Origin of the sequence: uncultured Roseobacter sp., assembly GCF_947496515.1 — a bacterium.
Lineage (GTDB): Bacteria > Pseudomonadota > Alphaproteobacteria > Rhodobacterales > Rhodobacteraceae > Roseobacter.
This window is the reverse complement of sequence record NZ_CANMDB010000001.1, coordinates 507,265-731,717: the sequence shown is the minus strand read 5'-3', so window position 1 is coordinate 731,717 and position 224,453 is coordinate 507,265. Positions and strand designations below refer to the sequence as shown.

Sequence of the window (224,453 nt, the reverse complement as noted above, 5' to 3'; positions counted from 1 at the left end):
GCGCCCCGTCCCGTCGTGGCATGTTGCCCGCGGGAATGCCTGTGCTGCGCCGCGGACGGGCAGTTGCCCACCGATGTCAGCCTGGAGCATCTCTTTGATCGGGAGGGGCTGCGCTGATGGGCCTGTTGCAAACACCCCCGAACGCCGCGCGTGCCGCGGCGGAGATCGACAAGCTGCCCGCCTATGACGCGCGTGATCTGATCCCGGAGGGAACGCAGGCGCGCCTGGTGCTCGACGGTACGGTCTACACCCTGCGCATTACCCGCGCGGGCAAGCTGATCCTGACAAAATGAGCAGCGGATGTCACAGGCACGGAGGCGTCTCGGTCGGATGTCTGTCTGCGCTGGACCCCTGGGAAGCCCTTCTGGTGCGCGAATTGCGCCTCTGGTGTGAGGGTCCCGAAGGGCAGGCGACAGTCTGGAACGGCTTTGCCCTCCACTTGCCGCAGGGCACGGCTGCGAAGGAAATGCGCGTGTTCGAGGATCTGATCCGGACACTCTCGACCTTTGCCCGGCGGCCGTTGGTGCGGCACGGGCTGCAGTGCGATTGCCTGGGCGCTGATGAGGCGGTTTTCCTGCAGATCGTGCGGGCGGCGGCGGAGGGCGAACTCGGGGATGCGGCCATGGTCTCAGCCCTCGTGGTGCTGCCGGCCCATGCGGAACGGGTTGCCCTGATGGCGGGGCAGGTCGGTCTGGCCACGCAAAAGATCCACGCGGGACAGTGCGCCCACGCGCGCACCACCCGTCCGGATAATGTCGTGCTTTTGCACTGACGGAACAGAGTTTACCAAGAGGGAAAGCCACCAATGAAACTGACGATGACGACCGCACTGGGCACAGTGCTGCTGGCAGCCGCACCCGCATTCGCGGATAAGGCGGCGGTATTGGGCACATATGCCGATATTGCGCTGGCCAAATATACCGACAGCCTGACCAGCGCGCAGACGCTGCTGGCCGCTGTGCAGACACTGACCGAGACGCCGTCCGCCGAGGCGCTGGAGGCGGCCAAACACGCCTGGCTTGCCGCGCGCGTGCCGTACCAGCAGACCGAGGTCTACCGCTTTGGCAATGCCATTGTGGACGACTGGGAAGGCAAGGTGAACGCCTGGCCGCTGGATGAGGGGCTGATCGACTACGTGGATGCGACCTATGGCGGGGCCACGGACGAGAATGAATACGCCGTGCTCAATGTGATTGCCAACCCGTCCTTTACGCTCTCCGGCGAGACGGTCGATGCAGCCGAGATCACGCCCGCGCTGCTCGAAGGGGCGCTGCACGAGGCGGATGGTGTGGAATCGAACGTGGCCACAGGCTATCACGCTGTTGAATTTCTTCTTTGGGGTCAGGATCTTAACGGTCACGGCCCTGGTGCCGGCAACCGCCCGTGGACGGATTATGCCACGGGTGAGGCCTGCACGGGCGGACACTGCGACCGCCGCGCCGACTATCTGACAGCCGCGACGGAGCTGCTGGTTTCCGATCTGGAATGGATGGTGGCGCAATGGCAGGATGGCGGGGAGGCCCGCACCCAACTGACCGCAGACGAAAACGCCGGGATCAGCACGATCCTGACCGGAATGGGCTCGCTCAGCTACGGTGAACAAGCTGGGGAGCGGATGCGCCTTGGCCTGATGCTCAACGATCCCGAGGAAGAGCACGATTGCTTCTCGGACAATACGCACAACAGTCATTTCTATGACGCCATGGGCATCCGCAACGTCTATCTGGGCAGCTATACGTCGATTGACGGCACCGTGGTCTCCGGCCCGTCGCTGTCGGCGCTGGTGGCCGAGGCGGATGCGGGTGTGGATGCGGAGCTGCGCGCCAAGCTCGACACCACCATGCTGGAGATGTCCGAGATGAAGACCGCCGCAGAGGCCGGTTTCGCCTATGACATGATGCTGGAACGCGGCAATGACGCGGGCGAGGCGCTGATCATGGGGGCCGTGGATGCGCTGGTGGATCAGACCCGGTCCATTGAGCGGGCTGTGGCGGCACTTGGCGTCGAGCAGATCGAGTTCGAAGGCTCCGACAGCCTCGATAATCCGGACGCTGTCTTTCAGTAAAGGATCCGCAGGGGGGTGACAGAGGTTCCCCGCGGTGTCACCCCCTTGCGAGAGCTGCCGACAGGCGGCCCCTTGCGCGCCCGATCGTCCCCTCCGAAGGGCGCTCGGGCGCGTCTTGTAATTCACCGTTTCCGGTCCCAGCTATTTTGTGTCTCAGCAAGGACAGACGATGCCCAAAACGCCCAGCCCCTGTATCGACGTGTGCAAGTTCAAGCGCGAAGGCCATTGCATCGGCTGCTCGATGACCAAGGCGCAAAAGTCGCTTTTCAAAGGGTTGAAGAAGGATGCGCATCGCGCGGGCTTCGTGCGGATGCTGACCGCACAGCAGGCGCAGCTGGGCAAGTACCGTCATTGGCAGGCGGCCTATCGCAAGAAGCTGGCCAAGCGGAAGATGCACCTGAGCGATGTGCTGTGATCGGGCTGGCTGTCGATTGTCGTTCTGGCGGGCTTGAGAACACTCGGGCCGGTCGCACCGTGTCGGCTCGGTTCCGAGGCTTACTGCGAACGGGGACCCTTTCGATGCGTGCCCATCTTGCCACCAAGGTGCCCTTTCTTGGAAAGCTGCACGATGCCGGGCGGGTCGCCCAAGCTCGCGCGGGGTGGATGGTGGCCGGGCGACAAAGATCTTGGCACTCGGGCAATACGGAGATCTGACGGATGCAGTCACGACGGGGATTTCTGAGCGGTGTTCTGGCGCTGGCCAGCTGCGTCCCGCCTGCGTGGGCCGATGCTGGCGGCCCGCGCTATCTCAGCAGTGCCCGGCTGCCAAACGGTGCCCATGCGCTGATCGGGTTGCGCGCGGATGGCGGTCTTGCGTTCTCGCAGCCCCTGCCAGCCCGGGGTCACGCGGCTGCGGCCCATCCGAACCGCGCCGAGGCGGTGGCCTTTGCCCGCAGGCCGGGTACCTACGGGCTGGTCATCGACTGCATGACCGGGCGCGTGTCACATCGGTTGGAGACACCCCCGGCGCGGCATTTCTACGGGCACGGTGCATTCTCTGCGGATGGTGCGACGCTCTTTACCACGGAGAACGACATTGCCACTGGTGCGGGGCGCATCGGCGTCTGGGACGCGGATGCCGGGTACAGGCGGATCGGAGAGCTGCCCTCGGGCGGGGTCGGCCCGCATGAGATCATCCGCATCGCTCAGACCGGGGAACTGGCTGTGGCCAACGGTGGCATCCGCACCCATCCCGACACGGGCCGGGAAAAGCTGAACCTTGACGAGATGCGCCCTAACCTGACGCTGATGGCGCCGGAGGGGCGCATCGCGGATGTGGCCGAGCTGCCCGCCACGCTGCACCAGAACTCCCTGCGGCATATCGCGGATCTGCCCGGTGGCCGTGTGGCCTGTGCGTTTCAGTGGCAGGGCGATCCGTTCGCAGCGCCGTCGATTGTCGGGGTCTATACGCCCGGTGGTGGGTTGGCGTTGCTGCCGATGGCAGAGGGTTTTCTGCGCGGTCTCGATGGCTACGCCGGCAGCATTGCAGCCCTCGGTGCGCAGCGGCTCGTCGCGAGTTTCCCGCGGGGGAATGCTCTGCAGGTCTTTGATCTGGAAAGCGGTGCTGCGCGCACCCTGCGCCAGACCGATGTCTGTGGTGTGGCCGGAGCCATGGCAACGGACGGTCTGGGCGGTGTGCAGCGGATCGGGCAGGGCGGTTTCACCCGCCTCGCACAGCACGCCATGGCCTTTGACAACCACCTGGTGCAGGTCGGCTAAACGTCAGGTCTGTGCCCGGGCACCGCCGGTCGCGCGCGCCAGCACAAAGAGACCGACCGCCCCGCCAATGCCGATGACATCCGAGAGCAGCCCGCCTTCGATCATGAAGAGCGCGACGATCACCAGCCCTGCCCGGATGGGGAGTGCGGCGCGGGCTCCGGCCCACCAGCCCTGAACCCCGGAGGACAGCAGGAAGACGCCAAAGATGGCCGTGGCGCCTGCGCGCAACACCTCGAACCAGCTGCCGTCCATCAGAAGTGCGCTGTTGTAAAAGAACATGAACGGCACGATGAAGGCGGCGATGCCGACCTTGAAGGAGGCAACCGAGGTGGCCATGGGATTGGCCCCCGAGATGCCCGCCGCGGCGTAGCTGGCGAGCGCCACCGGCGGTGTGATGGCCGAGACGACGGCGAAATAGAAGACGAAGAAATGCGCCGTCAGCGCCGGGATGCCCAGTTGCACCAGGCCGGGAGCGACCACGCTGGCCGCCACCGCATAGGCCGCCGTGGTGGGCATGCCCATGCCCAGCAAGATCGAGATGCACATGGCAAAGAAGAGCGCCAGAAGCTGGTTGGCATCGGCGATGTTCAGCAGAACGGAGGAGAAACGCGCACCTACGCCGGTGAGCGAGATGACCCCCACGATGATCCCCGCGCAGGCGCAAACCGCGATGATCTGGATCGACATGATCCCGGCCAGCTCGAAGGCTTTGGCGATGGATTTCGGCCCCATGCGGTAAGGCGTCAGCCAACTGACGACGGCGGCCGCAGCCGTGGCGAGCGTGCCCGCGCGGATCACCGAATACCCCATGAAAAGCGCTGCGATCAGGATCACGATCGGCAGGAACAAAAACACCCGGCGCACCATGTCTCGGAACTTGGGCAGTTCGTCCTCGCGCATGCCGCGCATGCCCAGTTTGGCCGCCTCGAAATCCACCATGAAATAGACGGACACGAAGTAGAGCACTGCCGGGATGATCGCGGCGATGGCGATGTCCGTGTAGGCGATGCCGGTAATCTCGGCCATGATGAAGGCACCCGCCCCCATGATCGGCGGCATGATCTGACCCCCGGTGGAGGCGGCGGCCTCGACCGCACCCGCAGTGGTAGGCTTGTAGCCCACCTTTTTCATCAGCGGGATGGTCAGCGATCCGGTCGCGACGACGTTACCGGCGGAGGTACCGTTGATCATGCCCATCAGACCGCTGGCAAAGATCGACACTTTGGCTGGGCCACCGCGTGCGCGCCCGGCGGCGGCAAAGGCGAAGTTGACGAAGTATTCACCCACCTTGGAGGCCTGCAGGAAGGCCGCAAAGATGATGAACAGGATGATATAGGTGGAGGAGACGGCGGTTGTCGGCCCGAGGATGCCCGCGTCGGTGTAGACTTGGCTGAAGAACCGTTCCCAGGCGATATCGGGCGCATTGAGGAACCCTGGCAGTAGGTCCCCCACGAAGACGTAGACAAGGAAGATCCCCGCGATCACGATCAGGGCAAGGCCTGCGACACGCCGCGTCATCTCCATGATCAGCAGTGTGCCCGCGACGGCGGCGAGGCTCATACCGATGGGCGCAAAGGGCGTGCCGGTGGCATTGCGCATCAGCGTGCCAAAGATGGTGATCAGATAGATCGCGACACCGACGGCGCAGATGCACAAGAGCAGGTCGGCAGGCAAGATTTGTCCGCGCGTGCGCGTTCTCATCCAGCCGATGACAATGCCGAGGGCGGAGGCCCCGATGAGCGGCACACCGTAGTGCCAGATCTCCGCGGCGCGGATGGCGGGATCGATCCCGTTCCACATCACACCGCCCGCGATGTCCGTGGCAAAGCCGAGCGCCGTGTAACAGGCGTAGAGCGCGGGCAGCATCAGCAGCCATGACAGCAGATCGAGCGGATGGCGACCGGGTTTGTCCTGCTCCGGAAAGGCGCGCGCGGAATAGAGCAGAAAGCCCAGAATCAGCGCGCCCGCGATGTGGACAATGCGGAAATTCCAGGTCTCCATCGGAAAGACCGGCAGAAAGGGGATGTCGATGCCCGTCCAGCCGCGGATCGACCAGCCGTTGAGCACGGCCATGTGAAAGATCGCATAGACGCCCGCAATGACTGCAACCACGAAGTAGGTGTTGCCGGTGAAGAGGCGGCGGTTGCTTTCGACCGGTTCTTCATCGACGCCATCGGCGCTGATGGGGCCGTCCACCTGATCCTGATCCTGTGCCACATTGCTCATCACCGCTCTCCCTCGGGCCGGTCCCGCCGCACCGGGCGGCAGCAATCAAGAAAGGCCGCACCTCATCGGTGCGGCCCTCGTCAGTTGGTTCAGTTCCCGTGGATCTGATCTGCGGGGATGTCGGCGCCCGCGTTCTCGATGAACCACTTCGCTGCTCCCGGGTGCCAGTCGATCACGCCACCGTTCTTGTCCCAGTTCTCGGGCAGGGTGGAGCGTGCGGCCTTGTGGATGTTCATCATCCGCTCGTTGTCGGACATGATGATGTCCACCACCGCATTGACGAAGCTGTCAGGCAGATCGCAGTTGGCGATGGCAAAGTTCCACATGGACACCGAGCGCGCGTCATCCTCCAGCGTGCTGTAAGTGGAGGCGGCGATGTCAAAGGCTGCCACGGGGAAAGCTTCCATGATCGTGGCCTGCTCTTCCTCGGTGAACTCGATGATGTTCACATCCGTTTGCACTTCAAGCTGGCTGACCGCCGGCACAGGCACACCGGCGGCAAAGGCGATCACGTCCAGCAGACCGTCCTGCAACTGCCCGCCCAGATCGCTCCAAGAGCCGTTGCGGCGTTCGAAATCAACGCCCAGCGTCTCCATCATCCGAGGGAAGTACGTATCCGAGGTGGAGCCGGCCGGACCAAAGCCGATGCGCGCGCCATCTGGGATTTCCGACACAGCCGTGATCCCCGAGGAGGACAGGGCCGTCACGGAAAAGGGCGTCTGGTACATGGGGAACATCGCACAGGCGTTGGTCATCTGCAGACCGGGCGCGATGGGGCTTTCACCGGCGATGGCTTCGGCTGCGGGGCCCATGGTGGTCATGCCGAACTGCGCGTCACCGGTGTGCACCAGTGCCATGTTCTGGCCGGGGCCGCCGGTGACTTCACCGCCACCTGTCAGGCCCAGTTCCTCGGCCACGAGGTTCGCCCAGCCCGAGCCATAGGCGAAATAGGTGCCACCCTGCGAGGCGGTGGCGACGGTAAAGCTTTGCGGCCAGCCGGTCCGGTCCTGGTGGCCGTCGGCAAAGGCTGCCGTGGCGGTCAGGGCCGTTGCGGCGATAAGTGCTGCCGTTTTCATGAGGTATCCTCCACTATTATGCGTGACCCTTGGTGGGGCCTATTGGTCTGGCCCGCATAGGTGCGGACACTAGTGCATGAATAGGTCCAAAGCGGGTAGCTCACAACGGTATTCGGTCCGTCTTCGGGGCCCGGGCCATCAATTTGGAGTGTTAGCGCAGACATTTGCCGCAGCTCACGGGTGAGAGGATGGGATCTGCCGGTGCCACGCTGCCCCCAGTTGCAAGGCGCCGAGATCATTCCCTTGTCGGGCCGCAATCTGCAATCCCATCGGGCGGGGTCCCGGGATGGGAACGGCAAGACAGGGCAGGCCGATGAGGCTCACCGGGATAACCACCTCCATCCAGCGGTGATAGCTGTCCATCCGAACGCCCGCGATCTCGTGCGGCCAGTGCATATCGGCGGGGAAAGGCCAGCATTGCGCGGTGGGCAGCACGAAGGCGTCGAAACGGTCAAAGAACCGGGCGGTGGCGCGGAACCAGTCCGACCGCAGGGCGCTCGCGCGCTGGATTTCCTGGCCGGAGAGCGCGAGGCCGCGTTCAATCTCCCAGATGGCCTCGGGCTTGAGCCGGTCGCGCGTTGCGGAATCCTCGTAGAGCGGGCGCAGCGAGGCGGCGACCGACCATGCGCGCAGCGTGGTCCATGCCTCCCAGAGCGCCGCGGCAGGGAAGGGAGGATCGGCAGGCTCCACGGTGCAGCCCGAAGCCTCCAGATGGGCGAGGGCGCCAGCGGCGCTGTCGAGCACGCCCGCCTCCATCGGATAGGCGCCACCCCAGTCACCCAGCCAGGCGATGCGCCGCCCGGTGACATCGGCCCCAAGCTTACGCGCGAAACCGGCTGACGCCCTCCCGAAGGGCAGGCGCGGGTCTGGCCCGGCCTGCACGTCCAGCAGAAGCGCGATGTCCTGCGGACAGCGTGCCATCGGCCCCAGTGTCGACAGCGGATGGGCAAAGAGATCCCCGGCCGCATTCCCCGGCACCAGGCCCCAGGTCGGCCTGTGCCCGTAGACACCGTTCCAGCCTGCGGGGTTGCGCAACGAGCCCATCATGTCCGAGCCATCCGCCAGACAGACCATGCGGTGGGCGAGGGCCACCGCTGCCCCGCCGGAGGACCCGCCTGCGGTCATCCCCGGCGCCAGTGCGTTTTCGGTGATGCCAAACAAGGGGTTGAACGTGTTGCTGCCGAGCCCGAATTCGGGCGTGTTGGTCTTGCCGATCACGATGGCGCCCGCGTCCTGCATCCGCTGCACCATGATGTCGCTGGTCGTGGCGATCTGATCTGCCAGGGCCGGGCTGCCCATGGTCGTGGGCAAACCGGCGACGTTCGCGAGGTCCTTCACGGCGAGGGGCACGCCGTGCAGGGGGCCTTTGACCGCGCCTGCGTCCGCCGCGGCGGCCTCGACCATCAGGGCGTCGTCGCCCCGCAGCGAGACGATGGCGTTGGCGGCGGGATTGACCTGGGCGATACGCTCAAGCGTGGCGCGCATCACCTCTGTGGCCGAGAGCGCCCGCGTGGTGAGTGCGGCGGTCAGGCGGTGCGCGTCCCAGTCGAGAAAGCTCTCCATAGGGTCCCCGCCGTGCGTCAGGCCGGCGCCTTCTGGCCCGGGGCGGCGGCCAGCAGGGCGCGGGTGTAGGCGTGCTGCGGATCGGCAAAGACGGCAGCTGTCGGGCCCGTCTCCACCACTTCGCCCTTGTTCATCACCATGATGCGATCGCAGATCTGCGCCGCGACCCGCAGATCGTGGGTGATGAAGAGCATCGCCAGATCAAAGCGTTTGCGCACATCATCGAGCAGGTCGAGCACCTGCGCCTGCACCGACACATCGAGGGCCGAGACGGCCTCATCCGCCACGAGGATCTCCGGCTCCATCGCGAGCGCGCGGGCGATGCAGATGCGCTGGCGCTGCCCACCGGAGAACTGATGCGGGAAGCGATCGAGCGCCTCTGCCGAAAGCCCCACGATCCGCATCAGATCCGCCGCGCGGTCGCGTGCTTCGGTCATGGAGAGGCCGAAGTTCACCGGCCCTTCCACGATGCTCTGCCCCACGGTGCGGCGCGGGTTGAGCGAGCGGTAAGGGTCCTGAAAGACGATCTGGATGTCCTTGCGGTGCGGGCGCAGCTGGCCCTCGGACAGGCTGGCGATGTTCTCGCCGTCGATCAGCACGGCCCCCGAGGTGGGGTCGATGAGCCGCATGACACAGCGCGCGACTGTGGATTTGCCCGAGCCGCTCTCGCCGACGATGCCCAGCGTCTCGCCCCGCCGCACGGTCAGATCCACGTCGCGGGCCGCCTGCACCACGCGGCCTGTCCCAAGCAGACCGGCGGTGCCGTAGGTCTTGACGAGATCATCCGTTTCCAGCGCGATGTTGCCTTGGGCAGGCTGGCGTTCGGGGGGCGTCATGGAGGGCACGGCAGCGATGAGCTTGGCCGTATATGGATCCCTGGGTGCGCCCAGCACCTCGGCCACGGTGCCCTGTTCCACGATTTTACCGTGTTTCATCACGGCCACCCGGTCGGCGATTTCAGCGACCACGCCGAAGTCATGGGTGATGAACATCACCGCCATGCCCTTGCGCTGCTGGATGTCCTTGATCAGCTCCAGGATCTGGGCCTGTGTTGTCACATCGAGCGCGGTTGTCGGCTCATCCGCAATCAGCAGCTGCGGCTCCAGCACCAGCGCCATGGCGATCATGATCCGCTGACGCTGCCCACCCGACAGCTGATGCGGGTAGGAGCGGTACATCTTTTCCGGATCGGGCAGGGCCACATCGTTCATGCTGACGAGCACGCGCTGCTTGCGCTCGGTGGCGGACATCTCCGCGTGGATCTCCAGCATCTCGGCGATCTGGTCACCCACGCGCAGCACGGGGTTGAGCGCTGTCATCGGTTCCTGAAAGATCATCGCCATCCGCTCGCCGCGCAGTTTGCGCAGGCGCGCGTCGGTTACCTCCAGCAGATCCTCACCTTCCAGCCGGATGGCCCCTGCAACAGGGGTCAGCGCGCGCCGATCCGCCAGCCCCATCACCGAAAAGGCGGTGACGGATTTGCCCGATCCGCTCTCTCCCACGATGCAGAGGATCTCGCCCGCGCCGACGCTCAGCGTTACATCCTCCACCGCAAAGGGACGATCGGCCCCCTTGGGCAGCGCCACGGTCAGCCCGTCTACCTCCAGCACGGCCATCAGCGCATGTTCCTTGCGATGCGCGGATCCAGCGTGTCGCGCAGCCCGTCGCCCACCACGTTCACGGCCAGCACCGTAACCGCAAGGCAGATGCCGGGGAAAAAGATGATCCAGGGGGTCAGCTGAAAGAACGTGCGCCCCTCGGACATGATGTTGCCCCAAGATGGGATCTCGGGCGGGATGCCTGCGCCCAGAAACCCGAGGATTGATTCCGTGATCATCGCCGAGCCGCAGATATAGGTCGCCTGCACGATGAGCGGCGCGATGGTGTTGGGCAGCACGTGACGCATCAGGATCGTTGGTATGCGAGTGCCCGCGGCGATGGCGGCCTCCACATAAGGTTCCTCGCGCACGGTCAGCACGACGGAGCGGACGAGGCGGACGACGCGGGGGATTTCCGGAATCACGATGGCGATGATCACCGTCGTCAGCGTGGCGCCGGAAAGTGAGATGAGCGCGATCGCCAGCAGGATTGCGGGGATCGACATCAGACCGTCCATCAGCCGCATGATCAGGGCGTCCATCAACCGGATGTAGCCCGCGATCAGCCCCAGAAAGAGGCCGAGCGCCACGGCGATCACGGCAACAAAAAGCCCCACGATCAGCGAGACCTGCGCACCGTTGATAACGCGTGAGTAGACATCGCGGCCCAGCATATCCGTGCCGAAAAGCCCGTTGCTGCCCGGCGGTTTCAGCCGGTTGATGGGGTTCAGCGCTGTGGGATCGCTCACGAACCACGGCCCGATCAGGGCAAAGAGCGCGATCACCACCAGCACGGCTCCTCCCCAGAAGACGCCACGGTTGCGCAGGGCGATCTGTGCGAGGCTCAGCTCCTTTGCGGCGGCGGGCGGCTCAATGTCGGTTGCGTGATCTGCCATCAGTAACGGATCCTCGGGTCGAGCACCGTGTAGCTGAGATCAATCATCAGGTTGATGAAGATGTAGACGAAGCTGAAAAAGAGGATGAGCCCCTGGATGATCGGATAGTCGCGTGCGAGCACCGCATCCAGCACCAGCCGCCCCAGCCCGGGGATGTTGAAAACGCTTTCGGTCACTACCACGCCGCCGATCAGCAGGGCGATGCCGATGCCGATGACCGTGACCACGGGCACCGCGGCGTTGCGCAGCGCGTGGCGCATCAGGATGGTCATTTCGGATTGACCCTTGGCGCGGGCGGTGCGGATGTAGTCCTCCTCCAGCACTTCGATGACCGATGCGCGGGTCATCCGCGCAATCAGCGCGATGAAGATCACCGACAGCGTCACCGAGGGCAGGGTGATATGATAGAGAAACGGCCCCAACCCTTCGGTGAAAGGGGATTTATACCCCTGGACCGGCAGGATCTTGAGCGTCATGGAGAACGTGTAGATCAGGATGTAGCCCAGCACGAAGACGGGTACCGAGAACCCGCTGACCGAGAACAGCATCACGAACCGGTCGAGGAGCGAGCCTGCGCGAAACGCCGCGATGGTGCCGAGCGGCACGGCGACCACGACGGCGAAACTGATGGTGGTCAGCGCCAGCAACATGGTGGGCTCGATCCGCTGGCCGATCAGCTCTGTCACCGGTTTACCGGAAAAGATCGACGTGCCCAGATCGCCTTGCACCAGCTGGCCGACCCAGCGGACAAACTGCACCACGATGGGATCAGAGAGACCCAGCTGCTGGCGGATGCGCTCCACATCCTCGGCCGTGGCATAGTCGCCCGCGATCACGGAGGCTGGATCACCCGGCGCCAGGCGCAGCATGAGAAAGACAAAAAGTGCGACCAGCACCATCACCGGGATGGTGGAGAGAACACGCATCGTGATGTAGCGCGTCATGACGGTCCTTTTGGCAAGGGGAGGGGAGTGGCGCGGGTCCGTGCCCGCGCCAGCCTATCGCATCAGATCACTCGACCGAGATGTTCCAGAAGAACTGGACCGGCGATTTGATCAGACCGCTGACGTTGTTGCGGTAGGCCACGGGGGTGAAGAACTGCCCCAATTGACCCGACGCCCCGATCGACCACAGACGGTCCTGCACCTTGGCCGCCACTTCGGCCTTCTCCTCCGGTGTCTCTGCCACGGCAAAGGCTGCACGCGCTTCTTCCAGCTCCGCATCCTCGGCCCAGCCGAACCAGCCCGCATCCGGGTTGCCGGAGAAGGCAATCGCCATTGGGTCGATCACATCGGCGCCGATCCACCAGGTGTGGAACATGTTCCAGCCGCCATCGGCCACCGGATCTCGCAACGCGCGGCGGGACGTGAGCGTGGACCAGTCCATCGCCTGCACTTCGACCTCAAAGCCCGCATTGCGCAGCTTTTCCGCCGTCACCAGGCTGAAGGCCGACAGCACGGGGATGTCCGTAGGCTGCATGATCACAACGGGGGTGCCGTCATAGCCAGCGGCATCAAGATCCGCCTTGGCCGCGTCGATGTCACCCGTGGCCATCACCTCCGAACCTGTATCGTTGTCCAGCGGCGTGCCACAGGGAAAGACCGAATAGCAGGTCTTCCAGAACTTCGGATCGCCGATGGCCGCGGCCATGTAGTCTTCCTGCTTCATGGCCTTGAGGGCCGCGCGACGCACATCTGCATTGTCGAAGGGTGGCAGCAGGTGGTTGAAGCGCGCAAAACCGATATTGCCCAGCGGGTCGTTGACCTCAACAGTGACATCCGGGTTCGCCTCCAGGAGCGGCGCGAGATCGTTGGCAGGCTGCTCGAAGAAATCCACTTCACCCGCCATCAGCGCATTCATAGCGGTGGTCTGATCGGGGAAATAGGTCCACACGACCTTGTCAACCTTGGCGACTTTGCCACCGGAGGCGGCGGAGACAGGCTCCTCGCGAGGCACGTAATCCTCGAACTTGGTGTAGACGACGGTGCTGCCGGGGACCCATTCATCCTCCTGGAAGACAAACGGACCGGAACCGGTGAAATCGGTGATCTGCTCAAAGGGATCGGTTGCCGCGACCCGCGCGGGCATGATGAACGGCACGTTGGAAGAGATCTTGCCGATGCTTTCAAGCACCAGACCGTATTCATTGGCCAGCGTCAGCACGACGGTCTGGTCATCCGTCGCCTCCAGGCTCGCGATATTGGCAAAGAGCTGCTGGCCCATGCCGTCCCGCGCGCCCCAGCGTTCCAGTGAGGCGACCACATCCGTCCCCGTCACCGGCGCACCGTCGTGGAATGTGAGCCCGTCGCGCAGCACAAAGGTCCATGTCAGCCCGTCCTCGGAGGTCTCCCAGCTGTCGACCATCTGCGGCTGCGGTTTGAAATCTTCGTCCATCGCGAACAGCGTGTCGTAGATCATATAGCCGTGGTTGCGCGTGATGTAGGCGGTGGTCCAGATCGGATCGAGGTTCTTGAGATCCGCATGCGGGATGACCCGCAGCACAGTCTCGGCCTGTGCCATCCCGGGCAGCGCTCCTATCCCGAACGGCACGGCCAGCGCAGCGGCCAACAGTGTGCGACGCTTGAATATTCCAAGCATAATCATCGTCTCCCTAGTGTTGCGTTTTTGCTTTTTTGGTTTACCCAAGGGCAGTCAGCCACGCGGATGTGCCGCTTGTCAATCGCCGGGTCCCGGTTTCCTGCGCCTTGTCCGCCGCCGCCACCAAATGAGGCATCCGCCAAAAGGACCCGTCATGATCATCGTTTTCAGCGCCGCCAAGATCCTCACCATGGACCCCAATATGCCGAATGCGACCCATGTCGCCGTGCGCGACGGTCGCGTGCTGGCGGTGGGCGATGCGGACTGCGCGGCAGGCTGGGGCGAGGTTGAGCATGACGACCGTTTCGCGGGGCGGGTGATCCTGCCCGGCTTGATCGAGGCGCATGCCCACGTGATGGCAGGCGGCATCTGGGACTATACCTACTGCGGGCATTACGTGCGCACGGACCCGCAGGGCAAGGTCTGGGAGGGTGTTGCCGATTATGATGCGATCATCGCCCGGTTGCGGGCCGTGGCGGTCGAAACGCCCAAGGGCGAGCCTGTCATCGGCTGGGGACTTGATCCCAATTTCCTCGAAGGGCGGCGGTTCGACAAGGCGCATCTGGATGCCGTCTCCACCGATCACCCGGTCGTGGTCTCGCATTCGAACTTCCACCTCATGACGGCGAATTCGGCGGCGCTGGCCAAAGCCGGTTTCGACGCAGGCACGAACATCGAAGGGGTCATGAAAGGCGCGGACGGCGCCCCCAACGGCGAATTGCAGGAGTTCGCTGCCATGCAGCCGATGATGGAGGCGGTGGGTTATAACTTCCTCAACATGGGCACGGAGCCGAGCCTGCGTGCCTACGGTCAGGTGGCGCGGCTCTGCGGCGTGACAACCGTGGCCGAACTGCTGTCGGACCTGGCCGAGGAAGAGGTCGCGATGATCGAACGAGTGGTGCATGACCCGGCCTTTCCCGCGCGCTACGTGCCGGTCATGAACGCCATGGTGGGCGACCCGGAAGAGGAGGCCGCACGGGCGCTGGCCCTGCGCGCGCGCTCCACCGACAAGCTGTCGCTTGGGCGGGCTAAGCTTTTCACCGATGGCGCCATTCAGGGATACACGGCCAAGCTGAAACCGCCGGCGTATTTCACCGGCGAGGATCACGGTATCTGGAACATGGATCTGGATCACTACCGTCGTGCCGTCGAGGCGCTGCACCGGGCGGGCGTGAAGACACATATCCATACCAATGGGGATGCGGCCTCCGAGTTCGCCATCGAGGTCTATGAAGAGGTCCTGCTCAAATACCCCAACCCTGATCTGCGCCATACGCTGGAGCATGTTCAGCTGGCCACCAGCGATCAGTTCAAGCGGATGAAGGCGCTTGGGCTCACCTGTAATATCTTCGGCAATCACATCCATTACTTCGGCGATATCCACTGGACGAAAACCCTCGGCCCCGACCGGGCGTCGCGCATGAATGCCTGCCGCGATGCGGTGGAGATCTTTGGCAATGAATTCGCCATCCACTCCGACGCGCCGATCACGCCAATGGCGCCGCTGGTCACCGCCTGGGCCGTCGTCAACCGGGTGACGGAGACGGGTCGTGTGCTGGGTACCAGCCAGCAGATCACGGTGGCGCAGGCCCTGCACTGCATTACGCTGGGGGCTGCGCATGTGTTGAAGCTGGACCACGAAATTGGCTCGATCCAGACCGGCAAACACGCTGATTTCTGTGTGCTGGCCGAGGATCCGCTGGCCGTCGATCCCATGGCGGTGCGCGATATCGAGGTGGTGGCCACCGTGCTGGGCGGGCGGGTCACCGCATGACCCGCGTGGCCGTTGCGGGGTTCCAGCATGAGACCAATACCTTTGCGCCCTTTGCCACAACGCTGGAGCTGTTTGAGCGCGGGGGCTCCTGGCCCGCGCTGACCCGGGGTGCTACGCTCCATGACACCATGCGCGGGCTCAACATCCCGCTCGCGGGCTTCATGGACGCTTGCAGCCATGAGATGATCCCGATCCTGTGGTGCGGTGCCGAGCCCGGTGGTTACGTGGAGGAGGAGGCCTTTGAGGCCATCACGAGCGAGATCATCGCGGCGCTCAGGGACAGCTCGCCAGACGCCGTCTATCTCGATCTGCACGGTGCCATGGTCACCCGCGCCCACGATGATGCGGAGGCCGAGATCTTAGCCCGGGTGCGCGCTGTCATCGGCCCTGATGTGCCGCTGGTCGCCAGTTTCGATCTGCACGCCAATCTGTCACCGGCCGTGGCCGAGGTTGCGGATGCGGTCACGCTCTACCGCACCTATCCTCACACCGATCTGGCGGAGACTGGCGCGCGCGCCGCTGCCCTGCTCGATGCGCTGCTGGAGGGACCGCTTGCCAAAGCCTATGCGCAGGTCGATCTGATCGTGCCCATCACCGCGCAGTCCACCGAATTCGCGCCCGCGCGGGGTCTTTATGCGGAACTGGGCGGGCTCGACGTGCTCTCCGCTGACATCGGCATGGGCTTTCCGCCCGCCGATATCCCCCACTGTGGCCCCAGCATCTTTGCCTATGATCCTGACCCGGCCAAGGCACGGGCCGCCGTGGATCAGCTGGCGGGGACCCTGCGCGCCGCCGAGCCACAGTTCGACGCGCGGTTGGAAAAGGCGGATGCCTGCGTAGCTCGCGCCCTGACGCTCGATGCGCCGGTGGTCATCGCCGATCCGCAGGACAACCCCGGTGCGGGTGGCACCGGCGACACCACCGGCGTGTTGCGCGCGCTGATCGCGGCAGAGTTGCCGGACGCCGTGCTATCCATGCTCTACGACCCGGAAACTGCCGCCGCCGCTCATGCGGCGGGGCAGGGGGCGGAGCTTGACGTTGCGCTCGGTGGTGCCTTCACCCTGTACTCCGAGCCTTTGTACGCGCGGGTGCGGGTCGAGCGTCTCTCGGACGGCATCTTCGATTTCACCGGGCCGATGTTCGGTGGCGCACGGGCGCATCTGGGACCGGTGGCGCGGCTGAAACTTCTCGGTACCGGCGTCACTGTGGTGGTCGGCAGCCGTCGTGCTCAGAACGCCGATCAGGAGATGTTTCGCGTGGTGGGGATCGAGCCGTGCGATCACCAGATCGTCTGCGTTAAATCCGGCGTGCATTTCATGGCCGACTATCTGAGGATCACCGATCGTATTCTGTTTGCGGAGGCGCCCGGGGCCAACCCCTGCCATCTGGAAACGCTGCCTTACACGCGCCTACGCCCTGGCGTGCAGCTGGGGCGGGGCGGGCCTCTTTCGGGCTGAAGCGGGCCGGATTGGCACGAACCTTGGGGAGCCCTGCAGCAAGCCGTCCCGCCCGGCGGGCACTGTCGGGCAGCCTCCGACCCTCCCCATGGGAGGCGGCTGCCCCCGGTACAGTATGCAATCCGCAGAGACGCCCTTTTCAGCACCTCAGAATGGCGGGCTCTTCCAGGCAATGCGTGTAGATCTCCCCCGCCCGGGTCAGCCAGATCTCCTCCCGCCGGGCGCAGATATGCTCCAGCGCGCGACGCAGGTGCCGCAGCCGGTAGGGCTGGCCCACGAGATAAGGGTGCAGCGCAATCCCCATGACCAAGGGCTGACCCGCGGACTGCGCCAGCATCTCGTCGAAGGTATCGGTGAGGATCGCGGCGAAATCGGCGGCCCCGTCCTTGCGCGCCACGATGGAGGGGATGTCGTTGGCCTCCTGAGGGTAGGGGATGGACAACAGCGGCCCGTGATCCGTGCGCATCCAGACGGGCTGGTCATCCATGCACCAGTTCAGCGTATAGCCGTAGCCCGCTGCCTTGAGCAGATCAGGTGTCGCGCGGCTCTCCGCGATCCAGGGCGACAGCCAGCCCTGCGGTGCGCGCCCTTCGGCCTTGGTCAGCACCTGCGTTGCTTCCGCAATCAGCGCGGCTTCTGCCTCCGGGTCGAGCGTGCTCTGACGCTCCGCGTTGGTCCGCCCGTGGCCCACGACCTCGTCGCCGCGCGTACGAAAGGCGGCCATCAGCTCGGGCGCGTAGGCATAGATCGCTGAGTTGGCGAGCACGCTCACCGGCAGGTCGAGGGCATCGAACAGCTCCAGAATGCGCCAGGCGGCCACCCGGTTGCCGTAATCGCGCCAGGCGTAGTTCAACACGTCGGGCTGCGGCCCACCGGGGGCGAGCTCCGCCCCCAGCCCTTCGCCAAAGGCGAAATGTTCGAGGTTCAGCCCGATATAGACCGCCAGTCGCTTGCCACCGGGCCAGCTGTAGTCCGCCCGCCGGGTGATGGCGCTGTAGCCATAGCGCCCGTGCCCCGGCAGATCCATCATAGCGGCGCCTCGGCCAGTCCGGCGCGGTCGAGCAGGATCTCCGCACTGTCGTTCCAGACCTCGGTGCGGATGATCAACCCATCGCGAACTACGAAGGTGTCAATATAGCGGTTGCCGTCGAACCCGGTGCCATCGCGCCACGCACCAAAGAGCGTGCCGGTGTTGTAGACGTAGACATCGCCTGTTTCAGGATCGCGGCAGGCATCGGTGCGCTGGATCCTCTTTTTCACCCAGGCGTAGCGCCGGGCGTTGAACGCGGTCGTTTCTTCCGGTGCATCAAAGCGGCGCCCGCCGGTAAAGGTGATCTCAAGGCCGTCGGAGACGCAGGCCCTCGCACCCTCCAGATCAGGGGCCATGACCCGGTCAAGGTAGTGTTCGACGAGGGCTTTGGCGGCGGCAACGGTATCTGTGTTCATGGCCTCTTTGTTGCCCGGTCCCCGCGGCAGTGCAAGCGCGTTGCGCAAGGGGCAAGGGCGCGGGGGGCACGATTGCCTTTCCGCGGGGCGTTGGCCTCTTTCCGTGCAGCGCGAGGGTCCGGTGCCGGGAGACGTCGCGTGTTGGACCGGTGCCTCTTGCTCTCTGCGCAAACGCTCTGCATCCTGCGGGCATGCCGTCCAAAAAACCGGAGGAACGGATGACGACGACCTCGCTGCCTGTTGCAGAGACGTGGTACAAGACGGAGCAGCTCTCGTCGCGGCTGTGGTTGATCACCGAGCCCCATGTGCATCCGATCTTTTCGGCCAATATGCATCTGGTGCTGGGCCGGGATGCGGATCTGCTGATTGACAGTGGCATGGGGGTGGCGCCGCTACGGCCGGTGGTGGACGGGTTGAGGCCCGATGCCGCAAGACCTCTGATCTGTCTGTCGACCCACACCCATGTGGATCATATCGGGGCGGTGCATGAGTTCGATGAGCGGCTGGTGCACCCGGTCGAGGCGGCCGAGCATGAAAACCCGGAACCCTATTTCCTCAGCACGGATAGCATCTCGCGGGCCTTTCGGGATCTGTTCCTCAAGGCAGGTTACCCCGCGCTTTGGCCCGTGCTGATCAATGCGCTGCCCCATGAGGGCTATGACATCGAGGGCTACAGGCTGCGGGGCGCGGTGCCGACGGGGTTGGTCGAGGAGGGCGACCGTATCGATCTGGGGGATTGGCAGGCGGAGGTGTTGCATCTGCCGGGCCATTCGCCAGGTCAGGTCGGGCTGTGGCATGCAGAGAGCGGTACGCTTTTTGGTGCTGATGCGATTTATGATGGCCCGCTGATCTATGAAGGTGCGGGGATGGATGTCGTTGCCTACGCCGAGAGCCTGCGCCGGGTGCAGGCGTTGCCGGTAGAGGTGGTGCACGGCGGCCATGACCCCAGTTTTGGAAAAGGGTGGCTCGACGAGATCGTGGCGCGATATTTGCAGCTATGGAAGAATGAGACCGCGCCTGCGTAGCGTTTGAGACGACCGCTGGTTTGTGGGTGGAGAGATGCGCCTCCGGCGGGAGTTTATCTGGCAAGATGAGAGAGCTTTGGTGCGCTTGGGGTTGGGATAGGTATCGCTGGTGCTCGCAGTGAGTTTTGGGGCGGCTGGTCTTGGCGATTTTTGTCGGTGGTTGTGACGGTTGTCGGCTCACTGTGGCATCGTTTCACCGGTGATATGCAAGGGGCTGTCCGCTCCATCACCATCGAACCCGGGCGCGTGCCAGGTGAGACCCTCCCCGCGCTGCAGCACGAGCTGGCCCTCGCAGAAAGGGTTGGTGGAGAGCACCGCACGACCGTGCGGACCGTCCCATTCCCCGAGGCAATAGATACTGTCGAAATGCCGTCTGATGTCCGGGGTCTGTGCCGTGCCTGCCTTGAGGGCGGCGATCAGATCCGTGCTGCGGCGGGGCAAGGGCGCGGTGCCGAGGCCGATGGCAAAGGTGACATCGTTCTCGATCAGCACGCCCTGCTGTGTGCCTGTGCGGATCCGGTGCGCGCGCAGACCGCTCGTTTCCTGGCGCAGCCATTGCTCGCGGAAATCGGCAAGCACCCCGTCCTCGATCAGTGTCTTGCCGTCACGGCTGAGCTGCCCGATGTCCGGCGTGTCCGTTTGGCCGTGCCAGTTGATCTCGCGGTGCCAGGTGCAGCGGTCTTTTTCGAGTGTTGTGTGCCCGGCGAAACCTTCTGCCAGCATAAGCTCCGCGAGGATTGAGTGTGGCAGATCGGCAAGGCACCGCGCGGTGCCCAGCTGTGGTCGGTCCAGCGGCACGCGCAGATCCACAAAGAGCGCGCCCGCCTGCAGCCAGTGGACGCGTGTGGTGTGATCCTCAAACCCGGGCGCTTTGATCCAGCCGCGCCGCCAGTGACCTTGCAGCTCTGCCTGGGTGATCACGCGGCGGCCTCGGCTCCCCCCCGGATCGCGGCGATCATGTCTTGGGTGCTCATGACGGCGCCTTCCTGCAGGTACTCCATGGCGTTCAGCGCAGCCTCATGGGCGGCAACCGACGTGCCGCCGACGCTGTCCGCCACCACCCGGCAGTGGTAGTCGTGCTGGTGCCCGTCAACAAAGGTGTAATGCACGCAGACATCCGTCATGCCGCCGATGAGGATGAGTGTTTCGGCTTTCAGCCCTTTCAGCAGGATCTCCAGATCCGTGCCGAAGAACGCCGAATAGCGCCGCTTGTGCACGAAATAATCCTCGGGCCGCTGGCCTGTGATCTCCTTGGGCATGGCAGTGCCCGGGTGATCTTCGCGGCAGTGGATGCCTTCGGAACCGTCGAGTTCGCGCCCGTAGTCGATGTTGTCGCGGCGGTGGATCTCCTGAATGTAGACGGTTGGCATATCGACAGCGCGGGCGGCTTCGATCACCGTGAGTGCGCGGCGCATGCGGTCGGAATAGTCATCCATATGCGGGATGCCGCCCTCCTGGCTCAGAGCGTTGTCTTCCATGAAAGCGGAGGCCTGAATGTCGATGACCAAAAGCACCGTGGTGCCGACGAATGTGGGTTGGCGTGGCATGAGAATATCCCTCTATGATTTGGTTTGATCCGCGCCCATCAGGCGGGGGAGATCGCCGAGGCGGGCCACCAGTGAAAAGACGGCGACCGAGACTGCGATGAAGGTGATCGCCCCGACCGCCATGGTCGGCGTAAATCCGTTGCGCAGCGAATTGAAGATCTGCAGCGTGACGGTTGCGTAGGCAGAGCTGGAAACAAAGAACATCACGATGAATTCGTTGAAGCTGAGCACGAAGGCGAAGAAGAACCCCGAGGCGGTATAGGGCAGCATCTGTGGTGCGATGATGGTCCGGAAGGCCGTGGCTTCGGTGGCGCCCATCGTGGCTGCAGCGTCCAGATGTGCGCGGTCGATGGACTGTAACCCGATGGAAATGGTCACCAGCGGCAGAGCCAGAAACAGCACCGCATGGCTGATGATGCCCGTCCACAGAGAGCCCAGACCGCCCGAGAACCCCCAGAAGAACCCCAGCCCCACGCCAAAGACGATGGGCGGCAGCGCAAAGGGCATGGCGCCCAGCCCCGCGAGGATTTGCGCGCCGCGCCCCTGCTCGCGCCAGAGACCGTAGGCCAATGGCCAGGCGATCAGCACCGCGAGTGCGGCACTGCCCGCAGCGATCAGGACCGAATTCAGCATGGCGTCCCGCCAGACGGGTTGGGTCAGGAAGAACTCCGCAAACCGGCTCAGCGTCGGGTCCTGCGGCGGAAAGAGCATGGAGCGACCGCCGTTGAGCGCTGCGGCGCTGACCACCACGATGGGCAGGAGCACGACGACAGCCGCCAGCCCCATGAAGAGATGCGCCAACCCCTTCATGCGGGTGTCCCTGTGCGCGCCACCAGCGTCCGACCGAGCCACAGGCAAAGCGCGCCGGTGATCAGCAGGATCACCGCCTGAGCGGCGCCGAAGGGGGCGTTGAGGGTCGAGCCGCGCACGGCCTCGTAGACGGAGATCGCCAGCGTCTGTTGCGACGGATCGGCAAAGACGGTGACTGACACATAGGTGCCCAGCAGGAACACGAAGAGCAGGAAAACCGTCCCCACCAGCGGCAGCCGTACCGTGGGCAGCACCACCGTGCGCATCACGGTCCAGGGGCCCGCGCCCATTGTCCGCGCGGCCTCCACCGTGGATTGATCGAGCCGCGACAGCGCGGGGTAGAGCAAGATCACCGCGTAGGGCCACACCAGATACGACATGGTCAGCACGGTGGCTACCATTGAGGTCTTGAATTTGACATCACGCGGGTTGGCCAGCCCCCACTCACGCAGCTGCGCAAACCAGCCCACGTCCTTGAGCCAGGCGGTCACGCCCGTCTCGCGCAGCACCATGGGCAGGCCGGAGCGGTTGGACAGCAGGATGTCCCAACCCATGACGATGAACACCTCAGACAGCGACATTGTGGCCAGCAGAAACACCAGCCAGCGACTTTGGGCGCGGCGCGACAGCCGCGTCAGCAGATAGGCAAAGGGAAAGGCGGTCAGCACCGCGATCAGGGCCGCGATCACAGCGTAGTAAATCGAATACCACAGCCGGTTGAGATAGAGCGTCGTGCGGCTCTCGGGCCAGTCGGCACCCACGAAGAACCGCAGATAATTCTCGCCGGTGAATGCCCATTCCCAGGCTGCCCCTTCGATCTTCTGACCGAAGGAAATGGCCAGGACCAAGCCAAAGGGCACCACACAAAAGGTCACGATGAGCGCCCAGAGGATCAGCATGCGGGGGGACGGCAGCCTGCGGGTTGGTGCCTCTGCCGGCAGGGCCGATGTGTCCTCGATTGCGCTCATGCGGCCTGCGGGACATGGGTTGCGGCGGGGAAGACGTGGAGTGCCTCGGGCGGCAGATTTACCTCGACCCGGGTGCCCAGATCGAGACGTCTTGCCCCTGTGCCAATGGCTTCCTCGGCAATGATGGTGCCCAGCGGCGTGGCCAGATGAATGTCGCGTGTGGCGCCCACATCGCGCAGGAACACGACCTCCGCGGGGATGCGGTTCCCGTCGGGCAGGCTTTCACCCAGCTGCACCCGTTCTGGCCGAATGGCCACGCGGACGGGCGCCCCCGGCGTGAAATTCAAGGGCTGGGCCCGAAGGCTGAGCCCCGCGACGTCGATAGAGCCCTCACGCGCCACCCCGTCAAAGAAATTCGCCCGCCCGATGAAATCAGCGACAAAGGCGTTCTGCGGTTGGTGATAGATCTCTTGCGGGGTGCCGATCTGCTCCACCAGCCCGTCTGACATCACAACGATCCGGTCGGCCATGGTCATGGCCTCGCGCTGATCATGGGTGACCACAACGGTGGTGATGCCCAGCCGTTGCTGCAGCATCCGCAGCTCTACCTGCATGGTCTCGCGCAGATTGGCGTCAAGCGCGGACATCGGCTCATCCAGCAGGAAGACCTCGGGCTCCTGCGCCAGCGCGCGGGCAATGGCCACCCGCTGCCGCTGACCGCCGGAGAGCGCGCCGATGCGCCTGTCGCCGAAACCCTCCAGCTGTACCAGCGCCAGCAACTCTTCGGCCCGTGCGTGCGCCTTGGCGCGCGGCACACCGTCTATGCTGAGCGCATAGCAGACGTTGTCGCGCACCGTCAGATGGGGAAAGAGGGCGAAGTTCTGAAACACCATGCCGAACTTGCGCTTGTGCGCGGGTCTGTCTGTCAGGTTATCCGCCCCCAGCAGGATCCGCCCCGCCGATGGTGTCTCAAGCCCGGCGATCATGCGCAAAAGCGTAGTCTTGCCGCAGCCCGACGGACCGAGGAGCGCCGTCAACTGGCCCTCGGCCAGCCGCAGATCCACACTGTCGACGGCGCGGACCCGGCCATAGTCCTTGCGGATGCCCGATAGAACCAGATCGCGCATCCCGCTCAACTGGTGCCCAGCATCGTGTCCCAGGTCTCCTTGATAAAGGTCTCGTTATCCAGATAGGCCTCATAAGCGGGCTGGATCGACGGTGTGCCCGAAACAGCGGCGAACTCCTCCTCCGTCAGATCGGTCTTGGATCTGTCCACCAACGGCGCGGTGCCAATCTGGCGCGACATCAGCGCCTGCGTTGCGGGATCGGAGGAGAAGTTAATGAATTCCTGCGCCTCTGCCGCCTTGTCCGAGATCGCCGACAAACACCACGAGCCATAGTCTTGCGGGTTCCCCTCCTTGGGGAAATGCGACAGGATCGGGAACCCTTCGGCAGCCATTAGCTGCGACACGTCATGATAATACATGCCGCCGATCACGTCGCCGTTCTTGATGGATTGCTCCATCTGGCTCTCCGCCGACCACCAAAGGGCCGTGTTGGGCTTCAGCTCGCGCGCCTTTTCGACCAGCGCCACGATGCCATCATTGGTGGCAAAGGTCTCCTGCCCGTCAAAGAAGGTCGCGGCCACGATGTCGAGGAAATGCGAGTTGTAGAGCTTGGAGATCCCCAGGCTCGCTTCATACTGCTCGCTGTTCCAGAAATCCGCCCAGCTTTCGGGTGGTGTATCGACGTAGTCGGTATTCACGACCATGGAGGTAAACCAGGACATAGCACCCACGCCGATCAGCCCGCTGCTGTCCTCAAAGCGGAAATAGCCGTCCAGGTTCTCGGTGGCCTTCATTTGGCTGGCATCCAGAGGCGCCAAGAGCCCCCCGATCCGTGACGCCTTGATCAGCGAATCCCGGGAATAGAGCGAGATGTCCGCAGGCACATTGCCCGCCCGCGTGGCCTGCTGCATGGTCACGAGCCAGTCGGTGGAGTTGGGCTGCGTGACGCTTTCGACGGTGATGCCCGTTGCCTCGGTGAAGGCAGGATAGACGAAGGATTTGAAGCTGTCCTCGAAATACCCCCCGTAGGAACCCACCTTGAGGCTGCGGCTCTGCGCAATCAGCGGCGTTCCGAGCACGCTGCCCGCAAGCGCCATGCCACCTACGCTGGCGGTCGACTTCAACAAGGAACGACGATTGATCTTGGTCATGAAACTCCCCTCTCATCTGTGTTATTGACAGCTCCGCGCAGACCCCAGACCCGCACGCGCGCTTTTATCCATTGGGCGGAGCGCGTCCTCGACCTGTCAAATAATCCACCGGCAACGCGTGCAGGTTTTCAGAAAAGGTTAATTTTTCATCACGGAATGACGGCACGCGGATAGTTTTTGGGCAGTCACGCCGGTGACGCGCCCACGCTGCTGCGGTGCTTGCCAGTGCTGCAGCCCTGCGTCTCATCATGGGGCACCACACCCGAACGCTTGAGAGGATCACCATGGATACCGACCTGACCGCCATTACCATCGAGGAAGCCAATCTGCCGGTGATCGACCTTGGCGGTCTGCGCACAGGCGTTGCCGAAGACAAGGCCGAGGTCGCGCGTGCCCTCGGTGAGGCGGCGCGCACCTCCGGATTTTTCTATATCACCAATCACGGCGTGCCTCAGGCGATCATCGACGGCGTGGCCGCGGCCAGCCGCGCCTTTCACGAACAGCCCCGTAGCTACAAGATGAAATACTGGTCGGGCTTCACTACGCACCACCGCGGCTACGTCCCTTTTGAAGAGAACGGCAGCAGCTTCCCCCGGCAGATCAATTTCAACGAGGCGTGGGATATGTCCTTTGAGGCGCCTGCCGATCACCCGGATTATCTGGCCGGTTGGCGCATGACCGGCCCGAACATCTGGCCGGATCTGCCAGGGTGGCGCGAGGATGTCTCCGCTTACTACGACGCCATCTTTACCCTTGGGCTAGAGCTGCTGGATGCGCTGGCGCTGGAGCTTGGGGTCGATCCCGAAGCGCTGACCCGGCACATCACCAACCCGACGTCGCAACTGCGCCTGCTGCGCTATCTGGAAAACGACATGGACGCGACCAAGGATCTGGTGGGCATCGCGGCCCACTCGGATTTCGAGTGTTTCACCATCCTGCTGCAGGGCGGTCCGGGCTTGCAGGTCATGAACGCGGAAGACGTCTGGATCGAGGCGCCGCCCATTCCGGGCTGTTTCATTGTCAATATCGGCGACATCTTCGAGACATGGTCCGGGGGGCAGTTCAAATCGACCCAGCACCGGGTCAACAACATCGGGCGCGAGCGATATTCCTTTCCGCTTTTCTTCGGCCTTGACTACCACGCCGTGGTCGAGCCGCTGGAAAAGTTCCGCACACCCGAGACCATCGCCAAATACCCGCCGTTGAAGGCGGGCGAGCACCTGATGCGCATGTCCGTGAATGCCTTTCGCTACATGGCCGACGCGCGGGAGAAGGGGGCGTTGACGCTCGACTATGATGTTCCCGAGGAAAACCCCTTCAAACGGGAGGCGAAACCGGCTGCAGAATGATCCCGCATCCCGATTTCGCCGGGTCTGATTTCCCCGAAACCGCGCAGCTGGGCGCGTTCCGCCTGTCGATGCTGACCGCCGGCGACGTCGAAGAGGACTTTGCCGAGGTGACCCGTTCTGCCGCTGTGCTAAAGGGGCTCTTTGATCCGCAGTGGCCCGACGGCCTGACACTGGCTGACAATGAAACCGATCTGCATTGGCATCACCGCGAGTTCACGGCGCGGCGCTCCTTTGCCTGGATCCTGCGGGACGCGGGCGGCACCTATCTGGGCTGCGCGTACTTCAACCCTGTCATAGGCGCACGCGGCAGCGGTGTCGGCGTCTACTGGATCGTGGACCGGCCCGACCGGCTGGAACTGCTATCGCGGTTCGGCCCGCTCTATGAAGATTGGTTGCGCGGCAAGATCCCGACGGGCTATCGACTCAGCCTCGAGAGTAACGCCGATCTTTGAGACCCGTGGCGCGGATCGTGCGGATGACACGAGGTCAGACAGTTCCGATAAGATCGGCGGAGACGGGGGCTGCGGAATGTGTCACTGACGATGTACTGCGAGGCCTTATTTTTACCGTCAAGCATCACCACGACAACCACAGCGGTCTCGATGGCAGCTCGATGACGACGAAAGCGCCAGTGACACTCAGCGCGATACCAACATTGCTGGCAAGCTGGGCGAGGATTTACGGATGACCAGAGCGGCTGCAAGCCGGATCGACGCACGGTTGACGGCCGGTGGCCCCTTTGAACGACTTATGACGAGCACGTGGGATCGACACCCAGCGTCAAAGCGGTGATCATGGGCACCGATGGCGCAGGTGATCTGCCGGGGACGCTGGACGACCGTGCGACCTGCGGAGCGGAGGGCATCACGGTATCGGGCGGCGACAAAAGGGCCGGTACCTGCGTCTTTGCCAGCGGCGATAATGCCAGCACCCTGAAGGGCTCAGCGCTCATGACACGACCACCCGTTTTTCGGCGCGGTTCCGCATCGTCTTCAGTACACCGCAGGCCGCGCTCGGCATCACTTCAAGAAAGGCGTGATTGAGCGCACGGTACAGCGGGCTGGACGAAAGCAATGAATGCTCAGCCGATCAGGAACCGGATTCGAGGTTGGCGCTAGATCGCGTTGTCCAAGGCCTGACCCGCGCTTTCAATATCCCGACCCAAGCCTTTGGTGGTCTCGCAGGCGGCGAGCGCAAGTACAGCTGCAAGGGCAAGGGTCAGCTTCATCATCGTTGGCATCCTTCCGGAGTAGGTTCAGGTGCCACATCTATCCAAACAACGATGCGTCGGTCCACGAAAAAAAGGGGCAGCGCCAAGCTACCCCTTTCCACCATCGGGCCAGTGGTGTTTTATTCGACCGCGTTTTCCAGCGCTTGGCCTGCGTCCTGCACGTCGCGGCCTACGCCTTTGGTGGTCTCACAGGCGGCCAGTGCGGTCAGTACAGTGGTCAGGGCAATAATTCTCAACATGGTCTTTCCTTCCATTTATGTCGGAGGCGAACGCGCATGACGGGATGTTTGTTCCCTGCAATTCAACCCGCGCGGTAAAAAAAGTATCTGCCCTGCGCGATGCTCTCCGGTCCGGGGATCTGCGTAAAGCCGGTCATCGCCTGCTGTGTGACAACCAGCCCGCCTGGCACCATCACGGGTGCGATCAGGGCAGACAGCCGGAGCGCCTCAGCGGCGTCATCTTCCGGAACGCCGATCCCGAAGTCGTAATGCGTCAGCACCATGCGCGCACTGCGGCGGGCAAGGTCGGTCAACATCGCGTCGGCCTCACCCTCCAGAAAGTCCCGCTCGGGCGGGATGCAGTCGGGGTGTGCCCTCAACTGCCTGTCGATGACCCAGATCCTGCGATCGGGCATGCGTTCGCGCAAATGATCATAGGTCCGCCCGTTGCCAAGACCCATCTCCAGCACATCGCCGGTGAGCCCGGCTGTCGCCTTGGCCGCCCAGTTCAGCCCGTCAATCTGAGCGGTGAGCCTGCGGCGCATGGATTCAAGACGGCTCATGGTGTCTCCTTCAGGAACGTGGTCAGGTCGACGGGGATGGCCCCACCCGCGCGCATCTCTGCCAGAAACGCGTGGGAAAAGGACCAGATCGCCTCGCTGTGGATCAGATGATGCGTCAGATAGCCCAGCGGCTCGGTGCTGTCTTCGGTGCCGTGCCTGCGCGCGCGCAATCTGGCGACGGTCTGCGCAATGATCCACTCCGGCGGCGCAAGATCACGGCTCCCGCGCCAGTCAATGGGATCGATGTGGGTATTGATCTGCGTCAAGCCCGGCGCCGCCTCAGGTGCACGCCGCGCGGTAAAGGTCGAGACGGCGCGGTGACCGGCAGCCGCGAGCGCGGGATAATACGCTGGGTCTAGCCGGTTCCAGGGGGCCACGAAAGCTGGCAGAAGTCGCGGACCGAAAAGGCTGCGCAATCTCTCCAGCCCGGCGCGCAACTCCTCCGCAGCGCTCGCGCGCGCTGCCCCGAATTCGGCTTTCTTTTCGCCTGCTGCGGCGTGGTTGACGTGTCGCCAGCCGTGCACCATCGGCACCAGCATCGGCGTGTCGGCGATGGCCTGGGCAAGATCAGGCTCCGCCAGTGCCGGGATCACCGCCAGATGCACCGTCATGCCAAGGCTCTCGGCCATCCCGCTCAGCCGCTCCAGTGCGGGCGTCCGCGTCACCGCATCGTCATCACGCCACCAAAGCGGAACAGGCATATGTGCCGCGCGCGCTGCAGAAAGCTCTGCTCGTAACGGCACCCAGTTAATCTGCACGACGTGCCTCCAACAGCTCTTGCAGAATCTCTACGGTGCGCGCAGCGCCCTCCATCCCGTCTGCGCGTGGTGCGCGCGGGGGAGCGGCCTGAACCTTGGCGACGGCGTCGCGCAAACGTTCGCCCGTCAATTCCGCCGTCCGCAGCACCTCAACCCCCGGCAGCTTTGACAGGGCCGCCGCACGCAGGCTCTGTTCTGTCTCTCCCCCCGCGTCGAAGGGGATCAATACGGCCGGTGTGCCGGTCTGCAACAGATCCAAGGCAGTGTTGTATCCTGCCATCGACACGGAGGCCGCCGAGCCTTGCAGCATCTGGCGAAAGTCGGGCCGGGCGGGCTCCACCTTCAGATTGGACGGGGCAGCATCGGCCAGTGTCGCCACGCGCGCGTCGGCGCCACCGCCCACCAGCACCCGCCAGCGCCAGGCCGGTGTTGCCACCGCAGCGGACAGCGCTGCCTCAAAAAGCGCGCCGCCCACGTCGCCGCCGCCCGCGCTCACCAGGATCTCTCCGCTACCGATCCCATCCGGGTGCGGGCCCGGGGGTAGCGGCGCGACAAATCCGGTATAGTGCAGCTTGGCTGCCAGCGCGCCAGTCACCGGCCAGCTTGCCTCCAGCGGCGTGACGTCAGGGTCCGCATGGACCAGCACCGCATCGTAGAGGCGGGTGATAATGTCTTGCGTGGTCTCGGCGCGGGCAGGCTTGGACGGTGGTGCCAGTATGTCCCGGATCGAGGCGCAGATCAGCGGGGCAGGCGTCTGCGACCGGGCCGCCTCGATGGCTGACAGAAACTCCGCCCTAAGCACCCGCCGACCGAAGGGAAAGAGCTCGGTGATCAGCACGTCGACAGGACTGGCGACCAGCGCAGCTCGAATGGCGGTTGCACGCGCGTCAAGCAAGGCGGCGGATGCCTCGCCACCGTCCGCATCCAGCAACCGCGTGAACGCCACACCGTCGGAGCGCAGGGGCGGCAACTGCACGAACTGCACGCCCGACGTGGCCAATTGCGGCGCAGGCATACCGCCTGACAGCACCACAGCCTTGTGCCCCGCGGCATCCACTGCCCGCCCCAGCGTCAGGGCGCGGGCCAGATGCCCGCTGCCAAGCAGGTGGGTGACCAGGATCGCAACCCTCATGGCGTGCGGGCCTCCAGCCGAACGGGATCGGGATCTGCCGTCCAGCCGGTCTGCGTGCGTGTCAGCACGTAGAGCCTCTCACGCTTGATCCTGAAGGGGGCGGTGCCGCGAAAATCCCAGCCCATGGCGTGGGCGAGCAGCACCCGCATGACCCCGATGTGACAGACCGCCACGGCATCGCGGTCCAGCGCTGCCGCCCAAGGCAGAAGCCGCGCGCGCAGATCGCGGGGGCTTTCGCCGCCGGGCGGGCGGTAGTCCCACCCCCAGTCCTCAATGTCGCGAAACCCGCTGTCGGGATCGCTGCGTAAATGGGAGCCTTGCTGACCTTCCCATTGGCCCCAGTCCATCTCTGTCAGTGCCGGATCAATTTGCGGGGAACGACCGGCCACAAGCGCCGCGGTCGCGCGGGCGCGGGAGAGCGGGCTGGACCATAACGCGGCGTCTTTCCACGGGCTGGGCAGCGTACGGGTGGCGAGTGTGGCCGTCGTCTCCTCATCCAGCGGTACATCCGACCGACCCTGAATGCGGCCCGCGCGGTTCCAGGCCGTGTGGCCATGACGCAGCAGCGCGAGCCGGATCATGCCGCCACCTGCCTTAGCGTGCGGCACAGCGTGTCGCTGGCCGTGCCAAGCAGATGGCGTTTGGCCACATAGGCACGGGCCTCGTCACCCATACGCTGGCGCGTGGTTTCGTTTTGCAGCAGCATGTCAATCTGGACGGCGAGCGCGGCGGTGCCTGCCTCGACTGGAGGTCGGGCCGCCGGGGCCAGCACGTCCCGCACGCCCGGCCTGTCTTGTGCCACCACCGGCACACCGGCGGCCTGCGCTTCGAGATAGCTCATCCCGAAGGCCTCGTTGACGCCCGGCCAGACCAGCAGGCTGGCACTGGCATAGGCCTGCGCCAATTCATCGGCGGTCAAGGCACCGCGCAGTCTCACCCTGTCACCAAAGGGTGCCATCAGCGCGGCCACATCGGCGCGTGCCGGACCATCGCCCGCGATCTCCAGCCGCCAGTCGGGGGTCGTCAGCTGCGCCAGCGTCTCCGCGATCAGGCGGTAGGAGGCCAGCTTGTCCGCATGCCGCAGCATCCCCACGCTGAGCATGGACCCTGTGCGTGTACCGAGCGGTGGCAGATCCTCACGTTGCAAAAACGGCGCCAGGATCTCGATCCGCTGACCGGTGGGCGCATAGGCGCGCAGGGCCTCTGCATCGCGCAGGGTCAGCGCAAAGATCGTCGCTGCGGCATCGCTGGCGGCCTCTGCTGATTGCGCAAAGCCAGCCCAGGGCCCCTGCAACCGTTTTTGCGCGCGCGTTGCCTCCACCTGCACGTACGGGATGCCCAGTTTTGCGGCGACGCATGGCCCCACAAGATCCGGTGCCTTGTAATAGCTGTGATACGTCAGCCAGAGCGCCCAACCCCCAACAGCGGAGAGCCGCGCGACCTCATCTGCTGCTGCTGCCCGCAAACGGGCCTGCTCTGCGGTATCGCCGCGCGGCTCGCGCGTTTGCAGGTCGGAGACGACCTCCGCCGCCATATCGCCGTACGACAGGGCGCGCAGCAGCGACCGCGCCATTGTCCTGTCTCCTGACGGCACGGGATGATCGGGCGGCTTCATCGGCGCGTAAAAGGCGATCTTCATCGCATCGCCATCATCGCGCGCAACCGGCCCGCCAGATGGTCGATCCCGGGCTCCATTCGAAACTCCGCGATCAACCGGGTGTAGGCGGCCTCGGCGAGCCGGGCCGCGTGCGCGGGATCCGCTGCCAGGGCTTCGATCGCCGTGGCCAAGGCCTGCGGTGTGTCCTCGCTCAGCACACCATGGACTCCGTTTTCGATGAATTCCGGGATGGCGGACACCGGTGTCGACAGGATCGCCAGTCGCTGGCTTGCCGCCTCCATCAGCACGTTGGGCAGCCCGTCACGGTCCCCATCGGCGGCCACGCGGCTTGGCAGCACAAAGAGATCTGCGGCCCGGATTGCGGCGATCACCTCGGGCTGATCGCAGGCCCCGCGCCAAGTGATCCTCGCCGCAAGGCCCAAGCTCTCCGCCCGTGCCCGCAGCGGCTCACCCAGGGCGCCACCGCCGATATGGGTCCATTGCCAGCGGGTACCGTCTGGCAGGAGTGCCAAAGCCTCGATCAGCCGGTCAAAGCCCTTCTTTTCGACCAAACGCCCGACCGACAGCAGCGATATGGGCGCGTCAGCCTCACGCAACATGCGCGGTGGCGGCGGCGGAAAGCGGTCCAGATCCAGCCCGTGGTAGACAAGATCGACACGGTCAGGCCGATCCGCCAAAGACCGCAGATGCGCGGCACCAAACCCGGTACAAGTGGCACCGAAGGCCGCGCCGTGGTGCGCGGGGTCGAGCTTTTCGCGCAGCTCCCACTCCGGCGAAGTCCAGATGTCCTTTGCATGAGCCGAAAAGGACCAGCGCTGCCCCCGCAGGATCGCCGCGTAGCGTGCCACCGATGCGGGTGTGTGCAGGAAATGCGCGTAAAGCCCCGCCGTCTGCGTTGGCATCTCGGCGGCGAGCACACAGGCCTGACCAAAGCGGCGCGCCCGGTTGGGGGTGCGGTCCCGGGCGTAGTCCGCGCAAAAGGCCCGCCAGGCGGCGCGAAAGCCGGGCAGGCGGCGCACTTTGGCCCCCGCGCGCAGGACACGGGCGGGCTCGTCCTTGAGGTATTCGGGCAGATAGCGCACCGGCGCGCGCAACCGGCTATGCAGCGGGTGGATCTTGGTATCGGTCGGGTGGCGCAGCGACCACAGTTCCAGATCGAGGCCTGCCTCTTCGAGGGCGACCAGTTCCTGTGCGATGAAGGTCTCCGACAGCCGCGGCCACCCTTTGACCACCACCGCCAACCGCCCTGGCTGCGGCGTCATTTTCCGGCCATCAGCGCCGTGGCGCGGGCGACCACCACGTCGAGCCCGTCGAGCAGACTGCCCGCACCGGCCTGCGATGGTTTGCGCTGCGCCGGCAGGGCGCGGATGAACGCAACCATGGTCTGAGCGTTCATCCCGTCCCGCGTTTCATCCAGCATGCGCACCAGCCCAAGCTCTTCGGCACGCGCAGCGCGGATCCACTGCTCCCGCCGCGGCACGGTGCGCGGCACGATCACCGCCCGTTTGTCAAACGACAGCACTTCGCAGAAGGTGTTGTAGCCGCCCATGCACACCACGCCCTCAGCGCCCGCAAAGAGCGCTTCGATCCGGGCATCGAAGCCGACGGCGGTGACCCGGCCATTCAGCCGCGCCACGCGCGCCTCGAAGGCCTCGCGCACCTCACCGGACAGAAACGGACCGTAGACCAGCACCGCGTTGGGGGTCAGGGTGGGATCCAGCTCATAGGCCTCCAGCACCAGATCGACCATGGCCTGACCGTCGCCCCCGCCGCCCGGCGTGATCAGCACATAGGGTGTATCCGGCACATCGGCGGCGTCTATCACCTCGCGGCGCAGATAGCCTGTCCAGTGCAGCCGCGCGCGCGTGTCCTCGCTGAGCGGCAAGCCCGCCGTGGGGTCATAGACCAACCGGGGCCCGTAGACCCAGATCTCGTCGTAGAACGCTTCTGCCGCGTCGGTCGCCCCCTTGCGGGCCCATTCCGCAGCCAGCGGCTCGGGGGCGTCCAGCACGTCGCGCAGGCCCAGAACACAGCGGGTTCCGTCCCGCTCGGCGAGCCAGTTCAGCGTGGGCAGAAGCTCGCCGCGAAAGCCGGTGGGTTCTTTGTCCACGATCAGCAGATCGGGCTCGTATTGCTCTATCGCCGTCTGAATGAGGCCCGACCGCAGGTTTGTCGTCTCGTCAATGTCGAGCCCCAGTGTCTGGCTGACATAGCTGCCGTCAGTCAGTTTGGTCACCCCGGGCAGGCGCATGTGATCGACCCGCTCGGGAAAGGTGAAGCGCCCCGCGACCGGAGAGCCTGTCAGGATGATCGCCGAAGCCTGCGGGTTCGCCGCCGTCAGCGCCGAGGCCAGCGCCCGCGAGCGGCGCAGATGGCCGAGCCCGAAGGTGTCATGACTGTAAAGCACGATGCGCTGCGGCGCATCGGTGACGGGTGGGTTCTGCCGGGGCAAACGGCTCGCCACGTTCATCGCGTGATGCTCCGTGCATCGTTGCAGGAAGACCCGCGCCACGAGGTGCTTTGAGACAGTGCTTCGCTCTCGCCCCCTGCGGAAAGCGGCGTGGTAGGACCCGGCCGCGCGCGCGCGGAAACTCCCGTCACGGAGGGATCAGCACTCGACAGAGGCAGGAGGGGAAAAGTCAGCCGCATCGGCCAGTCCTTGCGTCTTTGCGGGGGGTCGTCAACCAACCTGCGCCCTTCTTTGACATAAAAGTTAACGGCATGCAAAACGCCAGGCGCGCTTTCCGGGGCTGCGATGCACGATTGCAATGGTGTGCTGTCTCCCCTAGCGTCATGAACGATTTTAGTTTACTCGAATCCGGGTCTTTCATGCGGCTACCTCATTTCTTCATGACGCTCTGCTGCGCCGTTTTCCTGAGCGCGTTGATGCCCCAGTCTGCTCCGGCGCAGGGCATTGGGTCGCTGCTTGATCTGTCCGGCACCGACGAGAGCTCCGACAGCGACCGGATCGCGGAGATCATGCGCGAGGCGGCGGAAAACGGTGTCGGCGTTGTCGTTATCGATAGCGCTGGTCAACTTGTCAGCACCAGTCCAGCAGCACCTGCCGAACCGGCTGGCACCGCGAGCGAAGGTTACGCGCTCATGAAGACGCAAAACGCGGTGGTGGAGTTCCGCACCGCGCTGGTCGAGCGGCTGCTGGATTTGCCCAATGCTTTCAACGAGGTTGTCTATATCCTGCGCGCCACCAGCCCGTCGGGCGAAATCTGGGCGTACGGGCAGGTGCTGGTCTTTTCGCTGATGCTCTTTGCCGTGGGCGCTGTCGTCGAATACCAGATTTACGGCAAACGCATCGCCATCCACTGGATCCGGGCGGTGACTTATGAGAACCCCAAAGGCTACGCCGAAAAGATGCCCTGGCTGGTCTTTAGGTTCTTTCTGGGTATTGTCGGCATCCTGATCTCGATGGCCGTGGCCTACGTTCTGGGGATCCTCTTTTGGGGTCCGATCAAGGATTCGTCGATCCAGTTCACGGCCAGTATCGTCAACATCGGCTACTTTTTGTGCCGGGCGCTGGCGAACCTGTGGCGGATGATCCTGTCGCCATACATGGCGCAATACCGCATCCCCACCCTGGGGACCGAGGATGCAAAGAAGCTGCACCGCTGGCTGACGACGGTGGCCATCGTGGATGTCTGTGCCATTCTCTTCGGCGTCTGGATCGGCGAGCTGGGGCTCAACTACGATGTCTATGCCTTCCTTGCAGCCATGCTGTCCGGGCTGGTCGTGCTGCTCAACGTCCTGATGGTACTGGTGAACCGCCGCGCCATCACGGATGCGATCATCAACGGCAGCGATCGCGCTTCGCTCAGCTTCATCACCCGCGTGCTGGCGGCGGGCTGGGCACCGGTGGTGATCCTTTACGTGCTCTTTGCCTGGGTCGAGCTGACCTACGACCTGGTGCTGGGTAATCCGTCGTCCATCCCGCTGATCGCGGGGGCCTACGCGATCCTGCTGTCCATCATCGTGGTCTACGGTGTCATCAACTATCTGATTGAGCGCAGCTTTGCCCGCGCGCGCGCCCTGCGAACATTGAACAAGGCGGATCCAGAAGACGGCCCCGTGGATGTCGCGGGCGAGGTCGTGGTGCGTCGGCCCGAGCTGAACTCCTTTGAGGCGCTGGCGCGCCGGGTCGCGGGCATCCTTGCCTTTGTCGCGGGAACGTATGCGTTCTTCTACATCTGGGACAACAACTCCGCCCGGATGGTGGAAAGCGCGACCACCCAGTTGCTCGACATCATGGTCATCATCTTTCTGGGCTACATCGTCTATCACGTCTTCCGGATCTGGATCGACCGCAAGATCAGCGAAGAGCAGGGTGACGCGGAGGAGGCGGAACTGGGCGACGAGGGCGGCGGCTCCAGCGCCAGTCGGCTGGCGACGCTCCTGCCGCTCTTTCGGAATTTTATCCTGATCGTCGTGCTGGTCACCATTGTGCTGATCATCCTGCTGGAGCTTGGGGTGAATGTGGGCCCGCTCTTTGCCGGTGCCGGTGTGGTGGGCGTCGCCGTGGGCTTTGGCAGCCAGGCGCTGGTTCGCGACATTTTCTCGGGCGGGTTCTTTCTATTCGACGACGCTTTTCGCAAGGGCGAATACCTCGATATCGGCGGGGTGAAGGGCACCGTGGAGAAGATTTCCGTCCGGTCTTTCCAGCTGCGCCACCATCTGGGCGCGCTGCACACCATTCCCTTCGGCGAGATTCAGGTGATGACCAATTATTCGCGCGACTGGGTCATGATGAAACTGCCGCTGCGTGTCACCTATGACACCGATGTGGAACAGGTCCGCAAGCTGATCAAAAAGCTGGGGGTGGCGCTACTCGATGATCCGGTCATCGGGGACAACTTCATCCAGCCGCTGAAGTCCCAGGGCGTGATCGAAATGCAGGACAGCGCGATGATCATCCGCGTGAAGTTCATGACAAAACCGGGTGACCAATGGCTGATCCGCAAGCGTGTCTACGAGGAAATCCGGGCGCTCTTTGAGCGCGAGGGGATCAAGTTTGCGCACCGTGAGGTGACGGTGCGGCTGGCCGGTGACAAGCAGATCGAAGAGCTTTCCGAAGAGGAGAAAAAGGCCGTGACAGCTGCGGCGGAAGCCTCCATCGAAGAAGACCTGATGGAAGGCGGCGCCTCCGCTGCGGACGACCGCTAGAGACGGCCTTTCGCTGTCAAAAGGCGTCGGCTGACGCCGACATGCGTTTTGTGCGTTCGCGGACGGCAGCCGGTGGCGCGTATCACGGAAGGACTTGCCTGCCGAAGCCGCAGCGACCCGGATTGCACGATCTTGCGACCCTTCGCCGTGGTGCCATGACATCGCCCTCACACACTATCTTACTGCCAGTGCGAGTTCGCCCTCATCTTTGTCGAAAGCGGGCCAGATGGCAAAAACGGCTGCGGTCATAGCGCATTTAGCGGGCCAAGCTGACGTTTGCTGAGGTGAAAAAAGAACCATATCGCGATACCGGGCGACGCGTTGCCTTGCCGTCATTCTGACCAGGTCGGTGGTGTCTCGCGCTGCCCGGCATCCCATGCAGGCAGCGGTGTCTTTTGCGTCTGGACCGGAGAGTGGTGAGGGGCTGTCTGCTGCGTTGCGTGGCGATCAGAGCAGCTTGAGATCGCTCGCCATTTGCCGACCATCGCGGCCTTCTGACAGCTCGAAACTGACTTTCTGATCATCGGCGAGACCGGTCAGCCCGGAGCGCTCTACCGCAGAGATGTGGACGAACACATCTGACCCACCGCCTTCGGGCGCGATGAACCCATATCCTTTAGTCGTGTTAAACCATTTTACAGTGCCGTTTGGCATCTATCCCATGCCTCCTTTGTCTTTGGGGACCTCCCTGAAGCTGTCAGGGTGGTTTCTGCGCGCAGGCCGGGTGGTGGCCCGGTTCACTACCCTTTAAAACATTGCCTTCCCCCTGTAAAAATCAAGCAAAACGCAAATAAACCGGCTGATTCCAGCGCTAAAATCCCAAACCTGTGAGTAAATGATGCGACTTTATGGTCTGAAGAATTGCGACACCTGCCGTAAGGCCCTGAAGGCTTTGCCGGAGGCGGAGCTGATCGACGTGCGCGCGGACGGTGTGCCGAAGGAGGTGCTGGAGGCGGCTCTGGCCGCTTTTGGTCCGGATCTGCTCAACACCCGCTCGACCACCTGGCGGGGGTTGGGCGAGGCCGAGCGCGAGATGCCGCCGCTGACGCTGCTGCGGGAACATCCGGCGCTGATGAAGCGCCCCCTGATCGTGGCAGGGGACGTGATGTATCTTGGCTGGAGCAAGGAAACCCAGACTGCTCTGGGCCTCTGAGAAGGGATTGGCGGCTTATGCCTCCGCCGGGCGCTTTTTCCCCAAGGCCGCGTCAAGCGAGAGGGGGCCTGCACCTTTGACCACGAGGATGATCAGCAACAAGATCCAGAAACTGCGCTGATCCAGAATGGCGCTGTCTGGAAAGCGGTCAAACCAGGCGCCCACGGTTTCAGGGTGGGCCAAGCCGCCGTGGCCGATCAGATCGGTCAGCGATTGCACGATGATGAAACCTATCATGCCGAGAGCGGAGAGCCGCGTCAGCAGGCCCAGAACGATGAGTGCGGGCAGAATAAACTCCGCCCATGTCCCGGCGACGACCACGGCCAAATGAAACAGCGACAGCTGGCTGGAATCATAGGTCACAGCCTCCATCGCGCGGGGAAAGATCTGCACATAGGCGCCGTCGGAGGGCTGAAAAAGCCCTGCCAGACCGTCGCCCAGTTTGGTCATGCCGGAGACCCAGAAGTACATCAGCAGGGTCCCCGCGAAGACCAGCCGCGCCACCGTGCTCAGCAGCCAGTCGGCACGCGACAGCCGGTCCGTGACCGACGCATAAAGAGAAATCATTCAACCGTCCTTTGTTGTGGGATCCGTCAGCGCACCCGATTGCAGCGCCAGTGTCAGCACCGCGGCAAGATCGAAATCAGCGGTCTCGGCGAGGGCAGCTTCATGTGCCTCACCAAGGGTCAGCCCGCGCCCCAGGCAGTCGAGCCAGCACGCTCCGCCGGGCGGCAGAAGCCAGGGTGCGGGGTCGAAGCCTGGGCGTGCGATCATCACATCCTGCGCCACGGGGCGGGGCTTGGGCGCGCCCTCTTGGGTGTTCATGCGCCAGATATCATGGACGGGCCAGGGCGAGCGCAGAATGCGTACCGCGGGCGCCAGCGACAGCCGTAGGGTTACCAGATCCTCCGGGGCACATTGCAACCGCTCGGCGGGAACCGGGGGGGCATCCGCTGCATGATAGGACTGGCGGATCAGCAGATCGAGCCTGGCGCAGTCGGGCAGATAGCCGATATGTTGAAGCGGCGCGAACCCTTCCAGAAATGCCGGAAAATCGACACCGTAGTGCATCATCAGCGGTGATTTCGGCGGGTGCTCACGGACGTAGACGGCGGCAAGACGGGAAAATCTGTCGCCGCCCACCAACTTGGCAACCAGAGGGAACGCAGTCTGCAGCGCCTCTGTCAGCGAGACGATGACATTGTTGCGGTAGACGGAAAACCGGTTGCCGGCGGGGGCGCGCTGGCCATCCTGCAGACCGGGCGGTACAGCCGCTGCCGGGTCGAGCACAGCTTCGCGGAACCGGGCCTGAGAGACGGTCATGTGACGAGTGCAAGCGCCGTGGCCGCGCGCTCCGCTTCGGCGCGCAACACGGACCAGTCGGGCACGTCCGTGTCCCATTCAACCAGCACAGGCCGGGGGCCACCCCGCGCCAGCACACGGTCCAGCAGCGCCCACACCGGGTCGATGACGGGTTTGCCGTGGCTGTCGATCAGCAAGGGCGCACCGTGATCATCCGTCTGGGCATCGTGACCGCCCACGTGGATCTCGCCCACCGCGTGCAGCGGGAAGGCATCGAGGTAGGCCTGTGCGGAGAGCCCCAGATTGGTCGCCGAAATAAAGACGTTGTTGACGTCAAGCAGCAGCCCGCAGCCCGTGCGCCGGACCAGTTCCGCGAGGAAATCCGTCTCGCTCCAGGTGCTTTCCGCAAAGGCCAGATAGCTGGACGGGTTCTCCAGCAGCATGGGGCGCTGCAAGCGCTCCTGCACCTCGTCTATGTGGTTGGCGACCCGGGAGAGCGTGTCGTTCGTATAGGGCAATGGCAGAAGATCGTTGAGAAACTCCGCACCGTGCGTGGACCAGGCGAGATGTTCGGAAAAGCTGGCGGGTTGCGACCATTTCAGAAGGTGCTGCAGACGTGCGAGGTGATCGGGATCGAGGGGTTCCTCGCCACCGATGCTCAGCCCTACGCCGTGGATGGACAGGGCAAACCGCTCTGACAGTGCGCGCAGCTGAGCGAGAGGGCGGCCACCGGCACCCATGTAATTCTCCGCATGGACCTCGATCCAGGCAACCGGTCCGGCATCTTTGCATATCGCATCGAAGTGTTGGGCTTTGTAGCCAACACCCGGGGCTGCGGGCAGATCCGAAAAGCGAGAAGCGGTGTCCAGCATGGCGACCCTCGGGCCTCATTTACGGTGGTCAAAAGCGGCCCGGCGCGCGTGACGCCGGGCCAGTTGTTCAAGCGCGTTCGTGCCTTAGGCGGGCAGGTCGCGCTCCAGCTCTTCGAGCGAGCCTTCGCGTGCTGTGCCATCTGCCATGGCGGGCAGTTCGATCTCAGTGCAGGTGCCCGCGTCCACGAGCGTCCAGGCGTTGCCCTGGTAGTCGACGGTGGAGGTGCCAGCGCAGGTCGTGCCAGGGCCCGCGGCGCAATCATTGGCACCGGCCAGCGACACGCCATAGCATTTCTCTTTCGAGGCGGCCTGCGCGGTGGTGACCTGAGCGGTCATGGCGGCGGCGACGGCGCTGGCAATTGCGACTGTTTTCATGGTGTTGGACATGGTTTCTTCCCTGAGTTTACGACCTGTCGGTCAGTGACGATGCCAAACTATCGCGTGTTCGCTTAACAATCTACTCACGAGGATGTGCCTCACGCAGGCGTCAGCAAAAACCAGTGCGCCGGTGACCGTTGGCCGCTGACATGTGGCAATTGTTACAGTTTTGGCCGCGCCACGGTGGCGCGACCGAAACTTGATCGCGAAATGTTACAACAGATCCGGCGGGGTCGCGTCACGGCTCAGCAGGTCTGTAACCTCCGCCAGCGGGCTGACGCGGGTCTGCTTTTCTCCCAGACGGCGCAGGGTGACCGTGCGCTCTTCGACTTCGCGGGCACCGACGGCGAGGATCACCGGGACCTTGGCGACAGAATGTTCGCGCACCTTATAGTTGATCTTTTCATTGCGCACATCGGCCTCCGCCCGAACACCTGCGGCGCGCAGTGTCTCCACGACCTCCTGCACATAGGGGTCCGCATCCGAGATGATGGAGGCCACGACCACCTGCCGCGGTGCCAGCCAGAAAGGCAGCTTGCCAGCAGAGTTTTCGATCAGAATGCCAATGAAGCGTTCGAAGGAGCCCAGGCACGCCCGATGCAGCATATAGGGCCGGTGCTTGGCGCCATCCTCGGCAATATAGGTGGCGTCCAGGCGTTCAGGCAGGTTCGGGTCTACCTGAAAGGTGCCGCACTGCCATTCGCGACCGATGGCGTCGGTCAGCTTGAAATCAAGCTTCGGGCCGTAGAATGCCCCCTCGCCAGCGTCCAGCGTATAGGGATGCCCGGTGGCTTTGATCGCGTTTTCCAGCGCGGCCTCCACATGATCCCAGCTTTCCTCGCTGCCCACCCGCTTTTCGGGGCGGGTCGCGAACATGATCTCGAAGTCCTCGAACCCCAGATCTTTGTAGACGGATGACAGGTAGGTGATGAAAGCCGCGCATTCCGCCTCGATCTGGTCCTCGCGGCAGAAGATATGGCCATCATCCTGAGTGAACCCGCGCACCCGCATGATGCCGTGTAGCGCGCCCGAGGGCTCGTACCGGTTGCAGGAGCCGAACTCCGCCAGGCGCAGCGGCAGATCGCGGTAGGATTTGAGCCCCTGGTTAAAGATCTGCACGTGGCAAGGGCAGTTCATCGGCTTCAGGGCATTGATCGACTTTTGCGCCGCATGTTCCTCTTCGACTTCGACGACGAACATATGCTCCTGGTACTTGTCCCAGTGGCCGGAGGCTTCCCAGAGCTTGCGGTTGACCACCTGCGGTGTGTTCACCTCGTGATAGCCCGCAGCGCGTTGCTTGCGGCGCATGTAGTCCTGCAACTCGGTGTAGATCGACCAGCCGTTGGGGTGCCAGAAGACCTGACCGGGCGCTTCCTCCTGCATGTGAAAGAGGTTCATCTCGCGCCCCAGCTTGCGGTGGTCGCGCTTGGCGGCCTCCTCCAGCATATTGAGATGCGCGCGCAGCTTTTCCTTGGCCGTGAAGGCGACACCGTAGATCCGTTGCAGCATCGCGCGGTTCGAATCGCCGCGCCAGTAGGCACCCGCGATGGACATCAGTTTGAACGCATCGCCCGGCACCTGCCCGGTGTGCTGCAGATGCGGGCCGCGGCACAGATCCTGCCAGTCGCCGTGCCAGTACATGCGCAGAGGCTCGTCGCCGGGGATCGCCTCAATCAGTTCGACCTTGTAGGGCTCACCGCTCGCTTCGTAGTGGGCAATCGCCTTGTCGCGCGGCCAGACCTCGGTGCGGACAGGGTCGCGCTTGTTGATGATCTCTTTCATCTTCTTTTCGATAAGGCCGAGGTCTTCGGGGGTGAAAGGTTCGGCCCGGTCGAAATCATAGTACCAGCCGTCCTTGATCACCGGGCCAATGGTTACCTTTGTGTCGGGCCAGATCTCCTGCACCGCACGGGCCATGATGTGGGCAAGATCGTGGCGCACCAGCTCATTTGCCTGTGCTTCATCGGCCATGGTGTGGATGGCGATGCTGACATCGCTCTCAATGGGCCATGCAAGATCCCAATGGGCACCGTCCACAGTGGCGGAAATCGCCTTTTTCCGCAGCGAGGTTGAAATGCTCGCCGCCACGTCTCCGGGTGTGACGCCTGCCTCAAAGCTGCGCGCGTTGCCGTCGGGAAATGTCAGGGAGATCATGCTGTCTTTGGGGGCCATCGCGGGCGCTCCTCGTCAGTTTGGCGCCTACGAGACGCCCGGTTGCGGGTATGTGACCGCTGGATGCGCGTCGTCTGCCCCGCTGTCAAGCATGCAGTGTCTCGGTATGCCGAAGAATACGTTGACTACGGCATCTGAGGTGTTAAATCCGACATAGTTTCCGATAAGAAACCCAGGCGAAAAGGACCGCAGATGCCCCGATTCAACCGCACATTCGAGCTGAGCATTGCAGATGTTGACCTGATTGAAGAAGCGCTGCGCGCGCGGGGCCGGGAGCTTTGCAAGATGCGGCGCGCCTTGTCGGATCAGGATCCTGCAGATCTGCCATCCATTTCGGTGATTGAACAAGATCAGCGCGAGACCGAAGAGCTGCTGGGTCGGCTCCATAACCAAAAGATCTTTTACCGGCCCGGTGCCAAGCCCTACGTCAGCGGCTGAGCGTTTCCGGACCGGTCAGGGCAGCTTTCAAGCGGTGAAAGCTGCGTAGGCCATCAGCAGGCAGCAGAGCCATCCTCCGGTGAAGAGGATCGGCCGCAGGGGAAAGCGTGCGATCCCGCTGATCATCCCGATGCCATGTCCAATGCGCAGCCAAAAGAAGGCGATCGCAGTCCAGAACGTCAGGGCGGAATAGCCGTACAGCTTGTCCACGATCAAAATCAGGATCGCGAAGGGCAGCAGTTGCTCCAACAAATTGAGATGCGCGCGGTGCGCCCTGTGAACCCAGTCGGGAAATCCGCTGAGCGCGGGCGGGCGGGCAAAATCATCCACGCCCTCTTGCGGGTGCATGTTCACCCCCACGATATACGGGATCCACAGGGATGCGGCGATCACCGCCAGCATGACCACGATGCCCAGTTCGGTTGAAAGGCCAGCGGTCTCCATGGCTCAGGCCTCCTCCGTGGCGTGTTGAAACTTGACGGTCTGTCCCGTTTCCAGCCAGGTCTTGAGCCCCGCCAGTGTGCGGTGCCATCCGTCGGCCACGCCTTCCTGACCTGCCGGAATGTCGTAATGCTCCAGCGTCAGCAGGCAGTTATCGCCCTGAGGTTCAATCATGTAGACGAAACGCGATGGCGGCAGATCGACATCCGGTCCGGCCCAATGCGGCTCGAACGTGCTCTCGATCCGGGTTTTGGGGGTCAGTTTGGTCTCCGTCAGGATCAGCATCGGGCGGCCGTCGTCGAATTTGAGAGTGAGCTTGTTGCCCTCCCGCTCGCAGCTGTTGGCGACGAAATTGAAGGCGGCGTTGGCCTCCGCGTCGGTCAGCGCGTGCCACAGGGCATCCTGGGTACAATGGATAAACGTCTGCATCATGAAATCGGGTTTGGTCATGGTCGTTGCTCCTTCAAGCTGGGTTTTGAGGTTGATCACCGCTCGTGCCGCCGGTTGCTGGAGCAGCGGCTCCACCCAGCGGTCAATGGCTTCCTGCAGGGGCAGGGCGTTGAGGTAGTGGTATTTGAACCGGCCCTTTTTATGGGTGACGATCAGCTTCGCCTCCTCCAGCACGCCGAGATGCTTCATCACGCCAAAGCGCGTCATCTCCAGCTGTCCCTGCAGATCCTGCAGGCTTTGCCCCGGTTTGGCGCGCAAACTGTCGAGCAGTGTGCGGCGGGCCGGATCGGCGAGGGCTTTGAAGATCGAATCCATGAACCTCTTATAGGTGATTAATTAGTCACGTGACAATATGGTAACGTAATGGGTGGTGTTTTTTCGCATTGCACCGCCGTCGGGCTTGCGCGCATGATCACGGCGTCAGCAGGGGAATTTCATGCACCAGCCAGAGTTTTTCGACGGGCCAGCGGGGCGTCGCCTTGCCTACCACCGCTCCCCGGGAAAGGGGCCGTGGATCGTCTTTCTGGGTGGGCTGAAATCCGACATGGAGGGCACGAAAGCGCTGCATCTGCAGGCCTGGGCTCAGGCGCAGGGCAGGGCGTTTCTGAGGTTCGACTACTCCGGCCACGGTCAGTCTTCCGGCACATTTGAGGGCGGTGCCATCGGCGACTGGGCCGAGGATACCGCCGCAGTGATCGAGGCGCTGACCGAGGGTCCGGTGCTGCCGGTGGGCTCCTCCATGGGCGGTTGGCAGGCGCTGTTGTTGGGCAAGCGGCACCCCGAAAGGATCGCGGGCATGGTTACCATCGCAGCGGCACCCGACTTTACCGAAGACGGTTATTGGGCGAGCTTCACGCAGGCGCAGCGCGCGCAGATCATGGCTGACGGTCAGGTGGAGCTGCCGTCGGACTACATGGAGCCCTATATCGTCACCCGCCGGATGATCGAGAACGGGCGCGAGAACCTGGTGCTGCGCACGCCGCTCGACCTGCCATTTCCGGTCCGTTGCCTGCAGGGAACCGCCGATACTGCCGTCAGCACCGAAACCGCACTACGCCTGCTCGATCACGCGACCTGCCAGGACATGCGGTTGACGCTGGTCAAGGACGCCGATCACCGCTTTTCCGACGGGCCTTGTCTAGGCCTGATCGAAGAGGCGGTGGCGGATATTCTCACCCTCGCTGAAGGAGACATCTGATGGACCAGCGGATCAGTCTGATCACCCTCGGTGCGCGCGACATGGGCAAGCAATCCGCTTTCTATGACGCGCTTGGCTGGGAGCGCGTGCCCAGCGAGGACGGCGTGATCGCCTATGATCTCATCGGGCAGACGCTGGGGCTCTATCCGCTGGAGAAGCTGGCGGACGACATCGGGCTAATGCTCGCGGAACTGGGGGTTGGCGCGTCGACCTTCGGCTACAACACGCGCACGAAAGAGGAGGTCGCGCCGATCCTCGTACGGGCGGAGGCTGCGGGCGCACAGATCCTCAAACCTGCCACGGATGTGTTCTGGGGCGGCCACCACGGGTATTTCGCCGATCCAGAAGGTCACATCTGGGAGATTGCCCATAACCCGTATTCGCCGCTGCGGGAGGATGGTGCCTTTCGCTGGAATGGGTATGCGTAGCCCCAAATCCATGTGGAGCCTGGAGACACTGGGCCGCGTGCGCCTGTCTCGACACTTCTATATGCGGGACTTCCTTTACTCCGAGATCGGCAATATCCACCGCGTACCTAATGTGCCGCCTGACCCGGATCTGGCCATCGAGAACGGGCGCAGGCTCTGCGAAGAGCTGCTGGATCCGCTGGAGGAGACCTTTGGTCGTCTGGCGATCCGCTCGGGTTACCGCTCGCCGACACTGAATGGCTACGGCAACACGCACAAGCTCAACTGCGCCGCCAACGACAATCCGATTGAGTGCCACATCTGGGATCGGGGCAGGGGGGAGGACGCCATCGCGGGCACCTCGCTGGCGATCCCCTGGTTTGCCGACCGCTACGCCGCAGGCCGCGACTGGCGCGATCTGGCCTGGTGGATACACGACCATCTGCCCTATTCGGAGCTGTGGTTCTTTCCCAAGCTCGCGGCCTTCAACCTGACATGGCGACCTACACCGCTACGCACGATCTCCAGCTATATCGCGCCTCGGGGCATGTTGCTGCGTGCGGGCTGTGATCCTGCCGAGGGTCCCGCCGACCGGCGCGCGCGCTACACCGACTTTCCGGCGTTCAAGGGCATCACATACCCCTAGCTGTGGCGGATGCGGACTGCTTGCTTCCGTCACCAAATGTGCAGCCGCTCGTGCGGATCGGCGGTGATTTGCCCAAAAGCGCCCCCCTGCCATAGGGCGTCGCGCCGTGCGCTTGTGGTGGCGGCCCCGGCGGATCAAGCTGTGGTGAGCGAAGTCGGGGGGCAAAAGATATATGACAGAACGCAGCCTTTTTCACAGGCACTCCCGGTGAACGAACCACTCGTACTACTGCCCGGGCTCATGTGCGACGCGCGGCTTTTTGGTCCGCAGATTGCTGAGCTGTCGGCGGATACCGCGGTCACGATCGCGCCCGTCACACAAGGAGAGCGGATCGAGGAAATCGCGTCAGGGTTGCTCGACCAACTGCCAGCCCGCTTTGCCTTGGCGGGGGCGGGGCTTGGCGGCATGGTCGCGATGGAGCTGATGCGCCGCGCGCCCGACCGGGTGAGACGGTTGGCGCTGATCGGTACGAACCCTCATGCGGAGACACCCCAGGCTGCCGCGGCCCGCGAGCCATTGATCGTGGCCGCGCGCAGCGGCAGGCTGCGGGAGATCATGCAGGATCAGATCATTCCGCGCTACGCAGGCGGTTTGGAGCTGGATCCGGAGCTGGCTGCCTTGATGCTGGATATGGCCGAGGTGTCGGGCGCGGAGGTGTTCCTGCGCCAGTCGCGTGTCCTGCAGCGGCGGCGTGATCAGCAACGGACACTGTGCCAATGCAAGGTGCCTGCCTTGGTGCTCTGCGGTGCGCAGGATGCGCTTTTTCCGGTGGAGCGGCACAGCTTTATGGCCGAGTTGATCCCCAACGCGCAGTTGGTCGTGCTGGACGGGTCAGGTCATCTGCCGACCTTGGAGCAACCCGCAGAGACAACCCGGGCGCTGCGTCATTGGCTCAGTCAGCCGCGCACCATCGGGTCATTTCGTCAGACAGCCGAAAGCATCCGACCTTCAACCTGAGACACACCGCTTCGCTCAGAGCACCCGCGCAACAGCCACTGTTGCGCCGCGCCGTCCCCGTCAAACAGGAGGTTTGCCTTTGGCAAAACGGGCGGCGCAGTTGCGCCACCCCTCGGAACAGCGCTTCAGCATTGACGTTGGGTGTTTCAGGTTGAAGGTTGGATGCTTTAGCTCACACACGGGTGGCACGTCGCGGACCATGTCGGGCGGTCCGAGTTCGAGAGGCCCGCAACTCTGAGCCAGTGCACCATGGCGTTCGATGCCATCCGGCAGTCGGCACAGCAAAGGTACACGCAGCGACGTGCTTTCAGGGTCGCCCCAACTGTAGTTGCGACCTGCGACGGGACAGAGGTAGCGACACCTAGTAACCCCGGTATGGGTCAGGCCGCAGCGTTCTTGTTCGCAGCCTTGCCACGCCTGGGCGTTCCGCTGTTGGCGTCGATGAAATCGAGCACAAGGGGCCGGATGTTGCGCCGCCAGCTCTTGCCCGCAAAAATCCCGTAATGCCCCGCACCCTCTTCGAGGTGGCTGGCTTTTTTCTCGTCAGGCAGCCCCGTGCAAAGGTCGAGCGCGGCCACGCACTGCCCGGGCGCGGAAATGTCATCCTTCGAGCCTTCGACCGTTTTCACGGCGACAGTGGTGATCTTGCCGATATCAACGGGCTTGCCGCCGACCGTGAACTGGTTCTTGGCGATCTCACCTTTCTTGAAGATCCGCTCCACCGTGCTGAGGTAGAACTCGGCCGTCATGTCCATCACGGCCAGATATTCGTCATAAAACTTGTTGTGCTTGTCGTGATCCGCAGCCTCGCCCTGTGCCACGCGGCTGATCTGGTCGGTAAAGGCCTTGAAATGCGTCTCCGCATTCATCGAGATGAAGGAGGTCAGCTGCAGCAGACCGGGATACACCATCCGACCGACACCGGGATATTTGAAGCCAACGCGCTGGATCATGATCTCTTCGAGTTGACCCATTGTCATGCGGTGTCCGAAATCGGTCACATCTGTCGGTGTGGCGTCCGGGTCGATGGGACCGCCGATCAGCGTCAGGCTGCGGGGCTGCGCCTTGGGATCCTCGTCGGCCAGATAGGCCGTCGCGGCGAGTGTCAGCGGCGCGGGCTGGCAGACGGCGATCACGTGCACATCCGGACCCAACTCCTTCATGAAGTCCACGAGATAGAGGGTATAGTCCTCTACATCGAACTTGCCGCAGCTCACCGGAATGTCTCGCGCGTTGTGCCAGTCGGTTATGTACAGATCCGCGTCAGGCAACAGGCTGATCACGGTCGAGCGCAGCAGCGTGGCGTAGTGTCCGGACATGGGTGCCACCAGCAGAACCTTGCGGGCTGGCGCCTTGCGGCCCTGAACCTCGAAATGCAGCAGATCGCCGAAGTCGCGGTTGACCACGATCTCGGTGGTGACCACATGCTCCTCACCGCCGGTGCTGGGGACCGGCGGGATGTTCCAGTCGGGCTTGACGATCATCCGCTGAAATGTGCGCTCGGTCACCTCGCCCCAGGCCTGCATCCAGGCCAAGGCAGGGTTTGGACTCAGTGCAAAAGCAGGGTAGGCTCCCATAGCGAGTGCTGTCGCACCCAACCACTGATTGGTGTTGCGTACGGTCTCCATCAGGTCATATGTCGCCATGTAGCGCATGAGGGGTCTCCTTGTTTCATTCCGCACGCATTAGCCGAAACGATCGTGTCTCCCCCATGAAGAAACGACATTATGCTGCACCTGCAAACATAGGGGGGAAAGATTAACATGACAACAGATACTGAGGCAGGTGTGGTTCCCTCGGGCGAAACCCTTGAGCGAATGACGGAAAACCTGCGCAAAGTTGAGGAATTGTCCGAGCGGCTGCAGCGTGTCCTGACCAACAGCGAACCGCCCAATCCGGCTCTTTCGGGCCCGAATCAAGAGCTGTTTGGCCGCGCGGCGCAGGCCTACTGGACCGAGGCGGTGCAGAACCCCGCCAAGATCTTCGAGCACCAGATGAGCTACTGGTCCGATACGATGAAGCAGTTTATCGAGGCACAACAGGAGCTTGCCAAGGGCAGGCTGAGCGCGCCCGAGGATCCCGGCCCCGCGGACAGGCGCTTTGCCAACCCGCTGTGGCAGTCGCATCCCTATTTCAACTACATCAAGAACCAGTATCTCATCAATGCAGAGGCGCTGATGACGGCCGTTCAGGATGCCACCGATCTGGAGCCCCTCGAGAAAAACCGGCTGCAGTATTTTGCGCGCCAGATCACCGATATGATGTCGCCCACGAACTTCCTCGCCACCAACCCCGATGCCCTGGAAAAGGCGATCGAGACCGAGGGGCAGAGCCTCGTGCAGGGACTGGAGAACCTGATCCGTGACCTGGAGGCGAACAAGGGGGCGCTGGTGGTACGGCTGGCAGACGAGAGCGCGTTTGAGCTGGGCCGCAATATCGCCACGACACCGGGCCAGGTGGTGTTTCGCAACCGGATGATGGAACTGATCCAGTACACGGCCAGCACGGAGGAGGTGCACAAGACACCCTTGGTGATCTTTCCACCCTGGATCAACAAATTCTACATTCTCGACCTCAAGGCGCAGAACAGCCTGGTCAAATGGCTGACCGACCAGGGGCACACCGTCTTTATGGTGTCCTGGGTCAATCCGGATCCTTCCTACAGGGATGTGGGAATAGAGGACTACATCACCGACGGCTACCTGACGGCCATCGAAGAGATCAAGGCAATGACCGGCGAGAAACAGGTCAACGCCGTTGGCTATTGCATCGCAGGCACGACGCTCGCCCTGACGCTGTCGCTACTGAAACAGCGCGGGGACAAATCCATCAAATCCGCGAGCTTCTTTACGGCGCTGACAGATTTTTCCGATCAGGGAGAGTTTACGCCCTTCCTGACGGATGACTTCATCGACGGGATCGAGACGGAGGTGAGCGAACGCGGCATGCTGCCGTCGGTGATCATGGCGCGGACGTTTTCCTTTCTACGGTCCAACGACCTGATCTACGGGCCTGCGATCAAGAGCTACATGATGGGAGAGACACCGCCCGCCTTTGATCTGCTTTACTGGAACGGCGATGGCGCGAACCTGCCCGCAAAGATGGCGGTGCAATATCTGCGGGGGCTCTGCCAGCGGAACGAGCTGGCGCAGGATGGCTTTGAGCTGCTCGGCCACCGTCTGGTGCTGGATGATGTTGACGTGCCGCTCTGCGCGATTGCTTGCGAGACCGATCACATCGCCGCCTGGAAAGACAGCTACCGCGGGGTTCAGCAGATGGGGGCGAAGGACAAAACCTTTATCGTCACGCAGTCGGGTCACATCGCGGGGATCGTCAACCCGCCCACTCGCAAGAAATACGGCCACTATACCAATCCCGATCTGTCGCTTGATCACGCGGACTGGCTGGCTGATGCGGATTTCCACGAAGGCTCCTGGTGGCCAAGGTGGGGAAAGTGGCTTGAAAAGCGGGCCGGGAAGCTGATTCCCGCACGCACAGCGGGAGATAAGACGCATCCTGTGCTCTGTGATGCACCCGGAACCTACGTGGCCAAGAAGGCAAGCCTCTGATCTCAAGCCGTTTTTCGCGCTTCAGTATTTATGCTGCACTGCAGAATAAATACTTGCAATGCTGCGCCGCAGCATGTATATCCTGTTGCAGACGCAGAATGTGGGGCTTCCCCGCAGCAACCAAAGGATTTGAAACATGACCAAGACACCTGACATGACCGCCATGATGAAAGACGTTATGGGCGCATTCCCAATCGACACAGCCGCGATGGAAGACGCCTTCAAGACAACAGCGTCTTTGAACGAAAAGCTTTCCGGCGTCGCGCTGACAGCTGCCGAGAAGTCCACCGAGATCTCCAGCAAATGGACCCAGGATACGCTCGCAAAACTGTCCGAGATGTCCAAAGCGAAATCCGAGCCCGTGGACTACGCAAAAGCGATGACTGATTTCGCCTCCGCGTACTCCGAGACAGCCGCTGAGCACATGGCAGCTTTCGCCGAAGTGGCCAAGAAAGCCCAGATGGAAACAGTCGAGCTGATGATGGCCGCTGGAAAAGACATGAGCGAAGATGCGTCCGCCGCCGTCAAGAAAGCGACAAAAGACGCGACTGCCGCTGTCAAGAAAGCCGCAACAGCGAAGTAATCATCGCTACGGCAGATGCGACCCCCAGGTCGCGCATCATGAGAAGGGTGGGCTTTTTGGAGCCCGCCCTTTCTTTTTGCAAAACCCTGTCCTAAGCTGCACTGCAGCGCTTGAACAGGGAGATGCTTCGTGGCGGAAAAGACAAAACCTCTGCTGATCAAGCGATATGCCAGCCGGCGGCTCTATAACACCGAAACCTCGGACTATGTAACGCTCGAAGACATCGCGAGCCTGATCCGGGGGGGACGTGAGGTGCAGATCGTCGATCTGAAGTCGGGAGACGATCTGACCCGCCAATACCTGCTTCAGATCATTGCCGAGCACGAAAGCCGCGGCGAGAATGTGCTGCCGATCGACGTATTGAACGATCTGGTGCGCAGCTACATGACACCCGGTGGCAGCGTGGTGCCGCAGTTTCTGCAGGCCTCCTTCGAGATGCTGCGCGACGGCCAAAGTCAGATGATGGACAAGATGAGCGCCATGAACCCGATGGCCAAGATGCCCGGGTTCGAATTGATGCAGGCGCAGCAGCAGGCCTTCATGAAGGCGATGACGGGTGGGCTAGGCGGCGCCAGCGGATGGAGCGCACCGCAGTCCGAAGAGGCCAGCGGCGACGCCGAGGGTGGCGAGGATCTGGATGCGATCAAAAAACAGCTCGCTGATCTGCAGGATAAGCTGTCCAAGCTGAAGTAGCGCTCAGGCAACCGCCAGTTTGTGCGCCGCCGCTTGCTGAACCGCCTTCAGCAACGTGTCGGCGATGGCGTCCAGTTCAGGCCGGGTCAACCGCACTGGCAGGCGCACGTCGCAGGCCCGCATCAGCATGGCCCGGGTACGGGGTAGCTCCGGCTGATCGTGCAAGAACTGCCAATTCCAGAAGGCCCGCGCGTTATCCGTACTGCGACCGAAGACCTGCACCTTGACGCCAGCCGCATCTGTGCGCCGCACGAAGTCATCGACAGCATCATCATCCAATCCGCTCAAGTTGAACTGAATACTGTCGGGCGCCCGGGCCTCTCCCGACAGGGCAGCAGGCACCTCGATGTTAGGCGAGACTTCAAGCCGTGCTGCCAAATGGTCGTGGTTTCGCCGACCCGCCTCCACACGCTCCTGCAGCAGTGGCAGCTGCGGCCGGATCACCGCGGCGGAGAGGTTGCTCATCCGCAGATTATAGAGCGGCACCCGGTTTTGGTGCCGCGCAAAAGCCTCGGACAGAACGTCGTGCTTTTTCCAGTTATGCTCGTAGGCCCCTGACATGATGACAGCACGCGCCACCAGATCGGCATCATCGGTGATCAGGATACCCCCTTCGCCTGCGTTGATCATCTTGTAGGACTGGAACGAGAAACAGCCGATCCACCCGATGGTCCCGATCTTGCGCCCGTGCCACAGCGTGCCGAGGGAATGGGCGGCGTCCTCGATCACCGGCACCCGGGCCTCGTCACACATCGCCATGATCGCATCCATGTCAGAGGTATGGCCGCGCATGTGGCTGATGATCACCGCCTGCACCTGCGGCAGCTTTGCCGCGAAGTCCACCAGATCAACCCGGTAATTTTCGCCCACTTCGCAGAGCAGCGGCACGCATCCTGCATGCAAGACCGACGATGGCACGGCGGCAAAGGTGAACCCGGGGATCAGAACCCGCGCATCTGCAGGCAGATCCAACGCCTTCAGCGACAGGAACAGCGCCGCCGAACAGGAGGACACCGCCAGCGCGTAGCGGCTGCCCATCAGAGCCGCGAATTCTGTCTCCAAGAGGGCGACGGGCGCATCTGCCGCCGCGGTATATCGAAACAGATCCCCTGACCGCAGCAAAGCTGTGACCGCCTCCAGCGCCGCGTCGGGGATCGGATCGGCCTGGTGCATGTCGGGCAGTTTCATATTCTGCTTTCCTTAAACTTAGTTTCGCAATTCATAAAACAAATGAGACGTGCGGCCAAGTGAAACCTCTGTGACAGCCCGCTGGCGCCTAAAACCTCAGCCGGTCGCGCAGCGCGTACCAGCTCATGGCCAGCACCAGAAGCGGCGTTCGCAGCGCACCGCGGCCCGGAAACGCGGGTGTCGGGATCCGGCGCATGGTGGCGAAACCATCGCTTTCGCCTGCAATGGCCAGTGCCATCAGTTTGCCCGCATGGGTCGCCGTCCCAACCCCGTGACCCGAATAGCCGGAGGCCGACAGCACATTGGGTCCCAGCCGCGCCAGATAGGGAAATCGTTTCATGGTGATGCCGAGTGTTCCGCCCCAGGCGTAGTCGATCCGCACATCCGCCAGATGCGGGAAGATAACGCTCATCGGTTTGCGCACCTTGGCGGCGATATCACGCGGAAAGCGGTAGCCATAGCTTTCGCCGCCACCAAAGAGCAGCCGCCCGTCGTGGCTCAGCCGAAAGTAATTCACCACAAACCGGCTGTCCGCGACCGCAATGTCCCGGGTCAACACCCGCGAGGCCGCGTCGCCCAACGGTTCTGTCGCTACGATGAAGTTATTGATGGGCATGACCCGCGCGCTGACCTGCGGCGCCAACCCGCCCAGATACCCGTTGCAGGCCAGGATCAGATGATCGGCGTGGACCACCCCATCCGCTGTGCGAACCTCCACCGTGCTGCCTTGCTCAATCGCCTGCACATGAGACCGCTCATGGATCTGTACGCCCGCGTCGCGCGCCGCCCGCGCCAGCCCAAGGGCGAAGGCCAGGGGGTTCAAATGCGCCGCCCCCATGTCCAGCAGCCCGCCGCAATAATCCGGTGAGGGGCAAATCCTGCGGCACGCCTCGGCGTCCAAAGCAGACACGTCCCCGTACCCGTAGCGGGACTGCAGCAGATCCACATAGGCGTGCAGATCCGCGACCTCGGCCCGGCTCGATCCGGTATGCGCGATCCCGGGCCGCAAATGACACTCAATCCCATGCGTTTCGATCAATCCTTTGACCAGTGCCTTGGCGTCCTCCGCCAGCGACCACAGCGCCTGCGCCGTCTCGCGCCCCGCCATCCGCTCCAGCGTGTCCTGCTCCACCCGCTGACCGCTGCCCAACTGCCCGCCGTTGCGACCCGACGCGCCAAATCCGACCCGATGGGCGTCCAGCACCACCACCCGCCGCCCGGCCTCGGCCAGATGCAGCGCCGCGGAAAGCCCCGTATACCCTGCGCCAACCACACAGACATCCGCCTGAATGGTTCCCTGCAACGGTGCAAAAGGTGCCAGCGCAGGGGTGCTCGCCGCATACCAACTGGGCGGATAGGCCCCTGCCACATCATTCGCGTAGAGCAGGTTCACCCGCGCTCCTTTCACTTTGCCAAGAAAACTCCCCGCGGAGCGTCCCGCACGCGCCACAAGCTCATACGTTGAGCAGGAGGTGCTCGCGCTCCCAGGGAGAGATCACCTGCAGAAACTCGTCGTATTCCGCCCGTTTCACGATGGAGTATACCCGCGCGAATTCCTCACCAAGAACGCCGTGCAAAGCTGCGGCCCCTTCGAACATGTCCAACGCGGATCCCAGCTCGCGCGGGATATCGGCCTCGCTGTCATAGGCATCGCCCTTGAACTCCGCGCCCGGCATCCGCGCTTCGGTCAGCCCCAGATATCCGCAGGCCAGGCTCGCCGCGATCCCCAGATAGGGGTTGCAATCCATCCCGGTCAGACGGTTCTCGACCCGCCGCGCTTCGGGCGTCGACAGCGGCACACGGATGCCGGTGGTGCGATTGTCGCGGCCCCATTGCAGGTTGATGGGGGCGGCCTGATCCTTCACGTAGCGGCGGTAGCTGTTCACGTAAGGGGCAACCACCGCCATGGCCGACGGGAGGTGCCGCTGCAGTCCGGCGATGAAATGCTGAAACGCCTCCGTCTCGCCGCCATCCCCGTCGGAAAAGAGATTGGCCCCCCCGTCCAGATGCAGCACGGAATGATGGATATGCATCGCGCTGCCGGGTTCATCCGCGATGGGTTTGGCCATGAAGGTGGCAAAACAATCGTGCCTGAGGGCTGCCTCGCGGATCAGCCGTTTGAAGAAAAAGACCTCGTCGGCCAGTCGCACCGGATCGCCGTGGCGCAGGTTAATCTCCAGCTGGCCCGCGCCGCCCTCCTGCGTGATCCCGTCGATCTCGAACCCCTGCGCTTCGGCAAAATCATAGATGTCGTCAATCACCGGTCCGAACTCATCCACCGCCGTCATTGAATAGGCCTGCCGCGCCGCAGCAGGTCGGCCCGATCGCCCCATCATCGGCTCGATGTCATGGGCGGGGTCAATGTTGCGCGCCACCAGAAAGAACTCCATCTCGGGCGCCACAACGGGTTTCCACTCCTTGTCGTGGTACAGCTGGCAGACCCGTTTCAGCACATTGCGCGGGCTGAAGGGCACGGGCTCCTCCGCGCGGTCAAAGGCGTCGTGGATCACCTGCAGCGTCCAGTCGCCCGTCCAAGGGGCGGCTGTCGCCGTGCTCATGTCCGGCTTGAGGATCATGTCCTTCTCGATGAAGCCTTCCTCACCCGCGGCCTCGCCCCAGTCGCCGGTGATCGTCTGGTAAAAGATGCTGTCGGGCAGGTGAAAATAGTCCTGCCGTGCGAATTTCGACGCAGGCACCGCCTTGCCCCGCGCAATACCCGGCAGATCGGAGATGATGCACTCCACCTCATCGAGCCGTTTGCCCTCCAGATAGAGCTGTGCCGCGGCGGGAAGCTTGCTTGTCCAGTCGGCCATCAGGCCCTCTCTTTCTTGAAAAAGGCGGCCATCATCTCCGCCATCTTTGGGCGGTCGGCGGGTTGGTCCAGCCGGTCCGTGGCGGCAGCCAGCAGCGCGTCGGGCACCACACCCTTGCCCCGGGTCCTGATCAGCCCGTCGATAAATGACGCGTCGTATTCCGGGTGCGGCTGGATCGTCCAGATCAGATCACCGTAGAGCAGCCCGGCGTTCTGACAGCCCGCGTTGCTGGCAAAGACCCGCGCGCCCGCAGGCGCCTCGACCACCTGATCCTGATGCCAGGCGTTCACGGCAATTGTCTCGCCGTCCATGTCGTATTCGGTGCAGCCTACCACCCAGCCACCGGCGAATTTCTCGACGCGGCCCCCCATGGCCTGCGCGATGATCTGATGCCCGAAACACACACCGATCATCGGCTTGCCCGCCGCGTGGACCGCGCGGATGAAATCCTCCAGCGGCGGGATCCAGGGATGATCCTCATAGGCCCCGTGTTTGGAGCCGGTGATCAGCCAACCATCCGCGGCCGATACGTCCTCCGGGAACACGCCATCGCAGACGGACCAGTCCTCGAACGTGAACCCGTGCCCCGTGAGCAGCCGGGCGAAGTAGGCATCGTAGAGCCCGCCCTCCGTCATCGTGTCGGGGGGGTGACCGGTGATCAGGATGCCGATTTTCATATGTGCTCACACCGTGTCGAGATAGATGGCCACGCGTTCTTCCGGTGACAATTCCTGCATATAGTGCAATTCCTGCCGCTTGGTCAGTACCAGATTGCGGATGAGGTCCGGGGCAAAGATCCGTGTCATCTGCGGGCTGGCCTCGAAGGTGTCGATGGCCGTGCGCCAGTCGTCCGGGATCTGCGGCAGATCGGCCTCATAGGCATTTCCGGTGAGCGGCGCGGGCGGTGCTGCACCGTCCTCGATCCCGTTGAGGGCCGCCCCCAGCACGGCGGCCAGCATCAGGTAGGGGTTCACATCGCCCCCGGCAACGCGGTGTTCGATCCGCCGGGCAGCGGGCGGGCCGGACGGTATGCGGATCGCCGCGGTGCGGTTCTCATAGGCCCAGCCGACGCCCGTGGGCGCGTGGGCGCCGGGCACCATGCGGTCAAAGCTGTTGGCGTGGGGCGCAAAGATCAGCGCAGAGCCCCGCATCGCCTCGAGGCATCCCGCGACCGCCTGCGTCAGCAGGTCTGTCCCCTCCGGCCCGCCGTTATCAAAGACGTTACGCCCCTGCGCATCCAGCACCGAGAAATGCACATGCAGGCCCGAGCCTGCATAATCGGCATAGGGTTTCGCCATGAAGCTCGCGGCGAACCCGTGTTTGCGGGCCATCCCCTTGACCAGCATCTTGAAAAGCCACGCGTCATCGGCGGCGCGCAGGGCGTCGTCCCCGTGCATCAGGTTGATCTCGAACTGCCCCAGTCCGGCCTCGGAAATGGCCGTATCCGCGGGGATGTCCATCGCTTCGCAGGCGTCGTAGAGATCGGTGAAAAACCCGTCAAACCGGTCGAGCGCCCGCAGAGACAGGATCTCGCCCGCCACGCGCCGCTTACCCGACCGGGGCGACGGCGGCACCTGCAGGCTGCGCCCAGAATCGTCGATCAGAAAGAATTCCAGCTCCGTCGCGCAGACCGGGGTCAGACCGCGGGCCATATAGCGCTCCAGCACCGCGCGCAGCGCATGGCGCGGGTCGCCGTCGTAGGGCCGACCGTCCTCGTGGAACATCCAGATGGGCAGCAGGGCGGACGGCGCATCGAGCCACGGCACCGGCATGAAGCCACGTTCCGTTGGTTGCAGAACGCCGTCGCGGTCACCGTGCTCGAAGACGAGCGGGCTTGCGTCGATATCCTCGCCCCAGATATCGAGGTTCAGCACCGAAAGCGGGAACCGCGTGCCGCCCTCAAGCGCCTTATGCGCATAGCGCACCGGGATCCGCTTGCCGCGCGGCTGGCCATTCAGATCAGATGCAGCGACCCGAATGCTCCGCACCTGCGGGTTGTCGCGCAGCCATGTCTTCATTCGGCTGTCGTTGCGCTTGGCAGGTGTCGAAAGGCGCTGGATCCGGCAGGGTAGAGAGGCGCGCGCATCGCTATCGCACCAGATTGGGACGCAGGCGCAGCTTGCTCCGCGTGGCGTTCGGCAGATGCTTGTTCAGCCGCCCGTTGATCAGCCCGAAAACACTGACGATCACCAGCGTGAAGGCGATGAAGTAGAGCGCCAGAATGGGGTAAGGCACGAAGGGATTGAACGTCTTGTCGGCAAAGTAGCTGGCATAATAGAGCGCGTCCCCCCGCTGCTGCCACGCGGGAAAGCCCGAAAAGAACACCAGCGCGGTGGCGTGAAACAGAAAGATCGCCTCGTTGGTGTAGGCGGGCCAGGCCAGCCGCAGCATGGTGGGCCAGACGATGCGCCGGAACCGCGCCCACCCGCTGAGCCCGTAGGCATCGGCGGCCTCCAGATCACCCTTGGGGATCGACTGCAGTGCGCCGTAAAAGATCTCGCCCGAGTAGGCGGCGGTGTTCAGGAACAGCACGATGAGCGCGCCGAGCCAGGCCGCGCTGAAGGGGTCAAAGAAAGGTGCCACCGACTTCAGGTTCAAAAAGAGAAAATAGGCAAAGAAGAACTGAATGAAGAGCGGCGAGCCCCGGAAGATAAAGATGAACCAGATGGCAGGTTTGCGCAGCAGCGGGTTTTGCGCGTTCTTGCCCATGGCCAGCGCCGTGGCGAGGAAAAAGCCGAAGGTGAGCGCCACCAGACCGAAATAGATGTTCCAGATCATACCTGAGCCGATCAGCGTAAACTGCTGACACAGTGTGAAATCCTCGCGCGGGAGTAACCGCTCGCCGATGCCCACGGCGCGCAGGCCGTAGTCCTGGACCGTCTGCCAACAGCTCATACCAGCCGCTCCTGCAGGGAGCGCCGTTGCCGCGGCATCGGTTGCGCAGCACCTGCGTGCGACCCGCCGCGCTCTTGCCCGAACCGTGGGTGAGATCTGTCCGCGCTCATGTCGCTGCCGCCTTGCGCTGTACGTCACCGCCCGCGGTGGCCTGCCCGTGGGTCAGACGCGTCATCACCCGGGCCAGCACCACTTCCGATAGCCGGGTGAAGATGAGGTAAAAGACCAAAAGCGCCAGAAAATACCACATGCGCCAGTCGCCATGGGGATAATCGGTAAAGCGCGACGTCTTCGTCCCGCCAAGCTCACGTGCCCAATAGACGATATCCTCGACCCCCAGCAGAAACAGCAGCGGCGTGGCCTTGATCAGCACCATCCACAGGTTACCGAGCCCCGGCAGCGCGTAGACCCACATCTGCGGCACCAACACCCGCCGGAAAGTCTGGCGCCGGGTCATCCCGTAGGCCTCTGCCGTCTCCAGCTGAGCGCGCGGAACAGCCCGCATGGCACCGAACAGGACATTGGCCGCGAAAGCCCCGAACACAATGGCAAACGTCAGCACCGCCAGCATGAAGCCGTAGACCTCGTGCACCCACTGCGGCGCCGTGCCCAGCGGCACCTTGGCCGCTTGACACACCACGAAATCATTGCCCTGACGGATCGTATCGGGCCAGTCGGGGCAGAGCACCTGGTGGCGCAGATATTCGATGCCCTGATCCAGTGCGATCACGAAAAAGAGGAAGAGTGCGATGTCAGGGACGCCGCGCACGATGGCGATGTAGCCTTTCCCGATCCAGCGCAGCGGGGCAAATTGCGCGCGGGCCGCCGTTGCACCGCCAAACCCGAATGCCAAAGCCAGCGGCGCGGTGATCGCCAACAGGCTCAGCACCGTCAGCACGGACCAGTAGAGGGACATGTGCTTGACCGTGGTCAGGTAGCAGGCCATCCATCTCAGATCGGATAAGCCGCTGGGATCTGTGCAAAAACTAAAAATCCGCGCCTCTCAAAATATGGTGTCGGGACAGCCGCTGGCTGCCCCGACAGTGGGGTCGAGGAAGCAGATGACGGAGCGGTTCAGAACCGGCCCGAGATCTCCCATTTCTCCAGCAGCGCGTTCAGCGAGCCGTCTTCCTTCATGGAGGTGATGGCCGCGTCGAACTTGGCTTTCAGCTCACCGTCGCTTTCGCGCAGACCAAGGCCGATGCCGCCGCCGAGCATCTCGTCCTTGTCCAGCATGACCAGATCGGGATCTTCATCGGCGATGGGCGTCAGGAAGGCCTTGTCCGCGAGCACCGCATCGGCCTCGCCATTCTTCACCGCGGCGATGGTTTCCTCAGGCGTGGCAAATTCGACCAGCGTTGCGCCGGTCTCTGAAATGAACGCCGCCTGGATGGTGTTTGTCTGGGCGGCCAAAACGCCGTTTTCAAGATCCACGTCTTCGGAGGCCGCCACATAGGCGGAGGGATCGGGCAGCGTGTAGTTCTGTGTGAAATCAATCACTTCATCACGTTCGTCGGTGATCGACATGCCCGCAATGATGGTGTCGTAGTTGCCCGACACGAGGTTGGGGATAATGCTGTCCCATTCGTTGGTGACCCATTCGCAGGTCAGCTCGGCCCGCGCGCAAAGCTCGTCGCCAAGCTCGCGCTCGAACCCGTCCACTTCACCGGCATCGTTGATGAAGTTGTAGGGAGGGTAGGCGCCTTCGGTGCCCATGCGCACCGTGCTGGCGTGCCCGTCGGCGAGTGTTGCCGTGGCTGTCAACGCGAGGAGCGCTGTCGTGGTGATGAGTGTTTTCATTAAGGATACTCCCTTGTTTTTATGATAGTTAAGCGGCCTGGGTTGCCGAGAGGAACCCTTGCAGGCGTTCTGATTTGGGCGCGCCAAAGAGCGTCTCGGGCGGGCCTTCTTCCTCGATCAGCCCGCGGTGCAGAAAGACCACGTGGTCAGACACATCGCGGGCAAGTTTCATGTCATGGGTGACGATGATCATCGTGCGGCCCTCGGCGGCGAGGTCCTTGATCACGCGGACGACTTCCTGTTCCAGTTCCGGATCCAGCGCGGAGGTCGGCTCGTCAAAAAGCAACGCCTGAGGCTCCATGCAGAGACCCCGCGCGATGGCTGCGCGTTGCTGCTGGCCGCCCGAGAGCTGCGCCGGATAGACGTCGCATTTATCGCCGATCCCCACCTTGTCGAGATAAGCGCGGGCGGCGTCTTCTACTTCGCTACGGTCGCGGCGCAGTACCGTCAGCGGCGCCTCCATCACGTTTTGGAGAATTGTCATATGGGACCACAGGTTGAACTGCTGAAAGACCATGGCGAGATTGGTTCGGATGCGCAGGATCTGGCTCGCGTCGGCGGGGCAGCGGCTATGTCCGTCGCCTGACCAGATCACCGGTTCGCCCTTGAAGAGCACCGCGCCCTGCTGGCTGTTTTCCAGCAGATTGCAGCAGCGCAAAAGCGTCGATTTGCCGGAGCCCGAAGACCCGATGAGGGAGACGACCTGGCCCCGCATGGCACGGATGCTGACGCCTTTGATCACTTCAAGGGCACCGTAGGACTTGTGCAAGTCCTTGATTTCAATCACCGGTTGGTCTGTGGTCAAGATCGTCGATCCCCGTGGCTCATCCGCCGGATATAAAGAGGGAAAAGCGTGCAATTTGCAATGTTCAAAGCGTGTCGCCCCTAATTCCGCTGGGTCAACTCAGAGCATCCGGCGCGTTTTCCGGGCGCGCGGCCAGCGACGGGGCCGGTTCAGGTCTGATCGTCGACGGCCTGGCGCGCCAGAGCCGAATCGCGATCACTGATGCCGAGGAAGTTGGCGGCCATGCGCACCAGTGCATCCTCTTCCTGGGCCCGGGCACCATCGGCCAGCACCACCTGCCACAGCGCCTTCACCACCGCGACGCGGTCCTCGTAGGGCACAGCGTCCTTGATGGCCCGGGTGAAGCGCACCGTATCGGGTGCCTCGCCCTCCAGCGCTTCGGCCTCGCGGCGCAAGGCCTCCGTCGCGCCGGGGCCAAGGCCATAGCGGCGCGCGATGATCTGGTCGATCCGGCTTTTTTCGTTGGCGCTGTAGTCGTTGTCAGAGCGCGCAATGCGCACCAGCAACGCGGTGAGAGCGAGACGCGCGTCCTCGTCGGGCAGCGCGTCGTCGTCGGTCGGTTGGGTCAACCGTTTGAGAAAGTCTGCAAACATGGTCGCGATATAAAGCGGATTGGGGTCGCTGCCAAGAAGGAGGCGCGCTTACGCGGGGTCAAGCCGGGTGAAGTGCTGACCGAGGCGCGCGGCCTCCTCTGCCAGACTGTAGGGCGGGTTAATCACGAAGAGGCCCGAGCCGGTCATGCCGTGGTTCGCGCGGGCGGGCGGAAAGTGGACCTCGTGGCGCAGCGCCTGCGGGTGGGCAGCACTCAGCCGCTGCAGCATCTCGTCGTGACGCGCTGTCTTCAGAATAGGGTACCACAGGCAGATAATGCCGACATTCCAAGCCTTTACCAGTCGCGCGATACGTCCCGGAATGTCGGTGTAGTCGCGTTTGATCTCATAGCTCGGGTCGATCAGCATCAGCCCGCGGCGGGGCGTGGGCGGCACCAGCGACTGCGCCAGCGCAAAGCCGTCCTGCGCATGGACGCGGGCACCGAAGGGGGACATGGCGGTGGCAAGGGCGCTATGCTCGGCGGGGTGCAGCTCTGCCAGATGCAGGATGTCGCAGGGCCGCAGGATGTGGGCGGCGATCAGCGGCGAGCCGGGGTAGGCGGTGGCGCCGTGGGTCTTGCGCAGAGTGGCGAGCACACGGGCGAGCGGGTGATCTGCCGCGAACCACTCTTCGGTTCTGGTGATCCCCTCGGCCGCTTCACCGGTCTTTTGAGCGGCGGGATCCGAGAGGTCGTAGAGGCCTCGGCCTGCATGGGTCTCGATGTAGCTGAGCGGTTTGGGCTTGGCGGTAAGATAGGCGAGCATCCAGGCCAGAAGGGCGTGTTTGTGGACGTCGGCGAGATTTCCCGCGTGGTAGATGTGCTGGTAGCTGAGCATGGGTCACATCTATCTGAACGCAGCGTGCGCGCAACGGTTAACACCGCCGTTTCAGCGACCCGTGGTGCGGGGGGTGAGGACCTTGGGTTTGCTGGGAAATGCCGTGTCGGTATGACGTCGGTATCACGTCGGTATTTGGTCGGTGCGCGTGTCGGCATTCGGGTGATGAACAGGGCGGACGGTGTGGTTTGTGAGCGAAGCGCGAACGCTGCGCACGGTCCGGCCCGAGGGGATGTGTGATCGCTGGTGCAGGGCAGCTGCGGCGGTTGACGCTACCCGGTGTCGCGCCCGGTGCCGACGCGGTCGCCCGTAGGTTCCGCTTCGGTGGTGTGGCGGGACCGGTCGGGGGAGGGCGGGAGCCCCCTCACCTCCATCGAGGAGGATCGGGGGCTTGCCCGGCCCCTGGCCGGGCGGGACCCTGCTGCCTAGCGCGGTGCCGCGGCGACGATGGCTTCTTCGTTGCCATGGATCACCCCTGCTTCGGGGTTGTCGAAGATGGCCATGTCGGCCTTGCCTTCGCTCTTGGCCACGATGGTTGTCACGACCGCATCACCGGTGATGTTCACGGCGGTCCGGATCATGTCCATCAGGCGGTCCACCCCGAGGATGATCGCAATGCCCTCGATCGGCAGGCCCACCTGGGTGAGCACCATGGTCAGCATCACCAGACCCACGCCGGGCACGCCCGCGGTGCCGATGGAGGCGAGGATGGCCATGCCGATGACAGTGATATAGCCGCCGAGGCCCAGCTCGATCCCGTAGACATTGGCCAGGAACACCGTGGCCACGCCCTGCATGATGGCGGTACCGTCCATGTTGATGGTTGCACCGAAGGGGATGCAGAAGGAGGCAACCCCTTTATCGACGCCCACACGCTCGGTCACCGTGCGGTAGGTGACGGGGATGGTGGCGTTGGAGCTGGCGGTGGAGAAGGCAAAGATCTGTGCCGGGCGCATCTTGGCCATGAAGGTGACCGGGTTCAGCCCGCTGAGCAGTTTCAGCAAGATCGACAGGGTGCCGAACATATGCAGAAAGAGCGCCAGCACCAGGGTGATCACATAACCCAGCACCGGCAGGAAGAGGCCGATGCCCTGTTCCGCGAAGGTCTTTGCGATCAGGGCAAAGACACCGTAGGGGGCGAAGGCCATGACGAGGCCGACGACCTTCATCATCAGGTTGTTCATGTAGGTACAGCCCTCGATGAAGGATTTGGACGCATCGCCCAGCATCAGGATCGCGACACCCAGCATCACCGTGTAGAAGATCACCTGCAGCATCTCGCCGTTGGCGAAGGCGGCGATGGGGTTGGTTGGCACGATGTTGGCGAAGACCTGCCAGACGGACGGTGCCTCGCGTCCCGTGACGCCGGATGTGTCGATGCCTTCCATCTGAAAGCCCGTGCCGGGGCCGATGAGGCTGGCGAGGATGATCGCCATGCCGATGGCGCAGGCGGTGGTGAAGAGATAGAGCGCGAAGGATTTCCCGCCGACACGGCCCAGCACGCGGATGTCCCCGATGCCCGTGACCCCGCAGATGAGCGAGAAGAACACCAGCGGCACCACCAGCATCTTGAGCGCGTTGACGAACATCGTGCCCACCATGGCAAAGAAGCCGCCGACGATATGGGTATCGATGAAATCCGATTGGAGTGTATTGAAAATGAGGCCGGTGACGATCCCGGCCCCCATGGCGATCATGATCTTGGTGGTCAGCGACATGCCGCCCCCCGACCGTGTCAGTGTTGCGTCAGACATGTTGTCCCCCTGTTTTTCTAGCATCGAGTGTAACAGGGGCGTGAATTAAATCAATTTTAACTCCAGTGCGCGCTTCGTACAGCGGGGCCGTGACCACAAATGCGGCAGAAAATGCGGGTCAGAGCCCGGTTCGTCGCGCTTTGGCGGAGACGCGCTGAAGGGCTGAGCCGATCCTTTGCAACCAAGACAAGAATGAGCCACACATCACGCGCGATGGTTTCCTTGATCTCTACCGAACGCGTCGTTGCAACCTCGAAAACCTCAGCAACGGAGGGACGGATTGTCTGGTCTCCGGTCAAGTCGCTCTGGCTTTTTGCTCATGTAGGTCTCGGGTTTATAGCCATTTTTTGGTTTCCTCAGATTGACGCGTTTTTGCTGTTCGTGGGTTTGACCGCGATGACCGTATGCGCCGGTCACTCAGTTGGCATGCACAGGCTGCTCATTCACCGGAGTTTCCAGACCCACACGTTTCTGGAGTACTTTATGGTGTGGTTGGGAACGCTGGTCGGCATGGCCGGACCTATTGGGATGATCAAGGCGCATGATATGAGGGACTGGCACCAGCGTCAGCGTGTCTGCCCTCCTCATCCGGCGCATGGAGCGTCGTTCTGGAAGGATGCCTGGTGGCAGTTGTGTTGCACGTTCGAGTTGGTCTCTCCGCCAACGTTCATTGTCGAAGAGAGGGTGCGAGAAGATCTGTTCTACATCTGGCTTGAAAGAACCTGGATGCTGCAACAGATCCCTGTGGCCTGTCTTTTGTTTGTTTTGGGCGGATGGTCTTGGGTGCTTTGGGGGTGCTCGCTTCGGATCGCGGTGTCGTTGATTGGCCATTGGATGGTGGGTCATTATGCCCATCGGGCTGGACATCAGGGCTGGGTCGTCAAAGGCTTGCCAGTGCAGGGATACAATTTGCGATACCTTGGTCTCTTGACGTTTGGAGAGAACTGGCACTGCAATCACCACGCGTTTCCTCATTCCGCTAAGCTTGGCGTTGAAAAAGGACAGCTTGATCTGGGGTTCGCGCTTATTCAGTTTTTGCAGAGGTATCGACTGGTATGGGAGGTGAAAACGCCTGCTTCGGAGCCCACCAGAGAGGGGCTTGCGCGGGCCTGAATGTTGGTTTGCGCGCGTTTTCGCCAATGCTGCATGGGTCGGTGAGCGCGCTGTATTGCCTGTCGCGTTGGGGGTCGCTAGGCAAAGCGCCATGACCAAGAGAAACGCCATTTACATCGGGCTTTTGCTTTTCATCGCTGCTGGCGTGATCATCGACTGGGTGGTGTGGCAAGGCCCGCCGGCGCAGTTCACCTGGAACGATGTGATGCAGCTGTTCGGCATTATCATTCTCGTACGGCTTTGGCAGAATGCAGATGCCGCGGAGATTGGGCACGTCCAAAACTTGGCTAGTCGGCTTTTGACCATTTTGTTTATGCCTGTGGGAACAGCCGTTTACTTCTTCAGATCGCGCGGGTGGCGTTCGGCAGCCGCGGGTTTCGTGCTGTTCTGGCTCGGGATCGTTTGCGTTGTGATTGCAACGGATCAGCTCTTTCTCGCGCTGGCTTAGCCACTTGACGTCTCTTGCGTTAGGAGGAAGCAGGCCTCACGCTCGGCGCACGGTTTGTACGTTTGATGCGCTTTGAGGCTGGCTTGCGCGCTCTCTCAGACCAACCGGCTGATCTCTTTCGCGGCGCGGATGAAATCCTTGAAGAGCGGGTGGGGGTCGAAGGGTTTGGATTTCAGCTCGGGGTGGAACTGCACGCCGATGAACCACGGGTGGTCGGACCATTCGACGATCTCCGGCAGTTTGCCGTCGGGCGACATGCCGGAAAAGCACAGGCCTGCCGCCTCCAGTTGCTCGCGGTACTTGATGTCGACCTCGTAGCGGTGGCGGTGGCGTTCGTCGATGGCGGTCGTGCCGTAGACATCTGCCACCTTGGAGCCACCGGTGAGCACCGCATCGTAGCTGCCCAGGCGCATGGTGCCACCCTTGTCGTCCTCGACCTTGCGGCTGACTTTGGCGTTGCCCTGCACCCATTCCTTGAGGTGGTAGACCACCGGCTCGAACCGTTTCTTGCCAGCCTCGTGGTCGAACTCCTCCGAGCCCGCGGATTTGATGTCGGCCACGTTGCGCGCAGCCTCGATCACCGCCATCTGCATGCCCAGACAGATCCCCAGATAGGGGACCTTGTGCTCGCGGGCGTATTGCGCCGCCTTGATCTTGCCCTCAGTGCCGCGCTCGCCAAAGCCGCCGGGCACGAGGATGGCGTGGTAGCCTTCCAGATGGGGAGCCACATCCTGCGTGTCGAAAATCTCCGCATCCACCCATTCCACCCGCACCTTCACGCGGTTGGCCATGCCGCCGTGGGTCAGCGCCTCGGCGATGGATTTATAGGCGTCCTCGAGCTGCGTGTACTTGCCGACGATGGCGACGCGCACCTCGCCTTCGGGGTTGTGCACGCGGTCCGACACATCGTTCCACACGGTCAGATCGGGGCGCGGGGCAGGGGAGATCTGGAAGGCGTCGAGCACCGCCTGATCGAGCCCCTGGGCGTGGTATGCCAGCGGCGCGTCGTAGATCGTGGGCAGATCGTAGGCGGCCACCACGGCCTCCTTCCGCACGTTGCAAAAGAGCGCGATCTTTTCGCGTTCTTTCTCCGGAATGGGCTGTTCGGAGCGGCAGACGAGGATGTCAGGCGCGATGCCGATGCTCTGCAGCTCCTTGACGGAGTGCTGGGTAGGCTTGGTTTTCAGCTCACCGGAGGCGGCGAGATAGGGCAGCAGCGTCAGGTGCATGAAGATGCACTGGCCGCGGGGCTTGTCGTGGCTGTACTGGCGGATCGCCTCGAAGAACGGCAGCCCTTCGATGTCGCCCACGGTGCCGCCGATCTCGCAGAGCATGAAATCGACCTCATCCCCGCCGATGTCGAGGAAGGATTTGATCTCGTTCGTGACATGGGGGACGACCTGGATGGTCTTGCCGAGATAGTCGCCGCGGCGCTCCTTCTCCAGCACGGTGGAGTAGATCCGGCCCGACGAGACGGAATCGGTGCTGCGGGCGGGCACGCCGGTGAAGCGTTCGTAATGGCCCAGATCGAGGTCGGTTTCCGCACCATCGTCGGTGACGAAGACCTCGCCGTGCTCAAAGGGCGACATGGTGCCGGGATCGACGTTGAGATAGGGGTCCAGCTTGCGCAGCCGCACCGAGAAGCCGCGCGCCTGCAACAGCGCACCGAGTGCCGCGGACGCCAGCCCCTTGCCCAGCGAGGAGACCACACCACCGGTGATGAAAATATAACGTGCCATGTTGTGCGCTCCCGTGCATCCGAGCGGTGATAAGGGCGTTCCTTAACGCCCTTGGAAAGGCCACTCCACGGGACTTAAGGCTAACAGGATTCGGATGAGGATGGCAAGGTGCCGCCGCAAGATGATGCGGCTATCCGCGTGCCATCCTCAAGAAGTTGTGGCGCTCGCGCCATCGTGGCCAGAGGGCCGCTGGACAAACTCAGTCGACAGGTACCAGCGGTGCATCATCGCCCGCACCGGGCGGCAGCAGCAGATCGCCCTCCGGTATCGCGGGTGTGTCGGACTGGTTCAGCGCCGGAGGTGTGACGCCCAGCCGGTCCACCACCGAGGAGCCCGAGGCGTTCTCGGCGGCAAAGATTGTCAGGGTGATCGAGGTGCAGATAAAGGCAATGGCCAGCAGCCAGGTGAATTTGCCCAGGGCGGTCGCGGCCGAGCGGCCCGACATGGCGCCGCCGCCACCGCCGCCCATGCCGAGCCCACCGCCTTCGGAGCGCTGCAGCAGCACCACGGCAATCAGGCTCAGGGCCAGGATGAGGTGGACAATCAGGACGACGTTTTCCATGAAGGACCTTGCACTGGTTCGGTTCGTTCCCGGCGTATCTAGGCAAGTTTCCCCCGGCCCGCAAGGGAGGATCGGGGCGCGGGCGGTGCGTCGGTGGCCGGACTGGACAAACCGCGACCCAGCCCGCAAGGATAGGCCATGCCACATGATGACCCAGACCACCCGCATGAGCTGCTGCCGCCCGATCCCGCACTGCGCGTGAAGGCGCTGGAAACGCTGCTGACCACCAAGGGGCTGGTCGATCCCGTCGCGCTCGACGTGATCATCGACATCTACGAGACCAAGATAGGGCCGCGCAATGGCGCCCATGTGGTGGCGCGCGCCTGGTCTGATCGGGGGTTTCGCGCGGCGCTGCTGGAGGATGCCACGGCGGTTGTCACGCAGATGGGGTACTACGGTCGGCAGGGCGAGCATATGGTGGCGGTGGAGAACACCCCGGAGCAGCACAACATGGTCGTCTGTACCCTGTGCAGCTGCTATCCTTGGCCGCTGCTGGGGATCCCGCCTGCGTGGTATAAATCCGACGCCTACCGCGCGCGCGCCGTGCGGGAGCCGCGGGCGGTGCTGGCGGAGTTCGGCGTGCACCTGCCCGAGCAAACCGCCGTGCGGGTCTGGGATTCCACCGCCGAGGTGCGCTATCTGGTGATCCCGCGGCGGCCCGAAGGGACGGACGGGATGAGCGAGGCGGCGCTGCAGGATCTGGTGACGCGCGACAGCATGATCGGGACCGGGCTGGCGCTGGCCCCCGGTGCGCCTGCGTGAGCCGGGTGCATGACATGGGCGGGCGCTACGGCGACGGGCCCGTGATCCCCGAGCCCGAGCATCACAAGTTCGATGCCGACTGGCACCGGCGGGCGCTGGCGCTGACACTGGCCATGGGCGCCCATGGGGCGTGGAACCTCGACACCTCGCGCCATGCGCGCGAGAGCCTGGCGCCCCAGGATTACGCGCGGTTTTCCTACTACGAGAAGTGGATGGCGGGGCTCGCCGATCTGCTGGTGGCCAAGGGGCTGGTGAGTGCCGGGGAGCTGGCGGGCGAGACGCCCGCACAGCAACCGCTGGCCGAGCGGACGCTGAGGGCAGAGCAGGTGGCAGCGGTGCTGGCGCGGGGCGGTCCGGCGGACCGGCCGAGCGAGGTGGCGCCGCAGTTTGTGCCGGGCGACCGGGTGCGCACGCGGGCGCGCGCCGCGAATGCGACCGTTGACGGCGGGCACACGCGCCTGCCCACCTATGCGGCGGGGGCCGAGGGGCGGATCATCCGCTGTCACGGATGTCACGTGTTGCCCGACAGCGCAGCCCACGGGTTGGGGGATGCGGCAGAGCCGCTCTATGCGGTGGTGTTTCAAGCGTCAGAGCTCTGGAGCCATCCCGAACATCCGCGCGACGAGGTGGTGCTCGATCTGTGGCAGAGCTACCTGGCGCCCGCATGAGCCGGTCATGAGCACGCCCGAGCCTGTCTTTACCGCGCCCTGGCATGCGCAGGTCTTTGCCATGACGGTGCATCTGAATGAAACGGGGCAGCTTGACTGGCCCGACTGGGCCGCGCGGTTCGGGGCCACGCTGCGGCGGCACGGGATGGACCGGGATCTCGACGGGGGGGATGACTACTTTGCCGCTTGGGTCGAGACGCTGGAGGCGTTGCTGGCAGAGCGCGCGGTCGTCACCCCGCGCGACGTCAAGCGGCTTCAAGCCGCTTGGGCGCGGGCGTATCTGGAGACGCCCCACGGGGCGCCGGTGCGCTTGCGGGAGCGTGACATCCCCGCGGAGCCTTGAGGACCCGGCCATGACGTGAAAGTGGCTTGCGGCCCTGGGAAGCGGCCAGAGGCGGCGATGGTGCCGTGCCCGGGGTTTTTGCGCTTTCGCCGCCTGTCGCGCCTCGGTATACGGGCGCGGGTTTGACCACACCGAAAAGGGACCAGCCATGGCAAATGTAGTCGTCGTCGGCGCGCAATGGGGCGATGAGGGAAAAGGCAAGATCGTGGACTGGCTGAGCGAGCGCGCCGATGTGATCGCGCGGTTTCAGGGCGGGCATAACGCGGGCCACACGCTGGTCATTGACGGCAAGGTCTACAAGCTGAACGCGCTGCCCTCGGGGGTGGTCCGGGGCGGCAAGCTGTCGGTCATTGGCAATGGGGTGGTGCTCGACCCCTGGCATCTGCTGAAGGAGATCGAGACGATCCGCGAACAGGGGGTGGAGATCACGCCCGAGACGCTGATGATCGCGGAGAATACGCCGCTGATCCTGCCCATCCACGGGGAGCTCGACCGGGCGCGCGAGGAGGCGGCAAGCTCCGGCACCAAGATCGGCACCACGGGGCGCGGCATTGGTCCGGCGTATGAGGATAAGGTGGGCCGCCGCTCGGTGCGGGTGGCAGATCTGGCCGACCCCGCGACACTGGAGGCGCGCGTTGATCGCGCGTTGCAGCATCACGATCCGTTGCGTCGCGGTCTGGGCATCGAGCCCGTGAGCCGCGACGCGCTGCTGGCGCAGCTACGCGAGGTGGCGCCGGGCATCCTGCAGTATGCAGCACCGGTCTGGAAAGTGCTGGGAGAGAAGCGCAAGGCGGGCAAGCGGATCCTCTTTGAGGGCGCGCAGGGGGCGCTCCTCGATATTGATTTCGGCACCTATCCTTTTGTGACGTCCTCGAACGTGATCGCGGGGCAGGCGGCCACGGGTGTCGGCATGGGGCCCGGGTCGGTGAACTACGTGCTGGGCATCGTGAAGGCCTACACCACCCGTGTGGGGGAGGGGCCGTTTCCGACGGAGCTGGAGGATGCGAACGGCCAGCGGCTGGGCGAGCGGGGGCATGAGTTTGGCACGGTCACGGGGCGCAAGCGACGTTGTGGGTGGTTCGACGCGGTGCTCGTGCGCCAGACCTGCGCGACCTCCGGTGTCACGGGCATCGCGCTGACCAAGCTCGATGTGCTCGACGGGTTCGACACGCTGCGGATTTGCGTGGGCTATGATCTCGATGGTCAGAAGATGGAGTACCTGCCCACCGCTGCCGATCATCAGGCGCGCTGCACCCCTATCTACGAGGAGATGCCGGGCTGGTCTGAATCCACCGAGGGCGCGCGCAGCTGGGCCGAGCTTCCAGCCAATGCCATCAAATACGTGCGCCGGGTGGAGGAGTTGATCCAATGTCCCGTTGCCCTACTCTCTACCTCTCCTGAACGGGAGGACACCATTCTGGTGACGGATCCGTTCGTCGACTGAGAGATGCCATGCCCCTGAGCCACAAAGCCCGCCGCCGCTGGTCCCTGGTGATCCTGATCTTCGGGATACCGGTCTACATCATCGCCGCGGTGAGTGTGATCAACCTCTTTGAGCGCCCCTCGCTGCTGGTGGAAGCGCTGGTCTATCTGGTGCTGGGCGTGCTCTGGGCGTTTCCGCTGAAGTTCATCTTTCGCGGGGTGGGGCAGGCGGACCCCAACGAGGCGGGACCCGACAACTAGCGCGAACATAGGTAGGCGCGGGTGGTGGACCGGTGATGTCGGTAGAAGGTCCCGGGTACTGAACTTGGAGGCGTGATCGCCTGTTTCATACCTGTCCGGCCGAGCCCCCTTTTTCATTGAGCCTCTGGCGACGCCTCGCGTCTACGGTGGCCTTCGCACCGGCGGAACGGGCCCGATGCAACGTCGGTACTCGCACAACTCGTGCGACGGACTGTCACGCCGCCGGGAAATCGCTGCCGGGGCACCCGTTCCTGCCCTTATGATTGACGGGCCCCGCGCGCGCTTGCGGCAGATATGGGCGGGGGAAGGGCGCATCGTGCTGTGGCGTGTCATGCGCGTGTTTCTGCGGATTGCGGGGGGTACCGCGCGATCAGAAAGACCGAGGGGTGACATATCCCTGTAATGTGATCATGCTCCAAGTGTCTGATGTCATTGAGGAGATGAACCCATGCCCTTTGCGCTTGACCGTCGCAGCTTTCTTTCCGGCACCGCCGGGTTTATCGCCTTGCACCCTTTCTCCGCCCGGGCAGCAGCCAATCAGGCGCATCTGCGCATCATGGAGACGACGGATCTGCATGTTCACGTGTTCCCCTATGACTATTACGCCGACAAACCGCGCGATACCGTGGGACTGGCCCGGACTGCCGCGTTGATACAGGCGGTCCGGGACGAGGCGGCAAATGCGCTGCTCATCGACAATGGTGATTTCCTGCAAGGCAACCCGATGGGGGATTACATCGCCTACGAGCGCGGCATGAAGGACGGCGATACCCACCCGGTCATTCAGGCGATGAATACGCTGGGGTTCGATGCCTCGACGCTGGGCAATCATGAATTCAACTATGGTCTGGATTTCCTGATGAAATCGCTGGCCGGTGCGGATTTTCCCGTGGTGAACGCCAATGTCGCGCTGGAGCTTGGCAGCGATCCGACCCGGGACAAGACGCTGGTTCCGCCATATGTCATCCTGGAGCATAAGGTGACCGACGGGGCCGGGACGGAGCATCCGATCAAGGTGGGGCTGATCGGGTTTGCGCCGCCACAGGTGATGACCTGGGACCGCCGCCACCTCGAAGGCAAGGTGCAGGCGCGCGACATTCTGGAGACCGCCAAAGCCTATATTCCGCAAATGAAAGAGCGGGGCGCGGACATCATCGTGGTGCTCTCCCATTCGGGCATCGGGGCGGCGGATGCCAGCGACGGCATGGAGAACGCGGCGATCCCACTGGCTGGTCTTGACGGTGTCGATGCCATTCTGACGGGTCACAGCCATCTCGTATTCCCCTCGCCGGACTATGCCGGTTTCGCCGGGGCCGATGTGACGGCCGGCACGCTGATGGGCACGCCCGCCACGATGGGCGGGTTCTGGGGCAGCCATATGGGTCTGATCGATCTGCTGGTTGAAAAGGATGGCGCGGAGTGGCGTGTGGTGTCGGCCATGTCGGAGGCCCGTCCGATTTCGCAGCGCAATGACGACCGCTCCATCACGCCGCTGGTGGAGAGTGACGCCGAGGTTCTGGCCTCTGTCGGGGTGGAGCATGAGGAGACGTTGACCTATGTCCGGCGCGCCGTCGGTAAGACCGATGCGCCTCTGCACAGCTATTTTGCGCTGGTGGCGGATGATCCATCTGTCCAGATCGTCTCCATCGCGCAGCTTTGGTACATCGCTCAGATGTTGAAGGGGACCGACCACGAGGGCCTTCCCATTCTGTCAGCGGCTGCCCCGTTCAAGGCGGGGGGCAGAGGGGGCCCTGAGTATTTCACGGATGTGCCTGCAGGGGATGTGGCGATCAAGAACGTCTCTGATCTCTACCTCTATCCCAATACTGCCCGGGCGGTGCGGGTGACGGGCCAGCAGGTCAAGGACTGGCTGGAACGCTCCGCGGGGATTTTCAATCAGGTGACCCCCGGTGCGCAGGATGTGGTGCTGCTGAACCCGGAGTTCCCGAGCTACAATTTTGACGTGATCGACGGGGTGACCTATCAGATCGATCTGTCGCAGCCGTCGAAGTATGATCCCAAGGGCGTGCTTGTGGAGGCAGGGGCCAACCGCATCGTCAATCTGATGTACGATGGTGCGCCGCTCGACATGGCTGCCGAGTTCATCATCGCCACCAACAACTACCGCGCGGGCGGCGGCGGCGACTTTCCGGGTGCCAGTGGCGAAACCACGGTTTTCGAGGGTCCCGACACCAACCGTGATGTGATCGTCCGCTACATCGTGGAGAAGGGCACGATCAGCCCCCGTGCGGATGGCAACTGGTCGTTTGCACCGCTGCCGGGCACGACGGTCCTCTTTGATACAGGTCCGGCGGCCACGGCCTATCTTGATCAGGTGGATCTGACGATTGAAGAGGCGGGCGACGGTCCGGACGGCTTTGCGCGCTTCCGGATCAGGCTGTAGTGGGCCTAACATCATGCCCCTGCGGGAGGGGTGTCAGCGCCAGGGACGAACTGAAAACCGGTGGTTCTGGCCGAAAGTCCGACTGGTGGTGATTGCTCTGAGGGGGGCAGGTTTCCGTTGCAGCGGCGGTTTCTAAAGGCAGCAGGCCGGATTTGCATCCGACCTGCTCGCTGGTGTGAGCGGCTTTCAAGGGGCGCCGCTGGGTCCTGGCGTTGTGAACCCATCGGCCCTCGGCGTGGTTGCCTTGGCGTCAGGACACCTTGAGGTCATGTCCCGGAGTGGACGTGGACGCCGCATCGGGCAACATCTCGGTCTTGGTCACCCCCTCCTTGGAGGGCTCCGAAGCATCCATGACATCGTTGGCCACCCCTGAGAGGCCGTTTTCCAGGCTGATGCCAAGCTCTTTGCCCAGAGCCTGCATCGCCGGCATCTGCAAGGCCATGCCGAGCACGGAATCAAGCGCCTGATTGACCGGCGTGCCGCCGTTGGGGCCAGCGCCTGCACCACCGGTCGCGCCCATGCCCGTCACCTGATGGATCTTGATCGAGTCGATCTTTTCGGCTGGCTTGACCATTTCCGCAATGATCGCAGGCATCGCTTCGAGCTGGGCTAGGCGCACTTTCATTGCCACAATCTCGGCACTCAGTTCGTTCTCCGAGTTGGCAATCGCCGTCTGACCTTCGGCTGTTGCCAGCAGGTCGGTCTTTTTCGCTTCGGCCCTTACCGTCACCGCGCTGGCATCCGCCTGTGCTTCTTCCAGCTTGGCCGCGGCCCGGTCGCTGGCGGCCTCCTTCTCGGCTTTCGCGGCAAGACGGATCGCCGTCGCCTGACGTTCGGCCTCTTTCTGCGCTTCGATCAGGGCGATCTGCTTGACGCGCTCTGCTTCGGCCACGGCGCGGGCCGTTTCAATCGCCTCGGATGCTTTCTTGGCCTCGGCACGGGCATTGTCGGCAGAGGCGCGCGCCTGGCTCTCCTCTTCGGATTTGCGTGCCACGATGATCTGGCGCTCCTGATCGGCGACCTCAAGCTCGCGCTCTTTCTCGATCTCCGCCTCGCGAATCGCGCGCTCCCGCGCAATCTCCGCGGCCCGCACGGCCTTTTCACGCTCGATCCGCGCCTCATCCTTGGCCCGATCCGAGGATTCCTGATTGCGCGCGATCTGCGCCTCCTGCTGTGCCTGCAGGGTCTGGATTTCCTCAATCTGCTTGATCTCTGCCTGTTTCTGCTCGCGCTCGATCTGGTACTTGCGCTTTTCGGCTTCCATCTCGGACTGTGCGACCGAAACGTCCGCCTCCGCCGTGATCTCGGCCCGCTGCTTGCGCGAGGTGGCGATGACCGCGGCGAGCTTTTGCATGCCGACCGCGTTGAAGGCGTTGTTTTCATCGAGCGAGTCAAACGGTGTCTGGTCGAGTGCGGTGAGCGACACCGCCTCCAGTTCAAGCCCGTTTTTCAACAGATCTTCGGAGATCGCGTTCTGCACCTCCTGAACGAAGCTCGCCCGGTTCTCATGCAGCTCATCCATGGTCATCTGGGCCGCCACGGCGCGCAGGCCATCGACAAGCTTGCCCTCAATCATCTCGCGCAATTGCTCCACGTGGAAGGTTCTGTCGCCCAGCGTCTGCGCCGCGCGGGAGATACCGTCTTCGGTGGCATTGACCGATACGTAAAACTCAACCCCCACATCCACACGCATCCTGTCCTTGGTGATCAGCGACTGCTCGTTCACACGCGCAACCTCCAGACGCAGCGTCTTCATGTTGACCTTGGAGATCTCGTGGAGGAACGGCACAACGACGGTGCCGCCGTCCATGATCACCTTGCGCCCGCCGGATCCGGTTTTCACCAGAGAGGTTTCGCGCGTCGCGCGTTTGTAGAGGCGGGCCATGATCAGGCCGATGAAGACGAGAAGGCCAACGATGATCGCGGCGATGGTGAGGATTGGGGTAAACTGCATGTAGAACTCCTAGGTGGTTGATAATGAGAGATGCGGGCAGGGTCAGATCACGAAGAACTTGTCGCCACGCTTGCGGATCAGGGTCACATCGCTGCCCTGTGAAAAGGTTTCGTCGTCATGCAGCGGCTCGACCCGCATGTAATGGATGTTGCCGTGCCGGTCCTTTATCTTGACCTCAGCCGGTTTGCCACGGGCGGCGGTGCCTTGGGTCACCGTGCCCTGACGGCCACCCAGATGGCGGGTGCGCATGGCGGTGGTTTCCGTCTTTGGCATGATCAGCGCGACCCAGTTTGCGACGACGCGGGTCACGAAAAGGGCCGGTACGACCGCGATGATGGCCGCAATGAGCCCGGGCAAGGGGCTGGCAAGGATGCTCACTGCGATGGACTGCAGGATCAGGCCGAAGAGGCCAAACATCGTCAGGAAGGATACGAGCCAGATGAGAAAGGGGACGTCTCGCGCGCCGATCCACGTGAAGATGCCCGACGTTCCGGCACTGCCGGTTTCCAGCTGGGGCGCTGCATCGTCCAGGCCGAGACCATCTGCGCCTTCTACGGAAAAGTCGAAATCAGCGTCCAGATCCAGATCGACATCGGGGGCATCGCTGCCGATACCGAGAAGTGAGCCGCCCAGCAACGCCGTCAGAAGCTCCAGAACGAAGAGCCCCGCAACAATTGCGAGAGATACAGCAAAAACAAACGCTTCAGGCATTAAAAAAATCGTGAGCATAGATCTCCTTTCTATCATTATATATGATCAATACACAATAATGTTAGCTATTTATATTAACTATGTTTGATTTTTTCTAATATATATGTAAATTTAGTGGTGACGTAGCGTGTTTTCGCTTTCTTCGGTGCTGGGAGGCAGATGCCAGATTTTATCAAGAGACGGCGCTTGGCCCGCATGATTGACAGAACCGCCGCTCAGGTGGCGGATGTGGAATGGCCCGAGAGAGGCTGGATCGGTTCGGTGCGGCAGGCCCTGGGGATGTCCGCCGAGCAGGTTGCAAAGCGCAAAGGCGTCAGCCGCAATGCCGTCTATCAGGCGGAGCGGAGTGAGCTGGACGGCGGTGTGTCGATCAAACAGATGCAGCATCTTGCGGCGGCGATGGGGGGGCGGTTTGTCTACGCCATCGTGCTGGACGCCCGTATTGAGGACATGCTGTACCAACAGGCACTTCGAAAGGCCAAGCGTCTTGTGTTGGAGGAACGCGATCTCTCTTCCTGGTCACCCGACGAACGACAGGACTGGATTGAGGACAAGGCGGCAGAGCTCTTGCATAACTTTCCGGCCGACTTTTGGGAGGATGGCACCGTTTCGGAGCAGTGCCGAACGACTGAAACGTCCCTGTGATAGGGTCAGTATCGTTAAAGACGTCCAGCAGTAGGCCTAGCTTGTGTGGAGGGCTGAGCGGTGACACTGCGGCTGGTCCATCCGCCTGCCAACGACAGCTCGAAGTTCATCCTGCCCTCTAGTCTGTCAGCGTCTGTTTCTGAGCTTTTGGCCCCGGGGTGCGGCACTGTTCTCTCCGAACTGATTGGTTCACGACGGGATTGGCTGAGTGTGGGTGGCAAGGTGAAACCGCAATTGGCTGGTTCGGCTGTTGTGACAGAATTCTCGCCGTGTTTCACGCCTTCCCTCGGATCTCTCGGAAGGAAGCGCTGATTGAGGTGCTCTGGCTCCTTGCGGTCTCCGTCAGGTCGCTTGGAGTCCGGTTCCGTCGCGCATGATCGCATTCAAAGTGATGGCGCGCCGTCTTGCCAGTGCCAGCCGGGCTGTTCATGTTATGGATCGCGCAGCGATTGACCTGACCCGGTCGTTGAGACCGAAGGGTGCGGCGTAAGCCTTCGATGTTGTCCGGTAGATTTGGGGTGCTTCGTTCAACTCGCTAGACTTGCGAGAGGATGAGTGATCGTGGGACCGATGCTAGAAGCGCAGTCGGCGCTGTTCCATGCGTTCTCGCTGGACGGGTACATCCCTCAGGATCGCCTTCGGTGCGCGCGACTGCTCTGTTCGGCTCAGACTGGAGCTTGAGGGACGTCTGCGGGGCATCCGGAAGACAGTCGGCATTTACCCGGCGGCGATCGGCAACGCTTGGCGACGTCATGACGTGCCTCTTCGTTTGATGCCGATCCCGGGCACCAGGCTGGGTGTTGGCTGGAGTTTTCCGGCGCTCATCATGAACACAGGACACTTTTCCCAAAGCGGTGCGCATTGATGACATCTGGTTCCGGACTGACGTTGAACGGGATGCCGATACCAAAGAGCAGATTTGCCGAGGGGCATGGCGCTCAAGCAGTTTCGCGGGAACTGTGCCGATCCCACGCGCGGACCGACCGGCCAGGGCGTCTCCAAATATCACGGGCGCAAACCCACTTGCCGGGCATACCTTTCAAAGCAGACATGGTACGCGACGGTCGAACACCCGCAAGAAGCTTGGGAATGCTCGCACTGCAGCCCTTACCATCCAACAAACGGACCAGTGCACAGCATCGTCGAAGCTGCGAAGGAAAGTCGAGATGCTCCCCGGCGCTATCGCCAAAAACCGCCGCAAACTGGCGAAGATCTCTCATGCGGAACAGCAATTGAGAAAGCCCAACGCGATCTTTCGCTTTCTTGCGCAGGGATGGCGGTAGTCGACAAAAACCCCGACGTCGGCTGGTACGAAGGACCTTGGTTGTTCCAGCATGGCCTGTGACCCAAGCTGCCGGGGTATTCACTCACGGCCGCGCGCCAGTCGCTCCAGTGCATCCATCGCGTCCTGTTCGCGACCTTCCGGAACGAATAAGTGGTCATGGAAGTATCCGGACACAGGGTTGACGCCCATATCATGCTTGGCAAGTTCGGTGGCTATCAGTGCCATGAAGCCGATGGCTTCCAGTGATGAATGAATATTTAGCGTGATCATCCTGCAAGGAAACTCGAACGGGAGTGAATGCGCCACTGCCTCTGATTTCAGCAAAATGAGGGTGGTTCCCTCCGCTTCCTGGAACAGCATGCGCGGTGCAGCGTTGGGGACGGGCTGACCCGGTGGAATCGTCGCAAAGACGAACACGCCGTCGTGCAGTTCTGCTGACATGGATTTGATCAATGCGTTCAGGTTCGTCTCTCCGGACATAACGGCTCCAATTGTCTTGTCTGCGTCCTAATGAGCAGTTTTACTTGCTTTCGCCAAGTCCGTGAGTGTGCAGCATCGCTTCGTCCTATGGCGTTTGCTTCGGTTGTCCAGCGAGCGGTGCGGCCCGAATAACAAGTGCCTGCCGACTACCCCGCAGGTCCATTGCTTGCCCCATCAGGCGTGGCGGTCTCGGCGTATCGAACTGTTGGCTAATAGCGGGCAGCTTGGGTTGATCGTTCAAAAAGTCCGAAAGTCGTTTGATCCCCGGCTGCAGATGCGGCGCTGACCGCGCGTGGATGATGTTCCTCGATGTCGAAGTCGTGCCACGGGGATCGCTGGCGCGCGCGCCGCGTTTTCCGGGTTCGTGGACCTGCGACCCGAGTTCAAACGCGATGTGCTCAGCGACGTCATCATTGACGACATCGCCTTGATGCGCGCAAATTGGGGCGTCGTGACACCGGACGAGGCCATCATGATGAAAGGCGGATTTGCGGACATCGGCGAGACGCTGGAGACTGGTCTCGATCGCTGTCTGGCTGATCGGCCGAATGGTCCGACGACCCGCGCGTAACCCATCGACCCAACGGAGCCTCCCATGACAGCCCAGCAGTTTCACGAAGGCGAATTGCGTTTGCAAGAGCGGACCGGGGAACGCGAAAAAATCGAAGCGATGACCCGGCACCTGCTGCGTGATGTCATGCCGGATCAGCACCGGGCGTTCTTCGAGGGGCTCGAATACATCTTTCTGGGTACGGTGGATGCAAAGGAGTTGCCCCATGCGTCGATAGTGACCGGTCCGGTGGGGTTTGCATCCTCGCCCGATCCTAAAACGCTGGTGATCCAAACGGGTGACCGCGCCGGAAAACCCGCATTCGATACCCTGGATATAGGTCAGGCCGTTGGTGTCGTGGGGCTTGATCTGTCCAATCGGCGCCGGAACCGAATGCATGGCAAAATCACCGCCATGGATGACGTCTCGGTCACCATCGCGGTGGTGCAAAGCTACGGCAATTGCCCGAAATACATCGGCCTTCGTGAGATTTCAGCGCGGGCGCGCCCCGTTGCCGGGGGCGAGGCCGAAGTGCGAGATGCGCTCAATGCGGAGGATACGGCGCTGATCAAAGCGGCTGATGCCTTTTTCATCGCGTCCTATGTGCAGGATGGATCGGGCGCGCCATACGAAGGCGTTGACGTCAATCACCGCGGCGGGCAGCCGGGCTTCGTCTCGGTAGACAGCCCGTCGCAGATCACCATACCCGATTACCGGGGCAACAACCTGTTCAACACCTTCGGCAACCTGCTTTTGAACCCTGATGCCGGTTTGCTTTTTGTCGACTTTGAAACCGGTGATCAGCTGCATCTGCAAGGCAGAGCGTCACTTATCGAGGACGCCGTGCAGATCGGCCAAACGCCCGGTGCTCTGCGCCTTTTGCGCATCCGGATCAACAGTGTCCGCCGCACTGCCAAGGCCACACCCCTGAGGTGGACGTTCGTGGAGCATTCCCCTCTGAACCCGGATCTCACGTCAGAAACGGGATGATCTTTTGGCATCTGACCGTCCAGCCTATGGCGCAAATTCGGGCGCGGGTGTTGGCCGGAATTGAGGCGCTTGTGGATCCCGAATGTGACGTCCATGTCTTCGCCGGATCCAAGGTGCGGCCCGGCGGTGAAGCGCCGTGGCAGCCTAATGGGTCGCCTCACCCAACTCAGGGCGTATCTTCGGCAGTGTTTCTCAGAGCCAGTCACCGAACGAGGTGTTGACCCCTGAAGTTCCCCATGCGCTTGATGATGCCGATCCTGCCTGGATCATGGGAACGCCTGATAAGAACGTGGTATCTGCAGCGGAATTCAGAGTAAGCCTGCCACAGTTGGAGCGCCCTCGCGCCGCCCGATTGAGTGGCGGCGTTCGCGCCGCTGCTGATCGGGTCCAGCCGGGCTCTATGACCGGTATCCGCCGCCGAGAGGCGCTTCAGCATCAGACCAACAGCCCTCTCGAAATAAGTGTGGGATCGCGTGACACATCTCAACATCCAAGGATAAAAACATGAAACTCTACGATCACCCCGCCTCGGGTCATGCACATCGCGCGCGCGCCATGCTGTCGCTTCTTGGGTTGGAGTGTGAATTCGTCATCGTCGATCTTCAGGCCGGTGCTCACAAGACGCCCGAGTACCTGAACCTCAACCCGCTTGGGCAGGTACCAACACTGGTGGACGGCGATGTGGTTCTGCGGGATTCAACTGCCATCCTGACCTATCTTGCTTTGCGATACGATCCGGCACGTACCTGGCTTCCCGATGATCCCGGGCTTGCGGGGCATGTCCAGGAATGGCTGACCACCAGCGTGAAAGAAGTGTTCGAGGGGCCGTGCGGCGCGCGTATCTCGAAGTTCTTCGGCGCCCCTGTCGACTTTGATCAGGCGGTGGATAAGACCCACATCCTGATGAAAACGCTGTTTGAGCCGCATCTGGCGGAAAACGACTGGCTCGTTGGAACGGCGCCGACCATTGCTGACGTTGCCAACTATGGCTACATCGCGGCGACTGGTGAGACCGGTATCTCGCTCGCCGACTACCCGAATGTGCGTGCCTGGCTCGCGCGGATTGAGGCGTTGGCTGGCTTTCCAAAAATCAAATCCGTGACCGAGGTCATGGGCAGCGCAGCGTGATCATTTTGGTCGCATGTCGTACAAAGTCTGACGAAAGACCGTGAAGCTCAATAAGCCAACCCAAGGCACCGTAGAGGCTCCGAGCGGACATGACGGTGGGACCATTCTCTTTGCCGCGACTGGGGCGCTGGCGCGCTCCGACTTCGTCGAAGCGACTGCGACGAGCGATGGTGCTGACCGGTTCAGGGAAGCCCTTCAGAACAGCGCCAAGCGGACTGGCCTTTCTGGCTAAATGGTCAGTGCAAAACAGGTGTGGTATGGCAAACGCAATGACCGCACTGAGATCATCTCCGGGAGGATGAGGAATTGGCGGTGGCTCGCACCGGGTTAGGACGGACGTCGCGGGGTTTTGCTCTCCGCGATCACGGTCGCAGCCACCGGCATCTGCTGGCAATGGCCTTAAATTGAAGTGCCGCTTTTGTAATGGAGCGGTTGAAGAGGTTTAAAGGTCGGTTGGCTCGACTGCCACGCGCGAAGGCTTGATCGTGCGCTTGCGAGCGGTGGCTCGCAGCCTGAGCCGCAGTTGTGAAAATTGCGGGAGATCGCGGCATGGTCATTCAGCTGGTGATCTCTGCGCGCCCGGAATGATAGTGCGACATTGCGCAGAGATTGGATGTGATTGGCCCGGCTGTGCGTCCGGCAATGACAGCCTTCGGAGGGTTGTCTGAACCATATGGCTGCAGCGCAACCAATCCTCAAAAAGGCCATGAGCGTCTCTGGTTTGCTTGTGACGACAAGGCTCATCGCCGCATTCGATCGGTTGCCAGGGCGAGACTTACGCGGCTTCCTTAGCCCGACGCCAGATGGGGAAAGGGTCCGGGTAGTCTGGCAGCGTTTCGGGCCCGCTGGCGGCAACGGCGGGCACGAGACAGCCGTCCAAACGTGCCCTGAGCGTCGGCCAGTCGATGCCCGCACCGATAAAGACGATCTCCTGACGGCGGTCGCCCCAGGGCTCCTGCCAGTGCGCTTTCATATAGGCCTGGGCGGCTTCATGGGTGGGTTGGCGGTCTTTGGGCACGGACGCCCACCATGTTCCCAAGGGCGTCACGCTCGACAGTGATCCCGCCAGCGAGAACTCCGCAACCCAGTCGGGTCGTGTTGAGATCCAGAAATGGCCCTTTGCCCGGATGACGCCCGGCAGATCGCCGTTCAGAACCTGCAAGATACGCTCCGGCACAAAGGGAAGCCGCGCCCGGTAGACATAGGACGCCACGCCGTACTCTTCGGTTTCGGGCACATGATCGGCAAAACCATAGAGCTCCTTGGCCCACATGGGATGTTCATGGGCCTGCTGAAAGTCGAAAAGACCGGTGTCGAGGATCTTGTCGGCGGCGACGGCCGCGTGATTTGTCTCCACGATTTCGGTGTCCGCATTGAGGCTTCGGATGATCTTGCGCGCGGCATCGACCTTTTGCGCTCCCGCGTCATCCACCTTGTTCAGGATCACCACATCGGCAAATTCGATCTGGTCGGTCAAGAGGTGAACCAGGGTCCGGTCATCCTCCTCTCCCATCGTTTCGCCGCGATCGCGCAAGAAGTCGTGCGAGGAAAAGTCGTTGAGCAGGTTTGCCGCATCCACAACCGTCACCATGGTATCGAGCCGCGCAACATCCGAGAGGCTGTTGCCGTCTTCGTCCCGAAAATCGAAGGTGGCTGCGACGGGCAGTGGCTCCGAGATGCCGGTGGATTCGATCAGCAGATAGTCGAACCGCCCCTCGGCGGCGAGCTTTCGGACCTCGGTCAGCAGATCGTCGCGCAGCGTGCAGCAGATGCACCCGTTCGACATCTCGACCAGCGTCTCATCCGTTCGGCTCAGTTCCGTCTCTGCCCGCACCAGGTCCGCGTCGATGTTGACCTCGGACATGTCATTGACGATCACGGCGACCCGTCGGCCTTCCCGATTGTTGAGAATGCGGTTCAGCAGCGTCGTTTTTCCGGCACCCAGAAAGCCGGAGAGCACGGTAACGGGAAGGCGGGTATCTGACATGATCAGCTCCAATCGTTGCACATCTTTTACGTAACTAAATGTGTTGCGAGAAATATGCAACAGCACGAGTTACGTTTGATCGTTGCCTTTGGAAACCCTGGTCGTTCCACGCCGGGTCCGCCTGCTGCGCGTGGTGTCGAACGATTGGCCGGGCGTGGATTGGGCTCAGGGCGCTTCGCGTGATGCGACGCCCGTGCGCATGTTCTTGGGGTGCAAAGAGAGGCATTCGTGCAAGGCCAGAAGGCAACAGGATCGTGTTGGCGCGCGGGCCAAAGGAAGCGGATCGGTCCCGCACGGCCGATGAGGGTATTTGCCTCCCGGAGAGCGGCCTCCGGAGGGTGGTGTCGATCCCGAAACGGGGACGGATCTCACAGTTGTCGTCCTAGCAGGGTGATCAAAGACGAAAGGGGCGCAACCGTTCTTGTGGACGCGGTTGTTGCGGGCGGGTCAAGGCAGTGGCTGCCCGTTGGCCAGGCTACCCTGCGGCGCGGCGGTCGGGGCCGAAGGTGTTGGTGACCGTCGCGCGAAAACTGCCGCCGTTGCAGGCCTCAATGCGCCCCTGCTGGACAAGATCCGCAAAGGCGTCGCATGCCTCGGCGCTGTCCACATCCCGTGCAGCACTTGCGCAGCGCAGCACGTCCTCGCGCGAGAAGGGGCTGCGGCCCTCGACAAACGACAGATACGCCGCTGCCGCTTCGAGCACGTCGGGGACCCGTGTTGCGCCCAGCCGGGCGGCGTAGGCGACGAACCCGTGCGGCGCAGCAGCGGCCTCTTCGGTCAAATCAACACGTTGTTCGGCGACCAGGCGCAAAACCGGCAAGGCGCGCGCGGGTGTTTCCTTCTCGCCACCGGAGGTGATCAGCCGGTCGAGGTCCATGCGGTAGCTCTCCACGTGCGCGGCACTTTCATCGGTCCTGTCGAGCGTGTCGTCGGCCCCCCGCGCGGCAACTGCGGCCCGCAGATGGGCGTAGTCGCTGCGGCGGCTGCTGCCCGCAGGCTCGGACATTGCTTCGGCGGCTCTGTCCATCAGGCGATCCACGTCATTGCCCGGGTCGGAGGCGTCGTCGGCGGCGCGACGCAGCGCATCAAGGTCGTCGTGATCCACGGTCAGGACGCGTGCACGCAGCGGCTCTTCCGGCACGGGGGCCTGTCCGGACGCCGTGGCAGGGTCCGGATGATCCCCGCGCAATGCTTTCAGGCGGGCCGCGGCGCTGAGGGCGACGGCAGATGTCGTGGTCGAGGTCAGTTCCGCGTCCCCGGCAGGGGGTGCTGGCGTCCCGCTCGCAAAAAAAGCAGCGACGCGTTCTGTTGCGGCCTCATCGGGCAGGGCCGCAGCCGGGACCGTGTCTGTCGGCACAGTGGCAGCCGTCATAGGTGCGTCTTCCTCCGGCAGCCAGACACCGTCCTGCGCGTCTGCTGCGTCCCGACGGTGGCCCGACAGTGCCATGCGCACCAGCGTTTCGGGATCGTGCTGAATGGGCGTGGTGCCAAAACCACTGTCCTGAGCCGCGATCTCCCGAAAGAAGGACACGATGGTTTTCATCGTCTCCACGGGGTCGTCGTAGCCTTCGAGCGTGCACGAAAAGGTCCCGTAGGAGACCGTCAGCCGCTTTTCATCACTGGTCATCGGACATCCATCCTCTGCGTGATCTGAACACTTCGTTTGTCACTTCCATGCCGGGAGGCTACTCGGTAATCCTGGCGCAAAGCGGGGTATCTTCGTGGCAAAAAGGTGTTCTCGATCCAGAAAGGGCGTTAAGCTTCGATGAAGACTAGCATTTTATCCCGCACGCATCCAGTGACGCTGATCGGCGGCGGCCAGGTGTTGCCCGATGACATCGCCGAGGCCAGGGCGCTGGCACCGACCTGCGTGGCAGCGGATGGCGGGGCGGATCGGGCGCTGGCGGCAGGCATCACGCCCGAAGCGGTGATCGGCGATATGGATTCGCTGTCCGCCGAGACACGCGCGGTCTTGCCCGAGGGCGCGCTCCACCATATCGCGGAGCAGGACAGCACCGATTTCGACAAGGCGCTGCGCAGTATCGACGCGCCCGCAATCCTTGCCGTGGGCTTTGCGGGGCGGCGTGTCGATCATACCTTGGCGGCGTTTCATACACTGGTGATGCGGCCGGAGACGGCCTGCGTGATGCTGTGCGAACGGGATGTGGTCTTCCTCTGTCCGCCGCGGTTGTCGCTGGCGATGGCGCCGGGCACGCGGGTGTCGCTCTTTCCCATGGCCGCGGTGACGGGGCGCTCCCGAGGGCTGGAATGGCCCATTGACGGATTGGCATTTGCCCCCGACGGAACATCGGGGACGTCCAACCGGGCGACCGGGGATCTTTATCTGGAGATGGACGCGCCGGGGATGCTGTGCATCTTGCCGCGGCGGTTCCTGCCTGCGGTCACGGTTCAACTGGCCGGGATGGCTCCGACCGCGGGGCAGCGGACGTCAGAGGTTGCGTCGTTGTCGTCGCGCGAACCATCAGCGCCTTTGCGGTGGCCCGCTCGCGCAGCACCACGTAGAGACCGGCCGCCATCGTGATGGCGATGCCCACGGCTGCGAGCGGGTTGGGCAGATCGCTGAAGACCAGAAAGCCGATGACCGTGGCAAAGGGGATCTCCAGATATTGCATCGGGGCCAGCGTGGCTGAGGGCGCATAGCGCAGCGACCATGTCATCAGCAGATGCGCGCCGGTGCCCAAAAGGCCGATCCCCAGAAGCAGCGTCCAGTCATGCTGGGTGCCACGGACCCATTGGAGATCCCAGATGGTGCTGTCGCGAAAACAAAAAAGCGCGGGCACCATGATGATCACGGCCATGACACCGCTGACCGCCTGCAGACCGATGGGGTCGGTTTCGCGGGCAATCTGGCGGGTGACCAGCATGAAAAAGGCAAAGTTCACGGCTACGGCCAGCGGCAGCAGCGCGGGCCAGCCCACGGCCTGAAAGCTTGGCTGGACGATCAGCAGGGTGCCGATGAAACCCACCAGACAGGCGATGAGGCGTCGCGGTCCGACTTCCTCGTTCAGCGCGTATTTCCCCAGCAATAGCATGATGAACGGCATCACAAAGGCGATGGCGATGGCATCGGCGAGCGGCAGGTATTTCAGCGCCGTGACCATAGTGCCGATGCCCGCGATATGCAGGATGGTCCGTACCAGGGTTAGCATCAGGACCCGACCCCGCATCCGCCACATACGCCCCGTCATCCAGACCAGGGGGATCAGCACGAGAGCCTGAACCGCAAAACGCACGACGACCAGCTGGCCGACTGGGACGGTCTGCCCGAGGATCTTTGCAATGGCATCCCCGACGGGGGCGAGCATGCAAAAACCCAGCATGAGCATAATGCCTAGAAGAGGGCGGTCGCCAGCCATAGCGGAGACCCTAAAAGCCCGATATTGTCATTGCAAGAAAGCCCTTTCTGCCCTCACGCCGGTGGCACAGCTTTGCTGAAAAAAGTCTATTTTCATGGTTTACGCTCTGCCGCACTCCCGCCATAGTAGAGTATTGTTCCATGAACACCATCCATTTCGGGTCGTGCTGTCAGCCGCGCCCGTGCGGCGGTCGGCAGATGTTCCTCAGCGCGCTGGTCCAAGGCGGAGCAGTTTGACCGCTGTGCCCCATGCGGCGCAGGGAAATCCAGCGGTCTCGCAGGGGCGTTTGTCTCGCGGCTGTGGCTGAGCGCTCAGCAGTTGGGCACGTTGACGGCGAGACCGCCGAGCGAGGTCTCCTTGTATTTCTCGGACATATCCACGCCGGTCTGGCGCATCGTCTCGATACAGGCATCGAGCGGCACCAGATGCGTGCCATCGCCGCGCAGGGCGAGGCTGGCGGCGGAGACGGCCTTGATCGCGCCCAGACCGTTGCGTTCGATGCACGGCACCTGCACCAGCCCTTTGACCGGATCGCACGTCATGCCCAGATGATGCTCAAGCGCGATCTCCGCGGCGTTCTCGATCTGCTGCGGGGTGCCGCCCAACACCGCACAAAGCCCCGCGGCGGCCATCGCTGCGGCGGAGCCGACCTCCGCCTGGCAGCCTGCTTCCGCGCCCGAGATGGAGGCGTTGTATTTGACCAGACCGCCGATGGCGGCGGCCGTCAGGAGAAAGTCTTCCACATGGCTTTCTGAGGCGCCGGGCACGTGATCGAGGTAGTAGCGCAGGGTCGCAGGCAGCACGCCCGCCGCACCGTTGGTGGGGGCGGTGACCACCTGACCACCTGCGGCATTCTCTTCGTTGACGGCCATGGCATAGACGCTCATCCAGTCGTTGATCGTATGCGGCGGCGTCTGGTTGAGCCCGCGTTCTCCCATCAGCTTGTCGTGGATGCCCTTGGCGCGGCGCTTGACCTGCAGGCCGCCGGGCAGGATGCCTTCTGCGGACAGCCCGCGGTCGATGCAATCGTTCATCACCTGCCAGAGCCGTCTGGTCCCGCTGCGCAGGTTGTCCTCGCCACCGCGCGCGGCCTCATTGGCCCGTTTCATGGCGGCAATGGAGCGGTTCGAGGCCTCCGCCATTTCCAGCATCTGGGCCGCGGTCTTGAACGGAAAGGGCACGGGCGCGCCCTCGTCGGTGTCCTTGCCTGCCGCCAGCTCGGTCTCCGTCATCACGAAACCGCCGCCGATTGAATAGTAGACCTCGCGCAGGGTCACGTCGCCCTGCGCATCCGTGGCCATCAGGGTCATGCCGTTGGCGTGGCCGGTCAGGGTGGTGTCGAAATCAAAGATCAGATCCCGCTCGGTGTGAAAGGCGAGCGGCGGCAGCCCGTCGGGGGTGATCTGATGCTGGCTCTTGATCTCGGCCAGCGTGGCCTCGGCGCGGTCGCGGTCGTAGGTCTCGGGTACAAAGCCCGCCAGCCCGAGGATCGTGGCGCGGTCCGTGGCATGACCGACGCCGGTAAAGGCGAGGCTGCCGTGCAGGCTGGCGCGCACCCCGTGGAACCCGAAGGGCGAGGCGCGCATGAGGTCCAGAAACCGCGCCGCCGCCACCATGGGCCCCATGGTATGAGAGGAGGACGGGCCAACGCCCACTTTGAACATATCGAAAACCGATAAGAACATCCCAGCGTTCCTTTTGCCGCCCTGCCTGTCCCGTGTAGGCAGCCGGTGGGACGAGGTCAAACGCCGATGATCCTGCTTTGTCGCAATCGGACAAATGAGCGCTCGCACCCCGGGCGCGCTTCTCTTATAACGCGAGCACGCCGTGAGGAGGAGCCCTGCCATGCCGCCTGATCTGTCGCCCATCGACCACGCGAAATACGTTTGCGCCCGGCGCGCCGCCGATATGGTGGAGACGGGCATGCGTGTCGGTCTCGGGACGGGATCGACTGCGGTTTTTCTGGTCAAGCGTCTGGGAGAGCGGGTGCGCGAGGAAGGGCTGCGGATCCGGGCTGTGCCGACCTCCACCCGGACGGCGGAGCTGGCGCGCGAGGAGGGGATCGAGGTCGTCTCGCTCGATGCCGCCAAATGGCTGGATCTGACCATCGACGGTGCGGATGAGTTCGACCCGCAACTGGCGCTGATCAAGGGTGGTGGTGGCGCGCTGCTGCAGGAAAAGATTGTGGCAACGGCGTCGGATCGCATGGTGGTGATCGCCGATCGCGGCAAGGTAGTGGACACGCTGGGGGCCTTTCCGCTGCCCATCGAAGTGATCCCCTTTGGTTGGCAGACGACCCGCACGCTGGTGGAGGAGATGCTGATGTCCATGGATGTACAGGGCCGGTCGGGCAAGCTGCGCACCGCGGGCGAGGCACCTTTCCGCACCGATGAGAGCAACTACATTCTGGATTTCGAGCTGGGGCGCATCGGGGCCCCGGCGCATCTGGCGCTGGCGCTCAACCAGATCCCCGGCGTGGTGGAGAATGGGCTTTTCGTGGACATCTGCGATGAGGTGATCATCGGGTACGGCGATGGCCGGACGGAGGTCCGCGCGCGTGCCGCGGCAGAGGGCGGAGAGACGGGCAGCCTCTTTGCGGATTTGCCTGACTAAAACGTGCATCCGATTGCAGCGGGGCAGGGTGGTAATGCCCCACCGTCCAGCTATATATCCCAGACACTTTGAACGACCCTGAAAGGCAGCCGAGATGAGCGAATTCGATTACGATCTTTTTGTGATCGGCGGCGGATCGGGTGGCGTTCGGGCCGCACGTGTGGCAGCGGGTGATACGGGCGCCAAGGTCGCCCTGGCGGAGATGGACCGCTATGGTGGGACGTGCGTGATCCGGGGGTGCGTGCCCAAAAAGCTGATGGTATTCGCCAGCGAATACGCCAATGTGACGGAGGATGCCGCAGCCTACGGATGGTCTCACAGCGCGGGCAGCTTTGACTGGGCCTCTTTCCGCGGAAAACTCAATTCGGAACTGGACCGGCTGGAGCAGGTCTACCGCGATTTGCTCAAGGGCTCCGGCGTGGCGAGCTATGACGCCCGCGCCCGTGTAACCGGACCGCATGAGGTGACGCTGTCGACGGGAGAGACCCTGAGCGCCAAGCATATTCTCTTGGCCTCCGGCGGACATCCGGTGCGGCCCGAGCTGCCAAACGCAAACCTGGGCATCGTCTCGGATGATATCTTTCATCTCGACGCGCTGCCCAAGTCCCTGCTGATCATAGGCGGCGGCTATATCGCCTGCGAGTTTGCCTGCATCATGCACGGGCTTGGGGTGGAGGTGACGCAATACTATCGCGGGGCGCAGATCCTGCGCGGTTTTGACGACGAGGCCCGCGGGCTGATTGCGGATGCCATGCGCGAGCGCGGGATCGATCTGCGCACCGGCACCAACATCGTGGAGATGGCCCCGGCGAGCGAGGACCATACGGCCAGTTGGACGGGCACCGCCTCGGATGCCGCAATGGGCGCGGACGTCAAGCAACGCCCGGCGCTTCAGCGCGAGACGGGCGATACCGCCGGGCCGATCTGGGTCAAATCGACCAATGGCAACGAGCGTGTGTTTGACACGGTGCTTTTCGCGACGGGCCGCGATCCCAACACCGCCGACATGGGTCTGGAGGATGTGGGGGTGAAACTGGGCCGTCGCGGTGAAATCGAAGTCGATGAATACAGCCAGACCGCGGTTCCGTCGATCTATGCCATCGGCGATGTGACTGACCGTGTGAACCTGACACCCGTGGCCATCCGCGAGGGGATGGCCTTTGTCGAGACGGTGTTCAAGGGCAACCCGACACCGGTGGATCACGCGCTGATCCCGTCGGCAATCTTTACCCAGCCCGAGATGGGCACCATCGGGCTGAGCGAGGAAGAGGCGCGCGACCGCGAACCGGTGGAGATCTACTGCACGTCTTTCCGGCCTATGCAGAGCGCCTTTGCCGGCAGACCCGACCGGGTGCTGATGAAGCTGGTCGTCTCTGTGGAAACGCGCAAGGTTCTAGGCTGTCACATCGTCGCACCGAGCGCGGGCGAGATGATCCAACTGGCGGGGATTGCCGTTAAAATGGGGGCAACAAAAGAGGATTTTGACCGGACGGTTGCTGTCCACCCCACCATGTCCGAAGAGATCGTGACCATGAAGACACCGATGCGGACGGCTTGAATTCCGCTTAACCTTGCGTACCTATAACTCGATTTGATCGCGCAGCCGCGCGGTTCTGGAAGGAAAGAGACTGAATGGCTGGGAATAATGGCGGCCCCTGGGGGGGCGGCGGTGGAAACTCCGATGATGATGGGCCGCGCAGGCCGAACCGCGGCAATAACGGCGGGGGTCCACGCGGACCCGGTGGCGAGGGTCCACAGATCCCGGAAATCGACGAGCTGGTAAAGAAAGGCCAGGAGCGTCTGCGCGTCCTGATGGGCGGCAAGGGCGGCGGCGGCGCCGGGAGTGGCGGCGGCGGTGGCGGGGGTGGTCCCGCCTTCACCCGGGGCACCGTTGGCATCGCGGCGCTCGTGGGCGTGGTGGCCTGGGGGCTTGCGAGCTTCTACACGGTCGCGCCCGAAGAGCAATCGGTGGAGCTGTTTCTCGGCGAATACTACGCCACCGGCAATCCGGGTCTGAACTTTGCGCCCTGGCCTCTGGTGACGGCAGAGGTGCTGCCGGTGACCCGCGAACAGACCGAAGACATTGGTGCGCGGGTGGACAGTGGCCTGATGCTGACCACGGATGAGAACATCATCGACATCGACTTCCAGGTGGTTTGGAACATCAACGATCCCGCGAAATTCCTCTTTAATCTGGCCGAAGCGCAGGAGACGATCCGCGCGGTGTCGGAATCGGCCATGCGCGAGGTCATCGCCCGCAACGAGCTGGCCCCGATCCTGAACCGGGACCGGCAGGTCATCGCGGATGAGGCCCAGCAGCTTATTCAGGGCACGCTCGATGCCTATGACAGCGGCGTCAATGTCGTGCGTCTCAACCTCGACAAAGCGGATCCGCCCCGCGAGGTGATCGACAGCTTCCGCGAAGTGCAGGCCGCCGAGCAGGAGCGGGACAGGCTGGAACGTCAGGCCGATGCCTACGCAAACCGGGTGACAGCCGGTGCGCGCGGTGAAGCTGCCAGCCAGCTGGAACAGGCCGAAGCCTACCGCGCCCAGCAGGTCAACGAGGCCACCGGTGAAGCGGCGCGCTTCGTCTCGGTCCTCGAGGAATACGTCAAGGCACCGGAAGTGACGCGCAAACGGCTCTATCTGGAGACGATGGAGCGGGTCTTTGGCGATGTGGACAAGATCATTCTGGAGAATGATCTGGGCGGCGGCGGAGGTCAGGGCGTAGTGCCCTATCTGCCGCTGAATGAGTTGCGTCGTGGCACCGCCGCGGCAGGAGGGACGAACTGATGCGCGCTGGTAAATTTCTGATCCCCATTCTGGTCATCGCCGTTGTGGGGGTGCTGAGCTCTGTCTTTATCGTGGACGAGCGTGAGAAGGCGCTGGTGCTGCAGTTCGGCCAGATCAAATCCGTCAAGGAAGATCCAGGGTTGGCGTTCAAGATCCCGCTCATTCAGGAAGTGGTCCGCTACGATGACCGGATCCTGTCGCTGGATACGGACGTGACCGAGGTAACGCCGTCGGATGACCGGCGGCTCGTGGTGGACGCTTTTGCGCGTTACCGCATTTCCGATGTGACGCAGTTCCGGCAGGCGGTGGGCGTCGGTGGTTTGCGGGCTGCCGAAGACCGGCTGGAAGGGATCCTCAACCCGACAATCCGGGCGGTGCTCGGTTCCGACGGTGTGACTTCCAACACCATTCTGTCGGCGGATCGTGCCGGTCTGATGTCGCGGATCACAGAACAGGCGCGCCTGCGCGCGCTGCCGCTGGGGCTGGAGGTTGTGGACGTGCGGCTGAAGCAGACCAACCTGCCGGAGCAGAACCTTGATGCGACCTTTGCCCGGATGCGGGCGGAACGGGAGCGTGAAGCCGCAGACGAGATCGCCCGCGGTGAGGAAGCCGCCCAGAGGGTGCGCGCTCTGGCGGATAGAACGGTGGTGGAACTGACATCCGAGGCAACCCGGGAAGCGGATATCATCCGCGGTCAGGCCGATGCGGAGCGGAACGCGATCTTTGCCGATGCCTTTGGTGCCGATCCGGAATTCTTTGAATTCTACCGCTCGCTCACCGCTTACGAACGGGCGCTGCGCGGCAATAACTCCACCATGGTGCTGTCCCCGGATTCGGAGTTCTTCAACTACCTGCGCTCCGATCAGGGGCTGCGCTCCGAGGAGGGTGAACGCCGGTGAGCACGCTACTGCTGGCACTTGGGCTGGTGATGATTATCGAGGGGCTGGCCTATGCGCTGGCCCCTTCGCTTATCGAGAGGATGCTGGAGGTGCTGCGCGCCTTGCCCGAAAATGCCGTCCGGCAGATCGGGCTGCTGGTGGTGGTCAGCGGGCTGCTGCTGGTCTGGCTCGCGTTTCAGCTGGGCGCGGGGTAGCAGCGCCCACGGGCTGCGGGCCAGGCGGATGAATCCTCGCATATCCCTCGCTGCCCCGGAGAGGATGGTCGATGGGCTCGCTCGCGTTGCTACGGGCACCGTCTGCAAGGAGAAAGCCTTCCGCAATCGCATCGGCCGAATAGCGGCCTATCGCGGTCTCCGCTGACCGGTCTGATTTGATGTACAATGGTCAAAGCCGGTGTTCGGCAAAAGTGACCCAAGACCACAGCCCTACTTGCGACGACCCGGAGCAGGGCGGGCGAGAGCTTTTTGCGGCGGACCGGGGCTGGTCCAGTGGCAGATCGGGATGCCAAAAACCACGTAGATGCTCACGCGCCGATCACGTGGTCTTGAAACCGGACATGGCTGATCCATCTTTGATGTTGCATAGATACCACCCTAGATGCACCCTATGAGCATTCAACCATATATCGAGCATCCGAAGGCTAAGAGGCCTTCGACCTGCCTATTCAGGAGACGACGCATGCAGCCCAAGGTGGACATTATGGCAAAGACCAGCCTCATTCCTCATTCCTTCCGGTTTTTATGGCTGGTGGCTCTGGCCTTCGCGCTGGCACTGTCGCTGCCCTTTGCAGCACAGGCGCAACAGCGCAGCCTTGCCCCTCTCGCCGAAAAAATCAGCCCTTCCGTGGTCAACATCACCACATCGACGGTGGTCGCCGGACGCACTGGCCCGCAGGGGATCGTGCCCGAAGGCTCCCCCTTCGAGGACTTCTTTCGGGAGTTTCAGGACCGTAACGGGGGCGGCGGCGACAGGCCGCGCCGTTCCTCCGCGCTCGGCTCGGGTTTCGTGATCTCCGAAGATGGTTTTGTGGTCACCAACAATCACGTGATTGAAGGGGCCGACGAAATCCTGATCGAGTTTTTCAATGGGGACGAGCTGAAGGCAGAGGTAATCGGTACCGATCCGAACACGGACATCGCACTTCTCAAGGTCGAAGCGGACGGCCCGCTGCCGTTCGTGAACTTTGCCGATAGTGACGGTGCGCGTGTGGGCGATTGGGTGGTGGCCATGGGCAATCCGCTGGGTCAGGGGTTTTCGGTCAGCGCCGGGATCGTTTCGGCGCGTAACCGGGCGCTTAGCGGGACCTACGACGACTACATCCAGACCGATGCTGCGATCAACCGCGGCAACTCGGGCGGGCCGCTCTTCAACATGGATGGTGAGGTGATCGGCGTGAACACCGCGATCCTGTCGCCCAACGGCGGCTCCATCGGGATCGGCTTTTCCATGGCGTCCAATGTGGTCACGCGGGTGGTCGATCAGCTGAAGGAGTTTGGCGAGACGCGCCGCGGCTGGCTGGGTGTGCGTATCCAGGATCTGACCGATGATCTGGCGGAATCCATGGGACTGGAGGCAACCTCCGGTGCGCTGGTGACCGATGTCCCCGAAGGCCCCGCGGCAGAGGCCGGCATGGAAGCGGGTGACGTGATCACCAGTTTTGCCGGTGTTGAAGTCGAGGACACGCGCGGGCTTGTCCGCCAGGTGGGCAACAGCCCCGTGGGTGAAACCGTGCGCGTCGTCGTGATGCGCGAGGGACAGTCTGTGACACTGCGCGTGACGCTGGGCCGCCGAGAGGAAGCCGAAGGTGCTGTGCCCGCCGTGGCCGCGGGACCAGATAGTGAGGACGAGCCCGACACCAGCGAGCTGTTGGGTCTGACGCTGACCGTGCTGACCGATGAGTTGCGCGCGGAACTGGGCGTGGGAGAGACCACCCAGGGGCTGGCGGTCACGGCTGTCGATGAGGCATCTGAGGCCTTTGAGAAAGGCTTGCGTGCTGGCGATATCGTCACTGAAGCAGGGCAAGCGCGGGTCACCACCATATCCGAGCTGGAGGAACGTGTCGAAGCTGCCAAGGAAGCGGGGCGCAAGTCGCTCCTGTTGCTGGTGCGGCGCGCGGGCGATCCGAGATTTGTGGCGCTGTCGCTCTCTGAGTAGCGCTGCGTTGACATCCCGGCGCGGAGCGTCCCCTGTCGCGGGGGGCGCTCTTTTTTCTGGCGGGTGCGGGCGGCGGGCCGTGGGTTGCTGCGGCCAAATGTGCAAGGCTCGCAAAACGGGCTGGTACCTCTTATATGGCCTCGGTAGAAACACGCTGAACAGGACCGAGAAGGGAAAAGACGTGGCCAAGATCACCTATATCGAACATGGCGGAACCGAGCATGTGGTGGAGGTCGCCAATGGCCTGACCGTCATGGAAGGTGCGCGGGACAATAACATTCCCGGGATCGAGGCTGACTGCGGTGGCGCCTGTGCGTGTTCGACCTGCCACGTATATGTGGACCCGGCCTGGACAGAAAAGCTGCCCGCCAAGGATGACATGGAAGAGGACATGCTGGATTTCGCCTTTGCGCCGGATCCCGCGACCTCGCGGCTCACATGCCAGTTGAAAGTCACTGATGCGCTGGACGGTCTGGTCGTGCGGATGCCCGAAAAACAGATCTGATGAACCTGAGCAAGGCGCGGCGTCAGGCGGCGCGCCTGTGGGCCCGTGCCGCTCGCCGCGCGCTGCTGATGCTGTGCTTTTGGCCGACGTCTCTGTTGGCCGGGCCTCAGATTGTTGCGGCGGGGTTTGAGCAACCCACAGAGCGCTACGCCCACGGTGTTCTGGGCGACACGACGGAGCACGGCGCACTGCGGCTAGAATTGTCCGACGGTACGGCGCGGCTCTCAGTCCTGCCCGACGAATTGGTGTTCGAGGATACCGCGCCGCGCCTGGTGGATGTCGATCTCGATGGTGCGCCCGAGGTGATCGTGGTTGAGAGCCATCAGGAACGGGGCGCGCGGCTGGCCGTCTATGATGCGCAGGGCCGGGTGGCGACAACGTCGTTCATCGGTACAAGGTTTCGCTGGCTGGCCCCTATCGGTGCGGCGGATTTCGACGGGGATGGTGCGGTGGAACTGGCCTACATCGACCGGCCGCATCTGGCCAGGACCTTGCGGCTATGGCGGTACCGCGCGGGTGCGCTGATGCTCGTGGCGGACCTGCCCGGCTTTACCAACCACCGGATCGGCGAGCGTGACATCGCCGGAGGCGTGCGGGTCTGCAAGGGTGTGCCCGAGATGATCGTTGCGCGGGCGGATTGGTCCCAGATCGTGTCGCTGCGTTACCGCGATGGGCGGTTCAGTTCTGCGGAAATCGGGGGTGATACCAGCCGGGCCGGTTTTGCGCGGGCGTTGCAGTGTCCCGAGTGAGCTGACCGGATTGGTCTGATGGCACGGCCGGTGGCTTGTCCGTCTCACACCGACAGTTGCCGTTTTAGGCCCGCTCTACGGGTATATGGTCCAGGGACAGGCGCTGATCCCGCCCGTTTGCGCGGCGTTTAGGCCAAGACAGATGCGCGCCGAACGCCATTTTTTCAAGGAGCGCGAAAGCGACTGCACCCCCTTCAGGATTGTTGAGCGGCAATCGCTTCCAGCGTCGGTTTCATATTGCGCAAGTCATAGCCCGCAGACTGCGCCGCGGTGATGATCGCGTCCGGGTCCAGATCACCCGCGACGCCGAGGGCCCACGCGACGGTCGAGCGGGTGCCAGATGCACAATAGGCCAGGACTGTATCATCGGTGCCGTCGATCAGGGCGCGGTTCGCGGCGATAACGGGGGGGGTCATCGTCTGATGGGTCAGCGGTTGCACGGCAAATGCGAGGCCCGCGCGCTCCGCGGCCTCTCGCATGGCCTCACACTGGTGACTTGGCGGCACCTCTTCGTCGGGACGATTGCAGATCACCAGCGAAATGCCGAGCGCTGCCAGTCGCTCCATATCCTCGGGTGCGATCTGTGGTGCGACGAAAAAACCGGGGGTGAGTTGACGAATATCCATGCCCGTAGGTTAACGGCTTTCGTGCAGGAGTTTAATAGCGTTTTGCAGCATCTGGCGTCGATGTGATGTGTTTTTCTGCCATATCGCGCGTGCCGGGACGCAGGGTGACAGTGCCCATAGGATCCGTCTTTCAGCAGGCCCGTCCGGGCGGCGTCGGATCGATCAGCGGCAGGGTCTTTCGGTGTGAATTCCGAAGACCTTTTGTTGACGCGGAGTGGTCGGTCGCAGGGTCGATATGCAGAACGACGACGGTCTGCGGGCCAAGCCCGGACAGAATGGCTCAAGATGCGGCAGTCGCCTCGCGGCGGGTCAGCTCAGGAAAATTCCCACGATGACGAGCATCAGCCCGATCACGGAGACAAAGAGCGCCCCGAGGTTCAGGGGCAACGCGCGTTTGAGCCGCGCGCGCATCTCCTCGTCGCTGAGGTGTGCACGGCGGGCACGCGCCACGTAGATGATGCACCAGACCAGGCCCACGAGCCCCAGCAGCGACAGCGCGGCACCCCCCCAAATGATGAAATCAAAGATCGATGTCTCGGTGTTTTCCATGGTGGCGGGCTATCCAATCCGCCAGCGAAGCGCAAGCGTGCAAAGCCGCTTGCGGCCCTCGCGCGGGGGCGCTAGGCAAGCGCGATCGCGGCGCCATGCCGCCTTTCCTCAACCAAGGAGACAGAGATGAGCGACCAGAGCGTGGTGGATAGTCAATACAATGTGACCGGACAGGAGCTGCGGCAGTTCATCGAACGGGTCGAGCGTCTGGAAGAGGAAAAGAAAGACATCGCCGATCAGGTCAAAGAGGTCTTTGCGGAGATGAAATCCCGCGGCTTTGACGTCAAGGCGATCCGGGTGATCCTGCGCGAACGCAAGCAGGATCCGGATTCAATCGCCGAGCAGACGGCCATCGTGGATATGTACAAATCCGCCCTCGGGATGGAGTAGAGCGCGCGCCGCGGGGCGCCGTTACCGCCCGCGAATGCGCGGATCGAGCGCGTCGCGCAGACCGTCGCCGAGGTAGTTGACTGACAGGACCGTCAGCGAGATGAGGATCCCGGGCAGCATCACGCGTTCGGGGAACTCCTCCATCCGCGGTACAGCATCGGACAAGAGCTTGCCCCAGGTCGGGAAATCCGACGGAAAGCCCACGCCCAGAAAACTCAGCGCGCTTTCGGTGATGATCGCCGTGGCCAGCCCCAGTGTGGCGGAGACCATGATGGGCGAGATGACATTGGGCAGCAGGTGGCGTCGAATGATCTTGAAGGGTGTCGTGCCGATAGAGCGCGCGGCGAGGATGAACTCACGTTCCTTCAAGGCGAGGATTTCGCCGCGCACGATCCGTGCTGTCTGCATCCATGACGTGATCCCGATGACACCCACGATCAGGATGAACATGCCAGTCTCTGGCCCGAAGTTCGCGCGCAGTGGCTGGCGGAAGAGCGTCACCGCCACCAGCAGCAGCGGCAGGATGGGCAGCGACAAGAAGAGATCTGTCAGCCGCATCAGGGGGCCGTCAAGTTTTCGGAAGTAGCCCGCGCAGACGCCGATGGCCGTGCCGATGGAGAGTGCCAGGATCATCGCCGTCCAGCCGACCGCCATGGACGCCCGCCCGCCTGCAATGAGCGTGGCGAGGATGTCCCGCCCCAGGTTGTCGGACCCCAGCGGCTTAGCCCAGCTGGTCCGGGCGGTGCTGTCCCAGAGCAGCGTATAGAGCGGGCGCATGTCCTTGTTACGGATGTCGAGCGCCTTGGCGTCTACCTGCCAGACCAGCGGTCCGATCAGCACCGCGAGCGTGATGAAGAGCAAAAAGCCACCACCGATCAGCGCGCCCTTATGCTTGCGGAACTGATCCCACACGTCCTTCCACTGGGCCCGCGGCTCCTTGGGGGGCTCCTTGTCCTGCAGGGCGCCGTAGGCTTCGGCCTGTGCTTCGGCGTTTACGGTCTGGTCAGTCATATCGGATCCTCGGATCGAGCAGGCCATAGAGCACGTCGGCGATCAGGTTAAAGAGCACGATCAGCACCGCAAAGATGAAGGTCAGGGTCATGACCATGGGCAGGTCATTGGCGAAAAGCGCCGTGAGCAGCAGCTGTCCGATACCGTTTACCTTAAAGAGCGTCTCGGTGATGATCGCCCCGCCAAAGATCGACGGCACGCCGAGTGCGATGACCGTGATGATCGGGATCATCGAATTGCGCAGCACGTGCACCATCACCACGACGCTTTCCTTGAGCCCCTTGGCGCGGGCAGTGCGCACGTAGTCCTGGTTGAGGTTATCGAGCATGGAGGCCCGCATGAAACGGCTGATCTGTGCGGTCGTCTGCAGCGCCAGCACCATCACCGGCATGATCATCTGGTTCAGCTGGACCACGAAACTGTCCCAGTCGGTGACCACATGGGTTGTGTCGTAGATCGACGGGAACCAGCCAAGGTTGACGGAGAAGATCACGATCACCACGACGCCCGAGAAAAACGGCGGGATGGAAAACCCGATCATGGAGATGAACGTGCCCGCCTGGTCAAAGATCGAATACTGCCGGTAGGCCGAGTAGATGCCGATCGGCAGAGCGATCAGGATGCCGACGATGTAGGACATGCCCACAACCCAGAGCGTTTGCGGCATGCGCTGCACCACGATATCCATCACAGGTGAGCGGGTCTGCCAGGACAGCACGCGCAGCTTGCCTTCGGCGAAGGCCGTGCCGAACCAGTGGTCGATCACTACCTGCGGCTCCACCCAGAAGAACTGCACCAGCCATTTCCAGTATTGAACATGGATGGGCTGCCCCAGTCCCAGAGCCTCCCGCATCCTCTGCTTGACCTCCGGCGGGACGGTCAGCGGTACCTGCGCCATGGGATCGCCCGGGGCCAGTTGCAGCAGAAGGAAAATGACGATGCTGATGAACAGCAGCGTCGGGATCGCCAGAACCAGCCTTCGGATGGTGTAGGTCAGCATGGGCGCGCCTTTTCAAAGGTCATTCTTATTCACTGTCCAGTGCGTCCCCCTGCCAGAGCAAGCCTGCCGCACCGAAACGACCGGGCGCGGCGCGGGATGCCCCGGCCGCGCCCATCTTCGCGTCATTCGGAGATGCGGTACCAGTCCTTGATGTTCCAGATCTCCGCGTCCCAGTCGGACATCTTCACACCGCCCAGTGTGTTGATATGCGCCGATGGGTTGCCGCGGTGGATCAGCGGGATGATCGAGTAGCTTTGAACGATCATGTCGTTCATCTGCTTGGCCAGTTCACCGCGCTCTTCGAGGTTGGCAGTGGTCGCCATCTGATCAACCAGCGCGTCATATTCCTCGCGGCAGAAACGCTGGATGTTGTTGCCCTGCCATTGGTTTGCCGGGCCGGGGATGTCGCGGCAGCGCCAGTTGGCCATATAGGCCTCCGGATCCACACCAGCGAAGTTGTTGGTGTACATCTCGATGTCGGCGTAGAACTTCTGGAAGGTGTCCGGGCTGCCGGGATCGCCACCGAAGAAGACCGAGGCATCGACATTGCGCAACTCGGCACCGACGCCGATCTGGCTCCACCAGTCCTTGACCAGCGCCTGCGTATCCTGCCGCACCGCGTTGGTCGACGTCTGGTAGAGCACCGTCAGTTCGACGCCGTCCTTGTCGCGCGTGCCGTTGCCATTGCTGTCAACCCAGCCGGCCCCTTCCAGCAGCGCCTTGGCGCCTTCGATGTCCTGCGTCAGGCAGCCGTCATTGGCGGTCGAGGCGTAAAGCTCGGGCGCGGGCAGCAGGTTGCAGGTGGGCTGGCCACCGGCGCCGTAGCCGACCTCATCGATCAGCGTGCGGTCAATCGCCATCGACAGCGCCTGGCCCACCACCGGATCGGTCAGGAAGGGGTGCGCGTTCTCGCCGTCCATGTAGACAGAGCGCTTGTCAGGCCCGAGTGCGGGGTCCGGGTTAGTCTGGTTGAGGTGGAGCCGTTCGACGGACGTGCCATAGGCAGCCACCACGGTGCCGAGGCCCACCGCCTCCATCCGGTCCAGCACATCGGGCGCCAACTGCAGGTTCCAGGCGTAGTCGAACTCGCCTGTCTCGAGCACTGAGCGCGCCGCCGCGGCCGCATCGCCACCGCCTTTGAAGGTCACGCGGGCGAAGGCCGGTTTGCCCGCCTCACGGAAGCTGTCATTGGCCACAAAGGTGATCACGTCATTGGGGCGAAAGTCCTCGACCACGAAGGGGCCGGTGCCGATGGGGCCAAAGTTCGCCTCGGTGCATTCCGGCGCGCGGGCACCCAGACAATCGGCGAATTGCGCTTTCTGGATGATGGGCGATTCAGCGCCCACGAAGGCCGTGTAAGGGAAGGGTTTGGGCGCACCGAACGTGATCTTGACACCGCGCTCGCCTTCCGCCTCGACCGATGTCACGCCGTCAAAGTAGCTCGCCTGTGAACAGCCGCCTTCGGGGTGGGTGCAATAGGCGTGGGTAAAGATCAGATCTTCTGCCGTCAGCGCCGAGCCATCGGACCATGTGACGCCTTCCTTGATCGTCCAGGTGATGGAGGTGAGGTCTTCGGAAACGCCGCCGTTTTCGACTGTCGGGATCTCTTCGGCAAGCCACGGGACCATCTGGCCGGTCTCGTCGAACCGCGCCAGCGATTCCAGCACGAGGCTGGCCGCTTCGATCTCTTTGGTCCCGCCGGACAGGAACGGGTTCATCGTCGATGGCGCCTGCCAATAGATGATGTTTACCTGACCATCGCGGCCCCGCTCGCCCTCATGCCCATCCGCAAACGCGGGGGCGCAGGCGATGGTCGCAATCGTTCCCATCAGTAAGGTCTTGATTTTCATGTCATACTCCATGTTGGACACCTTGGTGCCATTTGGCGCTCCGGTTGGGTTCCGCGCGCGTTTTTGTCGGTCGGAAGAGGTCGTGGGTTGCCAGCTGATCCCAGCCTGATCCCCCTGCGGTTCCTCACCGTCCGAAACAGACGTGCACATCGAAACAGCTTTTGTGGAAAAAGCAAGCCCGTCGGTGGTTGACCTCGGGCAAAGCCGGGCGATCGCTGTTTGACACGGCAGATCGCTTACCGCTAGCCTCTCGCATGGGCAAAAGCGGAACGGATGATGCTGGATCACCAGGGCGAGACGACAGAGCTACGACCGATTGCGCGTCTCAAGGGCCTGCGGGTCGTATTCCAGACAAAGGACGGCCCCGTCGTCGGGGTCGAGGATGTCTCCTTTGACATTAACCCCGGTGAGACGGTCTGTGTCGTGGGCGAAAGCGGCTCGGGCAAGTCTGTGTCCTCACTGTCATTGATGCGGCTGGTGGAGTTTGGCGGCGGTCAGATCGCGGGCGGGCAGCTGATGTTCGACCGCCCCGATGGCGAGGACATTGACCTTGCAAAGACCGGTCCGGATCAGATGCGGCGCATCCGCGGCAATGAGATCGGGATGATCTTTCAGGAACCGATGACAGCGCTGAACCCTGTGTTTACCGTCGGTCGGCAGCTGACCGAAGGGTTGCGTCTGCACAAGAACCTGAGCCGGTCCGAGGCGGACGCCCGCGCGCTTGAGCTGCTGCGCGAGGTGCGCATTCCCGAGCCCGAGCGGCGGATGAAACAGTATCCGCATGAGCTGTCGGGCGGCATGCGCCAGCGGGTGGTGATCGCCATGGCGCTGGCCTGCAAGCCGCGGTTGCTGATTGCCGATGAGCCAACGACAGCGCTTGACGTGACCATTCAGGCCGAAATTCTGGCGCTGATGGACCGCTTGAAGCGCGAGACGGGCACGGCGGTGATGTTCATCACCCATGACATGGCTGTGGTGGCGCAGATGGCGGACCGTGTGGTGGTGATGTTCCGCGGCAACAAGGTCGAGGAAGGCCCGGTGGCCGAGATCTTCGAGCGCCCCCAGCACCCCTATACAAAGGCGCTGCTGGCTGCCGTGCCCAAGCTGGGCGAGATGCGCGGCAAGACCTATCCCGAACCGATGAAGCTGATGGGCAAGCCCGATGCGGAGATCGCCCCCATTCCCGGCACCGATGAGATCTTGCTGGACGTGCGCAATCTGACTACGCGCTTTCCTGTAAAAGGCGGGTTTTTCCGCCGGACGGTCGCGAATGTTCACGCGGTGGAGGATGTGTCCTTCACCGTCAACAAGGGCCGCACCCTCAGCCTCGTGGGCGAGAGCGGCTGCGGCAAATCCACCGCCGGCCGGTCGATCCTGCGGCTGGTCGATCCGACCTCGGGCGGGGTGACGCTGGACGGGACGGACATCATGGCGCTGGATCAGGCCGGGCTGCGGCGCGCGCGGCTCGACATGCAGATGATCTTTCAGGACCCCTTTGCATCGCTCAACCCGCAGATGCAGCTGTCCGATCAGGTGGCGGAACCCATTCACAACTTTGGCACGCTCAAGGGCAAGGATGTCGGTGACCGGGTCGCGATGCTGTTTGACCGGGTGGAGCTGCCGCGCAGCTACCTGCGCCGGTTTCCGCACGAGCTGTCGGGCGGGCAGCGTCAGCGGGTGGCCATTGCACGCGCGCTGGCACTGAACCCCAAACTGATCATCGCGGATGAGGCCGTCTCGGCGCTCGATGTGTCGGTGCAGGCGCAGGTGCTGAACCTGATGATGGAGCTGCAGGCGGAACTGGGCATCTCCTTCCTTTTCATCAGCCACGACATGGCCGTCGTGGAGCGGGTCAGCCATCAGGTGGGGGTGATGTATCTGGGCCGCATCGTGGAACTTGGCGCGCGGGCGGAGGTTTTTGAGAACCCGCAGCACCCCTATACGCGGGCGCTGATGAAGGCGGTGCCAATCGCCGACCCGCGCCAGCGCAAGGATGAACGGGATCTGAACTTCAAACCCATCCCGTCGCCGATCCACGGGCTGGACTACGCGCCGGAGCCCTCGCGCTATGATGAGGTGGCCCCGGGGCACTTCGTCCTGCAAGGCGACTGGGGCGGGTACGCGCGCAGCGACACGGTCGAGCGTGTGGAAAATCGCCTCCGCGAGGGGAAAGATACGCCGGAGGGCGCAAGCCGCCGTCCGCTCTATGACTGAACGGCTCAGCCCGCTGGAGATCATGCGGCGGCTGGTGGCCTTTCCCACCGTCAGCAGCGATACCAATCTGGATCTGATCGACTGGGTGGAGGCGTACCTCGCCGGTCACGGGATTGTCGCGCATCGCTATACCGCGCCCGATGAACCCAAGGCCGCGCTCTTTGCCCATGTGGGTCCTGAGGTGACGGGCGCGGTTGTCCTGTCCGGCCATACGGATGTGGTGCCGGTTGTCGGTCAGCCCTGGGAGACTGACCCTTTCGAGGTGACGGAGCGGGACGGGCGGTACTACGGGCGCGGCACCTGTGACATGAAGGGCTTCGACGCGCTGGCGATCTGGGCGCTGGTCGAGGCACGATATGCCGGTGTCGCGCGTCCGCTGCAGCTGGCGCTGAGCTTTGACGAAGAGATCGGCTGCCGCGGCGCGCCGCCGATGATCGCCGCGATGCAGAATGTGCTGCCCAAGGGCAGTGCCGTCATCGTGGGTGAACCGTCGCAGATGCGCGCCGTGACCGGGCACAAGGGGGCAGGCGGGCTCGACACCCATGTGCGCGGCTTCGAGATCCACAGCTCGCTGATGCACCGGGGCGTCAATGCCGTCATGTACGGCGCCAAGCTGATTGACTGGGCCAACCAGCAGAACGCCGCCAATCAGGCGAACCCGCCCGGTACGCTCGCCGCGATGTTCGATCCGCCTTTCACCACGCTGCATGTGGGCATGATCGAGGGGGGGACCGCCCACAACATCACCGCGCGGGATTGCCGGTTTGCCATGGACTTCCGCGTGGTGCCCGGCGAGGAGATCGCCACCTGGGAGGCGCGCTACCGCCAGCGGGTGGCCGACGTCGAAGCGGAGATGCAGCGCATCGTGCCCGAGACCACCATCGACATCTCGCCGCGCTTCGCGGTGCCGCCGCTGACACCTGAGCAGGCGGGAGGCGCCGAGGCTTTGGTCCGGCAGCTGACCGGCGATAACGGCTCTCACGTGGTCAGCTTCGGAACGGAGGCGGGGCAATTCCAGGCCGCCGGATATTCCGCCGTCATTTGCGGGCCGGGCGACATCGCGCAGGCCCACCAGCCAAATGAGTTCATCGCTATCTCCGAATTCGAGGCAGGGCAGGCCTTCATGACACGGCTGGTAGAGCGTCTTCGGGAGGGAGCGGTGTAAGGACTGCGGCCAGGATCCGCCGAGATGTTTCATACGCATGGTCAGGATCAGCTTGAAGCCGCGCCGACCTGCGTTAACATCACCGGTACGCGTCGCGCAGGTGCTGTTGCCGCGCGCGGTCATCGCCCGCCGAATACTCAGGAGAGACCCATGCCCGTCAAGAACCGCTTTGCCGAATTGCACGACGAGATCACCGCTTGGCGCAGGGATCTGCACGAACACCCGGAGCTGCTCTTTGACACGCATCGCACCTCTGCCATCGTGGCCGAAAAGCTGACGGACTTCGGCTGTGACGAGGTAGTGACGGGCATCGGGCGCACCGGCGTGGTGGGTCTCATCAAGGGGCGCTCCGACACGGGCGGGAAGGTGATCGGGCTGCGCGCGGATATGGACGCGCTGCCCATCCATGAACAAACCGGCGTCGCCTATGCCTCCAAGACCCCCGGCGCGATGCACGCTTGCGGTCACGATGGGCACACCGCCATGCTGCTGGGCGCGGCGAAGTATCTTGCGGAGACACGGAATTTCGACGGTACCGTCGCGGTGATCTTTCAGCCCGCCGAAGAAGGCGGCGGCGGCGGGCGCGAGATGTGCGAGGACGACATGATGGCGCGCTTTGGCATCCAGGAGGTCTACGGCATGCACAACTGGCCGGGGCGCCCTCTGGGCAGTTTCGCGATCCGCCCGGGTGCGTTCTTTGCCGCCACCGACATCTTTGATATCGAGCTGGAGGGGCTGGGCGGCCACGCCGCCAAACCGCAGGAGACCATCGACACGACCGTGGTGGCCAGCCATGTGGTGATCGCCCTGCAGACCATCGCCAGCCGCAACGCCGACCCGATTGATCAGATCGTGGTATCCGTCACCTCCTTTGAAACCTCCTCCAAAGCATTCAACGTGATCCCGCAGCGGGTGACGCTGAAAGGGACCGTGCGCACCATGTCGCCCGAAGTGCGTGATTTGGCGGAGACCCGGCTTGGCGCATTGGCCGAAGGGATCGCGGGCAGTTTCGGCGCCACCGCCAAGGTTGACTACGTGCGCAACTACCCGGTGATGGTCAACCACCCCGAGCAGACGGATTTCGCGGCTGAGGTTGCGACCCGCGTTGCGGGTGATTGTGAAGAAGCTCCGCTGGTCATGGGCGGCGAGGACTTCGCCTTTATGCTCGAAGAACGGCCCGGCGCCTATATCCTCATCGGTAACGGCGAGGGCGCGGCGGTGCACCACCCGGAATACAATTTCAATGACGAGGCAATCCCCGCTGGCTGCAGCTGGTGGGCGGAGATTGTGGAGCAGCGGCTGCCTGTAGCGAGCTGATCGCGCGGGCTGTGTCGTCAGCCCGCCTGAAGCTGCCGGTAGATGGCGATGATCGCCGCGGCTTCCTGCTCTATGCGGAAGTTGTCGAGGACGTTCTGCCGCGACAGCAGGGCCATTTCATTCAGACGCGCGGGATCCGCCAAAAGGTCCGAGACACGCGCCGTGATGGTTGCGGTGTCTTCGATCTCGACCAGATGGCCCGTGTCACCCGCCACGATCAGCTCCTCGAACGCGCCGACCTTGGTGGCCACGACCGGTGCTCCGCAGGCCATCGCCTCCAGCGGTGTCAGCCCGAAGCCTTCCCAGCGTTGGGGGGCGACGTATAGATCCAGCGCCTGAAAATGCCGTGGTACATCCGCGATGGGCACCTCGTCGCGGAAAAGGATACGATCGGAGAGGCCTGCGGCCTCCACCCGGTCCTTCAGGCCCTGCAGAAACGCCGCATGCTCGCCGGTTGCGCGGCCCATCATCAGCGCTTTGGCGGTCGGATGGTCCGCCATAACCGCGATCATGGCCTCGACAAAGAGGTCGTTGCCTTTCTGGGGCCTGATCCGCCCGAAACAGCCGATGAGGGGCCCGTCGCGCGGCAACTCCAGCTCTGCGCGCAGGGAAGCGCGGTCGGGGACCGGCGCAAAGAGACCGCAGTCAATCCCGTGGCGGATGACCGTGGCGCCCCGCTCCAGATAGCTTGCGGATTTTGACGATGTTGCAATGACAGCATCCATCTGCCGGATGAGCCAACGGGTCAATCCGCTGTGCCGCCGCTGCGCCGCCGAGGTGAACAGCAGCCGTAACCGTTTGCCCGCCAGCGCTCGGAGCGCCAGACCGGCGATCATCTCCACATTGCGGCGGGCGTGCCAGACGCGAGGACCCTTGGGCCCGTTGCGGGACATCCTCAGCAACCGGGACGGCGGGACATTCGGCACCTCCGGCGGCAGATCCGGTGCGCAGGCGGTGATCGCAATATCGCGCGCCTGCAGCGGAACGAGCCGGATCACCGTCGAGGTGACGCCGGAATGGCGGCGTTTGAAATTGGGCGCGATCACCTCGATCTCGCGCAGGGCAGGGGCAGTCATCCTGCGCTTTCCTCCAGCTTCAGCATGCGAATGAGGCGGGTCGCGATCCCGGTGAGCAGGTCGGATTTGTCGCGCAGAATGCCCGATCCCGCCGCCAGCGCGGTTGCACGCGCTGCGTCATCGTCGAGCAGATGGCGCAGTGCGGCCGTCAGGTCGGTGCCATCCGCGACGATGCGCGCCGCGCCTGCCTCCGTCATATCGTCGTAGGTCTCGGCAAAACTACTCACATGCGGGCCCGACAGGACCGTGGCCCCGGCCTGCACCACCTCAAAGGGGTTGTGCCCGCCGATGGGTTTCAGCGATCCACCAAGAAAGACGATCTCGGTCAGGGCGTACCAGTTTCCCAGCTCTCCCAACGTGTCGGCGAGGTAGACCGCTTCGGCGTTCCGCGGAACGGTGCCTTGCGATCTGACCGCACAGCTCAGCCCCGCAGCCTCGACCAATGCCGCCACATCCGGCCCGCGATGCGGGTGGCGCGGCACCAAGATCAGCGCGAGGTCCGGCCAGCTCTGCCGCAGTGCCTTGTGCGTGGCGAGCACGGTTTCCTCCTCGCCCGGATGGGTCGAGGCCGCCACCCAGACGGGCCGTCCTTTGAGCGCCGCCCGCGTCTTGGCAAGGATCGCCGAATCGGAGGGCAGCGGTGCAGAAAGCGACTTGAGGTTGATCCCGCGCGCGACCTTGTCCGCGGGCGCGTGCATATCGACCATCGCCTGCGCCATGGCGTCGTTCTGGGTCAGGATCAGATCGAACACGTCGAGGATATAGGCCGCGAAGCGGGGCCGCCGCTGCCAGGCCGCCCGGGAGCGCGCGCTGAGCCGGGCGTTCACCAGCGCCATGGGCGCGCCTGTTGCGCGGGTCATGCGCAGCATGCGTGGCCACAGCTCGCTTTCCACAAACACCGCCGCATCGGGTCGCCAGTGGGCCAGAAACCGGCTGAGCGGGCCTGCCGCATCAATCGGCGCGAATTGATGAACCGTGCGGGGTGGGAGCCTTTCCGCGAGCAACCGGGCCGAGGTCGGCGTGCCGGAGGTAATCAGGAATTGCGCGCGCGGCAGGATCTCCCCCATGCGGGCGATCAGCGCCAGCACGGACAGGCTCTCCCCGACGGAGGCGGCGTGAAACCAGACCATCTGGCCGCCGCCGCGCCGAACCACACTGGCGTGGCCCATCTTTTCGTGCGCCCGCAGTGTCGTGATACCCTGCCTGCGCAGCTTGCGGATCTCGAACCACGCCACAAAGGGGGCGAGCAAGACAGTTGCCGCCACGTAGACGTGAAATAGTGGCGGTGCGCGCACGGGACCTGTCAGCCGCCCGTATGGCTCATGTGACGCGGCATCTGACCGTCCGCGCGCTGGCGCGAGTAGTCGAAATCATGCCCTTTGGGCTTGCGCGCGATGGCGGCGCGGATGGCTTCCTGCAAGGGCGCGTCGTCCGTCGGGTGGGCGCGCAACGGCGCGCGCAGGTCTGCGGCGTCTTCCTGACCGAGGCACATGAAAATCTCGCCGGTGCAGGTGATCCGAACCCTGTTGCAGCTTTCGCAGAAGTTATGGCTGAGCGGGGTGATGAACCCGATCTTTTGCCCCGTCTCCTCCAGCCGCACGTAGCGCGCGGGTCCGCCCGTACGCTCCGCCAGATCGCTGACGGTGTAGTGCTCGGCATAGCGCGCCCGCACATCCTTCAGGGACCAATACTGGTCCAGACGGTCCTCATTGCCGAGATCGCCCATGGGCATGACCTCGATCCACGTCAGATCCATGTCGCGTTCGGCACACCATTCGGTGATCGTCGGCAACTCGTCCTCGTTGAAGCCCTTGAGCGCCACTGCGTTCAGCTTGACCCGCAGCCCCGCAGCCTGAGCCGCGTCGATCCCGCGCAGCACCTGTGGCAGACGGCCCCAGCGGGTCACATCGGCGAATTTGCCTTCGTCCAGCGTATCGAGAGAGACGTTGACCCGCCGCACACCGGCATCAAAGAGCGGCTTGGCAAAGCGTTCCAACTGGCTGCCGTTGGTGGTTAGCGTCAGCTCCTTCAGGGTACCGGCATCCAAATGGCGCGACATCGCCTCGAAAAAGGTCATGATGCCCTTGCGCACCAGCGGCTCGCCGCCGGTGATGCGCAGTTTGCGCACGCCCAGATCAACGAAGCTGCTGCAGAGCCGGTCGAGCTCTTCCAGCGTCAGCAATTCCTTTTTCGGCAGGAATGTCATGTTCTCCGACATGCAGTACACGCAGCGGAAATCGCACCGATCGGTGACGGATACGCGCAGATACGTGATGGCACGGGCAAAAGGGTCGATCAAAGGAGCGTTCATATCCCTATGCGTAAAGGTCCGCGCATGCCGCAGCAAGGGGTTAACGGCATTGATGCACCGCGGAGGCTGTGGTTTAGACCAAGGTATGATATTGGCCCGACCGTTTGCCCTGATCTGCCTGTGTGCCGTTATGATGGTCGCAGGCTGCGCTGAAATTGACGCAGGCATCGACCGTGTGCTGAAACGCGCGCAACCCGCTCAGGCCAATGGATCACAAGGGGTGCCGACAAGCTCTTCGGTCACGCCGGAGACGCTCGATCAGGCATCGGTGGCGGAGCGGGCCAGGGCGCAACAGGTGTCCACCGGGGCGGGTGGCCGGTTGGGCAGCACCGTGGCGTCCCTGGGCGATGTGGCAGAGCCTGGTTTTTGGCTCAAGACACCGCTTGTCAGCACAGCGCGCGACGGTCAATTGCGCGACCCCAAAACCGGGGCCAAAGTCGCTGTCCGGCTCATTCCGATCAACGGGCCCGCCACAGCGGGCAGCCGTATTTCGCTCTCGGCGATGCGGGCGCTGGAGGTCAATCTGGCGGATCTGGTGACCCTTGAGGTGACCGGATAGGCCGATGCCTTTTACGCGCGTGCTAGCGGGTCCGCGATCTGCGATCCCGATGCGTTCAGGCGTCCTCGGACGTGCCGAGGATATGGGTGGGCGCGCCGTCGATTGTCTGCTGGTTGCGGGTCTTCCAGTAGTCGGCAACGCCCTCGGCCCCTTTGTTCTCCGCCCAGGTTTCCAGCACGTCGCGCTTGCCCGCATACTCCATGAAGGGCACCGCATAGCCGCAGCTGGTCTGCACCATTTCCACCGCCACATCGTAGATCTGACGCGCCCCGGGAGAGGCGGGGAAGAGCGCGTTCAGCGCCGCGAAATCGCCATCGCGGGGGTGCAGCGTTCTGGCCGTGCCGTAGGTGCGCAGGATCATCGGTTTTGCCTCGAACCCGCACCACATCAGCGTCATGCGGTTGAGTGCTGCGAGATGTCCCGCCGTTTCATTGCCGGAGCCTGTGAGGTTGCGCCAGACGATGCGGTTGGGCCCGAGCACCCGCAAGCTGTCCATCCCCTTGGGGGAGACATTGACCCGCCCCTCGGGCGCCGCCGTGCCCACGAAAAAGATGTGCTGCGCGTGGATGAACTTGGTCAGAACATCGCTGATGTGGTCGAATTGTGTGGCCATGGGTTACTCCACCGTGACGGATTTTGCGAGGTTGCGGGGCTGGTCTACGTCCGTCCCCTTGGCCACGGCGGTGTGATAGGCCAGCAGCTGCGCGGGAATGGCGTAGAGGATGGGTGTCAGCACATCCGGCACATGCGGCAGCTCGATCATGGCCTCGGCTCCGCTGCCCGCCTCCGCTAACCCTTGCCGGTCGGAAATCAGGATGACCGGACCCTTGCGCGCCATCACCTCCTGCATGTTACTGACCGTCTTGTCGAAAAGCGTATCGCGCGGTGCCATCACCACGACCGGCACGTATTGATCGACGAGCGCGATGGGCCCGTGTTTCAATTCGCCGCTTGCGTAAGCTTCGGCGTGTATATAGCTGATTTCCTTCAGTTTCAGCGCGCCTTCGAGCGCCAGAGGATACATCAGCCCGCGCCCCATGAAGAGCACGTCGCGCGCCTCGGCCAGTTTCAGCGCCGCTGCCTGCATGGCGCCATTGGCCTCCAGCGCCGTGGCGATCACACTGGGGATGCCGCGCAGGGCCGAGATGTGATCGGCCAGCGCCTCGGCACCCATCTCGCCCCGGTCATGCGCGGCCTTGAGCGCCAGCAGAAAAAGCACGGTGAGCTGGCAACTGAACGCCTTGGTGGAGGCCACGCCGACCTCGACGCCCGCATGGATGGGCAGGGCCAGATCGCTCTCCCGCGCGATGGAGCTTTCGGGGACGTTGACCAGTGACAGGATGCGGTCGGTCTTGCCCTCGCAGTATCGAAGTGCGGCGAGAGTATCGGCGGTCTCGCCCGACTGGCTGACAAAAAGCGCCGTGGTGCCGGGGGTGACGGGCGGCTCGCGGTAGCGGAACTCGGAGGCGACATCAACCTCCACCGGCAGGCGGGCGATCTGCTCGAACCAGTATTTCGCCGTCAGGCAGGCGTAGTAGGCGGTTCCGCAGGCGACCATGGTCAGCCGGTCGATCTTGCTGAAATCCACCCCCGGGTCGGGCAGGATGATGTTGCCGTCGTGATCAAGATAATTGCCGATGGCCTGACCAATCACGGTGGGCTGCTCGGCGATTTCCTTGGCCATGAAATGCTTGTGCCCGGCCTTGTCGATCCGGGTGTCGCCCAGATTGACGGTCTTGATGGCGCGGTTGGCGAGCGTGCCGTTGGCATCGCGGATCTCCACGCCTGCGCGGGTGACGACCGCACAATCGCCTTCTTCGAGATAGCTGATCCGGTCGGTCAGGGGCGCCAAGGCGATTGCGTCGGAGCCCACGAACATCTCCCCATCCCCGTGACCGATCGCGAGGGGAGAGCCCTTGCGCGCTGCGACGATCAGATCATTCTCTCCGTTAAAGAGGAAGGCCAGCGCAAAGGCCCCCTGGAGCCTTTCGAGCGTCTGGCGCGCGGCGTCCACCGGGCCTGCGCCGGCGCGCATGTGGTGTTCGGTCAGCAGGGCCACCGTCTCGGTATCGGTCTGAGTCACGAAGCTGAAACCGTGCTCCGCAAGCTCGGCGCGCAGCTCGCGGAAGTTCTCGATGATGCCGTTGTGTACCACCGCGACGCCGCCTGCCTGATGGGGGTGCGCATTGGTGACGCTTGGCGCACCGTGGGTGGCCCAACGGGTGTGGCCGATGCCTGCCTTGCCGGTCAGCGGCTCATGCACCAGCAGATCTGACAGGTTGACGAGTTTGCCCACCGCGCGGCGGCGGTCGAGGGTGCCCTCTGCCACGGTTGCGATCCCGGCGCTGTCATACCCGCGGTATTCCAAACGCTTGAGCGCTTCGACGAGAATGGGGGCCACTTCGTGATGGCCCAGCACCCCTACAATTCCACACATGGTCAGCTGCCTCTTTGCAATTTGGCTTTTTTGGCTTTCAGGATCTGGATCAGTTTTGCGGCCATCCCCGGTTTTTCCACCTGAGGCGCCCGGGCAATGGCCAGCGCACCTGCCTCCACATCCGAGGTGATGACCGAGCCGCTGCCCGTCATCGCGCCGTCGCCGATGGAGACCGGAGCCACCAGCATGGTGTCCGATCCGATGAAGACATTGTCGCCGATCTCGGTGTGGTGCTTCATCACGCCGTCGTAATTGCAGGTTACCGTGCCTGCGCCGATGTTGCTGTGCTGACCGATGGTTGCATCGCCGATATAGCTGAGGTGGTTCACCTTGCTGCCCTCACCGATGCGGGCGTTCTTGACCTCGACGAAATTGCCGATGCGGGTGTCCTCTGACAGCTCCGCGCCTGGGCGCAGCCGGGCGTAGGGCCCCACGACCGCCCCGCGCGCCACGTGACACCCTTCCAGATGCGAGAACGCCCGGATCGTGGCACCGGATTCGACGGTCACCCCGGGGCCGAAGACCACGTTGGGTTCGATGACCGTGTCGCGGCCGATCACCGTATCAAAGGCGAAGTGTACGGTCTGCGGTGCGGGCATGGTCACGCCCTCCTCTGCCGCATGTGCCCGCGCGCGGTTCTGAAAGGACATCTCCGCCTCGGCCAGCTCTGCGCGGGTATTGATGCCCAGCGTCTCCGCCTCGTCGCAGGTGACAACCGTGGCGGACAACCCGCGATCGCGCGCAAGCCCGATAATCTCCGTCAGGTAGTATTCACCTGCGGCGTTCTCGTTGCTCACCGCGTCGATCAGATCAAACAGCAACCCGGCGCGGCAGGCCATCACGCCGCTGTTGCAGAGCGCGATGGCGCGCTCGTCCTCGGTTGCATCCTTGAACTCCACGATCCGCTGCAGGCTGTCGCCCTCCATCACGAGGCGTCCGTAGCGGCCAGGGTTTGCCGCCTGAAATCCCAGTACGACCACATCATGATCCGCCTGAGCGTCAGTCATCGCGGCAAGCGTGTCAGGCGAGACAAAGGGCGTGTCGCCGAAGAGCACGATCGCGGTGCCGTCGAACCGCGCCAAAGCGGCGCGCGCCTGGGCTGCCGCATGGGCGGTGCCCAGCTGTTCGGTCTGCTGCACCACCGTGGCGGTTCCGTCGTAGTCCAGTGCTGCGCCGCGCACGGCCTGTGCCCCGTGGCCTGCCACAATCACGGTATGCTCCGGTGTCAGCGTCTCGCCCGCGCGCATGGCGTGGATCAACAGCGGTGCACCGGCCAGCGGATGGAGGACCTTGGGCAGGTCAGAGTTCATCCGGGTGCCTTTGCCTGCGGCGAGGATGACCAAAGCGGTTTTCATGTCTTTTCTCTTTGTGTTCTGCTGCACCTCTCTTTATCGCTCTGGCGCAGCGGCGCAAGCGCCCGAACAATCAACATAGGTTGCGGGCTGCAACATCGTTACGCGGTGTTTCGCCGGATCCGCATAAGGGGAAGCCGCGATGAAAACGGTGATTTTCGATCTGGACGGGACGCTGGCGGATACCAGCGGCGATCTGATCGCGGCGGCAAATCACTGTTTCCGCGACATGGGCGTGGGCGATATGCTGGACCCCGCGCAGGACGCGGGCACGGCGCTGCGCGGCGGACGGGCGATGCTGCGCCTGGGGATGGAGCGGTTGGGCCGGGCGGAAGAGACCGGCACAATTGATCGCTACTATCCGGTGCTGCTGGAAGCCTACGGTGCTGAGATCGATACCCACACAACCGTTTATCCCGGCGCCATGGCGGCGGTGGCCAGTCTGCGGGATGCAGGCTACGGCGTGGGCATCTGTACCAACAAGCCCGAAGGTCTGGCGGAGACGCTGCTGCAGCGGCTGGGCGTGCGCGATGCCTTCGCCTCCTTGGTTGGTGCCGATACGCTGCCGGTGCGCAAGCCCGACCCCGAACCCTTGTTCGAGGCCGCACGGCGGGCGGGCGGCAGCCCTGCGCACTGCGTGCTCATCGGGGACAGTGACACCGATCGCAATACCGCGCGGGCTGCGGGGCGTCCTTGCGTGCTGGTGACCTTTGGGCCCGCCGGGGGCGATATGGCGGCGCTGGCACCCGAGGCGCTGCTGCACGATTACGCGGATCTGCCTGAGGTGGTCGCGCGGCTGTTGCCTTGACCCGGCAGCGCCTTGGCGACACACTGACAAGCGGGGGCATAGGGACGAGAGTGAGATGACTGAGCGATTTACCGGGAGTTTTACCCAGCAGGAACCCATCCCCGAGGCGGGCATCGACGCCGCTCTTGCCGTGCTGCGGCACGGTCGTCTGCACCGCTACAACACAGCCGCGGGCGAGATCAGTGAAACGGCGCTGCTGGAGCAGGAATTCGCCGCGACCGTCGGCTCCAGATATTGCCTCGCCGTCGCGTCGGGCGGCTATGCGATGACCACAGCGCTGCGCGCGCTCGGCGTCAAACCGGGTGACCGAGTGCTGTCCAACGCGTTCACGCTGGCCCCTGTGCCCGGCGCCATCGCTGCCGTGGGTGCGGAGCCTGTGTTTGTCGGCGTGACCGAGGATCTGACCATTGATCTGGATGATCTGGCGGCCAAGGCGGGCCGGGCGGAGGTGCTGCTGCTCAGCCATATGCGCGGGCATATCTGCGACATGGACGCACTCATGGCGCTGTGCAATGCGGTCGGGATCCGGGTGATCGAGGATTGCGCGCATACCATGGGCGCGGCGTGGAACGGCGTGCCGTCGGGCCGCTTTGGTGCTGTCGGATGCTATTCCTGCCAGACCTACAAACACGTGAATTCGGGCGAGGGCGGCTTTCTGGTCACCGATGATGCGGATCTGGCGGCGCGCGCGGTGATGCTGTCGGGCTCCTACATGCTTTACGAGCGGCATCTGGCGGCGCCGCCGCGCGAGGCGTTCGAGCAGATCCGCTATGAGACGCCGAATATCTCGGGCCGGATGGACAACCTGCGCGCGGCGATCCTGCGTCCGCAGGTGGCCGATCTCGCGGCGCAATGCGCCCGCTGGAATGACCGCTACCGGCGGCTGGAGGCCGGTTTGCGCGACACGCCGGGGATGCGGCTGACCCACCGCCCGCAGGCCGAGACAATCGTGGGCTCCTCCATCCAGTTTCTTTTGCTTGACTGGGCGCCCGAAGACGTGCGCGCTGTCATCGCGCGCTGTGCCGCGCGCGGGGTCGAGCTCAAATGGTTCGGCGCAGCCGAGCCCGTGGGCTTTACCAGCCGCTATGACAGCTGGCGCTATGCGCCGGCCTCTTCGATGCCTGCGTCTGACCGGATTCTGGCGGGCGTTGTGGACATGCGGGTGCCGCTGACGTTCTCCTTGGAAGACTGCGACCTGATTGCGCGCATCATCCGGGCCGAAGTGAGCGCTGTCTATCAGGGCCAGACCGCCGCCGCGGAGTAGGGCGCCCAGCTTGACCGCTTTGGCACCCTGTGTCAGGTCTCGGGTGCGGCGGACATACCGGGGGAGGACGCGAGATGTTCATGGCTACGATGGCGTTCGATTTGGGCGAGGACGTGAATGCGCTGCGCGAGATGGTGCATCGCTGGGCCCAGGACCGCGTGAAGCCGATGGCCGCCGAGATCGACCAGACAAATGCCTTTCCGCCCGCGCTCTGGCCCGAGATGGGCGAGCTGGGCCTTTTGGGCATCACGGTGGATGAGGACGATGGCGGGGCGGGCATGTCCTATCTCGCCCATACGGTCGCCATTGAGGAGATCGCCCGCGCGAGCGCCTCGGTCTCGCTGAGCTACGGGGCGCATTCCAACCTGTGCGTCAATCAGATCAAGTTGAACGGGACGCCCGAGCAGAAGGAAAAATACCTGCCGGGGTTGATCTCGGGGGTGCACGTAGGGGCGCTTGCGATGTCGGAGGCGGGCGCGGGATCGGACGTGGTGTCGATGAAGCTGCGCGCCGAAAAGCGCAACGATCACTACCGGCTGAACGGCACGAAATACTGGATCACCAACGGGCCCGATGCCGATACGCTGGTGGTCTATGCCAAGACGGATCCCGAGGCGGGTAGCAAGGGGATTACCGCGTTTCTTGTCGAAAAGGAGATGACGGGCTTCTCCACCTCTCCGCATTTCGACAAACTGGGGATGCGCGGCTCCAACACCGCTGAGCTGATCTTTGACGATGTTGAAGTGCCCTTTGAGAATGTACTGGGCGAAGAGGGCAAAGGCGTGCGCGTCCTGATGTCAGGGCTGGATTACGAGCGCGTCGTGCTGGCCGGCATTGGCACCGGCATCATGGCCGCCTGTCTCGACGCGATCATGCCCTATATGGCCGAGCGCAAGCAGTTCGGTCAGCCTGTGGGATCGTTCCAGCTGATGCAGGGCAAGATCGCGGATATGTACACGGCCATGAACTCCGCCCGCGCCTATGTCTATGAGGTTGCCAAGGCGTGCGACCGCGGTGACGTGACCCGGCAGGATGCGGCAGCCTGCTGCCTCTACGCCTCCGAGGAGGCGATGAAACAGGCACATCAGGCGGTGCAGGCCATGGGCGGGGCAGGGTTTCTGAATGACAGCCCCGTTGCGCGGCTCTTTCGCGACGCCAAGCTGATGGAGATCGGCGCAGGCACCTCCGAGATCCGCCGCATGCTGGTCGGGCGTGAATTGGTGGGGGCAATGGGCTGACCCGATGACATGCCCCCAACTCTCCCGCGCCGGTCGCTATGTGGTATCAGAACCGCAGCACGTAAGAGACGCCGAAAAAGAGCGGGTCAATCTCGGCAGTGCCGATGTCAGCGCCGTCCAATTCGGCATCGGTATCAATGTCGAACCAGCGCAGATTGAGCCGCAGCGCGCGCGCGTCGTCGATCTGGTAGTCGAGACCGGCCTGCACGGCCAGACCGAAGGAATCGTCAAGCTCCAGCGTGCCGAGTTCGGTCTCCTCCTCGAAGAAGGTGGTGTAGTTGATGCCGAGGCCCACATAGGGCTTCCACGCGCTGGCGTTCTGAAAATGATAGTTCAGCGAGAGTGTGGGCGGCAGATGTTTGGTGCTGGCCTCGCCCACGCCGGGCAGCGAGATATCGTGTTCGAACGGGGTGGCGGCGAGCAGTTCAATGCCGATATTGTCGCGGATGAAGTATTCCAGCGTGAAGGTGATTGCCTCGTCACTGGCGATGTCCGCTTCGACGCCTGCAACAGTGCCGTTGTCCGATTTCGGATCCACGGAACCGACGCCAAGCCCGAAGGTCCAGTCACCCTGGGACTGGGCCAGTGCAGGCACGGCACTGATGGTCAGTGCGCTGCTCAAAAGCAGAATGTATCGGATGGTTTTCATGTGGGTGCCCCTTCTTTGACCACGTTCTCCGGTCCGATACACAAACTTGGTTACCGTTGCGTTGACACAGATCAAGATGATCCCATCGGTCGCCGCAGAAAGATGGTTTTTGACAGGTTGCAGGTGGTTCGGGACGCGGGCTGCCATGGCCGGGTCTGATGCCGCGCTGGCTGTGGTTTGCGCCGCTCGCGGTCGTGGTTCTTGGCGGCGCCGGCTGGGCCTTTCGCTGGGGCTGGATCCTCGCCACGATCACCGAGACGGACGTGATCACCACCTACGCGCAGCGCTACCTGACCGAAGGCGGCGCGGGCGCCCGGCTGACCGACTGCGTGGCGGTGCCGGGACAGGGCGAGGGTGTCTGGATCGTAGTGCGCTGCGCCCGGTCGGGCGTCCGCTTCGACTATCCGGCGGATCGTTTCGGACGCTTGCTGATCATCCCGCAACCGTCAGATCCGGCGGGCCAGATATGAGCCATCCTGTTGAAGGATATCGGCAAAACAAGAGGTTGTCATGAAGCTGTCATCCCAGGCATTGCCCACCTCAGACGTGTTCCGGACCAATCGTGCGGCGCATCTGGCGGCTCTGGAGGAGGTGGCAGCCGTGGCAGCGACGGCAGCCCTTGGCGGTGGTGAGCGGTCGCGCGCGCGGCATGTGAGCCGGGGCAAGATGCTGCCGCGTGACCGGGTTGCAAATCTGCTTGATCCCGGCAGCCCGTTTCTGGAGGTGGGGGCGACCGCGGCGCACGGGCTCTACGAGGGGGCGGCCCCCTGCGCGGGCGTGATCGCGGGCGTCGGGCAGGTCAAGGGGCAGGAGGTGATGGTCGTCTGCAACGACGCCACGGTGAAGGGCGGCACCTACTATCCCATGACGGTCAAGAAACACCTGCGCGCGCAGGAGATCGCGGCGGAGAATCACCTGCCCTGCATCTATCTGGTGGACAGCGGGGGCGCGAACCTGCCCAATCAGGACGAGGTCTTTCCAGACCGCGATCATTTTGGCCGCATCTTCTACAATCAGGCGCGGATGAGTGCAGCGGGGATCGCGCAGATTGCGGTTGTCATGGGTTCGTGCACGGCGGGTGGCGCTTATGTGCCCGCCATGTCAGATGTGACAATTATCGTTCGGGATCAAGGCACTATCTTTCTGGCCGGGCCGCCCTTGGTCAAGGCTGCGACAGGTGAGGTTGTCACGGCGGAGGATCTGGGCGGTGGCGATGTGCACACGCGTTTGAGCGGGGTGGCGGACTATCTGGCGGAGGATGACGCCCATGCGCTGAGCCTCGCGCGGCGCGCGGTCGCGTCGCTGAACCGCGCGAAACCGGTCACGGTGCAGTGGGAGGCGCCCGAAGAGCCTGCCTATGATCCCGAAGAGATTTTGGGCGTGGTGCCGGGCGATCTGCGCACGCCCTATGACATCCGCGAGGTGATCGCGCGGGTGGTGGACGGTTCGCGCTTTGACGAATTCAAACCGCGTTTTGGCGAGACGCTGGTGACCGGGTTCGCGCATCTGAAAGGCTGCCCCATTGGCATCGTGGCCAACAATGGCGTGCTGTTTTCGGAGGCCGCGCAAAAGGGTGCGCATTTCGTTGAGCTGTGTTCTCAGCGGTGTATCCCGTTGGTTTTTCTGCAGAATATCACGGGTTTCATGGTCGGCCGTAAGTATGAGAACGAAGGGATCGCGCGGCATGGGGCCAAGATGGTCACCGCCGTGGCTTCCACGAATGTGCCCAAGGTGACCATGCTGGTGGGGGGGTCTTTCGGCGCGGGCAACTACGGGATGGCGGGGCGGGCCTACTCTCCTCGCTTCCTGTGGAGCTGGCCCAACAGCCGCATTTCCGTCATGGGCGGGCCGCAGGCGGCGGGGGTGCTGGCGACTGTGAAACGCGACGCCTTGGAGCGTGCGGGCGAGACCTGGAGCGCCGAGGACGAGGCCGCGTTCAAGCAACCGACGATTGAGATGTTCGAGCGGCAGAGCCATCCGCTCTATGCCTCGGCGCGGCTCTGGGACGATGGTGTGATTGACCCGCGCCGCAGCCGGGATGTGCTGTTTCTGTCGCTGTCGGCTGCGCTGAATGCCCCTATCGAGGAGACGCGGTTTGGCGTCTTCCGGATGTGAAAATGGGCGTCGGTGGTGCATCGGTATCGCGTCGGTATCCCGTCGGTATAACGTCGGTGCGCGGCGCGCGGTCGGGTAGGAATGTCGTAAGGGACCCGGTGCCGGGTCGGGGGCGCTGCCCCCGGTGCTGCGCACCTCCCCCGGAGTTTTTCGGGCAAGATGAAAGAGCGGGGCAGGGCCTGCACCGGTCGTGGTGCGGGTGCGGGGCGTGAGCGGGATCCGCCGGATCAGGGAGCGCGTTGCGGGCGCCTTTGGCGGGGTCAGTCTGCCGACGCTGGGGCGGCAGGTGGCGCTGCCGGTCTACCTGATCCACAATTCGGCGGATGCGGAGGATTACTTTTTCATCTTCGATTTCGAGGAGTTCGTGGAGCAGTCCCGGCAAGGGTGGTTCGTGCGGCCGAAGCTGCAGCTTTGGGCGGGGCGGTCTGATTTCAACCGTCGTGCCTTTGCCCGCCAGTTCCGCGAGAGTTTTGCGCAGGAGTTTGATCTTGCCCGGTCGGAGCTTGCGGCGCAGTCGGGTACCAAACGCGGCTGGTTCGGCGGGTTGCCAGGGTTTTTCCGCGACATCGCCGCCCCGTCGCTGCCCGGGGTGCTGGCCAATCTGGTGCTGCTGGTGGCGGTCTCCGCCGGGAGCAAGGTGCTGGGGCAGATCCTGCCGCGCGGCTGGCTGCAACAGAAGAGCGCGGCGCAGAAGCTCGAGGACGGCATTGCCGAGACCAAGGGCAAGGTGGATGCAGCGCTCGAACAGATCGAGATCACACTGCATATGGAGCTTTACCGGCACGCCTGGCGTGGCGCACCGCCGGGGCGGCTGACGGGGGTTGATTACGATGCCTGGCCTTTGCCGGCCTACGTGCGACAACATCTGATGGACGGGACCTCGGGGTCATGGTGGTGAGATATGTTTGAAACGATCCTGATCGCGAACCGGGGCGAGATCGCCTGCCGGGTGATCGAGACGGCGCAGGCCATGGGGGTACGGTGTGTCGCGGTCTATTCGGATGCGGATGCGCAGGCCAAACATGTGGCGATGGCGGATCGCGCGGTGCATATCGGCGGCTCTGCCCCGGCCGAGAGCTACCTGCGGGGAGACAGGATCATTGAAGCCGCGCTGGCGGAGGGGGCTGAGGCCATTCATGCGGGCTACGGGTTTCTGAGCGAGAACCCCGATTTCGTGGCTGCGGTCGAGGCCGCCGGGCTGGTGTTCATCGGTCCGTCGGCGCAGGCCATTCGCGCCATGGGTCTGAAGGATGCGGCGAAGGCGTTGATGGTGGAGGCGGGCGTGCCGGTGGTGCCCGGCTATCACGGCGCGGATCAGGGTGACGCGCGGCTGGCGGAGGCGGCGGCGGAGATCGGCTATCCGGTGATGATCAAGGCTGTGGCAGGTGGGGGCGGCAAGGGTATGCGGCTGGTGGAGGGTGCGGGTGATTTCGCCGCGGCACTTGCCTCGGCCCGCAGCGAGGCGCGGACTGCCTTTGGCAACGCGGATGTGCTGGTGGAGCGGTTCGTGAGCCAGCCGCGGCATATCGAAGTGCAGGTCTTTGGCGACGGCAGCCGTGCCGTGCATCTTTTTGAGCGGGACTGTTCGCTGCAGCGGCGGCACCAGAAGGTGATCGAGGAGGCGCCCGCGCCGGGCATGACCGAGGAGATGCGCGGCGCCATGGGTGCGGCGGCAGTGCGGGCGGCGGAGGCCATTGGTTATGCTGGCGCGGGTACGGTGGAATTCATCGTGGACGGCGCGGGCGGGCTGCGGTCGGACGGGTTCTTCTTCATGGAGATGAACACGCGGCTTCAGGTGGAGCATCCGGTGACGGAGGCCATCACCGGGGTCGATCTGGTGGCGTGGCAATTGCGGGTGGCGGCGGGCGAGGGGCTGCCCGCGCGTCAGGAGGATCTGGGGTTGCGGGGCCATGCCTTTGAGGCGCGGCTTTACGCCGAAGACGTGGCGGCGGGGTTTCTGCCTGCCACCGGGACGCTGAGCCATTTGCGCTTTCCGGAGGGGGCACGGGCGGACAGTGGCGTGCGTAGTGGCGATACCATCAGCCCTTTCTACGATCCGATGATCGCCAAGGTGATTACCCATGGTCCGACGCGGGCGGTTGCACTGGCGCGGTTGCGGCGGGCGCTGGCGGGCTGTGAGGTGGCGGGCACGGTGACGAACCTGGGCTTTCTGGGGGCGCTGGCGGCGCATGAGGGCTTCGGGCGCGGTGAGGTCGATACCGGTCTGATCGCCCGGGATCTGGAGACGTTGAGCGTGCAGCCGGTGCCCGCGCCGCGGCATCTGGCGCTGGCCGGGATGGCCGCACTCGGCCTGCTGGAGCCAGGGCCGCTGGCGGGGTTTGCGCTGTGGCAACCCCTGCGGCAGAGCGTGCAACTGCGCGTGGGAGATGCGGTGCGGGAGTTGACGGTCGAGGTCTGCTCGGACGTGCTGCAGCGGTGGCAGGTGGGCGATGAGACGGTCGAGGCGGTGCGCCGCGGCGGGATCTGGACGGTCGGCGGTAGTCCTGCGCCGCGCGTGAGTGTGGCGGGGTCCGTCATCACGGTCTTTGATCTTTATGGGCTGTCGGTCGAACGGGTCGATCCGCTGGACCGGGCAACTGCGGCGGCCGGGGACGGCACGCTGATCGAGGCGCCCATGCCGGGCTTGGTGAAATCCATCGACGCCACCCCCGGTCAGGCGGTGGCGGTCGGTGACCGGTTGGCGGTGCTGGAGGCGATGAAGATGGAGCACGGGCTGGTGGCCGCGCGCGACGGTGTGGTGGCTGAAGTGCTGGCGGCGGAAGGGGATCAGGTGGCGGCGGGGGCGGCACTTATCCGGCTGGAGGCGGAGGCATGATCACGCTGCATCACTGCCCGCAGACACGCTCCATGCGCAGCCTGTGGTTGCTGCACGAGCTGGGGGTCGACTTTACGGTGAAGACCTACCCCTTTGATCGCAGCCTGCGGGAAGCGGGTTTTCTGGCGCTGTCGCCGGCGGGGCGGGTCCCGGCGCTGGAGCTGGACGGGGAGGTGCTGTTCGAGACGGGGGCCATCACGCAGGTGCTGTGCGAGCGGTTCAGCCCGGAGGGGCTGGGCCGGATGCCGGGGCATGGGGAGCGGGCGGCGTGGCTGGTCTGGGTGCATTTCGCGGAGACCATCAGCCAGCATGTGGCGGCGCTGACCCAGCAGCATGTGATGCTCTACGAGGATGCGATGCGCAGCCCGGTGGTGATGAAACTGGAGGCGGCACGGGTGGGAAAGTGCTACGATGCGCTGGAGGTGCTGTTGCAGGACGGGCGGGCCTGTCTGTTGGGGGATGCGTTTACGGCTGCGGATGTGAGTGTGGGGCAGGCGGTCTATATGGCGCGGCATTTCACGCGGCTCGATGGGCATGGGGCTCTGGCGGATTGGTACGAGCGGATCGCGGGGCGGCCGGCGTTTCGCGCGTCCCTGCCGGAGGGTGGCGGTCTTTACGACCGGGATTTCTATGCGCCCTGGCCTTCGTGAGCGCGGCGCGGTCGGGACAGTGAGTTTATTTGGCAAGATGAAGAGAGCGCGTTGCGCGAGAGGGGGGAGCGATGAGCCTGGGGGCATGTGAGATTTTCGAGGTGGGCCCGCGGGACGGTCTGCAGAATGAGGCCCGCGAGATCGCGGTGGCCGAGCGCGTGGCGCTGGTGGATCTGCTGAGCGCTGCCGGGTTCGGCCGGATCGAGGTGGGCAGTTTCGTATCGCCCAAATGGGTGCCGCAGATGGCCCGCTCGGCCGAGGTGCTGGCGGGGATCACCCGGGCGCCCGGGGTGCGCTACGCGGCGCTGACGCCGAACCTGCGTGGATTTGAGGAGGCGCAGGCGGCGGGGGCGGATGAGATTGCCGTCTTTGCCTCTGCCTCCGAAGGGTTCAGCCGGGCCAATGTGAACGCCGGGATTGACGAGAGCATCGCGCGGTTCGAGCCCATTCTGGAGGCGGCGCGGCACATCGATTTGCCGGTGCGGGGCTATGTGTCCTGTGTGGTGGCCTGTCCCTACGATGGGCCGGTGGCACCTGCGGCGGTGGCGGCGGTGGCGGACCGGCTGTTCGCCATGGGGTGCTATGAGGTGAGCCTGGGCGATACCATCGGGGCGGGCACGCCTGACAGCATCGCGCGGATGCTGCTGGCGGTGCGCGATGTGGTGCCCGTGGGTCGGCTGGCGGGGCATTACCACGATACCCACGGGCGCGCGATGGAGATGATCGATACGTCGCTGAGCCTTGGGGTGCGGGTGTTCGATGCGGCGGTGGCGGGGCTGGGTGGCTGTCCCTTTGCGCCCGGTGCCGCGGGCAATGTGGCCACGGAGGCGGTGGCGGCGCATCTGGCCGCTCTGGGCTATGAGACGGGGCTCGACCGGGAGGTGATCACGCGGGCGGCGGAGATGGCGCAGCGCCTGAGTGACGCGGCGCGCACCCCTGTGGATGTATAGGGCAGGTGTGGGCCGTGTGCTTGCGCTGCGGTGATCTGTGACAGGAGGGGTGATGTTCGAGACGCTGGAGCTGGAGAAAGACGCGCGCGGGGTGGCCAGTTTGCGGCTGAACCGCCCCGAGAAGCACAACGCGATGTCCGCACGGATGCTGGAGGAGCTGAGCCAGGCGGCGGCGGAGCTGGGGGCGGATCCGTCGGTGCGGGTCGTGGTGTTGAGCGGGACGGGCCGGAGCTTTTGCGCGGGGGGCGATCTGGCGTGGATGGCAGCACAGCGCGAGATGGACGGGCCCGCGCGGATGGCCGAGGCCCGCAAGCTTGCTGACATGCTGGGGGCGCTCAACGCGCTGCCGAAGCCCCTGATCGGGGCGGTGCAGGGGAATGCTTTTGGCGGCGGCGTGGGGCTGGCCTGCGTGTGCGATGTGGCGGTGGCCGCCCAGGGCGCGCGCTTTGGGTTTACGGAGACGCGGCTGGGTCTGATCCCGGCGACGATCGGTCCCTATGTGCTGGCGCGCATGGGCGAGGGGCGCGCGCGGCGGGTTTTCATGTCTTCTCGGCTCTTTGACGCGGCGGAGGCGGTGGATCTGGGGATCCTGGCGCGGGCCGTGCCCGAGGAGGCTTTGGCGGCGGCGGTCGAGGCGGAGGTCGCACCTTATCTCGCCTGCGCACCCGGTGCGGTGGCCGCGGCCAAGGCTCTGGCGCGGGATCTGGGCGCGCGGGTCGATGCAGCACAGGTCGAGCGGAGTGTGGCGGCGCTGGCCGCGCAGTGGGAGACACCGGAGGCAGCCGAAGGGATCGCGGCGTTCTTTGACAAGCGCAAGGCAAGCTGGGTGGCGTGAGATCGGCGCTCTGCGATTTGACAGGTCGTCGCGTTTTTATGGCGCCGGGATAGAGCCGGTGGTGCTGCGGCACGGCGCTTTGCGACGGGCAGAGGGTTGAACCTGGTGGCGCGCCTGAACCGGAAGCGCGTATTGGGGGAAGGGGAGCAAGCCGCCTCCCCGCCATCGAGGCAGGGAGGCGGCTGCCCGGACCTGCGGTCGGGCGGGACGTCTGAGAGGTTACGGCGGTTGCCGCAGGCCGGGTGTGCGGATCAGCAGACGCTCGGCCCCGCCGCCCGCGGCCTTGTGCAGGGGCGTGACTGTGCCGATGGCAGCCAGCTCCCGGCGGGCGGTTTCGGCCTTGCGGGCGCGGATGTCGAGGATCGCGGCGCCGCCCGGGGTGATCCGCTGGCCGAGGAAGGCCGCATAGGTCTGCCAGGGGTAGTGGAACCCGCAGGACAGGAAGCTGACGGCCAGATCGACCGGCGGGATCGTCATGACATCGCGGGTGTCGGGGTTGAGCGTGTCGATCTGTGCGTCAGGGACGCCGTTGGCCGTCAGGAAAGCGGCGGCGCGCGCCAGATTGCTGTAGGCGGCCGCGCGTTGCTGGAACCCGAAGTGGCGCGCGTCGCTCTGTTCCAGATCGATCAGCGTCAGGTGGCATCCGACGTCCAGCGCCAACGGCAGACCGAAGATCGCGTAGCCGCAGCCGATGTCTGCCACGCGCGCTGGTGCGATCTCGGCCAGTGTCGGGCGGAGGGTGTCGAATTCGAGGAAGATGAAGGCGATGGCCCGGCGGATGAGGGTCTCGCCCTCGGCCTCGGCGATGGCGCGGATGGGCCGCGTGTCGCCATCGCTCCATGCGCGGATGATCCGGCCGGGGCGGGGGCGGTCGGCCAGCACCTCGGAGCGCTGCAGGATGACATTGACCGCATCTTCCGTGTCGAACATGGAGATGTCGAGGCCGCGGATGCGGTCGCTTTCGGCCAGGGTGCAGGCGGTGTCGAAATCAGCGGGCATCGTGGATCGTTATCACGGAGGCGTCTGTGATGCACGGGATGGCGGCGAGAGGCCATGCGAAAAGCGGGTGCCTTTCGGAAAGCACATCTTTGCGGCGCCGCTTTTCGCTGTGATGCCGCGGGTTTTCGAGGTGCGGGCCTGCCGCTTTTGTGACCGTCTGGCGTAGCAGGCGCGCGTCAGTCTGGTGAGGGCATTTTTGATGGTCACATGTGCCGCCATACAAGTGTGTGGCTTCGGAAGACAAAAAGGGGCAGCCATGGCCGTCCATCGAACATGACCGGAAGGGGTCTGCAACTGATGTGTTGGGACGCCCCATCGAGCCGCGGGGCCGCATTGCCGCGGCGCAGGGGAGATCAAGGCCCTGTTTCGTGCCCACTGCAGACACATAACACCAGCGTCACAGGCATTTGCGCCGGTCCATGATCCTGTCCACGACGATGTGGATGTGCAACGAACGTTTCAAAAGCTTGGTGTAGATCATCGCCGCAAGGAACGGCGACTGCGCATTTCCGTGCGGCGCTGCTGTCCCTTGAGCGCCTTGATGGGCGGGAAGAGCCCACCTGCTACCTCGGGCCTGCGTCGGTCGTCAGCCACAGCAGCAGCTATGCGATAAGCGTGGAGATGTGTCGGGCCTGCCGGATGAGGTTGCGCTTCATTCCGGTCGAGGCTGCATGACCATGGGTCGGGCATGATCCAGAGGCCAAGGCCATCTGCAACCAGTACTCCGCGGAACAAGGAAATGGATGGAAGACCACGGTCGTCGTTGCCCGCACGCGCGCGATCATGCTGTGACAGATGGCCGAGGAATTACTATCTGCGTCGCAGTAGCGTGCTGCGGGTGGGGGGCTCTCCACTGCGATGGTCCAACGGTGGCAGAGACCGGATCATCAGATAGAGCCGCCTCCCGGCATGATTGCGACGGATGGCTACTGAAGCCGGAACAGTGGCCGTGATGCCCGCGAGAACGATGCTGATGTGACCTCGTCCCGTGAGAGGCGACAGGTCGTGACGCTCTTGGCCAGTCTACGCGATACAGCGGCCTGCTGATGAGGCGGCTCCGGCGGATCAAAGGCGGATATGAACAGGTCCAGCGCGCAACAACTGCCTGAAATCTGCGCGAGCTTGCTAGGCTGGGGCAAGTCCCAGCTTGGAGGAGAACAAGGGGCATATTGCATCACCTCTCGGCGGCCCTGTTGGTTCGGACTTCGATTTCTCCGCCACGATCCAGACAAACCTCCGGTTTATGGTCATCACATATGGTTTAATGCCAGCACCGAGTGGGCCTGAGATCAAAGCAGAATTTTATCGCGTTCACACGTCGGGTCACCTGTTTTCGCAGGCACTTGCGCGCTCAGGCTTGGGTGTGCGGCGCTGTGTGGCGCGTAGTGCGTTCGAAAAGGTTACCCATCTTTTGCGTCACAGATGTTTTGGACGGGCGTGTGAAGGGGGTTATGAGTGTCGAAAGTGTCTTCGGGGAATTGGAGCAGATAACCGGAGTGTTGACCCTGCGTGATGGTCGGGGCCCTTGCGGCATGGCGCTGGCTTGGAACGAAGATCCGGTCAGTTGGAGCGGCTACAGCATTAGGGGGTATGAGATCGAAGCTGCCACCGGAAGGCGGGGGCGAGCGTCCATAGCGCCGAAAGTCACCTTTGAAGGTTATTTACCAAAAAAGACCCCGCACACCGCGCGGGGTCTCTGATGTGATCTGCGACGTGATGGCGGAGAGGCGCCAGCTGGGTGCCTGACCCGCAGTTGGTCCGGGAAGGACCAACTCGGCAGGGCCGCAGCTGTCACCTCTCGTGCAGGGCGTTGCAGCTCAGATGGCGATCTTGCCGCCACCCTCTTTCGTCACCACGACGACCGAGGGGCGTGGTGGCATGGCCGGGTCGAAATCGGGCCAGCGGGTCGCCGGATCCTCAAAGGTCGAGTCGCGCTCGAAGCCCCTGAAATCCTTGGTACCGTCCGTGCCCGGGTGCTGCACCGCGAGAAACAGCGTCTCGCCGCTGTCGTGGAAGTACGGCCCGCAGAGCTCGCCCCCCACCGGGCAGCGGAAGAAGAGCTTGGAATGACCGCGCAGATCGCCCGCGGTTTCCAGGCCGTAGAGCCCGTCGGATTTGCCGGTCTTGCCCCAGCTCGAGCCCTGGTCGGTGGAGATCCACAGCCGCCCGTCCGCGTCGATGGCGCAGTTGTCGGGTGAGCCGAACCAGCCGCTCTCGGAGGTTTCGGGGTTCCACTGGGCGCCCACTTCCTCGATCGTCGGATCGCCGCATTTGACCAGGATCGACCAGGTGCCTTTGGTGGCGGCATGATCCTCGCCGTCTTCCTTGATCTCGATGATGTGACCAAAGGACGATTCAGGCCGCGGGTTGGCGGCATTCACCTGATCGGGCTGACGGCGGGTGTTGTTGGTCAGCATCAGATAGGCGGTGCCGTTGGGCCCGGGTTGCGCGTCCTCTGGACGGTCCATGGGCGTGGCGCCCAGCAGATCCGCGGCCATGCGCGTGTCGATCATCACATCGCCCTGATCGTTGAACCCGTTCTCAGCTGTGAGCGGTCCTTCACCGTGCACGAGTGGCATCCATTCGACGGTGCCGTCCTCGTCAAACCGCGCCACATAGAGCGTGCCATCCGAGAAGAGCGAGGAGCCGAAGACGGCCGTGTCGTCGTTGATCGTGCCGCCGGAGACGTATTTGTACTGGTAGTCGAACCGGTTGTCGTCGCCCGAATAGACCACGAGATGGCCGTCCTTGGACACGGTCGTCTCAGCGCCTTCGTGGCGGAACCGGCCCAGAGCGGTGTGCTTGATCGGTGCGGCATCGGGGTTGCGCGGATCCACTTCGACGATCCAGCCCCAGCGATTGGGCTCGTTCGGCTCTTTGTCGATGTTCCAGCGGTCGTGGTACTTGCCCCAGGCGTACCACATGCCGGGCACGCCGTAGCGCCCGTTGCGCTTGGCCATGGCCTCTTCCATGCCGGTCACGTCGGGCTTGCCCTCGGCGTCCACCTTGTCGGTCCAGAAATAGCCGTGGAAGTTCTCCTCGGCCATCAGGTAGGTGCCCCAGGGCGTCATGCCGCCGGCGCAGTTGTTCACGGTGCCGATGACGGTCATGCCTTCGGGGTCGGCGTTGGTCTGCATCCGCGCGTGACCGGCGGCGGGGCCGTCGATTGTCATCTCGGTGTTGAGCGGCGTGATGCGGCGGTTGTACTGGCTGTCGCGGACCAGCGACCACTTGCCGTCCTCGCCTTGCGCAATCTCCACGACCGATCCGCCGTGGGCGGCCATCTCGATGTTCACCAACTCTTCGGTCATGCCCTCGAAACCCGCGCGGTCCTGACGGCCCAGGCCGGGGAACATCACTTCCTCGTTGGTGTATTCGTGGTTCACGCAGAGCAGCCCGCGGGTGCCTTCGTCATTCAGAGCGGTGAAGCCCACGTAGTCGTTGTTGTAGCCGAACTGCTTGAGCTGCGCTTCCGCCGTCTGGTTCATCACGTCGAATTCGGGTGCGTCGGCGGTGATGGGATCGCCCCAGCGCAGCAGCACGTCGGCGTTGTAGCCATCCGCGATGTGATGCTCGGTGTCGTTGCCCCAGGTCAGTTCGTCGAATTTGTAGCGGCTCGCGTCGGCACTGGCAGCGGCGCGCTTGGGCGCGACCATGGCGGAGGTGCCGAAAAGCGCTGTCGTTGCGGCAACGCCGAGCACCCCTTTGAGCATGTCGCGGCGACCGTAGCGGCGGTTGATCACATCGCCGATGGTGCGGTTGAGGTTCGGGTTCGTCGGGATGTCGTCAAAGGCCTCGAAGGCCTCTGCCTTGTTGCCATGGTCGGGATCGTTGATGATGTCTTTGCGGTTCATAAGCTTCCTCTGTCGGTGGCTCTGTTGGACGCGCCGCACCCCCCGGATGCAGCATCACTGAGGACCATCTGCATGGCGCGTGTAACGCCCATGTGACGGATCACGGCTTTTTTATGGGCCCCCCAACGGAGAGCCTAACCGCACCCCAGAGTAGAAATCAACGGATGGTTTTGAGCAGGCTGGGGATGTGTTTTTTGAACGGAAAGAAGCCTTTGGTGGCCAGAGGCCAGGCCGCATCGTCGTAATCGCGCCGGATCTCCACGAGCTTTGGCGCATCGGGCGTGGCGCGCAGAGCGGCCAGAACCGTGGCAACGGGACCGGTGGGGGCGGCTGCCGTGACGATTTGCTGCAGGTCGTGTTGCCGGGCCCAATCGATGATCTCGCCAGCCGTGCGCATCTGACCGCCTGCGGTGCCCAGCCGCTCTGCCCAGCGGGTCTGCGTGTCCCCGGTCGCGGCGTCCCGGAACGCGGTCACATGCGGCGCGGGCATCAGGGGGGAAGGGGCCTCGGGCGTCAGGACCGCATGGGTCAGCGGTGTCACCCGCTCCAGCACGAAACCCGGGCTGAGGTCTGCGTCATGCAGCAGGAGCCCGCTGCGCAGGCTGCTGGCCGCATGACCCCGGGGCGGCAGCGGCCGGGCGTCGGGCGCGGGAGGCGCGCTCAGCGCCGGGGCCTCACCGGCCAGCTGGTATTTGGGGTGAAACCGGCCTTCGGTGAATTTGGAGATGTTGCTGGTGCGCGCCAGATAGGTCTTGCCCGGGGTCTGGATGCCCGCAACCCACCGCCATCCCAGCGTGTTGGATGCAGGGTCGCCGTCCAGCAGATGCCGCAGGAAGAAATCCGCGCCCAGCTCCCACGGCAGCTCCAGCGTGAAAATCCAGATGGAGGCAAACCACATGCGCGCGTGGTTGTGCAGATAGCCCGTCTCCGCCAGTTCCTGCGCCCAAGTATCGAAACAGTCGATGCCGGTCTGGCCGCTGCAGGCCTCCTCCCACCGCGCGCGCAGGCCCGACTGGGTCTGTACCGCATCCCACTGCCGGTTGAGATCCGCGCGGTACTGGTCCCAGACACCGGGACGCTGCATCAGCCAGCCCACCCAATAGGTCCGCCAGAAAACCTCCTGAATGAACTTCTCCGCCGCTTGCGGGCTGTGACGCACCAGCACGGCCTCCAGCACGTCGCGTTCGGTGATCAGACGGCAGCGCAGGTACGGTGACAGCTGCGAGACGCCCGTGTGACGCCCGGGGCCGAGGTCATAGTTGCGCCGCGCTGCGTAGTCGCGCCCGGCGTGGGGGACGAATCGTGCGAGCCTTTCGAGGGCGGCGGTTCGGGTCGGCGGGAAATGATCAAGCGCTGTCATCGCAAGCGATCTAGCGGGCCGCTCTGCGGGATCAATGCCACCGCGCGCTGCTGCCGTGTCGAGGCCCGCGGCCCCTTGCAGCCCCCCCGCACCGATACTAATAGTTGAGTAACGCTTCGCGCGGTATGGTCCGGGCGATTACCAAATGACAGGCATCCCCACATGAACGATCCAATCGACACCTACATGAACCTTGTCCCCATGGTCGTGGAACAGACCAGCCGGGGCGAGCGTGCCTATGACATCTTTTCGCGCCTGCTGAAGGAGCGGATCATCTTTCTGTCGGGCCCCGTGCATGACGGCATGTCCCAGCTGATCGTGGCGCAGCTGCTGCATCTGGAGGCGGAGAACCCGTCCAAGGAAATCTCCATGTACATCAACAGCCCCGGTGGTGTGGTCACCTCTGGCCTCTCGATCTACGACACCATGCAGTACATCAAGCCCAAGGTCTCGACCCTGGTGATCGGGCAGGCGGCTTCCATGGGATCGCTGCTTTTGACCGCGGGCGAGCCCGGCATGCGGTTCTCGCTGCCCAACTCCCGCGTGATGGTGCACCAGCCCTCGGGCGGCTACCAGGGGCAGGCGACGGATATCATGATCCACGCGCAGGAGACGCAAAAGCTGAAGACGCGGCTGAATGAAATCTACGTGAAGCACACCGGCCAGACCCTGAAAAAAGTCGAGGATGCGCTGGAGCGGGACAACTTCATGTCTCCCGAAGAGGCCAAGAAATGGGGCCTGATCGACGAGATTGTTGAAAGTCGCGGCAAGGAGAGCAGCGAAGACTAGGACAGCTGCGGCATGGTTGCGGGTTTACCATTTAGCGATTGTGGACCTGCAGACGCTGGCCTAAACTGACATAGTAGGGCTAGGCAGACGTCAGGTGCTGCCTTGGGATACAGGACCTGAAAGGGTTGACATGGCAACGAATTCGACAGGCGACAGCAAAAATACGCTCTATTGCAGCTTTTGTGGCAAGAGCCAGCACGAGGTGCGCAAGCTGATCGCGGGTCCGACCGTCTTCATTTGCGACGAATGCGTCGAGCTGTGCATGGATATCATCCGGGAGGAGACAAAGGCCTCCGGGCTCAAGTCCACCGACGGGGTGCCCACGCCCAGCGACATCTGCGAAGTGCTCGATGATTACGTGATCGGTCAGGCCACCGCCAAGCGGGTGCTGTCGGTCGCGGTGCACAATCACTACAAGCGGCTCAACCACGCCCAGAAGGGTGGTGACATTGAGCTGGCGAAGTCCAATATCCTGCTGATCGGCCCGACCGGCTGTGGCAAGACGCTGCTCGCGCAGACGCTAGCGCGGATCCTGGATGTGCCCTTTACCATGGCCGATGCGACGACACTGACCGAAGCGGGGTATGTGGGTGAGGATGTGGAGAACATCATTCTCAAGCTGCTGCAGGCCTCCGAGTACAATGTGGAGCGTGCGCAGCGCGGTATCGTCTACATCGACGAGGTCGACAAGATCACCCGCAAGTCGGAAAATCCCTCGATCACCCGCGATGTGTCGGGCGAGGGGGTGCAGCAGGCGCTTCTGAAACTGATGGAGGGGACGGTTGCTTCCGTACCGCCGCAGGGCGGGCGCAAGCATCCTCAGCAGGAATTCCTGCAGGTGGACACCACGAACATCCTCTTTATCTGCGGCGGTGCTTTCGCGGGTCTGGACAAGATCATCGCGGCGCGCGGCAAGGGGTCCGCCATGGGCTTTGGTGCCGACGTGCGTGATAATGACGAGCGGGGCGTGGGCGAGATCTTTACGGATCTGGAGCCTGAGGATCTGCTGAAATTCGGGTTGATCCCGGAATTCGTGGGCCGTCTGCCGGTGCTGGCAACCCTCGAGGATCTGGACGAGGACGCGCTGGTCACCATCCTGACCCAGCCCAAGAATGCGCTGGTCAAGCAGTATCAGCGGCTCTTTGAGCTGGAGGATACGGCGCTGACCTTCACCGATGATGCGCTGTCAGCGATCGCCAAGCGCGCGATTGAGCGCAAGACCGGTGCGCGGGGGCTGCGGTCCATTCTGGAGGACATCCTGCTCGACACGATGTTCGATCTGCCGGGTCAGGACAGTGTGACAGAGATCGTTGTCAACGAGGAGGCCGTGGTGTCCGATGCCGCACCGCTGATGATCTACGCCGACACAGAGAAGGAGCCCGCCAGCGCCGGTTGAGACCGGTCCTTTGGGACGGACGTGCAAAAAAGGCGGGCATCGAGCCCGCCTTTTTTGCTGGGCGCACCGCGGAGGATGTGGCGCTGTCTTGTCGGGCTGGGTGGCTGGCACGGGCGTCGGGCCGACCCGGTAGAATTGTCGTTTATCGCGCGGGTGTGGGGACGCGACCTGCAGCACAGCGGAGGATGTGCGTTCCGTTTGCGGGGTGATCTTGTTCCGGTAAGGACCAGTGTGCCAAGGGGTGGGACGTACAAAAAGGGGAGCAAGAATGGGTTTTCGCAGGATCGCGTCAGGCGGCGCATTCGAGCCGCAGATCGGATATTGCCGGGCGGTCGTCGCCAATGGCTGGGTGCATGTGGCGGGCACGACCGGTCAGGGGCAGACGGTCGTCGCGCAATGCCGCTCCGCGCTGGAGATCATCGGCGATGCGCTCACCGAGGCGGGGACAGATTTCAGCCACGTGGTGCGGGTCACCTATATGCTGCCGGACCGGACCGAGTTCGCCGCTTGTTGGCCACTGCTGCGGGCGGCCTTTGGCGATCATCCCCCCGCGGCGACCATGATCGAATGCGGGCTGATCACCCCCGACCTTCGGATCGAGATCGAGGTGACGGCCGTCCTGCCCGACAGTCGCGCGGGCGAGACCGTCTGAGCGAGAGGGTGCGTAGCGCGCGGCAGGTCGGATGCGGTGGCTTGCGCGGTATTGGAGCTTCTTTTTTCCATATTAGTTATTTGAAACAGTATTTTGGCCGATATTTCTCAAGCTTCAGATGAAGATCGGGGATGCGGTGTGCTCCGCTTACGCTCGCGCCGGAAGGGCGGTGAGCGGATCTCTACGATGCCATCTATTTCCACCGACGCTATTGCTGGACGTTTACCCGACAATCAGCCATATGTGAGACAAGCTTGCTGAGCGGAGGCACTCCATGGGACTTCTGACATCTCTTTTGCGCGCCGTCACCTGGTGGAACGGCCAGACGCTGAACACGCAACTGTGGACCTGGCGCAATGGTACCAAGGTGGGCGAGGACGGCCAGGGAAATATCTTTTACGAAAACAAGGACAAGAGCCGCCGCTGGGTAATTTTCAACGGTGAAGCGGAGGCGAGCCGCGTGGATCCGGAATGGCACGGGTGGCTGCATCACACCTGGGAAGCGCCGCCCACGGAAGCGCCCCTGGCGCGCAAATCTTGGGAGAAACCGCATCAGGAAAACCTGACCGGCACACCGCTTGCCTATGCGCCGAAAGGATCCATACGCCGCAGCGATCCGGCCGAGCGGCGCGACTACGAAGCCTGGTCACCGGAGTAACAGCGACATGGCAGAGAACACCACCGAAGTGCTGGTTGGCGCGGGCGTGCTGGCAGCCGCCGCAGCTTTCGTGATCTACGCAGCGCAGGTCACCGATTATCAGAGCGGCTCGGCCACCTATCCGCTGCAGGCGAGCTTTCGCAGCCTCGAAGGGGTCAGCGTCGGTACGGACGTGCGCCTCGCGGGGGTGCGCGTGGGGTCTGTGGCTGCGGTTGATCTGAACCCCGAAACCTTCCGCGCAGAGACGACGGTCGCGCTGCGTCAGGGCATCGACATCCCCGATGACAGCGCCATTGTCGTGTCCTCCGAAGGGTTGCTTGGCGGCAACTTCGTGGAGATCATGCCGGGCGGCTCACCCTTCTTTTTCGAGGCGGGTGACACGATCACCGATACGCAAGGGGCGGTGAGCCTCGTGTCGCTCCTGCTCCGGTTCGTGAGCGGCAGCGGCGAATGATCCGCGCGGCGGCTTTCCTTCTTGCGGTTGTCGCGGGTAGCGCGTCGGCACAGCAGGTATCGGAGGCCGATGGCGTGGTGCTGCGCGGGCTCGACAAGATCAGCGGTCAAGTCTACGACATCGAGATGCGGGCAGGGCAAACGGCGCTGTTTGAGCAGCTGCGCATTACGGTCACCTCTTGCAGATACCCGGTTGGCAACCCCTCGGGCGATGCTTTCGTCGCACTCGACGTGGCCGATGCGACCCATGGGGGCCGCGTGTTTTCCGGCTGGATGATCGCGTCTGCGCCCGCGCTCTCGGCGTTGGATCACGCGCGCTATGACCTCTGGGCCATGCGCTGCACGACCTCCTGAGGGCTGCGCAGCGGCGGATCCGTAAAGGACGCCTGCATCGCGCAGGCAGCGCGCAGCGCACGGTGATAATCGGCCCGCGACACCTCGACACCGCCCAGCGACGCCAGATGCGCCGTCAGGAACTGAGTATCGAAGAGCTGAAAGCCGCCCGAGCGCAACCGGTCCACCAGGCAGGCCAGCGCGATCTTGGAGGCGTTGGTGCGGCGCGAAAACATGCTCTCACCGAAGAAGGCAGCCCCCAGCGTCACCCCGTAAACACCTCCGACCAACACGCTGCCGTCCCAGACCTCCAGTGAATGAGCATGCCCTGCGGCGTGCAACGCGGCGTAAAGGCTGTGAATTTCGGCGTTGATCCAGGTGTCTGCCCGGTCGGCGCAGCCCTCCAGCACGCCTTCGAAGTCCTGATTGATGCTGATCTCCAGCGCGGTGTTCCGCATCGCCCGGCGCAGGGAGCGCGAGGCGTGAAAGCCCGTGATCGGCATGACCCCGCGTCGTTGCGGATCGACCCAGAAGATCTCCGGGTCGTCGCGGTGCTCGGCCATGGGGAAAATCCCCGCCGCATAGCTCTGCATCAGCACGTCCGGTGTCAGTCGCACCGCGCGTGGATCAGGCGTCGCGGAGATTGGTGCTCAGCCAATGCTCCAGCCAGTGGATGTTGTAGTTCCCCGAGAGAACCGCGTCTTCCTGCAGCAGCGCGTGAAAGAGCGGCACGGTGGTGTCCACACCGTCCACGATCAGCTCACCAAGGGCCCGGTTGAGACGCGCCAGCGCCTCGGGCCGGTCGCGCCCGTGAACGATCAGCTTGCCGATCAGGCTGTCGTAATAGGGCGGGATGCTATAGCCGTCATAGAGGGCAGAATCCATCCGAACGCCGAGCCCGCCGGGCGTGTGGTACTGGGTGATCCGACCGGGGCAAGGGGCGAAATCGGGCAGTTTCTCGGCGTTGATCCGGACCTCGATGGCGTGACCGTTGATGTCCAGATCGTCTTGGGAAAAGGACATGGGCAGCCCGGCGGCAACGCGGATCTGCTCTCGGACCAGATCGACGCCAAAGACCGCTTCGGTGACGGGGTGTTCCACCTGCAATCGGGTGTTCATCTCGATGAAGTAGAACTCGCCGTTTTCGTAGAGAAACTCGATCGTGCCCGCGCCGGCGTAGTCAATCCGGGCAACGGCCTCGGCGCAGGTCTTGCCGATGGCTGCGCGTTCCTCGGCGGAGATGGAGGGCCCGGGCGCTTCCTCGAAGACCTTCTGGTGGCGCCGCTGCAGCGAACAGTCCCGCTCTCCCAGATGCACGGCGCGGCCCTTGCCGTCGCCAAATACCTGGATTTCGATGTGTCGCGGTGTGGTGAGGTATTTCTCGATATAGACTTCATCATTGCCGAAGTTGGATTTGCCCTCCGCCCGGGCGGTGCGAAAGGCTTTTTCCATCTCGGCGGCGTTCTGCGCGACCTTCATGCCACGCCCGCCGCCGCCTGCCGTGGCCTTGATGATCACCGGATAGCCGATCTCTTCGCCCAGACGCTGGGCTTCCTCCAGCGTGGCGACACCGCCCTCAGATCCCGGCACGCACGGCACCCCAAGCTTGCGCATGGTTTCCTTGGCGGTGATCTTGTCGCCCATGACGCGGATGTGCTGCGCGGTGGGGCCGATGAACGTAAGATCGTGATCCTCCACCACCTGCACGAAGCCCGCGTTTTCCGACAGGAACCCATACCCGGGATGGATGGCCTCGGCGCCGGTGATCTCGCAGGCGGCAATGATCCCGGGGACCGACAGGTAGCTTTGCGTGCTCGACGGCGGGCCGATGCACACGCTCTCATCCGCCATGCGCACGTGCATGGCGTCACTGTCCGCGGTGGAATGCACGGCGACGCTGGCGATGCCCATCTCGCGGGCGGCGCGTACGACGCGCAAGGCGATCTCGCCTCGGTTGGCAATAAGGATCTTGTTGAACATCGCGCGCGCCTTATTCCACGATCACGAGCGGGGTGCCGAATTCGACGGCGGCGCCGTCTTCAACCAGAATGCGTTTGACGGTGCCCGCGCGGGGCGCGGGGATGTGGTTCATGGTCTTCATCGCCTCGACGATCAGCAGCGTGTCGCCTTCGGCGACGCTGGCGCCCACGGTGATGAAGGAGGCGGCACCCGGTTCGGCCTGCATATAGACCGTGCCAACCATCGGGGATGTGACGGCACCGGGATGGTCTGCGGGGTCGTCACTGGCCTCTGCCGGGGCCGGCGCTGCGGCGGGTGCCGAGGCGGCGGCAGGGGCCGCAACCTGAACGCTGGCCGGTGCTTGCTGCAGATGGCGGCTTACGCGCACGTTCAGGCTGTCGTCCGCGCCATAGTCCCTTTTTACCTGCAGTTCCGTCAGATCGTTTTCACGCAGCAGTTCGGCCAGGGCCTGTATAAAGGCCACGTCGGCATCATGGTTCTTTTTTGTCATTTATGTCCTCGACCATTCGGGGGAGCCGTCTTTGCTGGGCTCTTTGTCCTCAATCCCTCTATAGGCGAAGGCCTTGGGCATGAAAACCCGCCTGTTTACGTCACGTGAGTTGCCGCGCCGCACCCGAGTAGTGGTCGGGGGAGGTGTCATATGCTTATGGCGAGGCGTTCACGGCTTGTAAGGATTTCTGGCGGATGCTGTCGGGGTCGCAGAGAATCCTGCAGAGTTTCTGGGCCCGCCGGTCGTGTCGAATGCCAACCGCGGAGCGATGCGGAGGGTGCGCGCGATGCAGCTTTCAGGGTTTGGCAGCAGCTTCACCGGTCAGTTGAGCGGTTTGCAGACAGGGCGCGTACGGCAGGTCACGGCCATCAGCTTTTCGGAGCTGGGCGGCGGGCGGGACATCCACGGGCCGTCAATTTCAGTCTCGGGGGTCCCTGATCACGGCATGCCCGGGGTCTATGCGGATCCCGGCAGGCCGATGTCGTCCTCGGACATGTACTCGGATTTCTCGCGCCAGCTGCGCGATGTTCTCACACAGGAGGCGACCCGGTTGGGCCAGTCCCTGCGGCAGGTGATCGAGGCGGTGAGCGGTACCGCGCTGCCCCAGGATATGACGCTGGATCAGATCAAGGCGTCCGAGCTGTGGGAGGGGATGCCCGAGGCCGTGAAGGAAGGTGTGACCGCCTACGAGACCGCGCTGGCCAGTGCGGGGGAGGCCTTGCGTCTGGATGCGGCCCGGCGCAGCGCGGCAGAAGGGGATCAGCGGCGCGCTGAATTCGACGGCCTGGTGGACCGGGCGGTTGCCGATCAGGTCGATGCCAAACTGATGATACTGCGCGCGGCCAAGCTGATGGAGGCGGAGATATCGCTCGCCAAGCTGGCGTTGTTCGACACCGGTGATGGCAAGATGGTCGAGCGAATGCGCGCTGTCGCGCAGGGGGCGACGGAGGTGGAGCTGCTCAATCTTCGGTCGGACATGATCAAGGATATGAAAAGCGACATCGACCGCGGTAAGCTGGTGGTGACCGGAACGCAGACCCTTGTCTGGGCGCATGAAGCCTTCACGGTCAAGCAAGGCACGGCCGATAACCTGTCGGTCTTTGTGGAGACGCGCGATCACGTGGCCGCAGCGTCGCTCTCGGTGCATGCGACCGGGTCCGCTGTGTCGCTGCGGGTCTAGGGTCAGGAGCACCTTCAGCGCAGATATGATGAAAGTCTCCGGTTTGCGCCGCGCGGGAGTTCTGGTTTCCCTCTTCTGGTTTCAGGCCACGTCCGTGGCTTGATTAGGCGCTTTTTCGGGAATGTCGGTTTTGTCCATCGGCAGCGTCACCTCTATCCGAGAGGACGGCACTGTTCCCGGGCAGAGATGCCGTGACATCGGTAAAACCTGACAAGCTGACGGTGGAAGGTTCAACGGGTCTGGGTCCCAAAAGTGGGAAACACACCGTGACGTCACACGTCCAGACCAAGACCCGGTCAGCGGTCGCAGGGGCCTTTCACACTCCGTCCAGTTTCAGTGACCACGACCGAGAGGTGCCGCCACGCTGGCATCAGATGGCGAGATATTCTTCCCGCAACTCCTTGTTCTCCAGCACTTCCGCCGCGGTGCCGTCAAAGACGATGCCGCCTGTATCCAGGATCACGGCCCGGTCGGCCAGTTGCAGGGCGCGTACGGCGTTTTGCTCGACAAGGATCGTGGTGATCCCTTGTTCCTTGATCACGCGGAGCGTCTTTTCGATCTCGTCTACGATCACCGGGGCGAGCCCTTCGTAGGGCTCATCCAGCAGCAGCACCTTGATGTCGCGGCAGAGCGCCCGGGCGATGGAGAGCATCTGCTGCTCGCCGCCCGAGAGCGTGACACCCTCCTGCGTGCGGCGTTCGCGCAGGCGGGGGAAGAGGTCATAGACCCGCTCCAGCGACCAGCCGATGGGCGGGGCGATCTGGGCCAGCTTGAGGTTTTCCTCGACCGTGAGCCCGGCGATGATCCGGCGGTCTTCGGGCACGAGGCCGAGGCCCGCCTGGCTTGCCTCATGGCTGGCCATCTTGTGCAGCGGCTGGTGGTCGAGCCAGATCTCGCCGCGCTGCACTTCGGGCGCGTCCAGCCGTGCAATGGCGCGCAAGGTGGAGGTCTTGCCCGCGCCGTTGCGGCCAAGCAGCGCGAGGATCTCGCCTTCGTGGACGTTAAAGCTGATGCCCTGCACGATGTAGCTCTCGCCGTAGTAGGCGTGCATGTCCCAGACGGACAGGAAAGCCGGGGCCGTGGCCGCCTGATTGGCGTTCTTGGAGAAATCGGGTTTGACGTTCATGTGACTGGTCCTTCCTCAGGCCGCATCCTGGGTCTCGCCCAGGTAGGCTTCGCGCACCTTGGGGTTGCCCTTGATACGGTCGGGTGTGTCCTCGACCAGCGGCGTGCCTTGTGCCAGCACAGTGATCCGCTCCGCGAGGGAGAACACCACATGCATGTCGTGCTCGATGATCGCGATGGTGATGTCACGCTCTTCGCTGATCTGCTTCAAGAGGTCGATGGTGTTGTTGGTATCGGCCCGCGCCATGCCCGCGGTGGGCTCGTCCAGCAGCAAGAGCCGCGGTTCCTGGGAAAGGCACATGCCGATTTCCAGCCGCCGCTTGTCCCCGCGCGACAGGGAGCCTGCGTGCATGTGGCGCTTGTCCGCCATGTTCATGTCCTCCAGCATCTGTTCTGCGCTGGCAATCACGTCGCGCTGCGAGGGGATCGTGGCGATGGCGTTCATCTGAAAGGCCCCGTCGCGCTTGGCGAAACAGGGGATCATCATGTTTTCCATCACGCTCAGATCGGCGAAGATCTCGGGCGTCTGGAACACGCGGGAAATGCCCATCTGATTGATCTCGTAGGGTTTGCGCCCCAGGACAGATTTCCCGTCAAACATCACCGACCCGGTGTCCGGGATCAGCTTGCCCACGAGGCAGTTGAGCAGCGTTGATTTGCCTGCCCCGTTCGGTCCGATGATCGCGTGCACCGTGTTTTCCGCGATGCTCAGGTTCACGTCCCCCAGAGCCTGCAATCCGCCAAAGCGCTTGCCGACGTTCTTGACCTCGAGAATGCCCATTGCCTGTCTCCTTATTCCGCGGGGGTCGTCTTGCCGTCGGGTTTGTCACTGCTGGGCTTGCGGCGCTTGAACAGCCGCGCGACGCGCTGGCCACCCTCGACCAGCCCGCCGGGCAGGAAGATCACCACCAGCATGAAGACGATGCCCAGCGTCAGGTGCCAGCCCTTGCCGATGAAGGGGTAGACCATGGAAACGAGGAAATCCTCGATCCCGTCGGGCATGAAGGCAAACCACTGGTGCAGGATGCTTTCGTTGATCTTGGAGATGATGTTTTCGAAATACTTGATGAAGCCCGCACCCAGCACCGGCCCGATCAGCGTGCCCGCCCCGCCCAGGATGGTCATCAGAACCACCTCGCCGGAGGCAGTCCAGAACATCCGTTCGGCGCCCACCTGGGTGTCCATCGCCACCAGCAGACCCCCTGCGAGCCCCGCGTACATGCCCGAGATCACAAAGGCCGCGAGCGTGTAGGGTTTGGAGTTGAGCCCGGTGTAGTTCAGCCGCTGCTGGTTCGATTTCACCGCGCGCAGCATCATGCCAAAGGGGGATCGGAAGATGCGGATGGAGACGTAGAAGGCCACCAGCATGACCACTGCCGCCACGTAATAGCCCGCGTTGAAGGTAAAGACCCAGTCCCCCATGGTGATCTGCGTGCTGTCCTTCATGTCGAGACCGAAGAGGTTGGCGCGCGGTGTCTCGCCGGGCGGCAGGTCGCCGTCTAGGATGCGCGGATCGGTGTATTTCGGCTGCAATCCGGTTTCGCCACCGGTGATCGGCGTCAGCACGGAATAGGCCAGCGAATAGGACATCTGTGCGAAGGCCAGCGTCAGGATGGAGAAATAGATCCCCGAACGGCGCAAGGAGATCCAGCCCACCAGCAGCGAGAAGAGCCCGGCGACGGCCACCGATACGATGATGGCGGGGATCACGTTCATGGTCAGCAGCTTCATCATCCAGATCGCGGCATAAGAGCCGACACCCAGGAACGCCGCGTGGCCAAAGCTGAGATAGCCCGTCAGCCCAAAGAGGATGTTGAAGCCGATGGCAAAGATGCCAAAGATCACCAGCCGCTGCATCAGATCCGGGTAGCCCGCGTTGAACTGCGCCATGGCGGAGCCTTCGGGGAAGGGGTTCAGGATGAAGGGCGCAAAGAGGCACAGGACGGCCACGATGATCAGAAGCGTGAAGTCTTTTTTCGTCAGACCCATGATTAGTCCTCCATCACGCCCTTGCGGCCCATGAGGCCGCGGGGACGTGTCAGCAAGATGATGATCGCGACCAGATAGATGATGATCTGGTTGATGCCGGGCAGGGTCTCAAGCACGATGGCCATGGAGGCAAAGCTCTCCAATATGCCCAGCAGGAAGCCTGCGAGCACGGCCCCGGGCAGCGAGCCCATGCCGCCCACCACCACCACGACGAAGCTCAGCACCAGGAAATCCATGCCCATGTGGTAGTTGGGCGAGTTGATGGGCGTGTACATCACCCCTGCGAGCCCCGCGACGGCGGCGGCGATACCGAACATGATGGTAAAACGCTTGTCGATGTTGATGCCCAGAAGGCCCACGGTCTCGCGGTCGGCCATACCAGCCCGGACGACCATGCCAAAGGTGGTGAATTGCAGGAAGGCAAAGACCGCACCGATGATCACAGCGGCGAACATGAAATAGATGATCCGCCAGTAAGGGTAGATGATGCTGCCCGGATCAAACCCCAGCATCGCGCCGAAATCGAAAGAGCCGGTAAAGGCGGAGGGGGCGGGTGTGGGAATGGGGTTGGCGCCGTAGAAATACTTGATGATCTCCTGCAGCACGATGGCCAGACCAAAGGTCACGAGGATCTGGTCCGCGTGCGGGCGCTTGTAGAAGTGCTTGATCAGCCCGCGTTCCATGGCAAAGCCGATAAAGACCATGACCGGGATCGCAAAGAGGATCGAGATGGGCACCGCCCAGTCGATGATCGCATCGCCCGTGGTCTGCCCGAAGATGTCATAGAGGTAGGGCACATCCACTTTCAGCGGATTGCCCAGGAAATCGGTGCGGGTCTCGTCCACGACTTCATGGCTCAGCGTCAGGATCCGGCTGAGTGTGACAGCGCAGAAGGCCCCGATCATGAACAGCGCCCCGTGAGCGAAATTCACGACCCCCAGCGTACCGAAGATCAGCGTCAGACCGAGCGCGATCAGCGCGTAAGCCGAGCCTTTGTCCAGACCGTTGAGAATCTGCAGAATGATTGCGTCCATGGTCGCACCTTCATGAAGCGAGTGAATGCCCCGATTGCCCCGGGGCAGGACAGGGCGACGGCATTGCGCCGCCCTGTATCTTGGGTCGGATCAGGCGCCGGGGTTGCAGGTGCCTAAGGAGCCGCCCGCGAACTGCGGATGATCCGGCGCGTATGTCACCTGATCGACGGGTGTGACCTCGACGATCTCCAGCAGGTCGAACTCGGAGGTGGGGTTCTCTTTCCCCTTCACCACGAGCACGTCCTTGAAGCACTGGTGATCCTCGGCGCGGTAGAGCGTCGGGCCGTTGCCCATGCCGTCGAACTCGAACCCTTCGAGCGCTTCGACCACACCGCAGGGGTTGAAGGTGCCCGCGCGTTCGCACGCATCCGCATAGAGCAGCGCCTGAACGTAGCACGTGTGCGCCGCCTGGCTGGGCGGGAAGCCGTATTTCGTGCCGAAGGATTGCACGAAGGCCTTGCTGCCCGGATCCTGCAAGGACCAGTGCCAGTTGGTGGAGCCGAAGATGCCCTTGACGTTGGCACCCGCACCCTTGGCCATCAGACGGCTGTAGAGCGGGACGATGATCTCGAACTGCTTGCCGTTGACCATCCGGTCGCGCAGGCCGAACTGCACCGCGTTGGTCAGAGAGTTGACCATGTTGCCGCCGTAGTGGTTCAGCACCAGCACATCCGCGTCCGATTGCAGCACCGGCGTGATGTAGGCGGAGAAGTCGGTGGCCGTCAGCGGGGTTTTGACGGCGTTCACGGTGTTCCAGCCCAGTGCCTCGGTAGAGGAGCGCACGGCTTCCTCGGTGGTGTAGCCCCAGTTGTAGTCTGCGGTCAGGTGGTAGGCGTTGCGGTCGTTGCCGTAGGCGTTCGACAGCACGGGCGCCAGAGCAGCACCGGACATGTAGGAGTTGAAGAAGTGGCGGAAGCCATTGGCCCGCTTGTCCTTGCCCGTCGTGTCATTGGAGTGCGTGAGGCCCGCCATGAAGATCACGCCTGCCTCCTGGCAAAGCGCCTGTACGGCCACGGCCACACCGGAGGACGACCCGCCGGTGATCATCACCGCGCCGTCCTTTTCGATCATGGACTTGGCAGAGGCGCGAGCCGCGTCGGATTTGGTCTGCGTGTCGCCCGTGACGTATTCGACCTTCTTTCCCAGGATCCCGTTGCCCTGCAACGCCTTGGACGTGAAAGTGTTCAGCATGCCGCCGTCGCCGCCGCCGTTCAGATGCTCGACAGCAAGCTCGTAGGCGCGCAGTTCGTCCGCGCCCTCATCCGCATAGGGACCCGACTGTGGCACGTTGAAGCCCAGTGTGACGGTGTCGCCCTGTGGTGCGTTCAGATAGCCCGCGTGCGCATCGGCCCGCAGATATGTCGGCAGCGCGATGCCCGCAGCACCGGCAACAGCGCCCGAGCGGATCAGCCCGCGGCGCGTGAAGTTAGAGTTCGACATTAAGTTCCTCCCAATTTCATTAACACCGGCGTGACGTACCCCTCCGTCGTCCGCCGTGCGGCATAGATATGCAAATCTATGAGGCGGGGGAAAAGAAAATTCCGCAACAAGTACCTTGAATTGCTCAATTATTCTGTCAATAAATCGACAGGATCACGGGGTGATTTGTAAATTGTGTGATGTTGCGCCGCAGAAACCCGTTGAAAACGCGCGATATTGCCAGGGGAGGATGCCATGGCAGGCGAAGGGTTGACCGGTAGCCGCATCCGGGAGCGGCGCTCCGTGGTGGGGCTGCGTCAGGCGGAGCTTGCACGTAATCTGGGAATTTCAGCGTCCTACCTCAACCTAATCGAGCACAACCGCCGCAGAATCGGCGGTAAACTGCTGCTGGATGTCGCGCGGCTGCTCGGCGTGGAGCCCTCCGCCCTGACCGATGGCGCAGAGGCCGCGCTGATCGCCGCCCTGCGGGAGGCGGCAACCGCGGCGGGTCTGCCAGCGGATGAGGCCGCGCGGGCGGAAGAACTGGCCGGGCGGTTCCCGGGCTGGGCAGAGGTTCTGGCGCGCGGCCACCAGCGGATCGGTTCGCTGGAGCGCACGGTGGAGACGCTGGCCGACAGGCTGACCCACGATCCGCAACTGGCCGCGTCGGTGCACGAGGTGCTGTCAACCGCGGCGGCGATCCGGGCGACGGCCGCGATCCTGGCGGATGAGGAGGATCTGACGGACGACTGGCGCGACCGGTTCCACGCCAACATCAATCAGGACAGCCGTCGTCTCGCCGATAGCTCCAAGGCGCTGGTGCAGTATCTGGATGCGGGTCAGGGGGTCGAGGATGCAGGCGCCAGCCCTCAGGATGAGGTCGAGGCCTTTCTGAAGGAACATGACTACATCTTTCCCGCTCTGGAAGAGGGCGCGCAGCAGCCCGATGACCTGATCGCCGCGGCTGATGGCAGTTTGAGCTCGGTCGCGGCCCGGCAGATCGCGCAGGGCATTCTGAGCCAGATCGCCCGCGATGCACTAGCCGCCCCGATGCAGCGGGTCGAGGCACAGGTGTCGGCTCTCGGACCTGACCCAATCGCGCTGGCCGAGGCGCTGCAGGTGCCGGTCAGCACGGTACTGCGGCGTCTGGCGGCATTGCCGGGGCTGGATGCCGGTCTGGTGGTCTGCGACCGGGCGGGCAGCCTGCTGTTTCGCAAGTCCGCCACGGATTTTGTGATCCCGCGCTACGGATCTGCCTGTGCGCTCTGGCCGCTTTTTGGGGCGTTGTCCCAACCCGGACGGGTCAGCCGCAGCAGCGTGGTTCAGCTGGGCCGGGGGCGGGCAGGCTTTGAATGTTTCGCGGTGGCCGAGCCCCGCGATGCGCCCGGCTATAATGAGGCCCCTTTGGTGCAGGCAACCATGCTCGTTCTGCCCGATCCGGATGCGGACAGCCCGACGGCAACGGAGGTCGGGTCGGCCTGTACCGTCTGCCCGCGCGCCGATTGTCCGGGCCGGCGCGAACCCTCGATCCTCAGTACGGAGATCTAGGCTTCCGGTCCTTCACTGCAGATCCGGCTTTAGGAGCGTATACTGCGGGCCGGGCTTGTTTGAAATATCACCAAATGCGACGCCCGTAGCCGGGCCGTGGTTGTTTGCGCCTCAAGAAGCGCGGGTTGCCCCGTCGTCCTCTGTCTGACACCGCGCCAATGTGGCCGAGCGAGCAGACCGCGGGACGAAAACTCACGTGCCGTCAGGCGTCCGAGACCTTTGACAGGTCAGCGGAAAGCGTCGATAGTTTGATATGGCCCCGGGAGGAGACGGACATCTAGTCCGCAGGGGGCCTGCCTCGGGGGAGGAGGTTGCCATGGGAAAGCATGTTCTGTTGGTTGAGGATGAGCTCAACATCATCGAAGCCATGCGTTTTTTGCTCAGCCGGGAGGGCTGGCAGGTCGATACGCATTCAGACGGTACGGACGCGGTAGAGGTGATAAGGGCGCGCAGGCCCGATCTGGTGGTGCTCGATGTGATGCTGCCGGGGCGCAGCGGGTTTGATATTCTCGATGATCTGCGCGGGGATGCGGCCACCGCGGATCTGCCGGTTCTGATGTTGACCGCTCGGGGACAGAGCCGGGATCGGGAAATGGCGGAAAAAGCGGGTGTAAACCGTTTCATGACCAAGCCTTTTTCCAACACCGAAGTGCTGACGGCGGTGCGCGATCTGCTCTACGTGCACGCGCAGAGGGGCTGATCCATGGGGCGCCGGACCTCGCCGCTCTTTCTGGAGCGCGGCAGCTACCGGTTGCGGCGATTGCTCGATGCGGTGCGGCTTTTGGTCTTTGTGGGGGCGGGGCTGTGGATGATCCCGCTGCTGTGGCCGTCTGACGGCGCGGGCGCGGTGCCCATGTCACGGGCGCTTCTCTACGTCTTCAGCGTCTGGGCGCTGTTGATCGTGGCCGCGGGGCTGCTGGTCCACCGGATGCCGCAGAGCCCTGAGCAGGCAGACGCCGGGGAAGGCGCGCCGTGACCTCGCTCAACCTGCTGGTGGCGGTCTCGCTGGCTTATGTGGTCCTGCTTTTTGCGGTGGCCTTTGCCGCCGACCGCGCCGCCAGCCGGGGACAGGGTGCGTGGTTCCTGCGCTCGCCGCTGATCTATACGCTGTCGCTGTCGATCTATTGCACGGCCTGGACGTTTTACGGCGCGGTGGGCTATGCGGCGCGCTCGGGTCTGGAGTATGTGACGATCTATCTGGGGCCCAGTCTGGTGATGGTGGGCTGGTGGTGGGTTCTGCGACGTCTCGTGCGCATCGGACGCAGCCTCAAGGTCACCTCCATCGCGGATTTGATCTCATCGCGCTACGGCAAATCCAACGGTCTCGCCGTGGTGGTGACGTTGATGGCCGTGATCGGGGTGACGCCCTATATCGCCCTGCAGTTGCAGTCCGTGACCGCGTCGCTGTCGATCTTTGCCATGGCCGGGCAGCCGGGGGGAACGGGGTCCGTGTCGGAAGGCGCTGCTGGGTTCTGGATCGCTCTGGGACTTGCGGTCTTCACCGTGATCTTCGGGACGCGCAATCTCAACGTGAACGAACGCCAGCATGGGATCGTCACGGCAGTGGCGGTCGAGGCCGTGGTCAAGCTGATCGCGCTCCTGTCTGTGGGTGCTTTCGTCGTCTGGGGCATCGCGGGCGGCGTCGGAGAGACGCTGGCGCGCATCGACGCCTCCTCCTTGGGCAGCTGGCAGATGGACGGCAGTCGGTGGATGGCGCTGACCTTCGTGTCGGCGGCGGCGTTTGTGTGTTTGCCGCGGATGTTTCAGGTCATGGTGGTGGAGAACGACGACGAGCGGCACCTGCAAATCGCCAGCTGGGCCTTTCCGCTCTACCTGATGCTGATGAGCCTCTTTGTGGTGCCCATCGCGGTGATCGGCCTTGATCTGCTGCCCGCGGGCGCCAATCCGGATTTTTTCGTGCTGAGCCTGCCGCTCAGCCAGGGGCGCGAGGGGCTCGCGATGCTCAGCTTTTTGGGCGGGTTTTCCTCCGCAACCTCGATGGTCATCGTGGCGACCCTCGCGCTGTCAACGATGGTGTCGAACCATATGGTGATGCCGGTATTTCTGTACTACCGGCAGGGCAGCGCCACCCAGTCGGGCGACGTGCGACAGGTCGTGCTGTTGTCGCGGCGGCTGGCGGTATTGGCCATCATCGGGTTTGGGTACATCTATTATCGGCTTTCAGGTGGGTCGGCAGCGCTGGCGGCAATCGGGCTGATCTCTTTTGCGGGGGTGGCGCAGTTTCTGCCGGCGATGCTGGGCGGGATTTTCTGGCGCGGAGCCACGCGGGCGGGGGCCGTTGCGGGGCTCGGCATCGGTTTTGCGATCTGGATCTTTACCATGCTGCTGCCCAGTTTTGGTGTGGGCGCGGCACTGGGCGCGCAGATCTTTGACGCGGGGCTATGGGGCCTGGGCTGGTTGCGGCCCCATGCGCTCTTTGGTATCACCGGTCTTGATCCGACGGTCCATGCGGTGCTGTGGAGCCTGTTGCTCAATACGGTCGCTTTCGTGGGTGTCTCTTTGATCAGCTTTCCGCATCCGATGGAACGGCTGCAGGGCGCGCAGTTCGTCAACGTCTTTGATCACGCGGTCAAGACCCGGGGCTGGCAGGCGCCCGATGCCGAGAGCGAGGATCTGATGGTCATGGCGCAGCGGATCCTCGGCGCGGAGGAAGCACAGGCGCTGTTCCGGGCAGAGGCGGAAGCCCAGGGTCAGGGGGCCTATCTGCCGGAGCCGACGGTGGCCTTTCTGCAGCGGTTGGAGCGGGAGCTGGCGGGCGCCGTTGGTGGTGCCACGGCGCATGCGATGATCGGTCAGATTGTGGGCGGTGCCGCGGTATCGGTGCAGGAATTGCTGGCGGTTGCGGACGAATCCGCGCAGATCCTCGAGTATTCCAACCAGCTGGAAGCCAAGTCCCGGGAGCTCAGCCAGACCGCGGCGCAGCTGCGCGATGCCAATGACAAGCTCGTCCAGCTGAGCGATCAGAAAGACGCGTTCCTCAGCCAGATCAGCCACGAGCTGCGCACGCCGATGACGTCGATCCGCGCTTTTTCCGAGATCCTGCGTGACGCAGACAGTCTGAGCCTGCGCGAGCAGCGCAAATACGCGGACATCATCCATGTGGAAGCGATCCGTCTGACCCGGTTGCTGGATGACCTGCTTGACCTCAGCGTGCTGGAGAACGGTCAGGTGACGCTCAACCAGCAGTCTGGCCGGCTGTCGGATCTGCTGGACCGGGCCATTGCCACGGCAGAGGCCAGCGCGCCGCGGCCGGTCGCGATCCGCCGCAGGTACGTGGATGAAACGGTGATGCTGGAGACGGATCTGGACCGGCTGAGCCAGGTCTTTATCAACCTGATCTCCAACGCCCAGAAATACTGCGAGGCCGAGGTGCCCGAGCTGCGGATCGAGGTAGGAACCCAGGCGGGGCACACCACCGTGGATTTCATCGACAACGGTGCGGGAATTGACAAGCCGGTGCGGGAGGTGATTTTCGAGAAGTTCAGCCGGATTGGGGCACAGGATGGCAACGGTGCGGGTCTGGGCCTGGCCATTTGTCGCGAGATCATGATGCGTTTGGGCGGCGACATACGATATCTTGATGGCACGGGCGGCACGGCCTTCCGCGTGACGCTGCCCGAAGCGGCGGCCATGGCAGCGCAATAAGCATGACGGGCATGGTCTTGGTCGCTGCGGCATAAAGGCAATCGTAACCATTGGCCCTTATTCGATGCTCAAGCGGATCCCGGTGCGTGCGCATGGCGCCGGGTGCAGGGACAAGGGCCACGAATGTCAGTTTTGCAGCGCAAGGCGCAAGCCGGAAAAAAGGAGCATCAGGCACGGGCCATGACCGTGCCTAAAGCGCTGCGTGTGAGCCTGGCAAAGGTGGCCGATACTGATTTCGATATGGCGATGGTCGTGATCGGCATCACGCAGGAATGCTGCGATGGCTCGGACCTTGAGGAAAAGCTCGACGATACGCACCTGATGATGCTGATGGATGGGCCCGCGGGAACCACGGCCGGGGCGATGGTCGGGCCGGAACTGGTTGGCGCGATGATCCAGCAACAGACCACCGGGTCCGTCGGTCAAACCGCGCCGGAGCCGCGTTCCCTGACGGCGACTGATGCAGCACTCTGCGCACCACTGGTCGACGGGCTTTTCAAACGTGCGTACTCCTTGCTGGATGCCAAGGATGACCGCGAGCTGCTCGCACCGTTTGAGTTCGGTGCCCGGGTTGAAAGCGCGCGCCTCTTTGCCCTGGCGCTCGATGCTCAGGAATATACGCTGATCAAGCTGACGGTTGATGTCGCGGGCGGCGCCTTCCAATCAGGCCTGATGTTGCTGTTGCCGGTCCCGGGTACCCACGCCGAAGAGCCGATTGAGCCTTCCGACCCGCTCGGCGAACCCGTCCCCCCAAAGCGGAACCTGGGCAGCAGCATGATGGCCGTGAATGCCGACCTCACTGCGGTGCTGGGCCGGTTGCGCCTGCCGTTGTCAAAGATCAAGGGTTTCGCCGTTGGGGATGTGTTGACCCTTCGTCCCGATGCCTTTGACACGGTGGAGATTGTCTCCATAACGGGTCGTACGATCCGCAAGGGCGTCATGGGTCAGATGGACGGTCAGCGCGCGATCCAGTTGGAGGCCCCCAAAAGCGCCAAGATCAGCAAGCCGGGCGGTGACACCGGCGCAACCCTCGCTGATCTGCCCGACAGTGGGGCGCTTGCATCGCTGGATCCGGCCGAGCCCGAGGGCCTCCCTGATTTGCCAAGTTTTGACGCGCAACCGGATGAAGGCGGGCTGCCGGAACTCCCCGATTTGCCGGATCTGCCCGATCTTGATGGTCCGGGCGATACCGAGAGCTCAGAGGAAACGCCGGATTTGCCGGATCTCCCTGACCTGCCGGATCTACCAGATCTGCCCGACCTGCCGGATCTGGACAGCGACGACCTGCCACCACTCGACGACCTGCCCGATATTAAGACTGCCTAAGGGCAGACCACACAGCTGTTGGTCGGGGATCGCCCTACGATGGAGAATTTACGATCAAAAAAGGCAACCGGTGCGGAGCGATTACATCCATGCTCGGCTTCATAACCGACACCAATTGCAGGATCGATCCACGCAACCGGACCCATTCGGCTCCCCGATCATCGCTGTCACTCTCTGATTGGCATGCTCTGGTCAGATCCCCCGTACGAGCTGAAGACCGTCGAGGCGGTCGAAAGGCTGGTTCGGTTTTGCCAGCCTGGCGGCGGTTCGGTTCATGAGCAAAAGAGCAGGGCATGACCGCCCCACCGGCAAAAAAACTCAAGCTCAGCGCCCGGTTATCTGGCGCGTCAACGACATCTGACGGCACAAGAGCACATACCGTAATCGGCGTATCTCACTTGCAGTCAGTGACGGAAAAGATTTGGTGCGATGCGGCAAGATGAGATGCGCCGTCGGGCCCGTGCCACTTGCAAAACCCGTCCTGAACCAAACAGACCGCGTGGGGTCAGCTTGCCCGCCATCCGTCTGTTGCTTTCACAAGGTTGCATTGGCGCTGCCGAACCGTTTCATCACCGGTCCCCAAGGAAATCGAACGGGAGATCTCAGCGCATGATGGAAGGTTGCTTTGCCGCTCTAGCGAAAGGATCTGATCTGCCGGCTTACGAAGCTGTCTCAGCTGCCAAGACATGGTGGGCCGGTCACTGAAAGATCTTGCCGCAGTCAGTCCCCAGATCGCTAGGTTGGCTTGCCGAACGGTGCTGATGCTCTGAGCGATCTCGAAATAGGCCCTGCACTGTCCGGACCCGTAGACGGCTCCTCATGAGGCCAGGGGTGGTGGGTCCTCACGTCTTGGCGGTTCCTCTGAGGCACTGCTAGCTGGTATATTTCAGTTTTTGGATAACCTACCGGACCGGGTGGCAGCTCCTATTCTGGCTATCAGTGTCGCTTGAGGCCTGGTTGTCATAGGGCATCAATCAGATCTCTGATCGTGCGTCCGCTCAGAAGCTCCCAGTAGGTACTGATGGAACTCCTGTGCTAACTATGGGCGCGTGCTTGTCTGGCCAGGCGACGCTCACGCCGGTAGACAACCAGGATGGCGGTAACGGCCGCGACAGACGTGGCCGCCATGATGTAGAGCAAAGGCAGCGCTCCCGTTTCCGGTGTGAGCAGCTTGCCTGCAAGCACGCTGAGCGCGCCTCCGCCGCCGATCATGATCGCGCCGCCCAGGCCCGATGCGGAACCTGCGAGATGGGGTCGGACCGACAGCATGCCCGCGGTGGCGTTGGGGATCACCAGCCCGTTGCCCAAACCCACAAAGACCATCAGGCCAAAAAAGCTGAGCGCTGTGCCCTGTCCGATCAGGAACAAAGATAGGGAGAGCAGCATGCCGCCCGCGTTGATGAGGCTGCCGATCAGGATCAGCCGGTTTACGCCCGCGCGCTGTGCGATGAGCCCCGTCAGCATGTTGCCGAAGAAATAGCCCACAGCCGGCGCGCCGAAGTAGACGCCCACCCAGAAGGGCGACATCCCGAATACGACTTCGCCCACGAATGAGCCGCCGCCGAGATAGGCAAAGAAGGCACCCGAGCAGAAGGCCGCGGAGAGCGAGTAGCCCCAGAACCGCGGCGAACACAGCAGTTCGGGGTACTCGCGAAACTGCTCGGGCAGGGTCTTGCCGCTTTGCTGTGCCGTCTCGCCCTGATCGGCCCAGGCCAGCCAAAGTGTCATGGCTCCGAGTAGCAGAAATGCCCAGAAGTTCGCCCGCCATCCAAAGAGCTCATCCAGCAAGCCGCCGATCATCGGGGCCACCATGGGCACCAGCGCCATCCCCATGGTCACATAGCCGATCATGGATGCCGCCTTGTCCTGCGCAAACATATCCCGCACCGTCGCGCGGCTGAGCACCATGGCCACCGCCACGGTGGCCTGGCACATGCGAAAGAACAGAAACATCGTGGCGTTGGTGGCAAGGATGCAGCCGATGGTCGCCAGCAGAAAAATGAAAAGACCACCGAGCAACACGGGCCGCCGACCCAGCTTGTCGGACAGGGGACCGATGATAACCTGCAGAACCGCGCTGATCCCGAGATAGAGGCCCACCGACAGGTTCATCGTGCCGTAGTCTGTCTGGAAATCCTCAGCCATGTTCCGCAAGCTGGGCAGAAACATGTTCATGACCATCGCGGACATGCCTGCCAACAGGATGAGTGTCGCGATATGCGGTGGGGTGGAACGGTCCAGAAACCGCACATCGGGAGTTGATCGCATATCGGTAAAGTATACTACTTCAACGGGTTGTCCACGAAAGGTGCTCCGCTGATCGGGAAAAATTTGCAACTTTGCAGTTTGCAAATTGATGACTGCATAAGCTTTGCAAATTAGCGAAAAAGCGCTACGCTCGGCGGTTCTTCTCCGATATGGTAGCGAAAATTGAATTTAGGGACCCGCCATGAAAGATATTTCCGACCAGCTTGAAGATCGTCGAGAGGATGCCCGGCTCGGCGGAGGCCAGCGGCGGATTGATGCGCAGCACGGGCGTGGTAAACTCACCGCGCGTGAAAGGGTCGATCTGCTGCTGGACGAAGGCAGCTTTGAAGAGTTCGACATGTTCGTGACGCACCGCTGTACCGATTTCGGGATGGAATCTCAGAAACCGGCAGGCGATGGTGTCGTGACCGGATGGGGCACGATCAATGGTCGGCTCGTGTATGTCTTCAGTCAGGACTTCACCGTGCTGGGCGGCTCGGTCTCCGAAACGCACGCCAAAAAGATCTGCAAGATCATGGATATGGCGATGCAGAATGGCGCACCGGTGATCGGGATCAACGATTCCGGCGGTGCGCGCATTCAGGAGGGCGTGGATTCGCTGGCGGGCTACGGCGACGTGTTTCAGCGCAACATCATGGCTTCCGGCGTGGTGCCGCAGATCAGCGTAATCATGGGCCCCTGCGCGGGCGGGGCTGTCTACTCGCCTGCCATGACGGATTTCATCTTTATGGTGAAGGACAGCTCTTACATGTTCGTCACGGGCCCTGATGTGGTCAAGACCGTCACCAACGAACATGTCACCGCGGAGGAGTTGGGCGGGGCAGGGACCCACACCAAGAAGTCCTCTGTCGCGGATGCGGCGTTTGAAAATGATGTGGAAGCTCTGGCCGAGGTTCGCAGGCTGGTGGATTTCCTGCCTGCCAACAATCGCGCCCGCCCACCGGTGCGACCCTTCTTTGATGATCCCGCGCGGATCGAGCCGTCGCTGGACACTTTGGTGCCCGAAAACCCCAACACGCCCTATGACATGAAAGAGCTGATCCTCAAGCTCGCGGATGAGGGCGATTTCTACGAGATCCAGGAAGCCTTTGCGGCAAACATCATCACCGGGTTCATCCGTCTGGAAGGGCGCACGGTGGGGGTGGTGGCCAATCAGCCGATGGTGCTGGCGGGGTGCCTCGATATCGACAGCTCGCGCAAGGCGGCGCGTTTCGTCCGGTTCTGCGACGCCTTCGAGATCCCGATCCTGACCCTGATTGACGTCCCGGGCTTCCTGCCTGGCACCAGCCAGGAATATGGCGGGGTGATCAAACATGGGGCGAAACTGCTCTTTGCCTACGGTGAGGCGACCGTGCCCATGGTGACGGTCATCACGCGCAAAGCCTACGGCGGGGCCTATGTGGTGATGGCGTCCAAACACTTGCAGGCGGATTTCAACTATGCCTGGCCGACCGCAGAGATCGCTGTGATGGGCGCCAAGGGGGCGACGGAGATCCTGCACCGCGGTGATTTGGGGGATGCACAGAAGACGGCGCAGCACACGGCTGATTACGAAGCGCGTTTTGCCAATCCCTTTGTCGCGGCGGAGCGTGGGTTTGTGGACGAAGTCATTCAGCCGCGCAGTACCCGAAAGCGGGTTGCGCGTGCCTTTGCCAGCCTGCGAAACAAGCAGGCCCAGACGCCCTGGAAGAAACACGACAACATACCTCTCTGAGGTGCAGGGAACCGCAATGGCACGGCTGGCGTTCGCTCCGAAAGGAGCATCATATGACCAAGGATCACGGCAAGAGCGTCAAGGACGATGCCACCTACGAGGCATTGCGCGCGGATGGCGCTTCCAAGGAAAAGGCAGCGCGCATCGCCAATGCAAAAGCCTCAAAGGACATGGATCCATCGCGAAAAGGGGGCAAAGCTCCACCTTACGAGGAGTGGACCAGGGAAGATCTCTACGAGCGTGCGCAGGAAATCGGCATCGACGGGCGTTCAAAGATGGACAAATCCGGGTTGATCGACGCCTTGCGCAACCATTGACGCGCGGGCTGGCGGTGGCGATCTGGGCCGCCAGCGTCGGGAGCGCTTGGGCACTGGACGTGCCCTCAGGTCAGCCCATCCATCTGCACGAGGTGATTGCCGATACGGTGGGCACCGAGATATGGCTCCGGTTTCGTTTCATCGCGCCAGAGATCGCGCGTGACGGGGGCAGCGTCGATTTTGCGATGGCCGAGCCGGATTTCGAGCATCTGTGCCACACGGTGAGCTTGCCGTACATCGCTGCAAGTGATGTGAGCCCCGACATGGCGGTGATTACCTTGCTTGACCGCGCCATTCCCTTTGGCACGACCGATCCTGAGACAACCCAGTTTGTCGAGGTTTTCCGGGTGAGCGCGGGGGCGTGTGTATGGGAAGGTGTCTGAGCGTGTCTGCCCAGTCTCCGGTTTGGCGGAAAGCCGCGGATGGGCAGGCTGTGCCCGCGTTTCCATTCTGTGCCGTAGTGTCTAACGTTGCGCAGGGTACGCCGGACAGTGCGGCCATTCAACATGCGCCCGGTGAGGGCTTTTCGGAGTGGGGCCAGGCGCATCCCTCTAATAGGAGAAACAGATGTCGAAGAGCATCAAAATACTGGCAGCCCTTGGCTTTATCGCCGTCGTGGCCGCCTGCGCACGCGAGCAGGAAGAATTCGTCGTGGTCGAACCGGAACCGATTTCAAGCGAGCCGGTTCAAAGCGGCAAGCTCTGATCACGATCTCGGGGCAGGGTGGGGGTGTTGCGACCCCACTTACCTGTCTGCGCCGGCAGCGTCGCTGCGGAGGCCAAGATGCTGAAACATCGTGGTTTTCCCGGACGTTTGCCGGGCACCGACTATCAATTTACCCTGCGCAGGTTCAACCCGCGCGGGGTAACCCCACTGACCCGACGTGAACGTTTCCGGGACAGAAAGCCCGCTGATCGCCGCGCAGACGCAGCGTTTTTCGCGGCGTTGTGGGAGCATTTTGGTCCAGACCCCTTTGAGCGCGGCAATCTTGATGCGGGACGTCTGTCCTGGCTCTTCGAGCGTGAAGTTGTCCCGGCAACTGACCCCTTCGATCCAGCTGACTACGAGGCTCTTCTGGTCATTGATGAAGCGGTAGCGCGCCGGTCGTTTCCAGAGGTTTTCGGGGAGGCATCGGCATGATCCCGCCTGTTTTGCCCCTCAACCGGCGGGTACCGGCCCATTCTGTGAGCTCTGGTGTGAAACCGGTAGACGATGCAACCGACGCGGGTATTGTGGTTCGAGCAGGCACACGCGACTATCCCCGCACCGTGCCTGCGTACACTATTCGTACCCCTTCCCCTGGCGGGCAGTGCAACGCGCAAGCGACTGGACTGCCCGCTTTTTTCTTGGGCTCTCGGCAGGCGCGGAACCCCGTGCGCGCGGGCGGCGTTAACCATTTGTGGAAATGGGAACCGAAAGGATTAGAACCATGCCAGTCAAAAAGTTTCTTCTCGCCATTGCGGCCTGTGCCGGTCTTGCGGCCTGCGGTGACACCTTGGGCCAACAAGCCGCGGGCGGTGCGGCCATCGGCGCCGGTGCCAGCGTCATCACCGGCAACGGGGTGCTCGAAGGAGCGGCCATCGGTGCGGCAGGCAATGTCGCTTACTGCCAGCTCAACCCCGGACGCTGTAACTAGCGGTTACCACGGGCGCACCGAGCGCGCATCAAAACATCTTAGATCCCAGCCGTGCGCCTCCGGGCGCGCGGTTTTTTTACGTGCCGGACCGGGTGCCTCCCGATCCCTTCTCAGAAAGCCTGATCATGTTCGATAAGATCCTCATCGCCAACCGCGGCGAGATTGCCTGCCGCGTTATCAAGACTGCCCGCAAGATAGGGATCAGTACCGTGGCAATCTATTCGGACGCGGACAAGCAAGCGCTGCACGTGCAGATGGCCGATGAGGCGGTGCACATTGGCCCGGCGCCCGCCAACCAATCCTACATCGTCATCGACAAGGTGATGGAGGCCGTTCGCAGCTCTGGCGCGCAGGCGGTGCACCCGGGCTACGGGTTCCTTTCCGAGAATGCGAAATTTGCCGAAGCGCTGGCGGCGGCCGGTGTCGCCTTTATCGGGCCGCCCAAAGGCGCGATCGAGGCCATGGGCGACAAGATCACATCCAAGAAGATCGCGCAGGAGGCGGGCGTCTCCACCGTACCCGGCTACATGGGCCTCATTGAGGATGCCGACGAGGCGGTGAAGATCTCGGGTGAGATCGGCTATCCGGTGATGCTCAAGGCTTCGGCGGGCGGTGGCGGCAAGGGCATGCGCATCGCCTGGAATGACGAAGAGGCCCGCGAGGGGTTTCAGTCTTCCAAGAACGAGGCGGCGAACTCCTTTGGCGATGACCGCATCTTTATCGAGAAATTTGTGACGCAGCCGCGGCATATCGAAATACAGGTGCTGTGCGATACCCATGGCAACGGCATCTATCTGGGCGAGCGGGAGTGTTCGATCCAGCGCCGCAACCAGAAGGTAGTGGAGGAGGCGCCGAGCCCGTTCCTCGACGCCGCGACCCGCAAGGCCATGGGCGAGCAGGCGGTCTCACTGGCGCAGGCGGTGGGCTACGCAAGTGCTGGCACCGTGGAATTCATCGTTGATGGTGATAAGAATTTCTACTTCCTTGAGATGAACACACGGTTGCAGGTGGAGCACCCGGTGACCGAGTTGATCACGGGTGTGGATCTGGTGGAGCAGATGATCCGCGTGGCCAAGGGCGAGGCGCTGAGCATCACCCAGGACGATGTGACACTGACTGGCTGGGCCATCGAGAACCGACTCTATGCCGAGGATCCCTACCGCGGCTTTTTGCCGTCCATCGGTCGCCTGACCCGCTACCGCCCGCCGCAGGAGATCGCCGCGGGGCCGTTGCTGGTGAACGACAAATGGCAAGGCGACGCGCCCGAGGGGGAGGCGGCGGTGCGCAACGACACTGGCGTCTACGAGGGCGGCGAGATCAGCATGTATTACGATCCGATGATCGCGAAGCTCTGCACCTGGGCGCCGACGCGGGATGCTGCCATCGAGGCGATGCGCGTGGCGCTGGACAGCTTTGAGGTGGAGGGCATCGGGCACAACCTGCCGTTCCTGTCCGCGGTGATGGATCACCCCAAGTTCACCTCCGGTGATATGACCACCGCCTTTATAGGCGAGGAGTATCCCGACGGGTTCGAAGGCGTGACCTTGCCCGAGGACGAGCTACAGCGGATCGCGGCAGCCTGCGCGGCCATGCATCGGGTGGCGGAGATCCGGCGCGCCCGGGTCTCGGGCCGGATGGACAACCACGAACGCAAAGTCGGCTCGGACTGGAACCTGCGCCTTCAGGGGCATGACTATGATGCGGTGATTGCCGCGGACCTTGAGGGGGCAACCGTGACCATCAATGGCAGCGATCTGCGTGTCACCAGCGACTGGACGCCGGGCGACCAGCTGGCACAATTGCAGGTCGGGGGGCGTCCGCTGGTGTTGAAGGTGGGCAAGATTTCGGGCGGTTTCCGTATCCGCACGCGGGGGGCTGACATCAAGGTCCACGTGCGCACTCCGCGGCAGGCGGAGCTGGCGCGCCGGATGCCGGAAAAACTGCCGCCCGACACCTCCAAGATGCTGCTCTGCCCGATGCCGGGCTTGGTGGTCAAGATGACTGTCGCCGTCGGCGACGAGGTTCAGGACGGTCAGGCACTCTGCACCATTGAGGCCATGAAGATGGAGAATATCCTGCGTGCAGAACGCAAGGGCACGGTGGCCAAGATCAACGCGGGCGAGGGCGACAGCCTCGCCGTTGATGATGTGATCATGGAATTCGAGTGATCCGCGTTGCGCCCTATCCTGGCACGTCCTCGCGGGCGCGCTCTTTGGCTTCGCGGATCTCGCGCTGGCGCATGGGCATCTTGTCGATGCTGCGGCTGATCTCGCGCACGTCCCACGGAAAGGGTTTGCGCAGTTTCACGCCGCCGTCCTTGCCGATGATCACCAGCATGAATTCGCGCGGGCGCAGTTTGCGGCGCAGATCGGACATCGCCTCGGGGTCAGTATCGGTGATCACGACCACATCGCGTTCGATCAGATCATTGGGTCGTTGGCGCAGCAGCCGCATCTGTTCGTCAAATGCGGGGTTGTCCTCGCTGTCGGCAAAGACGACGATGGGGCGGTTTTTCCATTTGAATTGGTTCAAATTCACCTCATCCATGGTGGTAAACAGCTCCGGCATCGGTTCCGGCTCCGCGGTTTGCGCGGCACCGGTGTTGGCAAAAAAGCAAGCCATAACAATGGGTAATATGGGTTTCATCGCGCCTCCTGTGTTGTGTTATATAGGGGTGTTGCAGAGGTTTGCGATGTCAAATGCACGCAAATTCACCATTAAATCAACGGCAAGGGATTGCGGTTAATGGTGAAAGTCCTCCCCGCATTCCGGCCGAACGGGGCGGCCTTTTCAATCGGGTCCAGACGGATCATGGATGTCACGCTTCACATCGGTGCGCATCGCACTGCGACGACGACATTTCAGGCGTATGCTGCGTTGCAATCAGAGGCTCTGGTTGCCGCGGGTGCTGCCTTTTGGGGTCCCGTTGAACCGCGCCGCGGGCTCTTCGCAGACAGTGAGGCTGAGGGCGAGGACGAGGTCATCCTGCGCGCCGGGAGCCGACTGCAGGTGATGATGGCGGCGGCGCGTGTGCGCGGTCTGCAGCGGCTGTTGGTCAGTGATGCGGATTTTCTGGGGACGATCGGTGAAAACCTGGAAACCGGTGTGCTCTATCCAAAGGCGGGTGCGCGGGTGGCGCGTCATGTCGCGGCGTTCGAAGGACAGGTTCAGCGGATCATTCTGTGCCCCCGCAGTCTGGATGTGTACTGGCGTTCCCTGGTGGGGTTCGGCGTGGCCCAGGGGGCCAAGCTGCCGGATCGCGAGCGGTTGGCGGGAATTGCAAACGGTCACCGGTCCTGGCGTGATGTGATCACGGAGATCGCTCAGTCGGTCCCCGATGTGGCGCTGGAGATCCTGCCCGCTGAGCGGTTCAGTGCCCGCCCGGACGCGCTGCTTGCTGCGGCTCTTGACGTTGACGTGCCGCGCAACACGGATCGGACATTGCGCAACCGCACACCGCAATTGCCTGAACTGCGCCGCTTGTTGGCCGAAAGGGGCGAGGATGGCAGCATCCTGCCCTTTGGCATGGAAAGCTGGAGCCCATTTACAAGTGAGGAATATGCCGCACTTCGAGAGGCTTACGCGGATGATATGATGTGGTTGATCGGCGGTGCCGACGGTCTGGCCACGCTGACGGAGAGTTTCCCCCGGACAAGAGCGGCGACAATGCTGCCGGTCGGGGCGCAATCAAAAGGACATGGTGATGAGCGAGAAGAAAGAAAGATGGCGCGCCCTGGCTGAAGCCGAGCTGCGCGGCAAACCCCTCGACGATCTGACCTGGCAAACGCTGGAAGGCATCGCTGTTCAGCCGCTCTATACAGCCGATGATATAGGCGAGCTTGACCATCTGGGCAGCATCCCGGGCGAAGCGCCCTACACCCGCGGGGTCAAGGCCACCATGTACGCCGGTCGGCCCTGGACGATCCGGCAATACGCAGGTTTTTCCACCGCCGAGGAAAGCAACGCTTTTTACCGCCGTGCGCTCGCAGCGGGTCAGCAGGGTGTGTCCGTGGCCTTCGATCTGGCGACGCACCGTGGCTACGATAGTGATCACCCAAGGGTCGAAGGCGATGTTGGCAAGGCAGGGGTCGCCATCGACAGTGTTGAGGATATGAAGATCCTCTTTGACGGCATCCCGCTCGATCAGGTGTCGGTGTCCATGACGATGAACGGGGCGGTTATTCCCATCTTGGCGAATTTTATCGTCGCTGGCGAGGAGCAGGGGCATGACAAATCGCTGCTGTCGGGGACCATTCAGAACGATATTCTCAAGGAGTTCATGGTCCGCAATACCTACGTGTACCCGCCGGAGCCCTCTATGAGGATCATTGCGGATATCATCGAATATACAAGTGATTACATGCCGAAGTTCAACTCGATTTCGATCTCGGGGTACCACATGCAGGAGGCGGGCGCCAACCTTGTGCAGGAGCTTGCCTTCACCTTGGCGGATGGGCGCGAGTACGTGCGCACGGCCATTGCCCGCGGCATGGATGTGGACCGCTTCGCCGGGCGGCTGTCGTTCTTTTTCGCGATTGGCATGAATTTCTTTATGGAGGCGGCGAAACTGCGCGCCGCCCGGCTCTTGTGGTCGCGGATCATGGCGGAGTTTGAGCCGAAGAATCCCAAATCCTCGATGCTTCGTACCCATTGCCAGACCTCCGGCGTCAGCTTGCAGGAACAGGATCCCTACAACAATGTGGTGCGCACCGCCTATGAGGCGATGAGCGCTGTTCTGGGGGGGACGCAGTCGTTGCATACAAACGCGCTGGATGAGGCCATTGCCCTGCCCACTGAGTTTTCCAGTCGAATTGCGCGCAATACGCAATTGATTTTACAGGAAGAAACCGGGGTGACGAATGTCGTGGATCCGCTTGCCGGGTCCTACTACGTAGAGAAACTGACGGCAGATCTCGCCGACGCTGCGTGGCAGCTGATCGAAGAGGTCGAGGCGTTGGGGGGGATGACCAAGGCCGTCGCCTCCGGCATGCCAAAACTGCGCATCGAGGAAGCGGCGGCCACACGTCAGGCCAACATTGATCGCGGTACAGAGGTGATCGTGGGCGTGAACAAGTATCGCCGCGAGACCGAGGACCCCATCGACATTCTGGACATCGACAACGCCGCCGTCCGGCAGAGCCAGGTGGACCGCTTGAAGAAGATCCGCGCCAACCGGGATGAGGCAGCCTGCGAGGCGGCGCTGGATGCCCTCAGTACATGTGCAGCGGAGGGTGGCAACCTGCTCGAAGCGGCGATCGAAGCAGCCCGGGCACGGGCCACGGTGGGAGAGATCAGCATGGCGATGGAAAAGACGTTTGGACGCCACCGAGCCGAGGTGAAGACGCTGGCCGGGGTCTATGGCGCTGCCTACGAGGGCGACGCGGGGTTTGCGGAGATCCAGTACGCGGTCGAGCGCTTTGCGGAGGACGAAGGCCGCCGCCCACGGATGCTGGTCGTCAAGATGGGTCAGGACGGGCACGACCGTGGCGCCAAGGTGATCGCGACCGCCTTTGCCGACATCGGCTTTGACGTGGATGTGGGCCCGCTTTTTCAGACCCCGGCGGAGGCGGCGCAGGATGCGGTCGACAATGATGTGCATGTGATCGGCATCAGCAGTCAGGCCGCTGGGCACAAAACACTGGCCCCGCAACTGGTCGCTGCCCTGAAGGACGCGGGCGCGGAAGATATCCTTGTCATCTGTGGCGGAGTCATTCCGCAGCAGGACTATCAGTTTCTCTATGATGCGGGCGTCAAGGCGATCTTTGGCCCCGGCACCAACATCCCCAAGGCAGCACAGGATATCCTGACATTGATCCGCACAGCGCGCAGCGCGGCCTGAGCCGATGCTTGTGCTGGACCATCTGGCGGTGGCTGGCGATACGCTTACCGCGGCCCGTGACCACGTCGAGGCCGCACTCGGCGTGTCGATGCAACCGGGCGGGGAGCACGCGGTCTTTCATACCCACAACGCGTTGCTGGGGCTGGAGGATGGGCTGTATCTGGAAGCCATCGCGATCAACCCCACAGCACCCGCGCCTGACCGGGCGCGTTGGTTCGATCTGGACCGGTTCGAGGGCGGGCCAAGGCTGACCAACTGGATTTGCCGGACGGCGGATCTGGAGACTGCTCTCGCCGCACTTGGGCCCGAGATGGGCGCACCGGTGGCGTTGCGGCGCGGCGATCTGCGCTGGCGTATGGCCGTACCACAGAGCGGTGTGCTGCCGTATGACAACTGTGCTCCGGCGCTGATCACATGGGATACGCAGCAGCACCCGGCGTTGATGCTCGCGCACTCGGGCATTCGGTTGCGGCGCCTGACAATTCGTCATCCGCAGGCCGCCCGGATCTGTGACAGGCTGGCGCCGCATCTGGCGGATGATCGGCTGTCCTATGAGCAGGGGGCAGCAGGTCTGCACGCGGTCTTCGACACACCGCAGGGGCCGCGCGAGCTGGGCAAATGATTCGGGTGGCGGTCGTCGAGGATGCGCCCCTGATCGCAGCGCTTTGGAACGCGATGATCCGCGAGACGACATCGACTTTCACCACCATTGAAAAGACGCAAGAAGAGGTTGCGTCGCTTATCACCCAACGGCCGGGGGCGTTCTTTGTCGCCGGTGATGGGCCGGAGCCGGTTGGATTTGCCACATACGGCCCGTTCCGCCCGGGACCCGGCTATACTGCCACGGTCGAGCACACGATCATCCTGTCAGCGGACGCGCAGGGTACGGGGCTTGGCCGGGCCTTGATGGCGCGACTGGAAGAGGCCGCGCGCGCGGATAGCATTCATGTGATGATCGCAGCAATCAGCAACACCAATCAGGACGCGCAGGCCTTTCATGGGCGTCTCGGCTTCTTGGAAGTGGCCCGGATGCCGCAAGTAGGTCGCAAGTCCGGGCAATGGCTCGACCTCGTTCTGATGCAGAAAATCCTCTGAACCCCGCCGGTTACCGCTGACACGGTCGGGTCAAGCCGGTAAGGTATCGCCATGTCCATCTGGTCCCGCATCTCTGACGCGCTGTCGGCTCTGGCGACGGGCGAAGGTCTGTCTGCGGTGTTCGAGAAGCTGCGCAGCCCGCCTGAACGCTCGGTCGCTTTCACCATCGCCGTCATTGCGCTTGGCGCCAAGATGGCCAAGGCCGACGGTCAGGTGACACGTGATGAGGTCACGGCCTTTCGTGACGTTTTTCATATTGCCGATCAGGACGAGGCGGGTGCGGCACAGGTGTTCAACCTTGCCCGGCAGGATGTGGCAGGGTTCGAGGACTACGCCACGCGGATCCGCGATATGTTCAAAGCCCAGCCAGAGACCCTGCGCGATCTGCTGGAGGGGCTGTTTCACATCGCGATGGCCGATGGTTTCTACCACCCGAACGAAGACGCGTTTCTCGAGCGGGTCGCGGATATCTTCGGTGTGCCGGAGGCGGAATTCAGCAGGCTCAAGATGCGGTTTATTCCGCGTGAAGGAGCGGACCCCTACGCTGTGCTGGGCGTCAGCCCGGATATGCCTCTGGCCGAGATCCGGTCAGTCTGGCGCGGTCTGGTGCGCGACAATCACCCCGACGCGATGATCGCCCGTGGTCTGCCGGAGGAAGCGCGACAGCTCGCGCAAAAGCGGATGGCGGACATAAACCGCGCCTGGGATGAGATCACCCAGAATGCGGCCTGACGGCGGGGCTCGCATCACAGCCGGTGGCACCCTATATTAGGCTTCATGAGACGCTTGTATCTTGCATGTGCGCTGGCCGCGGTCTGTGCAGCGCCGCTATCGGCCCAGGACGACCAAGCCCCCAGCCCGATGGAGCGGGGCATGCAGCAGTTCCTGGAGGGCCTGCTGGAAGAAATGGAACCGGCCTTTGAGGGCATGCGCGGCTTTATGGCGGAGATGGGTCCGGCTCTGGGTGAGCTGATGGAAGAGGTAGAGGATTGGTCGCGATACGAGGCGCCCGAGGTGCTGCCGAACGGCGATATCATCATTCGCCGTAAGCCGGACGAATCGCCCCCACCCGAAGACAGTCCGCCGCCGATCGATCTGTAAATGCGTGACTATTAAGTTTATAAATCAAAATTTTGCACGGCATATTTCATGCCGATACACAAGGCGTCTCACCCTGCTATTGCGGCGTGCCTCTGAGATCACAGGCTGCGTGAACCGCAGACTTCGAGCCGGGGAGTGCGATCCAGATCTTGCCCGACCTCACGAGACGACGACCTGCGAGGCAAAAAAGCCGCCAGCGGATACAGGCGGCTTTTTCGTTCAACGACCGTCCTTTTACGCGAGCATGGTCATCGGGTTCTCAAGGTTTTCCTTGATGGCCTGCAACAGCTGCGCGCCGAGCGCGCCGTCGATCACCCGGTGATCGACCGACAGTGTGACTGACATCACCGTGGCGACCGCAAGCTCACCGTCTGCGCCGACGATCGGCTTTTTAACACCCGCGCCCACGGCCAGGATCGCGCCATGGGGCGGGTTGATCACCGCGTCGAAGTTGTCGATGCCGAACATGCCCAGGTTGGAGATCGCGAAGCTGCCGCCCTGGTATTCCTGGGGCGCGAGCTTGCGGTCGCGCGCGCGGGCGGCGAGGTCTTTCATCTCAGCAGAGAGCGCGGAGAGGGATTTCATCTCCGCGTCCTTCAGCACCGGGGTGAAGAGCCCACCGTCGATGGCGACGGCCACGGCCACATCGGAAGGGGTGAGTTTCAGCATCCGGTCACCGGCCCAGACCGCGTTGGCGTCAGGTACCGTTTGCAGCGCCAGCGCGCAGGCCTTGATGATGAAGTCATTGACCGACAGCTTCACGCAGCGGGCTTCGAGCTGTTTGTTAAGCTGACCGCGGAAGGCCAGCAGCGCATCAAGCTCGATGTCGCGGCGCAGGTAGAAATGCGGGATCGACTGTTTCGCTTCTGTCAGGCGTGCGGCGATGGTCTTACGCATCCCGTTGAGGCTGATCTCTTCGAATTCGCGGCCCTCGTACATGGCCATAACCGCATCGGCAGAAGGACCCGACGCAGGGGCAGCAGGGGCTGATTTGGCGGGGGCGTCGGAGGTCGCTGCTGCCGCAGCTTTGGGGGTCTCGGCGGTGGCGCTCTCCACATCCGCCTTGACGATGCGACCGCGCGGGCCGGAGCCCTTGATTTGCGCCAGATCGAGCCCCTTGTCGGCGGCGATGCGGCGCGCCAATGGTGAGGCGAAGATACGGCTACCATCGGCGGCAGCCGGTGCTGCGGGTGCCGGGCTTGCATCAGTGGCACCCCGGCCATGACCCGCCGCTGGTGCTGTCGCATCAGACGCCTCTGCCGGGGCCATGTTGGAGGAGGCATCTTCCTTGGGCGCCTCCGACACCTCGCCGATATCATCGGCGTTTTCGCCGTCTTCCAGCAGCACGGCGATGGCGGTGTTGACCTTGACGCCTTCGGTGCCTTCATCCACCAGGATCTTGCCGATGGTGCCTTCGTCCACCGCCTCGAATTCCATTGTGGCCTTATCGGTTTCGATCTCGGCCATGATGTCACCGGAGTTGACGGTATCGCCCTCCTTGACGTGCCATTTGGCGAGGGTGCCTTCTTCCATGGTGGGTGAGAGCGCGGGCATGAGAATTTCTGTAGGCATCTTGCGCGCTCCTTACTTGTAGGTGACTTGTTTCACGGCCTCGATGACCTCGTCGGTGGTCACGAGCGCCAGCTTTTCGAGGTTGGCCGCATAGGGCATGGGCACGTCCTTGCCGGTGCAGTTGATCACCGGCGCGTCGAGGTAGTCGAAAGCCTCCTGCATGATCACCGAGGAGATGTAATTGCCCACAGACCCCTGCGGCCAGCCTTCCTCGACGGTGACGCAGCGGTTGGTCTTCATGACGGATTTCAGGATCGCGCCGGTGTCCATTGGGCGCAGCGTGCGCAGGTCGATCACCTCGGCGGAGATACCGTCCTCGGCCAGTTTGTCAGCGGCGGCAAACGCGTAACTCATCCCGATGCCAAAGCTGACGATGGTTACATCCTCGCCCTCGCGCCAGATCCGTGCCTTGCCGAAAGGCACGGTGTAGTCATCGAGTTCCGGTACATCAAAGCTGCGCCCGTAGAGGATCTCGTTTTCCAAGAAAATCACCGGGTTGGGATCGCGGATCGCGGTTTTCATCAACCCTTTGTAATCGGAGGCGGAGTAAGGCATGGCGACCTTGAGGCCCGGCACCTGCATGTACCATGCCGCATAGTCCTGGCTGTGCTGGGCACCGACACGGGCAGCGGCACCGTTGGGGCCGCGGAAGACCATGGGCGCGCCCATCTGACCGCCCGACATATAAAGCGTCTTGGCCGCGGAGTTGATGATCTGGTCGATGGCCTGCATGGCAAAGTTGAAGGTCATGAACTCCACAATCGGGCGCAGCCCACCAAAGGCGGCACCAACACCCATCCCCGCAAACCCGTGTTCCGTGATCGGCGTGTCAATGACGCGCTTGGATCCGAATTCGTCCAGCATGCCTTGGCTGATCTTGTAGGCGCCTTGGTATTCGGCAACCTCTTCACCCATCAGAAAGACGCTGTCATCGCGGCGCATCTCTTCGGCCATCCCGTCGCGCAGGGCCTCGCGCACGGTCTGCTGTTTCAGCGTGGTCCCGTCGGGCCAGTCCGGGCTGGTATCCACTTCCGGCTCGGGATGGGACATGCCCGCCGCCGGTGCCGTCTCGGACGACTGTTCCCTGTCCGCGGGTACCGGGGCCGACGCGGGCTTGGCGGCGGCGGTGTCGATATCATCCGCACTCTCGCCATCTTCCAGCAGGACGGCAATAGCGGTGTTCACCTTGACGCCTTCGGTGCCCTCTTCGATGAGGATCTTGCCAATGGTGCCTTCATCGACGGCTTCAAACTCCATCGTGGCCTTGTCCGTCTCGATCTCGGCCATGATGTCACCGGAGGACACGGTGTCGCCTTCCTTGACCAGCCATTTGGCGAGCGTGCCTTCTTCCATCGTGGGGCTCAGCGCGGGCATCAGAATTTCAACTGCCATGGATCAAGCCTCCTGCGGGACTTCGGTTGCGTAGATGTCGGTCCAGAGCTCTTCGACTGCTGGCTCCGGCGAGGTTTTGGCAAACTCCGCGCTTTCGTTCACGATGTCCTTGATCTCCTTGTCGATGGCCTTGAGGTCCTCTTCGCTGGCGTGCTTGCCGGTCAGCAGCATGGAGCGTACGGCTTCGATGGGGTCGCGCTCGTCACGCATTTTCTGGACTTCTTCGCGGGTGCGGTACTTGGCCGGGTCCGACATGGAGTGGCCGCGGTAGCGGTAGGTCTTGATCTCCAGAATATAGGGGCCTTCGCCCGCGCGGCAGACCTCGACAGCCTTTTGCCCGGCGGCTTTCACCGCCAGAACGTCCATCCCGTCCACCTCTTCGCCCTTGATGCCGTAGGCTGCGCCCCGCTCCCAATACGATGGCGAATGGGTGGAGCGTTTGGTGGAGGTGCCCATGGCGTATTGGTTGTTCTCGATCACAAAGACGACGGGCAGGTTCCACAGCTCTGCCATGTTGTAGGCCTCATAGACCTGCCCTTGGTTGGCCGCGCCATCACCGAAATAGGTAAAGGTGACGCGATCGTTGCCCTTGTATTTGTCCGCAAAGGCCAGGCCCGCGCCCAACGGCACCTGAGCCGCCACGATCCCGTGCCCGCCGTAGAAGTGCTTCTCCTTGGAGAACATGTGCATGGAGCCGCCCTTACCCTTGGAGTAGCCCCCCTCGCGGCCCGTCAGCTCCGCCATCACCCCGTTGGGATCCATGCCGCAGGCCAGCATATGACCGTGATCGCGGTAGGAGGTGATGCGCTTGTCGCCTTCTTCCGCGGCAGCTTCCAGCCCGACCACAACCGCTTCCTGCCCGATATAAAGATGGCAGAACCCGCCGATCAGACCCATGCCGTAAAGCTGGCCCGCCTTTTCCTCGAACCGCCGGATCAGCAGCATGTCCCGGTAATAGGCCTTCAACTCGTCGGCGGATACATTGGGTTTCTTGGCGGATTTTCGCGGTGCCATCAGAGCGGTTCTCCCTCATCGCGCCCTGTTCCGGGCAGATAGTTTAGCGTTAAACTATCTTTTATCGGATTCGGAAACCCCTGACGAGGGGCAATCTGGCCGGGCAGGTGGTGCGCCGTCTCGCCTAGCGGATCACCAATTCATCCGCGCGGATCATGCCCAGCACGCCACGTGCCTGTTCGTCCAGCAGATCGAGGTCGAGAAACCCGTCCGAGAGCCGCCGCGTGAGGTTCTCCATCCGGGCGACTTCGCCACCGACGACGTCCAGCTGCGATTGCAGCGCTCGTGCCTCGGCGGTGATCTCCGCCCGGCGAAAGAGGCCAAAATCGCCTTGGACGGCGGCGAACGTGAAATAGGTTGCGAGACCCAGAGCCAGGGTAAAGAACACAAATGTGCTCAACGCGGGGCGTGTCTGTCGTGTCATCTGCCGTGCCTCATGCCTCTTGGTGGGCGTGACCCGCTTATGACACAATGGCCCGATTTTGCAAAGGTTTCTCTGACAGGCTCAACCCATCAAAGCGGCTACGCCGGGCAATTCCTTGCCTTCCATCCACTCCAGAAACGCGCCGCCTGCGGTGGAGACATAGGTGAAATCTGCTGCCGCACCCGCGTGGTTCAGCGCGGCCACCGTATCGCCGCCGCCCGCAACGGAGACAAGCGTGCCCGCCCGGGTCATCCTTGCGGCTGCGCGCGCGGCAGCTGTTGTCGCCTGATCAAAGGGGGGGATCTCAAAAGCGCCCAATGGGCCGTTCCAGATGAGCGTTGACAACCCCTCAAAGGCGGCTTCCACCGCTGCGACGCTGTCGGGTCCCGCATCCAGTATCATCTGGTTGTCAGCCAGCTGCGTGTCGGCCCCGAGCGAGACGGTCTCGTACTCTACTCCTGCCGCAAATTCCCGTGCCGCCAGACCATCCACAGGCAACAGAACCCGGCAGCCCGCACGCCCCGCCGCCGTGAGGATGGCCCGTGCCGTGTCCAGGTAGTCCGGCTCGCGCAGCGATGTGCCCAGTTCGGCGCCCTGTGCTGCCAGAAAGGTGTTCGCCATGCCGCCGCCGATCACCAGCAGATCCAGTTTGCCCACCAGATTTTCCAGCAGGGCGATCTTGGTGGAGACCTTGGCACCGCCGACCACGGCGCCGACCGGTTTTTTCGGGGTGGAGAGCGCAGCCTCCAGCGCACCCAGTTCGGCCTGCATGAGCCGCCCCGCGCAGGACGGCAGCAGATGGGCGACCCCGGTGGTCGAGGCGTGCGCCCGGTGCGCGGCCGAGAAGGCGTCGTTGCAGAACACATCGCCCAGTGTGGCCAGGAACTGCGCCATGCCGGGATCGTTGGCCTCTTCTCCTGCAGCAAAGCGCGTGTTTTCCACCAACACCACCGCGCCCTCGGGCAAGGACCCGAGGGCCTCCGGTGCCGGGCGCTCCATGAAATGCACCTCCCGGCCCAATGCGGCCTCAAGAGCGGGCAAGGTCACGCGCAGCGACATTTCCGGCACAACCTTGCCTTTTGGCCGTCCGAAATGCGCCAGCAGGATGGGCTTGCCGCCCTTGGCCAGAATGTCCTGCACGGTTGGCACAATACGGTCGATCCGGGTGGTGTCGGTGACACGCCCGTCCTCCACAGGCACATTGATGTCCACCCGCACCAGCACCCTTTTGCCGTCCAGATCCATATCGTCCAGCGTTTTCCAGCCCATGTCCCGCTCCTCTCGCCTGTTCGCGCCATTGTGTCGCGCAGGTGGGGGGACAAGGTCAATGACCTGCTTGGCATTCGGGTTGCGACCGCCTAGGTATCTGCCCAATCAAAGAGACAAGGAGTGCGGCAATGGCCGAGATCAAAGACCCCGAAAACACCATTCTGATGGAACTGAAGGACGGCACCGTCACCATCGAGCTGCTGCCCGATGTAGCCCCCAAGCACGTGGAGCGGATGAAGGAGCTGGCGCGCGCGGGCGCCTACGATAACGTCGCCTTCCACCGGGTGATCGAAGGGTTCATGGCCCAGACCGGCGATGTGGAACACGGCGACATGGAAGATGATTTCAATATCGGCCGCGCGGGCACCGGTGGTTCCGACCTGCCGGATCTGCCAGCGGAATTCTCCAAGATCCCGCACGCCCGCGGCAGCCTGGGCGCTGCGCGCTCGCAAAACCCGAACTCGGCCAACAGCCAGTTCTTCATCAACTTCAAGGACAATGATTTCCTGAACGGGCAGTACACCGTCTACGGTCAGGTGACGTCTGGGATGGAACATGTGGATGCGATCACCCGCGGCGAGCCACCAGCCGAGCCGGACCGGATGATCTCCGTCAAGGTCGCAGCGGATGCGTAAGACAGCCACCATCGCCGCGCTGATGCTGGCGGCCCCCGCGCTCGCCACTGGTCTGCAGGTCGAGGTCGCGGGCGAAGCCAGCGGCACCATCACCATCGATCTGCTCGAAGACGTGGCCCCGGGCCATGTCGAGCGGATCACCGCGCTGGCCGAGGCCGGTGCCTATGATGGGGTGGTGTTTCACCGCGTGATCGACGGCTTCATGGCCCAGACCGGCGATGTGGAGCACGGGCGCGTTGGCGGCGACATGCGCCGTGCGGGCACCGGCGGCTCCGATCAGCCTGATCTGGCGGCGGAGTTTTCCGACGTGCCCTTTGATCGCGGCGTGGTGGGCATGGCGCGGGCGCAAAGCCCTGATTCCGCCAACAGCCAGTTCTTCATCATGTTTGACGAAGGCTACTTTCTGAACGGTCAGTACACCGTCGTAGGGCGTGTCACCGACGGGCTTGATGTGTTGGACGCCATCAAGCGGGGCGAGGGCCCCAACGGTGCTGTCGTCGGCGCACCTGATGTGATGCAAACCGTAACGGTGACCGAGTAAGCCTCTGTCCTCAATCAGAGGACGTCACAGGCGCGTTCTTGTACCTTTCTTGCACAAAGATGCGGCCGCGTTCCCGCGCGGCTTCATCTATCGCCGCCCCGATGAAGTCTTCCAGAAACGGGGCGGTCGGGCGCGCAGGGGCCGTGGCGGCGCCTTCAGGCACGACAAAGACGTCATCAACCCGCGCCGACGACGCGCTACTGCTCGACCCGGGAAACAGCGGTGGTGCCTGAGGTTCCTGCGCTGCGGCCATCTGTGCAGATAGGCCGAGAGCCATAAGAATAGTGATCAGCACGGGTCTTTTCATCTGACGGTTGCCTCCAGGTTCGGAGCAAGGGCAATAGCACATCGGACCACGTGGTGCGCTGCCTGAGAGACATCGTGGTTAGTGGACGGTTACGGTCGGCCACTGCTGCGATGCAGACGCGAGGCACGACAACATAGGAGTGCGCAACGGCACTGTGATCAGACCCGTCGGCTGTTCTCCAGCGCTGTTCGTGACGGCGACCTCAGCGATACCTTCAACGGTCTTGCGTGAGACCCGAACTCGGGCGCGCTCAGCATCAGGACATGGTCGCATCTTTACCAGATCCCGTCGCCGCAGTCTGGTAGGACCATCCCGCTTCTGCACCTGCGTAGCTGTTGGGAGCAGGCGCCTGTTGGGGCAGCACACTGACCTCCTAACCCGATCTGTCCGCTGCTGCTGCCTGCGGTGCAGTTCAGGGCTACCCTTAGCGTGGCGGGGTCTTGTAGAGAGACCCGGCGACCCGACAGCATCCCGCGCGGGCACGATCGGAACCACTGCGGTAAAACCCGCCAAAGCGCAACTACCTACGAGAGATGGATGGCATTTTTATCTGGACCACGGTAGGGCGGCGCGTGGCGGTCGACATTCAAGGCCGGGCAGGGCGATCAGAACCAGCCGCCCGTCTGCGCCAGTCGCCACAGGACGTAAAGCGCACCCAGCATCGGCAACCTGCGATCAAAGAACATTCGGCCCCGGCCCACGGTGATCTTGTCATCCCGGATCGATTGATAAAAGCGCGCGATCTCCAATTCATATTCATCGCGGATTTCTTCCTTGGTCATCGGGGTTTGCTCCGACATCTTCCCACCAAAGATCGTGCGCTTGAATTCAGTCCCCTCGCTGAGGTCCTTGAGGTAGTCCAGCGCGAAGCGGTTGGCCTCCATCGCGCGCAGCTGACGCGGAGAAGGTTCCGGGTTCATCTGGTCATCCCGGACATAGAGGTAAAAGCTGATCAGATAGTAGCCGATGAGGGCCGCGCAAAAGACCCGCAAGTCGATCTGTGATGTGTCCAGATTGATGCCGGGGCCGGGTACCTCACGCAGCGCCAGATCAAAATCCGCGACGAGATAGCCGAACACACTGACCGAGATCAGCAGCGTCCGGGCCGTGCGCGTGGACCGGCTGAGCGGATCATACGCCATTCAGTCCCCTCGGTGCCTCTGCCAGACCACCCACCACCCGAACGCAGAAAAGGCGCCGCGCGTGCGACGCCCCTGCTGCGGTTCCTCGGTCTGCCATAGTCGGTCAGGCGGCAGGGTTCGCCTTGCCCGCTGGCGCGGATTTCGAACTTGGGTTCAGCGGGTCATCCTGACGTTGCACCGACCCTTCGAAATGGGCACCGCTCTCGATGGCGATCGTTTTGTGGATGATGTCGCCCTCGACCCGCGCGGTCGATGTCAGGCGTACCTTCAGCCCGCGGACACGGCCCACGATCCGGCCATTGACCACCACATCATCGGCAATCACTTCACCCTTGATGGTCGCGGTCTCGCCGATGGTCAGCAGATGCGCACGGATATCACCCTCGACGGTGCCCTCTACCTGTATGTCGCCGGTGGTCTTCATGTTGCCGGTGACATGCAGATCAGCCGACAGCACGGACGCCGGCGGTTTCGCCTTCGGTGGGGCCGGTTTGTACTCAGCCGGTTTCGGAGACGCCGGGGCGGAGGTGGACGCCGGGGGCGTCGCGCTGTCTGTCTCGGCTTGTTTCTGACCTGGGTCGTTGATTTTGCTTTTAGAAAACATCTTGTCCAGCCTTGATATAGATCATTGGGTTTACAGCTTTCCCACCGACACGCACCTCATAGTGAAGGTGCACGCCGGTCACCCGTCCGCTTGCACCCATATCACCGATATGTTCTCCGCGCGAGACCCTTTGCCCCACTTTAACGCGAATTTTAGACAAATGGGCGAAGCGTGTCTCGACACCGAAGGCATGCTCGATCTTGATCAACCGCCCGTAGCCCGACTGCCAGCCCGCATAGGTTACGACACCATCTGCAGTGGCAAAGAGATCGGTTCCGGCGGGGGCGGCAAAGTCAACGCCGCGGTGCATGCGGCGCCCGCCCGTCTTGGGATCGCGGCGAAACCCATATTCAGATGTGAAGCGGAAGTTGCCCGCGACCGGCATGGCGAAGGGCGCCTTTTCGGCGGCGATCCGGTAGAGGTTCAGCGTGTCGAGCTGTTCGAGGATGCGGTTGGCGCGCAGAAAATCGGGCGACAGTTCCTCCCCCCGGCTCGAAAAGGAGAGCGGCGTCAACGGCCCGCCCTGACCGGAATAGCCGCGGCGGACCTGATCCAGCATCTGCTTGGGCGGCATGCCCGCGGCTCGGAACATCTTGTCCAGCGGCTCGACGGAGACGGTTAGCGCCTCTTCCAACTGGCGAAAGATCTGGTCGTTGTTCTCTTCCATCAGCGCAATTTCAAGGGTCAGATCATCGACCCGCCGCAGCGCATCCTGTGCATCTGCGACAATTCGGTCACGCTCGGCCGCGGTGTTTTCCAGTGCGTCGGCAAGCACATCCACCGGCACGCCACTGTCTGCTGTGACCTGCTGAGTATCCCGCGTCTCACTGCGCTGCAGATCGGCCAATGCCACGCGGGCGGCCTCCCGTTCAGCCATCGCCCGTCGCAATGTGGTCTGCACGACCTCCAACCCTGTTTCCAGTTCGGCACGTCGTGTCTCCGAGCCCAGCAGCTCGGACTGCATTTGCGAAATCTGATCCAGGGCCGCGTTGAACCGGGTCTGCGCCGCTTGTGCCTCGGCGGCCCGGCGGTCCCGCTCATCTGCCAGAGCGTCGAGCCGTGCCTCGTAGGTTGCCTGATTGCGTTTCGCCTGATCGCGGAAATTACCCGCGCCGATGCTGTCCATCAGCAGAACCGCGGTCGCCAGGATTGACCAACCAAGCACCAGCGCGCCGCCGGTGAAGATGGCGATCTGCGTGCCCGGACGCAGACGGATAAAACGGGTGTCGGTATCGGATTTCAGAAAGACGCGGCGTTCCGGAAAAGACCGCTCCAACAGTCCGTGCACCTTGATCGCCAAGCCTGTCCTCACAAAATCGTCCTCTGCCCGTTTCCCCTCGGCGTTCCAATCTGCGAAGGAATTAGTCCGATGCGCCAAGTGCTTAAAGAGCGCACTCTGCCTGAGCAAGCGCCTTTCGATCCGGTTCCGCAACTTCACGTTGAATTGTTGCAAATCGGCAAAAAATCGCTTGTTGTCAGCGGTTTTTGGCGTTTTGCGCGGGTTTAAACGGTCAAACCGGCTCTGTCAGCGGCCAGTAGAAGTCCGGCGGGATACCCGCCTCGGCACGTTTTTCCTCGTTAAAGGGCGGCTTCAGCGGCCCGTGGAAATACTGCCGCACGAGCGCGTGAAAGCGTTCTTTGGGGTCTTCATCGTGCCTGCCGCAGAGAAAATGAAACCACTTGGAGCCATAGGCGACATGCGCCACCTCTTCGGCGTAGATGGTCTCCAGCGCGGCCACGGCGCTGGTCGCATCAGCCTTGCGAAAGACCTCGATCATCCCCGGCGTCACGTCGAGCCCGCGCGCTTCCAGCACCATAGGTACCACCGCCAGACGGCCCATGAAATCCTCCGCCGTGTCTTCGGCAGCGCGCCACATGCCGGCGTGGGCGGGTAGGGCGCCATAGTGACTGTCCAGCTCTTCCAGGCAGTCGCACATCAGGTTGAAGTGCTTGGATTCCTCATCTGCTGCCTTCACCCAGTCATCGTAGAAACCGATGGGCATCGGCACATGGGCAAAGCGCGCAATCACATCCCAGTGCAGATCGACCGCGTTCAGCTCGATATGCGCAACAGCATGCAGCAGCGCGATGCGCCCTTCCGGCGTGCCGGGGCGACGACGTGGGACATCCCGCGGGCTCAGAAGTTCGGGGGCTGCAGGGCGTGACGGATGTAAAGGCGGATCTGCGCGCCCGATTTCAGGGCGCGCCCCTTCGTCCCGCGCCGTCTGCCATTCCGCCGCAAAGCGACGCGACAAGGCAGTCTTCTCCCGCCCGTCGCCCGTGCGCAGCACTGCCTCGGCCATGGCGGCCAGCGGCATCACAGGGCGCGGACCGCTTCCAGGACCTCTTCCACATGGCCCGGCACCTTCACCTTCGGCCAGATTTTGGCGATCGTGCCGTCCGCCGCGATCAGAACGGTGGTACGCTCGATGCCCATGAAGGTCTTGCCGTACATCTTCTTTTCTTTCCAGACGCCGTAATCTTCGCAGACGCTGCCGTGCTCGTCGGACAGCAGTGGCACGGTCAGATCCCGCTTGGCCACGAATTTCTCGTGGCTGGCCATGCTGTCCTTCGAGATGCCGAAGACAGCGGCCCCCGCCGCCCCGAACGCTTCTTTGCTCTCGGAAAAGCCGACGCTCTCCTTGGTGCAGCCGGGCGTGTCATCGCGCGGATAGAAGAAGAGCACCACGGGCTGTCCTTTGAGGTCCGACAGCGTGACGTCGCCACCATCGGTGCTGGGCAACGTAAAATCGGGGGCGGGCTCTGAAATCTCTGGCATCACACTCTCTTGGGTTTGAAGGTTCCTGTTGACATGGCATATTAGGCCCAGGCTGCGCAAAGGAAAGAGCCGCCCGCGCCGGATGCAGCACCCCCGGGCGACAATCCTTCACCTTCACGAAAACCCCGAGACGCCTTGACCCAGACATCTGACCCAGTTCCGCGCCGACGCCGACCTCGCAAGCGGGTTCTGGCGCTTGTCGTGCTGGTGCTGCTGGCGATGGGTGCGGGTGGTGGCCTGTGGTGGGTGATGGAGCGTGACATCCCGCTGCCAGAATGGGCGCGCGACCGGATCGACGCGCGGCTGGCCGAAGCCATCCCCGACGCTCAGGTTTCCTTCGGCGAGGTTGTCCTGGTGCTCGACGAAGGCTGGCGGCCGCGCGGGCGCGTGCAGGATCTGAGGGTCAGCACCCCCGAGGGCGCCGAGATCGTGCATTTCAACGAGGTGCGCGCCAGCCTGTCCATGCGCGGTCTGCTGCGCGGTCAGCTGGAGCTGCAGTCGCTGGACCTCAACGGTGTCTTTCTGACCCTGCGCCGCTTGCCCACGGGCGCGTTGGAGCTGTCGGGCGGTACCGGGCTTGCCGCGGCCTCGCGCGCCGCTCCGAACCTTGCGCAGCTGGTGGCGGATCTGAACGCGGTGTTGTTGCGACCCGGTCTGACCCGGCTGGTGCGCGCAGATTTGCGGGGGCTCACGGTGCGCTACGAGGATCAGCGCGCCGGTCGCAGCTGGACCATCGACGGCGGGCATCTGTCGCTGGCCCGTGGCGGGGAGGATGTCCAGATCCGGGCCGATCTGACGGTGCTGGGCGGCAGGGCGGAGGCTGCGCTGATCACCGCCGGGTATGCGGGTCGCATCGGTGCACAGGCCTCGGAGTTCGGCGCCAGTATCTCAGGTGTCGAGGCGGGCGATATCGCGGTGCAGGGGCCGGCCTTTTCCTGGCTGGGTGCGTTGCGGGCACCGATCTCGGGCTCCTTGCGCGGGGCGATGAATGCCGAAGGTCAGTTCGAACCCTTCGATGCCAGTTTCCAGATCGGCGCCGGTGTAATCCAGCCGACCCCGCAGGCGCGCGCCATTCCCATCGAGCAGGCGGAGAGTTCCTTCAGCTATGATCCGGCCGCCCGCTTTTTGCGGTTCGATACGCTGTCAGTGGTCAGCAAATGGGTCAGCGGGCGGCTGAAGGGTACCGCGACCCTTGCCGATGATGATCAGGGCGGGGTGTCTGATCTGGTCGGTCAATTGCGGCTCAGTGATCTGGTGATCAACCCGGCCGAGCTTTACGATGTACCGGTGGAGCTGGCGCAGGCGGAGCTCGACTTTCGCCTGACGCCGCAACCTTTCTCGTTTGAGCTTGGGCGGCTGCAGGTGATGGGCGATGCCGATCAGCTGACGGCCGAGGGAACCTTGCGTGCTGGGCCGGATGGCTGGGACATCGCGGTCGATGCTGGCATGGCGCGGACCACCGCAGCGCGTGTGCTGGCGCTCTGGCCCGAAACGGTTGTGTCAAAAACCCGCGCCTGGCTGGGCGAAAACCTGCGCGGTGGTGTGATCGAGGATGTGAACGCGGCGCTGCGCTGGTCCCCGGGACAGCCGCCGGAGACCTATCTGGGCTTCGACTTCCGCGAGGCTGATGTACGCTTTTTGCGGCAGATGCCCCGCATCACCGCCGGGCGCGGTCATGCCTCGCTGTTGCGGGACCGCTTTGTGCTGGTGGTGGATGGCGGCACCGTAGAGGCGCCGGAGGGCGGGCCGGTTCAGATCGCGGGCTCATCCTTCATCGTGCCCGATATCGCGGCAAAGGAGGAAACGCCCGGTGTTCTGCGCCTGCGCACCACGTCATCCGTGACAGGGGCACTTTCGCTGCTGAACCAGCCACCGCTGAACATCATGACCAAAGCGGATCTGCCGGTGAGCCTTGCCGAGGGGCAGGCCGCGCTGGAGGGAACGCTGTCGCTGCCGCTGGTCAAGGGGGTGCCGGTAGAGCAGATCACCTTTGACGTCACAGGGGAGATCGCACAGGTCGAGACCGCCAAGCTGATCCCCGACCGGCCCCTTGTGTCGGAGCGGCTGGCGCTGACCGCCTCTGATGACGGTGTGGAGATTGCAGGCCGCGGCACGCTGGACGGTGTGCCCTTTGACGTCACCTGGTCGCAACGGCTGGGTCAGCCAGGCGCGCCCAGCCGCGTCCGTGGTCAACTGGCGCTGTCAACGCAGACGCTCGACACTTTCGGGGTTGCCTTGCCAGCGGGGTATCTCGAGGGCGACGGTGCCGCCGAGATCGACATCACCATCGGCAAGGGCGCGCCGCCCGAGCTTGCCCTGCGGTCCGATCTGGCGGGGCTGCGCCTGCGGATCCCGCCCATCGGTTGGGCGAAGTCCCCGGGCACGCTGGGCCGCTTTGCGCTTGATGCGACGCTGAGCGAGGTGCCGCAGATCCACCTGCTGTCGCTTGACGCTCCGGGCCTGCAGGCCGACGGCAACCTGACCCTGACCGAGGCAGGCCAGCTGGAGCGCATCCGGCTCGACCGGGTGCGGATTGCACCCTGGCTCGATGCGCGGGTCGATCTCGTCGGTCGGGGGCCGGGGGCGCCGCTGGGGCTGGTGCTGCGCGGGGGGACGCTCGATCTGCGCCGTCTCGACATCCCCGACAGCGGCGGCGGGGCGCGGGCACCGCTGTCGGTCGCACTGGACCGGCTGCAGGTGACCGACGCCATCGCGATCACCGATCTGCGCGGTGATTTCACATCCGGTGCGGGGCTCGACGGGCGCTTTCAGGGTCGGATCAACGCGGGCGCGCCGGTGAGCGGACAGATGATCCCGCAGGGCGGACGCAGCGCCATCCGGTTGCAGGCCCGCGATGCGGGGGCCGTGCTGGCCTCAGCGAATGTGGTCAAGCAGGTGCGCGGTGGCAGCTTTGAGTTGCTGTTGCAGCCGGTGGGGACGGGCGGGGCGTTCGACGGCCGGTTGCGATTGCGGGACACCAGCGTTGTCGATGCTCCCGCCATGGCGGCCCTGCTGAATGCGGTCAGCATCGTTGGCCTGTTCAATGCAGAAGGGGGGGACAGCCTGTTCTTTACGGATGTGAATGCCGATTTCCGCCTGTCACCGCGCCAGATCACCCTGCGCCAGGGCAGCGCCGAGGGCCCGTCACTGGGGCTGTCGATGGATGGTGTCTACGCCACGGACAGCGGTGCGCTGCAGATGCAGGGGGTGATCACACCGGTCTATCTGCTCAACGGGATCGGCAGCATTTTTACCCGCCCGGGCGAAGGGCTCTTTGCATTCAACTACAGCATCGGTGGCACGGTGCGGCAGCCGCGCGTGTCGGTCAATCCTCTGACAGCGCTGGCGCCGGGGGGGATGCGCGATCTGTTTCGGGCACCCAAGCCCGCCGTGCCGCGGGTCGATGGTGAGACGCCCGCCGCACCGGAACCACAACCTGAGAGACGCGAGCCTCTGCGCGGCTCGGACCGGTAAGCGCGTCCGGTCTGCGGCGGCTGCCAAGGGGGGTTTCACCTCGGTGGGGGAATGCTCTAAGAGCGCTACCATGAAGCTCAGCGATTTTGATTTCGACCTGCCCGAGGATCTGATTGCCACGCGGCCTGCGAGCCCGCGGACCGCAGCGCGCTTGCTGGTGGCAAGTGAAGACAGCCTCACCGATGCGGTCGTGGCGGATATCACGCGCTTTCTGCGCCCGGGGGACCGACTGGTGCTGAACGATACGCGGGTTATCCCCGCCCGGCTGACCGCGCAGCGCCACCGCCGCTCCGCGCAGGGTGATACCACCGCAAAGATCGAAGTGACCCTGCTGGAGCCGCGCGCCGACGGCACATGGAGCGCGCTCATCAAACCGCTCAAGAAACTCAAGCCGGGTGAAGACGTCATCTTTGGCGCAGGTCTCAGCGCCACGCTGGACCATGTCGAGGCAGGGCAGGGGCATCTTCGCTTCAACCTGACTGGGGATGATTTCGATGCAGCTCTTGAGGCCGCCGGTGCCATGCCGCTGCCACCCTATATTGCCGCAAAACGGCCCGCTGACGTGCAGGACCAGCACGACTATCAGACCGTCTTCGCCCGCTATAAGGGCGCCGTTGCCGCGCCCACCGCGTCCCTGCATTTCGACGAAGCGCTCTTGCGGCAGATCGCCGATCACGGCGTTGATTTCAGCCATGTGACACTGCACGTGGGTGCCGGCACCTTTCTGCCGGTGAAGGTTGATGATGTGACAACCCACAAGATGCATGCCGAATGGGGCCGTGTCAGCGCGGAGGCCGCAGCCGAGATCGCCGCCACGAAATCCGCTGGTGGGCGTATCATTCCGGTAGGCACCACGGCGCTGCGACTGATCGAGACGGCAGCACAGGGCGGGCAGATCGCCGCGTGGGAAGGAGACACGGATATCTTCATCTACCCCGGCTTCACCTTTCGCGTCACGGACGGGCTGATGACAAACTTTCACCTGCCCAAGTCAACGCTGATGATGCTGGTCTCCGCGCTCATGGGGCAGGAGAGGGTCCGCGCGATTTATGCGCATGCAATTAAGACAAAATACCGATTTTTTTCCTACGGTGATGCGTCGCTGCTGCTGCCAAAATAACACGCGCTGCCGCAAAGCGACAGAAGGCGTCGCAGACGTGCTGTAAAGGGGCGCCCGGATACGTCAAAGCGGCCATATACGGAGCCGTTCAAACCAACTGATGGGAGCGTACATTGCTGCAGGTTCTCACGAGCGCTTGGGCGCTGTTGTTTGGAATGTGTCTTTTGATGGTCGGCAACGGCATGCAGGGCACGTTGCTGGGCATCCGGGGCGAGATCGAGGGCTTCTCGACGCTGGAGATGTCCATCGTGATGTCGGCGTATTTCCTGGGCTTTCTGGGCGGCTCGCGCATGGCACCGGGGCTCATCAGACGCGTGGGTCACGTGCGGGTCTTTGCAGCACTTGCATCCATGATCTCGGCGGTAATGATCCTCTATCCCACGGTCACGGAAGTCTGGCTTTGGACCCTTGGCCGCGTGCTGATCGGATTTTGTTTCTCGGCGGTTTATGTGACTGCGGAAAGCTGGCTGAACAACGCCGCCACCAATGAAAACCGCGGGCAGGCGCTGTCACTCTACATGATCGTGCAAACCGCGGGCATCGTGGTCAGCCAGGCACTGATGCTGACCGCGGACCCCTCGGGCTACGTGCTCTTCGTGATCCCGTCGATCCTCGTCTCTCTGGCCATTACACCCATTCTGCTGTCGATCAGCCCGACACCCGCCTTTGAGACCACCAAACCCATGAGCCTGCGCACGCTCGTCGGCTTCTCGCCGCTGGGCTGCGTGGGCATGTTTCTGCTGGGCGGGGTGTTCTCGGCGCAGTTCGGCATGGCGTCGGTCTACGGGTCCAAGGCAGGGCTGAGCGTCGGGCAAATCTCCACTTTCGTGGCGATGTTTTTTCTGGGTTCTGTGTTGTTGCAATACCCCATTGGCTGGATCTCCGACCGGGCCGACCGGCGGTTTCTAATCCTGGTGGTCGCGGCCATCGGTGTTCTGGGCTCCATCACTGGGATGCTGCTGGGGGCGGACTACCGGTTGCTGCTGGTCTCGGCCTTCGTCGTCGGGGGCATGTCAAATCCGCTTTATTCGCTGCTCATCGCCCACACCAATGACTTTCTGGAACACGAGGATATGGCCGCGGCCTCGGGCGGGCTGATCTTTATCAACGGGTTGGGTGCGATCAGCGGCCCGATCATCACCGGTTACATGATGGACTGGGTGGGTCCCCCGGGTTTCTACCTCTTCACGGGCATTCTTTTCGCGGCTCTGGTCTTTTATGCCGCCTATCGCGCCACTGTCGGACGCTCTGTCGAGGAAACCGGTGCCTATGTGGCTGTTGCCCCCAACTATACGTCCGTGGCGCTGGAATATGCCCAAGAGTACGCCATTGAAACGGATCTGAACGCTGAATCGGAAACAAACGCAGGTTGAATATGTCGGCCTGATGCAAAAAGTGACTATGAAACAACCGTCAAAAGCCCTTACTTATACACAGGGGGACGCGTTATGAGGAGATTGGTAAAATGGCAGGTCCCGAGGACGTTCTGAGCTTTTGGCTCGACGAGGTATCGCCCGGTGATTGGTACAAACAGTCCGCCGCCCTGGACAGCACGATTCGCGCGCGCTTCAGCGCTACATGGTACAGCGCCACGGAGGGGCGGTTTTCGCTCTGGCTGACCTACCCGTCGGGGGTCCTAGCCTACATCATCCTGATGGACCAGTTTCCGCGCAACATGTTCCGCGACACCGCCGAGGCCTTTTCGACAGACCGGTTCGCGCTGGCTGCCGCGAAGTCCGCCATTGACCGCGGTTGGGATCTCAAGATCGACTCACCGGCGCGACAGTTTTTCTATCTGCCGCTGATGCACTCAGAGAACCTCTGCGATCAGGATCGCTGCGTTCGTCTCGTATGCGAGCGGATGCCGGATCAGGGTGGCGATACCCTACTGCATGCACAGGCACATCGCGCCGTGATCCGCGAGTTCGGGCGCTTCCCGTTCCGCAACGATGCTCTGACGCGGGCCAGCACCGCTGCCGAGGTGGATTTCATTGAGCGCGGCGGCTACGCTGAATTGCTTCGCACGCTTCCTCGCGCGACCGAGGCTGCCTGATCGTTCCCGCGATCGCGTGCCGCATGTTGCCGGGGCTGATCATATAGTTTAACGGTGAACTATCGGGCGAAGGTATCCCCTTGGCGCTCTCGTTTCGTAGTTGTGTCTGATCTTTTAGGCTAAAAACGCGAGACATGAGGATCGGGGTTAAGGTCGACGCTCGATCTTTTTTGGCGAGCGAGCGAGGACATCCCATGGCAGCGAAATCCTATGATCTGATCGTGATCGGCGCAGGCCCCGGCGGCTATGTGTCGGCGATCCGAGCCGCACAACTGGGCATGTCCGTCGCCATCATCGAACGCGAGCATCTGGGCGGTATATGCCTGAACTGGGGCTGCATCCCGACCAAGGCGATGCTGCGCTCTTCTGAAGTCTTCCATCTGATGCACCGCGCCAAGGAATTTGGTCTGAAGGCCGACAATGTGGGCTACGATCTGGGTGCGGTGGTCAAACGCTCCCGTCAGGTGGCGGGGCAGTTGTCGGGCGGCATCGGCCATCTGATGAAGAAGAACAAGGTCACCGTGGTCATGGGCGAGGCGACGATCCCAGCCAAGGGCAAGGTGACGGTCAAGACGGAGAAAGGCAGCGAAGAGCTGACCGCCAAGAACGTCGTCCTCGCCACTGGCGCACGCGCGCGCGAACTGCCGGGGCTGGAGGCGGATGGCCATCTGGTCTGGACCTACAAGCACGCGCTACAGCCCAAGCACATGCCGAAAAAGCTGCTGGTGATCGGCTCAGGCGCCATCGGCATCGAGTTCGCGAGCTTTTACAACACACTTGGCGCTGACACGACTGTCGTGGAGGTCATGGACCGGGTGCTTCCCGTCGAGGACGCGGAGATCTCTGGCTTTGCGAAAAAGAGTTTTGAGAAGCAGGGCATGAAGATCATGCAAAAAGCCATGGTCAAGCAGCTTGACCGCGGCAAGGGCAAGGTTACCGCCCACATCGAGGCCGGCGGCAAGACGGAGAAACACGAATTTGACACCGTGATTTCCGCCGTCGGCATCGTCGGCAATACCGAAGGGTTGGGGCTGGAAAAGCTGGGCGTCAAGATCGACCGCACCCATGTGGTGACGGATGAGTTCTGCCGCACCGGCGTCGAGGGGCTCTATGCCATCGGGGATATCGCCGGGGCCCCCTGGCTCGCGCACAAGGCCTCGCACGAGGGCGTTATGGTGGCTGAGCTGATCGCGGGTCACAACGACGTCCACCCCGTCAAACCCGAGAGCATCGCAGGCTGCACCTATTGTCATCCGCAGGTCGCCTCCGTCGGCTATTCCGAGGCCAAGGCCAAGGAGCTGGGCTACGAGATCAAGGTCGGGCGCTTCCCCTTCATCGGGAACGGCAAGGCCATCGCTCTGGGCGAACAGGAAGGCATGATCAAGACCGTCTTTGACGCCAAGACCGGCGAGCTTCTGGGCGCGCATATGATCGGCGCCGAGGTCACGGAGCTTATTCAGGGCTATGTTGTCGGTCGTCAGCTGGAAACGACCGAGGAAGACCTGATGAACACCGTCTTCCCGCACCCGACGCTCAGCGAGATGATGCACGAAAGCGTGCTGGATGCTTACGGCCGCGTCATCCACATGTAGTGGGCCACCCACCAGGGCCGCCCGACCTCAAGAGCATTCATGGACCGCAATCATCTGGCGGACCATGTCGCTAAAGGGTGTGGGCTCAAACCCCGGAACACGCGCCTTGAAATCAGCGCCGTCCAACTGGTGCGGATGATCAAAGAGGTACCGCATCTCTACCATCTCTCGCGCCAACTCCCACACAGGCGCGCTCAGGCGCAAGGTCCACCACGGAAACCGGGTGACCCGAGCAGGCCGCCCGCGGTGCCGCGTGATCTCCGCTGCCAGGTCATTGATGCTGAAGGTGTGACCGGCAAAGGGAATTTCGGCAAACACCGGTAGATCCTCCGCCCGCGTCAGCTGAACGGCGGCGCTGGCAAAATCCGGCAGATAAGCATAGGCCCGCTTCACCGTCGGAGACCCGAGTGCGGTGATGCGATCCTTGGCCAGATGCTTCAGCACGACCAACCCCATGGTCTGTCCCGGTCGCTGACCGTCGATGAAATCCCCCCCGCGCAGGATGGTGACAGGCAGTCCCGAGGCGCGCCAGTTGGCCTCCATCCGCGCACGGATGGCACCCTTGCGGGTGCAGGGGCGATGCGGTGTCGCAGCCGACCACGGGCCAGGCTGCGTGCCGTAGACGTAGACATTGCCGGGGATCAGCACCCGCGCGCCGCTGGCTCGCGCCGCCGCCATGGCGAGCGCTGTGATCTTGGGGATCTGTCGTGGCCAGTCATGGTAGCTGGGCGGGTTCATGGCGTTGATGATCAGATCCGCGCCACGCGCAACAGCAGCCGGATCCGTGCCGCGCTGATAGCGGCGGATCTGCCAGCCATCTGCGGCAAATGCACGGCCAAAGGCCTGGCCCGCGTGACCGGAGGCGCCGAGGATGAGAACTGTTCGGGACATGGGATCTCCTTTTCTGTACGGCCTGTGTCTCACAGATGTTTGCGCATGGGGATTGCGAGATATCGCAGGATGTGTATTCATTTATGAATGGGTATCCGCCAACTCGACTGGGCTCTGCTTCAGAGCTTTCTCGCCGTCGCCAAGGCGGGATCCTTGTCCGCCGCCGCGCGTCGCTGCGGCATCAGTCAGCCGACGTTGGGCCGCCACATCCGGGCGCTTGAGAGCTCGTTCGACCAGCCGCTCTTGAAGCGCACGCCGCAGGGCCAGCGGTTGACCCCTTTCGGTGAACGGCTCCACACCCATGCGCTGGAGATGGCCGAGGCTGCAGCGCAGATCGCCCTGACCGCCGCCGGTACCAGCACCCGGCTCGAAGGGCGGGTCCGCCTGACCGCAGCGCGCGTTGTCTCCTATTGGCATCTGCCACCGATCCTTGCAACGCTTCGAAGACAGGAGCCGGGGATCCAGATCGATGTAATCGCCTCCGACGTGCCGGAAAACCTGATGCACCGCGAGGCAGACATCGCCCTGCGCATGTTCCGGCCAGAACGTGGTGACCTCACGGCTCAGAAGATCGCGGAGCTGCCGCTGGGTCTTTACGCGGCGCACAGCTACCTCGCGGATCGCGGCCGGCCTCAGACGCGAGAGGCGCTGATGGCGATGGATTTCGTGGGCTATGATCAGTCCGATGCCATGATCGACCTGATGGCCGAAAACGGCCTCCGCCCGACACCGGAGGCCTTCGGGCTGCGGTGTGAGGACCAGTTGGTGAACTGGGCACTGGTCTGCGCGGGCGGTGGGGTCGGGGGGTTTCAGCGCGTTATTGGCGACGCGGATCCGCGGGTCGTGCGCATCGCGGATTTCATCCAGCTGCCCTCTTTGCCGGTCTGGCTCGTTGTGCCGCAAGCGCTCCGCTACGTGCCGCGGATCGCCCGGGTCCGCGAGGTGCTGGCGCAGGGGTTCGCCGAACTCGGCGGGGCAGGCGGGCACGTCCGTTGATGCGGAGCGCGCTTGGCGGGGTGTCATTTTTCCATTGCAAGCTGACCGGTTGGCGGGCCCAAGTGGGCGGTGACTGCTGATGCGACAGGCGCGCTGGCACGGGACGGGGAGCACATTGCATGAATGGGGTGGACTGGATTGAATTGGTGGGCTGGATCGCCTCGGCGCTGACGGTGGCCAGTTATGCGGTGAACACCATGCTGGCGCTGCGGGTTCTCGCAATTGCTTCATCGGTCGCCTTTGTGCTTTACGCGCTGTTTCTGCAACTCTGGCCGCTGTTGGCGATGGAGCTTTTGCTGTTGCCGATCAACATGCTGCGGCTCTGGCAACTGATCGCCCTGCGCAGAAAGGTGGGTCGGGCGGACATGGAGGCGTCTGATTTTTCGGTGATCCGGACCTATGGAACCGCGCGGCGGGTTGCTGCCGGCACGCTGGTGTTCGCCAAGGGCGATTCGGTTTGCCAGCTGTACTTTCTGGCCGAAGGCAGTGTGCGGATCGAGGAGTTCGACATCGACCTGCAGGCGGGTGATATCTTTGGCGAGATCGCGTTTTTCACCGATGCTGCTGTGCGCACGGCCAGCGCACGCTGTACACGGGATGCCCGCATCTACGAGTTGGACGCCAAAGGTTTCATGCGGCTGCAGTTCGAGGATCCAAGCTTCGGCATGTCTGTGATGCGCACCATCACCCATCGTCTGGCCCGGAATGCGGGGATCCCGTGGGCGCCAGGCCCCGAGCAGCCATGAGGCGCCCGCGGTAATCCGGCATTCGCAGACCATTGCCGCCGCCCGCAGCCTCTGCGATAGAGCCGGAGGAGGCGATCCATGCAAAAGACATCCTGGGGTCTGGTCCTCGCGCTCTGGGGAGCGGGTCTGGGGGCGGCGGCGCAATACGGCAAGTTCAGCGCGATTTTCGATCAGCTGCCCGGCCTTTATCCACAGGCGGGGGCCTCGCTGGGTTGGGTGGTGTCGGTCGTGGGATTGCTGGGCATCTTCGCGGGGGTGGCGGCCGGTGTGCTGGTGGCTCGAATCCGCTACCGTCGCGCGCTGCTCTGGGCGCTGTGGGCGGGGGCGGTCATCTCGCTTTTTCAGGCACTTGTACCGCCGCTGCCATGGCTCTTGGTCAGCCGCGCGCTCGAAGGGTTGTCCCATCTTGGGATCGTTGTTGCGGCACCGACGCTGATTGCGCAGATTTGTGCACCGCAGGATCGCGGATTGGCGCTGACACTGTGGGGCACTTTCTTTGGCGTGGCCTTTGCGGTGCTCGCCTGGGCGGGTTTGCCGCTGGTGGCCCATGCGGGCATTCCGGCGCTGCTGATGGCGCACGGGCTCTACCTTGCGGTCTTTGCCCTGATACTGGACTGGTGGCTGAAGCGCACGCCCGCTGCACCGACCCCTGCTTTTTCACTGGCTCAATTGCTGCGCGATCACGTGACCATCTATCGGTCTCCGGCGATGGCCGCGCCTGCGGCCGGATGGCTTTTCTATACCTTCTGCTTCGTCTCCATTCTGACCGTGCTGCCGCCCTATATCGATGCCGCGCAACGGGCCTTTGTGATGGGAGCGATGCCGCTCACCTCCATCGCCGTGTCCATGACGCTGGGGGTGGCGCTGCTGCGCCATGTGACGGCGGTCAGCGTGATTCTGCTGGGTTTTGCTGCCAGTGCCGCGAGCATGCTGTGGCTGACACTGGATCCCGGTGGCGTCGCTGCCTGCCTGACATTGGCCGGATCCATGGGACTTATTCAGGGAGCGAGCTTTGCCGCTGTCCCGCAGCTCAATACGCAAGCCCAGACTCAGGCCCAGGCCAATGGCGCCATGGCCCAGACCGGCAACATCGGGAATACACTCGGCACCCCCGTCATGGCAGTGGCGTCCGGCGCGCTCGGATACGTCGCGCTGCCCCTTCTGGGAGGCGCGGCCTTCGTCTGTGGCGCGCTTGTGCACATTGCTCTTGCCAGAAAGCGTCAGCAACGGTGATGTTCCGCCTTCGTTCGCCATTTTCCATTGGCAGCGCGGGTCATTCCGCCTATGTCTAGCGCGATGCATGGGGGTGCCTGATGGCTGAGCTGAAACACATCGAAGTCCGCGGCGCGCGCGAACACAATCTCAAGGGCATCGACGTGGATATCCCACGCGACAAGCTGGTGGTGATCACCGGGCTGTCGGGGTCGGGCAAATCCTCTCTGGCCTTTGACACGATCTATGCCGAAGGCCAGCGCCGCTATGTGGAATCGCTTTCCGCCTACGCGCGGCAGTTCCTCGACATGATGCAGAAGCCGGACGTGGACCACATCGCCGGTCTCTCCCCTGCGATCAGCATCGAGCAAAAGACGACGTCCAAGAACCCACGCTCGACCGTCGGCACCGTGACCGAGATCTACGACTACATGCGGCTGCTCTTCGCGCGTGTCGGCACGCCCTATTCGCCGGAGACCGGCAAACCCATCGAGGCACAGCAGGTGCAGGACATGGTGGACCGGATCATGGCGATGGACGAGGGGACCCGCGCCTACCTGCTGGCGCCCATCATCCGCGACCGTAAGGGCGAGTACCGCAAGGAGTTTCTGGAACTGCGCAAACAAGGCTTTCAGCGGGTCAAGGTGGACGGCGCCTTCTATGAACTGGACGAACCACCCACGCTCGACAAGAAATTTCGCCATGACATCGACGTTGTCGTGGACCGCATCGTCGTGCGCGAGGGGCTGGAGACACGGCTGGCAGACAGTTTGCGCACCGCGCTGGATCTGGCCGATGGCATCGCCATTCTGGAGACAGCAGCGGAGGAGCCGGAGCGCACGACCTTCAGTGAGAAGTTCGCCTGCCCGGTCAGTGGCTTTACGATCCCCGAGATCGAGCCGCGGCTGTTTTCGTTCAACGCGCCCTTCGGCGCCTGCCCTGAGTGTGACGGCCTGGGGATGGAACTGTTCTTTGACGAACGCCTCGTCGTGCCGGACCAGAACCTGAAAATAGCTGACGGTGCGCTGGCCCCCTGGCGCAAGGGGAAATCCCCCTACTTTCTTCAGACGATCGAGGCCATTGCCAAGCACTACAAGTTCAAGCAGTCGACCAAGTGGAAGGATCTGCCGGAGAAGGTCCAGCAGGTGTTTCTCTACGGCTCCGGCAAGGAAGAGATCGCCTTTCGCTACGACGAAGGCGGCCGCGTCTATCAGGTGACCCGCGTGTTCGAGGGTGTCATCCCCAATATGGAACGCCGCTATCGCGAGACTGACAGCTCATGGATCCGCGAAGAATTCGAGCGCTACCAGAACAACCGCTCCTGCGGTGCGTGTGGCGGCTACCGTCTGCGGCCCGAGGCGCTGGCCGTCAAACTGGGCCCCGCAGATGATCCTGACAAGCTCTTCCAAGTCGGGCAGGTGGTGCAGATGTCGATCCGCGAGGCGTTTGACTGGTGCGAGACGGTGCCAAAACACCTCACGCAGCAGCGCAACGCGATCGCGCGCGCCATCCTCAAGGAAATCCGCGAACGGTTGGGATTTCTCAACAACGTCGGTCTGGAATACCTGACCCTCAGCCGTAACGCAGGCACGCTCTCGGGTGGGGAGAGCCAGCGCATCCGGCTCGCCTCCCAGATCGGCTCGGGGCTCACAGGCGTGCTTTACGTGCTGGATGAACCATCGATCGGGCTGCACCAGCGCGACAACGACAGGCTTTTGCTGACGCTAAAGAACCTGCGGGATCAGGGCAATACCGTGATCGTGGTGGAGCATGACGAGGAAGCGATCCGAGAAGCGGATTACGTCTTTGACATTGGCCCGGGGGCTGGTGTCCACGGCGGTCAGGTCGTGGCCCACGGCACCCCGCGCAAGATCGCGGCCACCAAGAAATCCATTACCGGTCAGTACCTTACCGGTGTGCGTGAGATCCCGATCCCGGCGGAGCGACGCAAGGGTAACAAGAAGAAACTGCAAGTCGTCAACGCCACCGGCAACAATCTGCAGGGCGTGACGGTTGATTATCCGCTGGGTAAGCTCGTTTGCGTCACCGGCGTCTCGGGGGGCGGTAAATCCACCTTGACGATCGAGACGCTGTTCAAGACCGCCTCCATGCGTCTGAACGGCGCGCGGCAGACGCCCGCGCCCTGCGAGACGATCAAGGGGCTGGAACATCTCGACAAGGTCATCGACATCGACCAGCGCCCCATCGGGCGCACACCACGCTCCAACCCTGCGACTTACACCGGTGCTTTTACGCCAATCCGAGATTGGTTCGCCGGGCTGCCGGAGGCCAAGGCACGCGGCTACAAGCCGGGGCGCTTCTCCTTCAACGTGAAGGGTGGGCGTTGCGAGGCCTGCCAGGGCGACGGCGTCATCAAGATCGAAATGCACTTTCTGCCCGACGTCTACGTGGAATGCGAGACCTGCAAGGGTAAGCGCTACAACCGCGAAACACTGGAGATCAAGTTCAAGGGCAAGAGTATCGCCGATGTGCTCGACATGACCGTCGAGGACGCGCAGAGCTTCTTTCAGGCCGTGCCCTCCATCCGTGAAAAGATGGATGCGCTGATGCGGGTGGGCCTTGGCTATATCAAGGTGGGCCAGCAGGCGACAACGCTCTCCGGCGGCGAGGCGCAGCGCGTCAAACTCTCAAAGGAATTGAGCAAACGCGCCACGGGCCGCACGCTTTATATTCTGGATGAACCCACGACAGGGCTGCATTTCGAGGATGTACGCAAATTGCTCGAAGTGCTGCATGAGCTGGTGGATCAGGGTAATTCCGTGATCGTGATCGAGCACAATCTGGACGTGGTCAAGACCGCCGATCACATCATCGACATTGGCCCCGAAGGCGGCGATGGCGGTGGCCAGATCGTGGCGACCGGCACGCCCGAAGAGGTGGCGGAGGTAGCCGAAAGCTACACCGGGAAATACCTCGGTCCGATGCTGTCCCAGGCGAAACGGGTCGCTGCCGAATAAAGGCCACCGCGCCGGAGTGCAGGCTGAGACGTATCAACGATCAGTCGGCGCGCCTCAGGCGGTTTTTTGTCCGTCCTCGAACCAGGCGAGCGCGCTGTCCAAATCACCGGGCCGCCCCAGATAGTACCCCTGCGCCAGCGGCACGCCGAGAGAGGTGAGGGCGGCCAGTTCCGCGTCTGTCTCGATCCCTTCGGCCACAATATCAGCGCCGATCTCGACAGCAAAGCGGACAAGTGCGGCACCCAGCGAGCGGCGCACCACATCCTTGTCGATGTCGGATGTCAGCGAGATATCAAGTTTGATCAGATCGGGTTTCAGCTTGACGATATGCTGCAGGCCGGAATACCCCGCACCTGCGTCGTCGATGGCCAGCCGGACCCCGCGAAACCGCAGGATGTCGAGATGGGACACCAGATCATCGTAGTCCTCCACCATCGAGTGTTCGGTGACTTCCAGCACAATGCGTTCCTGCGGGTGCTGGGCGAACAGGTCGGTAAGAAGTCCGGTTCCAACCGTCGAAGGGGACGCATTCACCGACAAATAGACGTCATCGGGCAGCTGGTCGAGTGATTTGAGTGCTTTGGCAATCACTGCGACCTCGAGCTCGGCCTGCAGGCCGACACCGAGCGCATCCTCAAACCACAGGTTTGGCGGCCGGTAGGGTTCTGGCCGGAACCGGCACAGCGCTTCGAACCCCTTTGGGCGGTTGCCGGTGATGTCGACGATAGGCTGATAGACAATGTCAAAAGCCTGCTCATTGAGAAGCATCTCGATCCCGGCGCGAGCGCTTTGCCGAGCGACCCGTGATGCGATCTTGTCGTTTACCTGTTCGGCGGAAAGATCGGCAAAGGCGCGCATGACGCTGAGGTCGCGCGGGTTCAGGTCCGGCTGTGCAGTGCGGCTGAGACAGCAGAACATGCCGTAGGGTGTCCCGTCACGGCGCCGGATCGGAACGCTGACATGGGATTTGATCGGGATCGCCGTGGTCAATGGAATGTCCGCACACAGCGGTTCAGCGGCTGTATCGGGGATCAACTCCGGCAATCTGCCAGCGAGGATATGTCGGCAGTAGACGTGATCCAGCGGCATGCCACCGCCGACAAAGCACTGATCCTCAAAACCCGGAGCGCTGACCGCCCGAAAGACGAGATCCTCGCCCACGAACTCCGACAGATAGGCCACTTCCATGTTCAGATGTGTCCGAACGAAATCCAATGCCGTCTGGATCGTGTCCTCGCCGTCCGTCGGGTTGACGCGGGCCACCAAGGCCATTGGATTTGCAGTGTCGTCTTGTGTCATCACTGACGCTTTCATTGTGTCAGTTTTGGACGTTACTGTGCCACCTGCTGATAAATCCTTTCGATGCTCAGCTGCTTGCAGAAGATTTGTACCTTTTTGGTCCGGCTTTGCCGGTGGTTTGGCCGATCTGGCGCTTTCGTCCCAAGGCACGGGGATCTGACGCGACAGATTAGATGACATGCGGCGCATGTCAGATCCATAGTAGCGCAAGGCTATTTCAAGGATCTCCGTCGCCCCGGACTTCGGCGGTTCTGGCGTTGTGGTGACGGGTGCCTCTGTCGGGCGTCAGGATCGTTCGCGTGCGGCAAATCGGGGCAGCATGGCGGAAAAATCCTGTCCTGCGCCGTCCTCTTCCTCGACGAAAGTCCGGTAGAGCGCCAGTGCCTGTGCGCCCATGGGCGTATCGGCGTTCACCGCTTCGGCGGCCTGTTGTGACAAGCCCAGATCCTTTAACATCAGCTCTGCGGCGAACCCGGGGACATAGCCGTTGTCCGCCGGGCTTTGGGGGCCGACACCGGGGGCAGGGCAGTAAGCATTCATGGACCAGGAATAGCCCGAAGACGTGCTCACCACATCGAACATCTTTTGCCGGTCAAGCCCCAGTTTGTCAGCCAGAGCGAAGGCTTCGCAGGTGGCAATCATGGTCGCGCCAAGGATCATGTTGTTGCAGATCTTGGCTGCCTGGCCAGCACCCGCCTCGCCGCAGTGAACGGCCTTCTGGCCCATGATCTCGAACAGCGGTTCCGCGGCGGCGAAGGCCTTTGCGCTGCCGCCCGCCATAAATGTCAACGTGCCCGCCGCAGCACCGCCGATCCCCCCCGAGACCGGCGCATCAACGTAGAGCATCCCCGCCGCCTCGGCTTGCGCCGCCACTGCGCGGGCACTCTCCACATCCACGGTCGAGCAATCGAGCAGCAGCGCGCCTGGCTTGACGTGTTGCAGCGTGTCGTCCACCACTTGCCGCAGGATGGCACCATTCGGCAACATCGTGATCACCACATCCGCCCCCGCAACGGCTGCCGCAGCGGAGGCCGCTATGGTCAGGTCCGGTACCGTCTCCACGACAGTGTCGAAGCCGATCACGTCATAGCCCGCTCGCGCAAGGTTTTGCGCCATGGGGGCGCCCATGTTTCCAAGACCGATAAAGCCAATCTTTCCTTTTGACATCACTGCCTCCTCCAGTTCGAGCGCGTCTTTCCCCAATGGCATCAGCATCTTGCTGACCGTCACCGCGGGGACGTCGCCCTTAGCGAACTGCCAGTGCGGCGTGCGGTCCTTGTCGATGATTGCAGCCCGGATCCCTTCGAGGAAATCGCCGTGCTCCATGGCGCGAAAGGTGAAACGGTATTCAAGATCCAACGCCTTGGCCATGCTGATCGACGGGCCGCGCAGCCGGTGGATGATGTCGATCGCACAGGCCATGGAAAGCGGACTGTTCCGGGCCATCCTTTTCTCCGCATCACGCGTAAACGCATCTGGTTCATGAGACAGGCTGGTGCGGATGTCGCTCAGGCGCTCACCCCCGAAGTGACGGTCGATCTGTGCCTGCTGCGCTTGCAACGCGCTTGGTCCGGGTGGTGTGGCGGCTTCTGTCAGGATGTCCGGCGCGGCACCGCTCTCAAGCCGTGCAATCAGATCGGGCCAGAGCGCCTCGTCGATGTTCAGATCTGCAAACCCCGCGTAGATCGCATCGGCTGCGTCCATCCGCGCCGATGTCAGGGCGAGGTACTCACCCAGCCGTCCCGGTGCCAGCGCCAGCATCAGCGAGCCGCCCACATCCGGCACCAGCCCGATGCCGCACTCCGGCATGGCGATCCGGCTGGAGGCCCCAACGATGCGGTGCGTGCCGTGGCAACCGACACCGACCCCACCGCCCATGGTGAACCCCTGAAGAAAAGAGATAATCGGTTTGGGATAGTTGAAGATCTGCGCGTTGAGCCGGTATTCCTCCGCCCAGAACTGACGCCCGTAGGTGTAATCGTCCGCGGTGCCGGTCCGGTACATCTCTGCGATGTCACCGCCCGCGCAAAAGGCCCGTTCGCCCGCAGCGTCGATGAGCACATGGGCGACGGCCGGATCTGTCTGCCATGCGTCCAGCGCGGACTTGATCTCTCCGCACATCTCGCGGGTCAGCGCATTCAGCGCGTCGGGACGGTTCAGGGTGATCCGACCGGCACTGCCCTTGGTTCTGATCTCGATGTCTGCCATATCGCCCCCCATGCTGCTCAGCGATGTATCGCGTGGCGCTGCGGGTGTTTCAAGGGTAGCCGGGTTCAGTGGCTGACCGCCGAAGAAAAAGGCGCGGTTTGGCGCCGCGCCCTCTTAGTCTTGGCCTTGCAGGTCTACAGTCCCAGAGATGCCTTATAAAGCGCGATCTGGCTCTCGCGACCGATCTGATCGGTAATCCGCTCCCAGGCCGCGGCAATTGCATCCGCCGTCTCCTGTGCGGAGCCATACTGACCCGCGTAGCCCTTGGCCAATTCGTCCTCGGCGACAGAGTAGTACTGGAAGATGCCGGGGATACGCGGTTCTACGGCGGCATTGGGATGGTTGTAGCTGTCCGCATTGGAGGACAGGAAGTCCTCCACGAACGCCCTGTCATAGCCTGCCTCTTCCCATTCGTCGTAGTTGAAGTGCGAATTGCGATACGGCTGGAACCCGGTCGGGTAGGCCGAGGCCCAGAGAGAGATGTCCTTGCCCCCAAGATGTGCTGCGATGGACCACGCTGCCTTTTTCTTTCGCTCGTCACTGTCCACGGTGGCCATGACGTAAATTCCCCAGCCGATGTAGGCATTATTGGGGGCGACGTTGGGGGTGTCCTCCCAGGCTTCGGTTTGTGAGTTCCACACGCGCGCGGAACCGGGGTTGATGTCGAACGCCGCCACATCACCGATCACCGAGGTATCGGATGTGCGCGCGGAGGCACCCACATCGCCCCACCAGCTGAGCATGCCCCCGGTACCAGCGAGGAACTGCTGGAAGGCGGTGGTGCCGGGGTCTGCATTGATCTGGTCAGCGGGGTAGGCATCCGCTGCTATCAGATCCATCACGTCCTGAATGGCCTGAACGAAAGCCGGATTGTTGACCCGCGGTTTCATCGTCTCGGGATCGAAGAGCCAGGCGGGATCGTCCGGGTGCTTTGCATAGGGGGCTGCGCGGTTTTCCAGGAAATAGAACCCAAAGCCGCCCCAGCCCTTGAGCGGGTCGAGATAGCCATGCGCGTCGAGGCCGGTCAGCGGATCGGTCTTGCCCACCAGGAACTTGGACTGCGCGTTGACCTCTTCCCATGTGGTGGGCGGTGCCCAGGGCGTGTCGTTGCCAGCCTCGGCCCAGGCCTGCGCGAACTCCTCGTTGTCATAGTAGTCCGTACGATACGCAAACGTATGGGTGTCGCCGTCGATGGAGACGCGGTAGGTCTTGCCATCCCAGGTGCCCACGGGCGCCTTGAGGTAATCCACGTAGTCGTCCATCTCGATCTGCTCTGCGACCCAGTCGGGCATCTCCGAGGCCATGCCGCGGCCCAGCACGTCGCCTTCGAACGGTGCGCCCATCTCGATCACGTCGAAATCGACCGTGCCGGTGGCGATGCTCTGCTGCAGCCTCGCGTTGTAATCGGCTTGTGCCAGATCGATCCAGTTGATCCGCGCGCCGGTGTAATCCTCCCAGGCGCGCAGGAAGCCGCGAAAGATGAAGTTGTGCTGGTTCTGGTTGTTCAGCCCCAGAAAGGTCAGCTCCACCCCTTCGAATTCACCCTCGGCCACATTCTCCTTGGTCTTGCCCAGACACATCTCGCCCACCTGCTGGTAGTCGCGGTCCGTGGGGGAGCCCATGCCCACACCGGGGATCTTGAGGATCTCGGCCCGCAGATTGCTGTGGGCCTCGGCCCGGAGGGCTCCGTGCGGTACCATCGCCGCAGCACCAAGCGCCGCAGATCCTTTGAGAAGCTGGCGGCGGTTCATCTTCTGCGCCGCCCTGATGTAGTTGTATAGCTCGGTTTTCATATCCATCCTCCCATGAATTGCTGGCGCCTTACGCGCGGGGGCGGGGGTAGGAGACGCATGATTTTACACCGCTTTTTGATTTTGGCAGCGCCCTATGATCCCCCCGCTGAGGCTCACTATGAGCGTGATTGACGCCAAGTCAACAAAAGCCGTGCCGGGCGTGGACAAGCCAAATGGCTTCCCCTAGCATCGCGCGGGGGCAGGGGAGAAGACAGCGCATGTCAGGCGTCGCAATTCGGGACATCGTAAAATCCTACGGCGCGGTGCAGGTCATTCACGGGGTCACTGTCGAAATCGCAGATGGTGAATTCGTAGCGCTGGTGGGGCCTTCCGGCTGCGGCAAGTCCACGCTGTTGCGGATGATCGCGGGGCTTGAGCCGATCAACGACGGCACCATCGCGATTGGTGAGCGTGTGGTCAACAATCTGCCGCCCGCGCAGCGCGATATCGCCATGGTGTTCCAGACCTACGCGCTTTATCCGCATAAATCCGTGGCGGAAAACATGGGCTTTGCGCTGAAGGTCGCGGGCACGGACAAGGTCGAGATTACCCGGCGTGTGCAGGCCGCTGCCGAGATCCTGAGCCTGACGGAGTATCTGGACCGCAAACCGCGGCATCTGTCGGGCGGTCAGCGCCAGCGTGTCGCCATGGGCCGGGCCATCGTGCGGGACCCTCAGGTGTTTTTGTTTGACGAGCCGCTCAGCAATCTTGATGCCAAGCTGCGCATCCAGATGCGGACCGAGATCAAGGAACTGCACCAGCGGCTGAAGACCACGACCGTTTTCGTGACCCACGACCAGATCGAGGCAATGACGCTGGCGGACCGCATCGTTGTGATGCAGGCGGGCAGGATCGAGCAGATCGGCACGCCGCTGGAGCTCTACGACAACCCGGCCAATGCCTTTGTAGCGACCTTCATCGGGGCACCATCGATGAACCTGATTGCAGGGGAGTTGGTGGAGGGCCGCGTGGATCTGGCCGGTCACAAGGTCGATGCTGATGTGGCGGGATCCGGTGCGGTGCACGTGGGTGTGCGGCCGGAGCACCTGCATCTCGCTTCGGGTGGGCAGGGCCTGCCGATGGAGGTGAAAGTGGTCGAACCCACAGGGTCCGAGACGATGGTATTTCTGCGCTTCGAGGGGCAGGACGTCACGGCGGTGTTCCGCGAGCGGCACGCTTTTGAGCCGGGTCAGGTCATCCATTTGACGCCCGATCCTGCGCACCTGCATTGCTTTGACGCCGAGAGTGGCCAGCGTCTGGAGGCGCGCAGGTGAGTGTGCGCAGCGTGATGTGTTTCGGCGACAGCAACACCCACGGGACGCGGGCGCTGCGCTATGCGACCGACCGGCGACGGCTGGCCCCGGACGCACGCTGGCCCTCGGTCATGGCCGACGCGCTCGGGCACCGCTGGGAGGTGATCGCCGAAGGCCAGCCCGGACGCACGAGTGTTTTTGACGACCCCATCGAGGGGCCGCACAAAAACGGGCAGGCTGCGCTGCCTGGCCTGCTGGAAAGCCACCGCCCTCTGGATCTGGTGATCGTGATGCTGGGGACGAATGACCTCAAGGCCCGGTTCGGGCAATCGGCCCACGACATCTCGCTGGGACTGCAGCGACTGGTGCGGTTGGTTCTGAGCAGTGATTGCGGGCCCGAGGGGCGGGCACCGCAGGTGCTGTTGGCGGCCCCGGTGCCATTGGAAGAAACGGGTGTGTTCGAGGATGTCTTTGCCGGGGCGGCGCAGAAGTCGCGCGCGCTGGCGGACCTGCTGGCGCAGGTCGCCGCGCGGCAACAGGTCCATTTCGCCGATATGGGGCAGGTGGCCGAGGTTGATCCGCGCGACGGCATCCATCTGGACGCCAAGGGCCACGCAGCCGTCGGTGCCGAGATGGCCGGGGTGGTGCAAACCGTGATGAAGAGCTGACAAGCAGGGGAGACGACAATGCTTAAGGGACTGGACCCGATCCTGAATGCCGATGTGCTGTACGCGCTGCGTGCCATGGGACATGGGGACGATCTGATCATCTCCGACACGAATTTTCCGGCCGATAGCATTGCGCGACAGACTACGCTGGGCCGCGTTCTCCGGATCGACCGTCCTGCGGCGGACGTCCTCCGTGCAGTGCTGTCGGTCTATCCTATTGATACCTTTGTCGATGACGCAGCTGGCCGTATGGAAGTGGTAGGCGAGCCCGACACGCTGCTGCCCGTCATGGAAGAAGCGCAGGCGGAGATCACGGCTGTGGACGGCCCGCTGCTGCTGGGGATTGAGCGCTATGCCTTTTATGAGCGCGCCAAACAGGCCTACGCGGTGATTCAGACCGGCGAGCGGCGCTTTTACGGTTGTTTTGCGTTGCGCAAGGGTGTGATCCCGCCCGAGGAGGGCTGAGTTATGGGCAAGGTCGTGATCCTGGGCGTCTTTGTCGCCGATACCTCTTATCGCGCTGACCGGATGCCGCGGATGGGCGAAACCATTCTGGGCAACAGCTTTGCGCTCGGACCCGGGGGCAAGGGCTCCAATCAGGCTGTGGCCTGCGCACGCGTCGGGGCCGAGACCCATATGATCTCCAAGCTGGGGCAGGATGATTTCGGCAAGCTCGCATTGGAGACCTGGGCCGAGGCGGGGGTCACCCCGCATGTGGATGAGGTGGCCGACAGTTATACGGGTGCGGCCTACATCTTTGTTGAGGAAGCGACTGGCGACAACGCGATCATCATTGCCCCGGGTGCTGCCGCGTTGATCGAGCCTGCGGACATCGAGGCGCGGGCCGATCTGATCGGCAGTGGCGACGTCTTTGTGACACAGTTGGAACAGCCCATGCCCGCCGCGTTATGCGGGCTGAAGGTCGCGCGGGAGGCGGGGGTAACCACGATCCTGAACCCGGCCCCCGCTGCCGAGCTGCCAGAGGGGATGTTGGCCTTGTGCGATTACGTCACACCCAACGAGACCGAGTGCGAAGCGCTGACCGGTGTCAAGGTGGAAAGCGAGGCGGATGCCGCGCGGGCGGCGGAGGCGCTCGGTGCCCTGGGCGTGAAAACCCCGATCATCACCATGGGCGCCCGTGGTGTCTACCTGTACGGGCATGGGCTGGTGCCGGCCATGACCGCGGGCGAGGTGGTTGAAACGACGGGCGCCGGTGATGCCTTCAACGGTGGCTTTGCCGCAGCACTGGCCGAAGGCTGCGATGCGCTGCGCGCGGTTCAGATCGGCTGCGCAACCGCGGGGGTGTCGGTGACGCGGGCGGGGACGGCACCTTCCATGCCTACACGCGCCGAGGTCGACGCGTTGCTGGCCGCGCAGACGTGAGGGAGGGATCATGAAACGCTCGCGTATCAACGAGATTCTGGCCGAAGGCGATGCCTTCATCCGCAGTTTCGGGCAGATCCTGCCGCCCTTCGCCTATTGGTCCGCCGACGAGATGCGCAGCGATGTGGCAAGGCCCCTGCGTGACCGCGGCCTTGGTTGGGACATTACCGACTACGGGCAGGGCCGCTTTGACGAACTGGGGCTCTTTCTCTTCACCACACGCAACGGGCGGGCGGAGGATCTCGATCAGGGGCGTGGCATGCTCTACGCGGAGAAGATCATGATCACACGGCAAGATCAGCTGTCGCCCATGCACCGCCATGTGATCAAGGCAGAGGACATCATCAACCGGGGCGGGGGCGATCTGATCATCGAGCTGTTTGCGCCGGATGCCGAGGGTGGCATCGACCGTACGGCAGCGGTGGAAGTGCCTTGCGACGGTATCCTGCGCAGGTTCGAGGCAGGGGCCCGGCTCCGGCTCGCGCCGGGCGAAAGCGTGACCCTCATGCCGGGGATCTGGCATGCCTTCTGGGCGGAGAAGGGCGATTGCCTTGTGGGCGAGGTTTCGACGGTCAACGATGATCACACGGACAATGTGTTCGAGATGCCAATCGGCCGGTTTTCCGATGTCGAAGAGGATGCCGCACCGACGCATTTGCTGGTGTCCGACTACTAGAAAATGCGCATTGTGCTGAGCGCAACGCTCGCCGTGGGCGCTGGCAAGGGCCTTCGAAGGCCCTTCGTTGCGGGACCCGACGGGCGAGCGCGGAACCGTGGTCGCTGTTTGCGAGGGTTTATGGCGCCCGTGATGTGCCTGCTGTCGGAGTGTGCCCGTCTCCGATGGCATCGGGGGCGACAGATACGGCTTTGAGAACGGCGAAGATCTGTGCGCCGGGGATCAGCTGCATTGCCATCGCCGACCGCCGCGTGATCCGCGCCAGCAGCCGGGCCTTGCCAAAGCCGAGCTGCACCATGACACCGGGTCCGTCTCCCTGTCGCAGCGCCTGCACTGTCACCGGCAGCACGTTCAGCGCAGAGATCCCCTGCGGCTCTTGCGTGGCAAGCATCACGTCCTGGGCCGCGATCCAGACCCGCAAGGGGCTGCCTTCAGGCTGGGGCACTCTGGGCAGCAGCAGGACCGCGCCTTCGGCGCGCAGTGAACTGAGCCCATCTGCGTGATGCGCGCCTACCACCGCTTCGATCATTGCACCCGCGGCCCGCACCCCCAACGGTGTTGCGCCCGGATCGCCCAGCACTTCTGCTGCGGCACCTTGGCGGATGACGCGACCCGCCTCCAGCGTGATCACGGTCGTGGCCAGTCGTGCGACCTCTGCCGCTGCGTGGCTGACGTAGAGGATTGGCACCGCCACCTCGTCGCGTAGCCGCTCAAAGTAAGGCAGGATTTCAGCCTTTCGCGCATCATCAAGGGCAGCGAGAGGCTCATCGGCAAGGATGATCTGCGGATCAGATAGCAACGCGCGCCCGATGGCCACGCGCTGCGTTTCGCCCCCCGACAGCCCCGCGGGTCGGCGTGTCAGCAAATGCCCGATCCCGAGCATTTCCACGATCCGGTCCAGCGGTGCCGCGTCGCTGCCACGCGGGGCGAACCAGCGGCCGTAGAGCAGGTTCTGCCGCACTGTCATATGTGGAAAGAGCCGCGCATCCTGAAAGACATAGCCCACACGCCGCCGGGCTGAGGGGACGCAGACACCAGCCCCGCTGTCAAACAGCACGGTACCATCACAGACGATCCGCCCTGCATGGGGTCGGATGAGCCCCGCTACGGCGTTGACGATGGTGGTTTTACCCGCACCAGAACGGCCAAAGAGCACGGTGACACCGGCGGGCGCCTCGAACTCCACGTCGAGTGCGAAGCCTGGCAATTGGTGCTGGAGGCGAACGGTTACGCTCATGCGCCGCGCAGCCTGTGGGCGGCACGCCTGGCCAGCCACTCCGACAGGATGAGCGCGCCCATGGCGACGCAGATCGATACGATCACCAACCGCCAGGCCGAGGCCTCGCCACCTGGGACCTGCAGAAAGGCATAGATGGCTGATGGCACCGTCTGGGTCTGGCCGGGGATATTGGAGACAAAGGTGATGGTCGCGCCGAACTCACCCATGGCCTTGGCGAAGGCAAGGATAGCTCCTGCGATGATGCCCGGCAGGGCCATCGGCAGTGTGATGGTGACAAAGATCCAAGCCCGCGAGGCCCCCAATGTCGCGGCAGCAGCCTCCAGCCGCGGATCCACCGCCTCGATGGACAGCCGAATGGCGCGGACCATCAGCGGGAAGGCCATGACGGCAGCAGCGAGTGCCGCGCCGGTCCAGTGGAAAGCCACTGGCATGCCGACGCGGTCGAGCAGCGCGCCCACCGGTCCTTGTGTGCCGAAGGCACGCAAAAGCAGGTAGCCGGTGACCACGGGTGGCAGGATCAGCGGAAGGTGCACGAGCCCGTTGAGGACCTGTTTGCCCGGAAAGTCACGCCGGGCCAGCACATGCGCGACCCACAGTGCCAGCGGTAGCGACAGAACCGTGGCCCAGAAAGCCACCTTGAGCGATAGCGCCACGGCGCGCCACTCCTCCGGGCCGAGCCAGTCTGTCACGGTCGCGTCTCTGGCCGTATGAAGCCGTTTTCCCTCAGCACCCGTTGGGCCGTCGTGCTCCGCAGCTCCATCAGGAAGGCCATTGCCATGTCAGAGCGGCTGCGCTTGGTCAGAGCGGCGGGGTAACGGATGGGCGGATGGCTGTCTTCGGGAAAGAGCCCCAGCAGGCTGACCCGCGGTTCCGCCTGCGCGTCCGAGGCATAGACGATGCCAAAGGGCGCCTCGCCTGCGGCGACCAGGGCGAGGCTCGCGCGGACGTTGTCGGTTTGCACCACCTGCGGCGCAAGCGCGTCCCAAAGGCCCAGATGCGCGAGCGCGGCCTTGCCGTAAATGCCCGCAGGCACCGCCTCGACCAGTGCCATGGCAATGCGGTCATGTGCCAGTCGCGCGCGGAGACTGGCTGCGTCAAAATCGGCAGGCGGCTGTCCCGCGCCATGGGCAATCAGCGCCATGCGGTTGCTGGTGAGATCCCCGCGACTGGTCGGGTCGATGGCGCCTTGCTCAGCCAGCCAGTCCATCCAGTCGGCGCTGGCGGTGATGATCACATCCGCCGGTGCGCCTTGTGCAACCTGACGGGCCAGCACTGAGCTGCCTGCATAGGAAAGCGTGACGGTGGTGCCTGTCTGGTCCGTGAACCCCGCTGCAATCTCGTCCAGCGCGTTCTTGAGACTGGCGGCGGCAAAGACGGTCAGTGTCTCGGCGCGCGAGGCTGTGGTGGTGACAAACGCCAGGCACAGCGTTGCCACCAATGCCAGCGCGGTGGTGCGACGCGGAACGGATCTGGCGGAGGGGCGGAGGCGGCTCATGGCGTCACATTCGGTCAGCGCGGCGATGGTTGCAAGAGGCGCGGGCAAGGGCCTTGCAAGGCCCTTCGCGGCGGCACCCGGTACGCTCTCCTGCCAGCGGTCAGACTGTTGCTGTCGTCTTGCCCGTCCGTAGCTGCATTGCACCGAATGTGTTGAGCGCCAGAAGGGCTGCGGCCACGGCCAGACACAAGGGCAGACCACCAATCTGATAGCTGGCCCCCGAAAGCACGGTCCCCATCAGGCGCCCTGTCGCGTTGGCCATATAGTAAAACCCTACATCCATCGTGACCCGTTCAGGATCGGTGAAGGACAGAATGAGGTAGGAGTGCAGCGCCGAGTTCACCGCAAAGAGCGCGCCAAAGAGCAACAGCCCGCCGACAAGTATCGCCGTCAACCATGGCTCGGGCTCTGGCGTCGCCCATACCAGCCCGGCCAGCACCGCTGGCACGATGATCAGCACTGCGCCCCAGTGACGCGCGTCCCCGACGATCAGCGACGGGTCCCGCTTACGTGCGCGCAGCAACCGCGGGGCGCTCGCCTGCACGGCACCGTAGAGGATGATCCAGACCGCCATAAAACTACCGATGGTCAAGAAAGCGGCGCGGTTGCCCTCTACCGTGCCGTCGGAAAGTACGGCGTAGAAATAGATCGGGATGCCCACCACGAACCACACGTCGCGTGCTGCAAAAAGAAACACCCGCGCAAAGCTCAGCCAGTTGACGTCAGGGTTCTTGGAGAAGACCTCGCGGAACTTCGCACCCTTGCGCCCCGAGGGCAGCCCGCTCGGCATCTTAAGCACGACTGCCGTGAAGATGAGAGCGAGCACCGCCGCCATCCCCAGTACGGCCCCCTTCAGCCCTACGAGACCCAGCAGCACCGCGCCCAACAGGAACCCAAGCCCTTTCACCGCGTTCTTGGATCCGGTCAGCACCGCCACCCACCGAAAAAGCCCGCCCTGTTCCACGGGGGCCAGCACCTTCACCGCGGATTTCGCACTCATCTTTGACAGGTCCTTGGCCACGCCCGAGACGCCCTGCACTGACATGACGAAGACAACAGACGCGGTCATGGTCCATGCAGGGTCAAGCTGCGCCAGCGCCAGAAGGGCCCCTACTTGCAGCGCAAGACCGGCATAGAGCGTCGATGTCAGCCCAAAGCGTGCCGCGATCCAGCCCGCGCTGAGGTTGGTGATGATCCCGGCGATCTCGTAGAGGACGAAGAGATAGGCGAGCTGTACCGGGCTGAAGCCCAGCGTGTGGAAATGCAGCAGGACCAGCATCCGCAGCGCACCATCGGTCAGCATGAAGGCCCAATAGGCCGCCGTCACCGCCACATAGGCTGCGGTTGGGTTGGGCGCGCTCACAGGCTCTCGCCGACCATCAGCGCGACATCGACCAACCGGTTCGCATAGCCCCACTCGTTATCATACCAGACATAGACCTTTAGCTGCGTGCCGTTCACGACCATCGTGGACGGCCCATCAACGATGCCCGAGCGCGGGTCATTGGTGTAATCCGTGCTGACCAGAGGCCGGGTCTCGTAGCCCAGAATGCCATTGAGCGGACCTTCGGCAGCCGCCTTGAAGAGCGCATTCACCTCCTCTGCGGTCGTCTCACGCGCCAGCTCGAACACACAGTCGGTCAGTGACGCATTGAGCAGCGGCACCCGCACCGCGTGGCCGTTGAGCCTCCCCTTGAGCTCCGGATAGATCAGCGTGATCGCCGTTGCGCTACCGGTCGTCGTGGGGATCAGCGAATTCAGTGCCGAACGCGCGCGGCGCAGGTCCTTGGCGGGTCGGTCGACGATGGTCTGCGTGTTCGTCACATCATGGATCGTGGTGATCGAGCCGTGTTTAATCCCGAGGTTTTCGTGCACGACCTTGACGACAGGCGCGATGCAATTGGTCGTGCAGCTCGCCGCTGTCACGATCCGGTGTTCGGTCGGAACATACGCGTCATTGTTGACGCCGTAGACCACATTTGCGGTAGGGCCGTCCTTTACGGGCGCGGAGACGACAACCTTTTTCACGCCAGCGGCAAAGTAGGGTGCCAGTGCGGCCTCGGTCTTGAAAACGCCGGTACAGTCGATCACCACATCGACCCCTTCCAGCGGCAGCTTGGCGGGGTCCCGCTCTGCGTGCACTGGCAAGCGTATGTCATCGATGCGCACACTGCTGTGATCCGCGCTGAAGCTCGCAGGCCACCGACCGTGCACGGTGTCGAACTCCAGCAGATGGGCGTGCATGGCGGGATCACCCACCGCATCGTTGAGCCAGGCGATCTGCGTCCCCCGCTCCAGAAGAGGCCGTAGGGCCAGCTTGCCGATGCGGCCGAGGCCGTTGAGCGCGTAGGTGGTCATGCAGAGGTTCCTTCAAGGTCTGAGGCGCCGATCCCGTCCACGGCGGATTGCAGCGCGATACGGTCGTGGGTGTCGATGGGCAGCGCGGCGAAAGCCTCGATCCGGTTGCGCAGCGCGCCGTAGGCTTGCTGAAATGCGAGCCGCCTCTCGGCCAAAGTGCCAGTTGCCTTGGCCGGGTCGGGCACGCCCCAGTGGCCGCTGATGGGCTGACCGTCCCAGGCGGGGCAGTCTTCGTTGGCGGCGCGGTCACAGACGGTAAAGACGAAATCCATGCAGGGCGCGTCAGATCCCTGGTATTCCGCGATATGCTTGGCGCGTAACGAGGACGTGTCATGGCCCTTGGCCTCCAGCATCTCCAGGGCCAGCGGATTCAGCGTCGATGCGGGATGAGTTCCGGCGGAAAACACCTTGAATCGGCCCGGATCCAGATCCCGAAGGATGCTTTCCGCAAAAATCGAGCGGGCTGAATTGCCTGTGCAGATGAAGAGAACGTTCCGGGGCGGGCGCGGCATGCAGTCGTCTCCTGTCATTGGAATGACGCCGGGGCAGAGATCAGGACGACCCCGGCAACAATCGGTGAAGAGAAACTCGATCAGCGTGCCCGCCGCCGCCGGTTGCGCCCGGTACCGCAGTGAAGTGCCCTGCCGGTGCCGGGTGATCAGTGCCGCGTCGCAAAGCGCCGAGAGGTAGACGGAGGCGGTGGACGACTTGAGATCGAGGATCACGGCGATCTCGCCCGCCGGCACCGCGTCAGGGTAGCGGCGCATCAGCAATCGAAAAACCGCCAGCCGGTGAGGGTGGCTGAGCAGAGAAAGCCGGTCGAGAATCATTTCTTCCATATTTCATGAATATCGGAAATATGGCGCAGTGCAATGACGATCTCTGCTCTATTCCAGATGAAAGCCGATTTTGCGCATGATCTTTCCGAAATCCATGCGCTGCGGCTCGGCGTACATCCGGGCCTTGGCCTCGGACCACCCCGGTCCGGGCTGTCCGGCGCGGCGGCGGTCGTCGTAGGCCTCGACCTGATCGCGCGTGATATCGACAAAGCGGTCGCGGTGGATGGTCGCCGCGCCGGAGAGCCGCGGGCTGATGTCGCCGGTCTCAGCGGGCCAGCCAACGCCGAGCCCTGCGACAGGAAAGACGTGATCCGGCAGGTCAAGCAGGTCCGTGACCGGTTCGAGATGGTTGCGAATGGTGCTGATGGGGCAGCACCCGAGCCCCGCGGCCTCCGCCGCCGCGATGAAAAAGGCCAACGCGATGCCCGCGTCGACACTGGCATTGAAGAACGCATCCAGATGATCGTTCGGGAAAGGCTGATCGTGCCAGGATTGGATCTGACGCTGGCGGCGGTTGTTGGCGAGCACCACGATCATCGCAGGGGCATCAGCGATCCACGACTGTGCGTGCAGCAGCGCCTTAAGCTCGGCCATCACGCCCGGGTCGGTCACGATCAGGAAATCCCGTTGCTGCAGATCGCTCTTGGAGGGGGCCGCCAGTGCCACCGCGCAAAGCGCCTCCAGCAACTGCGGGTCGATCGCGGCATCCGTGAACTGCCGACAGGAGGCGCGGCCCGCAATACGCTGTAGCGCGTCGTTCTGCGCCAGAGCAGCGGGTACCTCAAGTCCCTCGCCGAACCGTTCCTCTAGCAGGGTTTGCAGGTCAGGCCGGGCCATTGGGTCCGCGCGCCTTTTGATAAGCTGAGCTTACAGAAAACATAAGGACATATTCCTTCTCGTTAGCTTCTCTAGCAGTTATATCACGACGCAGCCGCCACCCGCCACAGGAAGCACCGTGCCCGAGCCTCTCGATGATCTGGACGTCTCTGTCTGGCGCGGTACGGCATCGGGTGGCGCGTATCAGAGCTTTGTCGTTCCTACGATGGAAAGCCAGACGATCCTTGATGTGGTATCCTGGATCCAGCAATACGCAGATCCGACACTGACCTATCGGTTTGCCTGCCGCGTGGGCATGTGCGGATCCTGTGCGATGATGGTGAACGGGCGGCCCCGGTGGACCTGCCGGACCCATGTGCGCAAGGTGCTCCAGGGGCGCAAGGTGCAGATCGGCCCCCTGCGCAACCTGCCGGTCATCAAGGATCTTGCCACGGATATGGATCCGTTCTTTGACAAATGGGTCGCGGCGGGCGGCGCGCACCGGCCCAGTGCCACGCGGCACGAGCCGATCCCGCCAGTTGATCCCGCCCAACCTGCTCGCGTCACCGCAAGCGCCGGGATCGAGTGCATCAACTGCGCGATCTGCTATGCGGGCTGCGACACGGTGACAGGCAATTCGGATTACCTCGGCCCCGCGGCGCTGCAACGAGCCTGGACGCTGCTCAACGACGCAAAACACGACGGTCGCGCGGCGATCTTTGATGCGGTATCAGGACACGGTGGGTGCCACAACTGCCACTCCATGGGCAGTTGCACCGCCTTCTGCCCCAACGACCTTGACCCCATGTCGGCCATCGCCGGGCTGAAGCGCGAAACGGCAAAGCGGTTCTGGCGCCGGGGGGGGAGCTGATGCTGGATCTGCGTCTCTATATGCTGCAGCGGATCACGGCCCTGGTCATGGCGCCGCTGACGCTGGGGCATATCGCAGTGATGATCTATGCGGTGCAGGGCGGCCTGACCGCGGCAGAGATACTCGGCCGCACGCAGGGGTCCGTCTTCTGGTTTCTGTTCTACGGCAGTTTCGTGATCGCGATCAGCGTGCACGCAGCCATCGGGTTGCGCGTGATCCTGCACGAGCTGGCGGGGCTGAAGGGTCTTGCACTCAGGCTGGTGACGGGCGCGATTGCGCTGGCTCTACTGGCGCTCGGAGGCCAGGCACTGATCGCCGTCACATGGCCGGGGAGCGGCGCGTGAGACCGGGGCGGGCGCATCCCCTGTGGCTCGCCTTTGTGCTGCACCGGGTCTCCGGTCTGGCGCTCGCGCTCTTTTTGCCGCTGCACTTCTGGGTGCTCTCCTACGCGCTGACCGCGCCGGACCAACTCGATGAATTCCTGCTCTTTGCCGAGCAACCGCTTGTGAAGTTTGCCGAATTCGGGCTGGTGTTTCTTCTTGCGGTCCATGCCTTTGGCGGCCTTCGGCTGATGGCACTGGAATGGCTGCCGTGGTCGGCGCCGCAAAAAACCCTCGCGGCGGGCGCGGTGGGGGCTGCTCTCTTTCTCTCCGGCACGTTCTTTCTGCAGGTGATCTGATGGATATTGACCGCCACGACACGGACATCCTGATCCTCGGCACCGGGGGGGCTGGGCTGTTTGCGGCGCTTCATGCGCAGCAATCCGCGCCCGAAGGCACCAGGATTACAATCGCGGTCAAAGGGCTGATCGGCAAATGCGGCTGCACGCGGATGGTGCAGGGGGGGTACAATGTTGCGCTCGGCGGCGGTGACACGGTCGAGCGGCACTTCATGGATACCATCGAGGGCGGCAAGTGGCTGCCCGATCAGGACATGGCCTGGCGGCTGTGCGAGCAGGCGGTCGTGCGCATCCGCGAGCTTGAGAACGAGATCGGCTGTTTCTTTGACCGAAACCCCGACGGCACACTCCACCAGAAAGCCTTTGCCGGGCAGACCGCCGATCGTACGGTGCACAAGGGCGATCTGACGGGCATTGAAATTATCAACCGGCTGATGGAGCAGGTGCTGAGCCGCCCCGTCGAAAAGCTGCAGGAACACCGGGCCATTGGCCTGATTCCCACCAAGGACGGCAGCGCGCTCGCAGGTGTGCTGATGATCGACATGCGTACGGGGCGGTTTCGGTTCGTGCGGGCCAAGACGGTGCTGATGGCCACGGGTGGTGGGCCGACCATGTACAAATACCACACACCCTCTGGCGACAAGAGCATGGACGGTCTGGCCATGGCGCTGCGGGCGGGTCTGCCCTTGCGCGATATGGAGATGGTCCAGTTCCACCCCACCGGCCTGCTCGCGGGCGCGCACAGCCGCATGACGGGCACAGTGCTGGAGGAGGGGCTGCGCGGCGCGGGCGGGCAGTTGCTGAACGGCGCGGGCCAACGCTTCATGTTCGACTACGACGCCAAGGGCGAGCGCGCGACCCGCGATGTGGTCAGCCGCGGCATCTACGCCGAGATGCGCAAGAGCAACGATCCGGCGCAGGTCGGCATGTTCATCTCCATGGCGCATCTGGGGCCCGACAATGTGCGCGCGAAATTCAAAGGCATGGTGAAACGCTGCGAGGACAGCGGGTTCGATCTCGCTGGTGGGCTGGTCGAGGTGGTGCCGACCGCGCACTACTTTATGGGCGGGGTGGTGGTGGATGTGGAGACCCGCACTGCACTGGAAGGGCTCTATGTTGCCGGAGAAGACGCAGGCGGCGCGCATGGCTCCAACCGGTTGGGTGGCAATGGTGTCGCGAATTCAACGGTTTACGGCGGTATTGCAGGGGATACCATGGCCCGCGATTTGCGTAACATGGGGGGGGTGCGCGATCCGGATGAAGACGCGCTGGCAGACGAACTCGCCCGCGCGCTCCATCCGCTGACCCGCCCGCCGGGGCTCGTTCAGCCCCTGCGTAACCGTTTGCAGGAGGCGATGTGGGAGGACGTGGGCGTCATGCGCACGGCGGAAGGTATGGAGCGCGGGCTGACCCGCATCGCTGAGATCCGGACCGAGATGATGGAGGTCGGCGTGGCAGCAGACAATCTGGCGTTCAACCTGACGTGGCACGACTGGCTGAACCTGGCGAGCCTTTGTGATGTCTCGAAAGTCATCGCGCAGGCCGGGCGCGCAAGGGAGAATTCCCGCGGAGCGCACTTCCGCGAAGACTTCCCGGAGGCCGGTACGATGGAGGCTTCCTACTTCACCGTCGCCCGACAGGACGGAGATAAGGTTAGCGTCACCCGCCAAGATGTTGATTTTTCAATCGTTCACCCGGGAAAGACTATCCTGCCCGAGGGCGAACCCGAAACGCTAGTAGCAGCGCAATGAGTAGCGAGGTGGACGTTCTCTCCGGCCTTGTACAGGCCCTGCCAATTTTGGGTCTAGTTTCGTTAATTACACTGCTTGTGAAGAATTGGCTGAACAGCAAGGAGCGACAAGCGGATCGCCTATACGGAGAAAAAAGAGAAGCATTCATTGGGTTGCTGAAGTCAATGGGAGATCATGTGGCAAGCGGAACCGAGGAAACACTAACCACATTTGCGTACTGGCGAATGAGGTGTGAAATAGTCTCCAGTCAGGCCACGCGTGAAGCCATCGCAAAAGCCATCGCAAAAAGAGTAGATGAAGGCCACAAACAGCCTGAAATAAATGAAATTATGCTTTCAGCGATCAGAAGAGAGTTAGGAATTGCATTGTGATCCCGCTTTCCCTCATCCAATCCACCGCCGAGACCCTCATGGACAAGGCGGCTATCGAGATCCCGCAGGATTATCTGGATGGGTTGAAGGCTGCGGCCAAGACCGAGGACGGTGATCTGTCTTCTTTCGTCCTTCAGGCGATGCTCGACAATTACGAGGCCGCCAAGGAGGATCGCCGCGCCATGTGCGGGGACACGGGCGTGCCGCGCTGGTTCGTCAAGCTGGGCAATGAGGCGCGCATCGAAGGCGGGTTCATCGCACTTGAGGCGGCGCTGCGCCGGGCCACGGCCAATGCCACCACCGGCGTGCCGCTGCGCCCCAACCGGGTGCATCCGCTCTGGCGCACGGATCACAACAATAACGTCGGGATCGGCGCGCCCGAAATCGAGTACGGGTTTGAGCCCGAGGGCGATTGGATCGACCTGATTACCGTGCACAAGGGCGGGCTCTTTGGCACCGACTACCGGATGCTCTTTCCCTCGGACGGGATCGCAGGGATCAAGCGGTTCTACCTCGACAGTCTGGTGGCCTTTGGTAAACGCGGGCTTGCCTGTCAGCCTGCGATCATCGGGATCGGACTGGGCGGGTCCAAAGACACCTGTATGGTGCTGGGCAAGCGCGCCTCGGTCCTGCGCACGGTGGGTAGTCGGAACCCGGACCCGAAGATCGCCGCGCTGGAGGATGAGTTCAAGGAGCTTGGCAATTCCATCGGTATGGGAGCGATGGGGTTTGTCGGCAAAAACATGGTGATAGACTGCAATATTGAAGTTGGGTATTGCCATACCGGTGGCATGCAGATGTCGGTCCACGCCTTTTGCCTCTCCTCACGCCGGGCGGTGGCACGGCTCTTCCCGGACGGCCGGGTGGAGCACCGCACGGACCCCGACTGGTTCACCCCCTACCAGCGGCGCGAGACGGTGGACTGGAAACCACAGCGGGAGGCGGCGGAATGAGCCTGCGCGAAGTCACACTGTCGACTACCCCCACAGCAGAGGCCATCGCCGATCTACGCCTCGGCGACATCGTCTATCTGGACGGGCTGATCTACACCGCGCGCGAAGGCGTCTATATGCGGGCGTTGGAGGAAAAGGCGAATATTCCCATGGAGTTGCCGTCCGAGAGTGCCGCGAATTTTCATTGCTCGCCTGCAGCGGTCATACGCGAGGATGGATCCTTCGATCTGGGGGCTGTGACGGCCACATCGAGCTTTCGCTTTACCAAATGGTTGTCCGAGTGGATGGAAAAGACCGGTGCAAAACTGATCATCGGCAAGGGGGGCATGTCGTCCAAGGATTACAAATCCTATTTCGTGCCCAACGGTGCGGTATTTCTGTCAACGGTAGGGTACGGGACGGGCGCGCTTCTGGGGCGTGGGGTGGAGAATGTCGAGGCGGTGCACTGGCACGAGGAATTGGGGATCGCGCAGGCCATGTGGGTGATCCGGGCGCGGCGCATGGGCCCCTTCATCGTGGCCTCCAACCTGCAGGGGGAGTGCCTTTTCGAGCGGGAGAATGCCAAGATCGCGGAAAACCTAGACCGGGTCTATGAGGGGACGCGGCCCGCAGTGATGAAGCGCTACGGCGAGACCGACGACCGCTCCGACGAGGTGATCGGCTGACGCGGCGCGGTGGAATGGCTTTGCAAAGCCATTGCCCGTCACGCTGCTACCTACAGCTCGCGGATCAACAGCACACAGCCTGACAGAAAACACACCGCAATCAACAGCCGTCGGAAGGCATCGTCTGAGAGATATTTGAAGACGGCAATTCCGACTTGCGCGGCGATCAGCGCGGTGGGCAAGGCCACGGCGATATGCACCATGGTTTGCGCGTGATAAGCGCCGTTCCAGGCCAGAACCACCGCCGTCAGCCCCAGCACCATGACGTTGAAAGGTTGCAGCACCGCCCGGGTCTCGTACTTTGGCCAGGCACGCATCGAGCACCACATGGTCGGCAGCGCGCCCGACAGCGATGCGGCCCCGCCCAGCAAACCCGCAGCGAAGCCGACGCCGCAGTCGATCACAGGTGTCGGCCGCTCGATCCGTGGCAGGGTCCGGCGGAGCGAGAAAAACCCGCCGTAGAGCAGCAGGAAAAAGGCGATCACCAGCTTCAGCACCGCAGGATCGAGGCTGCGCAGAGACGCGACACCCAACGGCACGCCGACCAGCGCGGGCAGCAAAAAACGCGCCAGCCGCCGCGGGTGCCGCGCCACTGAACCGCGTACGATCCACAGCCCCTGCAGCCCGCTGACCACCGAAATGACGACGGTGATGGCGACCGCCTCCAGCGCGGGCATGATCGTCAGGAAAAACCCCAGTGCGAAAAGCGCGGTGCCAAAACCGGCCAACCCGTTGATGAACCCGCCCGCGAGCGCGCCGATTACCAGATAGGTCAGATCGTGACCGCTCACGGTGCGGTGGCCGCGGCGCGCGGGCCAAAGGCACCAATCTCAACACAGTCACGACAGAGCTGGTGCAGCTTGCCCAGAACCGGACGCCGGGCCGTTTCTTCGGGGAAGGCCAGACCCAGCCGGCGCACCGGTGCATCCGGCCCCAGCGACAGACGTTTGAGCGGCAGCGGATGAGTGCTTTGCACCGCGCGGCGCGGTGCGATGGCGACGCCCAGATTGGCAAAGACCATGCTGGAGATGGCCTCCAGCCCATCCAGCTCCATCACCTCGTTGACGCGGATGCCCTTCTTTTGCAGCCAGCTTTCGATCATGTAGCCAACCACCGCATCGCGGTTGAACCGGATGAAAGGCGCGCTGGCCAGCAGCTCGAACGGATCATCGCTCGTCACCTCCCGTGCGGCGAGCAGTTGCAGCGGCTCTTCGGCGATCTCAAGAAACTGCAAACCGGCGGGCAACAGATCCGGGCGCGAGATGATGGCTGCATCCAGGTGTCCCCGCTCCAGTTGCGACACAAGTTGATTGCTGAGCCCGGGAAAGAGGCGCAGGCGGACGCGCGGGTAGGTCGCGACCAGCATCGACATGGCCGCGGGCACCATGGTCGTCAATGTCGTGGGCAGCGCCCCCAGTGCCACGTCACCGCTCAGCCCGCTTTCATCCAGCACGGAGGGCAGCATCTGATCGTAGGCGCGCACCACATCGCGCGCCTTGGCCACCAGCGCGCGGCCAAGGGGCGTCAGCTCAGGCGTGCGTTTGCTGCGATCAAAGAGCTGCACGCGCCACTTTTCCTCCAGCGCGCGCATTTGCTGGCTCACGGCGGCGTGGGTAACGTAGACCGCATCGGCGGCCGCGCTGAAGGTCTTGTGATCGTGCACGGCGATCAGCGTCCGAAGCGTTCGGATGGACATGCCGCGTGACCCTTTGCGTAGCTGAGCTTACTGAATGTGTAATTCATTCTTACTTCTATAAAGGATGTCTTAAGGTTACGACTTGTGCAAGCGCGCTGTCGCGACGGCCCGGAGAGGCCTAGCGTGCCCATACCAAACGGGAGGAAAACGATGACGTTGAAAACCATGGGTGCGGTCTGCGCCCTCAGTCTTGGCCTGGCCGGTGCTGCTTGGGCGGAATACCCGGAGCGGCCCATCAACATGGTCATCCCTTACGGCGCAGGCGGTGCAACCGATATCTCTGCGCGGACAATTTCGGAACCACTGGGCAAAGCGGTCGGCAAACCACTGGTGATGGCCAATGTCACCGGGGCAGGGGGGGCGACAGGATCCGTCGCGGTTCAGAACGCCAAGGAAGACGGCTATACCATGCTCTTTGCGCGCGTGGGCTCACATTCCGTCAATCCTGCGATGAAGGCCACGCTGCCCTACACGCTGGAAGATTTCCGCTTTGTCACCGTTTATGAGATCAACCCCTTTGCCTGTGTGGTCTCTGCCCGCTCCGACATTACCTCGATGGAGGCTTTGATCGAGCAGGCCAAGGGCGATGGCATCAGCTTTTCGTCCTCCGGCGTCGGATCGGGCCCGCATCTGGCGGCGGCGATGGTGCTGAATGCCTTCGGCGTGGAGGATGCCGCGAACGCGGCGACGCATATTCCGCAACAGGGTGGTGGCGCTGCTGCCACGGCGGTGCTGAACGGGACGGCTGATTTCCTTTGCACCAACAGCTCCGCGCTCGCGGGCTTTGTCAGCAACGGTCAGATGCGTGCGCTCATGGTCACCACGGCGGATCCGGTCGAGGGCTTTGACGCACCGACCTCCGTCGATCTGGGCCAGCCCGATCTGCAGCAGATGGTTGGCTGGACCGGCATCGCGGGTCCCGCGGGGCTGCCGGATGAGGTGGCGGCCAAATGGGGCGACTGGATGCAGAGTGCGGCGGCCGATGCGGAGTTCGTCGAAAAGATGGAATCGCGCGGCTCGATCATTCGGGTGATGTCCCCCGAAGAGGCCAATGACTTCATTCAGGGCCAGTACGAGACCTTTCGCAAGCTGGTAGATGATCTGGGCATGCGGATCGAAGGCTAAGACCGCGCGTCTGATCTAAGCCATGTCGCGCTCCGGCCTGCCGGTCGGGGCGCTTATCGCGATCCGGGGGAGAGCAACAGCCCATGACGGAACGACAGGTGCAACTGCGTCTCGGTGTCGGTGCCATCGCGATGGCGCTGTTTCTGGCCGCGATTGCGATCCCGAACTGGGTGTCATCGCCCAGCAATGTGGGCAACATCGTGCTGTCGCCGCTCTTTTGGCCCTACGTGCTGGCGGGCTTTGCGGGGCTGACCGGGCTGGGCCTCGTGATCGCCGGCCTGCGGGAAGCAGCGCAGGACCCCGCGCCAGAGACGGACGATCATGCCCACGGCCCTGCATGGCGGCGCTTGGCGGGAATGGCCGTGTTCATGCTACTGACCATGTATGCCCTGCCGCGGCTTGGTATGGTGCTGACAACCATGCTGCTCTTTGCTGCAACGGCCTTTCTTGTGCGGACGCGGCACCCTGTGACAGCGGTCATCTGCGCGTTGCTGGTGCCGCTGGTGCTCTATGGGTTCTTTGCGCATGTGGCCGGTGTCGCCATCCCGCAGGGTGAGGTCATCAGGCTGCCATGAGCTTTCTTGACAGTCTCGCCGCGGGTCTCAGCCTCGTGGGTAATATCGAAGCTTTTCTGGCGCTCTTCATCGGCGTGGTGATCGGGGTGATCGGCGGGGCCATTCCGGGCATGTCGGCCACCATGGCCGTGGCACTGACGCTACCTTTCACCTTTGCGATGCAACCCATCACGGGGATCCTATTGCTGCTGGGGGTCTATAAAGGCGGGATTTTTGGAGGCTCGATCCCCGCGATCCTGATCAAGACACCCGGGACGCCTGCTTCCTCGGCCACCATTCTCGACGGGTACCCGCTGGCGGAGCGCGGCGAGGCGGGCCGCGCCCTTGGTATGGCGCTCTGGGCCTCCTGCACGGCGGATGTGATCTCCAATCTGGCGCTCATTCTCTTTGCCGGGTGGCTGGCAAGTTTCGCGCTCAGCTTCGGACCCCCGGAGTTTTTCACCCTGATCCTGTTCTCGCTGACCATCATCGCCGGTGTCTCGGGCGACAGCCTGCTGCGCGGTGCGCTTTCGGCGCTGTTGGGGCTGCTCTTGGCAACCATCGGGCTGGATCTGGTTTACGGCACCAACCGGTTCACCTTCGGCGATCCCAACATGATGGGCGGGCTCAACTTCATCGCCGTGCTGATCGGGCTTTTCGCCATCCCTGAGATCCTCGCCATGGTCTGGCACCCGACCGCGCATGTGGGCAAGACCCGCAGTCTCGGCAAGAACTGGGTGAGCTTTGCCGACTACCGTCGCAGCTTCAAATCCATCGTGCGGGGCAGTTTCATCGGCGTCTTTCTGGGCTCGATCCCCGGCATCGGGGCAGCTCCTTCGGCCTTTCTGAGCTACTCCGAGGCGCGCCGCACCTCCAAGAACCGCGAGAACTTCGGCAAGGGAGAGATCGAAGGGGTCGCCGCGTCCGAGGCGGGCAACAATGGCGTGGCGGGGGCCACGCTGATCCCGCTTTTGGCGCTCGGCGTGCCGGGGGATGTGATCACTGCGATCATCATCGGCGCCTTCATGATCCACGGGCTGCAGCCCGGACCCATGATGTTTATCTTGAACGTCGACATCATATACGGGCTCTTTATCGGGCTGATCGTCAGCTCGCTGTTTCTGTTCATGGTGGGCTCCGTCGCCATTCGCGGCTTCAAATATGTGGCCGATCTCCCGCGGCGGATCCTGATCCCCGCCGTGCTGGTGCTGTGCATCTACGGTGTCTTTGCGGTCAACAATAATATCTTCGATGTGGGCGTGATGTTCGCCATGGGCTGGGTCGGTTTTGTCATGATGCGCTACCGCGTGCCACCCGCACCTTTCCTCATTGCGTTCATCCTCGGACCGCTGCTGGAGGATAACTTTCGTCAGGCCATGCTGATGTCGGGCAGCGATCCCACCATCCTGATCCGTGGCCCGATCACCTGGTTCTTCTGGGCCATGACAGTGGTCACGATCGTGGCGATCGTGCGCGCAGGTGTCGGCGCATTCAGGCGGGGTCCGGGGCGCGGGCGCGCGCCCGAAGCGTAGCGTGATGTCATTTCTGCATCATTGCGGAGAAAAAATGCTCGAATCGTTTGGCGAAACGGCGAAAATTCGTACACCCTTAAGCGGTATAATAGCGGCCCATCCAACCATGCGCTGCAATCAAGAGCGGGGACAGCCTTTCGTGAGGGCACCAACGCATGACCGGGCATCACGGCGCCCGACACCGGAGTGCCTTCCATGAGCCAGGCCGAAGCAATCCTGATGGGCCTGCGCGTCTGGGGTGGTATCGGCGCGGTGGTAGCGGCGGCCTTCCTGACCATCGGTATCGACCGGATCGATGCGGATGCGCGGGGTGCTTACGTGTTCCGGCCCTTGTTGATCCCGGCGGTGCTGGTGATCTGGCCGTTGGTGCTGTGGCGCTGGTATCTCTACGAGACAGGGCGCGTGCACTGGCATGGGCGCTATGATCCGCCTCGCCGCTCGCACTACCTCGTGGGTTGGCTCTTGCCCATCGGTATCTGCGCATTGATCGTCACGGGCCTGCTGCAACGACAAAGCTGGCCTGCCGATGTGGCGCCTGTTCAGCTGTCGATACCGACGGAGGCGGTGGAGTGAGCGTCAAATACGTCCCCGTCCAATGGAACCCGAACAAGTATCTCTACGATGCGGTAATGCTGACTGGGGTGGGGCTGTTTCTATACGTGTTCCTCTATGCGGCCCCGGGTCTGCTGAGCCACGAGCGCCCTATAAATCAGCAGATCCACAACGCCCGCGCCTTTGGGGCATGTGCCTTCGTCATGCTCACCGTGATCCTGTGCATCGGGCCACTCGCCCGGCTGGACACGCGCTTTCTTCCGTTGCTTTACAACCGCCGACACTTTGGCGTGATGACCGTCTTTGTGGCGCTGACCCACGCGGGCTACGTGGTGGATTGGTACTTCGCCTTCTCGCGCTGGAACAAGTTCGAGGCGGTGCTTTTTGCCAACACTAGCTATGGCCAGCTTGCCGGGTTCCCGTTCGAGGCATTTGGGATCTTTGCGCTGTTTACGCTGATCCTGCTGGCTGTCACCAGTCACGATTTCTGGTTGAAATTTCTGGGTCCACCCCTGTGGAAGGCGCTGCACTACATGATCTACCCAGCGTATCTGTCGCTGGTAGCGCATGTCTCACTTGGCATCCTGCTCGATCAGCAAAACCATGTGTTCACGGCAATTTTTGCGGGCTGCGCTGGCACCGTCGGCGGTCTGCATCTGCTGGCTGCGCTAAAGGAACGCCGCATCGATCGGACCCGCAGCGGTGGCAAGGGCGGCTGGGTGCATGTCTGCGATGTCTCCGAGATGCGCGACGGCTTTGCCAAGGTCAAGCTGCTCGCCAGTGGGGAGCGGGTCGCGGTATATCTCAATGACGGCGCGCTCAGCGCGATCTCCAACGCCTGTGCGCATCAGAACGGCCCCTTGGGCGAGGGACGCATCATCGACTGTCTGGTGACCTGTCCCTGGCACGGATTCCAGTATGACGTGACCAATGGCCGGTCTCCGGCACCCTTCACGGAAAAAGTACCCACGTATAACTTGCGGCTCGACGGCACCTCCGTTCTGGTGCACGCGCGGCCCAATGCGCCCGGCACCTATGTGGAGCCTGTGCCGCTGCCCGGGACTGCCCCTGAGACGGAGGCGATGGCATGAGCGATCCGCGCAAGCACGGCTTCTTCGTCGGTTACTTGCCGATCCCGCCCGCACTGCGGGGGTTCCTGCTGGTCATCTGCGTGCTGCTGATCTCCGGGCTAGCGGGGTTCGGGCTGGCACTCGGCACTGCGCAGGATGATCCGGGGCAGGGGGCGTTTCGCTTTGACTATGGCCGTCAGACTGTCACCGGTGTGGTGGAGCTGACGCCCTATCCTCTGTTGCGGGTGACGATCGGCAACGAGCGCATCCCCGAGGGTCACACGCTGATGCTGGCCGGTGGCGGCAAGACAAATGTGGAAAACCGCGCCATTCCGCTGGAGGGTCAGTTGGCGCAGGTGTCCGGGGTGATGTTGCAACGCGGTGATCTGGATATGCTGCAGTTGCGCGGCGGCGCGGACGGGATCAGCGCGGCGGAAGGTGTAGCCCCCCCCATGGGCACCGTGCCGCTGGGGCGCTGGCAACTGGCGGGCGAGATATGTGATGGCAAATGCCTTTCAGGCGCGATGCGGCCGGGGCGCGGCCTCGCGCATAAAGCCTGCGCCAACCTGTGTCTGCTGGGCGGGGTGCCACCGGTTTTCGTCTCCACCCAGCCTGTGGACGGGTCGGAATTCCTGCTCATCACAGGCCCGGAGGGCGATCACCTGCCGGAGACAGCCTACGACTATGTGGCGCAATATGTCTCGCTCGAAGGCGAGGTAGAGCGGCGCGGAGATCTTCTGGTCCTGAGGATGGATCCAAACACCCTGCGGGTACTGGACTGATGCGCCGCATCTTGATGCTGGTTGTCGTGACGGTTCTGGCGCTCGTGCTCTTTTACCTCTCGCACTTCTGGTTTTTATCGCTTTGGGATCGGGCGGGCCTCTTCGGACAGGAGGCGCTGCGCCCGCAGGGCGATCTGCTCAGCCGCTGGCTGCGCGGGACGCAGGCCGCGCCTTTTGATCTGGTGATCTGGGCAATTGGGTGCTTTGTGATCCTGAGCGGCGCTCAAAAGCTCCATGATCTGCTCAGCCCATCCACGCCGTCCGAGCCGTCAGAGGATCCCTAGGGTCACGACCTGCAGATGTAGCGTCATGGCTCTGACAGGGTTGCGGCCCGGTGGCATCTAGCGGCTTTGGCAGTCTTGATACCCGTCGACCGCGCGCGGTGACCCCCCCCGTGGCTAACTCAGCAGGCGGGCCAGCCAAACGCAGATCGCAGCACCCCCATCGCGTTGCGCCCTCCCGCTGTCTGTCTTAGGACAACAGGACAGATAAGCGCGCGTGGCAAAGAGACCGGCCTGACATATGAACGACATCTACGACGGGCTGCACGCGGCGTTTTGGCTGGTGGTCACCCTTGACGCTCAACTGATCGAAATCTCGCTGCGCTCCCTTCAGGTGAGCCTGACCGCGCTGGTCATCGCCTCCGCGATCGCGCTGCCTCTGGGCACGTTCCTTGCCATCCGGCGGTTCCGTCTGCGGCGGCTGACGATTTCCCTGCTCAACGCGTTGATGGGTTTGCCGCCCGTGGTCGTGGGGCTGATCGTTTACATCCTGCTGTCGCGCTCTGGGCCCTTTGGTGTGCTGGGGCTGCTCTTTACACCCACGGCGATGATCATCGCGCAGGTGATCATTATCACGCCGCTCATCGCCTCGATCACCCATCAGGCCATGCGCGAGCTTTGGGCGGAATACCACGATCTGCTGATCTCGCTGAACACCAGCGGCGGCCAGCGGGTCCGGACGCTGATCTGGGACGGGCGGCGCACGCTGCTGACCGCAGCGCTCGCAGGCTTTGGCCGCGCCATCGGTGAGGTGGGAGCCATCATGATCGTCGGCGGCAACATCGATAACGCCACCCGCGTGCTGACCACGGCCATCGCGCTGGAGACCGGCAAGGGTGACTTTGCGCTCGCTCTGGCTTTGGGATTCGTGCTGATTGCCTTGGCCATCGGCGTCAATATCGCCATTCACTGGTTGTCACGCACAGAGAGCGAGGGCCGCTGGTGAGCATCCTGCCTCTGACATTACGCGATGTGTCGGTCCGGCGGCGCGGCAAGCGGCTGATCGGGCCGGTGGACCTGCGTCTCGATGGCGCCGGCCTCACGATGATCCTCGGTCCGAACGGCAGCGGCAAGACGACGCTGTTGCGGGTCATGCACGGGGTCGAACGGCTCAGCTCCGGGGCGGTCGTCTGGTCGGTGCCCGACGTGCAGGCGCGCCACCGGCAGGCCTATGTGTTCCAGACCCCGATCATGCTGCGCCGGTCTGTCGCGGACAATCTGGCCTATCCGCTTAAGCTTGCTGGTACGCTGCGGTCCGAGGTGACCGAACGTACCGCCATCTGGGCCGAGCGCATCGGTCTGGCCGACCGGATGAGCCTGCCCGCGCCCCGTCTGTCGGGGGGCGAAAAGCAAAAACTGGCACTGGCTCGCGCGCTCATTCGGGCGCCGGATGTGTTGTTCCTAGATGAGCCATGTGCCAATCTTGACGGTGCCTCCACAGGAGAGATCGAGGCGCTGTTGCATACCGCTTTGGCACAAGGAACCCGGATCGTCATGACGACCCACAACCTTGGGCAGGCGAAGCGGCTGGGCAATGAGGTGATCTTTATGCTGCGGGGGCAGATCCATGAGCAGGGCTTGGCGGAGCGGACCTTCGATGCGCCTCAGACCCCCGAACTCGCCGCCTTCTTCAGAGGAGATATCATCCCGTGATCCCCCGTTTTCTTGCCCTGATCATCGCGCTGGTCTTTGCCTCCGCCGCGGCGGCCGAAACCCTGCGCATGGCGGTGACCACATCCTTTGACAACTCGGGTCTGTCGGACGTGCTGCTGCCCGCCATCGAGCGGGACATCGGTCTGGAGGTGCAGCTTCTGGTTGTCGGCACCGGGCAGGCCCTGCGTTTGGGCGAGGCCGGCGATGTGGATGCGATCCTAGTTCATTCCCGCGCGGCCGAGGAAGCCTTTGTCGAGGCGGGTTACGGCACCCACA

Annotated in this window: 219 protein-coding genes and 2 pseudogenes (2 of these 221 only partly in view); 117 read left to right on the top strand and 104 right to left on the bottom strand. The window is 63.2% G+C overall.

The features are described 5' to 3' along the window. The 6 genes from Q1A53_RS03610 to Q1A53_RS03585 form a co-directional block, all read left to right on the top strand. A protein-coding gene (locus Q1A53_RS03610; protein WP_299962997.1) for a hypothetical protein crosses the window boundary here: on the top strand, nt 1-117 show its 3' portion. Its footprint begins 57 nt before the window's first position; the window shows 117 of its 174 coding nt (coding positions 58-174); the start codon falls outside the window, past its left edge; it ends in the stop codon at nt 115-117. Continuing rightward, a complete protein-coding gene (hemP, locus tag Q1A53_RS03605) occupies nt 117-293 on the top strand; it encodes a hemin uptake protein HemP (protein WP_299962995.1) in 177 nt (58 codons plus the stop codon). The genes Q1A53_RS03610 and hemP overlap by 1 nt, the downstream gene beginning before the upstream one ends. Next, entirely contained in the window at nt 290-772 is a 483-nt protein-coding gene (locus Q1A53_RS03600; RefSeq protein ID WP_299962993.1) for a hypothetical protein, read from the top strand. Before hemP ends, Q1A53_RS03600 begins: the two co-directional genes overlap by 4 nt. Before the next feature lie 33 nt (nt 773-805). Further along, entirely contained in the window at nt 806-2,065 is a 1,260-nt protein-coding gene (locus Q1A53_RS03595) for an imelysin family protein (protein ID WP_299962991.1), read from the top strand. Between the two features lie 169 nt (nt 2,066-2,234). Next, complete coding sequence (locus Q1A53_RS03590) at nt 2,235-2,480, top strand: DUF1289 domain-containing protein (protein ID WP_299962989.1); 246 nt, start codon at nt 2,235-2,237, stop codon at nt 2,478-2,480. A 242-nt stretch (nt 2,481-2,722) separates the two neighbouring features. Then, nucleotides 2,723-3,784, top strand: a complete 1,062-nt coding sequence (locus Q1A53_RS03585; protein WP_299962987.1) for a DUF1513 domain-containing protein — start codon at nt 2,723-2,725, stop codon at nt 3,782-3,784. A gap of 3 nt (nt 3,785-3,787) precedes the next feature. Here the strand turns inward: Q1A53_RS03585 and Q1A53_RS03580 are convergent, their stop codons facing one another. From Q1A53_RS03580 to Q1A53_RS03550, 7 genes are all read right to left on the bottom strand, one after another. Further along, on the bottom strand, nt 3,788-6,010 hold the full coding sequence (locus Q1A53_RS03580; RefSeq protein WP_299962985.1) for a TRAP transporter fused permease subunit: 2,223 nt from the start codon (nt 6,008-6,010) through the stop codon (nt 3,788-3,790). 89 nt (nt 6,011-6,099) lie between these two features. Further along, nucleotides 6,100-7,086: a TAXI family TRAP transporter solute-binding subunit gene (locus tag Q1A53_RS03575; RefSeq protein WP_299962983.1), complete on the bottom strand. Its 987-nt coding sequence runs from the start codon at nt 7,084-7,086 to the stop codon at nt 6,100-6,102. 174 nt (nt 7,087-7,260) lie between these two features. Beyond that, the gene (locus Q1A53_RS03570) at nt 7,261-8,649 is read right to left on the bottom strand and encodes an amidase (protein ID WP_299962982.1); all 1,389 of its coding nucleotides are present in this window, start codon (nt 8,647-8,649) and stop codon (nt 7,261-7,263) included. 17 nt (nt 8,650-8,666) lie between these two features. Then, nucleotides 8,667-10,265 carry an ABC transporter ATP-binding protein gene (locus Q1A53_RS03565; protein WP_299962981.1) on the bottom strand — a complete coding sequence of 533 codons (1,599 nt, stop codon included), beginning with the start codon at nt 10,263-10,265 and terminating at the stop codon, nt 8,667-8,669. Continuing rightward, nucleotides 10,265-11,143, bottom strand: coding sequence for an ABC transporter permease (locus Q1A53_RS03560; RefSeq protein WP_299962980.1), 879 nt, complete (start codon nt 11,141-11,143; stop codon nt 10,265-10,267). The genes Q1A53_RS03565 and Q1A53_RS03560 overlap by 1 nt, the downstream gene beginning before the upstream one ends. After that, nucleotides 11,143-12,087 (bottom strand): ABC transporter permease, encoded by a 945-nt coding sequence (locus tag Q1A53_RS03555; RefSeq protein WP_299962979.1) that lies wholly within the window; start codon nt 12,085-12,087, stop codon nt 11,143-11,145. The genes Q1A53_RS03560 and Q1A53_RS03555 overlap by 1 nt, the downstream gene beginning before the upstream one ends. Nucleotides 12,088-12,154: 67 nt before the next feature. Next, nucleotides 12,155-13,741, bottom strand: a complete 1,587-nt coding sequence (locus Q1A53_RS03550; RefSeq protein WP_299962978.1) for an ABC transporter substrate-binding protein — start codon at nt 13,739-13,741, stop codon at nt 12,155-12,157. Between the two features lie 154 nt (nt 13,742-13,895). On the opposite strand from Q1A53_RS03550, the gene Q1A53_RS03545 reads away from it, so the two are divergent. Next, nucleotides 13,896-15,515, top strand: coding sequence for an amidohydrolase (locus Q1A53_RS03545; protein WP_299962977.1), 1,620 nt, complete (start codon nt 13,896-13,898; stop codon nt 15,513-15,515). Then, entirely contained in the window at nt 15,512-16,972 is a 1,461-nt protein-coding gene (locus Q1A53_RS03540; protein WP_299962975.1) for a M81 family metallopeptidase, read from the top strand. The genes Q1A53_RS03545 and Q1A53_RS03540 overlap by 4 nt, the downstream gene beginning before the upstream one ends. Nucleotides 16,973-17,111: 139 nt before the next feature. On the opposite strand, the gene Q1A53_RS03535 is transcribed toward Q1A53_RS03540, so the two are convergent. Together Q1A53_RS03535 and Q1A53_RS03530 are read right to left on the bottom strand one after the other, a co-directional pair. Then, complete coding sequence (locus Q1A53_RS03535) at nt 17,112-18,002, bottom strand: polysaccharide deacetylase family protein (RefSeq protein WP_299962973.1); 891 nt, start codon at nt 18,000-18,002, stop codon at nt 17,112-17,114. Further along, a complete protein-coding gene (locus Q1A53_RS03530; protein ID WP_299962971.1) occupies nt 17,999-18,418 on the bottom strand; it encodes a nuclear transport factor 2 family protein in 420 nt (139 codons plus the stop codon). Before Q1A53_RS03530 ends, Q1A53_RS03535 begins: the two co-directional genes overlap by 4 nt. A 191-nt stretch (nt 18,419-18,609) precedes the next feature. Between Q1A53_RS03530 and Q1A53_RS03525 the strand changes: the two genes are divergently transcribed. Beyond that, nucleotides 18,610-19,443: an MBL fold metallo-hydrolase gene (locus Q1A53_RS03525; protein ID WP_299962969.1), complete on the top strand. Its 834-nt coding sequence runs from the start codon at nt 18,610-18,612 to the stop codon at nt 19,441-19,443. Nucleotides 19,444-19,620: 177 nt separating this feature from the next. Here Q1A53_RS03525 and Q1A53_RS03520 read toward each other — a convergent pair whose 3' ends face one another. Genes Q1A53_RS03520 through Q1A53_RS03495 form a run of 6 tightly spaced genes read right to left on the bottom strand, consistent with a single transcriptional unit; the run spans nt 19,621 to nt 24,926 of the window. Next, complete coding sequence (locus tag Q1A53_RS03520) at nt 19,621-20,364, bottom strand: hypothetical protein (RefSeq protein WP_299962967.1); 744 nt, start codon at nt 20,362-20,364, stop codon at nt 19,621-19,623. Next, entirely contained in the window at nt 20,361-20,990 is a 630-nt protein-coding gene (locus tag Q1A53_RS03515; protein WP_299962965.1) for a cysteine hydrolase, read from the bottom strand. The genes Q1A53_RS03520 and Q1A53_RS03515 overlap by 4 nt, the downstream gene beginning before the upstream one ends. A 12-nt stretch (nt 20,991-21,002) precedes the next feature. Then, complete coding sequence (locus tag Q1A53_RS03510; RefSeq protein ID WP_299962963.1) at nt 21,003-21,800, bottom strand: ABC transporter permease; 798 nt, start codon at nt 21,798-21,800, stop codon at nt 21,003-21,005. Then, on the bottom strand, nt 21,797-22,768 hold the full coding sequence (locus Q1A53_RS03505) for an ABC transporter permease subunit (protein ID WP_299962960.1): 972 nt from the start codon (nt 22,766-22,768) through the stop codon (nt 21,797-21,799). Before Q1A53_RS03505 ends, Q1A53_RS03510 begins: the two co-directional genes overlap by 4 nt. Then, a complete protein-coding gene (locus Q1A53_RS03500; RefSeq protein WP_299962958.1) occupies nt 22,765-23,835 on the bottom strand; it encodes an ABC transporter ATP-binding protein in 1,071 nt (356 codons plus the stop codon). Before Q1A53_RS03500 ends, Q1A53_RS03505 begins: the two co-directional genes overlap by 4 nt. 5 nt (nt 23,836-23,840) lie before the next feature. Beyond that, nucleotides 23,841-24,926 (bottom strand): extracellular solute-binding protein, encoded by a 1,086-nt coding sequence (locus Q1A53_RS03495; protein WP_299962956.1) that lies wholly within the window; start codon nt 24,924-24,926, stop codon nt 23,841-23,843. Between the two features lie 284 nt (nt 24,927-25,210). Here Q1A53_RS03495 and Q1A53_RS03490 point away from each other — a divergent pair, with 284 nt between their 5' ends. Together Q1A53_RS03490 and Q1A53_RS03485 are read left to right on the top strand one after the other, a co-directional pair. Continuing rightward, nucleotides 25,211-26,275, top strand: a complete 1,065-nt coding sequence (locus Q1A53_RS03490; RefSeq protein WP_299962954.1) for a 2-oxoglutarate and iron-dependent oxygenase domain-containing protein — start codon at nt 25,211-25,213, stop codon at nt 26,273-26,275. Continuing rightward, the gene (locus Q1A53_RS03485; RefSeq protein ID WP_299962952.1) at nt 26,272-26,727 is read left to right on the top strand and encodes a hypothetical protein; all 456 of its coding nucleotides are present in this window, start codon (nt 26,272-26,274) and stop codon (nt 26,725-26,727) included. The genes Q1A53_RS03490 and Q1A53_RS03485 overlap by 4 nt, the downstream gene beginning before the upstream one ends. A 662-nt stretch (nt 26,728-27,389) precedes the next feature. On the opposite strand, the gene Q1A53_RS03480 is transcribed toward Q1A53_RS03485, so the two are convergent. From Q1A53_RS03480 to Q1A53_RS03440, 9 genes are all read right to left on the bottom strand, one after another. Continuing rightward, on the bottom strand, nt 27,390-27,506 hold the full coding sequence (locus Q1A53_RS03480; RefSeq protein WP_299962950.1) for an entericidin A/B family lipoprotein: 117 nt from the start codon (nt 27,504-27,506) through the stop codon (nt 27,390-27,392). A 119-nt stretch (nt 27,507-27,625) separates the two neighbouring features. Then, entirely contained in the window at nt 27,626-27,745 is a 120-nt protein-coding gene (locus Q1A53_RS03475; protein ID WP_299962948.1) for an entericidin A/B family lipoprotein, read from the bottom strand. Nucleotides 27,746-27,807: 62 nt separating this feature from the next. Continuing rightward, on the bottom strand, nt 27,808-28,287 hold the full coding sequence (locus tag Q1A53_RS03470) for a class I SAM-dependent methyltransferase (protein WP_299962946.1): 480 nt from the start codon (nt 28,285-28,287) through the stop codon (nt 27,808-27,810). After that, on the bottom strand, nt 28,284-28,988 hold the full coding sequence (locus Q1A53_RS03465) for a polysaccharide deacetylase family protein (protein WP_299962944.1): 705 nt from the start codon (nt 28,986-28,988) through the stop codon (nt 28,284-28,286). Before Q1A53_RS03465 ends, Q1A53_RS03470 begins: the two co-directional genes overlap by 4 nt. 46 nt (nt 28,989-29,034) lie before the next feature. Then, nucleotides 29,035-30,177 (bottom strand): glycosyltransferase, encoded by a 1,143-nt coding sequence (locus Q1A53_RS03460; protein WP_299962942.1) that lies wholly within the window; start codon nt 30,175-30,177, stop codon nt 29,035-29,037. Next, nucleotides 30,174-30,758 carry a histidine phosphatase family protein gene (locus tag Q1A53_RS03455; protein WP_299962940.1) on the bottom strand — a complete coding sequence of 195 codons (585 nt, stop codon included), beginning with the start codon at nt 30,756-30,758 and terminating at the stop codon, nt 30,174-30,176. Before Q1A53_RS03455 ends, Q1A53_RS03460 begins: the two co-directional genes overlap by 4 nt. Then, nucleotides 30,755-31,816, bottom strand: coding sequence for a glycosyltransferase family 4 protein (locus Q1A53_RS03450; RefSeq protein WP_299962938.1), 1,062 nt, complete (start codon nt 31,814-31,816; stop codon nt 30,755-30,757). The genes Q1A53_RS03455 and Q1A53_RS03450 overlap by 4 nt, the downstream gene beginning before the upstream one ends. Further along, nucleotides 31,813-33,057 carry a glycosyltransferase gene (locus tag Q1A53_RS03445; protein WP_299962936.1) on the bottom strand — a complete coding sequence of 415 codons (1,245 nt, stop codon included), beginning with the start codon at nt 33,055-33,057 and terminating at the stop codon, nt 31,813-31,815. The genes Q1A53_RS03450 and Q1A53_RS03445 overlap by 4 nt, the downstream gene beginning before the upstream one ends. Continuing rightward, a complete protein-coding gene (locus Q1A53_RS03440; RefSeq protein WP_299962934.1) occupies nt 33,054-34,265 on the bottom strand; it encodes a glycosyltransferase in 1,212 nt (403 codons plus the stop codon). Before Q1A53_RS03440 ends, Q1A53_RS03445 begins: the two co-directional genes overlap by 4 nt. A 359-nt stretch (nt 34,266-34,624) precedes the next feature. Between Q1A53_RS03440 and Q1A53_RS03435 the strand changes: the two genes are divergently transcribed. Beyond that, entirely contained in the window at nt 34,625-36,967 is a 2,343-nt protein-coding gene (locus Q1A53_RS03435) for a mechanosensitive ion channel family protein (RefSeq protein ID WP_299962932.1), read from the top strand. A 447-nt stretch (nt 36,968-37,414) separates the two neighbouring features. Here Q1A53_RS03435 and Q1A53_RS03430 read toward each other — a convergent pair whose 3' ends face one another. Beyond that, a complete protein-coding gene (locus Q1A53_RS03430; RefSeq protein WP_195820234.1) occupies nt 37,415-37,621 on the bottom strand; it encodes a cold-shock protein in 207 nt (68 codons plus the stop codon). Between the two features lie 184 nt (nt 37,622-37,805). Between Q1A53_RS03430 and Q1A53_RS03425 the strand changes: the two genes are divergently transcribed. Beyond that, on the top strand, nt 37,806-38,120 hold the full coding sequence (locus Q1A53_RS03425; RefSeq protein WP_299963074.1) for an ArsC/Spx/MgsR family protein: 315 nt from the start codon (nt 37,806-37,808) through the stop codon (nt 38,118-38,120). 15 nt (nt 38,121-38,135) lie between these two features. Here Q1A53_RS03425 and Q1A53_RS03420 read toward each other — a convergent pair whose 3' ends face one another. The 5 genes from Q1A53_RS03420 to thrS form a co-directional block, all read right to left on the bottom strand. Continuing rightward, nucleotides 38,136-38,687, bottom strand: coding sequence for a DoxX family protein (locus Q1A53_RS03420; RefSeq protein WP_299962930.1), 552 nt, complete (start codon nt 38,685-38,687; stop codon nt 38,136-38,138). Next, nucleotides 38,688-39,443: a DNA-binding domain-containing protein gene (locus Q1A53_RS03415; protein WP_299962929.1), complete on the bottom strand. Its 756-nt coding sequence runs from the start codon at nt 39,441-39,443 to the stop codon at nt 38,688-38,690. Next, on the bottom strand, nt 39,440-40,294 hold the full coding sequence (locus Q1A53_RS03410; protein ID WP_299962927.1) for a DUF692 domain-containing protein: 855 nt from the start codon (nt 40,292-40,294) through the stop codon (nt 39,440-39,442). The genes Q1A53_RS03415 and Q1A53_RS03410 overlap by 4 nt, the downstream gene beginning before the upstream one ends. 84 nt (nt 40,295-40,378) lie before the next feature. Further along, nucleotides 40,379-40,681, bottom strand: a complete 303-nt coding sequence (locus Q1A53_RS03405) for a DUF2282 domain-containing protein (RefSeq protein WP_299962925.1) — start codon at nt 40,679-40,681, stop codon at nt 40,379-40,381. Nucleotides 40,682-40,885: 204 nt separating this feature from the next. Continuing rightward, on the bottom strand, nt 40,886-42,844 hold the full coding sequence (gene thrS, locus Q1A53_RS03400; protein ID WP_299962923.1) for a threonine--tRNA ligase: 1,959 nt from the start codon (nt 42,842-42,844) through the stop codon (nt 40,886-40,888). Between the two features lie 192 nt (nt 42,845-43,036). On the opposite strand from thrS, the gene Q1A53_RS03395 reads away from it, so the two are divergent. Then, complete coding sequence (locus tag Q1A53_RS03395) at nt 43,037-43,282, top strand: hypothetical protein (protein ID WP_299962921.1); 246 nt, start codon at nt 43,037-43,039, stop codon at nt 43,280-43,282. A gap of 27 nt (nt 43,283-43,309) precedes the next feature. On the opposite strand, the gene Q1A53_RS03390 is transcribed toward Q1A53_RS03395, so the two are convergent. Continuing rightward, a complete protein-coding gene (locus tag Q1A53_RS03390) occupies nt 43,310-43,726 on the bottom strand; it encodes an MAPEG family protein (RefSeq protein WP_299962919.1) in 417 nt (138 codons plus the stop codon). 3 nt (nt 43,727-43,729) lie between these two features. Further along, nucleotides 43,730-44,488 (bottom strand): SRPBCC domain-containing protein, encoded by a 759-nt coding sequence (locus Q1A53_RS03385; RefSeq protein WP_299962917.1) that lies wholly within the window; start codon nt 44,486-44,488, stop codon nt 43,730-43,732. Nucleotides 44,489-44,609: 121 nt separating this feature from the next. Between Q1A53_RS03385 and Q1A53_RS03380 the strand changes: the two genes are divergently transcribed. From Q1A53_RS03380 to Q1A53_RS03365, 4 genes are all read left to right on the top strand, one after another. Then, nucleotides 44,610-45,371, top strand: coding sequence for an alpha/beta hydrolase (locus tag Q1A53_RS03380; protein ID WP_299962915.1), 762 nt, complete (start codon nt 44,610-44,612; stop codon nt 45,369-45,371). Continuing rightward, the gene (locus tag Q1A53_RS03375) at nt 45,371-45,799 is read left to right on the top strand and encodes a VOC family protein (protein ID WP_299962913.1); all 429 of its coding nucleotides are present in this window, start codon (nt 45,371-45,373) and stop codon (nt 45,797-45,799) included. The genes Q1A53_RS03380 and Q1A53_RS03375 overlap by 1 nt, the downstream gene beginning before the upstream one ends. A gap of 10 nt (nt 45,800-45,809) precedes the next feature. After that, nucleotides 45,810-46,424 carry a hypothetical protein gene (locus Q1A53_RS03370; RefSeq protein ID WP_299963072.1) on the top strand — a complete coding sequence of 205 codons (615 nt, stop codon included), beginning with the start codon at nt 45,810-45,812 and terminating at the stop codon, nt 46,422-46,424. 207 nt (nt 46,425-46,631) lie between these two features. Continuing rightward, the gene (locus Q1A53_RS03365; RefSeq protein WP_299962911.1) at nt 46,632-47,381 is read left to right on the top strand and encodes an alpha/beta fold hydrolase; all 750 of its coding nucleotides are present in this window, start codon (nt 46,632-46,634) and stop codon (nt 47,379-47,381) included. A 380-nt stretch (nt 47,382-47,761) separates the two neighbouring features. Here the strand turns inward: Q1A53_RS03365 and phaZ are convergent, their stop codons facing one another. Continuing rightward, a complete protein-coding gene (gene phaZ, locus Q1A53_RS03360; protein WP_299962909.1) occupies nt 47,762-49,036 on the bottom strand; it encodes a polyhydroxyalkanoate depolymerase in 1,275 nt (424 codons plus the stop codon). Nucleotides 49,037-49,144: 108 nt separating this feature from the next. On the opposite strand from phaZ, the gene phaC reads away from it, so the two are divergent. The 3 genes from phaC (at nt 49,145) to phaR (ending at nt 52,226) form a co-directional block, all read left to right on the top strand. Further along, on the top strand, nt 49,145-50,950 hold the full coding sequence (gene phaC, locus Q1A53_RS03355; RefSeq protein ID WP_299962907.1) for a class I poly(R)-hydroxyalkanoic acid synthase: 1,806 nt from the start codon (nt 49,145-49,147) through the stop codon (nt 50,948-50,950). 136 nt (nt 50,951-51,086) lie between these two features. Further along, nucleotides 51,087-51,533, top strand: coding sequence for a phasin family protein (locus Q1A53_RS03350; protein WP_299962905.1), 447 nt, complete (start codon nt 51,087-51,089; stop codon nt 51,531-51,533). Between the two features lie 129 nt (nt 51,534-51,662). After that, nucleotides 51,663-52,226, top strand: coding sequence for a polyhydroxyalkanoate synthesis repressor PhaR (gene phaR / locus Q1A53_RS03345; protein WP_299962902.1), 564 nt, complete (start codon nt 51,663-51,665; stop codon nt 52,224-52,226). A gap of 3 nt (nt 52,227-52,229) precedes the next feature. Here phaR and Q1A53_RS03340 read toward each other — a convergent pair whose 3' ends face one another. From Q1A53_RS03340 to Q1A53_RS03285, 12 genes are all read right to left on the bottom strand, one after another. Beyond that, nucleotides 52,230-53,414, bottom strand: a complete 1,185-nt coding sequence (locus tag Q1A53_RS03340; protein ID WP_299962900.1) for an aminotransferase class I/II-fold pyridoxal phosphate-dependent enzyme — start codon at nt 53,412-53,414, stop codon at nt 52,230-52,232. Between the two features lie 88 nt (nt 53,415-53,502). Beyond that, a complete protein-coding gene (locus tag Q1A53_RS03335; protein ID WP_299962897.1) occupies nt 53,503-54,807 on the bottom strand; it encodes an FAD-binding oxidoreductase in 1,305 nt (434 codons plus the stop codon). Nucleotides 54,808-54,868: 61 nt separating this feature from the next. Beyond that, complete coding sequence (locus tag Q1A53_RS03330) at nt 54,869-56,227, bottom strand: glutamine synthetase family protein (protein WP_299962895.1); 1,359 nt, start codon at nt 56,225-56,227, stop codon at nt 54,869-54,871. Next, nucleotides 56,227-56,904 (bottom strand): type 1 glutamine amidotransferase, encoded by a 678-nt coding sequence (locus tag Q1A53_RS03325; protein ID WP_299962893.1) that lies wholly within the window; start codon nt 56,902-56,904, stop codon nt 56,227-56,229. Before Q1A53_RS03325 ends, Q1A53_RS03330 begins: the two co-directional genes overlap by 1 nt. A gap of 6 nt (nt 56,905-56,910) precedes the next feature. Beyond that, nucleotides 56,911-58,245 carry a glutamine synthetase family protein gene (locus tag Q1A53_RS03320; protein ID WP_299962891.1) on the bottom strand — a complete coding sequence of 445 codons (1,335 nt, stop codon included), beginning with the start codon at nt 58,243-58,245 and terminating at the stop codon, nt 56,911-56,913. 70 nt (nt 58,246-58,315) lie between these two features. Then, nucleotides 58,316-59,122, bottom strand: a complete 807-nt coding sequence (locus Q1A53_RS03315) for an ABC transporter permease subunit (RefSeq protein WP_299962889.1) — start codon at nt 59,120-59,122, stop codon at nt 58,316-58,318. 106 nt (nt 59,123-59,228) lie between these two features. After that, nucleotides 59,229-60,068, bottom strand: a complete 840-nt coding sequence (locus Q1A53_RS03310; RefSeq protein WP_299962887.1) for an ABC transporter permease subunit — start codon at nt 60,066-60,068, stop codon at nt 59,229-59,231. Between the two features lie 128 nt (nt 60,069-60,196). Next, nucleotides 60,197-60,922, bottom strand: coding sequence for a transporter substrate-binding domain-containing protein (locus tag Q1A53_RS03305; RefSeq protein WP_299962885.1), 726 nt, complete (start codon nt 60,920-60,922; stop codon nt 60,197-60,199). A gap of 28 nt (nt 60,923-60,950) precedes the next feature. After that, on the bottom strand, nt 60,951-61,727 hold the full coding sequence (locus Q1A53_RS03300; RefSeq protein WP_299962883.1) for an ATP-binding cassette domain-containing protein: 777 nt from the start codon (nt 61,725-61,727) through the stop codon (nt 60,951-60,953). A gap of 149 nt (nt 61,728-61,876) precedes the next feature. Next, nucleotides 61,877-62,320 carry a TerB family tellurite resistance protein gene (locus tag Q1A53_RS03295; RefSeq protein ID WP_299962881.1) on the bottom strand — a complete coding sequence of 148 codons (444 nt, stop codon included), beginning with the start codon at nt 62,318-62,320 and terminating at the stop codon, nt 61,877-61,879. Between the two features lie 48 nt (nt 62,321-62,368). Next, nucleotides 62,369-63,154 carry a 23S rRNA (adenine(2030)-N(6))-methyltransferase RlmJ gene (gene rlmJ / locus Q1A53_RS03290; protein WP_299962879.1) on the bottom strand — a complete coding sequence of 262 codons (786 nt, stop codon included), beginning with the start codon at nt 63,152-63,154 and terminating at the stop codon, nt 62,369-62,371. Between the two features lie 425 nt (nt 63,155-63,579). Then, nucleotides 63,580-64,908, bottom strand: coding sequence for a dicarboxylate/amino acid:cation symporter (locus Q1A53_RS03285; protein ID WP_299962877.1), 1,329 nt, complete (start codon nt 64,906-64,908; stop codon nt 63,580-63,582). Between the two features lie 192 nt (nt 64,909-65,100). Between Q1A53_RS03285 and Q1A53_RS03280 the strand changes: the two genes are divergently transcribed. Further along, a complete protein-coding gene (locus Q1A53_RS03280; RefSeq protein WP_299962875.1) occupies nt 65,101-66,021 on the top strand; it encodes an acyl-CoA desaturase in 921 nt (306 codons plus the stop codon). Between the two features lie 91 nt (nt 66,022-66,112). Continuing rightward, nucleotides 66,113-66,469, top strand: a complete 357-nt coding sequence (locus Q1A53_RS03275; RefSeq protein WP_299962873.1) for a hypothetical protein — start codon at nt 66,113-66,115, stop codon at nt 66,467-66,469. A 95-nt stretch (nt 66,470-66,564) separates the two neighbouring features. On the opposite strand, the gene Q1A53_RS03270 is transcribed toward Q1A53_RS03275, so the two are convergent. Together Q1A53_RS03270 and secG are read right to left on the bottom strand one after the other, a co-directional pair. Continuing rightward, nucleotides 66,565-68,208 carry a CTP synthase gene (locus Q1A53_RS03270; protein WP_299962871.1) on the bottom strand — a complete coding sequence of 548 codons (1,644 nt, stop codon included), beginning with the start codon at nt 68,206-68,208 and terminating at the stop codon, nt 66,565-66,567. Nucleotides 68,209-68,407: 199 nt separating this feature from the next. Then, on the bottom strand, nt 68,408-68,770 hold the full coding sequence (secG, locus tag Q1A53_RS03265) for a preprotein translocase subunit SecG (RefSeq protein WP_299962869.1): 363 nt from the start codon (nt 68,768-68,770) through the stop codon (nt 68,408-68,410). 138 nt (nt 68,771-68,908) lie between these two features. Here secG and nthA point away from each other — a divergent pair, with 138 nt between their 5' ends. From nthA to Q1A53_RS03235, 6 genes are all read left to right on the top strand, one after another. Continuing rightward, a complete protein-coding gene (gene nthA, locus Q1A53_RS03260) occupies nt 68,909-69,532 on the top strand; it encodes a nitrile hydratase subunit alpha (RefSeq protein ID WP_299962867.1) in 624 nt (207 codons plus the stop codon). Next, a complete protein-coding gene (gene nthB, locus Q1A53_RS03255; protein WP_299962865.1) occupies nt 69,529-70,200 on the top strand; it encodes a nitrile hydratase subunit beta in 672 nt (223 codons plus the stop codon). Before nthA ends, nthB begins: the two co-directional genes overlap by 4 nt. A gap of 7 nt (nt 70,201-70,207) precedes the next feature. Further along, nucleotides 70,208-70,543 carry a nitrile hydratase accessory protein gene (locus tag Q1A53_RS03250; RefSeq protein ID WP_299962863.1) on the top strand — a complete coding sequence of 112 codons (336 nt, stop codon included), beginning with the start codon at nt 70,208-70,210 and terminating at the stop codon, nt 70,541-70,543. A gap of 148 nt (nt 70,544-70,691) precedes the next feature. Continuing rightward, nucleotides 70,692-71,987: an adenylosuccinate synthase gene (locus Q1A53_RS03245; RefSeq protein ID WP_299962861.1), complete on the top strand. Its 1,296-nt coding sequence runs from the start codon at nt 70,692-70,694 to the stop codon at nt 71,985-71,987. Between the two features lie 8 nt (nt 71,988-71,995). Then, nucleotides 71,996-72,226, top strand: coding sequence for a DUF2842 domain-containing protein (locus tag Q1A53_RS03240; RefSeq protein WP_299962859.1), 231 nt, complete (start codon nt 71,996-71,998; stop codon nt 72,224-72,226). Between the two features lie 448 nt (nt 72,227-72,674). Continuing rightward, on the top strand, nt 72,675-74,630 hold the full coding sequence (locus Q1A53_RS03235; RefSeq protein ID WP_299962857.1) for a bifunctional 2',3'-cyclic-nucleotide 2'-phosphodiesterase/3'-nucleotidase: 1,956 nt from the start codon (nt 72,675-72,677) through the stop codon (nt 74,628-74,630). A gap of 250 nt (nt 74,631-74,880) precedes the next feature. Here the strand turns inward: Q1A53_RS03235 and Q1A53_RS03230 are convergent, their stop codons facing one another. Then, nucleotides 74,881-76,584, bottom strand: a complete 1,704-nt coding sequence (locus Q1A53_RS03230; RefSeq protein ID WP_299962855.1) for a flotillin domain-containing protein — start codon at nt 76,582-76,584, stop codon at nt 74,881-74,883. A 42-nt stretch (nt 76,585-76,626) separates the two neighbouring features. Next, nucleotides 76,627-77,295: a YqiJ family protein gene (locus Q1A53_RS03225; protein WP_299962853.1), complete on the bottom strand. Its 669-nt coding sequence runs from the start codon at nt 77,293-77,295 to the stop codon at nt 76,627-76,629. A gap of 195 nt (nt 77,296-77,490) precedes the next feature. On the opposite strand from Q1A53_RS03225, the gene Q1A53_RS03220 reads away from it, so the two are divergent. Both Q1A53_RS03220 and Q1A53_RS03215 read left to right on the top strand, forming a co-directional pair. Beyond that, nucleotides 77,491-77,940 (top strand): helix-turn-helix domain-containing protein, encoded by a 450-nt coding sequence (locus Q1A53_RS03220; protein ID WP_299962851.1) that lies wholly within the window; start codon nt 77,491-77,493, stop codon nt 77,938-77,940. 931 nt (nt 77,941-78,871) lie between these two features. Continuing rightward, nucleotides 78,872-79,285, top strand: coding sequence for a hypothetical protein (locus Q1A53_RS03215; protein ID WP_299962849.1), 414 nt, complete (start codon nt 78,872-78,874; stop codon nt 79,283-79,285). 18 nt (nt 79,286-79,303) lie between these two features. Here the strand turns inward: Q1A53_RS03215 and Q1A53_RS03210 are convergent, their stop codons facing one another. Beyond that, complete coding sequence (locus Q1A53_RS03210; RefSeq protein ID WP_299962847.1) at nt 79,304-79,705, bottom strand: ACT domain-containing protein; 402 nt, start codon at nt 79,703-79,705, stop codon at nt 79,304-79,306. 292 nt (nt 79,706-79,997) lie between these two features. Here Q1A53_RS03210 and Q1A53_RS03205 point away from each other — a divergent pair, with 292 nt between their 5' ends. From Q1A53_RS03205 to Q1A53_RS03195, 3 genes are all read left to right on the top strand, one after another. Next, nucleotides 79,998-80,276 carry a hypothetical protein gene (locus Q1A53_RS03205; RefSeq protein WP_299962846.1) on the top strand — a complete coding sequence of 93 codons (279 nt, stop codon included), beginning with the start codon at nt 79,998-80,000 and terminating at the stop codon, nt 80,274-80,276. 24 nt (nt 80,277-80,300) lie between these two features. Further along, nucleotides 80,301-81,245, top strand: a complete 945-nt coding sequence (locus Q1A53_RS03200; RefSeq protein WP_299962844.1) for a pyridoxamine 5'-phosphate oxidase family protein — start codon at nt 80,301-80,303, stop codon at nt 81,243-81,245. Between the two features lie 504 nt (nt 81,246-81,749). Then, the gene (locus Q1A53_RS03195) at nt 81,750-82,373 is read left to right on the top strand and encodes a glutathione S-transferase family protein (RefSeq protein WP_299962842.1); all 624 of its coding nucleotides are present in this window, start codon (nt 81,750-81,752) and stop codon (nt 82,371-82,373) included. A gap of 775 nt (nt 82,374-83,148) precedes the next feature. On the opposite strand, the gene Q1A53_RS03190 is transcribed toward Q1A53_RS03195, so the two are convergent. Both Q1A53_RS03190 and Q1A53_RS03185 read right to left on the bottom strand, forming a co-directional pair. After that, nucleotides 83,149-84,360, bottom strand: coding sequence for a GTP-binding protein (locus Q1A53_RS03190; RefSeq protein ID WP_299962840.1), 1,212 nt, complete (start codon nt 84,358-84,360; stop codon nt 83,149-83,151). A gap of 475 nt (nt 84,361-84,835) precedes the next feature. Further along, nucleotides 84,836-85,987 carry a hypothetical protein gene (locus Q1A53_RS03185; protein ID WP_299962838.1) on the bottom strand — a complete coding sequence of 384 codons (1,152 nt, stop codon included), beginning with the start codon at nt 85,985-85,987 and terminating at the stop codon, nt 84,836-84,838. A gap of 138 nt (nt 85,988-86,125) precedes the next feature. Between Q1A53_RS03185 and Q1A53_RS03180 the strand changes: the two are divergent. Next, nucleotides 86,126-86,638 (top strand): annotated as a pseudogene (locus Q1A53_RS03180) (thiamine diphosphokinase); the annotation flags it as partial. A 124-nt stretch (nt 86,639-86,762) separates the two neighbouring features. On the opposite strand, the gene Q1A53_RS03175 reads toward Q1A53_RS03180, so the two are convergent. Both Q1A53_RS03175 and Q1A53_RS03170 read right to left on the bottom strand, forming a co-directional pair. Continuing rightward, nucleotides 86,763-87,737, bottom strand: a complete 975-nt coding sequence (locus Q1A53_RS03175; protein WP_299962836.1) for a DMT family transporter — start codon at nt 87,735-87,737, stop codon at nt 86,763-86,765. A gap of 311 nt (nt 87,738-88,048) precedes the next feature. Further along, nucleotides 88,049-89,422: an L-serine ammonia-lyase gene (locus Q1A53_RS03170; protein WP_299962834.1), complete on the bottom strand. Its 1,374-nt coding sequence runs from the start codon at nt 89,420-89,422 to the stop codon at nt 88,049-88,051. Between the two features lie 160 nt (nt 89,423-89,582). Between Q1A53_RS03170 and rpiA the strand changes: the two genes are divergently transcribed. From rpiA to Q1A53_RS03130, 8 genes are all read left to right on the top strand, one after another. Continuing rightward, entirely contained in the window at nt 89,583-90,350 is a 768-nt protein-coding gene (gene rpiA, locus Q1A53_RS03165) for a ribose-5-phosphate isomerase RpiA (protein WP_299962832.1), read from the top strand. Nucleotides 90,351-90,444: 94 nt separating this feature from the next. Continuing rightward, entirely contained in the window at nt 90,445-91,908 is a 1,464-nt protein-coding gene (locus Q1A53_RS03160) for an FAD-dependent oxidoreductase (RefSeq protein ID WP_299962830.1), read from the top strand. A gap of 74 nt (nt 91,909-91,982) precedes the next feature. Then, complete coding sequence (gene hflK / locus Q1A53_RS03155) at nt 91,983-93,143, top strand: FtsH protease activity modulator HflK (protein WP_299962828.1); 1,161 nt, start codon at nt 91,983-91,985, stop codon at nt 93,141-93,143. After that, nucleotides 93,143-94,042, top strand: a complete 900-nt coding sequence (locus Q1A53_RS03150; protein WP_299962826.1) for a protease modulator HflC — start codon at nt 93,143-93,145, stop codon at nt 94,040-94,042. The genes hflK and Q1A53_RS03150 overlap by 1 nt, the downstream gene beginning before the upstream one ends. Further along, nucleotides 94,039-94,236 carry a DUF2065 domain-containing protein gene (locus Q1A53_RS03145; protein ID WP_299962824.1) on the top strand — a complete coding sequence of 66 codons (198 nt, stop codon included), beginning with the start codon at nt 94,039-94,041 and terminating at the stop codon, nt 94,234-94,236. Before Q1A53_RS03150 ends, Q1A53_RS03145 begins: the two co-directional genes overlap by 4 nt. A 484-nt stretch (nt 94,237-94,720) precedes the next feature. Beyond that, complete coding sequence (locus Q1A53_RS03140) at nt 94,721-96,196, top strand: Do family serine endopeptidase (RefSeq protein ID WP_299962822.1); 1,476 nt, start codon at nt 94,721-94,723, stop codon at nt 96,194-96,196. A gap of 181 nt (nt 96,197-96,377) precedes the next feature. Continuing rightward, nucleotides 96,378-96,701 (top strand): 2Fe-2S iron-sulfur cluster-binding protein, encoded by a 324-nt coding sequence (locus Q1A53_RS03135; protein ID WP_299962820.1) that lies wholly within the window; start codon nt 96,378-96,380, stop codon nt 96,699-96,701. Continuing rightward, nucleotides 96,701-97,450: a VCBS repeat-containing protein gene (locus Q1A53_RS03130; RefSeq protein ID WP_299962818.1), complete on the top strand. Its 750-nt coding sequence runs from the start codon at nt 96,701-96,703 to the stop codon at nt 97,448-97,450. The genes Q1A53_RS03135 and Q1A53_RS03130 overlap by 1 nt, the downstream gene beginning before the upstream one ends. 194 nt (nt 97,451-97,644) lie before the next feature. Here the strand turns inward: Q1A53_RS03130 and Q1A53_RS03125 are convergent, their stop codons facing one another. Next, complete coding sequence (locus Q1A53_RS03125) at nt 97,645-98,076, bottom strand: TIGR01244 family sulfur transferase (RefSeq protein WP_299962816.1); 432 nt, start codon at nt 98,074-98,076, stop codon at nt 97,645-97,647. A gap of 309 nt (nt 98,077-98,385) precedes the next feature. After that, a complete protein-coding gene (locus Q1A53_RS03120; RefSeq protein WP_299962814.1) occupies nt 98,386-98,625 on the bottom strand; it encodes a hypothetical protein in 240 nt (79 codons plus the stop codon). 126 nt (nt 98,626-98,751) lie between these two features. Between Q1A53_RS03120 and Q1A53_RS03115 the strand changes: the two genes are divergently transcribed. Next, on the top strand, nt 98,752-99,015 hold the full coding sequence (locus tag Q1A53_RS03115) for a DUF2312 domain-containing protein (protein ID WP_299962812.1): 264 nt from the start codon (nt 98,752-98,754) through the stop codon (nt 99,013-99,015). A gap of 21 nt (nt 99,016-99,036) precedes the next feature. Here Q1A53_RS03115 and Q1A53_RS03110 read toward each other — a convergent pair whose 3' ends face one another. The 3 genes from Q1A53_RS03110 to Q1A53_RS03100 form a co-directional block, all read right to left on the bottom strand. Continuing rightward, complete coding sequence (locus Q1A53_RS03110) at nt 99,037-100,026, bottom strand: ABC transporter permease (RefSeq protein ID WP_299962810.1); 990 nt, start codon at nt 100,024-100,026, stop codon at nt 99,037-99,039. After that, nucleotides 100,019-101,026 carry an ABC transporter permease gene (locus Q1A53_RS03105; protein WP_299962808.1) on the bottom strand — a complete coding sequence of 336 codons (1,008 nt, stop codon included), beginning with the start codon at nt 101,024-101,026 and terminating at the stop codon, nt 100,019-100,021. Before Q1A53_RS03105 ends, Q1A53_RS03110 begins: the two co-directional genes overlap by 8 nt. Before the next feature lie 122 nt (nt 101,027-101,148). Beyond that, entirely contained in the window at nt 101,149-102,876 is a 1,728-nt protein-coding gene (locus Q1A53_RS03100; RefSeq protein WP_299962806.1) for a peptide ABC transporter substrate-binding protein, read from the bottom strand. 276 nt (nt 102,877-103,152) lie between these two features. On the opposite strand from Q1A53_RS03100, the gene Q1A53_RS03095 reads away from it, so the two are divergent. From Q1A53_RS03095 to Q1A53_RS03085, 3 genes are all read left to right on the top strand, one after another. After that, entirely contained in the window at nt 103,153-105,090 is a 1,938-nt protein-coding gene (locus Q1A53_RS03095) for an ABC transporter ATP-binding protein (RefSeq protein ID WP_299963070.1), read from the top strand. Continuing rightward, nucleotides 105,083-106,255, top strand: coding sequence for an acetylornithine deacetylase (gene argE / locus Q1A53_RS03090; RefSeq protein WP_299962805.1), 1,173 nt, complete (start codon nt 105,083-105,085; stop codon nt 106,253-106,255). The genes Q1A53_RS03095 and argE overlap by 8 nt, the downstream gene beginning before the upstream one ends. A gap of 150 nt (nt 106,256-106,405) precedes the next feature. After that, on the top strand, nt 106,406-107,572 hold the full coding sequence (locus Q1A53_RS03085; protein ID WP_299962803.1) for a M20 aminoacylase family protein: 1,167 nt from the start codon (nt 106,406-106,408) through the stop codon (nt 107,570-107,572). Between the two features lie 17 nt (nt 107,573-107,589). Here the strand turns inward: Q1A53_RS03085 and Q1A53_RS03080 are convergent, their stop codons facing one another. From Q1A53_RS03080 to moaA, 3 genes are read right to left on the bottom strand one after another with little or no spacing between them, the layout of a single operon-like run. Further along, nucleotides 107,590-108,648: a glycosyltransferase family 4 protein gene (locus Q1A53_RS03080; RefSeq protein ID WP_299962801.1), complete on the bottom strand. Its 1,059-nt coding sequence runs from the start codon at nt 108,646-108,648 to the stop codon at nt 107,590-107,592. Continuing rightward, nucleotides 108,645-109,943 (bottom strand): 3-deoxy-D-manno-octulosonic acid transferase, encoded by a 1,299-nt coding sequence (locus tag Q1A53_RS03075; protein WP_299962799.1) that lies wholly within the window; start codon nt 109,941-109,943, stop codon nt 108,645-108,647. The genes Q1A53_RS03080 and Q1A53_RS03075 overlap by 4 nt, the downstream gene beginning before the upstream one ends. Nucleotides 109,944-109,951: 8 nt before the next feature. After that, the gene (moaA, locus tag Q1A53_RS03070) at nt 109,952-110,959 is read right to left on the bottom strand and encodes a GTP 3',8-cyclase MoaA (RefSeq protein ID WP_299962797.1); all 1,008 of its coding nucleotides are present in this window, start codon (nt 110,957-110,959) and stop codon (nt 109,952-109,954) included. Between the two features lie 85 nt (nt 110,960-111,044). Between moaA and Q1A53_RS03065 the strand changes: the two genes are divergently transcribed. Further along, nucleotides 111,045-111,518 carry a hypothetical protein gene (locus Q1A53_RS03065; RefSeq protein WP_299962795.1) on the top strand — a complete coding sequence of 158 codons (474 nt, stop codon included), beginning with the start codon at nt 111,045-111,047 and terminating at the stop codon, nt 111,516-111,518. A 55-nt stretch (nt 111,519-111,573) separates the two neighbouring features. On the opposite strand, the gene Q1A53_RS03060 is transcribed toward Q1A53_RS03065, so the two are convergent. From Q1A53_RS03060 to glmU, 3 genes are read right to left on the bottom strand one after another with little or no spacing between them, the layout of a single operon-like run. After that, nucleotides 111,574-112,131 carry a pyridoxamine 5'-phosphate oxidase family protein gene (locus Q1A53_RS03060; protein ID WP_299962793.1) on the bottom strand — a complete coding sequence of 186 codons (558 nt, stop codon included), beginning with the start codon at nt 112,129-112,131 and terminating at the stop codon, nt 111,574-111,576. Between the two features lie 3 nt (nt 112,132-112,134). Beyond that, nucleotides 112,135-113,955, bottom strand: coding sequence for a glutamine--fructose-6-phosphate transaminase (isomerizing) (gene glmS, locus Q1A53_RS03055; protein WP_299962791.1), 1,821 nt, complete (start codon nt 113,953-113,955; stop codon nt 112,135-112,137). Between the two features lie 2 nt (nt 113,956-113,957). Then, a complete protein-coding gene (gene glmU / locus Q1A53_RS03050; protein ID WP_299962789.1) occupies nt 113,958-115,310 on the bottom strand; it encodes a bifunctional UDP-N-acetylglucosamine diphosphorylase/glucosamine-1-phosphate N-acetyltransferase GlmU in 1,353 nt (450 codons plus the stop codon). A 139-nt stretch (nt 115,311-115,449) separates the two neighbouring features. On the opposite strand from glmU, the gene Q1A53_RS03045 reads away from it, so the two are divergent. From Q1A53_RS03045 to Q1A53_RS03035, 3 genes are all read left to right on the top strand, one after another. After that, entirely contained in the window at nt 115,450-116,115 is a 666-nt protein-coding gene (locus Q1A53_RS03045; protein WP_299962788.1) for an HAD-IA family hydrolase, read from the top strand. Between the two features lie 55 nt (nt 116,116-116,170). Next, nucleotides 116,171-117,379, top strand: a complete 1,209-nt coding sequence (locus tag Q1A53_RS03040) for an aminotransferase class I/II-fold pyridoxal phosphate-dependent enzyme (RefSeq protein ID WP_299962786.1) — start codon at nt 116,171-116,173, stop codon at nt 117,377-117,379. Between the two features lie 74 nt (nt 117,380-117,453). Beyond that, nucleotides 117,454-118,617, top strand: coding sequence for an isovaleryl-CoA dehydrogenase (locus Q1A53_RS03035; RefSeq protein WP_299962784.1), 1,164 nt, complete (start codon nt 117,454-117,456; stop codon nt 118,615-118,617). Between the two features lie 46 nt (nt 118,618-118,663). On the opposite strand, the gene Q1A53_RS03030 is transcribed toward Q1A53_RS03035, so the two are convergent. Further along, on the bottom strand, nt 118,664-119,266 hold the full coding sequence (locus Q1A53_RS03030; protein ID WP_299962782.1) for an OmpW family outer membrane protein: 603 nt from the start codon (nt 119,264-119,266) through the stop codon (nt 118,664-118,666). 158 nt (nt 119,267-119,424) lie between these two features. Between Q1A53_RS03030 and Q1A53_RS03025 the strand changes: the two genes are divergently transcribed. From Q1A53_RS03025 to Q1A53_RS02995, 7 genes are all read left to right on the top strand, one after another. Next, entirely contained in the window at nt 119,425-119,736 is a 312-nt protein-coding gene (locus Q1A53_RS03025; protein WP_299962780.1) for a hypothetical protein, read from the top strand. Between the two features lie 40 nt (nt 119,737-119,776). Beyond that, nucleotides 119,777-121,381: a carboxyl transferase domain-containing protein gene (locus tag Q1A53_RS03020; protein ID WP_299962778.1), complete on the top strand. Its 1,605-nt coding sequence runs from the start codon at nt 119,777-119,779 to the stop codon at nt 121,379-121,381. Nucleotides 121,382-121,589: 208 nt separating this feature from the next. Continuing rightward, nucleotides 121,590-122,279, top strand: coding sequence for a hypothetical protein (locus Q1A53_RS03015; protein WP_299962776.1), 690 nt, complete (start codon nt 121,590-121,592; stop codon nt 122,277-122,279). 3 nt (nt 122,280-122,282) lie between these two features. After that, entirely contained in the window at nt 122,283-124,217 is a 1,935-nt protein-coding gene (locus Q1A53_RS03010; RefSeq protein ID WP_299962774.1) for a biotin carboxylase N-terminal domain-containing protein, read from the top strand. Then, on the top strand, nt 124,214-124,867 hold the full coding sequence (locus Q1A53_RS03005; protein WP_299962772.1) for a glutathione S-transferase family protein: 654 nt from the start codon (nt 124,214-124,216) through the stop codon (nt 124,865-124,867). The genes Q1A53_RS03010 and Q1A53_RS03005 overlap by 4 nt, the downstream gene beginning before the upstream one ends. A gap of 71 nt (nt 124,868-124,938) precedes the next feature. Then, nucleotides 124,939-125,817, top strand: coding sequence for a hydroxymethylglutaryl-CoA lyase (locus tag Q1A53_RS03000; RefSeq protein WP_299962770.1), 879 nt, complete (start codon nt 124,939-124,941; stop codon nt 125,815-125,817). A 52-nt stretch (nt 125,818-125,869) separates the two neighbouring features. Then, on the top strand, nt 125,870-126,652 hold the full coding sequence (locus tag Q1A53_RS02995; protein ID WP_299962768.1) for a crotonase/enoyl-CoA hydratase family protein: 783 nt from the start codon (nt 125,870-125,872) through the stop codon (nt 126,650-126,652). A gap of 219 nt (nt 126,653-126,871) precedes the next feature. Here the strand turns inward: Q1A53_RS02995 and Q1A53_RS02990 are convergent, their stop codons facing one another. From Q1A53_RS02990 to Q1A53_RS02980, 3 genes are all read right to left on the bottom strand, one after another. Beyond that, nucleotides 126,872-127,651: a class I SAM-dependent methyltransferase gene (locus tag Q1A53_RS02990; protein ID WP_299962766.1), complete on the bottom strand. Its 780-nt coding sequence runs from the start codon at nt 127,649-127,651 to the stop codon at nt 126,872-126,874. A 1,817-nt stretch (nt 127,652-129,468) separates the two neighbouring features. Continuing rightward, a complete protein-coding gene (locus Q1A53_RS02985) occupies nt 129,469-131,505 on the bottom strand; it encodes a PhoX family phosphatase (RefSeq protein WP_299962764.1) in 2,037 nt (678 codons plus the stop codon). A 157-nt stretch (nt 131,506-131,662) separates the two neighbouring features. Beyond that, complete coding sequence (locus Q1A53_RS02980; protein ID WP_299962762.1) at nt 131,663-132,865, bottom strand: FAD-binding domain-containing protein; 1,203 nt, start codon at nt 132,863-132,865, stop codon at nt 131,663-131,665. Between the two features lie 162 nt (nt 132,866-133,027). Between Q1A53_RS02980 and Q1A53_RS02975 the strand changes: the two genes are divergently transcribed. The 6 genes from Q1A53_RS02975 (at nt 133,028) to Q1A53_RS02950 (ending at nt 137,167) form a co-directional block, all read left to right on the top strand. Continuing rightward, nucleotides 133,028-133,654 carry an ATP-dependent Clp protease proteolytic subunit gene (locus Q1A53_RS02975; protein WP_299962760.1) on the top strand — a complete coding sequence of 209 codons (627 nt, stop codon included), beginning with the start codon at nt 133,028-133,030 and terminating at the stop codon, nt 133,652-133,654. A gap of 130 nt (nt 133,655-133,784) precedes the next feature. Further along, the gene (gene clpX, locus Q1A53_RS02970) at nt 133,785-135,050 is read left to right on the top strand and encodes an ATP-dependent Clp protease ATP-binding subunit ClpX (RefSeq protein ID WP_299962759.1); all 1,266 of its coding nucleotides are present in this window, start codon (nt 133,785-133,787) and stop codon (nt 135,048-135,050) included. 268 nt (nt 135,051-135,318) lie between these two features. Beyond that, on the top strand, nt 135,319-135,702 hold the full coding sequence (locus Q1A53_RS02965; RefSeq protein ID WP_299962757.1) for a RidA family protein: 384 nt from the start codon (nt 135,319-135,321) through the stop codon (nt 135,700-135,702). 274 nt (nt 135,703-135,976) lie between these two features. Next, nucleotides 135,977-136,360: an NADH:ubiquinone oxidoreductase subunit NDUFA12 gene (locus Q1A53_RS02960; RefSeq protein ID WP_299962755.1), complete on the top strand. Its 384-nt coding sequence runs from the start codon at nt 135,977-135,979 to the stop codon at nt 136,358-136,360. Nucleotides 136,361-136,367: 7 nt separating this feature from the next. Continuing rightward, nucleotides 136,368-136,814, top strand: coding sequence for an outer membrane lipid asymmetry maintenance protein MlaD (gene mlaD, locus Q1A53_RS02955; RefSeq protein ID WP_299962753.1), 447 nt, complete (start codon nt 136,368-136,370; stop codon nt 136,812-136,814). Then, the gene (locus Q1A53_RS02950; protein WP_299962751.1) at nt 136,811-137,167 is read left to right on the top strand and encodes a DUF2155 domain-containing protein; all 357 of its coding nucleotides are present in this window, start codon (nt 136,811-136,813) and stop codon (nt 137,165-137,167) included. The genes mlaD and Q1A53_RS02950 overlap by 4 nt, the downstream gene beginning before the upstream one ends. Here the strand turns inward: Q1A53_RS02950 and aat are convergent. From aat to accB, 3 genes are read right to left on the bottom strand one after another with little or no spacing between them, the layout of a single operon-like run. Further along, entirely contained in the window at nt 137,131-137,763 is a 633-nt protein-coding gene (aat, locus tag Q1A53_RS02945; RefSeq protein ID WP_299962749.1) for a leucyl/phenylalanyl-tRNA--protein transferase, read from the bottom strand. The two genes, Q1A53_RS02950 and aat, sit on opposite strands and share 37 nt — an antisense overlap. Before the next feature lie 10 nt (nt 137,764-137,773). Next, nucleotides 137,774-139,126 carry an acetyl-CoA carboxylase biotin carboxylase subunit gene (accC, locus tag Q1A53_RS02940; protein WP_299962747.1) on the bottom strand — a complete coding sequence of 451 codons (1,353 nt, stop codon included), beginning with the start codon at nt 139,124-139,126 and terminating at the stop codon, nt 137,774-137,776. Nucleotides 139,127-139,136: 10 nt separating this feature from the next. After that, nucleotides 139,137-139,616, bottom strand: coding sequence for an acetyl-CoA carboxylase biotin carboxyl carrier protein (gene accB, locus Q1A53_RS02935; protein ID WP_299962745.1), 480 nt, complete (start codon nt 139,614-139,616; stop codon nt 139,137-139,139). A 286-nt stretch (nt 139,617-139,902) separates the two neighbouring features. On the opposite strand from accB, the gene Q1A53_RS02930 reads away from it, so the two are divergent. Then, entirely contained in the window at nt 139,903-140,796 is an 894-nt protein-coding gene (locus Q1A53_RS02930) for a hypothetical protein (protein WP_299962743.1), read from the top strand. A gap of 370 nt (nt 140,797-141,166) precedes the next feature. On the opposite strand, the gene Q1A53_RS02925 is transcribed toward Q1A53_RS02930, so the two are convergent. From Q1A53_RS02925 to Q1A53_RS02905, 5 genes are all read right to left on the bottom strand, one after another. Beyond that, entirely contained in the window at nt 141,167-141,922 is a 756-nt protein-coding gene (locus Q1A53_RS02925; RefSeq protein ID WP_299962741.1) for an ABC transporter ATP-binding protein, read from the bottom strand. A gap of 15 nt (nt 141,923-141,937) precedes the next feature. Continuing rightward, complete coding sequence (locus Q1A53_RS02920) at nt 141,938-142,702, bottom strand: ABC transporter ATP-binding protein (RefSeq protein ID WP_299962739.1); 765 nt, start codon at nt 142,700-142,702, stop codon at nt 141,938-141,940. A gap of 11 nt (nt 142,703-142,713) precedes the next feature. After that, complete coding sequence (locus tag Q1A53_RS02915; RefSeq protein WP_299963068.1) at nt 142,714-143,913, bottom strand: branched-chain amino acid ABC transporter permease; 1,200 nt, start codon at nt 143,911-143,913, stop codon at nt 142,714-142,716. Continuing rightward, nucleotides 143,913-144,944, bottom strand: a complete 1,032-nt coding sequence (locus tag Q1A53_RS02910) for a branched-chain amino acid ABC transporter permease (RefSeq protein ID WP_299962737.1) — start codon at nt 144,942-144,944, stop codon at nt 143,913-143,915. Before Q1A53_RS02910 ends, Q1A53_RS02915 begins: the two co-directional genes overlap by 1 nt. A gap of 90 nt (nt 144,945-145,034) precedes the next feature. Continuing rightward, nucleotides 145,035-146,384 carry a substrate-binding protein gene (locus Q1A53_RS02905; RefSeq protein ID WP_299962735.1) on the bottom strand — a complete coding sequence of 450 codons (1,350 nt, stop codon included), beginning with the start codon at nt 146,382-146,384 and terminating at the stop codon, nt 145,035-145,037. Between the two features lie 234 nt (nt 146,385-146,618). On the opposite strand from Q1A53_RS02905, the gene Q1A53_RS02900 reads away from it, so the two are divergent. The 5 genes from Q1A53_RS02900 (at nt 146,619) to Q1A53_RS02880 (ending at nt 152,903) form a co-directional block, all read left to right on the top strand. Further along, nucleotides 146,619-147,911, top strand: a complete 1,293-nt coding sequence (locus tag Q1A53_RS02900; protein ID WP_299962733.1) for a helix-turn-helix transcriptional regulator — start codon at nt 146,619-146,621, stop codon at nt 147,909-147,911. Between the two features lie 316 nt (nt 147,912-148,227). Beyond that, nucleotides 148,228-148,611 (top strand): response regulator, encoded by a 384-nt coding sequence (locus Q1A53_RS02895; RefSeq protein WP_299962731.1) that lies wholly within the window; start codon nt 148,228-148,230, stop codon nt 148,609-148,611. Between the two features lie 3 nt (nt 148,612-148,614). After that, the gene (locus Q1A53_RS02890) at nt 148,615-148,887 is read left to right on the top strand and encodes a hypothetical protein (protein ID WP_299962729.1); all 273 of its coding nucleotides are present in this window, start codon (nt 148,615-148,617) and stop codon (nt 148,885-148,887) included. Continuing rightward, on the top strand, nt 148,884-151,577 hold the full coding sequence (locus tag Q1A53_RS02885; RefSeq protein ID WP_299962727.1) for a sensor histidine kinase: 2,694 nt from the start codon (nt 148,884-148,886) through the stop codon (nt 151,575-151,577). Before Q1A53_RS02890 ends, Q1A53_RS02885 begins: the two co-directional genes overlap by 4 nt. A gap of 180 nt (nt 151,578-151,757) precedes the next feature. Continuing rightward, nucleotides 151,758-152,903 (top strand): flagellar motor switch protein FliM, encoded by a 1,146-nt coding sequence (locus Q1A53_RS02880; RefSeq protein ID WP_299962724.1) that lies wholly within the window; start codon nt 151,758-151,760, stop codon nt 152,901-152,903. Nucleotides 152,904-153,938: 1,035 nt separating this feature from the next. Here the strand turns inward: Q1A53_RS02880 and Q1A53_RS02875 are convergent. Further along, entirely contained in the window at nt 153,939-155,171 is a 1,233-nt protein-coding gene (locus tag Q1A53_RS02875) for a multidrug effflux MFS transporter (RefSeq protein ID WP_299962722.1), read from the bottom strand. 181 nt (nt 155,172-155,352) lie between these two features. On the opposite strand from Q1A53_RS02875, the gene Q1A53_RS02870 reads away from it, so the two are divergent. From Q1A53_RS02870 to Q1A53_RS02840, 7 genes are all read left to right on the top strand, one after another. Further along, nucleotides 155,353-156,885 carry an acyl-CoA carboxylase subunit beta gene (locus Q1A53_RS02870; RefSeq protein ID WP_299962721.1) on the top strand — a complete coding sequence of 511 codons (1,533 nt, stop codon included), beginning with the start codon at nt 155,353-155,355 and terminating at the stop codon, nt 156,883-156,885. A gap of 53 nt (nt 156,886-156,938) precedes the next feature. Continuing rightward, complete coding sequence (locus Q1A53_RS02865; protein ID WP_299962719.1) at nt 156,939-157,202, top strand: Rho termination factor; 264 nt, start codon at nt 156,939-156,941, stop codon at nt 157,200-157,202. Beyond that, nucleotides 157,199-157,585: a DUF6497 family protein gene (locus tag Q1A53_RS02860; protein ID WP_299962717.1), complete on the top strand. Its 387-nt coding sequence runs from the start codon at nt 157,199-157,201 to the stop codon at nt 157,583-157,585. The genes Q1A53_RS02865 and Q1A53_RS02860 overlap by 4 nt, the downstream gene beginning before the upstream one ends. A 184-nt stretch (nt 157,586-157,769) precedes the next feature. Further along, nucleotides 157,770-157,907, top strand: a complete 138-nt coding sequence (locus Q1A53_RS02855; protein ID WP_299962715.1) for a hypothetical protein — start codon at nt 157,770-157,772, stop codon at nt 157,905-157,907. Nucleotides 157,908-157,985: 78 nt separating this feature from the next. Further along, on the top strand, nt 157,986-158,342 hold the full coding sequence (locus Q1A53_RS02850; protein WP_299962713.1) for a hypothetical protein: 357 nt from the start codon (nt 157,986-157,988) through the stop codon (nt 158,340-158,342). A gap of 289 nt (nt 158,343-158,631) precedes the next feature. Continuing rightward, on the top strand, nt 158,632-158,838 hold the full coding sequence (locus tag Q1A53_RS02845; RefSeq protein ID WP_299962711.1) for a hypothetical protein: 207 nt from the start codon (nt 158,632-158,634) through the stop codon (nt 158,836-158,838). A 125-nt stretch (nt 158,839-158,963) separates the two neighbouring features. Then, a complete protein-coding gene (locus tag Q1A53_RS02840; RefSeq protein ID WP_299962709.1) occupies nt 158,964-161,006 on the top strand; it encodes an acetyl/propionyl/methylcrotonyl-CoA carboxylase subunit alpha in 2,043 nt (680 codons plus the stop codon). A 13-nt stretch (nt 161,007-161,019) separates the two neighbouring features. Here the strand turns inward: Q1A53_RS02840 and Q1A53_RS02835 are convergent, their stop codons facing one another. Beyond that, entirely contained in the window at nt 161,020-161,484 is a 465-nt protein-coding gene (locus Q1A53_RS02835) for a DUF4174 domain-containing protein (RefSeq protein ID WP_299962707.1), read from the bottom strand. Nucleotides 161,485-161,583: 99 nt separating this feature from the next. Here Q1A53_RS02835 and Q1A53_RS02830 point away from each other — a divergent pair, with 99 nt between their 5' ends. The 6 genes from Q1A53_RS02830 to Q1A53_RS02805 are packed head-to-tail and all read left to right on the top strand — an operon-like array spanning nt 161,584 to nt 166,873. Further along, nucleotides 161,584-162,579, top strand: a complete 996-nt coding sequence (locus Q1A53_RS02830; RefSeq protein WP_299962705.1) for a hypothetical protein — start codon at nt 161,584-161,586, stop codon at nt 162,577-162,579. Continuing rightward, the gene (gene scpA / locus Q1A53_RS02825) at nt 162,542-164,677 is read left to right on the top strand and encodes a methylmalonyl-CoA mutase (RefSeq protein WP_299962703.1); all 2,136 of its coding nucleotides are present in this window, start codon (nt 162,542-162,544) and stop codon (nt 164,675-164,677) included. The genes Q1A53_RS02830 and scpA overlap by 38 nt, the downstream gene beginning before the upstream one ends. A 4-nt stretch (nt 164,678-164,681) precedes the next feature. Further along, nucleotides 164,682-165,299 carry a VOC family protein gene (locus Q1A53_RS02820; protein WP_299962701.1) on the top strand — a complete coding sequence of 206 codons (618 nt, stop codon included), beginning with the start codon at nt 164,682-164,684 and terminating at the stop codon, nt 165,297-165,299. Further along, nucleotides 165,296-165,772, top strand: a complete 477-nt coding sequence (locus tag Q1A53_RS02815; protein WP_299962699.1) for a GNAT family N-acetyltransferase — start codon at nt 165,296-165,298, stop codon at nt 165,770-165,772. Before Q1A53_RS02820 ends, Q1A53_RS02815 begins: the two co-directional genes overlap by 4 nt. 51 nt (nt 165,773-165,823) lie before the next feature. Next, nucleotides 165,824-166,504: a molecular chaperone DjiA gene (locus Q1A53_RS02810; protein WP_299962697.1), complete on the top strand. Its 681-nt coding sequence runs from the start codon at nt 165,824-165,826 to the stop codon at nt 166,502-166,504. Nucleotides 166,505-166,549: 45 nt separating this feature from the next. Beyond that, a complete protein-coding gene (locus Q1A53_RS02805) occupies nt 166,550-166,873 on the top strand; it encodes a hypothetical protein (protein WP_299962695.1) in 324 nt (107 codons plus the stop codon). A gap of 234 nt (nt 166,874-167,107) precedes the next feature. On the opposite strand, the gene Q1A53_RS02800 is transcribed toward Q1A53_RS02805, so the two are convergent. The 5 genes from Q1A53_RS02800 to Q1A53_RS02780 form a co-directional block, all read right to left on the bottom strand. Then, nucleotides 167,108-168,445, bottom strand: a complete 1,338-nt coding sequence (locus Q1A53_RS02800; protein ID WP_299962693.1) for a pyruvate dehydrogenase complex dihydrolipoamide acetyltransferase — start codon at nt 168,443-168,445, stop codon at nt 167,108-167,110. A gap of 12 nt (nt 168,446-168,457) precedes the next feature. Continuing rightward, a complete protein-coding gene (locus tag Q1A53_RS02795; protein WP_299962691.1) occupies nt 168,458-169,837 on the bottom strand; it encodes a pyruvate dehydrogenase complex E1 component subunit beta in 1,380 nt (459 codons plus the stop codon). Nucleotides 169,838-169,840: 3 nt separating this feature from the next. Continuing rightward, complete coding sequence (gene pdhA, locus Q1A53_RS02790) at nt 169,841-170,851, bottom strand: pyruvate dehydrogenase (acetyl-transferring) E1 component subunit alpha (RefSeq protein WP_299962689.1); 1,011 nt, start codon at nt 170,849-170,851, stop codon at nt 169,841-169,843. A gap of 124 nt (nt 170,852-170,975) precedes the next feature. Next, the gene (locus Q1A53_RS02785) at nt 170,976-171,275 is read right to left on the bottom strand and encodes a septum formation initiator family protein (protein ID WP_299962687.1); all 300 of its coding nucleotides are present in this window, start codon (nt 171,273-171,275) and stop codon (nt 170,976-170,978) included. Between the two features lie 81 nt (nt 171,276-171,356). Next, complete coding sequence (locus tag Q1A53_RS02780) at nt 171,357-172,544, bottom strand: phosphoglycerate kinase (RefSeq protein ID WP_299962685.1); 1,188 nt, start codon at nt 172,542-172,544, stop codon at nt 171,357-171,359. 128 nt (nt 172,545-172,672) lie between these two features. Here Q1A53_RS02780 and Q1A53_RS02775 point away from each other — a divergent pair, with 128 nt between their 5' ends. Next, complete coding sequence (locus Q1A53_RS02775; RefSeq protein WP_299962683.1) at nt 172,673-173,179, top strand: peptidylprolyl isomerase; 507 nt, start codon at nt 172,673-172,675, stop codon at nt 173,177-173,179. Beyond that, nucleotides 173,172-173,720: a peptidylprolyl isomerase gene (locus Q1A53_RS02770; protein ID WP_299962681.1), complete on the top strand. Its 549-nt coding sequence runs from the start codon at nt 173,172-173,174 to the stop codon at nt 173,718-173,720. The genes Q1A53_RS02775 and Q1A53_RS02770 overlap by 8 nt, the downstream gene beginning before the upstream one ends. Nucleotides 173,721-173,730: 10 nt before the next feature. On the opposite strand, the gene Q1A53_RS02765 is transcribed toward Q1A53_RS02770, so the two are convergent. The 4 genes from Q1A53_RS02765 to Q1A53_RS02750 form a co-directional block, all read right to left on the bottom strand. Further along, nucleotides 173,731-174,027, bottom strand: coding sequence for a hypothetical protein (locus Q1A53_RS02765; protein WP_299962679.1), 297 nt, complete (start codon nt 174,025-174,027; stop codon nt 173,731-173,733). A 605-nt stretch (nt 174,028-174,632) separates the two neighbouring features. Continuing rightward, entirely contained in the window at nt 174,633-175,169 is a 537-nt protein-coding gene (locus tag Q1A53_RS02760) for a hypothetical protein (protein ID WP_299962677.1), read from the bottom strand. A 103-nt stretch (nt 175,170-175,272) separates the two neighbouring features. Further along, nucleotides 175,273-175,773, bottom strand: coding sequence for a polymer-forming cytoskeletal protein (locus Q1A53_RS02755; RefSeq protein ID WP_299962675.1), 501 nt, complete (start codon nt 175,771-175,773; stop codon nt 175,273-175,275). Next, complete coding sequence (locus Q1A53_RS02750; protein ID WP_299962673.1) at nt 175,763-177,085, bottom strand: M23 family metallopeptidase; 1,323 nt, start codon at nt 177,083-177,085, stop codon at nt 175,763-175,765. Before Q1A53_RS02750 ends, Q1A53_RS02755 begins: the two co-directional genes overlap by 11 nt. 57 nt (nt 177,086-177,142) lie before the next feature. Here Q1A53_RS02750 and Q1A53_RS02745 point away from each other — a divergent pair, with 57 nt between their 5' ends. Further along, a complete protein-coding gene (locus tag Q1A53_RS02745) occupies nt 177,143-177,280 on the top strand; it encodes a hypothetical protein (protein ID WP_299962671.1) in 138 nt (45 codons plus the stop codon). A 4-nt stretch (nt 177,281-177,284) separates the two neighbouring features. Here the strand turns inward: Q1A53_RS02745 and Q1A53_RS02740 are convergent, their stop codons facing one another. Together Q1A53_RS02740 and Q1A53_RS02735 are read right to left on the bottom strand one after the other, a co-directional pair. After that, the gene (locus tag Q1A53_RS02740) at nt 177,285-178,094 is read right to left on the bottom strand and encodes a ferritin-like domain-containing protein (RefSeq protein ID WP_299962669.1); all 810 of its coding nucleotides are present in this window, start codon (nt 178,092-178,094) and stop codon (nt 177,285-177,287) included. Continuing rightward, nucleotides 178,091-178,552 (bottom strand): peroxiredoxin, encoded by a 462-nt coding sequence (locus Q1A53_RS02735; RefSeq protein ID WP_299962667.1) that lies wholly within the window; start codon nt 178,550-178,552, stop codon nt 178,091-178,093. Before Q1A53_RS02735 ends, Q1A53_RS02740 begins: the two co-directional genes overlap by 4 nt. A 135-nt stretch (nt 178,553-178,687) precedes the next feature. On the opposite strand from Q1A53_RS02735, the gene Q1A53_RS02730 reads away from it, so the two are divergent. The 5 genes from Q1A53_RS02730 to lpdA all read left to right on the top strand — a co-directional run bounded on the left by Q1A53_RS02730 (nt 178,688) and on the right by lpdA (nt 186,791). Then, entirely contained in the window at nt 178,688-182,026 is a 3,339-nt protein-coding gene (locus Q1A53_RS02730; RefSeq protein WP_299962665.1) for a DUF3971 domain-containing protein, read from the top strand. A 70-nt stretch (nt 182,027-182,096) separates the two neighbouring features. After that, on the top strand, nt 182,097-183,146 hold the full coding sequence (queA, locus tag Q1A53_RS02725; protein ID WP_299962663.1) for a tRNA preQ1(34) S-adenosylmethionine ribosyltransferase-isomerase QueA: 1,050 nt from the start codon (nt 182,097-182,099) through the stop codon (nt 183,144-183,146). A gap of 113 nt (nt 183,147-183,259) precedes the next feature. Continuing rightward, nucleotides 183,260-184,519, top strand: a complete 1,260-nt coding sequence (locus Q1A53_RS02720) for an MFS transporter (RefSeq protein WP_299962661.1) — start codon at nt 183,260-183,262, stop codon at nt 184,517-184,519. Nucleotides 184,520-184,611: 92 nt separating this feature from the next. Continuing rightward, nucleotides 184,612-185,199 carry a DUF924 family protein gene (locus tag Q1A53_RS02715; RefSeq protein WP_299962659.1) on the top strand — a complete coding sequence of 196 codons (588 nt, stop codon included), beginning with the start codon at nt 184,612-184,614 and terminating at the stop codon, nt 185,197-185,199. Between the two features lie 194 nt (nt 185,200-185,393). Continuing rightward, nucleotides 185,394-186,791 carry a dihydrolipoyl dehydrogenase gene (lpdA, locus tag Q1A53_RS02710; protein ID WP_299962657.1) on the top strand — a complete coding sequence of 466 codons (1,398 nt, stop codon included), beginning with the start codon at nt 185,394-185,396 and terminating at the stop codon, nt 186,789-186,791. A gap of 27 nt (nt 186,792-186,818) precedes the next feature. Here lpdA and Q1A53_RS02705 read toward each other — a convergent pair whose 3' ends face one another. After that, nucleotides 186,819-187,682, bottom strand: a complete 864-nt coding sequence (locus tag Q1A53_RS02705) for an epimerase (protein ID WP_299962655.1) — start codon at nt 187,680-187,682, stop codon at nt 186,819-186,821. 87 nt (nt 187,683-187,769) lie between these two features. Between Q1A53_RS02705 and Q1A53_RS02700 the strand changes: the two genes are divergently transcribed. From Q1A53_RS02700 to uvrA, 4 genes are all read left to right on the top strand, one after another. Beyond that, complete coding sequence (locus Q1A53_RS02700) at nt 187,770-188,678, top strand: LysR family transcriptional regulator (RefSeq protein ID WP_299962653.1); 909 nt, start codon at nt 187,770-187,772, stop codon at nt 188,676-188,678. Nucleotides 188,679-188,797: 119 nt separating this feature from the next. Then, nucleotides 188,798-189,424, top strand: coding sequence for a cyclic nucleotide-binding domain-containing protein (locus Q1A53_RS02695; protein ID WP_299962651.1), 627 nt, complete (start codon nt 188,798-188,800; stop codon nt 189,422-189,424). Nucleotides 189,425-189,502: 78 nt separating this feature from the next. Continuing rightward, nucleotides 189,503-190,657: an MFS transporter gene (locus Q1A53_RS02690; protein WP_299962649.1), complete on the top strand. Its 1,155-nt coding sequence runs from the start codon at nt 189,503-189,505 to the stop codon at nt 190,655-190,657. 80 nt (nt 190,658-190,737) lie between these two features. Then, nucleotides 190,738-193,614, top strand: a complete 2,877-nt coding sequence (gene uvrA / locus Q1A53_RS02685; RefSeq protein WP_299962647.1) for an excinuclease ABC subunit UvrA — start codon at nt 190,738-190,740, stop codon at nt 193,612-193,614. Nucleotides 193,615-193,668: 54 nt separating this feature from the next. Here the strand turns inward: uvrA and Q1A53_RS02680 are convergent, their stop codons facing one another. The 4 genes and pseudogenes from Q1A53_RS02680 to Q1A53_RS02670 form a co-directional block, all read right to left on the bottom strand. Then, complete coding sequence (locus Q1A53_RS02680) at nt 193,669-194,913, bottom strand: EAL domain-containing protein (RefSeq protein WP_299962645.1); 1,245 nt, start codon at nt 194,911-194,913, stop codon at nt 193,669-193,671. Between the two features lie 285 nt (nt 194,914-195,198). Next, on the bottom strand, nt 195,199-196,080 hold the full coding sequence (mmsB, locus tag Q1A53_RS23385) for a 3-hydroxyisobutyrate dehydrogenase (protein ID WP_366872315.1): 882 nt from the start codon (nt 196,078-196,080) through the stop codon (nt 195,199-195,201). 27 nt (nt 196,081-196,107) lie between these two features. Next, nucleotides 196,108-197,121, bottom strand: a pseudogene (locus Q1A53_RS23380) (enoyl-CoA hydratase/isomerase family protein); the annotation flags it as partial. Between the two features lie 134 nt (nt 197,122-197,255). Beyond that, complete coding sequence (locus tag Q1A53_RS02670) at nt 197,256-198,914, bottom strand: substrate-binding domain-containing protein (protein ID WP_299962641.1); 1,659 nt, start codon at nt 198,912-198,914, stop codon at nt 197,256-197,258. A 218-nt stretch (nt 198,915-199,132) separates the two neighbouring features. Here Q1A53_RS02670 and ugpC point away from each other — a divergent pair, with 218 nt between their 5' ends. Genes ugpC through Q1A53_RS02645 form a run of 5 tightly spaced genes read left to right on the top strand, consistent with a single transcriptional unit; the run spans nt 199,133 to nt 202,894 of the window. Next, nucleotides 199,133-200,188, top strand: a complete 1,056-nt coding sequence (gene ugpC / locus Q1A53_RS02665) for a sn-glycerol-3-phosphate ABC transporter ATP-binding protein UgpC (protein WP_299962639.1) — start codon at nt 199,133-199,135, stop codon at nt 200,186-200,188. Then, the gene (locus Q1A53_RS02660) at nt 200,185-200,835 is read left to right on the top strand and encodes an SGNH/GDSL hydrolase family protein (RefSeq protein WP_299962637.1); all 651 of its coding nucleotides are present in this window, start codon (nt 200,185-200,187) and stop codon (nt 200,833-200,835) included. Before ugpC ends, Q1A53_RS02660 begins: the two co-directional genes overlap by 4 nt. Before the next feature lie 18 nt (nt 200,836-200,853). Next, nucleotides 200,854-201,300: an RbsD/FucU domain-containing protein gene (locus tag Q1A53_RS02655; RefSeq protein WP_299962635.1), complete on the top strand. Its 447-nt coding sequence runs from the start codon at nt 200,854-200,856 to the stop codon at nt 201,298-201,300. 3 nt (nt 201,301-201,303) lie between these two features. Further along, nucleotides 201,304-202,218, top strand: a complete 915-nt coding sequence (gene rbsK / locus Q1A53_RS02650; RefSeq protein ID WP_299962633.1) for a ribokinase — start codon at nt 201,304-201,306, stop codon at nt 202,216-202,218. Between the two features lie 10 nt (nt 202,219-202,228). Beyond that, nucleotides 202,229-202,894 carry a D-lyxose/D-mannose family sugar isomerase gene (locus tag Q1A53_RS02645; RefSeq protein WP_299962631.1) on the top strand — a complete coding sequence of 222 codons (666 nt, stop codon included), beginning with the start codon at nt 202,229-202,231 and terminating at the stop codon, nt 202,892-202,894. A 118-nt stretch (nt 202,895-203,012) separates the two neighbouring features. Here the strand turns inward: Q1A53_RS02645 and modC are convergent, their stop codons facing one another. The 7 genes from modC to Q1A53_RS02610 all read right to left on the bottom strand — a co-directional run bounded on the left by modC (nt 203,013) and on the right by Q1A53_RS02610 (nt 209,663). Next, nucleotides 203,013-204,131, bottom strand: coding sequence for a molybdenum ABC transporter ATP-binding protein (modC, locus tag Q1A53_RS02640; RefSeq protein WP_299962629.1), 1,119 nt, complete (start codon nt 204,129-204,131; stop codon nt 203,013-203,015). Further along, entirely contained in the window at nt 204,128-204,823 is a 696-nt protein-coding gene (gene modB / locus Q1A53_RS02635; RefSeq protein ID WP_299962627.1) for a molybdate ABC transporter permease subunit, read from the bottom strand. Before modB ends, modC begins: the two co-directional genes overlap by 4 nt. Continuing rightward, the gene (modA, locus tag Q1A53_RS02630; protein ID WP_299962625.1) at nt 204,820-205,629 is read right to left on the bottom strand and encodes a molybdate ABC transporter substrate-binding protein; all 810 of its coding nucleotides are present in this window, start codon (nt 205,627-205,629) and stop codon (nt 204,820-204,822) included. Before modA ends, modB begins: the two co-directional genes overlap by 4 nt. 100 nt (nt 205,630-205,729) lie before the next feature. After that, nucleotides 205,730-206,992, bottom strand: a complete 1,263-nt coding sequence (gene arsJ, locus Q1A53_RS02625; RefSeq protein WP_299962622.1) for an organoarsenical effux MFS transporter ArsJ — start codon at nt 206,990-206,992, stop codon at nt 205,730-205,732. Beyond that, a complete protein-coding gene (locus Q1A53_RS02620; RefSeq protein WP_299962619.1) occupies nt 206,989-207,987 on the bottom strand; it encodes an ArsJ-associated glyceraldehyde-3-phosphate dehydrogenase in 999 nt (332 codons plus the stop codon). Before Q1A53_RS02620 ends, arsJ begins: the two co-directional genes overlap by 4 nt. Beyond that, nucleotides 207,984-208,826 carry a helix-turn-helix domain-containing protein gene (locus tag Q1A53_RS02615; RefSeq protein ID WP_299962617.1) on the bottom strand — a complete coding sequence of 281 codons (843 nt, stop codon included), beginning with the start codon at nt 208,824-208,826 and terminating at the stop codon, nt 207,984-207,986. The genes Q1A53_RS02620 and Q1A53_RS02615 overlap by 4 nt, the downstream gene beginning before the upstream one ends. Nucleotides 208,827-208,874: 48 nt before the next feature. Then, nucleotides 208,875-209,663, bottom strand: a complete 789-nt coding sequence (locus Q1A53_RS02610; RefSeq protein WP_299962615.1) for a nitroreductase family protein — start codon at nt 209,661-209,663, stop codon at nt 208,875-208,877. Between the two features lie 118 nt (nt 209,664-209,781). Between Q1A53_RS02610 and Q1A53_RS02605 the strand changes: the two genes are divergently transcribed. From Q1A53_RS02605 to Q1A53_RS02575, 7 genes are read left to right on the top strand one after another with little or no spacing between them, the layout of a single operon-like run. Beyond that, nucleotides 209,782-210,513, top strand: coding sequence for a 2Fe-2S iron-sulfur cluster-binding protein (locus Q1A53_RS02605; protein WP_299962613.1), 732 nt, complete (start codon nt 209,782-209,784; stop codon nt 210,511-210,513). Continuing rightward, entirely contained in the window at nt 210,513-210,857 is a 345-nt protein-coding gene (locus tag Q1A53_RS02600) for a succinate dehydrogenase (RefSeq protein WP_299962611.1), read from the top strand. The genes Q1A53_RS02605 and Q1A53_RS02600 overlap by 1 nt, the downstream gene beginning before the upstream one ends. Beyond that, complete coding sequence (gene sdhC / locus Q1A53_RS02595; protein WP_299962609.1) at nt 210,836-211,192, top strand: succinate dehydrogenase, cytochrome b556 subunit; 357 nt, start codon at nt 210,836-210,838, stop codon at nt 211,190-211,192. Before Q1A53_RS02600 ends, sdhC begins: the two co-directional genes overlap by 22 nt. Beyond that, nucleotides 211,192-212,943: an FAD-binding protein gene (locus Q1A53_RS02590; RefSeq protein WP_299962607.1), complete on the top strand. Its 1,752-nt coding sequence runs from the start codon at nt 211,192-211,194 to the stop codon at nt 212,941-212,943. Before sdhC ends, Q1A53_RS02590 begins: the two co-directional genes overlap by 1 nt. Before the next feature lie 8 nt (nt 212,944-212,951). Further along, nucleotides 212,952-213,314 (top strand): hypothetical protein, encoded by a 363-nt coding sequence (locus tag Q1A53_RS02585; protein ID WP_299962606.1) that lies wholly within the window; start codon nt 212,952-212,954, stop codon nt 213,312-213,314. Further along, nucleotides 213,311-214,267, top strand: a complete 957-nt coding sequence (locus tag Q1A53_RS02580; RefSeq protein ID WP_299962604.1) for a fumarate hydratase — start codon at nt 213,311-213,313, stop codon at nt 214,265-214,267. The genes Q1A53_RS02585 and Q1A53_RS02580 overlap by 4 nt, the downstream gene beginning before the upstream one ends. Then, on the top strand, nt 214,264-214,932 hold the full coding sequence (locus Q1A53_RS02575; RefSeq protein WP_299962601.1) for a fumarate hydratase C-terminal domain-containing protein: 669 nt from the start codon (nt 214,264-214,266) through the stop codon (nt 214,930-214,932). The genes Q1A53_RS02580 and Q1A53_RS02575 overlap by 4 nt, the downstream gene beginning before the upstream one ends. A gap of 50 nt (nt 214,933-214,982) precedes the next feature. Here Q1A53_RS02575 and Q1A53_RS02570 read toward each other — a convergent pair whose 3' ends face one another. Beyond that, nucleotides 214,983-215,723 carry a sulfite exporter TauE/SafE family protein gene (locus Q1A53_RS02570; RefSeq protein WP_299962600.1) on the bottom strand — a complete coding sequence of 247 codons (741 nt, stop codon included), beginning with the start codon at nt 215,721-215,723 and terminating at the stop codon, nt 214,983-214,985. Next, entirely contained in the window at nt 215,720-216,628 is a 909-nt protein-coding gene (locus Q1A53_RS02565; protein ID WP_299962598.1) for a LysR family transcriptional regulator, read from the bottom strand. The genes Q1A53_RS02570 and Q1A53_RS02565 overlap by 4 nt, the downstream gene beginning before the upstream one ends. A gap of 150 nt (nt 216,629-216,778) precedes the next feature. Between Q1A53_RS02565 and Q1A53_RS02560 the strand changes: the two genes are divergently transcribed. The 10 genes from Q1A53_RS02560 to Q1A53_RS02515 all read left to right on the top strand — a co-directional run. Then, nucleotides 216,779-217,753 (top strand): tripartite tricarboxylate transporter substrate binding protein, encoded by a 975-nt coding sequence (locus tag Q1A53_RS02560; RefSeq protein ID WP_299962596.1) that lies wholly within the window; start codon nt 216,779-216,781, stop codon nt 217,751-217,753. An 83-nt stretch (nt 217,754-217,836) separates the two neighbouring features. Next, nucleotides 217,837-218,328, top strand: coding sequence for a tripartite tricarboxylate transporter TctB family protein (locus tag Q1A53_RS02555; RefSeq protein ID WP_299962594.1), 492 nt, complete (start codon nt 217,837-217,839; stop codon nt 218,326-218,328). Beyond that, complete coding sequence (locus tag Q1A53_RS02550) at nt 218,325-219,839, top strand: tripartite tricarboxylate transporter permease (protein ID WP_299962592.1); 1,515 nt, start codon at nt 218,325-218,327, stop codon at nt 219,837-219,839. Before Q1A53_RS02555 ends, Q1A53_RS02550 begins: the two co-directional genes overlap by 4 nt. A gap of 195 nt (nt 219,840-220,034) precedes the next feature. Beyond that, nucleotides 220,035-220,412, top strand: a complete 378-nt coding sequence (locus tag Q1A53_RS02545) for a hypothetical protein (RefSeq protein ID WP_299962590.1) — start codon at nt 220,035-220,037, stop codon at nt 220,410-220,412. Continuing rightward, nucleotides 220,409-221,482: a Rieske 2Fe-2S domain-containing protein gene (locus Q1A53_RS02540; RefSeq protein WP_299962588.1), complete on the top strand. Its 1,074-nt coding sequence runs from the start codon at nt 220,409-220,411 to the stop codon at nt 221,480-221,482. Before Q1A53_RS02545 ends, Q1A53_RS02540 begins: the two co-directional genes overlap by 4 nt. After that, entirely contained in the window at nt 221,479-222,243 is a 765-nt protein-coding gene (locus Q1A53_RS02535) for a hypothetical protein (protein ID WP_299962586.1), read from the top strand. Before Q1A53_RS02540 ends, Q1A53_RS02535 begins: the two co-directional genes overlap by 4 nt. Then, nucleotides 222,243-222,527 (top strand): hypothetical protein, encoded by a 285-nt coding sequence (locus Q1A53_RS02530; RefSeq protein WP_299962584.1) that lies wholly within the window; start codon nt 222,243-222,245, stop codon nt 222,525-222,527. The genes Q1A53_RS02535 and Q1A53_RS02530 overlap by 1 nt, the downstream gene beginning before the upstream one ends. A gap of 238 nt (nt 222,528-222,765) precedes the next feature. Next, nucleotides 222,766-223,470 (top strand): ABC transporter permease, encoded by a 705-nt coding sequence (locus Q1A53_RS02525; RefSeq protein ID WP_299962582.1) that lies wholly within the window; start codon nt 222,766-222,768, stop codon nt 223,468-223,470. Beyond that, nucleotides 223,464-224,177, top strand: a complete 714-nt coding sequence (locus Q1A53_RS02520) for an ATP-binding cassette domain-containing protein (RefSeq protein WP_299963066.1) — start codon at nt 223,464-223,466, stop codon at nt 224,175-224,177. The genes Q1A53_RS02525 and Q1A53_RS02520 overlap by 7 nt, the downstream gene beginning before the upstream one ends. Continuing rightward, on the top strand, nt 224,174-224,453 hold the 5' portion of the coding sequence (locus Q1A53_RS02515) for a substrate-binding domain-containing protein (RefSeq protein WP_299962580.1). The gene runs 527 nt beyond the window's last position; only the first 280 of its 807 coding nucleotides appear in the window; the start codon lies at nt 224,174-224,176; its stop codon lies off the right edge, out of view. The genes Q1A53_RS02520 and Q1A53_RS02515 overlap by 4 nt, the downstream gene beginning before the upstream one ends.

What these genes read in the sequence shown, in the direction of transcription:
- hemP (WP_299962995.1), top strand. Translation starts at nt 117, where the DNA reads ATGGGCCTGTTGCAAACACCCCCGAACGCCGCGCGTGCCGCGGCGGAG.
- Q1A53_RS03600 (WP_299962993.1), top strand. Translation starts at nt 290, where the DNA reads ATGAGCAGCGGATGTCACAGGCACGGAGGCGTCTCGGTCGGATGTCTG.
- Q1A53_RS03595 (WP_299962991.1), top strand. Translation starts at nt 806, where the DNA reads ATGAAACTGACGATGACGACCGCACTGGGCACAGTGCTGCTGGCAGCC.
- Q1A53_RS03590 (WP_299962989.1), top strand. Translation starts at nt 2,235, where the DNA reads ATGCCCAAAACGCCCAGCCCCTGTATCGACGTGTGCAAGTTCAAGCGC.
- Q1A53_RS03585 (WP_299962987.1), top strand. Translation starts at nt 2,723, where the DNA reads ATGCAGTCACGACGGGGATTTCTGAGCGGTGTTCTGGCGCTGGCCAGC.
- Q1A53_RS03580 (WP_299962985.1), bottom strand. Translation starts at nt 6,010, where the DNA reads ATGAGCAATGTGGCACAGGATCAGGATCAGGTGGACGGCCCCATCAGC.
- Q1A53_RS03575 (WP_299962983.1), bottom strand. Translation starts at nt 7,086, where the DNA reads ATGAAAACGGCAGCACTTATCGCCGCAACGGCCCTGACCGCCACGGCA.
- Q1A53_RS03570 (WP_299962982.1), bottom strand. Translation starts at nt 8,649, where the DNA reads ATGGAGAGCTTTCTCGACTGGGACGCGCACCGCCTGACCGCCGCACTC.
- Q1A53_RS03565 (WP_299962981.1), bottom strand. Translation starts at nt 10,265, where the DNA reads ATGGCCGTGCTGGAGGTAGACGGGCTGACCGTGGCGCTGCCCAAGGGG.
- Q1A53_RS03560 (WP_299962980.1), bottom strand. Translation starts at nt 11,143, where the DNA reads ATGGCAGATCACGCAACCGACATTGAGCCGCCCGCCGCCGCAAAGGAG.
- Q1A53_RS03555 (WP_299962979.1), bottom strand. Translation starts at nt 12,087, where the DNA reads ATGACGCGCTACATCACGATGCGTGTTCTCTCCACCATCCCGGTGATG.
- Q1A53_RS03550 (WP_299962978.1), bottom strand. Translation starts at nt 13,741, where the DNA reads ATGCTTGGAATATTCAAGCGTCGCACACTGTTGGCCGCTGCGCTGGCC.
- Q1A53_RS03545 (WP_299962977.1), top strand. Translation starts at nt 13,896, where the DNA reads ATGATCATCGTTTTCAGCGCCGCCAAGATCCTCACCATGGACCCCAAT.
- Q1A53_RS03540 (WP_299962975.1), top strand. Translation starts at nt 15,512, where the DNA reads ATGACCCGCGTGGCCGTTGCGGGGTTCCAGCATGAGACCAATACCTTT.
- Q1A53_RS03535 (WP_299962973.1), bottom strand. Translation starts at nt 18,002, where the DNA reads ATGATGGATCTGCCGGGGCACGGGCGCTATGGCTACAGCGCCATCACC.
- Q1A53_RS03530 (WP_299962971.1), bottom strand. Translation starts at nt 18,418, where the DNA reads ATGAACACAGATACCGTTGCCGCCGCCAAAGCCCTCGTCGAACACTAC.
- Q1A53_RS03525 (WP_299962969.1), top strand. Translation starts at nt 18,610, where the DNA reads ATGCCGTCCAAAAAACCGGAGGAACGGATGACGACGACCTCGCTGCCT.
- Q1A53_RS03515 (WP_299962965.1), bottom strand. Translation starts at nt 20,990, where the DNA reads ATGCCACGCCAACCCACATTCGTCGGCACCACGGTGCTTTTGGTCATC.
- Q1A53_RS03510 (WP_299962963.1), bottom strand. Translation starts at nt 21,800, where the DNA reads ATGAAGGGGTTGGCGCATCTCTTCATGGGGCTGGCGGCTGTCGTCGTG.
- Q1A53_RS03505 (WP_299962960.1), bottom strand. Translation starts at nt 22,768, where the DNA reads ATGAGCGCAATCGAGGACACATCGGCCCTGCCGGCAGAGGCACCAACC.
- Q1A53_RS03500 (WP_299962958.1), bottom strand. Translation starts at nt 23,835, where the DNA reads ATGCGCGATCTGGTTCTATCGGGCATCCGCAAGGACTATGGCCGGGTC.
- Q1A53_RS03495 (WP_299962956.1), bottom strand. Translation starts at nt 24,926, where the DNA reads ATGACCAAGATCAATCGTCGTTCCTTGTTGAAGTCGACCGCCAGCGTA.
- Q1A53_RS03490 (WP_299962954.1), top strand. Translation starts at nt 25,211, where the DNA reads ATGGATACCGACCTGACCGCCATTACCATCGAGGAAGCCAATCTGCCG.
- Q1A53_RS03485 (WP_299962952.1), top strand. Translation starts at nt 26,272, where the DNA reads ATGATCCCGCATCCCGATTTCGCCGGGTCTGATTTCCCCGAAACCGCG.
- Q1A53_RS03480 (WP_299962950.1), bottom strand. Translation starts at nt 27,506, where the DNA reads ATGATGAAGCTGACCCTTGCCCTTGCAGCTGTACTTGCGCTCGCCGCC.
- Q1A53_RS03475 (WP_299962948.1), bottom strand. Translation starts at nt 27,745, where the DNA reads ATGTTGAGAATTATTGCCCTGACCACTGTACTGACCGCACTGGCCGCC.
- Q1A53_RS03470 (WP_299962946.1), bottom strand. Translation starts at nt 28,287, where the DNA reads ATGAGCCGTCTTGAATCCATGCGCCGCAGGCTCACCGCTCAGATTGAC.
- Q1A53_RS03465 (WP_299962944.1), bottom strand. Translation starts at nt 28,988, where the DNA reads ATGCCTGTTCCGCTTTGGTGGCGTGATGACGATGCGGTGACGCGGACG.
- Q1A53_RS03460 (WP_299962942.1), bottom strand. Translation starts at nt 30,177, where the DNA reads ATGAGGGTTGCGATCCTGGTCACCCACCTGCTTGGCAGCGGGCATCTG.
- Q1A53_RS03455 (WP_299962940.1), bottom strand. Translation starts at nt 30,758, where the DNA reads ATGATCCGGCTCGCGCTGCTGCGTCATGGCCACACGGCCTGGAACCGC.
- Q1A53_RS03450 (WP_299962938.1), bottom strand. Translation starts at nt 31,816, where the DNA reads ATGAAGATCGCCTTTTACGCGCCGATGAAGCCGCCCGATCATCCCGTG.
- Q1A53_RS03445 (WP_299962936.1), bottom strand. Translation starts at nt 33,057, where the DNA reads ATGACGCCGCAGCCAGGGCGGTTGGCGGTGGTGGTCAAAGGGTGGCCG.
- Q1A53_RS03440 (WP_299962934.1), bottom strand. Translation starts at nt 34,265, where the DNA reads ATGAACGTGGCGAGCCGTTTGCCCCGGCAGAACCCACCCGTCACCGAT.
- Q1A53_RS03435 (WP_299962932.1), top strand. Translation starts at nt 34,625, where the DNA reads ATGCGGCTACCTCATTTCTTCATGACGCTCTGCTGCGCCGTTTTCCTG.
- Q1A53_RS03430 (WP_195820234.1), bottom strand. Translation starts at nt 37,621, where the DNA reads ATGCCAAACGGCACTGTAAAATGGTTTAACACGACTAAAGGATATGGG.
- Q1A53_RS03425 (WP_299963074.1), top strand. Translation starts at nt 37,806, where the DNA reads ATGCGACTTTATGGTCTGAAGAATTGCGACACCTGCCGTAAGGCCCTG.
- Q1A53_RS03420 (WP_299962930.1), bottom strand. Translation starts at nt 38,687, where the DNA reads ATGATTTCTCTTTATGCGTCGGTCACGGACCGGCTGTCGCGTGCCGAC.
- Q1A53_RS03415 (WP_299962929.1), bottom strand. Translation starts at nt 39,443, where the DNA reads ATGACCGTCTCTCAGGCCCGGTTCCGCGAAGCTGTGCTCGACCCGGCA.
- Q1A53_RS03410 (WP_299962927.1), bottom strand. Translation starts at nt 40,294, where the DNA reads ATGCTGGACACCGCTTCTCGCTTTTCGGATCTGCCCGCAGCCCCGGGT.
- Q1A53_RS03405 (WP_299962925.1), bottom strand. Translation starts at nt 40,681, where the DNA reads ATGTCCAACACCATGAAAACAGTCGCAATTGCCAGCGCCGTCGCCGCC.
- thrS (WP_299962923.1), bottom strand. Translation starts at nt 42,844, where the DNA reads ATGGCCCCCAAAGACAGCATGATCTCCCTGACATTTCCCGACGGCAAC.
- Q1A53_RS03395 (WP_299962921.1), top strand. Translation starts at nt 43,037, where the DNA reads ATGCCCCGATTCAACCGCACATTCGAGCTGAGCATTGCAGATGTTGAC.
- Q1A53_RS03390 (WP_299962919.1), bottom strand. Translation starts at nt 43,726, where the DNA reads ATGGAGACCGCTGGCCTTTCAACCGAACTGGGCATCGTGGTCATGCTG.
- Q1A53_RS03385 (WP_299962917.1), bottom strand. Translation starts at nt 44,488, where the DNA reads ATGGATTCGATCTTCAAAGCCCTCGCCGATCCGGCCCGCCGCACACTG.
- Q1A53_RS03380 (WP_299962915.1), top strand. Translation starts at nt 44,610, where the DNA reads ATGCACCAGCCAGAGTTTTTCGACGGGCCAGCGGGGCGTCGCCTTGCC.
- Q1A53_RS03375 (WP_299962913.1), top strand. Translation starts at nt 45,371, where the DNA reads ATGGACCAGCGGATCAGTCTGATCACCCTCGGTGCGCGCGACATGGGC.
- Q1A53_RS03370 (WP_299963072.1), top strand. Translation starts at nt 45,810, where the DNA reads ATGTGGAGCCTGGAGACACTGGGCCGCGTGCGCCTGTCTCGACACTTC.
- phaZ (WP_299962909.1), bottom strand. Translation starts at nt 49,036, where the DNA reads ATGCGCTACATGGCGACATATGACCTGATGGAGACCGTACGCAACACC.
- phaC (WP_299962907.1), top strand. Translation starts at nt 49,145, where the DNA reads ATGACAACAGATACTGAGGCAGGTGTGGTTCCCTCGGGCGAAACCCTT.
- Q1A53_RS03350 (WP_299962905.1), top strand. Translation starts at nt 51,087, where the DNA reads ATGACCAAGACACCTGACATGACCGCCATGATGAAAGACGTTATGGGC.
- Q1A53_RS03340 (WP_299962900.1), bottom strand. Translation starts at nt 53,414, where the DNA reads ATGAAACTGCCCGACATGCACCAGGCCGATCCGATCCCCGACGCGGCG.
- Q1A53_RS03330 (WP_299962895.1), bottom strand. Translation starts at nt 56,227, where the DNA reads ATGGCCGACTGGACAAGCAAGCTTCCCGCCGCGGCACAGCTCTATCTG.
- Q1A53_RS03325 (WP_299962893.1), bottom strand. Translation starts at nt 56,904, where the DNA reads ATGAAAATCGGCATCCTGATCACCGGTCACCCCCCCGACACGATGACG.
- Q1A53_RS03320 (WP_299962891.1), bottom strand. Translation starts at nt 58,245, where the DNA reads ATGAAGACATGGCTGCGCGACAACCCGCAGGTGCGGAGCATTCGGGTC.
- Q1A53_RS03315 (WP_299962889.1), bottom strand. Translation starts at nt 59,122, where the DNA reads ATGAGCTGTTGGCAGACGGTCCAGGACTACGGCCTGCGCGCCGTGGGC.
- Q1A53_RS03310 (WP_299962887.1), bottom strand. Translation starts at nt 60,068, where the DNA reads ATGGCCTGCTACCTGACCACGGTCAAGCACATGTCCCTCTACTGGTCC.
- Q1A53_RS03305 (WP_299962885.1), bottom strand. Translation starts at nt 60,922, where the DNA reads ATGAAAACACTCATCACCACGACAGCGCTCCTCGCGTTGACAGCCACG.
- Q1A53_RS03295 (WP_299962881.1), bottom strand. Translation starts at nt 62,320, where the DNA reads ATGTTTGCAGACTTTCTCAAACGGTTGACCCAACCGACCGACGACGAC.
- rlmJ (WP_299962879.1), bottom strand. Translation starts at nt 63,154, where the DNA reads ATGCTCAGCTACCAGCACATCTACCACGCGGGAAATCTCGCCGACGTC.
- Q1A53_RS03285 (WP_299962877.1), bottom strand. Translation starts at nt 64,908, where the DNA reads ATGTCTGACGCAACACTGACACGGTCGGGGGGCGGCATGTCGCTGACC.
- Q1A53_RS03280 (WP_299962875.1), top strand. Translation starts at nt 65,101, where the DNA reads ATGAGCCACACATCACGCGCGATGGTTTCCTTGATCTCTACCGAACGC.
- Q1A53_RS03275 (WP_299962873.1), top strand. Translation starts at nt 66,113, where the DNA reads ATGACCAAGAGAAACGCCATTTACATCGGGCTTTTGCTTTTCATCGCT.
- Q1A53_RS03270 (WP_299962871.1), bottom strand. Translation starts at nt 68,208, where the DNA reads ATGGCACGTTATATTTTCATCACCGGTGGTGTGGTCTCCTCGCTGGGC.
- secG (WP_299962869.1), bottom strand. Translation starts at nt 68,770, where the DNA reads ATGGAAAACGTCGTCCTGATTGTCCACCTCATCCTGGCCCTGAGCCTG.
- nthA (WP_299962867.1), top strand. Translation starts at nt 68,909, where the DNA reads ATGCCACATGATGACCCAGACCACCCGCATGAGCTGCTGCCGCCCGAT.
- Q1A53_RS03250 (WP_299962863.1), top strand. Translation starts at nt 70,208, where the DNA reads ATGAGCACGCCCGAGCCTGTCTTTACCGCGCCCTGGCATGCGCAGGTC.
- Q1A53_RS03245 (WP_299962861.1), top strand. Translation starts at nt 70,692, where the DNA reads ATGGCAAATGTAGTCGTCGTCGGCGCGCAATGGGGCGATGAGGGAAAA.
- Q1A53_RS03240 (WP_299962859.1), top strand. Translation starts at nt 71,996, where the DNA reads ATGCCCCTGAGCCACAAAGCCCGCCGCCGCTGGTCCCTGGTGATCCTG.
- Q1A53_RS03235 (WP_299962857.1), top strand. Translation starts at nt 72,675, where the DNA reads ATGCCCTTTGCGCTTGACCGTCGCAGCTTTCTTTCCGGCACCGCCGGG.
- Q1A53_RS03230 (WP_299962855.1), bottom strand. Translation starts at nt 76,584, where the DNA reads ATGCAGTTTACCCCAATCCTCACCATCGCCGCGATCATCGTTGGCCTT.
- Q1A53_RS03225 (WP_299962853.1), bottom strand. Translation starts at nt 77,295, where the DNA reads ATGCCTGAAGCGTTTGTTTTTGCTGTATCTCTCGCAATTGTTGCGGGG.
- Q1A53_RS03220 (WP_299962851.1), top strand. Translation starts at nt 77,491, where the DNA reads ATGATTGACAGAACCGCCGCTCAGGTGGCGGATGTGGAATGGCCCGAG.
- Q1A53_RS03215 (WP_299962849.1), top strand. Translation starts at nt 78,872, where the DNA reads ATGGCGCTCAAGCAGTTTCGCGGGAACTGTGCCGATCCCACGCGCGGA.
- Q1A53_RS03210 (WP_299962847.1), bottom strand. Translation starts at nt 79,705, where the DNA reads ATGTCCGGAGAGACGAACCTGAACGCATTGATCAAATCCATGTCAGCA.
- Q1A53_RS03200 (WP_299962844.1), top strand. Translation starts at nt 80,301, where the DNA reads ATGACAGCCCAGCAGTTTCACGAAGGCGAATTGCGTTTGCAAGAGCGG.
- Q1A53_RS03195 (WP_299962842.1), top strand. Translation starts at nt 81,750, where the DNA reads ATGAAACTCTACGATCACCCCGCCTCGGGTCATGCACATCGCGCGCGC.
- Q1A53_RS03190 (WP_299962840.1), bottom strand. Translation starts at nt 84,360, where the DNA reads ATGTCAGATACCCGCCTTCCCGTTACCGTGCTCTCCGGCTTTCTGGGT.
- Q1A53_RS03185 (WP_299962838.1), bottom strand. Translation starts at nt 85,987, where the DNA reads ATGACCAGTGATGAAAAGCGGCTGACGGTCTCCTACGGGACCTTTTCG.
- Q1A53_RS03175 (WP_299962836.1), bottom strand. Translation starts at nt 87,737, where the DNA reads ATGGCTGGCGACCGCCCTCTTCTAGGCATTATGCTCATGCTGGGTTTT.
- Q1A53_RS03170 (WP_299962834.1), bottom strand. Translation starts at nt 89,422, where the DNA reads ATGTTCTTATCGGTTTTCGATATGTTCAAAGTGGGCGTTGGCCCGTCC.
- rpiA (WP_299962832.1), top strand. Translation starts at nt 89,583, where the DNA reads ATGCCGCCTGATCTGTCGCCCATCGACCACGCGAAATACGTTTGCGCC.
- Q1A53_RS03160 (WP_299962830.1), top strand. Translation starts at nt 90,445, where the DNA reads ATGAGCGAATTCGATTACGATCTTTTTGTGATCGGCGGCGGATCGGGT.
- hflK (WP_299962828.1), top strand. Translation starts at nt 91,983, where the DNA reads ATGGCTGGGAATAATGGCGGCCCCTGGGGGGGCGGCGGTGGAAACTCC.
- Q1A53_RS03150 (WP_299962826.1), top strand. Translation starts at nt 93,143, where the DNA reads ATGCGCGCTGGTAAATTTCTGATCCCCATTCTGGTCATCGCCGTTGTG.
- Q1A53_RS03140 (WP_299962822.1), top strand. Translation starts at nt 94,721, where the DNA reads ATGCAGCCCAAGGTGGACATTATGGCAAAGACCAGCCTCATTCCTCAT.
- Q1A53_RS03130 (WP_299962818.1), top strand. Translation starts at nt 96,701, where the DNA reads ATGAACCTGAGCAAGGCGCGGCGTCAGGCGGCGCGCCTGTGGGCCCGT.
- Q1A53_RS03125 (WP_299962816.1), bottom strand. Translation starts at nt 98,076, where the DNA reads ATGGATATTCGTCAACTCACCCCCGGTTTTTTCGTCGCACCACAGATC.
- Q1A53_RS03120 (WP_299962814.1), bottom strand. Translation starts at nt 98,625, where the DNA reads ATGGAAAACACCGAGACATCGATCTTTGATTTCATCATTTGGGGGGGT.
- Q1A53_RS03115 (WP_299962812.1), top strand. Translation starts at nt 98,752, where the DNA reads ATGAGCGACCAGAGCGTGGTGGATAGTCAATACAATGTGACCGGACAG.
- Q1A53_RS03110 (WP_299962810.1), bottom strand. Translation starts at nt 100,026, where the DNA reads ATGACTGACCAGACCGTAAACGCCGAAGCACAGGCCGAAGCCTACGGC.
- Q1A53_RS03105 (WP_299962808.1), bottom strand. Translation starts at nt 101,026, where the DNA reads ATGCTGACCTACACCATCCGAAGGCTGGTTCTGGCGATCCCGACGCTG.
- Q1A53_RS03100 (WP_299962806.1), bottom strand. Translation starts at nt 102,876, where the DNA reads ATGAAAATCAAGACCTTACTGATGGGAACGATTGCGACCATCGCCTGC.
- Q1A53_RS03095 (WP_299963070.1), top strand. Translation starts at nt 103,153, where the DNA reads ATGCTGGATCACCAGGGCGAGACGACAGAGCTACGACCGATTGCGCGT.
- argE (WP_299962805.1), top strand. Translation starts at nt 105,083, where the DNA reads ATGACTGAACGGCTCAGCCCGCTGGAGATCATGCGGCGGCTGGTGGCC.
- Q1A53_RS03085 (WP_299962803.1), top strand. Translation starts at nt 106,406, where the DNA reads ATGCCCGTCAAGAACCGCTTTGCCGAATTGCACGACGAGATCACCGCT.
- Q1A53_RS03080 (WP_299962801.1), bottom strand. Translation starts at nt 108,648, where the DNA reads ATGACTGCCCCTGCCCTGCGCGAGATCGAGGTGATCGCGCCCAATTTC.
- moaA (WP_299962797.1), bottom strand. Translation starts at nt 110,959, where the DNA reads ATGAACGCTCCTTTGATCGACCCTTTTGCCCGTGCCATCACGTATCTG.
- Q1A53_RS03065 (WP_299962795.1), top strand. Translation starts at nt 111,045, where the DNA reads ATGATATTGGCCCGACCGTTTGCCCTGATCTGCCTGTGTGCCGTTATG.
- Q1A53_RS03060 (WP_299962793.1), bottom strand. Translation starts at nt 112,131, where the DNA reads ATGGCCACACAATTCGACCACATCAGCGATGTTCTGACCAAGTTCATC.
- glmS (WP_299962791.1), bottom strand. Translation starts at nt 113,955, where the DNA reads ATGTGTGGAATTGTAGGGGTGCTGGGCCATCACGAAGTGGCCCCCATT.
- glmU (WP_299962789.1), bottom strand. Translation starts at nt 115,310, where the DNA reads ATGAAAACCGCTTTGGTCATCCTCGCCGCAGGCAAAGGCACCCGGATG.
- Q1A53_RS03045 (WP_299962788.1), top strand. Translation starts at nt 115,450, where the DNA reads ATGAAAACGGTGATTTTCGATCTGGACGGGACGCTGGCGGATACCAGC.
- Q1A53_RS03040 (WP_299962786.1), top strand. Translation starts at nt 116,171, where the DNA reads ATGACTGAGCGATTTACCGGGAGTTTTACCCAGCAGGAACCCATCCCC.
- Q1A53_RS03035 (WP_299962784.1), top strand. Translation starts at nt 117,454, where the DNA reads ATGTTCATGGCTACGATGGCGTTCGATTTGGGCGAGGACGTGAATGCG.
- Q1A53_RS03030 (WP_299962782.1), bottom strand. Translation starts at nt 119,266, where the DNA reads ATGAAAACCATCCGATACATTCTGCTTTTGAGCAGCGCACTGACCATC.
- Q1A53_RS03025 (WP_299962780.1), top strand. Translation starts at nt 119,425, where the DNA reads ATGCCGCGCTGGCTGTGGTTTGCGCCGCTCGCGGTCGTGGTTCTTGGC.
- Q1A53_RS03020 (WP_299962778.1), top strand. Translation starts at nt 119,777, where the DNA reads ATGAAGCTGTCATCCCAGGCATTGCCCACCTCAGACGTGTTCCGGACC.
- Q1A53_RS03010 (WP_299962774.1), top strand. Translation starts at nt 122,283, where the DNA reads ATGTTTGAAACGATCCTGATCGCGAACCGGGGCGAGATCGCCTGCCGG.
- Q1A53_RS03005 (WP_299962772.1), top strand. Translation starts at nt 124,214, where the DNA reads ATGATCACGCTGCATCACTGCCCGCAGACACGCTCCATGCGCAGCCTG.
- Q1A53_RS03000 (WP_299962770.1), top strand. Translation starts at nt 124,939, where the DNA reads ATGAGCCTGGGGGCATGTGAGATTTTCGAGGTGGGCCCGCGGGACGGT.
- Q1A53_RS02995 (WP_299962768.1), top strand. Translation starts at nt 125,870, where the DNA reads ATGTTCGAGACGCTGGAGCTGGAGAAAGACGCGCGCGGGGTGGCCAGT.
- Q1A53_RS02990 (WP_299962766.1), bottom strand. Translation starts at nt 127,651, where the DNA reads ATGCCCGCTGATTTCGACACCGCCTGCACCCTGGCCGAAAGCGACCGC.
- Q1A53_RS02985 (WP_299962764.1), bottom strand. Translation starts at nt 131,505, where the DNA reads ATGAACCGCAAAGACATCATCAACGATCCCGACCATGGCAACAAGGCA.
- Q1A53_RS02980 (WP_299962762.1), bottom strand. Translation starts at nt 132,865, where the DNA reads ATGACAGCGCTTGATCATTTCCCGCCGACCCGAACCGCCGCCCTCGAA.
- Q1A53_RS02975 (WP_299962760.1), top strand. Translation starts at nt 133,028, where the DNA reads ATGAACGATCCAATCGACACCTACATGAACCTTGTCCCCATGGTCGTG.
- clpX (WP_299962759.1), top strand. Translation starts at nt 133,785, where the DNA reads ATGGCAACGAATTCGACAGGCGACAGCAAAAATACGCTCTATTGCAGC.
- Q1A53_RS02965 (WP_299962757.1), top strand. Translation starts at nt 135,319, where the DNA reads ATGGGTTTTCGCAGGATCGCGTCAGGCGGCGCATTCGAGCCGCAGATC.
- Q1A53_RS02960 (WP_299962755.1), top strand. Translation starts at nt 135,977, where the DNA reads ATGGGACTTCTGACATCTCTTTTGCGCGCCGTCACCTGGTGGAACGGC.
- mlaD (WP_299962753.1), top strand. Translation starts at nt 136,368, where the DNA reads ATGGCAGAGAACACCACCGAAGTGCTGGTTGGCGCGGGCGTGCTGGCA.
- Q1A53_RS02950 (WP_299962751.1), top strand. Translation starts at nt 136,811, where the DNA reads ATGATCCGCGCGGCGGCTTTCCTTCTTGCGGTTGTCGCGGGTAGCGCG.
- accC (WP_299962747.1), bottom strand. Translation starts at nt 139,126, where the DNA reads ATGTTCAACAAGATCCTTATTGCCAACCGAGGCGAGATCGCCTTGCGC.
- accB (WP_299962745.1), bottom strand. Translation starts at nt 139,616, where the DNA reads ATGACAAAAAAGAACCATGATGCCGACGTGGCCTTTATACAGGCCCTG.
- Q1A53_RS02930 (WP_299962743.1), top strand. Translation starts at nt 139,903, where the DNA reads ATGCAGCTTTCAGGGTTTGGCAGCAGCTTCACCGGTCAGTTGAGCGGT.
- Q1A53_RS02925 (WP_299962741.1), bottom strand. Translation starts at nt 141,922, where the DNA reads ATGAACGTCAAACCCGATTTCTCCAAGAACGCCAATCAGGCGGCCACG.
- Q1A53_RS02920 (WP_299962739.1), bottom strand. Translation starts at nt 142,702, where the DNA reads ATGGGCATTCTCGAGGTCAAGAACGTCGGCAAGCGCTTTGGCGGATTG.
- Q1A53_RS02910 (WP_299962737.1), bottom strand. Translation starts at nt 144,944, where the DNA reads ATGGACGCAATCATTCTGCAGATTCTCAACGGTCTGGACAAAGGCTCG.
- Q1A53_RS02905 (WP_299962735.1), bottom strand. Translation starts at nt 146,384, where the DNA reads ATGTCGAACTCTAACTTCACGCGCCGCGGGCTGATCCGCTCGGGCGCT.
- Q1A53_RS02900 (WP_299962733.1), top strand. Translation starts at nt 146,619, where the DNA reads ATGGCAGGCGAAGGGTTGACCGGTAGCCGCATCCGGGAGCGGCGCTCC.
- Q1A53_RS02895 (WP_299962731.1), top strand. Translation starts at nt 148,228, where the DNA reads ATGGGAAAGCATGTTCTGTTGGTTGAGGATGAGCTCAACATCATCGAA.
- Q1A53_RS02890 (WP_299962729.1), top strand. Translation starts at nt 148,615, where the DNA reads ATGGGGCGCCGGACCTCGCCGCTCTTTCTGGAGCGCGGCAGCTACCGG.
- Q1A53_RS02880 (WP_299962724.1), top strand. Translation starts at nt 151,758, where the DNA reads ATGACCGTGCCTAAAGCGCTGCGTGTGAGCCTGGCAAAGGTGGCCGAT.
- Q1A53_RS02875 (WP_299962722.1), bottom strand. Translation starts at nt 155,171, where the DNA reads ATGCGATCAACTCCCGATGTGCGGTTTCTGGACCGTTCCACCCCACCG.
- Q1A53_RS02870 (WP_299962721.1), top strand. Translation starts at nt 155,353, where the DNA reads ATGAAAGATATTTCCGACCAGCTTGAAGATCGTCGAGAGGATGCCCGG.
- Q1A53_RS02865 (WP_299962719.1), top strand. Translation starts at nt 156,939, where the DNA reads ATGACCAAGGATCACGGCAAGAGCGTCAAGGACGATGCCACCTACGAG.
- Q1A53_RS02855 (WP_299962715.1), top strand. Translation starts at nt 157,770, where the DNA reads ATGTCGAAGAGCATCAAAATACTGGCAGCCCTTGGCTTTATCGCCGTC.
- Q1A53_RS02850 (WP_299962713.1), top strand. Translation starts at nt 157,986, where the DNA reads ATGCTGAAACATCGTGGTTTTCCCGGACGTTTGCCGGGCACCGACTAT.
- Q1A53_RS02845 (WP_299962711.1), top strand. Translation starts at nt 158,632, where the DNA reads ATGCCAGTCAAAAAGTTTCTTCTCGCCATTGCGGCCTGTGCCGGTCTT.
- Q1A53_RS02840 (WP_299962709.1), top strand. Translation starts at nt 158,964, where the DNA reads ATGTTCGATAAGATCCTCATCGCCAACCGCGGCGAGATTGCCTGCCGC.
- Q1A53_RS02835 (WP_299962707.1), bottom strand. Translation starts at nt 161,484, where the DNA reads ATGAAACCCATATTACCCATTGTTATGGCTTGCTTTTTTGCCAACACC.
- Q1A53_RS02830 (WP_299962705.1), top strand. Translation starts at nt 161,584, where the DNA reads ATGGTGAAAGTCCTCCCCGCATTCCGGCCGAACGGGGCGGCCTTTTCA.
- scpA (WP_299962703.1), top strand. Translation starts at nt 162,542, where the DNA reads ATGAGCGAGAAGAAAGAAAGATGGCGCGCCCTGGCTGAAGCCGAGCTG.
- Q1A53_RS02820 (WP_299962701.1), top strand. Translation starts at nt 164,682, where the DNA reads ATGCTTGTGCTGGACCATCTGGCGGTGGCTGGCGATACGCTTACCGCG.
- Q1A53_RS02815 (WP_299962699.1), top strand. Translation starts at nt 165,296, where the DNA reads ATGATTCGGGTGGCGGTCGTCGAGGATGCGCCCCTGATCGCAGCGCTT.
- Q1A53_RS02810 (WP_299962697.1), top strand. Translation starts at nt 165,824, where the DNA reads ATGTCCATCTGGTCCCGCATCTCTGACGCGCTGTCGGCTCTGGCGACG.
- Q1A53_RS02805 (WP_299962695.1), top strand. Translation starts at nt 166,550, where the DNA reads ATGAGACGCTTGTATCTTGCATGTGCGCTGGCCGCGGTCTGTGCAGCG.
- Q1A53_RS02800 (WP_299962693.1), bottom strand. Translation starts at nt 168,445, where the DNA reads ATGCCTACAGAAATTCTCATGCCCGCGCTCTCACCCACCATGGAAGAA.
- Q1A53_RS02795 (WP_299962691.1), bottom strand. Translation starts at nt 169,837, where the DNA reads ATGGCAGTTGAAATTCTGATGCCCGCGCTGAGCCCCACGATGGAAGAA.
- pdhA (WP_299962689.1), bottom strand. Translation starts at nt 170,851, where the DNA reads ATGGCACCGCGAAAATCCGCCAAGAAACCCAATGTATCCGCCGACGAG.
- Q1A53_RS02785 (WP_299962687.1), bottom strand. Translation starts at nt 171,275, where the DNA reads ATGACACGACAGACACGCCCCGCGTTGAGCACATTTGTGTTCTTTACC.
- Q1A53_RS02780 (WP_299962685.1), bottom strand. Translation starts at nt 172,544, where the DNA reads ATGGGCTGGAAAACGCTGGACGATATGGATCTGGACGGCAAAAGGGTG.
- Q1A53_RS02775 (WP_299962683.1), top strand. Translation starts at nt 172,673, where the DNA reads ATGGCCGAGATCAAAGACCCCGAAAACACCATTCTGATGGAACTGAAG.
- Q1A53_RS02770 (WP_299962681.1), top strand. Translation starts at nt 173,172, where the DNA reads ATGCGTAAGACAGCCACCATCGCCGCGCTGATGCTGGCGGCCCCCGCG.
- Q1A53_RS02765 (WP_299962679.1), bottom strand. Translation starts at nt 174,027, where the DNA reads ATGAAAAGACCCGTGCTGATCACTATTCTTATGGCTCTCGGCCTATCT.
- Q1A53_RS02760 (WP_299962677.1), bottom strand. Translation starts at nt 175,169, where the DNA reads ATGGCGTATGATCCGCTCAGCCGGTCCACGCGCACGGCCCGGACGCTG.
- Q1A53_RS02755 (WP_299962675.1), bottom strand. Translation starts at nt 175,773, where the DNA reads ATGTTTTCTAAAAGCAAAATCAACGACCCAGGTCAGAAACAAGCCGAG.
- Q1A53_RS02745 (WP_299962671.1), top strand. Translation starts at nt 177,143, where the DNA reads ATGCGCCAAGTGCTTAAAGAGCGCACTCTGCCTGAGCAAGCGCCTTTC.
- Q1A53_RS02735 (WP_299962667.1), bottom strand. Translation starts at nt 178,552, where the DNA reads ATGCCAGAGATTTCAGAGCCCGCCCCCGATTTTACGTTGCCCAGCACC.
- queA (WP_299962663.1), top strand. Translation starts at nt 182,097, where the DNA reads ATGAAGCTCAGCGATTTTGATTTCGACCTGCCCGAGGATCTGATTGCC.
- Q1A53_RS02715 (WP_299962659.1), top strand. Translation starts at nt 184,612, where the DNA reads ATGGCAGGTCCCGAGGACGTTCTGAGCTTTTGGCTCGACGAGGTATCG.
- lpdA (WP_299962657.1), top strand. Translation starts at nt 185,394, where the DNA reads ATGGCAGCGAAATCCTATGATCTGATCGTGATCGGCGCAGGCCCCGGC.
- Q1A53_RS02705 (WP_299962655.1), bottom strand. Translation starts at nt 187,682, where the DNA reads ATGTCCCGAACAGTTCTCATCCTCGGCGCCTCCGGTCACGCGGGCCAG.
- Q1A53_RS02700 (WP_299962653.1), top strand. Translation starts at nt 187,770, where the DNA reads ATGGGTATCCGCCAACTCGACTGGGCTCTGCTTCAGAGCTTTCTCGCC.
- Q1A53_RS02695 (WP_299962651.1), top strand. Translation starts at nt 188,798, where the DNA reads ATGAATGGGGTGGACTGGATTGAATTGGTGGGCTGGATCGCCTCGGCG.
- Q1A53_RS02690 (WP_299962649.1), top strand. Translation starts at nt 189,503, where the DNA reads ATGCAAAAGACATCCTGGGGTCTGGTCCTCGCGCTCTGGGGAGCGGGT.
- uvrA (WP_299962647.1), top strand. Translation starts at nt 190,738, where the DNA reads ATGGCTGAGCTGAAACACATCGAAGTCCGCGGCGCGCGCGAACACAAT.
- Q1A53_RS02680 (WP_299962645.1), bottom strand. Translation starts at nt 194,913, where the DNA reads ATGACACAAGACGACACTGCAAATCCAATGGCCTTGGTGGCCCGCGTC.
- mmsB (WP_366872315.1), bottom strand. Translation starts at nt 196,080, where the DNA reads ATGTCAAAAGGAAAGATTGGCTTTATCGGTCTTGGAAACATGGGCGCC.
- Q1A53_RS02670 (WP_299962641.1), bottom strand. Translation starts at nt 198,914, where the DNA reads ATGAAAACCGAGCTATACAACTACATCAGGGCGGCGCAGAAGATGAAC.
- ugpC (WP_299962639.1), top strand. Translation starts at nt 199,133, where the DNA reads ATGTCAGGCGTCGCAATTCGGGACATCGTAAAATCCTACGGCGCGGTG.
- Q1A53_RS02655 (WP_299962635.1), top strand. Translation starts at nt 200,854, where the DNA reads ATGCTTAAGGGACTGGACCCGATCCTGAATGCCGATGTGCTGTACGCG.
- rbsK (WP_299962633.1), top strand. Translation starts at nt 201,304, where the DNA reads ATGGGCAAGGTCGTGATCCTGGGCGTCTTTGTCGCCGATACCTCTTAT.
- Q1A53_RS02645 (WP_299962631.1), top strand. Translation starts at nt 202,229, where the DNA reads ATGAAACGCTCGCGTATCAACGAGATTCTGGCCGAAGGCGATGCCTTC.
- modC (WP_299962629.1), bottom strand. Translation starts at nt 204,131, where the DNA reads ATGAGCGTAACCGTTCGCCTCCAGCACCAATTGCCAGGCTTCGCACTC.
- modA (WP_299962625.1), bottom strand. Translation starts at nt 205,629, where the DNA reads ATGAGCCGCCTCCGCCCCTCCGCCAGATCCGTTCCGCGTCGCACCACC.
- Q1A53_RS02620 (WP_299962619.1), bottom strand. Translation starts at nt 207,987, where the DNA reads ATGACCACCTACGCGCTCAACGGCCTCGGCCGCATCGGCAAGCTGGCC.
- Q1A53_RS02615 (WP_299962617.1), bottom strand. Translation starts at nt 208,826, where the DNA reads ATGGAAGAAATGATTCTCGACCGGCTTTCTCTGCTCAGCCACCCTCAC.
- Q1A53_RS02610 (WP_299962615.1), bottom strand. Translation starts at nt 209,663, where the DNA reads ATGGCCCGGCCTGACCTGCAAACCCTGCTAGAGGAACGGTTCGGCGAG.
- Q1A53_RS02600 (WP_299962611.1), top strand. Translation starts at nt 210,513, where the DNA reads ATGCTGGATCTGCGTCTCTATATGCTGCAGCGGATCACGGCCCTGGTC.
- sdhC (WP_299962609.1), top strand. Translation starts at nt 210,836, where the DNA reads ATGGCCGGGGAGCGGCGCGTGAGACCGGGGCGGGCGCATCCCCTGTGG.
- Q1A53_RS02590 (WP_299962607.1), top strand. Translation starts at nt 211,192, where the DNA reads ATGGATATTGACCGCCACGACACGGACATCCTGATCCTCGGCACCGGG.
- Q1A53_RS02575 (WP_299962601.1), top strand. Translation starts at nt 214,264, where the DNA reads ATGAGCCTGCGCGAAGTCACACTGTCGACTACCCCCACAGCAGAGGCC.
- Q1A53_RS02565 (WP_299962598.1), bottom strand. Translation starts at nt 216,628, where the DNA reads ATGTCCATCCGAACGCTTCGGACGCTGATCGCCGTGCACGATCACAAG.
- Q1A53_RS02560 (WP_299962596.1), top strand. Translation starts at nt 216,779, where the DNA reads ATGACGTTGAAAACCATGGGTGCGGTCTGCGCCCTCAGTCTTGGCCTG.
- Q1A53_RS02555 (WP_299962594.1), top strand. Translation starts at nt 217,837, where the DNA reads ATGACGGAACGACAGGTGCAACTGCGTCTCGGTGTCGGTGCCATCGCG.
- Q1A53_RS02550 (WP_299962592.1), top strand. Translation starts at nt 218,325, where the DNA reads ATGAGCTTTCTTGACAGTCTCGCCGCGGGTCTCAGCCTCGTGGGTAAT.
- Q1A53_RS02545 (WP_299962590.1), top strand. Translation starts at nt 220,035, where the DNA reads ATGAGCCAGGCCGAAGCAATCCTGATGGGCCTGCGCGTCTGGGGTGGT.
- Q1A53_RS02535 (WP_299962586.1), top strand. Translation starts at nt 221,479, where the DNA reads ATGAGCGATCCGCGCAAGCACGGCTTCTTCGTCGGTTACTTGCCGATC.
- Q1A53_RS02530 (WP_299962584.1), top strand. Translation starts at nt 222,243, where the DNA reads ATGCGCCGCATCTTGATGCTGGTTGTCGTGACGGTTCTGGCGCTCGTG.
- Q1A53_RS02525 (WP_299962582.1), top strand. Translation starts at nt 222,766, where the DNA reads ATGAACGACATCTACGACGGGCTGCACGCGGCGTTTTGGCTGGTGGTC.